Annotated in this window: 223 protein-coding genes, 1 tRNA gene, 1 other RNA gene and 2 pseudogenes; 114 read left to right on the top strand and 113 right to left on the bottom strand. The window is 64.2% G+C overall.

The features are described from left to right. Nucleotides 1-59 precede the first annotated feature (59 nt). Nucleotides 60-1,250, bottom strand: a complete 1,191-nt coding sequence (opgC, locus tag AAFN55_RS03455) for an OpgC domain-containing protein (protein ID WP_347797481.1) — start codon at nt 1,248-1,250, stop codon at nt 60-62. Between the two features lie 74 nt (nt 1,251-1,324). Between opgC and AAFN55_RS03450 the strand changes: the two genes are divergently transcribed. From AAFN55_RS03450 to bfr, 4 genes are all read left to right on the top strand, one after another. Further along, nucleotides 1,325-1,468: a hypothetical protein gene (locus tag AAFN55_RS03450; protein WP_347797480.1), complete on the top strand. Its 144-nt coding sequence runs from the start codon at nt 1,325-1,327 to the stop codon at nt 1,466-1,468. A 134-nt stretch (nt 1,469-1,602) separates the two neighbouring features. Further along, complete coding sequence (locus AAFN55_RS03445) at nt 1,603-1,899, top strand: hypothetical protein (RefSeq protein ID WP_347797479.1); 297 nt, start codon at nt 1,603-1,605, stop codon at nt 1,897-1,899. Nucleotides 1,900-1,948: 49 nt separating this feature from the next. Then, nucleotides 1,949-2,260 carry a (2Fe-2S)-binding protein gene (locus AAFN55_RS03440; RefSeq protein WP_347797478.1) on the top strand — a complete coding sequence of 104 codons (312 nt, stop codon included), beginning with the start codon at nt 1,949-1,951 and terminating at the stop codon, nt 2,258-2,260. Then, complete coding sequence (bfr, locus tag AAFN55_RS03435) at nt 2,226-2,711, top strand: bacterioferritin (RefSeq protein ID WP_347797477.1); 486 nt, start codon at nt 2,226-2,228, stop codon at nt 2,709-2,711. Before AAFN55_RS03440 ends, bfr begins: the two co-directional genes overlap by 35 nt. Nucleotides 2,712-2,804: 93 nt before the next feature. On the opposite strand, the gene AAFN55_RS03430 is transcribed toward bfr, so the two are convergent. The 3 genes from AAFN55_RS03430 to AAFN55_RS03420 all read right to left on the bottom strand — a co-directional run bounded on the left by AAFN55_RS03430 (nt 2,805) and on the right by AAFN55_RS03420 (nt 14,694). Continuing rightward, a complete protein-coding gene (locus AAFN55_RS03430; RefSeq protein WP_347797476.1) occupies nt 2,805-4,025 on the bottom strand; it encodes an ABC transporter substrate-binding protein in 1,221 nt (406 codons plus the stop codon). A 183-nt stretch (nt 4,026-4,208) separates the two neighbouring features. Continuing rightward, complete coding sequence (locus AAFN55_RS03425; protein ID WP_347797475.1) at nt 4,209-5,996, bottom strand: glucan ABC transporter ATP-binding protein/ permease; 1,788 nt, start codon at nt 5,994-5,996, stop codon at nt 4,209-4,211. 235 nt (nt 5,997-6,231) lie between these two features. Then, a complete protein-coding gene (locus tag AAFN55_RS03420) occupies nt 6,232-14,694 on the bottom strand; it encodes a glucoamylase family protein (RefSeq protein ID WP_347797474.1) in 8,463 nt (2,820 codons plus the stop codon). Nucleotides 14,695-15,152: 458 nt separating this feature from the next. On the opposite strand from AAFN55_RS03420, the gene AAFN55_RS03415 reads away from it, so the two are divergent. The 5 genes from AAFN55_RS03415 (at nt 15,153) to AAFN55_RS03395 (ending at nt 19,838) form a co-directional block, all read left to right on the top strand. After that, nucleotides 15,153-15,908, top strand: a complete 756-nt coding sequence (locus tag AAFN55_RS03415) for an ABC transporter ATP-binding protein (protein WP_347797473.1) — start codon at nt 15,153-15,155, stop codon at nt 15,906-15,908. Next, entirely contained in the window at nt 15,901-16,650 is a 750-nt protein-coding gene (locus AAFN55_RS03410; protein WP_347797472.1) for an ABC transporter ATP-binding protein, read from the top strand. The genes AAFN55_RS03415 and AAFN55_RS03410 overlap by 8 nt, the downstream gene beginning before the upstream one ends. A gap of 44 nt (nt 16,651-16,694) precedes the next feature. Next, nucleotides 16,695-17,897 carry an ABC transporter substrate-binding protein gene (locus AAFN55_RS03405; protein WP_347797471.1) on the top strand — a complete coding sequence of 401 codons (1,203 nt, stop codon included), beginning with the start codon at nt 16,695-16,697 and terminating at the stop codon, nt 17,895-17,897. 70 nt (nt 17,898-17,967) lie between these two features. Beyond that, nucleotides 17,968-18,855: a branched-chain amino acid ABC transporter permease gene (locus tag AAFN55_RS03400; RefSeq protein WP_347797470.1), complete on the top strand. Its 888-nt coding sequence runs from the start codon at nt 17,968-17,970 to the stop codon at nt 18,853-18,855. Next, nucleotides 18,855-19,838: a branched-chain amino acid ABC transporter permease gene (locus AAFN55_RS03395; RefSeq protein ID WP_347797469.1), complete on the top strand. Its 984-nt coding sequence runs from the start codon at nt 18,855-18,857 to the stop codon at nt 19,836-19,838. Before AAFN55_RS03400 ends, AAFN55_RS03395 begins: the two co-directional genes overlap by 1 nt. A 7-nt stretch (nt 19,839-19,845) precedes the next feature. Here AAFN55_RS03395 and AAFN55_RS03390 read toward each other — a convergent pair whose 3' ends face one another. The 5 genes from AAFN55_RS03390 to AAFN55_RS03370 form a co-directional block, all read right to left on the bottom strand. Beyond that, entirely contained in the window at nt 19,846-21,240 is a 1,395-nt protein-coding gene (locus AAFN55_RS03390) for an MATE family efflux transporter (protein ID WP_347800171.1), read from the bottom strand. Nucleotides 21,241-21,460: 220 nt separating this feature from the next. Next, nucleotides 21,461-21,970 (bottom strand): peptide-methionine (R)-S-oxide reductase MsrB, encoded by a 510-nt coding sequence (gene msrB / locus AAFN55_RS03385; RefSeq protein ID WP_347797468.1) that lies wholly within the window; start codon nt 21,968-21,970, stop codon nt 21,461-21,463. Nucleotides 21,971-22,181: 211 nt separating this feature from the next. Beyond that, nucleotides 22,182-22,742 (bottom strand): fasciclin domain-containing protein, encoded by a 561-nt coding sequence (locus tag AAFN55_RS03380; protein WP_347797467.1) that lies wholly within the window; start codon nt 22,740-22,742, stop codon nt 22,182-22,184. A gap of 204 nt (nt 22,743-22,946) precedes the next feature. Continuing rightward, a complete protein-coding gene (locus tag AAFN55_RS03375; RefSeq protein WP_347797466.1) occupies nt 22,947-23,669 on the bottom strand; it encodes an anti-sigma factor in 723 nt (240 codons plus the stop codon). Beyond that, the gene (locus tag AAFN55_RS03370) at nt 23,666-24,220 is read right to left on the bottom strand and encodes a sigma-70 family RNA polymerase sigma factor (RefSeq protein ID WP_347797465.1); all 555 of its coding nucleotides are present in this window, start codon (nt 24,218-24,220) and stop codon (nt 23,666-23,668) included. Before AAFN55_RS03370 ends, AAFN55_RS03375 begins: the two co-directional genes overlap by 4 nt. Before the next feature lie 133 nt (nt 24,221-24,353). On the opposite strand from AAFN55_RS03370, the gene AAFN55_RS03365 reads away from it, so the two are divergent. Both AAFN55_RS03365 and argB read left to right on the top strand, forming a co-directional pair. Further along, entirely contained in the window at nt 24,354-25,847 is a 1,494-nt protein-coding gene (locus tag AAFN55_RS03365) for an amidase (protein ID WP_347797464.1), read from the top strand. Nucleotides 25,848-25,944: 97 nt separating this feature from the next. Continuing rightward, nucleotides 25,945-26,841 (top strand): acetylglutamate kinase, encoded by an 897-nt coding sequence (argB, locus tag AAFN55_RS03360; protein WP_347797463.1) that lies wholly within the window; start codon nt 25,945-25,947, stop codon nt 26,839-26,841. Nucleotides 26,842-26,850: 9 nt separating this feature from the next. Here argB and AAFN55_RS03355 read toward each other — a convergent pair whose 3' ends face one another. Beyond that, nucleotides 26,851-27,642, bottom strand: coding sequence for a hypothetical protein (locus tag AAFN55_RS03355; RefSeq protein ID WP_347797462.1), 792 nt, complete (start codon nt 27,640-27,642; stop codon nt 26,851-26,853). A 1-nt stretch (nt 27,643) separates the two neighbouring features. Continuing rightward, nucleotides 27,644-28,414: a hypothetical protein gene (locus AAFN55_RS03350; protein WP_347797461.1), complete on the bottom strand. Its 771-nt coding sequence runs from the start codon at nt 28,412-28,414 to the stop codon at nt 27,644-27,646. 202 nt (nt 28,415-28,616) lie between these two features. On the opposite strand from AAFN55_RS03350, the gene AAFN55_RS03345 reads away from it, so the two are divergent. Beyond that, the gene (locus AAFN55_RS03345; RefSeq protein ID WP_347797460.1) at nt 28,617-28,955 is read left to right on the top strand and encodes a hypothetical protein; all 339 of its coding nucleotides are present in this window, start codon (nt 28,617-28,619) and stop codon (nt 28,953-28,955) included. Nucleotides 28,956-29,039: 84 nt separating this feature from the next. Here the strand turns inward: AAFN55_RS03345 and AAFN55_RS03340 are convergent, their stop codons facing one another. Further along, on the bottom strand, nt 29,040-29,945 hold the full coding sequence (locus AAFN55_RS03340; RefSeq protein ID WP_347800170.1) for a DMT family transporter: 906 nt from the start codon (nt 29,943-29,945) through the stop codon (nt 29,040-29,042). Between the two features lie 130 nt (nt 29,946-30,075). Between AAFN55_RS03340 and AAFN55_RS03335 the strand changes: the two genes are divergently transcribed. Together AAFN55_RS03335 and AAFN55_RS03330 are read left to right on the top strand one after the other, a co-directional pair. Continuing rightward, nucleotides 30,076-30,786, top strand: a complete 711-nt coding sequence (locus AAFN55_RS03335; protein WP_347797459.1) for a pyrimidine 5'-nucleotidase — start codon at nt 30,076-30,078, stop codon at nt 30,784-30,786. Continuing rightward, a complete protein-coding gene (locus tag AAFN55_RS03330; protein WP_347797458.1) occupies nt 30,783-31,655 on the top strand; it encodes a DUF817 domain-containing protein in 873 nt (290 codons plus the stop codon). The genes AAFN55_RS03335 and AAFN55_RS03330 overlap by 4 nt, the downstream gene beginning before the upstream one ends. A gap of 7 nt (nt 31,656-31,662) precedes the next feature. On the opposite strand, the gene AAFN55_RS03325 is transcribed toward AAFN55_RS03330, so the two are convergent. Beyond that, the gene (locus AAFN55_RS03325; RefSeq protein ID WP_347797457.1) at nt 31,663-31,878 is read right to left on the bottom strand and encodes a hypothetical protein; all 216 of its coding nucleotides are present in this window, start codon (nt 31,876-31,878) and stop codon (nt 31,663-31,665) included. Nucleotides 31,879-31,934: 56 nt separating this feature from the next. Then, nucleotides 31,935-32,777: an LOG family protein gene (locus AAFN55_RS03320; RefSeq protein ID WP_347797456.1), complete on the bottom strand. Its 843-nt coding sequence runs from the start codon at nt 32,775-32,777 to the stop codon at nt 31,935-31,937. Nucleotides 32,778-32,931: 154 nt separating this feature from the next. Here AAFN55_RS03320 and dapD point away from each other — a divergent pair, with 154 nt between their 5' ends. From dapD to AAFN55_RS03300, 4 genes are all read left to right on the top strand, one after another. Continuing rightward, entirely contained in the window at nt 32,932-33,786 is an 855-nt protein-coding gene (gene dapD, locus AAFN55_RS03315; RefSeq protein ID WP_347797455.1) for a 2,3,4,5-tetrahydropyridine-2,6-dicarboxylate N-succinyltransferase, read from the top strand. Between the two features lie 50 nt (nt 33,787-33,836). After that, entirely contained in the window at nt 33,837-34,205 is a 369-nt protein-coding gene (locus AAFN55_RS03310) for a DUF805 domain-containing protein (protein ID WP_347797454.1), read from the top strand. Between the two features lie 87 nt (nt 34,206-34,292). Next, nucleotides 34,293-35,486, top strand: coding sequence for a succinyl-diaminopimelate desuccinylase (gene dapE, locus AAFN55_RS03305; RefSeq protein ID WP_347797453.1), 1,194 nt, complete (start codon nt 34,293-34,295; stop codon nt 35,484-35,486). Between the two features lies 1 nt (nt 35,487). After that, a complete protein-coding gene (locus AAFN55_RS03300) occupies nt 35,488-36,081 on the top strand; it encodes a transporter (RefSeq protein WP_347797452.1) in 594 nt (197 codons plus the stop codon). On the opposite strand, the gene AAFN55_RS03295 is transcribed toward AAFN55_RS03300, so the two are convergent. Then, nucleotides 36,068-37,273, bottom strand: a complete 1,206-nt coding sequence (locus AAFN55_RS03295) for an MFS transporter (RefSeq protein ID WP_347797451.1) — start codon at nt 37,271-37,273, stop codon at nt 36,068-36,070. The genes AAFN55_RS03300 and AAFN55_RS03295 overlap by 14 nt on opposite strands. A 48-nt stretch (nt 37,274-37,321) precedes the next feature. Between AAFN55_RS03295 and AAFN55_RS03290 the strand changes: the two genes are divergently transcribed. Further along, nucleotides 37,322-37,882: an Lrp/AsnC family transcriptional regulator gene (locus tag AAFN55_RS03290; RefSeq protein ID WP_347797450.1), complete on the top strand. Its 561-nt coding sequence runs from the start codon at nt 37,322-37,324 to the stop codon at nt 37,880-37,882. Here AAFN55_RS03290 and truA read toward each other — a convergent pair. The 6 genes from truA to def form a co-directional block, all read right to left on the bottom strand. Then, nucleotides 37,866-38,609, bottom strand: a complete 744-nt coding sequence (truA, locus tag AAFN55_RS03285; protein WP_347797449.1) for a tRNA pseudouridine(38-40) synthase TruA — start codon at nt 38,607-38,609, stop codon at nt 37,866-37,868. The genes AAFN55_RS03290 and truA overlap by 17 nt on opposite strands. Before the next feature lie 2 nt (nt 38,610-38,611). Continuing rightward, nucleotides 38,612-39,115 (bottom strand): N-acetyltransferase, encoded by a 504-nt coding sequence (locus AAFN55_RS03280; RefSeq protein WP_347797448.1) that lies wholly within the window; start codon nt 39,113-39,115, stop codon nt 38,612-38,614. Further along, complete coding sequence (gene fmt / locus AAFN55_RS03275) at nt 39,112-40,047, bottom strand: methionyl-tRNA formyltransferase (RefSeq protein WP_347797447.1); 936 nt, start codon at nt 40,045-40,047, stop codon at nt 39,112-39,114. The genes AAFN55_RS03280 and fmt overlap by 4 nt, the downstream gene beginning before the upstream one ends. A 60-nt stretch (nt 40,048-40,107) precedes the next feature. Next, nucleotides 40,108-40,530 carry a type II toxin-antitoxin system VapC family toxin gene (locus AAFN55_RS03270; RefSeq protein WP_347797446.1) on the bottom strand — a complete coding sequence of 141 codons (423 nt, stop codon included), beginning with the start codon at nt 40,528-40,530 and terminating at the stop codon, nt 40,108-40,110. Then, nucleotides 40,527-40,820, bottom strand: a complete 294-nt coding sequence (locus AAFN55_RS03265; protein WP_347797445.1) for a plasmid stabilization protein — start codon at nt 40,818-40,820, stop codon at nt 40,527-40,529. The genes AAFN55_RS03270 and AAFN55_RS03265 overlap by 4 nt, the downstream gene beginning before the upstream one ends. Before the next feature lie 62 nt (nt 40,821-40,882). Next, on the bottom strand, nt 40,883-41,410 hold the full coding sequence (gene def / locus AAFN55_RS03260; RefSeq protein WP_347797444.1) for a peptide deformylase: 528 nt from the start codon (nt 41,408-41,410) through the stop codon (nt 40,883-40,885). 101 nt (nt 41,411-41,511) lie between these two features. On the opposite strand from def, the gene AAFN55_RS03255 reads away from it, so the two are divergent. The 6 genes and pseudogenes from AAFN55_RS03255 to AAFN55_RS03230 all read left to right on the top strand — a co-directional run. Then, nucleotides 41,512-42,768, top strand: coding sequence for a DNA recombination protein RmuC (locus AAFN55_RS03255; protein ID WP_347797443.1), 1,257 nt, complete (start codon nt 41,512-41,514; stop codon nt 42,766-42,768). Nucleotides 42,769-42,848: 80 nt separating this feature from the next. Continuing rightward, nucleotides 42,849-43,328 (top strand): CAP domain-containing protein, encoded by a 480-nt coding sequence (locus AAFN55_RS03250; protein WP_347797442.1) that lies wholly within the window; start codon nt 42,849-42,851, stop codon nt 43,326-43,328. A 163-nt stretch (nt 43,329-43,491) separates the two neighbouring features. Beyond that, nucleotides 43,492-44,700 (top strand): mannonate dehydratase, encoded by a 1,209-nt coding sequence (gene uxuA, locus AAFN55_RS03245; protein WP_347797441.1) that lies wholly within the window; start codon nt 43,492-43,494, stop codon nt 44,698-44,700. A gap of 280 nt (nt 44,701-44,980) precedes the next feature. Further along, a complete protein-coding gene (locus AAFN55_RS03240; RefSeq protein ID WP_347797440.1) occupies nt 44,981-46,051 on the top strand; it encodes an Atu2307/SP_0267 family LLM class monooxygenase in 1,071 nt (356 codons plus the stop codon). Between the two features lie 233 nt (nt 46,052-46,284). Then, entirely contained in the window at nt 46,285-47,295 is a 1,011-nt protein-coding gene (locus tag AAFN55_RS03235) for an LLM class flavin-dependent oxidoreductase (RefSeq protein WP_347800169.1), read from the top strand. A gap of 657 nt (nt 47,296-47,952) precedes the next feature. After that, nucleotides 47,953-48,273, top strand: a pseudogene (locus AAFN55_RS03230) (transposase); the annotation flags it as partial. Between the two features lie 48 nt (nt 48,274-48,321). Here AAFN55_RS03230 and AAFN55_RS03225 read toward each other — a convergent pair. Together AAFN55_RS03225 and AAFN55_RS03220 are read right to left on the bottom strand one after the other, a co-directional pair. Then, entirely contained in the window at nt 48,322-48,705 is a 384-nt protein-coding gene (locus AAFN55_RS03225; protein ID WP_347797439.1) for a DUF6481 family protein, read from the bottom strand. Nucleotides 48,706-48,837: 132 nt separating this feature from the next. Beyond that, complete coding sequence (locus AAFN55_RS03220) at nt 48,838-49,434, bottom strand: Kazal-type serine protease inhibitor domain-containing protein (protein ID WP_347797438.1); 597 nt, start codon at nt 49,432-49,434, stop codon at nt 48,838-48,840. Nucleotides 49,435-49,600: 166 nt separating this feature from the next. Between AAFN55_RS03220 and AAFN55_RS03215 the strand changes: the two genes are divergently transcribed. Further along, complete coding sequence (locus AAFN55_RS03215; RefSeq protein WP_347797437.1) at nt 49,601-50,740, top strand: AI-2E family transporter; 1,140 nt, start codon at nt 49,601-49,603, stop codon at nt 50,738-50,740. 8 nt (nt 50,741-50,748) lie between these two features. Here AAFN55_RS03215 and AAFN55_RS03210 read toward each other — a convergent pair whose 3' ends face one another. Further along, on the bottom strand, nt 50,749-51,972 hold the full coding sequence (locus tag AAFN55_RS03210; RefSeq protein WP_347797436.1) for a lytic murein transglycosylase: 1,224 nt from the start codon (nt 51,970-51,972) through the stop codon (nt 50,749-50,751). Nucleotides 51,973-52,141: 169 nt separating this feature from the next. Next, nucleotides 52,142-52,747 carry a recombination mediator RecR gene (recR, locus tag AAFN55_RS03205; RefSeq protein ID WP_347797435.1) on the bottom strand — a complete coding sequence of 202 codons (606 nt, stop codon included), beginning with the start codon at nt 52,745-52,747 and terminating at the stop codon, nt 52,142-52,144. A gap of 95 nt (nt 52,748-52,842) precedes the next feature. Here recR and AAFN55_RS03200 point away from each other — a divergent pair, with 95 nt between their 5' ends. Continuing rightward, nucleotides 52,843-53,352, top strand: coding sequence for a GNAT family N-acetyltransferase (locus AAFN55_RS03200; protein WP_347797434.1), 510 nt, complete (start codon nt 52,843-52,845; stop codon nt 53,350-53,352). 12 nt (nt 53,353-53,364) lie between these two features. Here the strand turns inward: AAFN55_RS03200 and AAFN55_RS03195 are convergent, their stop codons facing one another. After that, a complete protein-coding gene (locus tag AAFN55_RS03195; RefSeq protein ID WP_347797433.1) occupies nt 53,365-54,183 on the bottom strand; it encodes a cell wall hydrolase in 819 nt (272 codons plus the stop codon). 159 nt (nt 54,184-54,342) lie between these two features. On the opposite strand from AAFN55_RS03195, the gene AAFN55_RS03190 reads away from it, so the two are divergent. Together AAFN55_RS03190 and AAFN55_RS03185 are read left to right on the top strand one after the other, a co-directional pair. Continuing rightward, nucleotides 54,343-54,603 carry a ribbon-helix-helix protein, CopG family gene (locus AAFN55_RS03190; protein ID WP_347797432.1) on the top strand — a complete coding sequence of 87 codons (261 nt, stop codon included), beginning with the start codon at nt 54,343-54,345 and terminating at the stop codon, nt 54,601-54,603. Between the two features lie 28 nt (nt 54,604-54,631). Beyond that, nucleotides 54,632-54,949 (top strand): annotated as a pseudogene (locus tag AAFN55_RS03185) (type II toxin-antitoxin system RelE/ParE family toxin); the annotation flags it as partial. Here AAFN55_RS03185 and AAFN55_RS03180 read toward each other — a convergent pair. From AAFN55_RS03180 to ffs, 3 genes are all read right to left on the bottom strand, one after another. Then, nucleotides 54,946-55,269, bottom strand: a complete 324-nt coding sequence (locus AAFN55_RS03180; protein WP_347797431.1) for a YbaB/EbfC family nucleoid-associated protein — start codon at nt 55,267-55,269, stop codon at nt 54,946-54,948. The pseudogene AAFN55_RS03185 and the gene AAFN55_RS03180 sit on opposite strands and share 4 nt — an antisense overlap. An 18-nt stretch (nt 55,270-55,287) precedes the next feature. Beyond that, a complete protein-coding gene (locus AAFN55_RS03175; RefSeq protein WP_347797430.1) occupies nt 55,288-57,135 on the bottom strand; it encodes a DNA polymerase III subunit gamma/tau in 1,848 nt (615 codons plus the stop codon). A gap of 93 nt (nt 57,136-57,228) precedes the next feature. Continuing rightward, an RNA gene (gene ffs, locus AAFN55_RS03170) (signal recognition particle sRNA small type) lies at nt 57,229-57,325 on the bottom strand. Nucleotides 57,326-57,478: 153 nt separating this feature from the next. On the opposite strand from ffs, the gene AAFN55_RS03165 reads away from it, so the two are divergent. The 4 genes from AAFN55_RS03165 (at nt 57,479) to AAFN55_RS03150 (ending at nt 60,571) form a co-directional block, all read left to right on the top strand. Next, nucleotides 57,479-57,901 carry an HIT family protein gene (locus AAFN55_RS03165; protein ID WP_347797429.1) on the top strand — a complete coding sequence of 141 codons (423 nt, stop codon included), beginning with the start codon at nt 57,479-57,481 and terminating at the stop codon, nt 57,899-57,901. Between the two features lie 20 nt (nt 57,902-57,921). Continuing rightward, nucleotides 57,922-58,860, top strand: coding sequence for an NAD(+) diphosphatase (gene nudC, locus AAFN55_RS03160; RefSeq protein ID WP_347797428.1), 939 nt, complete (start codon nt 57,922-57,924; stop codon nt 58,858-58,860). A gap of 123 nt (nt 58,861-58,983) precedes the next feature. Beyond that, a complete protein-coding gene (locus AAFN55_RS03155) occupies nt 58,984-59,691 on the top strand; it encodes an N-acetyltransferase (RefSeq protein ID WP_347797427.1) in 708 nt (235 codons plus the stop codon). Nucleotides 59,692-59,860: 169 nt separating this feature from the next. Continuing rightward, nucleotides 59,861-60,571, top strand: coding sequence for a GNAT family N-acetyltransferase (locus AAFN55_RS03150; protein WP_347797426.1), 711 nt, complete (start codon nt 59,861-59,863; stop codon nt 60,569-60,571). Between the two features lie 7 nt (nt 60,572-60,578). Here AAFN55_RS03150 and AAFN55_RS03145 read toward each other — a convergent pair whose 3' ends face one another. Then, on the bottom strand, nt 60,579-61,445 hold the full coding sequence (locus AAFN55_RS03145; protein WP_347797425.1) for a prephenate dehydratase: 867 nt from the start codon (nt 61,443-61,445) through the stop codon (nt 60,579-60,581). Beyond that, the gene (locus tag AAFN55_RS03140) at nt 61,442-62,182 is read right to left on the bottom strand and encodes a 3-deoxy-manno-octulosonate cytidylyltransferase (protein WP_347797424.1); all 741 of its coding nucleotides are present in this window, start codon (nt 62,180-62,182) and stop codon (nt 61,442-61,444) included. Before AAFN55_RS03140 ends, AAFN55_RS03145 begins: the two co-directional genes overlap by 4 nt. Before the next feature lie 203 nt (nt 62,183-62,385). Between AAFN55_RS03140 and AAFN55_RS03135 the strand changes: the two genes are divergently transcribed. The 10 genes from AAFN55_RS03135 to AAFN55_RS03090 all read left to right on the top strand — a co-directional run bounded on the left by AAFN55_RS03135 (nt 62,386) and on the right by AAFN55_RS03090 (nt 73,362). Beyond that, nucleotides 62,386-63,264, top strand: a complete 879-nt coding sequence (locus tag AAFN55_RS03135) for a cytochrome c family protein (RefSeq protein ID WP_347797423.1) — start codon at nt 62,386-62,388, stop codon at nt 63,262-63,264. A gap of 151 nt (nt 63,265-63,415) precedes the next feature. Beyond that, a complete protein-coding gene (locus tag AAFN55_RS03130) occupies nt 63,416-65,311 on the top strand; it encodes an extracellular solute-binding protein (RefSeq protein ID WP_347800168.1) in 1,896 nt (631 codons plus the stop codon). Further along, a complete protein-coding gene (locus AAFN55_RS03125; protein WP_347797422.1) occupies nt 65,308-67,185 on the top strand; it encodes an extracellular solute-binding protein in 1,878 nt (625 codons plus the stop codon). Before AAFN55_RS03130 ends, AAFN55_RS03125 begins: the two co-directional genes overlap by 4 nt. 36 nt (nt 67,186-67,221) lie before the next feature. After that, nucleotides 67,222-68,313, top strand: coding sequence for a microcin C ABC transporter permease YejB (locus AAFN55_RS03120; RefSeq protein ID WP_347797421.1), 1,092 nt, complete (start codon nt 67,222-67,224; stop codon nt 68,311-68,313). Next, the gene (locus AAFN55_RS03115) at nt 68,313-69,464 is read left to right on the top strand and encodes an ABC transporter permease (RefSeq protein ID WP_347797420.1); all 1,152 of its coding nucleotides are present in this window, start codon (nt 68,313-68,315) and stop codon (nt 69,462-69,464) included. The genes AAFN55_RS03120 and AAFN55_RS03115 overlap by 1 nt, the downstream gene beginning before the upstream one ends. 49 nt (nt 69,465-69,513) lie before the next feature. Beyond that, nucleotides 69,514-69,762, top strand: coding sequence for a type II toxin-antitoxin system VapB family antitoxin (locus tag AAFN55_RS03110; RefSeq protein ID WP_347797419.1), 249 nt, complete (start codon nt 69,514-69,516; stop codon nt 69,760-69,762). A 2-nt stretch (nt 69,763-69,764) separates the two neighbouring features. Beyond that, on the top strand, nt 69,765-70,148 hold the full coding sequence (locus AAFN55_RS03105) for a type II toxin-antitoxin system VapC family toxin (RefSeq protein ID WP_347797418.1): 384 nt from the start codon (nt 69,765-69,767) through the stop codon (nt 70,146-70,148). Beyond that, entirely contained in the window at nt 70,145-71,773 is a 1,629-nt protein-coding gene (locus AAFN55_RS03100; protein ID WP_347797417.1) for an ABC transporter ATP-binding protein, read from the top strand. Before AAFN55_RS03105 ends, AAFN55_RS03100 begins: the two co-directional genes overlap by 4 nt. Nucleotides 71,774-71,788: 15 nt before the next feature. After that, nucleotides 71,789-72,739, top strand: coding sequence for a glyoxylate/hydroxypyruvate reductase A (locus AAFN55_RS03095; RefSeq protein WP_347797416.1), 951 nt, complete (start codon nt 71,789-71,791; stop codon nt 72,737-72,739). A gap of 155 nt (nt 72,740-72,894) precedes the next feature. Next, a complete protein-coding gene (locus tag AAFN55_RS03090; protein WP_347797415.1) occupies nt 72,895-73,362 on the top strand; it encodes a DUF4375 domain-containing protein in 468 nt (155 codons plus the stop codon). Between the two features lie 146 nt (nt 73,363-73,508). On the opposite strand, the gene AAFN55_RS03085 is transcribed toward AAFN55_RS03090, so the two are convergent. The 5 genes from AAFN55_RS03085 to AAFN55_RS03065 all read right to left on the bottom strand — a co-directional run bounded on the left by AAFN55_RS03085 (nt 73,509) and on the right by AAFN55_RS03065 (nt 78,410). Next, nucleotides 73,509-74,369: an NlpC/P60 family protein gene (locus tag AAFN55_RS03085; protein ID WP_347797414.1), complete on the bottom strand. Its 861-nt coding sequence runs from the start codon at nt 74,367-74,369 to the stop codon at nt 73,509-73,511. Next, nucleotides 74,366-74,716, bottom strand: a complete 351-nt coding sequence (locus tag AAFN55_RS03080) for a MarR family transcriptional regulator (RefSeq protein WP_347800167.1) — start codon at nt 74,714-74,716, stop codon at nt 74,366-74,368. Before AAFN55_RS03080 ends, AAFN55_RS03085 begins: the two co-directional genes overlap by 4 nt. A gap of 266 nt (nt 74,717-74,982) precedes the next feature. Next, nucleotides 74,983-75,702 (bottom strand): DUF1428 domain-containing protein, encoded by a 720-nt coding sequence (locus tag AAFN55_RS03075; protein WP_347797413.1) that lies wholly within the window; start codon nt 75,700-75,702, stop codon nt 74,983-74,985. A 145-nt stretch (nt 75,703-75,847) separates the two neighbouring features. After that, complete coding sequence (locus tag AAFN55_RS03070) at nt 75,848-77,221, bottom strand: leucyl aminopeptidase family protein (RefSeq protein WP_347797412.1); 1,374 nt, start codon at nt 77,219-77,221, stop codon at nt 75,848-75,850. Between the two features lie 106 nt (nt 77,222-77,327). Beyond that, a complete protein-coding gene (locus AAFN55_RS03065; protein ID WP_347797411.1) occupies nt 77,328-78,410 on the bottom strand; it encodes an acyltransferase in 1,083 nt (360 codons plus the stop codon). Between the two features lie 254 nt (nt 78,411-78,664). Between AAFN55_RS03065 and AAFN55_RS03060 the strand changes: the two genes are divergently transcribed. From AAFN55_RS03060 to AAFN55_RS03050, 3 genes are all read left to right on the top strand, one after another. Beyond that, entirely contained in the window at nt 78,665-79,459 is a 795-nt protein-coding gene (locus tag AAFN55_RS03060) for a family 16 glycosylhydrolase (protein WP_347797410.1), read from the top strand. A 102-nt stretch (nt 79,460-79,561) separates the two neighbouring features. Then, nucleotides 79,562-80,377 (top strand): tetratricopeptide repeat protein, encoded by an 816-nt coding sequence (locus AAFN55_RS03055; RefSeq protein WP_347797409.1) that lies wholly within the window; start codon nt 79,562-79,564, stop codon nt 80,375-80,377. A gap of 144 nt (nt 80,378-80,521) precedes the next feature. Further along, the gene (locus tag AAFN55_RS03050) at nt 80,522-80,686 is read left to right on the top strand and encodes a hypothetical protein (RefSeq protein WP_347797408.1); all 165 of its coding nucleotides are present in this window, start codon (nt 80,522-80,524) and stop codon (nt 80,684-80,686) included. Nucleotides 80,687-81,052: 366 nt separating this feature from the next. Here the strand turns inward: AAFN55_RS03050 and AAFN55_RS03045 are convergent, their stop codons facing one another. The 4 genes from AAFN55_RS03045 to lnt form a co-directional block, all read right to left on the bottom strand. Then, entirely contained in the window at nt 81,053-81,751 is a 699-nt protein-coding gene (locus AAFN55_RS03045) for a tRNA (guanosine(46)-N(7))-methyltransferase TrmB (RefSeq protein WP_347800166.1), read from the bottom strand. Nucleotides 81,752-81,767: 16 nt separating this feature from the next. Beyond that, entirely contained in the window at nt 81,768-83,051 is a 1,284-nt protein-coding gene (gene metK / locus AAFN55_RS03040) for a methionine adenosyltransferase (RefSeq protein WP_347797407.1), read from the bottom strand. A 177-nt stretch (nt 83,052-83,228) separates the two neighbouring features. Beyond that, complete coding sequence (locus AAFN55_RS03035) at nt 83,229-83,633, bottom strand: helix-turn-helix transcriptional regulator (protein WP_347797406.1); 405 nt, start codon at nt 83,631-83,633, stop codon at nt 83,229-83,231. Between the two features lie 140 nt (nt 83,634-83,773). Further along, on the bottom strand, nt 83,774-85,357 hold the full coding sequence (gene lnt / locus AAFN55_RS03030) for an apolipoprotein N-acyltransferase (RefSeq protein ID WP_347797405.1): 1,584 nt from the start codon (nt 85,355-85,357) through the stop codon (nt 83,774-83,776). Nucleotides 85,358-85,521: 164 nt separating this feature from the next. Here lnt and AAFN55_RS03025 point away from each other — a divergent pair, with 164 nt between their 5' ends. Together AAFN55_RS03025 and AAFN55_RS03020 are read left to right on the top strand one after the other, a co-directional pair. Further along, nucleotides 85,522-86,121, top strand: coding sequence for a TetR/AcrR family transcriptional regulator (locus tag AAFN55_RS03025; protein ID WP_347797404.1), 600 nt, complete (start codon nt 85,522-85,524; stop codon nt 86,119-86,121). A 15-nt stretch (nt 86,122-86,136) separates the two neighbouring features. Then, nucleotides 86,137-86,517: a RidA family protein gene (locus AAFN55_RS03020; RefSeq protein ID WP_347797403.1), complete on the top strand. Its 381-nt coding sequence runs from the start codon at nt 86,137-86,139 to the stop codon at nt 86,515-86,517. Nucleotides 86,518-86,551: 34 nt separating this feature from the next. Here the strand turns inward: AAFN55_RS03020 and AAFN55_RS03015 are convergent, their stop codons facing one another. The 6 genes from AAFN55_RS03015 to AAFN55_RS02990 all read right to left on the bottom strand — a co-directional run bounded on the left by AAFN55_RS03015 (nt 86,552) and on the right by AAFN55_RS02990 (nt 89,351). Beyond that, the gene (locus AAFN55_RS03015; protein WP_347797402.1) at nt 86,552-87,436 is read right to left on the bottom strand and encodes a CHAD domain-containing protein; all 885 of its coding nucleotides are present in this window, start codon (nt 87,434-87,436) and stop codon (nt 86,552-86,554) included. Then, a complete protein-coding gene (locus tag AAFN55_RS03010; RefSeq protein WP_347797401.1) occupies nt 87,436-87,906 on the bottom strand; it encodes a CYTH domain-containing protein in 471 nt (156 codons plus the stop codon). Before AAFN55_RS03010 ends, AAFN55_RS03015 begins: the two co-directional genes overlap by 1 nt. 47 nt (nt 87,907-87,953) lie before the next feature. Next, nucleotides 87,954-88,289: a hypothetical protein gene (locus AAFN55_RS03005; RefSeq protein WP_347797400.1), complete on the bottom strand. Its 336-nt coding sequence runs from the start codon at nt 88,287-88,289 to the stop codon at nt 87,954-87,956. 101 nt (nt 88,290-88,390) lie between these two features. Further along, nucleotides 88,391-88,741 carry an antibiotic biosynthesis monooxygenase gene (locus AAFN55_RS03000; protein ID WP_347797399.1) on the bottom strand — a complete coding sequence of 117 codons (351 nt, stop codon included), beginning with the start codon at nt 88,739-88,741 and terminating at the stop codon, nt 88,391-88,393. Further along, nucleotides 88,738-89,070, bottom strand: a complete 333-nt coding sequence (locus AAFN55_RS02995) for an NIPSNAP family protein (RefSeq protein WP_347797398.1) — start codon at nt 89,068-89,070, stop codon at nt 88,738-88,740. The genes AAFN55_RS03000 and AAFN55_RS02995 overlap by 4 nt, the downstream gene beginning before the upstream one ends. A 65-nt stretch (nt 89,071-89,135) precedes the next feature. Further along, a complete protein-coding gene (locus AAFN55_RS02990; RefSeq protein ID WP_347797397.1) occupies nt 89,136-89,351 on the bottom strand; it encodes a DUF1127 domain-containing protein in 216 nt (71 codons plus the stop codon). A gap of 90 nt (nt 89,352-89,441) precedes the next feature. Here AAFN55_RS02990 and AAFN55_RS02985 point away from each other — a divergent pair, with 90 nt between their 5' ends. Continuing rightward, nucleotides 89,442-90,122 carry a helix-turn-helix transcriptional regulator gene (locus tag AAFN55_RS02985; RefSeq protein ID WP_347797396.1) on the top strand — a complete coding sequence of 227 codons (681 nt, stop codon included), beginning with the start codon at nt 89,442-89,444 and terminating at the stop codon, nt 90,120-90,122. Between the two features lie 240 nt (nt 90,123-90,362). Here the strand turns inward: AAFN55_RS02985 and AAFN55_RS02980 are convergent, their stop codons facing one another. Beyond that, entirely contained in the window at nt 90,363-90,935 is a 573-nt protein-coding gene (locus AAFN55_RS02980; protein WP_347797395.1) for a TIGR02281 family clan AA aspartic protease, read from the bottom strand. Between the two features lie 194 nt (nt 90,936-91,129). On the opposite strand from AAFN55_RS02980, the gene AAFN55_RS02975 reads away from it, so the two are divergent. The 4 genes from AAFN55_RS02975 (at nt 91,130) to AAFN55_RS02960 (ending at nt 96,189) form a co-directional block, all read left to right on the top strand. Then, nucleotides 91,130-92,494: a cytochrome ubiquinol oxidase subunit I gene (locus AAFN55_RS02975; RefSeq protein WP_347797394.1), complete on the top strand. Its 1,365-nt coding sequence runs from the start codon at nt 91,130-91,132 to the stop codon at nt 92,492-92,494. A 184-nt stretch (nt 92,495-92,678) separates the two neighbouring features. Next, nucleotides 92,679-93,683 carry a cytochrome d ubiquinol oxidase subunit II gene (locus AAFN55_RS02970; RefSeq protein WP_347797393.1) on the top strand — a complete coding sequence of 335 codons (1,005 nt, stop codon included), beginning with the start codon at nt 92,679-92,681 and terminating at the stop codon, nt 93,681-93,683. Beyond that, entirely contained in the window at nt 93,684-94,457 is a 774-nt protein-coding gene (locus tag AAFN55_RS02965; protein WP_347797392.1) for a CPBP family intramembrane glutamic endopeptidase, read from the top strand. Nucleotides 94,458-94,557: 100 nt separating this feature from the next. After that, nucleotides 94,558-96,189, top strand: coding sequence for a BCCT family transporter (locus AAFN55_RS02960; RefSeq protein WP_347797391.1), 1,632 nt, complete (start codon nt 94,558-94,560; stop codon nt 96,187-96,189). Nucleotides 96,190-96,357: 168 nt separating this feature from the next. Here the strand turns inward: AAFN55_RS02960 and AAFN55_RS02955 are convergent, their stop codons facing one another. From AAFN55_RS02955 to AAFN55_RS02945, 3 genes are all read right to left on the bottom strand, one after another. Then, the gene (locus AAFN55_RS02955) at nt 96,358-97,893 is read right to left on the bottom strand and encodes a DHA2 family efflux MFS transporter permease subunit (RefSeq protein WP_347797390.1); all 1,536 of its coding nucleotides are present in this window, start codon (nt 97,891-97,893) and stop codon (nt 96,358-96,360) included. Nucleotides 97,894-98,169: 276 nt separating this feature from the next. Further along, nucleotides 98,170-99,306, bottom strand: a complete 1,137-nt coding sequence (locus AAFN55_RS02950; RefSeq protein ID WP_347800165.1) for an HlyD family secretion protein — start codon at nt 99,304-99,306, stop codon at nt 98,170-98,172. A 5-nt stretch (nt 99,307-99,311) separates the two neighbouring features. Next, a complete protein-coding gene (locus AAFN55_RS02945; protein WP_347797389.1) occupies nt 99,312-99,794 on the bottom strand; it encodes a MarR family transcriptional regulator in 483 nt (160 codons plus the stop codon). A gap of 240 nt (nt 99,795-100,034) precedes the next feature. On the opposite strand from AAFN55_RS02945, the gene AAFN55_RS02940 reads away from it, so the two are divergent. From AAFN55_RS02940 to AAFN55_RS02930, 3 genes are read left to right on the top strand one after another with little or no spacing between them, the layout of a single operon-like run. Continuing rightward, nucleotides 100,035-101,030, top strand: a complete 996-nt coding sequence (locus tag AAFN55_RS02940) for an ABC transporter substrate-binding protein (RefSeq protein ID WP_347797388.1) — start codon at nt 100,035-100,037, stop codon at nt 101,028-101,030. Between the two features lie 17 nt (nt 101,031-101,047). Next, complete coding sequence (locus tag AAFN55_RS02935; protein WP_347797387.1) at nt 101,048-102,721, top strand: iron ABC transporter permease; 1,674 nt, start codon at nt 101,048-101,050, stop codon at nt 102,719-102,721. 1 nt (nt 102,722) lies between these two features. Further along, entirely contained in the window at nt 102,723-103,787 is a 1,065-nt protein-coding gene (locus AAFN55_RS02930; protein WP_347797386.1) for an ABC transporter ATP-binding protein, read from the top strand. Between the two features lie 202 nt (nt 103,788-103,989). Here the strand turns inward: AAFN55_RS02930 and AAFN55_RS02925 are convergent, their stop codons facing one another. Then, nucleotides 103,990-107,451 (bottom strand): DNA methyltransferase, encoded by a 3,462-nt coding sequence (locus AAFN55_RS02925; RefSeq protein ID WP_347797385.1) that lies wholly within the window; start codon nt 107,449-107,451, stop codon nt 103,990-103,992. A 243-nt stretch (nt 107,452-107,694) separates the two neighbouring features. Between AAFN55_RS02925 and lepA the strand changes: the two genes are divergently transcribed. After that, nucleotides 107,695-109,503 carry a translation elongation factor 4 gene (gene lepA, locus AAFN55_RS02920; RefSeq protein WP_347797384.1) on the top strand — a complete coding sequence of 603 codons (1,809 nt, stop codon included), beginning with the start codon at nt 107,695-107,697 and terminating at the stop codon, nt 109,501-109,503. 374 nt (nt 109,504-109,877) lie between these two features. Then, nucleotides 109,878-110,096, top strand: coding sequence for a DUF2283 domain-containing protein (locus AAFN55_RS02915; protein ID WP_347797383.1), 219 nt, complete (start codon nt 109,878-109,880; stop codon nt 110,094-110,096). A 100-nt stretch (nt 110,097-110,196) separates the two neighbouring features. Here AAFN55_RS02915 and AAFN55_RS02910 read toward each other — a convergent pair whose 3' ends face one another. After that, the gene (locus tag AAFN55_RS02910) at nt 110,197-111,381 is read right to left on the bottom strand and encodes a M48 family metalloprotease (protein WP_347797382.1); all 1,185 of its coding nucleotides are present in this window, start codon (nt 111,379-111,381) and stop codon (nt 110,197-110,199) included. Nucleotides 111,382-112,410: 1,029 nt separating this feature from the next. Here AAFN55_RS02910 and AAFN55_RS02905 point away from each other — a divergent pair. Further along, nucleotides 112,411-113,172 carry a hypothetical protein gene (locus AAFN55_RS02905; RefSeq protein ID WP_347797381.1) on the top strand — a complete coding sequence of 254 codons (762 nt, stop codon included), beginning with the start codon at nt 112,411-112,413 and terminating at the stop codon, nt 113,170-113,172. A 52-nt stretch (nt 113,173-113,224) separates the two neighbouring features. Beyond that, entirely contained in the window at nt 113,225-113,386 is a 162-nt protein-coding gene (locus tag AAFN55_RS02900) for a hypothetical protein (protein WP_347797380.1), read from the top strand. A gap of 1 nt (nt 113,387) precedes the next feature. Here the strand turns inward: AAFN55_RS02900 and AAFN55_RS02895 are convergent, their stop codons facing one another. From AAFN55_RS02895 to AAFN55_RS02875, 5 genes are all read right to left on the bottom strand, one after another. Then, nucleotides 113,388-114,179: a lysophospholipid acyltransferase family protein gene (locus tag AAFN55_RS02895; protein WP_347797379.1), complete on the bottom strand. Its 792-nt coding sequence runs from the start codon at nt 114,177-114,179 to the stop codon at nt 113,388-113,390. Beyond that, the gene (gene rimI / locus AAFN55_RS02890) at nt 114,176-114,670 is read right to left on the bottom strand and encodes a ribosomal protein S18-alanine N-acetyltransferase (protein ID WP_347797378.1); all 495 of its coding nucleotides are present in this window, start codon (nt 114,668-114,670) and stop codon (nt 114,176-114,178) included. Before rimI ends, AAFN55_RS02895 begins: the two co-directional genes overlap by 4 nt. After that, a complete protein-coding gene (gene tsaB / locus AAFN55_RS02885; RefSeq protein WP_347797377.1) occupies nt 114,667-115,350 on the bottom strand; it encodes a tRNA (adenosine(37)-N6)-threonylcarbamoyltransferase complex dimerization subunit type 1 TsaB in 684 nt (227 codons plus the stop codon). The genes rimI and tsaB overlap by 4 nt, the downstream gene beginning before the upstream one ends. A 199-nt stretch (nt 115,351-115,549) precedes the next feature. Further along, nucleotides 115,550-117,712: a malate synthase G gene (locus AAFN55_RS02880; protein WP_347797376.1), complete on the bottom strand. Its 2,163-nt coding sequence runs from the start codon at nt 117,710-117,712 to the stop codon at nt 115,550-115,552. Nucleotides 117,713-118,005: 293 nt separating this feature from the next. Then, a complete protein-coding gene (locus tag AAFN55_RS02875; RefSeq protein WP_347797375.1) occupies nt 118,006-120,012 on the bottom strand; it encodes a hydantoinase/oxoprolinase family protein in 2,007 nt (668 codons plus the stop codon). A 221-nt stretch (nt 120,013-120,233) separates the two neighbouring features. Between AAFN55_RS02875 and miaB the strand changes: the two genes are divergently transcribed. The 4 genes from miaB to AAFN55_RS02855 all read left to right on the top strand — a co-directional run bounded on the left by miaB (nt 120,234) and on the right by AAFN55_RS02855 (nt 124,288). After that, nucleotides 120,234-121,637 carry a tRNA (N6-isopentenyl adenosine(37)-C2)-methylthiotransferase MiaB gene (gene miaB, locus AAFN55_RS02870; RefSeq protein ID WP_347800164.1) on the top strand — a complete coding sequence of 468 codons (1,404 nt, stop codon included), beginning with the start codon at nt 120,234-120,236 and terminating at the stop codon, nt 121,635-121,637. Nucleotides 121,638-121,706: 69 nt separating this feature from the next. Beyond that, a complete protein-coding gene (locus AAFN55_RS02865) occupies nt 121,707-122,702 on the top strand; it encodes a PhoH family protein (protein WP_347800163.1) in 996 nt (331 codons plus the stop codon). Nucleotides 122,703-122,710: 8 nt separating this feature from the next. After that, on the top strand, nt 122,711-123,175 hold the full coding sequence (ybeY, locus tag AAFN55_RS02860) for an rRNA maturation RNase YbeY (protein WP_347797374.1): 465 nt from the start codon (nt 122,711-122,713) through the stop codon (nt 123,173-123,175). A 27-nt stretch (nt 123,176-123,202) separates the two neighbouring features. After that, nucleotides 123,203-124,288, top strand: coding sequence for a hemolysin family protein (locus AAFN55_RS02855; RefSeq protein ID WP_347797373.1), 1,086 nt, complete (start codon nt 123,203-123,205; stop codon nt 124,286-124,288). 249 nt (nt 124,289-124,537) lie between these two features. Here the strand turns inward: AAFN55_RS02855 and AAFN55_RS02850 are convergent, their stop codons facing one another. The 9 genes from AAFN55_RS02850 to AAFN55_RS02810 all read right to left on the bottom strand — a co-directional run bounded on the left by AAFN55_RS02850 (nt 124,538) and on the right by AAFN55_RS02810 (nt 133,461). Further along, nucleotides 124,538-125,533: a type II secretion system F family protein gene (locus AAFN55_RS02850; RefSeq protein ID WP_347797372.1), complete on the bottom strand. Its 996-nt coding sequence runs from the start codon at nt 125,531-125,533 to the stop codon at nt 124,538-124,540. Between the two features lie 18 nt (nt 125,534-125,551). Next, entirely contained in the window at nt 125,552-126,565 is a 1,014-nt protein-coding gene (locus AAFN55_RS02845) for a type II secretion system F family protein (RefSeq protein WP_347797371.1), read from the bottom strand. A gap of 51 nt (nt 126,566-126,616) precedes the next feature. Further along, nucleotides 126,617-128,104, bottom strand: a complete 1,488-nt coding sequence (locus AAFN55_RS02840) for a CpaF family protein (RefSeq protein WP_347797370.1) — start codon at nt 128,102-128,104, stop codon at nt 126,617-126,619. A gap of 27 nt (nt 128,105-128,131) precedes the next feature. Next, nucleotides 128,132-129,412, bottom strand: a complete 1,281-nt coding sequence (locus tag AAFN55_RS02835; RefSeq protein WP_347797369.1) for a CpaE family protein — start codon at nt 129,410-129,412, stop codon at nt 128,132-128,134. 20 nt (nt 129,413-129,432) lie between these two features. Beyond that, a complete protein-coding gene (locus AAFN55_RS02830; RefSeq protein WP_347797368.1) occupies nt 129,433-130,134 on the bottom strand; it encodes a CpaD family pilus assembly lipoprotein in 702 nt (233 codons plus the stop codon). A 14-nt stretch (nt 130,135-130,148) separates the two neighbouring features. Next, nucleotides 130,149-131,672: a type II and III secretion system protein family protein gene (locus AAFN55_RS02825; protein ID WP_347797367.1), complete on the bottom strand. Its 1,524-nt coding sequence runs from the start codon at nt 131,670-131,672 to the stop codon at nt 130,149-130,151. Then, entirely contained in the window at nt 131,669-132,487 is an 819-nt protein-coding gene (gene cpaB / locus AAFN55_RS02820; RefSeq protein ID WP_347797366.1) for a Flp pilus assembly protein CpaB, read from the bottom strand. Before cpaB ends, AAFN55_RS02825 begins: the two co-directional genes overlap by 4 nt. Nucleotides 132,488-132,627: 140 nt before the next feature. Then, nucleotides 132,628-133,149 (bottom strand): prepilin peptidase, encoded by a 522-nt coding sequence (locus tag AAFN55_RS02815; protein WP_347797365.1) that lies wholly within the window; start codon nt 133,147-133,149, stop codon nt 132,628-132,630. 135 nt (nt 133,150-133,284) lie between these two features. Then, nucleotides 133,285-133,461: a Flp family type IVb pilin gene (locus AAFN55_RS02810; RefSeq protein ID WP_347797364.1), complete on the bottom strand. Its 177-nt coding sequence runs from the start codon at nt 133,459-133,461 to the stop codon at nt 133,285-133,287. Nucleotides 133,462-133,727: 266 nt separating this feature from the next. Here AAFN55_RS02810 and AAFN55_RS02805 point away from each other — a divergent pair, with 266 nt between their 5' ends. The 15 genes from AAFN55_RS02805 (at nt 133,728) to AAFN55_RS02735 (ending at nt 147,881) form a co-directional block, all read left to right on the top strand. Then, complete coding sequence (locus AAFN55_RS02805) at nt 133,728-134,678, top strand: phosphatase PAP2 family protein (protein WP_347797363.1); 951 nt, start codon at nt 133,728-133,730, stop codon at nt 134,676-134,678. Nucleotides 134,679-134,813: 135 nt separating this feature from the next. Then, on the top strand, nt 134,814-135,167 hold the full coding sequence (locus AAFN55_RS02800) for a pilus assembly protein N-terminal domain-containing protein (protein ID WP_347800162.1): 354 nt from the start codon (nt 134,814-134,816) through the stop codon (nt 135,165-135,167). A 144-nt stretch (nt 135,168-135,311) separates the two neighbouring features. Beyond that, a complete protein-coding gene (locus tag AAFN55_RS02795; RefSeq protein WP_347797362.1) occupies nt 135,312-135,893 on the top strand; it encodes a TadE/TadG family type IV pilus assembly protein in 582 nt (193 codons plus the stop codon). 36 nt (nt 135,894-135,929) lie between these two features. Then, complete coding sequence (locus tag AAFN55_RS02790) at nt 135,930-136,550, top strand: TadE/TadG family type IV pilus assembly protein (protein ID WP_347797361.1); 621 nt, start codon at nt 135,930-135,932, stop codon at nt 136,548-136,550. An 82-nt stretch (nt 136,551-136,632) separates the two neighbouring features. Further along, nucleotides 136,633-137,859 (top strand): phosphopentomutase, encoded by a 1,227-nt coding sequence (locus AAFN55_RS02785; RefSeq protein WP_347797360.1) that lies wholly within the window; start codon nt 136,633-136,635, stop codon nt 137,857-137,859. Further along, nucleotides 137,852-138,745 (top strand): bifunctional DNA-formamidopyrimidine glycosylase/DNA-(apurinic or apyrimidinic site) lyase, encoded by an 894-nt coding sequence (gene mutM / locus AAFN55_RS02780; RefSeq protein ID WP_347797359.1) that lies wholly within the window; start codon nt 137,852-137,854, stop codon nt 138,743-138,745. Before AAFN55_RS02785 ends, mutM begins: the two co-directional genes overlap by 8 nt. Before the next feature lie 42 nt (nt 138,746-138,787). Continuing rightward, nucleotides 138,788-139,561 (top strand): enoyl-CoA hydratase, encoded by a 774-nt coding sequence (locus AAFN55_RS02775; protein WP_347797358.1) that lies wholly within the window; start codon nt 138,788-138,790, stop codon nt 139,559-139,561. Nucleotides 139,562-139,733: 172 nt separating this feature from the next. Then, nucleotides 139,734-140,000 carry a 30S ribosomal protein S20 gene (rpsT, locus tag AAFN55_RS02770; RefSeq protein ID WP_347797357.1) on the top strand — a complete coding sequence of 89 codons (267 nt, stop codon included), beginning with the start codon at nt 139,734-139,736 and terminating at the stop codon, nt 139,998-140,000. A gap of 871 nt (nt 140,001-140,871) precedes the next feature. Beyond that, nucleotides 140,872-142,341, top strand: coding sequence for a chromosomal replication initiator protein DnaA (gene dnaA, locus AAFN55_RS02765; protein WP_347797356.1), 1,470 nt, complete (start codon nt 140,872-140,874; stop codon nt 142,339-142,341). Between the two features lie 195 nt (nt 142,342-142,536). Further along, nucleotides 142,537-143,655, top strand: coding sequence for a DNA polymerase III subunit beta (dnaN, locus tag AAFN55_RS02760; RefSeq protein WP_347797355.1), 1,119 nt, complete (start codon nt 142,537-142,539; stop codon nt 143,653-143,655). 25 nt (nt 143,656-143,680) lie between these two features. Beyond that, complete coding sequence (gene recF / locus AAFN55_RS02755; protein WP_347800161.1) at nt 143,681-144,853, top strand: DNA replication/repair protein RecF; 1,173 nt, start codon at nt 143,681-143,683, stop codon at nt 144,851-144,853. Between the two features lie 39 nt (nt 144,854-144,892). Next, nucleotides 144,893-145,660 carry a molybdopterin-synthase adenylyltransferase MoeB gene (locus tag AAFN55_RS02750; RefSeq protein ID WP_347797354.1) on the top strand — a complete coding sequence of 256 codons (768 nt, stop codon included), beginning with the start codon at nt 144,893-144,895 and terminating at the stop codon, nt 145,658-145,660. Between the two features lie 24 nt (nt 145,661-145,684). Beyond that, a complete protein-coding gene (locus AAFN55_RS02745) occupies nt 145,685-146,152 on the top strand; it encodes a GNAT family N-acetyltransferase (protein ID WP_347797353.1) in 468 nt (155 codons plus the stop codon). After that, nucleotides 146,149-147,399, top strand: coding sequence for an aconitase X catalytic domain-containing protein (locus AAFN55_RS02740; RefSeq protein WP_347797352.1), 1,251 nt, complete (start codon nt 146,149-146,151; stop codon nt 147,397-147,399). The genes AAFN55_RS02745 and AAFN55_RS02740 overlap by 4 nt, the downstream gene beginning before the upstream one ends. After that, nucleotides 147,396-147,881, top strand: a complete 486-nt coding sequence (locus AAFN55_RS02735) for a DUF126 domain-containing protein (RefSeq protein ID WP_347797351.1) — start codon at nt 147,396-147,398, stop codon at nt 147,879-147,881. Before AAFN55_RS02740 ends, AAFN55_RS02735 begins: the two co-directional genes overlap by 4 nt. Here AAFN55_RS02735 and AAFN55_RS02730 read toward each other — a convergent pair. Together AAFN55_RS02730 and AAFN55_RS02725 are read right to left on the bottom strand one after the other, a co-directional pair. Next, a complete protein-coding gene (locus AAFN55_RS02730; RefSeq protein ID WP_347797350.1) occupies nt 147,812-148,129 on the bottom strand; it encodes a hypothetical protein in 318 nt (105 codons plus the stop codon). The two genes, AAFN55_RS02735 and AAFN55_RS02730, sit on opposite strands and share 70 nt — an antisense overlap. 8 nt (nt 148,130-148,137) lie before the next feature. Then, entirely contained in the window at nt 148,138-149,139 is a 1,002-nt protein-coding gene (locus tag AAFN55_RS02725; protein ID WP_347797349.1) for a D-glycerate dehydrogenase, read from the bottom strand. Nucleotides 149,140-149,393: 254 nt separating this feature from the next. Here AAFN55_RS02725 and AAFN55_RS02720 point away from each other — a divergent pair, with 254 nt between their 5' ends. Continuing rightward, nucleotides 149,394-149,882: an SH3 domain-containing protein gene (locus AAFN55_RS02720; protein ID WP_347800160.1), complete on the top strand. Its 489-nt coding sequence runs from the start codon at nt 149,394-149,396 to the stop codon at nt 149,880-149,882. Nucleotides 149,883-149,908: 26 nt separating this feature from the next. Here AAFN55_RS02720 and irrA read toward each other — a convergent pair whose 3' ends face one another. Then, on the bottom strand, nt 149,909-150,298 hold the full coding sequence (gene irrA, locus AAFN55_RS02715; RefSeq protein ID WP_347800159.1) for an iron response transcriptional regulator IrrA: 390 nt from the start codon (nt 150,296-150,298) through the stop codon (nt 149,909-149,911). A 265-nt stretch (nt 150,299-150,563) separates the two neighbouring features. Between irrA and fabA the strand changes: the two genes are divergently transcribed. From fabA to AAFN55_RS02695, 4 genes are all read left to right on the top strand, one after another. After that, entirely contained in the window at nt 150,564-151,079 is a 516-nt protein-coding gene (fabA, locus tag AAFN55_RS02710; RefSeq protein ID WP_347797348.1) for a 3-hydroxyacyl-[acyl-carrier-protein] dehydratase FabA, read from the top strand. A gap of 63 nt (nt 151,080-151,142) precedes the next feature. Continuing rightward, entirely contained in the window at nt 151,143-152,363 is a 1,221-nt protein-coding gene (gene fabB / locus AAFN55_RS02705; protein ID WP_347797347.1) for a beta-ketoacyl-ACP synthase I, read from the top strand. Between the two features lie 16 nt (nt 152,364-152,379). Continuing rightward, nucleotides 152,380-153,186 carry an enoyl-ACP reductase FabI gene (fabI, locus tag AAFN55_RS02700; protein ID WP_347797346.1) on the top strand — a complete coding sequence of 269 codons (807 nt, stop codon included), beginning with the start codon at nt 152,380-152,382 and terminating at the stop codon, nt 153,184-153,186. Between the two features lie 95 nt (nt 153,187-153,281). Then, nucleotides 153,282-154,814, top strand: a complete 1,533-nt coding sequence (locus AAFN55_RS02695) for a bifunctional diguanylate cyclase/phosphodiesterase (RefSeq protein ID WP_347797345.1) — start codon at nt 153,282-153,284, stop codon at nt 154,812-154,814. A 10-nt stretch (nt 154,815-154,824) separates the two neighbouring features. Here AAFN55_RS02695 and AAFN55_RS02690 read toward each other — a convergent pair whose 3' ends face one another. Further along, nucleotides 154,825-155,847 (bottom strand): class I SAM-dependent methyltransferase, encoded by a 1,023-nt coding sequence (locus tag AAFN55_RS02690; protein ID WP_347797344.1) that lies wholly within the window; start codon nt 155,845-155,847, stop codon nt 154,825-154,827. Nucleotides 155,848-156,073: 226 nt separating this feature from the next. Between AAFN55_RS02690 and AAFN55_RS02685 the strand changes: the two genes are divergently transcribed. Together AAFN55_RS02685 and AAFN55_RS02680 are read left to right on the top strand one after the other, a co-directional pair. Further along, nucleotides 156,074-156,364: a metalloregulator ArsR/SmtB family transcription factor gene (locus AAFN55_RS02685; RefSeq protein ID WP_347797343.1), complete on the top strand. Its 291-nt coding sequence runs from the start codon at nt 156,074-156,076 to the stop codon at nt 156,362-156,364. A 36-nt stretch (nt 156,365-156,400) separates the two neighbouring features. Beyond that, entirely contained in the window at nt 156,401-157,516 is a 1,116-nt protein-coding gene (locus AAFN55_RS02680; protein WP_347797342.1) for an alkene reductase, read from the top strand. Between the two features lie 221 nt (nt 157,517-157,737). On the opposite strand, the gene pnp is transcribed toward AAFN55_RS02680, so the two are convergent. The 11 genes from pnp to rimP form a co-directional block, all read right to left on the bottom strand. Next, nucleotides 157,738-159,888 carry a polyribonucleotide nucleotidyltransferase gene (pnp, locus tag AAFN55_RS02675; protein WP_347797341.1) on the bottom strand — a complete coding sequence of 717 codons (2,151 nt, stop codon included), beginning with the start codon at nt 159,886-159,888 and terminating at the stop codon, nt 157,738-157,740. Between the two features lie 307 nt (nt 159,889-160,195). After that, complete coding sequence (rpsO, locus tag AAFN55_RS02670) at nt 160,196-160,465, bottom strand: 30S ribosomal protein S15 (protein WP_347797340.1); 270 nt, start codon at nt 160,463-160,465, stop codon at nt 160,196-160,198. A gap of 160 nt (nt 160,466-160,625) precedes the next feature. Then, nucleotides 160,626-162,356 carry a sensor histidine kinase gene (locus tag AAFN55_RS02665; protein WP_347797339.1) on the bottom strand — a complete coding sequence of 577 codons (1,731 nt, stop codon included), beginning with the start codon at nt 162,354-162,356 and terminating at the stop codon, nt 160,626-160,628. 78 nt (nt 162,357-162,434) lie between these two features. Further along, nucleotides 162,435-163,511 (bottom strand): magnesium/cobalt transporter CorA, encoded by a 1,077-nt coding sequence (corA, locus tag AAFN55_RS02660; protein WP_347797338.1) that lies wholly within the window; start codon nt 163,509-163,511, stop codon nt 162,435-162,437. Nucleotides 163,512-163,598: 87 nt separating this feature from the next. Beyond that, nucleotides 163,599-164,588, bottom strand: a complete 990-nt coding sequence (gene truB / locus AAFN55_RS02655; protein ID WP_347797337.1) for a tRNA pseudouridine(55) synthase TruB — start codon at nt 164,586-164,588, stop codon at nt 163,599-163,601. After that, nucleotides 164,588-165,001, bottom strand: a complete 414-nt coding sequence (gene rbfA / locus AAFN55_RS02650; RefSeq protein WP_347797336.1) for a 30S ribosome-binding factor RbfA — start codon at nt 164,999-165,001, stop codon at nt 164,588-164,590. The genes truB and rbfA overlap by 1 nt, the downstream gene beginning before the upstream one ends. Before the next feature lie 48 nt (nt 165,002-165,049). Continuing rightward, on the bottom strand, nt 165,050-165,661 hold the full coding sequence (locus AAFN55_RS02645) for a YcxB family protein (protein ID WP_347797335.1): 612 nt from the start codon (nt 165,659-165,661) through the stop codon (nt 165,050-165,052). 114 nt (nt 165,662-165,775) lie between these two features. Next, on the bottom strand, nt 165,776-168,337 hold the full coding sequence (gene infB, locus AAFN55_RS02640) for a translation initiation factor IF-2 (RefSeq protein WP_347797334.1): 2,562 nt from the start codon (nt 168,335-168,337) through the stop codon (nt 165,776-165,778). Beyond that, nucleotides 168,334-168,984 (bottom strand): RNA-binding protein, encoded by a 651-nt coding sequence (locus tag AAFN55_RS02635; RefSeq protein WP_347800158.1) that lies wholly within the window; start codon nt 168,982-168,984, stop codon nt 168,334-168,336. Before AAFN55_RS02635 ends, infB begins: the two co-directional genes overlap by 4 nt. Nucleotides 168,985-169,017: 33 nt before the next feature. Continuing rightward, nucleotides 169,018-170,619, bottom strand: a complete 1,602-nt coding sequence (nusA, locus tag AAFN55_RS02630) for a transcription termination factor NusA (RefSeq protein WP_347797333.1) — start codon at nt 170,617-170,619, stop codon at nt 169,018-169,020. A gap of 48 nt (nt 170,620-170,667) precedes the next feature. Beyond that, entirely contained in the window at nt 170,668-171,318 is a 651-nt protein-coding gene (gene rimP, locus AAFN55_RS02625; protein WP_347800157.1) for a ribosome maturation factor RimP, read from the bottom strand. A gap of 239 nt (nt 171,319-171,557) precedes the next feature. Here rimP and AAFN55_RS02620 point away from each other — a divergent pair, with 239 nt between their 5' ends. Beyond that, nucleotides 171,558-172,415 carry a YiiX/YebB-like N1pC/P60 family cysteine hydrolase gene (locus AAFN55_RS02620; RefSeq protein WP_347797332.1) on the top strand — a complete coding sequence of 286 codons (858 nt, stop codon included), beginning with the start codon at nt 171,558-171,560 and terminating at the stop codon, nt 172,413-172,415. Here AAFN55_RS02620 and AAFN55_RS02615 read toward each other — a convergent pair whose 3' ends face one another. Continuing rightward, complete coding sequence (locus AAFN55_RS02615; protein ID WP_347797331.1) at nt 172,416-173,561, bottom strand: PQQ-dependent sugar dehydrogenase; 1,146 nt, start codon at nt 173,559-173,561, stop codon at nt 172,416-172,418. It abuts the gene before it with no gap. 411 nt (nt 173,562-173,972) lie between these two features. On the opposite strand from AAFN55_RS02615, the gene AAFN55_RS02610 reads away from it, so the two are divergent. Beyond that, nucleotides 173,973-175,040 (top strand): diguanylate cyclase, encoded by a 1,068-nt coding sequence (locus tag AAFN55_RS02610; protein ID WP_347797330.1) that lies wholly within the window; start codon nt 173,973-173,975, stop codon nt 175,038-175,040. A 7-nt stretch (nt 175,041-175,047) separates the two neighbouring features. Here the strand turns inward: AAFN55_RS02610 and AAFN55_RS02605 are convergent, their stop codons facing one another. The 4 genes from AAFN55_RS02605 to AAFN55_RS02590 form a co-directional block, all read right to left on the bottom strand. Then, the gene (locus AAFN55_RS02605) at nt 175,048-175,386 is read right to left on the bottom strand and encodes a hypothetical protein (RefSeq protein ID WP_347797329.1); all 339 of its coding nucleotides are present in this window, start codon (nt 175,384-175,386) and stop codon (nt 175,048-175,050) included. A 206-nt stretch (nt 175,387-175,592) separates the two neighbouring features. After that, entirely contained in the window at nt 175,593-176,222 is a 630-nt protein-coding gene (gene upp / locus AAFN55_RS02600) for a uracil phosphoribosyltransferase (protein WP_347797328.1), read from the bottom strand. Nucleotides 176,223-176,328: 106 nt separating this feature from the next. Then, on the bottom strand, nt 176,329-176,928 hold the full coding sequence (locus tag AAFN55_RS02595; RefSeq protein ID WP_347797327.1) for a hypothetical protein: 600 nt from the start codon (nt 176,926-176,928) through the stop codon (nt 176,329-176,331). A gap of 5 nt (nt 176,929-176,933) precedes the next feature. Further along, complete coding sequence (locus AAFN55_RS02590; protein ID WP_347797326.1) at nt 176,934-177,914, bottom strand: adenosine deaminase; 981 nt, start codon at nt 177,912-177,914, stop codon at nt 176,934-176,936. A 114-nt stretch (nt 177,915-178,028) separates the two neighbouring features. On the opposite strand from AAFN55_RS02590, the gene ubiE reads away from it, so the two are divergent. From ubiE to AAFN55_RS02540, 10 genes are all read left to right on the top strand, one after another. After that, on the top strand, nt 178,029-178,805 hold the full coding sequence (ubiE, locus tag AAFN55_RS02585; RefSeq protein ID WP_347797325.1) for a bifunctional demethylmenaquinone methyltransferase/2-methoxy-6-polyprenyl-1,4-benzoquinol methylase UbiE: 777 nt from the start codon (nt 178,029-178,031) through the stop codon (nt 178,803-178,805). 13 nt (nt 178,806-178,818) lie between these two features. Then, on the top strand, nt 178,819-180,393 hold the full coding sequence (gene ubiB, locus AAFN55_RS02580; RefSeq protein ID WP_347797324.1) for a 2-polyprenylphenol 6-hydroxylase: 1,575 nt from the start codon (nt 178,819-178,821) through the stop codon (nt 180,391-180,393). A gap of 18 nt (nt 180,394-180,411) precedes the next feature. Continuing rightward, nucleotides 180,412-180,723, top strand: coding sequence for a type II toxin-antitoxin system VapC family toxin (locus AAFN55_RS02575; RefSeq protein ID WP_347797323.1), 312 nt, complete (start codon nt 180,412-180,414; stop codon nt 180,721-180,723). A gap of 9 nt (nt 180,724-180,732) precedes the next feature. Further along, entirely contained in the window at nt 180,733-180,885 is a 153-nt protein-coding gene (locus tag AAFN55_RS02570) for a hypothetical protein (RefSeq protein ID WP_347797322.1), read from the top strand. After that, nucleotides 180,882-181,916, top strand: a complete 1,035-nt coding sequence (locus tag AAFN55_RS02565; RefSeq protein WP_347797321.1) for an amino acid ABC transporter substrate-binding protein — start codon at nt 180,882-180,884, stop codon at nt 181,914-181,916. Before AAFN55_RS02570 ends, AAFN55_RS02565 begins: the two co-directional genes overlap by 4 nt. Before the next feature lie 119 nt (nt 181,917-182,035). Further along, nucleotides 182,036-183,211, top strand: a complete 1,176-nt coding sequence (locus AAFN55_RS02560; protein WP_347797320.1) for an ABC transporter permease subunit — start codon at nt 182,036-182,038, stop codon at nt 183,209-183,211. Continuing rightward, entirely contained in the window at nt 183,208-184,350 is a 1,143-nt protein-coding gene (locus tag AAFN55_RS02555) for an amino acid ABC transporter permease (RefSeq protein WP_347797319.1), read from the top strand. Before AAFN55_RS02560 ends, AAFN55_RS02555 begins: the two co-directional genes overlap by 4 nt. Before the next feature lie 31 nt (nt 184,351-184,381). After that, the gene (locus AAFN55_RS02550; protein ID WP_347797318.1) at nt 184,382-185,467 is read left to right on the top strand and encodes an aminotransferase class V-fold PLP-dependent enzyme; all 1,086 of its coding nucleotides are present in this window, start codon (nt 184,382-184,384) and stop codon (nt 185,465-185,467) included. Next, nucleotides 185,467-185,934: a RidA family protein gene (locus tag AAFN55_RS02545; protein ID WP_347797317.1), complete on the top strand. Its 468-nt coding sequence runs from the start codon at nt 185,467-185,469 to the stop codon at nt 185,932-185,934. Before AAFN55_RS02550 ends, AAFN55_RS02545 begins: the two co-directional genes overlap by 1 nt. A gap of 16 nt (nt 185,935-185,950) precedes the next feature. Beyond that, nucleotides 185,951-186,661 (top strand): PAS domain-containing protein, encoded by a 711-nt coding sequence (locus AAFN55_RS02540; protein WP_347797316.1) that lies wholly within the window; start codon nt 185,951-185,953, stop codon nt 186,659-186,661. Nucleotides 186,662-186,776: 115 nt separating this feature from the next. Here AAFN55_RS02540 and AAFN55_RS02535 read toward each other — a convergent pair whose 3' ends face one another. Continuing rightward, nucleotides 186,777-187,007, bottom strand: coding sequence for a hypothetical protein (locus tag AAFN55_RS02535; RefSeq protein WP_347797315.1), 231 nt, complete (start codon nt 187,005-187,007; stop codon nt 186,777-186,779). A 224-nt stretch (nt 187,008-187,231) separates the two neighbouring features. On the opposite strand from AAFN55_RS02535, the gene ggt reads away from it, so the two are divergent. After that, nucleotides 187,232-188,896 carry a gamma-glutamyltransferase gene (gene ggt, locus AAFN55_RS02530; protein ID WP_347797314.1) on the top strand — a complete coding sequence of 555 codons (1,665 nt, stop codon included), beginning with the start codon at nt 187,232-187,234 and terminating at the stop codon, nt 188,894-188,896. 113 nt (nt 188,897-189,009) lie between these two features. Further along, complete coding sequence (locus tag AAFN55_RS02525) at nt 189,010-189,966, top strand: 2-hydroxyacid dehydrogenase (RefSeq protein ID WP_347797313.1); 957 nt, start codon at nt 189,010-189,012, stop codon at nt 189,964-189,966. Between the two features lie 3 nt (nt 189,967-189,969). Here AAFN55_RS02525 and AAFN55_RS02520 read toward each other — a convergent pair whose 3' ends face one another. Next, nucleotides 189,970-190,911, bottom strand: coding sequence for a LysR substrate-binding domain-containing protein (locus AAFN55_RS02520; RefSeq protein WP_347797312.1), 942 nt, complete (start codon nt 190,909-190,911; stop codon nt 189,970-189,972). 99 nt (nt 190,912-191,010) lie between these two features. Between AAFN55_RS02520 and AAFN55_RS02515 the strand changes: the two genes are divergently transcribed. Genes AAFN55_RS02515 through AAFN55_RS02490 form a run of 6 tightly spaced genes read left to right on the top strand, consistent with a single transcriptional unit; the run spans nt 191,011 to nt 197,519 of the window. Beyond that, nucleotides 191,011-191,931: an ABC transporter permease gene (locus tag AAFN55_RS02515; protein ID WP_347797311.1), complete on the top strand. Its 921-nt coding sequence runs from the start codon at nt 191,011-191,013 to the stop codon at nt 191,929-191,931. Beyond that, a complete protein-coding gene (locus AAFN55_RS02510) occupies nt 191,931-192,770 on the top strand; it encodes an ABC transporter permease (RefSeq protein WP_347797310.1) in 840 nt (279 codons plus the stop codon). The genes AAFN55_RS02515 and AAFN55_RS02510 overlap by 1 nt, the downstream gene beginning before the upstream one ends. 27 nt (nt 192,771-192,797) lie before the next feature. After that, nucleotides 192,798-194,369 (top strand): ABC transporter substrate-binding protein, encoded by a 1,572-nt coding sequence (locus AAFN55_RS02505; protein WP_347797309.1) that lies wholly within the window; start codon nt 192,798-192,800, stop codon nt 194,367-194,369. Nucleotides 194,370-194,386: 17 nt separating this feature from the next. After that, nucleotides 194,387-195,205 (top strand): creatininase family protein, encoded by an 819-nt coding sequence (locus AAFN55_RS02500; RefSeq protein ID WP_347797308.1) that lies wholly within the window; start codon nt 194,387-194,389, stop codon nt 195,203-195,205. Beyond that, the gene (locus tag AAFN55_RS02495) at nt 195,202-196,848 is read left to right on the top strand and encodes an ABC transporter ATP-binding protein (protein ID WP_347797307.1); all 1,647 of its coding nucleotides are present in this window, start codon (nt 195,202-195,204) and stop codon (nt 196,846-196,848) included. Before AAFN55_RS02500 ends, AAFN55_RS02495 begins: the two co-directional genes overlap by 4 nt. Next, on the top strand, nt 196,845-197,519 hold the full coding sequence (locus tag AAFN55_RS02490; RefSeq protein WP_347797306.1) for an RraA family protein: 675 nt from the start codon (nt 196,845-196,847) through the stop codon (nt 197,517-197,519). Before AAFN55_RS02495 ends, AAFN55_RS02490 begins: the two co-directional genes overlap by 4 nt. 285 nt (nt 197,520-197,804) lie before the next feature. Here the strand turns inward: AAFN55_RS02490 and AAFN55_RS02485 are convergent, their stop codons facing one another. Both AAFN55_RS02485 and AAFN55_RS02480 read right to left on the bottom strand, forming a co-directional pair. Continuing rightward, nucleotides 197,805-198,482, bottom strand: a complete 678-nt coding sequence (locus tag AAFN55_RS02485; RefSeq protein ID WP_347797305.1) for a DUF2161 family putative PD-(D/E)XK-type phosphodiesterase — start codon at nt 198,480-198,482, stop codon at nt 197,805-197,807. Between the two features lie 103 nt (nt 198,483-198,585). Beyond that, entirely contained in the window at nt 198,586-198,816 is a 231-nt protein-coding gene (locus tag AAFN55_RS02480; protein WP_347797304.1) for a hypothetical protein, read from the bottom strand. 430 nt (nt 198,817-199,246) lie between these two features. Between AAFN55_RS02480 and coaBC the strand changes: the two genes are divergently transcribed. Then, entirely contained in the window at nt 199,247-200,467 is a 1,221-nt protein-coding gene (gene coaBC, locus AAFN55_RS02475; RefSeq protein ID WP_347797303.1) for a bifunctional phosphopantothenoylcysteine decarboxylase/phosphopantothenate--cysteine ligase CoaBC, read from the top strand. Beyond that, nucleotides 200,464-201,012, top strand: coding sequence for a GNAT family N-acetyltransferase (locus AAFN55_RS02470; protein WP_347797302.1), 549 nt, complete (start codon nt 200,464-200,466; stop codon nt 201,010-201,012). The genes coaBC and AAFN55_RS02470 overlap by 4 nt, the downstream gene beginning before the upstream one ends. A gap of 3 nt (nt 201,013-201,015) precedes the next feature. On the opposite strand, the gene AAFN55_RS02465 is transcribed toward AAFN55_RS02470, so the two are convergent. From AAFN55_RS02465 to AAFN55_RS02415, 11 genes are all read right to left on the bottom strand, one after another. After that, nucleotides 201,016-201,405 carry a VOC family protein gene (locus AAFN55_RS02465; RefSeq protein ID WP_347797301.1) on the bottom strand — a complete coding sequence of 130 codons (390 nt, stop codon included), beginning with the start codon at nt 201,403-201,405 and terminating at the stop codon, nt 201,016-201,018. 22 nt (nt 201,406-201,427) lie between these two features. Then, a complete protein-coding gene (locus AAFN55_RS02460; protein WP_347797300.1) occupies nt 201,428-201,793 on the bottom strand; it encodes a hypothetical protein in 366 nt (121 codons plus the stop codon). After that, nucleotides 201,790-202,803: an SRPBCC domain-containing protein gene (locus tag AAFN55_RS02455; protein WP_347797299.1), complete on the bottom strand. Its 1,014-nt coding sequence runs from the start codon at nt 202,801-202,803 to the stop codon at nt 201,790-201,792. The genes AAFN55_RS02460 and AAFN55_RS02455 overlap by 4 nt, the downstream gene beginning before the upstream one ends. Before the next feature lie 11 nt (nt 202,804-202,814). Next, nucleotides 202,815-203,255 carry an SRPBCC domain-containing protein gene (locus AAFN55_RS02450; RefSeq protein ID WP_347797298.1) on the bottom strand — a complete coding sequence of 147 codons (441 nt, stop codon included), beginning with the start codon at nt 203,253-203,255 and terminating at the stop codon, nt 202,815-202,817. Beyond that, nucleotides 203,252-203,611, bottom strand: coding sequence for a metalloregulator ArsR/SmtB family transcription factor (locus AAFN55_RS02445; RefSeq protein WP_347797297.1), 360 nt, complete (start codon nt 203,609-203,611; stop codon nt 203,252-203,254). The genes AAFN55_RS02450 and AAFN55_RS02445 overlap by 4 nt, the downstream gene beginning before the upstream one ends. Before the next feature lie 56 nt (nt 203,612-203,667). Beyond that, complete coding sequence (gene deoA, locus AAFN55_RS02440; protein ID WP_347797296.1) at nt 203,668-204,990, bottom strand: thymidine phosphorylase; 1,323 nt, start codon at nt 204,988-204,990, stop codon at nt 203,668-203,670. A gap of 79 nt (nt 204,991-205,069) precedes the next feature. Then, the gene (locus tag AAFN55_RS02435; protein WP_347797295.1) at nt 205,070-205,876 is read right to left on the bottom strand and encodes a purine-nucleoside phosphorylase; all 807 of its coding nucleotides are present in this window, start codon (nt 205,874-205,876) and stop codon (nt 205,070-205,072) included. Further along, nucleotides 205,873-206,265 carry a cytidine deaminase gene (cdd, locus tag AAFN55_RS02430; protein WP_347797294.1) on the bottom strand — a complete coding sequence of 131 codons (393 nt, stop codon included), beginning with the start codon at nt 206,263-206,265 and terminating at the stop codon, nt 205,873-205,875. Before cdd ends, AAFN55_RS02435 begins: the two co-directional genes overlap by 4 nt. 3 nt (nt 206,266-206,268) lie before the next feature. Next, nucleotides 206,269-207,240 carry an ABC transporter permease gene (locus tag AAFN55_RS02425; protein ID WP_347797293.1) on the bottom strand — a complete coding sequence of 324 codons (972 nt, stop codon included), beginning with the start codon at nt 207,238-207,240 and terminating at the stop codon, nt 206,269-206,271. A 1-nt stretch (nt 207,241) separates the two neighbouring features. After that, nucleotides 207,242-208,381, bottom strand: coding sequence for an ABC transporter permease (locus AAFN55_RS02420; RefSeq protein WP_347797292.1), 1,140 nt, complete (start codon nt 208,379-208,381; stop codon nt 207,242-207,244). Next, a complete protein-coding gene (locus AAFN55_RS02415; RefSeq protein ID WP_347797291.1) occupies nt 208,378-209,910 on the bottom strand; it encodes an ABC transporter ATP-binding protein in 1,533 nt (510 codons plus the stop codon). The genes AAFN55_RS02420 and AAFN55_RS02415 overlap by 4 nt, the downstream gene beginning before the upstream one ends. Nucleotides 209,911-210,056: 146 nt before the next feature. On the opposite strand from AAFN55_RS02415, the gene AAFN55_RS02410 reads away from it, so the two are divergent. The 3 genes from AAFN55_RS02410 (at nt 210,057) to AAFN55_RS02400 (ending at nt 212,045) form a co-directional block, all read left to right on the top strand. Further along, a complete protein-coding gene (locus AAFN55_RS02410; RefSeq protein WP_347797290.1) occupies nt 210,057-211,232 on the top strand; it encodes an iron-containing alcohol dehydrogenase in 1,176 nt (391 codons plus the stop codon). A gap of 241 nt (nt 211,233-211,473) precedes the next feature. Further along, the gene (locus AAFN55_RS02405) at nt 211,474-211,842 is read left to right on the top strand and encodes a thioesterase family protein (protein WP_347800156.1); all 369 of its coding nucleotides are present in this window, start codon (nt 211,474-211,476) and stop codon (nt 211,840-211,842) included. Then, nucleotides 211,839-212,045, top strand: a complete 207-nt coding sequence (locus tag AAFN55_RS02400; RefSeq protein ID WP_347797289.1) for a SlyX family protein — start codon at nt 211,839-211,841, stop codon at nt 212,043-212,045. The genes AAFN55_RS02405 and AAFN55_RS02400 overlap by 4 nt, the downstream gene beginning before the upstream one ends. Nucleotides 212,046-212,115: 70 nt before the next feature. Here AAFN55_RS02400 and AAFN55_RS02395 read toward each other — a convergent pair whose 3' ends face one another. Then, entirely contained in the window at nt 212,116-212,913 is a 798-nt protein-coding gene (locus tag AAFN55_RS02395) for a DUF4394 domain-containing protein (RefSeq protein ID WP_347797288.1), read from the bottom strand. Between the two features lie 185 nt (nt 212,914-213,098). On the opposite strand from AAFN55_RS02395, the gene AAFN55_RS02390 reads away from it, so the two are divergent. Then, nucleotides 213,099-213,650 carry a sigma-70 family RNA polymerase sigma factor gene (locus AAFN55_RS02390; protein ID WP_347797287.1) on the top strand — a complete coding sequence of 184 codons (552 nt, stop codon included), beginning with the start codon at nt 213,099-213,101 and terminating at the stop codon, nt 213,648-213,650. Then, nucleotides 213,647-214,417 carry an anti-sigma factor gene (locus AAFN55_RS02385; protein ID WP_347797286.1) on the top strand — a complete coding sequence of 257 codons (771 nt, stop codon included), beginning with the start codon at nt 213,647-213,649 and terminating at the stop codon, nt 214,415-214,417. Before AAFN55_RS02390 ends, AAFN55_RS02385 begins: the two co-directional genes overlap by 4 nt. Nucleotides 214,418-214,430: 13 nt before the next feature. Here AAFN55_RS02385 and AAFN55_RS02380 read toward each other — a convergent pair whose 3' ends face one another. The 5 genes from AAFN55_RS02380 to AAFN55_RS02360 form a co-directional block, all read right to left on the bottom strand. Next, complete coding sequence (locus AAFN55_RS02380) at nt 214,431-214,889, bottom strand: GNAT family N-acetyltransferase (protein ID WP_347797285.1); 459 nt, start codon at nt 214,887-214,889, stop codon at nt 214,431-214,433. Next, nucleotides 214,886-216,064 (bottom strand): MFS transporter, encoded by a 1,179-nt coding sequence (locus AAFN55_RS02375; protein ID WP_347797284.1) that lies wholly within the window; start codon nt 216,062-216,064, stop codon nt 214,886-214,888. Before AAFN55_RS02375 ends, AAFN55_RS02380 begins: the two co-directional genes overlap by 4 nt. Nucleotides 216,065-216,184: 120 nt before the next feature. Continuing rightward, nucleotides 216,185-217,180 (bottom strand): BMP family ABC transporter substrate-binding protein, encoded by a 996-nt coding sequence (locus AAFN55_RS02370; protein ID WP_347797283.1) that lies wholly within the window; start codon nt 217,178-217,180, stop codon nt 216,185-216,187. A gap of 216 nt (nt 217,181-217,396) precedes the next feature. Beyond that, a complete protein-coding gene (gene msrA, locus AAFN55_RS02365; RefSeq protein WP_347797282.1) occupies nt 217,397-218,062 on the bottom strand; it encodes a peptide-methionine (S)-S-oxide reductase MsrA in 666 nt (221 codons plus the stop codon). Between the two features lie 67 nt (nt 218,063-218,129). After that, nucleotides 218,130-218,486, bottom strand: a complete 357-nt coding sequence (locus AAFN55_RS02360) for a hypothetical protein (RefSeq protein ID WP_347797281.1) — start codon at nt 218,484-218,486, stop codon at nt 218,130-218,132. Nucleotides 218,487-218,700: 214 nt separating this feature from the next. On the opposite strand from AAFN55_RS02360, the gene AAFN55_RS02355 reads away from it, so the two are divergent. Next, nucleotides 218,701-218,790: transfer RNA gene (locus tag AAFN55_RS02355), tRNA-Ser, on the top strand. Nucleotides 218,791-218,861: 71 nt separating this feature from the next. On the opposite strand, the gene AAFN55_RS02350 is transcribed toward AAFN55_RS02355, so the two are convergent. From AAFN55_RS02350 to AAFN55_RS02325, 6 genes are all read right to left on the bottom strand, one after another. Further along, on the bottom strand, nt 218,862-220,202 hold the full coding sequence (locus AAFN55_RS02350) for an FAD/NAD(P)-binding protein (RefSeq protein WP_347797280.1): 1,341 nt from the start codon (nt 220,200-220,202) through the stop codon (nt 218,862-218,864). 31 nt (nt 220,203-220,233) lie between these two features. Next, the gene (locus AAFN55_RS02345) at nt 220,234-220,683 is read right to left on the bottom strand and encodes an Rrf2 family transcriptional regulator (RefSeq protein WP_347797279.1); all 450 of its coding nucleotides are present in this window, start codon (nt 220,681-220,683) and stop codon (nt 220,234-220,236) included. Nucleotides 220,684-220,835: 152 nt separating this feature from the next. After that, the gene (msuE, locus tag AAFN55_RS02340; protein ID WP_347797278.1) at nt 220,836-221,432 is read right to left on the bottom strand and encodes an FMN reductase; all 597 of its coding nucleotides are present in this window, start codon (nt 221,430-221,432) and stop codon (nt 220,836-220,838) included. Nucleotides 221,433-221,585: 153 nt separating this feature from the next. Beyond that, complete coding sequence (locus AAFN55_RS02335; protein WP_347797277.1) at nt 221,586-221,795, bottom strand: hypothetical protein; 210 nt, start codon at nt 221,793-221,795, stop codon at nt 221,586-221,588. Beyond that, nucleotides 221,792-222,181, bottom strand: a complete 390-nt coding sequence (locus tag AAFN55_RS02330) for a hypothetical protein (protein ID WP_347797276.1) — start codon at nt 222,179-222,181, stop codon at nt 221,792-221,794. Before AAFN55_RS02330 ends, AAFN55_RS02335 begins: the two co-directional genes overlap by 4 nt. 43 nt (nt 222,182-222,224) lie before the next feature. Then, nucleotides 222,225-222,416: a hypothetical protein gene (locus AAFN55_RS02325; RefSeq protein ID WP_347797275.1), complete on the bottom strand. Its 192-nt coding sequence runs from the start codon at nt 222,414-222,416 to the stop codon at nt 222,225-222,227. Nucleotides 222,417-222,477 lie beyond the last annotated feature (61 nt).

Below are 222,477 nucleotides of genomic sequence, written 5' to 3'. Positions count from 1 at the left end.
GCGCGCAAGCGCGGGAGGCGTCACCGTCCGCACACTTTTCAGTGCGGGCGTTGGGTTCTTCAGGCGAGTTCAGCCTTCGCGCGCGCGGGAACCGCAGCGGCAGGCCGTGGGGCCGGACCGATGGGGGCGGTCTTGACCGTGGCTGCGGTCTTCGCGCCGCGCAGCAGCTTGCGATACCAGTCGATGTAGTAGGCGACGGCAAACTGGAGCGCGATACCAATCGCGACGATGGCGATCTGCGTGAACACCGTCTCGACATGCACCGCAAGCCAGGCCTGCGCGACCATCGACAGGATCGTCCCCGTCACGAAGACCGGCAGCGCGTGGCGACCCATCACCGTCAGCGGATGATCCAGATGCAGGCGCGCCAGGTTCGATATCTGCGGCAGGACGGCAATCAGATAGGCGGCCGACAGGACATGCAGCAGGCGCGGCGCGGACAGGAAGGTCTTGTCGAACCCGGTCAGGACCGCCGGCAACCCCATCGAGGCGTCCACACCCCAGAGCGGAATCTGCACCCAGGCGAGCGAGACGACCAGATAGGCGAGCGCCGCACCGACCAGCATCGGCGGTGCCGGAAGACGGCCGCCGCGCTTGACGTGGAGCATGGCTGCAATGCCGATCACGAACAGGAACTGCCACGACAGCGGGTTGAGGAACCACACGCCGTCATTCGGGAAGTTGGGCGGACCGATGCGGAACAGGCCTGCGAACAGCCAAAGCGCGCCCGATGCGGCAACCATCATGGGCAGGCTGTGGCGGCCGATCAGCAGGAATGCCGGCACGAGAAGCAGAACGACGGCGTACATCGACAGGATGTTGTTGTAGCCGAGCTGGTGGCCGAAGGTCACGATGCCGAGCAGCGCCTCGGCCGTGTTGTCCATCAGCGGCTCGATGTTGATCTTCGCGAGAAGATCGGGATAGCCGAAATAGACGGCGAAGAAGGCGAACACGCCCAGCGTCGCCATCGTCGTGCCGAGTTGCGCGATGTAGAGCACGCCTGCGCGACGCCACATCTTGAGCGTGGTCAAAAGCCGCGCGCCGGCCTGGAATTTCAGCCCGTAGGCGAGTGCCGCCGAGATGCCGGAGATCAGCACGAATGCCTCCGCCGCATCCGAGAACCCGAAATTCTTCGACGTGAAGGGTTCGAGCGGGTTGCCCGGCACGTGGTTGATAAAGATCATGATGAGGGCGATCGCCCTGATCACATCGATGCGTGTATCCCGTGCGGGCGGCATTTGGCTGTTCATGCGTATCAAGTCTCAATCCACGCCCGGGTTCCGTGTACGGAATGCCGCAGGCGCGCAGTCCCTATGGGTTGCGCATGAGCAACGCGAAGCCGGCCCTGATAAGGCAAGGCATTGCGGCGAATGCGCTTTTGCCGTGGATGCCGGGTCACTTTTTATTGGCGCGCGTAACCATCGGCCGTGGCACCGACGCCTGCCGCGTCAGTTTGGAATCGTTCTAACCTATTGATCCATGAGGGGAATTGTCATGTTTGAATTGACAACCGTCCTTTCTCATATATCTAAGAGACGCGTCCCATGAGGGATGCACATCCTTTGATGTTTGGGCCTTGAACCCGTTCGATTGGAGGCAGACATGGAATCCGTATTGATGCGGGGCGCCGGATTTTCGGCGCCTGATCGCACGAACCAGTCTCTGGCCACAGATGCCGGTATCCGCGCGAAAAGCGCGGTCGCATGGGACTCGCCCATGAAGCACAGGCTCCTGGCTTACACACCGATTTTCGCGACCGCGCTCCTGACGGCGGCGATATTCGCCTTGCCGGCAACGAGCGCGCAGCGCGTCGATCCCGGCGCGATCGACACCATCGCCCTTTCGTCAACCCACATCGATCATGATGCCGTCGAGAGGATCGCGTCGGTACGAGATTGAAATCCCATAGACCGGCCATGGTTCGTGGGCCGGAATACCGAGTAGGCACATGCTGGTTTGCCATTGCAACCTGATTACCCAAAAGGACATCGAAGAAGTGGTCGTCTCACTTCTCGAGGCTGACCCATGGCAGCTAATCGTGCCTGCCAAGGTCTATCATACGCTCAAGAAGCGTGGTCGCTGTTGCGGCTGCTTCCCAAATGTGGTGGATACGATCATTCGGGTAACCGAGGAGTTCCACCGCCGCGCTGGCGGTGGTGAAACCGAGATCGTACCATTCCTGGACCGCGTCCGTGGATTGCGGGGCCAGTACGGGAGCATAGGCCATGAAGGGCGAAGAACGGATCATCGAGCGGCTTAACGAAGCCCTCTTTCTGGAACTGGGCGCGGTCAACCAGTATTGGCTGCACTATCGCCTTCTCGACGACTGGGGCTACACGAAGCTCGCGAAGAAGGAGCGGGCCGAGTCCATCGAGGAGATGCACCACGCCGACAAGATCATCGAGCGTATCATCTTTCTGGAGGGTCATCCGAACCTGCAGAAGGTCGGTGCTCTCAGGATCGGCCAGAACGTCAAGGAAGTGCTCGAGGCGGACCTCGCCGGCGAGTATGACGCCCGCACCTCCTACAAGAAGTCACGCGAGATCTGCCAGGAACTCGGCGACTACGTGACCATGAAGCTGTTCGAGGAACTGCTGAGCGACGAGGAGGGCCATATCGACTTCCTCGAGACGCAGCTCGAACTGTTCGAGAAGATCGGCGCCGAGAAGTACGGCCAGCTCAACGCGGCTTCCGCCGACGACGCCGAATAGATCGTTTCGGGTCGTTACGCCCCCTCCCCCGCTCCGCAGGGGAGGATTCGGCGTTCCGACCGGCTTGCGAGCGGCCCTACCCTCCTGGCCGTCTCAGTTCGCCACGCCGTAGCGGCGCTTCCATTCAATCTCCAGCCTGTCCATCCAGCTCGGATGCGGCTCGTCTATGGCGGGTCCCAGTTCGTCGGGCTTGAGGGTCGCGACGCCGAGGTCGATGGCGTCGAATGCCACGCGATCCGCATCGTCCAGTTTGTCGAGAGCCAGAACCGTCGGATCGCCCCAGAAGGCCGGGTCCTGCTTGCGCGCCTGGGCTTCCGGCGAGATCAGGAAGTTGGCGACAACCAGCGCGCCGGCCTTTGCCGCCGCGTTATAGGGAATGGCGACGAAATGCGTGTTGCCGAGCGTGCCGTCGTCGAAGGTGAACGAGCGGACCGTGTCCGGCAACTCGCCAGCGGCGATCGCGCTCGACGCTTCGGACGGGTTGAAGGCGAAGATGATGTCGACCTCGTTGTCGGCCAGAAGCTGCTTCATCGCCGGATAGTTTTGCGGAAAGGCCTTGCCGCCGCGCCACAGCAGCGGGTTCAGCGCGTCGAGATAGTCGAAGAGCGGCTGGGTCACGCTGTCGAACGCCGCTTCATCGACCGGCTTCAGAAGCACCGACCGATCCTCGACCAGCTCCGACAGCACCTGCTTCAGGAATGACGAGCCGATGAAGTCCGGCGGCTGCGGGTAGGAGAAGCGGCCGGGATTGGCTTTCGCCCATTTCAGAAGCGCGCGCGCCGAACCGGGCACATCGTCTGCCGGCGTGTTGGCGCTGTCGTAGAAGAAAACCAGCTTCGCCATGCCCCACGGGCTCTCGAGCCCCTCGACCGGAATGGTGAAATCGGTGCGGATCGTCGGCTTGTTCTCGATGTCGACATACTGCCAGTTGGGCAGGTCCTCGGCCCAGCCGGGAGACATCAAGAGCTCCTGCCGCTTCATCGAGGCGAAGTTCTCGCCATTGATCCAGACGAGATCGACGGTACCGCGCTCGTTGCGCCCCGCCGCCTTTTCCGCGACGACCTTGGCAACCGCATTGGCGGTGTCGTCGAGCTTCACATGGACCAGCGTCATGCCATACCGCTCCTTGAGCTGGCCGCCGGTCCATTCGAGATAGGCGTTGATGTTTTCCGCTCCGCCCCAGGCGTTGAAGTAGACCGTCTCGCCGCGCGCATCCTCCAGCACGGCGTCCCAGTCGGACGCATCGGGGTTCTGCGCGAACACCTGCGCGGCCATGGCCAGCACCGACGCGGCTGCGATCAAAACTCTCTTCATGACGTCGAAGCCCCTCAACCATATTCGGACACGCCGTTGTGCATGTGCTGTCGAACAGGGTCAACGCACCTCGCGCCCACGTCGGGTCAACACGGCGTGACAGGGGTGTGAAACGCAAACGGCGCCTTGGCCATGAAGCCAAAGCGCCGTTTCAGCTTATTCTGTCGAGCCAGATGCCGGGTATCACGCCGCCTCAGGCGAAAGCTCCGGAACGGTCATGGACACTGCACGCAGACGGTCCTTCTGGTCGAGCAGCCCGCCGGCGCGAAGCAGCGACGCGAAACGGCCATTGTCGCGCTGGGCCAGTTCGTGGAACGCACCCATCTCGATGATGCGGCCGGCATCCATGAAGATGACCAGATCGGCGTCGCAGACCGTCGAAAGCCTGTGGGCGATGACGAACGTCGTCCGGTTTTGGCGCAAGCGGTCGATCGCTTCCTTCACCTTGGCCTCGGTCTCGACATCGAGCGCGCTGGTCGCCTCGTCGAGGACGAGGATCGGCGCGTCCTTCAGCACGGCACGGGCAATCGCGATGCGCTGGCGTTCGCCGCCCGAAAGCCGCGAGCCACGTTCGCCGACGATCGTATCGTAGCCGTCGCTCTTCGACAGGATGAAGTCCTGCGCGGCGGCGGCGACGGCGGCCTCGTGGACCTCGTTGTACATCGCGTCGTCACGACCCAGACGAATGTTCTCCTCGATCGACCTGTTGAGCAGGCCGGCATCCTGGAAGACCGTCGCGATCTGATCGCGGAGCGACTTGCGCGTGATGGTGCGCGTATCCAGCCCGTCGACGCGGACGGTGCCGACCTTCGGGTCATACACACGCTGCAAGAGGTTGATCAGGGTCGTCTTGCCGGCGCCCGTCGGGCCGACGATCGCGACCGTCTGGCCAGCGGCGACCTTGAACGACACCTCCTCGAGCCCTTGGCCGGAATCGGGGAACTGGAACGAGACGTTGTCGAACTCGATCTCGCCGCGCAGGCGCCCGACCGGACGCGTGCCCAGTGGCTCGCTGCGTTCACCGACAGCGTCTTCGAGCACATAGAACGGCTCGAGCTTGGCACGGGCCTCGAACACCTGGTTCACGAAACCCGTTACCTGGTCGAGACGACCGATCAGGAGCGTCGCGAAACCCGTGAACGCAACGATGTCGCCGATACGCATCTGGCCGCTCTGCACCAGGAATGCGCCCACCACCAGCACGACCATCATCGAGATGGTCGCGGACAGGCGCTGAAGCGCGCTTGCGAGCGCCCACCAGTTGAGAACCGGAAACTGCGCGCCGATCAGCGAGTCCGTGTAGCGGCGCAGCGCCTCCGCCTCGCGCGTCACGCGGCCGTAGCTCTGCAGCACGGAGATATTGCTGATGGAATCACTGACATGCGCGAACACCTGATGGTAGTGCGCCTCGACCTGCGCCTGGCCGTCCTTGGTGCGGGACATGACTGCCCGGCTGATCGCGACATAGGCGACGCCAAGCGCCAGCAGAACGCATGCCATGCGCCAGTCGAGCGAGAACGCGGTCGGGATCAGGAGGATCAGCGCCACCGCGGTCGACAGATGCTGACGCATGAATTCGAGCCACAGCGAGAACAGCGTCTCCATCGCACGCAACAGCGTGTGCAGCGAGTTGGAGGTGCCGTTCTTGTGATGCCAGGAGAGCGGCATCGTGATGACCTTCTCGAAGGACTCTCCGAGCACATCCACGCGGCGCTTGTGCGCAAGCCGGTCGGCGCCGCGCGCAACCATCACGAAGGCGACGATGTTGAACGCACCGAGCGCCGCCCAGATGGCAACCTTCGACATGACATTGGACTCGTCTGCGATGGCCTCGATGATGTTGCCGAACAAAATCGGCTCCACGATCATCACGACGGCAAGCGCGACGTTGGCGAGACATATGATGATTACCCGGCGCCGTTCGGCCCCCAGGTATGACATCGCTCTCCAATAGATTTCCAGAAGTGACAAACGCGTATTCCTGTGAATGCTGCAACGCACAATGAGCGAAGTTATTCTTGGCGGCGGTACACTTCAATGTAAATTCGACGTTTCGGTTGCATCCAAGAGACAACTCTCAACGACAGGCCGTTACCATTCGTGATCACGTAACAAACTGAAATATTTGATAAAATGGCCACATGGCGGCGAAATCGAGGCGGACGGACACGCGCCTCGATACATAAATTTCACTTTGTCGTCGAAGTCACGCCAAGACTAGACGGACCTCGTGGTCGCCATCTTCATGTAAAAGAAGATGATTTTCGGCTTCAATGCCATCGATGGTCACACGCGACGACTCACCGCGCTCCACGACAATTCTGTAATTTGCTTCGCCGAGGCGGAGCGTCGCATTGAAGCCGTCCCATGCGGCGGGAAGTCGCGGATCGATCACGAGCCTGTCGCCCTCGCGGCGGATGCCGAGGATGCCCTCCACTGCCGCGCGATAGAGCCATCCGGCCGATCCGGTGTACCAGGTCCAGCCGCCGCGGCCGCCCTTGTCGCCTCCGGAGTAGACGTCGGCAGCCACGACATAGGGTTCCACGCGATACTGGTCCGCCGCGTCTTCGTCGAGCGCATGGGTGACGGGGTTGAGCATCGAAAAGACACGATACGCCTCGTCCGACTTGCCCAATTGTGCCAGCGCCACGACCAGCCATGTCGCCGCATGCGTGTACTGGCCGCCATTCTCGCGCACGCCGGGCGGATAGCGCTTGATGTAGCCCGGCTCCTTGTCGGTGTGCTCGAAGGGTGGCGTGAACAGGCGCGCAATGCGCAGTTCGTCGTCGACCAGCAGTTCGACGGCCTTGCCGACCGCCTGCTCCGCCCGGGCGGGATCGCCAGCGCCCGATATCACCGCCCAGGACTGCGCGATGGAATCGATACGGCACTCGTCCGAGAGCTTCGATCCGAGCGGCGAGCCGTCATCGAACGATCCGCGGCGATACCATTCGCCGTCCCATGCCCCGGCCTCGATCGCCTTCTTGAGACGATCGGCATGCTTGCGCCACGCCGTGACGCGGGACTTGTCCCCGCGCGACTGCGCGATCGGGCCGAAATCGTTCAGTGCCTTGAGCAGGAACCAGCCGAGCCAGACGCTCTCGCCCTTGCCGGCCTCGCCGACCTGGTTCATTCCGTCGTTCCAGTCGCCGCCGAGGATGAGCGGCAGGCCGCTCTCGCTGGTGCGTTTGATGGCGAGGTCGAGCGCGCGGGCGCAATGCTCGTAGAGCGTCGCGGTATCGCGCGAGACTTCCGGCACGAAGAAATTGTCGTGCTCGCCCTCGTTCAACGCGGGGCCTTCGATGAAGTGGATTTGCTCGTCGAGCAGCGCCGCGTCGCCGGTCGTCTTGACATAATGATGCGTTCCGTAGGCCAGCCACACCACGTCGTCGGAGATCGTCGTGCGCACGCCGGCACCGTTTTTCGGCAACCACCAATGCTGGACGTCGCCTTCCGGAAACTGACGTCCGGCGGCGTTGATGATCTGCTCGCGCGCAAGTGCCGGATCGTGCAGCAGAAGCGACAGCGTATCCTGCAACTGGTCGCGGAAACCGTAGGCGCCGCTCGCCTGATAGAAGGCGGACCGTGCGCGAATCCGGCAAGCCAGGCTCTGATAGGGAAGCCAGACATTCACCATCGCGTTGAATGCGGGATCGGGGGTCTCGACCTGGAGCGCGTCCGAGAAGGACAGCCAGTCCGCCTCGTTCGCGGCGAGCCGCTCGTCGAAATCGGACGCGATATGGCGGGCCGCAAGCGTCGATGCATCGTCCGCGGACGCGCCGTCACCCAGCACATAATGAAGGGCGATGGCCTCGCCCGGTGCGATCTCGACATCGCAGGCAACCGCCGCGCACGGGTCGCGTCCGGCCTCTGTCGTCCCCGACAGAGCAAGCCCCTTGCGGACGGCGACCGGCTGGATCGTCGATCCGCCCTGCCCCAGGAACTCACCTCGGTCGCAGGTGAAGGTCTGGCGATTGCCGTCGCAGACGAGGAAGGCGACACGGTCGCCGAAGTCGAGGCTGTATGGGTTGCGCGCGGTCAGCGCCCCGGTCGCCGCATCGCGGCCTGGAACGACCGTGCTTGCCGTGCGGGCGCGATTGCTGCCGAGCAGCCACTCCACATAGGCATAGATTTTCAGGCGCGCCGTGGTCTTGCCGTCATTGCGCAGCGTCATGCGCTGAATCTTGACCGGATCGCTTGGGTCCACGAGCTGGACGAGTTCGGCCGTAACACCGTCCTTGCTCGCAGTGAATGTCGAGACGCCGCGCGCATGCCGGGCCTCATAGGCGACGGCAGCGTCGCGAACCACGCAGGCCAGCGGCGAGAACACCTCGCCCGTGTCCTGATTGCGGATGTAGAACGCCTCGCCCGGCCGGTTGGAGACGGGATCGTTCGTCCACGGCGTGAGCTGGAAATCGCGGCTGTTGCGGCTCCAGGTGTAGGACGCGCCCTCCGCCGAGGTGTGGAAACCGAACTCTGGGTTCGCAATGACGTTGATCCAGGGCTGCGGCGTGACGCTGCGCGCGCCAAGCCGGACGACATATTCGCGTCCGTCCTGCGCGAAGCCGCCGAACCCGTTCCAGAACGTCAGGCCTTCGCCATCCACGGTCGCCGGAGCGGCTGCCTCTCGTTCACGACCTGCCGAAAACGTATGCGTCAGGGCCGGCAGCTTGGCGGGCGTCGCGTCGCGCGCTTCTTCCTCGACCAGCGTGACCGTCTCGGCGCGCTCGATCTGGTCGAGGATCGTGCCGTTGCGGGTATGGAGGATGACACGGGCGGAGGCGACCAACGTCCGGTAGGACTCATCGTCCATGAGATCGCGGCGCACCGCAAAGATGTGCTGCCGGGGACCGAGTTCGCGACCGCGCAGCCGTGCATTCTCGCACAGGAGTTCGATCGCCTGCTGCAAATCCTGCACATAGGACGAGGCCTGCTCGTTGACGATGACGAGATCGGCCAGAACGCCGCGCGCGCGCATATATTCCTGCATGCGCAGCGCCGACGCCACGATCTCCAGATCGGCGACGTCGCCGATCCGCAGCGCGAAGATCGGGAAATCGCCCGAAATCGCCATCGGCCAGAGTCCGGACTGACGCCCGAGACCGCTCTCGATCGTCTCCGACGGCGCACGCAGCGCCGCGTCGGGGAACAAAAGGTAGCGTGCGAGCTTCTGCACGCCCGCGGCCTCGGCAAGGCTCAGGCCGACATGGCGCGTCTGAACCTGCGAACGCGTCCATGCCAGCATCGACTGCCGCTGGATGCTGTCGGGATGGAGGAAGCGCTGGCTCTCCTTCTCGACGTCCTCGCGATTGGCCGCGACGATGGTCCAGAAGGTCAGCGATACCTTCTTGCGGGCCGGCACGCGCACCTTGCAGCGAAGCGCCATCACAGGATCGAGCACGAACCCTTCACTGCCCGAGAGATGTGCGCCACGATCGAAAGCGGCCGCGTCCGCGATCGAACGGCCGCGGCCGATGAAGGCGCGGCGGTCGGTTTCGGCCTCGACATCGCGCGCGACGCCCACGCCGGACGTGATGAAATGCGCCAGGGCGATCGTCGGATCGTCTGACGAGCGCTGCCGGCGCGATGCGTAGATCGTGGTGCCGTCATTGGCGATTTCGGTCTTCACGAACATCTTCGAGAAGGCCGGGTGAGCGACGTCGTTCGCCTCGAACGCCAGCGCGAGCTCGGCGAAGGACGTCACCTCGATGTGACGGTCGTGATCGGCGTCGTTCCAGATCGTGACATGGCGGGCTTCGCCGTTCCCCTCCGAGACGACCACGCATTCCACCTCGGAACGCAGGCTGCCGACGGTCTTCGTGAAGGTCGCCTTGTCGTCGCAGAAGAAGGTTCGCGTCGATTCGCCCGGCATGCGCTTCGGTTCGGCGGTCGTCGACCACCAGTCGCCGGTCGCGCGATCGCTCAGGAACAGGAACGTGCCGGTGCGGTCTTCCGTGGGGTCCGCGTTCCAGCGCGTCACCGACACCTCGTCGGCGCGGCTGTAGCCGGTGCCCGTCGAGGTGACCATGACGTTGTAATGGCCGTTGGACATCACATTGGTGGCGCGCGGGCTGCGCAGCGGATCGAGGATGAGGCGCGAATCAGGGCGCTCGTCGACCACCGCCGGCTTGATGCGCTCGCCTGTCTCGGCACGGATCGGCATCGCCGGGATATCGCGCGGGGCCTTCTCCTGAAGCAGCAGTTCGGCGGCTTCGATGACCGGGTCGGCATGGAAGCGGTCGCGCATGCGGCCTTCGAAGACGGCGTTCGCGACAGCCACGATCGACATGCCGTGATGGTGCGCATAGTAGTTCCGCACGACCGCGCACGGCTTTCCTTCGGGCACGCGGCCGGGCGTGAAATCGACCGCATCATGGAACGCGTAGCGACCACACGCGCCCAACGCCTTGAGCCGCTTGAGATTTGCGACCGCATCGGCCGGGCGGAACTGCGCGGCGAGCAGGCTGGCATAGGGCGCGATGACCGTATCCTGCCCCAATCCACGCTTGAGGCCGAGGCCGGGCACGCCGAAATTGGTGTACTGATAGGTCATCTCGCGGTCGCGCGCATTGTAGGCCGCCTCGGAAATCCCCCAGGGGATGTTCTTCGAGCGCGCATAGGAAATCTGCCTGCGGATGATCAGGTTGCTGGTCTGGTTGAGGATGCCGCCCAGCGGCTCCTTCATCACCAGCGGCGGCATCAGATATTCGAACATCGAGCCGGACCACGACACCAGCGCGCCGGCGAAGCCGATTTCGGTAACGGGGCGGCCGAGACGGAACCAGTGCTCGGTCGGCAGATCGCCCTTGGCGATGCCGAAGAGGCTCGTCAGGCGGGCTTCGGAGGCAAGAAGATCGTAGCAGGCCTCGTCAAGCTGATGCTGGTCGACCCGGTAGCCGATCGACAGGAGATTGCGCTCCTGGCGCAGCAGGAACGAGAACTCCATCTCGAAGGCGAATTTGCGTGCCCGGTCGCGCAGATCCGTCAGCTTCGCCCTGAGCTTGCCGACCAGATTCTCTTCCATGTGCGAATCGGCCAGATGCGCCTCGCAGGCCTTTTCCAGCTTGCCGGACCACAGCGCGAGCTCTTCGCTCGCCGTCGTCTTGATCTCATCGTGCAAAGCGCGTGCGAGCTTGCCGATGTCGCCTGCGAGAACGGTCAGATTGATCGTTCGTATGCTGGCGGTTTCCGGCTCGCTGAGGATCGTGGCGACCGCGCGGCGCATGCCGTCCAGCCGCTCGGCGAGCCGCTGGCGCAACGGGCGCAGCGGACGCCGGTCGTCCGGCAGCGCTTCGAGCGTTTCTTCCAGAATGCCGACGACATCCACGATGCCTTCGAAATCGCCCTGCAGATGGGCCGCAGGCGCTCCGCCCCATTCGGCACATGCGGAGGAGACCGCGATCAGATGGCCGGCGAGATTGCCGCTATCGACGGCGGATATGTAAGGCGGCTGCAGCGGCTTGAGCGTCTGTGTCTCGTACCAGTTGTAGAGATGGCCGCGATAGCGATCCATCTTCTCCATCGTCGCCAGCGTGCGTTCGAGGCGATCGATCGTCTCGGACAGGGAAATCCAGCCGAAGTCCCGCGCGGAGACGACCGAGAGCAGGTACACGCCGATATTCGTCGGCGAGGTGCGCCCGGCAACCACCGGCGTCGGCGTCTCCTGGAAATTGTCGGGCGGCAGCATGTTGTGCTCGCCGGTGACGAACGTCTCGAAATAGAGCCAGGTCCGGCGTGCGATGCGACGCAGCGCGGCGGCGTCCGACGGCGCGACCTCCAGGCGATCCTCCGTCTCGGCGGACTGGCTGACCAACCAGGCGAATGCCGGCGAGCCCGCCCAGAACAGGGCGAAGCAGGCTGCGATGACACTGCCCGTCGAGTCCCATGCAAGCGGTATCGCCAGGCCGATCGCAGCGATCACCAGCGCACCCGCCATCGATCGATAATGGCCTCCGAGCGTGCTCGCGCCCGACTGCGCAACCTGCGACGCCGTGCGCCATTCGAGCAGATGGCGGCGGCTGACGAAGAGGCGATAGAGCGTGCGCACGATCGCATCGCCCATCGACCAGGCGAGATGCGCCATCAGCACGACCTTCAACGCCACCTGCGCGCTGGCGAAGGCGACGTCGCGCGCAAGCGCGGCGAAGTGGTTCTTCAACGTCGCGTCCGCTTCCTTCGGGACAACGGAATCGACGATACCGAAGGTCAGCGACAGGAACAGGCTCAGCACCAGAAGCGCCTGCCACTGCGCGGCCTGCGTAAAGGGCAGTAGCGTCCAGCCCGCAATCGACGCGGCAATCCAGAAGATGGGCATCAGAGACCGGCGCAGATTGTCGATCATCTTCCAGCGCGACAGCCCCGGCACGCCCGACGGCCCGAATATCCAGCCAAGCAACTGCCAGTCGCCGCGCGCCCAGCGATGCTGGCGCGAGGCATCGACGGCATAGCGCGTCGGATAGTCCTCGATCAGTTCGACATCCGTGACAAGCGCCGCATTCGCATAGGCGCCTTCCAGCAGGTCGTGGCTCAGGATGGTGTTTTCAGGAATGCGCCCCTTGAGGGCGGCTTCCATCGCATCGATGTGATAAAGGCCCTTGCCCGTAAAACTGCCCGACCCGTAGAGGTCCTGATAGACGTCGGAGACGGCGAACACATACGGATCGATGCCGCGGTTGGCCGAGAAGATGCGCTGGAAAAACGAGGCTTCGTCGCCCGTCGTCAGCGACGGCGTGACGCGCGGCTGCAAGATCCCGTAGCCGGCGGTGAGCCTCCTCCCCTCGACGTCGATCTGCGGCCGGTTGAGCGGATGCGCCAGCTTGCCCGCCAGCCTTGCCACCGCATCGCGCGTCATGCGCGTGTCGGCGTCCACCGTCATCACATAGGTCACGTCGAGAGGCAGCGGATCCGTCGGCGCGAAGAAGGTGGTGTCCTTGTCGCCGCGCAGAAGCGTGTTCAGCTCATGTAGCTTGCCGCGCTTGCGCTCCCAGCCCATCCAGCAGCTCTCCGCCGAATTGAAGAGGCGGCGGCGGTGCAGGAGGAAGAAGCGTGCGTTGCCTTCCTTCGGGTAGCGGGTGTTGAGATCGGCCACCTGCTTGCGGGCATAGTCGAGCAGCGCGAGATCGGCCTCCGTCTGCTCGACCTCGCTGTCCGGCCAGTCCGACAGGACCGCGAAGTGCACTTCGCCCGACATGTTGGCGAGATAGTGGACTTCCAGATTGTGGATCGCTTCCTCGACATCGTCGCGGCTTCCGATCAGGACCGGGACGACGACGAGCGTGCGCGCCTCGGCTGGCACACCGGCCTTGAAGCCGTAGCCGATCAGCCGCGTCGGCTTCACGATCAGCGACGCGACCGTGTTGAACAGACCAAGCGCCGCCTCGCTCGCGGGAAGCGCGAACAGGATGACGAGCAGCGTCGTGGCCGCGGCGCCAAGGCCGTAATCGGCAAGCGCGACAGCCGAGGCGCCCAGGAGAAGTGCAGTCATCGCAACAGCGGGAAGCAGTATGCCCGGCCAGCCCGCGGCGTGGTAAACGCGATAGCTACGGTCCGCCAGCGTCGGCTCATATCCGATCGCGCGCTCGAACTCCTCGCGTCGCGGGCCGACGAGGAAGCACCCGACATCGATGCCGCTCTCGACGTCGGTCCTGTCGGCTTCCGCCAGGGCCACCGCCTCCAGCGCGACATCGAACTCTTCCTTGCCCGAGCGCTTCGAGAGTTGCTCGATCGCCCGGCGATAGGCATCGCGCGATGGGAAGTCGAGCGTTTCGAAGGTGGTGCGTTCGCGCAGCAGATGGTCGATCCTGCTGACTTCCTCGACCCAGACCGTCCATTCGATATCGTCGAGAAGCCGCAGTCCCTTGATGATGTTGCCGGTTGTCACGTTTCCGGCCGAGAGATTGGCATGCTCGCCGATGGTGATCTCTTCGGCGTCGGAACCACCGCTTTCCAGCGCGCTTTCGAGCCAGGCAAGAGCCTTGCTCGACGTGTGCGACCCGTCGCGGAGGCGGTGCAGAAGCTGCGTCGCAAAAGTCCGGTCGCGCGCATGCTCGCCGTAATTGCTGAGGATCGCGAGATCCTCGGATTCCGGTGTTGCGGCGATACGGTCCGCGACCAGATTGGCCAGCAGGCGCATGTCGCGCGCGCGATTGACGCGCAGCGCGAGGCGCCGGAGATTCTCGACAAGCACGAAACGCAGGATCGAAGGCAGCGCCCAGAGTTCACCGATCCGCAGCGGCTGAACTTCCTGGAACCCGCTGACGACCTCGCGAAACCCTTCCGCGGAAACGGCGCTGTCGGAATGCGCGACATAGAGCCAGGCAAGCGCCAGCACGCGAGGAACGTCACGACCCGGCATCAACGGTAGCTGGCGATAGAAACGCGGCGGCAAGTCGCGCCGGACCTCGGCGATCGCTTCCTCCACGACGTAGGAATTGTCGAGCAGCCAGTTGGCCGCCGGCGTGACGCTCTCGCCCAGTTGCTGGGCTTCGTTCAATGCCTGGACGACCTGACGGATGCGCTCGGCGTTCTGCTTGGTGCGCGCACGCGGCTCGAAGCTCTCGAGGCCTTCAATGTGATCGGTGGAACCGTTGGCGAGTGCCGTGCCGAGTTTTCGCAGGTCACCATGGTGGGCGAAGGCGGAGCGAATCGGAGTCTCGGTTTCGGGAAGCATGGAAACGGAGTCAGGCCGATGCGCCTGGCCAGCGTGAACATTCATATTGATTGGGCTCGCGTGGTATCGGCCGAGGCCGTAATTATGCGGAATGCTCTATAATCGATTGAACGCAAACGAGTTGCATCCGGCATTGAAATCAGTCGAACACATCTTATTGCAGCGCGACATGATGATGTGCGAAGGCGCGCCGATCGTCAGAGCGACCGTGTTTCACACTATCACACTTCTACTTTAGTCGTGCCTAACCTGCCTGAACCGTGAAAGACCGGCGAAGCCGCAAGGTCAGCGCGATCGAGCGTATTTCTACGAGCTTGCGTTGCCGAAGGCCGTTGTGCATGCTCCCCTCAATGCGCGGCAAGAGACCGCGTTTCAAAGGTGGGAGCACCTCTCGGGAGGAGGGCTCACAAAATGAAGCTGGGATCATGACAGGTCCCGTGCGCGTGAGTGAGGTATGGATGAGTGACGGCGTCATTCTGGCCGCAGAGAATCTGACGAAAGAGTTCAAGGGGTTCTTTGCTGTCGAAGGGGTGAACCTCAATGTGCGCAGGGGCCAGATCCATGCGCTCATCGGCCCCAATGGCGCCGGCAAGACGACGTGCTTCAACCTGCTGACCAAGTTTCTCCCCCTGACAAAAGGGACGATCACCTACAACGGAACGGACATCACCGCGATGTCGTCCGCCGACATCGCGCGGCTGGGGCTCGTCCGGTCGTTCCAGATTTCGGCGGTCTTCCCGCATCTCACCGCCATGGAGAACGTGCGCATCGCCTTGCAGCGCAAGCGCGGCGACAGCTTCGACTTCTGGCGCTCCCAGAAGGTCTTGGCCGAATATGACGATCAGGCGCGGGCGCTTCTGGCGGATGTCGGCCTGAGCGAATTTTCTGACACGTTCGCAAGCGACCTGTCCTACGGCCGCAAACGCGCCCTGGAGATCGCCACGACATTGGCGCTCGATCCCGACATGCTGCTTCTCGACGAGCCGATGGCCGGCATGGCGCAGGAAGACGTGGAGCGCATCTCGGCGTTGATCCGGCGCATCTCCGCCAACCGCACCATCCTGATGGTCGAGCACAATCTTTCGGTCGTCGCGACGCTGTCGGACACGATCACGGTCCTCGCGCGCGGCAAGGTTCTGGCCGAGGGCGACTATGCCACCGTGTCGAAGGACCCCCGCGTGATCGAAGCCTATATCGGAGCCGGACATGGCTGACGCAGCACTCGCCCCGGCACGCCTCTCATCCGCGAACGACGCAGCGCCGCTGCTGGTCGTGAAGGACCTCGAAGCCTGGTACGGCGAGAGCCACGTGCTCCACGGCATCAATTTCGACGTTCGCCCCGGCGAGGTCGTAACGCTTCTCGGACGCAACGGCGCGGGCAAGACCACGACCATGAAGTCGATCATGGGCATCCTTCCAAAGCGGAAGGGGTCGGTGATGTTCGAGGGCGACGAGCTGATGCACCGTCCGGCACGCTGGGTGGCACGGGCCGGCATCGCATACTGCCCCGAGGAGCGCGGCGTCTTCTCGTCGCTCTCGGTCGAGGAGAACCTGATGCTCCCGCCCAGGGTCAAGCCGGGCGGCCTCAGCGTCGAGCAGGTGTTCGAGCTCTTCCCCAATCTCAAGGAGCGGCTGGCCAGCCAGGGCACCAAACTTTCGGGCGGCGAACAGCAGATGCTGGCCATCGGCCGCATCCTGCGCACCGGCGCGAAGATGCTGTTGCTGGACGAGCCGACCGAAGGTCTGGCGCCCGTCATCGTCCAGCAGATCGGGCGGACCATCACGCGACTGAAGCAGGAGGGCTTCACGATCGTGCTGGTCGAGCAGAATTTTCGCTTCGCGGCATCCGTCGCGGACCGGCACTTCATCGTCGAGCAGGGGCGTGTCATCGACATGATCCCCAACGAGGACCTCGAGGCGAACATGAAGAAGCTGCACACCTATCTCGGCGTGTAGTCCACGGGAGAAGGCGCCCAGGCGCCGCAATGGAGGAGAATGCAATGAGGAAGACAGGTTTTGTACTGGCCTCGCTTGGGGCGATGATGATGGCCTCGGCGGCGTACGCCCAGGACATTTCGGTGAAGCTCGGCGTGCTCAACGACCGTTCGGGCATCTATGCGGACATCGCCGGTGAGGGTTCCGTCATCGCCGCGCAGATGGCTGCCGAGGATTTCGGCGCCGAAGGAAAGGGCATCAAGGTCGAGATCGTCTCCGCCGATCACCAGAACAAGCCCGATGTCGGATCGAACATCGCGCGCCAGTGGTATGATCAGGATGGCGTCGACGTCATTCTCGACGTTCCCACCTCGTCGGTCGCGCTCGCGGTCAACGACATCACCCGCGAGAAGGACAAGATCTTCATCAATTCCGGCGCGGCGACGTCCGACCTCACCGGCCCGGCCTGCTCGCCGAACACGGTCCACTGGACATACGACACGTGGGAACTCGCGCACGGCACCGGCGGCGCGATGGTCGCCAATGGCGGCAAGACCTGGTTCTTCGTCACGGCTGACTACGCGTTCGGCCACGCACTCGAGCGCGACACGTCCGCGGTCGTCACCGAGGCCGGCGGCGAGGTGCTCGGCAGCGTCCGGACTCCCTTCCCCGGCACCGACTTCTCGTCGTTCCTGTTGCAGGCGCAAGCGTCGGGCGCACAGGTCATCGGCCTCGCCAATGCCGGCGGCGACACGATCAACTCCATCAAGCAGGCGTCCGAATTCGGCATCACGCAGGGCGGTCAGGCACTCGCCGGCCTGCTCGTCTTCATCAACGACATCCATTCGCTCGGTCTCGAAACCGCGCAGGGCCTCGTGCTGACGGAAAGCTTCTACTGGAACCTGAACGACCAGACGCGCGAATGGTCCGCGCGCTATGAAGAGAAGATGGGCAAGAAGCCTTCGATGGTGCAGGCGGGCGTCTATGCCGGCGCGCTCCATTATCTCAAGGCCGTCGAGGCTCTCGGCAGCAAGGACGACGCAAAGGCAGTCGTCGCCAAGATGAAGGAACTGCCGACCGACGATCCGCTGTTCGGCAAGGGCGTCATTCGCGAGGACGGCCGCAAGATGCATGACGCCTATCTGTTCCGGGTGAAGAAGCCGGACCAGTCTGAAGGACCGTGGGACTACTACGAAACCGTCGCCACGATCCCGGCCGACAAGGCATTCCGTCCGCTTGAAGACGGCAACTGCCCGCTGGTGCAGTAAGCGCTTCCGACAAAGCGGCGCGCCGATCTGACGGCGCGCCGCATCCTTTCGAAACCGGCAGGACGGGCGCATGTTCGAACTTTTGGGAATTCCGGCGCAGGCATTGTTCAGCCAGCTTCTGCTTGGGCTGATCAACGGCGCGTTCTACGCCATGCTGTCGCTTGGCCTCGCGATCATCTTCGGCCTGCTCAACATCATCAACTTCACGCATGGCGCGCAGTACATGATGGGCGCCTTCGTGGCGTGGATGGCGCTCAACTATCTCGGAATAAGCTACTGGTGGGCGCTGCTGCTGGTGCCGATCGTCGTCGGCATCACCGGCATCATCCTCGAACGGCTCTTGATATCCCGGCTCTACCACCTCGACCATCTCTACGGCCTGCTTCTGACATTCGGCCTCGCGCTGATCATCCAGGGCCTGTTCCGCAACTATTACGGCATATCCGGAATGCCCTATTCGATCCCGCCGCAACTCGCCGGCGCGCAGAATCTCGGCTTCATGTTCCTGCCCAATTACCGCGGCTGGGTCGTCGTCGCCTCGCTCGTCGTCTGCATCGGCACGTGGTTCGTCATCGAGAAGACAAGGCTCGGCGCCTATCTGCGCGCAGCGACCGAAAACCCCACGCTTGTCGGCGCCTTCGGCATCAACGTCCCGCTGATGATCACCCTGACCTACGGCTTCGGCGTCGCGCTTGCCGGCTTCGCCGGCGTTCTCGCCGCGCCGATCTACGCGGTCAACCCGAACATGGGCGCGGATCTCATCATCATCGTCTTCGCCGTGGTCGTCATCGGCGGCATGGGCTCGATCCTCGGATCGATCGTCACCGGCTTCGGGCTGGGATTGATCGAGGGTCTGACGCGCGTCTTCTATCCTGAAGGATCCGCAGTGGTCATCTTCGTCATCATGGCCATCGTGCTCCTGGTCAAACCCGCCGGACTGTTCGGGAGGGCCGCATAATGAGCGCCGTCACCGACACGTCCGAAACCCCGATCGTCGCCCATCAGGTCCGGGGCTCGATGCCGGCGCATCACATCGCGATCTTTGCCGGCCTGCTTCTGATCGCGCTGGCCGCGCCGTTCTTCCTCTATCCCGTCTTTTTGATGAAGGTGCTGTGCTTCGCGCTGTTTGCCTGCGCGTTCAACCTTCTTCTGGGCTTCGGCGGTCTCCTGTCATTCGGCCACGCGGCCTATTTCGGCGGGGCGGCCTATGTGTCGGCGCACGCCGCGAAGGTGTGGGGATTGACCCCGGAACTCGCCATCCTGACAGGCACGCTCGGTGCTGCCGTTCTCGGCCTTGCCATCGGATCGCTGGCGATCCGCCGCCAGGGCATCTATTTCGCGATGGTGACGCTGGCCTTCGCGCAGATGGTGTTCTTCTTCTCCGTGCAGGCGCCCTTCACGGGCGGCGAGGACGGCATCCAGAACGTGCCGCGCGGCGACCTCTTCGGCGTGTTCAGCCTGCGGTCGGACTTCACGCTCTATTTCGCGGTGCTGGTCATCACCTTCGCAGGGCTCCTCGCGATCTACCGCATCATCCACTCGCCGTTCGGGCAGGTGCTGAAGGCGATCCGCGAGAACGAACCCCGCGCCGTCTCGCTCGGCTACCGCGTCAATCGCTACAAGCTGATGGTCTTCGTCCTGTCGGCCGGCCTTGCCGGCCTTGCCGGCGCGACGAAGGCGATCGTCTTCCAGCTCGCCTCCCTGACGGACGTCTACTGGACGATGTCGGGCGAAGTGGTGCTGATGACGCTGCTCGGCGGCATGGGAACGGTGTTCGGCCCGATCGTCGGCGCGGCCATCATCGTCACCATGCAGAACTACCTCGCCACCTTCGGCGCATGGGTCACCATCATCCAGGGCGTGATCTTCGTCATCTCCGTCATGCTCTTCCGGGAAGGCATCGTCGGCGTCATCGCGCGGTTGATCAAAAAGCCGCTGTAGAGGTGGTTCACGCCTCGGCGCGCGGTGCGCCGATCGTTTCCGCGAGGGGCGGCAGCGTCGATGGTTGTTCGTCGATGCTGCCGGCAATCAGACGGTCGCGCTTGAGCCAGCGGCTCATCAGCAGCACGGCGACGACGGCAAGGCCCGTCGACAGGCCGAGCCAGATGCCCACGCCGCCGAAATCCATCCCGAACGCCAGCCATGCGCCCATCGGCATGCCGACGCCCCAATAGCCGATCGCCGCGTAGATCATCGGCACCGTCGTATCCTGCAAACCACGCAGCATGCCGCCGCCGACCGCCTGCGCACCATCGACAATCTGGAAAAGTGCGGCTAGCGCGAGGAACGTGATCGCCAGATTGATGACCGGCAAATTGGCCGGGTCGCTCAGATCGATGAAGGCCGCGATCAGCAAGCGCGGTGCGAAGAGCATGACGAGGGCCATGCAGGCCATGAAGCCGATGCCCATCACGAAGGCGGTCCATCCCGCGCGGGTCACGCCGGCATGGTTTCCGGCTCCGAACGCCCGGCCGACGCGGACGGTCGCCGCCTGACCCAGCCCCATCGGAACCATGAAGGCGATCGACGCCAACTGGATCGCTATCGCGTGCGCCGCCAGCGACACGGCGTCGATCAGGCCCATCAGAAGCGCGGCGGCGTTGAAGATCGTGACCTCGAAGGTCAGGATGCCGGCGATCGGCAACCCCAGTTTGAGCATGTCGACGAAACGCGGCCAGTCGGCCCGCCAGAACCGCCCGAACAGGCGGTAGCGCCGGAAACGCCTGTCGCGCAGCACCACGACGACCATGCCGGCGAACATCAGTATGCTCGCCAGCGTGTGGGCAAGGCCCGATCCGACGATGCCGAGCGCCGGAAATCCGAGGTGTCCGAAGACGAGGCACCAGTTGGCGAGAACGTTGAAGGCGACCGCGACGAACACGACCGCCAGCGCCCAGACCGGGCGCTCGAGCGCCTGGATGAACGATCGCAACACCACGAACCAGTAAAACGGCAATGTCGACCACTGCATGACGCGGATGTAGCGGCCGGCATCGGCGGACAGAGCCGGGTCCTGCCCCATCGCGACGAGAATACCCTCGGTGTGCCAGAGGAGAGCCCAGATCGGCACGGTGACGACGACCGCGATCCACAGGCCTTGCCGCACCGTGCGGCGCACGTCACGCACGGAGTGCCACTTGCGGCCGAGTTCGAACGCGATCATCGGCGCGACGGCAAGGATCAATCCAAGTCCGAAGATCATCGGTGAGAAATAGAGATTGGCGCCCAGCGTACCGGCGGCAAGGGATGAGGGCCCGAGCCGGCCCATCATCATCACGTCGGTCGCCGTCATCGCGGTTTGGCCGAGATTCGTTAGGACCATCGGCCACGCAAGCGCGAGCATGGCGCGGATTTCGGTGCGCCAGGGATTCGAGCTGCTCGCGGCTATCGTGATCGTGTCTGCCATTGCCGTTCAATAAAGCCGATGTCGGGCAGAAAAAGAACCACTTGCACGCCGTTCTTGGCGCAGACGGCAGCCGTCGCGTGCATTTCGCGCATACTCATGAACGAGAACGGCTGCCGCAACGCCGAGCGCGTTACGGCAGCCGTGCCCTCGCGCCCAATCAGACAGCAGCAGGCTTGAAGGTCAATGCCAAGCCGTTCAGGCAATGGCGCAGGCCGGTGGGCTGCGGACCGTCGTTGAAGATGTGGCCGAAATGTCCGCCGCAGCGACGGCAGTGGCATTCGGTGCGGGTCATGAACAGCGTGTTGTCTTGCTTGGTCCCGATCGCATCCGCTTCCGAATCCCAGAAACTCGGCCAGCCGGTGCCGGAATCGTATTTCTTTTCGGACGAGTATGCAGCTAAGTCGCAGCCGGCGCAGTGGAACATGCCCGCACGCTTCTCGTCGTTGAGCGCGCTTGTGAAGGCAGGTTCGGTTCCCTCCTCGCGCAGCACCCTGTACTGCGCGTCATCCAGAACGGCGCGCCACTCCGCCTCGGTCCTGGTCACTTCGAAATTGCCGTCGGCAGCCGCGATCGCGGGTCCGCCGGTGCGCATCAGCCAGAGCGATGCTCCGCCCGTCATCACGGCAACGAGGCCTACGCCGCTTAGCAGCAGGTCACGACGTCTCATGGGGAATTCCTCCTGGATTTCGATCAGGATAGCGAATTTCCTGATCGCGAGGCAATCAACTGATGTTGAGCAGCCGCCCTATGCATCGGCGAGGAAGAAGTGACGCCCCGCCCATATGTCACTGGTGCTATGTGGCTGGGCGGGACGTCCGATCGCGCGGGCACTTGGAAGGGCGCTCGATCCGCGCGATCGTGGGGGTCACTGAGGTCGATCAGCCGGCAGGCAGAAGAACCTTGTCGATGACGTGGATGACGCCGTTCGACTGCTTCACGTCCGCGATGGTCACATTCGCGACGCCGCCGGTCTCATCGGTCAGGGTGATCTTGTCGCCGTCCATCTTTGCCTGCAACGTGCAGCCGCCGACGGTCTTGACGGCATGCGTGCCGCCATCGTCGGTGATCATCTTGCCGATCGCGGCGGACATCGCGTCCGCGGCAACGACGTGACAGGTCAGGACCTTGGTGAGCTGATCCTTGTTTTCAGGCTTCAGCAACGTGTCGACGGTGCCGGCCGGAAGAGCTTCAAACGCTTCGTTGGTCGGAGCGAAGACGGTGAAGGGGCCTGCGCCGGAGAGCGTTTCCGCGAGGCCAGCGGCCTGCACGGCGGCAACGAGCGTCGTGTGGTCTGCCGAGTTCGCTGCGTTCTCGACGATGTTCTTGTCAGCGAACATTTCCGCGCCACCGACCATCGGGTTGTCCTGGGCGTAGGCAATTCCGCCGAAGACACTGAGTGCAACCGCGCCTGCAAGAATAGTGGATGTGAACTTACGCATACCTGTAACTCCTCTCAATTGATCCCTTTCGGGTGGGGACAGGTGCAGTCACGCGTTGATGGCGAATTTAGTTTCGCAGTCACGTTTGGTTGATGACTGAGTGATGGCGAATGTTCGTGGATTGCGTCGCCGGACGCTGACGAAAAGCATCGCAGCGGGCTGCGGTGCAGCCCGCTTTGGCGGTCGATCCTGTTGGGGTCGTCGTCAGATCGTGCGCAAATCGCCGGCGGCAACGATCGGGCCGGTTGCCTGCCCGGTCGGCGAACCGCCCAGAGGCTCGAGCGTGATGGCGAACTGGGCGCCGGCCGCGATCTTCCGGCGCAGTTCAGGCGTCACCGGCAGATGCACGGTCCCGCCTTCCGGGACGACGCCCAGCGACAGAACCTCGTCACCGCCGATGACCCAAAGCTCGAAATCGCGTTCGGGCGCGCGGGCGCCGTCGACGTGGGACATCGAGATTTCGCCGGTATCGCCGTCATAGACCACGAGATAACGAACGTCGCTCTCGTCGCTCGCCAGCGAAGCGACCAGCCGGTTCGCGGGCGCGACGCCGGACGGCTCGAGGAACAGCGCTGCCGTCCACACGCCGAGCGCGATCAGGCCGGCGACCGCGACGATCGCAAGCCCGCGCCAGAACGCCAGACCGCGACCCAACGGGGTCGCCGCGGTCGCAGGGGCCGGATTGGCAAACAGCCGTTCATCGAGCCGCTGCTTGACCGCGGCAGGCGCCTCGACCGGCGGGTAGAATTCATTGAGGGGCGAAAGCCGGTCTTCCCAGCCGTCGACGAGGCGCGCGAAGTCCGCATCCTGCTCGACACGCGCAGCCGCCTCGCGCCTTTCGTCCGCAGGCAGGACGCCAAGGACGTACTCGGCGGCGAGCATGTCGTCGCCTCCGTGTCCCAGTTCGTCTTCGTTGCCCGCGTTCATCGCTCGAGACATTCCCTCAGTTTCATCAGGCTGCGGCGCAGCCAGGTTCTCATCGTATTGAGCGGGACCGAGAAGCGCTCGGCCAGATCGACATAGCTGTCACCCGACAGATAGGCGCCACGCACCGCCGCCGCACGATCATCGTCCAGTTCTTCGAGGCACGAATGAATCCGCTCTCGTTCTCCGCCCGCGACGGCGAGCGCTTCCGGTCCCGGATTCGGATCCGCCACATCGATGGCGGCGGCGATGTCCGTGGTCTTCTGGCGGCGCGTCCGCAATCGGTCGATACAATGGTTTCTGGCAATCGCCACCAGCCACGATATCGGGCTGAGATCCGACACGGCGAAACGGTCCGCCTTGGTCCAGATCTTCACGTAAACCTCTTGCAATGCCTCTTCGGCCTCGGCCCTGTCGCTCAAGACACGGAGGCAAACGCCGAAAAGTTTCCCGCTGGTGTTGCGATACAGTTTGTCGAATGCGGCGCGGTCGCGCAGCGATACGCGGACGATCAGCTTCGTGATATCGTGCGGTGTTGTCTGTATCGTGGTCATTCCTGGGAGAAAGTAGCGCCGCGCCCCTGCTTGGCAATGGCCGCCTGTCGATGCCCGCGCATTTAGGCGTCTCGTTGCACCTCCGGCGCGCGGGCGCTAGCGTGCTAGCTTATGCGGGGGAAGCCAAGGCGACATGTCGATCGAAAAGCTCATCTGGGAGGAAGACGCGACCGGCCTTGCCGAGCGCATCAAGGCCGGCGACCTGTCGCCGGTCGAAGCCGTCGACGCATCCATAGCGCGCGCGGAGCGCGTCAATCCGCAGATCAATGCGATCGCGGAAAAGCTCTACGACCGCGCCAGAACGCGTGCCGGGACCGTCGACCGCACGGCGCCGCTGGCCGGCGTGCCTTTCGCGATCAAGGATCTGGGCATCGCGCAGGCCGGCGTTCCGACGCATCAGGGCAGCCGGATTCCCGCTTTCACACCCGATTTCGATTCCGTTCTGACGGAGCGCTATCTCGCCGCCGGACTGATACCGATCGCCACCAGCACCTCGCCGGAATTCGGGCTTCGCCTCGTCACCGAATCCGCCGCCTTCGGCGCGACGCGCAGCCCGTGGAACACCGCTCACACGACGGGCGGTTCATCGGGCGGAGCCTCGGCGCTGGTTGCAGCCGGCATCGTGCCCGCCGCGCATGCCTCGGATGGCGGCGGATCGATACGCGTGCCATCCGCCAACACCGGCCTCGTCGGCATGAAGGTCTCGCGCGGCCGCATTCCGCTGACGCCGCTGGCAAGCGAGTCCTGGTACGGTTTCGTCGTCGATCATGCCGTGACACGCTCCGTTCGCGACAGCGCGCTGCTGCTCGATTTGACGCACGGCCCGGACGCCTTGGCGCCCTACGTCGCACGGCCTTCACGCGGCACATTCATCGAGGCAGCATCGCGCGGTCCCGGCAGGCTGAAGCTTGGCGTCTATCGCGGGTCACCACTCGGCCTCGACATTTCATGGGAGACGCTCGCCGCCCTCGACACCGCGATCGCGCTGGCGAAAGAGGGCGGGCACAGCGTCGAGGAGATCGATCTGCCAATGGTCGACCGGGCGTTCATGGCCAATTTCTGCCGTGTCGTCGCGGCGTCGATGGCAGGCACCCTTCGCATGGAGGCCCGCCGGATCGGCCGAAACGTCGCCGGTGACGTGGAGCGCGCCACGCGCGTTTTGGCCCGCCTCGGCGAGGTGCTGTCGGCGGGGGAGATTTATGCGGCCGTCGAACGGCTGCATGCCGCATCGCGCAGCCTCCTGACCGAAACGGCACGGTTCGACGCCGTGCTGATGCCGATCATCGCGCACCCGCCTGTCCCGGTGGGCGGGCTCGATCCCGCAGGGGCCGACGAGCACATTGAGAACCTCCTCGACAAGCTTCACCTCACACGGCTCCTTAAGCGCGACGGCATTTTCGGCCAATTGATGGACAAGAGCCTCTGGTTCACGCCTTGGCCGGCGATCCAGAACGTCACCGGCCAGCCCGCGATCGCCCTGCCGGTGCACGTCACCGCTGCCGGCCTGCCGCTCGGCATTCAGGCCGCGGGCCGGCTCGGCGACGAGGAAACGCTGTTCTCGCTTGCCGCGCAGATGGAGACGATATCCGGCTGGAAAGATCGGCGGGCGCCTCTGCTCACGCCCTGAAACGGCTTAAACGGCCGTTTGAACTTGGCTTTCCATTGCGCATACCCGGCATTGAAGCTAAGACCGCGCCGACATTTTGACCCTGCCCGAGGACATCATGACGAACGACCAGCTTGCCACCGCAGCCGAGCAGGCGCGCCTTCTCTCCGCAGCGCTGCCCTATATGCAGCGATACGAGAACAAGACCGTCGTCGTGAAGTATGGCGGACATGCCATGGGCGACCTCGAACTCGGCAAGGCGTTCGCGCGCGATATCGCGCTCTTGAAGCAGTCGGGCGTCAATCCGATCGTCGTCCACGGTGGCGGGCCGCAGATCGGCGCGATGCTGACCAAGATGGGCATCGAGTCGAAATTCGAAGGCGGCCTGCGCGTCACCGACCGCAAGACCGTCGAGATCGTCGAGATGGTCCTTGCGGGCTCCATCAACAAGGAGATCGTCGCCCTCATCAACGCCGAAGGCGAATGGGCGATCGGCCTGTGCGGCAAGGACGGCAACATGGTCTTCGCCCAGAAGGCCCACAAGACCTTCCGCGATCCCGATTCCAACATCGAGCGCGTGCTCGACCTCGGTTTCGTCGGCGAGCCTGTCGAGGTCGACCGCACGCTGCTCGACCTTCTCGCACGCTCCGAGATGATCCCGGTCATCGCGCCGGTTGCACCGGGCCGCGACGGCCACACCTACAACATCAATGCCGACACCTTCGCCGGCGCGATCGCGGGCGCGCTCAACGCCTCGCGCCTGCTCTTTCTCACCGACGTGCCGGGCGTGCTCGACAAGGACAAGAAGCTCATCGACGAGCTGACCGTTACGGAAGCAAAAGCGCTGATCGCGGACGGCACCATATCCGGCGGCATGATCCCCAAGGTCGAAACCTGCATCGAAGCGATCGAGCGCGGCGTCGAAGGCGTCGTCATCCTCAACGGCAAGACGCCGCATGCCGTGTTGCTCGAACTCTTCACCGAACACGGCGCGGGCACGCTCATCGTGCCATAGAACCAAAGCCTACTGCGTCACGGCCTCGGCCTGCGCGCCTGCTTCGGCTACCGTGATCCGGAAGAAGTCGCCCTGGATCAGGAACTCCTCGACACCCGCTTGCGTCGCCGTGAAGACGATGGCGCGTGCAGGCGTCTCGCCCTTGCAGAACTTGCTGTTGCGTCGGGCGAGGCCGCCATCGGAGAAGGTGCCCGTCTGCGTCACCGGCAGGGAGTTGGCGACGTCCGGCCAATCGCGCGGCAGCTTGCCGCAATCGCCGCGCTCGGAATGGATGATGCGACTTTCGCCGACGGCGATCCGAAACTCGGGCGAGTATTCGACGAGCGGCGCGTCGGCCGGCACCAGACTCCAAGGTCGCCAGTCGGAGGTGAACAGCGCGCCGGCGCCTACGCCGAGGCAGAACAACAGCGCACCGCCTGCCGCGGTTCTCATGTCGAACCACGCGCGACCGCCTCGTCCCTCAGCCGCCTGCGCCGCTGCCGTCACTGCCGGCTCGTCGTCCTCCTCGGCCTCCCGTGCCTGCCGGTAGAGCACATGCCACCGCGTCGTCAGCTCGGGGTCGTCATCGACGCCAAGCAACTGCTCCAGCACCCGCAGGCTGCGCAGGCGCGGCACGTGCCTGCCCGATCGCCAGTTGTTCAGATTTCGCAGGGCCGTGTCGAAATCCCGCTGCCCGCCATTGTTGGACAGTTCGCAGAAGCGGGCGGCGAGCGATGCCGTATCGACGAAGCCGGCACGGTTGCACAGTTCGTCCAGAAGGACGTTCCAGCGATTGATGTGGTCGTAGCGTTGTTCTGACACGTCATTTCCCTTCGATTGCGGCTTCCGGCCGTATCGTCACCACGTCGACCTTGATGTAGTCGCCGAACAGCCTCAGCTCCGCGGTTCCCGGCGCGACACCGGTGAACCTCACACCCCTGACCAGTTTCTCCGCGCCGCAGCGCCTGACCACCTTCCGGGCGATGCCGCCGTCGGAAAATGCGCCGTAGGGTGTTTGGGGCAGCGTGGCGACGACCTCCTCCCAGCCGGGCGCGTCGCTCTCGCAGCTTTCCAGCGCGCCGTGGATGAGATGGCTGGCGCCTACGGGTATCCGGACATATCCCTCGAAATTCACCTGAGGGAGGGCGGCGAGCGCGGCTTGCCTGCTGTTCGCCACGGCGGCGTAGACAACGCCCGTGCCCAGCAGGAGAGCCATGCCCGCCAGTGCCCAGCCGCCGCCGATCCGAAGCCCGCTTCGATCGGCGCCTTGTGACACGACGGGCGCGACCCCGGCAGCATTCGGCGCCGCCGCGCGGCGATAGAGCTCCAACCACTGACGCTCCAGTCCGGGATCGCGCGCCACCTCGAGCAGTTGCGCCAGCGCGGCAAGATTCCGTCTCAGCGGCAGCCGTCGCCCTGCCCGCCAGCCGCGCACCTTCTTCTTCGCGGCTTCGAAATCCTGGCGCTTCGTCTTGCCGAAGCGAGTGCACAACGCGCTCGCCAGATGCTTGTCGTCATACCAGCCGCGCTGGTTGCAGAGCGCATCGAACAGTTCGTGCCAGGCTTTGACATCGCTCCCGCCCCCTCTGCCCATGCCCCAAGTTCCCCTTTACAGACCTGGGAGTATTTTCCGCCAGTTTCCGGGAATGGCAAGCGATCAGATCGCGGCTTTTTCCGTAGTTTCCGGCAATAGCCTCTTTTTGCGGAAGACGAGGCTCGAAAATCGAACAAGCTGCGCCACACGATCAGGGCGTATCGCGCCCTCGTCGCAGGCAACGATCAAGGGAATACCAGACATGTACAATCGCCTCGCACTCCTGGTGTTGGTTCCACTCGCCGGTTGCGTCAGCGCCGGCAGCGCGGACAGGACACTCGAACTGTCCGTCGGCCAGACAAAACATATCACCGCCTACAGGGCTGACGGATGCGGCGCGGCAGCGCCGAGTTTCGCAAGCATTTCGGGGCGTCTGCCCTCATCCGGTATCGTGAGTTACTCCGACGGCGGCCTCTCCAGCCGTATGAGCGACCAGTGCAAAAGGCAGGTCCCGACGCGGGCCGTCAACGCGACCGGCATCAAGGCCGGCTCCGAAGTGAAACGATACCAGTCGGGTACGGTGGCTATCGTGGTCAAGTAAGGACCCGACCCTTCTGCCCGCTTCATGGGGCAACCGGCTCGCAGCCTCGAAAACGGCCCGTCGAAATTGCGAGTCGGGTTTTGATCAGCCCACCAGAACGAGCACCAGAATACCCGCGACGATCAGCACGCACCCGGCGGTCTCGATGCGATTGATCTTCTCCTTGAAGAAGAACACCGCCGCCGCGAAGGTGAACAGCATCTCGACCTGCGCCAGCGCCTTGACCACTGCGGCCTGCTGAAGCGTCATCGCCATGAACCAGCCGAAGGATGCGGTGGCCCCGACGAAGCCGGTGAACAGCGAAACCTTCCACGCCCGGGCGATGCGGCCGATTTCGGCACGGTCCTTCCAGACCATCCAGCCTCCCATGATCGCGGTCTGCAGCGTGATGGTCCAGCCGAGCGTGACCGCCGCCTGCATGACGAAATTAGGACCGCCCAGCGACAGCGAGGCCGCGCGGTAGGCCACCGCCGAAATCCCGAACAGCGTTCCCGACGCCAGGCCGATCAGCGCGTTGCGCGCGAAGATCGACGCGACGAGGTTGCGCCATGTCATCTGCATGTGGGCGACCGAGATCAGCATCACCCCGAACACGCTGATCGCGATCGCGGCCAGCGTTCCAGCCGTCACGCGTTCGCCAAAGAAGATCAGCCCGAACAGAGCCGCCTGCGCCGGCTCGGTCCGCGAATAGGCGGTGCCGACCGCGAAATTGCGGTGCGAGAAGAGATGGATAAGCAGGAAAGTCGCGCCAATCTGGCCGAACGCGCCGACGACCACCCAGAACGCGAAACGCGCGTTGGGGTCGGGGATCGCATCGCCGCCCACGACGCGAAGCACAGCGACGTAGAGCAGCGCGAAAGGCAGACCGAACCCGAAGCGCACGAAGGTCGCCCCGGTCGTGCCCATGACGGCCTTCAAATGCTTTTGCGCCGCCGACCGCAAATTCTGCAGGAAGGCGGCGGCAATCGTGATCGGTATCCAGAGTTCCATCATGTCCCCGCAATCGCCTGCGGGTTAACGCCACCGCGCGACACAAGGCAAGAGGAGTCGTTTAAGCCACCACCAGAGGTTTCCGTAATACCCAGCTTCATTCGGCCACGGAAATCGTCTAGGCAGAACCATGACAAACACTCCCGATCCGGCCCGCTTCGCCCACGTTACCGACTGGGTTTTCGACCTCGACAACACGCTCTATCCGCATCATTCGAACCTGTTCTCGCAGATCGACGTGAAGATGACGGCCTATGTTTCGGAGCTGCTGCAACTTCCCAGGGACGAGGCGCGCAAGCTCCAGAAGGAGCTCTACCGCGAATACGGCACCACGCTGAACGGCCTGATGGCGCGCCACGGCATCGATTCCGATGACTTTCTCAACAAGGTCCACGACATCGACTATTCCTGGGTCGATCCGAATCCGGCGCTCGGCGAGGCGATCAAGGCGCTTCCCGGCCGCAAGTTCATCTTCACCAATGGCGATCGCGGCCATGCCGAGCGCACCGCGCGGCAACTCGGCATCCTCGACCATTTCGACGATATCTTCGACATCGTGGCCGCCGGCCTCAACCCGAAGCCGGCCCGCGAGACCTACGACAAGTTCGTCGGCCTGCACCATGTGGATGCCAAGAATGCGGCGATGTTCGAAGATCTGGCCCGAAATCTGGCCGTGCCGAAGGCGCTCGGGATGACGACGGTGCTGATCGTGCCGAACAATTTCGAGCCGACGTTCTCGGAAATCTGGGAGCGCGACGCGAACAATGAGGACGACGTCGATTACGTCACCGACGATCTCTCCGCATTCCTCTCGTCCATCCTGAAAGCGCTGGCCGCTTGAAGCGATTCACGTCGCTCGAAGCGCGGATCGATGCGGCCGCGCACGGCGTCCTCGACCGCCTGCCGGCGTCGGGCATCTCGGGCGCGCTGGTCGAGTTTCTCGTTTTCGGGCTGAAGCAGGCCTGGGCCTGCCTGTTCGGCGGCGCCATGCTGGCGCTCATCATCGGCACGCGGCTCTTCTGGCCCGACGACGCGATCCTCGGGCGCTACGATTTCCTGTTCCTGGCCGCGCTGGGCATCCAGCTCGCCATGCTCGCTTTCAAGCTCGAGACGTGGTCGGAAGCCAAGGTCATCCTGCTCTTCCATATCGTTGGCACGGCGATGGAGATTTTCAAGACGCATGCCGGATCGTGGATTTATCCAGAAGACAGCCTGTTCCGCATCGATGCGGTGCCGCTGTTTTCCGGCTTCATGTATGCGGCGGTCGGCTCGTATCTCGCCCGCATCTCGCGGATTTTCGACATGCGCTACACGCGCTATCCGCCGTTCTGGACGACGGTGGCGCTGGCCGCTGCCATCTACGTCAACTTCTTCGCACATCATTTCGTGCTGGATTTTCGCTACGCTCTGTTCGCGCTGACCGCGCTTATGTTCCTGCGCACGCAGGTCCACTACCGTGTGTTCCGCTTCCGGCTCCGCATGCCGCTGCTGGTGGGTTTCCTGCTGGTAGCGCTGTTCATCTGGTTTGCGGAGAACATCGGAACGTGGAGCCGCGCCTGGCTTTATCCCGGACAGGAAGACGGCTGGACACCGGTGTCCAGCCAGAAACTCGGCGCGTGGTATCTGCTGATGATCATTTCATTCGTGCTGGTGACGATCGTGCACCGGCCGCGATCCCTCGAAGACGCCGAGTCGCTATCCCGGCGCTGACCGGAGCCTATTCTTCCTGCTGCCGGAACGCGTCCTTTCCGATATTGGCCTTGCCGGTTTCCCGGTCGATCGGGCGGCGGTTCGGATTGACAGGCGCGACCCGGTTCAGCAGTTCGGCGGGCGGTGCGCCACGCTTGCTTTTGGCGTGGTCAAGCGGGTGGCCGATATCCTTTTCCTGCTGCCTGCGAATGACGTCGTTATAGGGGTTGGTGCGTTCGACCATGCAAAGTCTCCTTTTTGAAGAAACGCGCCGCTCGCCCGCACCGTTCCGTGTGCGCTTCAGGCGATTTCGTAAAACGTCCTGATGATCTGCCAGGCTTCTTCGGCGGTATCGACGAAGTCGATGATGTTCTGATCGCCAGGCGAGATGGTCCCCTGTTCGGCGAGGTAGTCGAGATCGACGGCCCTCGACCAGAACTCCTTGCCGAAGAGAATGATCGGCACGCGCTCCATGCGGCCGGTCTGGATCAGCGTCAGCGTCTCGAAGAACTCGTCCATCGTACCGAAACCGCCGGGGAACACCGCAACCGCCTTGGCCCGCATGATGAAATGCATCTTGCGGATCGCGAAATAGTGGAAGTTGAAGCACAGCTCCGGTGTGACGTAGAGGTTCGGCGCCTGCTCGTGCGGCAGCACGATGTTCAAACCGATCGACGGCGCGCCGCAATCGGCCGCTCCGCGATTGCCGGCTTCCATGACGCCCGGACCGCCGCCGGTGACGACGACGAATTCGCGATAATAGGTCTTGGCGGAATGCTCGGAGCAGAGCCGCGCGAACTTCCGCGCCTCCTCGTAATATTTGCTGTTGGCTTCGAGGTTCTTCTTCTGGATTTCGTTCTTCGCCGCCCAGGCATCGCCGCCGGGCTCCGGGATGCGTGCGCCGCCGAACAGGATCACCGTCGAGCGGATACCGCGCTCGGCCAGCATCATCTCGGGCTTGAGCAATTCGAGCTGCAGGCGCACGGCGCGCAGCTCGCGCCGCGTCATGAACTCCTCGTCGTCCCAGGCCAGCCGGTAGGCCGGCGCGCGGGTCTGCGGGGTGTCGGGTACGGACTTCGCGCGTTCCAGATCCTCATCCGAATGCGGCAGCGGCGTCCAGCCGGAATTTTCCTCCGGTTTCATTGTCGTCCTATCCGTAAAATCCATGGCGCAGGTGGCCAGGTCCTGTCATTGACCCCCATACGCGCTTCGCTTAGTTTCCGCGCCGGTCGGGGACCGTTTCTCACCTGTCACCCTATGGACCACCCATTAACAGCGCGTGTAACGGAGCATTTGGATGACCCAGCCGGACCTGGCAACCCTCGAGAAGACGATCGAGACGGCCTTCGACGAGCGCGACGCGGTCAACACCGCCACGCGCGGCGAAATCCGTGATGCCGTCCAGACGGCGCTCGAGCTTCTGGACAAGGGTCAGGTCCGCGTCGCCGAGCGGCAGGCCGATGGAAACTGGACGGTCAACCAGTGGCTCAAGAAGGCGGTGCTTCTGTCCTTCCGCCTCAATCCGATGGAGATCATCAAGGGCGGCCCGGGCGAATCGGTCTGGTGGGACAAGGTCCCGTCGAAGTTCGAGGGCTGGTCCGCCAACGAGTTCGAAAGGGGCGGGTTCCGCGCCGTCCCCAACTGCATCGTGCGCCATTCGGCCTTCATCGCGCCCGGCGCGGTCCTGATGCCGTCCTTCGTCAATCTCGGCGCCTATGTCGGCGAGGGCACGATGGTCGACACCTGGGCGACCGTGGGCTCCTGCGCGCAGATCGGCAAGAACGTGCATCTCTCCGGCGGCGTCGGCATCGGCGGCGTGCTCGAGCCCTTGCAGGCCGGGCCGACCATCATCGAGGACAATTGCTTCATCGGCGCGCGCTCGGAAGTCGTGGAAGGGTGCATCGTCCGCGAGGGCGCGGTGCTGGGCATGGGCGTCTTCATCGGCAAGTCCACCAAGATCGTCGATCGCGCGACCGGCGAGATCCACATGGGCGAGGTGCCGCCCTACTCCGTGGTCGTCGCCGGCACGATGCCCGGCAAGAACGTGCCCGGCGAGAACTGGGGCCCGAGCCTCTACTGCGCCGTCATCGTCAAGAAGGTGGACGAGAAGACCCGCTCCAAGACCTCGATCAACGAGTTGCTTCGTGATTGATTACGGGGCAGTGAATACAACCAACCCGTTTCGTCGTCCGGAGTGATATCGTGCCTGCCAACCAGATGAGATGGCTCTTCTTCGGCTTTTCCGGCCGTATCAGCCGCGCGGCCTATTTCCTGGCCGGGCTGCTGATGATGATCGTCGTCGTCTTCATCACCTACCGCCTGATGCTTGCCGAAGAGGCGGGCACCAGCGGCGCGGCGTGGGAGGTCGCGCTCAGCGCCGTGCTGATTGCCTCGCTCTGGGCGCAGGCGGCGCTGGGGGCCAAGCGCATCCACGATCTGGGCAAGTCGGGCGTTTTTGCCGCTCTGCTTTTCATACCGGCGCTCAACTTCATCGCCTTCGTCGCGCTCTGCCTCATGCCGGGCGAACCCGGTCCGAATCAGTACGGACAGGTCACGAACGCACCGGCCTGAGCCGGGCCTCATCCGGCCGGGGCTGGCACGATGGACGCGCGCTCCTGCACGGTGACAGCGGAGGGCGGATCGACTATCCATCCCTCCATGACTTCAAGATTTCCAACAGACCCCGCCGCGAACCTCGCCACGCTCATTCGCTGTCCGTCGGTCACCCCGGCGGAGGGCGGCGCGTTGACCGCGCTCGACGCGATGCTCAGGCCGATGGGTTTTTCCATCGACCGTCCGGTCTTCACTGAGGACGGCACGCCCGACATCGAAAATCTCTATGCCCGGCTTTCGGGCAACGGCCCGCATCTGATGTTCGCCGGCCACACCGACGTCGTTCCGGTCGGCGACGAGCAGGCATGGACGCACCCGCCCTTTTCCGCCGCGATCGCCAATGGCGAGATGTTCGGGCGCGGCGCGGTCGACATGAAGGGCGGCATCGCTTGCTTCGTCGCCGCCGTCGCCCGGCATGTGGAGGCCCACGGCGCGCTTAAGGGATCGGTCTCGCTGCTCATTACGGGCGACGAGGAAGGCCCGTCGATCAACGGGACGTCGAAGCTGCTCGAATGGGCCACGGCGCGCGGCGAGACCTGGGACGCCGCCATCGTCGGCGAACCCACCAATCCGAACGCGCTCGGCGACATGATCAAGATCGGCCGGCGTGGCTCGATTTCGGGCGACATCATCGTCCAGGGCAAGCAGGGCCACGCGGCCTACCCCCACCTCGCCGACAATCCGGTGCGCGGCCTCGTCACGCTCGTCGATGCGCTTCTGGCTCCCGCCTTCGACGAAGGCACGACGGACTTCCAGGCCACCAACCTCGAAGTGACCACGATGGATGTCGGCAATCGCGCGACCAACGTGATCCCGGCCAAGGCGACCGCGTCGTTCAACATCCGCTTCAACGACACATGGACAGCGGAAACGCTTCAGGCTGAAATCCACAACCGCCTCGACCGGGCAGCGACCCGCAAGAAGCTGCGCCCCGGCCGTTCGGAGAAGATCGCTTTCGACCTCATCTGGCGCGACCGCCCCAGCCATGTGTTCCTGACCCGCGACGACAAGCTCATCGAGGGGCTCACCGGCTCCGTCGAGGCCGTTACCGGCAGGCGGCCCGCTTTGTCCACGTCGGGCGGCACGTCGGATGCACGCTACATCAAGGATTACTGCCCGGTGGTCGAGTTCGGGCTCGTCGGCCAGACCATGCACATGGTCGATGAGCGCGTCGCGCTCGCCGACCTCGAGACGCTGACGCAGATCTACCGGAAATTCCTCGAGGACTGGTTCAAGTAGAATGCCACCGGTCGAAGACATCCAGCGACAGATGCACGGCGCATGGCGGATGATGACGGGACGCCGCGACGGCATCCGGCTGCTCGACATATCCGTCGACGGATTCTGGAACTCGTTCTTCGCCATCGTCGTCGCCCTCCCGGTCATGCTGATGGCGTGGGTGCCGGTAGCGGGCGATCTGGCCGGGCCGGGAGCAAGCTTCGCCGTGCGCCTCGGCATCGTCATCCGGCTGGCGCTGGTCGATATCGGTGCATGGATATTGCCCCTCGTCGCGCTCGCGGCGGTAGTCGACTATGTCGGGCTGCGCGACCGCTTCGTGCACTACATCGTGGCGAGCAACTGGGCCTCGGCGCTGTTTGCGTGGTTCATGCTGCCGACGTCGCTGGTGCGGCTGTTCGTGCCCGAGGCCGCGGATGCCGCCACCGCGTTTGCGCTCGGCATCTTCCTCGCCTCGCTCGTGCTGTCCTGGCGGCTGACCGACGCAGCGCTCGGCAAGGGAGCCGCGACCACCACGGCCGTGTTCTTCGGCATCCTCTTCGCATCGATCCTGACCCTCTTCGCACTCCAGGACATTCTGCGCCTCAATCCGGAATAGCGCATGGACGAAACGGACGATGCGCCAGTACGGCCAGCGCCGCCGCGCCAAGCATCAGGGCCGCCGCTGCGCATGGCAGCGCGGCGAATCCCCCAACACCATAGAACGCACCGAACCCCGTCGTGCCCACGAAGAGCGCGACATATGTGACGGCGCTGTTGAGGCCCATGATCGCGCCGCGGCGCGCAGGCGCGAGCGCCGTCAACCGCATGATCAGGACGTTGAGCCCGAAATGATTGGCAAGTCCCCAGGCAAAGACGGCCAGAAGCATGCCGGCATATGAATCGCTGAGGGCCGCCATGGCGACGAAGATTGCGCCTACGCACAGGAAGATCGGCGCGAGAAGGCGCGCGGCCCCGAACCGATCTATGAGCGGATCGAAGAACACCGCGCCGCCGAAGCCGAGCCCGTAGGCAACGGCTATGAGGCTATTCGCGCTGACGGTCAGGCCGAGCGTGGCGTGAACATGATCGCCAATATAGGCGTAGACGCCGTAGAACGATGCCATGAAGACGGCGCACGCGCCAAGCAGCGGAACGACGCCGGGAACGCGCAGCGCCGCCACGGGAGATTGCGATATCGTTTCGGCTGCGCCCTCGCTGTGTGGCGCAGTGCGCCATACCACGCCCGAAACGGCAAACGCTCCTGCCGCCATGACCGCGAAGACGAACCGCCATCCGACAAGATCAGCGATGACCGCCGAAAGCGAAACACCCGCCACCATGCTGAGCGTCCATCCGGTCAGGACCACGCCGATTGTCTGGCTTTCGCGCCCAGGCGGCGCCACGGCGGCCGCCAGCGTATAGATCGTGGGCAGAGCGATGCCGGCGGCGACGCCGACCACGAACTGGGCGGCGACAAGCAGGACAAGGACTGGGGCGAGCCCGCTTGCTGCGAGACCGAGCGCCAGCAGCAGCAACGCTATCCTGAGCATACGGGCAGCACCGTGGCGGTCGATGAGCCGGCCGAGAAGCATCGCACTGCCCGCCGTGCCGAGACCGAAGACGGCCGACGCGGTCATGACCGAGGGGACGCCGACGCCGAGAGAGCGCGCTACTTCCGGCGCGATGGGGCCGAACGCAAGCGAGTTGGAGCCGATGACGCCGATGCAGGCGGTAAGGAGATAGGCGAAGCGCGGGATGCCCGCGCGCTCCCGGATCACGGCCTGACTGTGTTGATCGATATTCGACATTGATACAGAATGGTCGAATGTCATTCATCATCAAGAGGCATTTGCGGAATGGTACAAAATACAGATGGCATTCGGCGGAAGCGCGCGGCGGACCGCGAGATCGATGCGACGGACAGAAAGCTGTTAAGCATTCTCGTGGAAGACGCGACCGTGAGCTACGCCGAACTTGGCGACCGGGTCGGGCTTTCGCCGCCGGCTGCCCATGAACGGGTGAAGCGGCTACGGCGCTCCGGCGCGATCCGCAAGGTGGCGGCGCTCATTGAGCCTGAAGCATCCGGCAAGCCGCTGCTCGCCTTCATCCATGTCGATACCACTGGCTGGGGCAAGACGCCGGTGCTGCTCGCAATCGAGGAACATCCTGAAGTCGAGGAAATCCATTCCGTGGCCGGCGACACCTGCATGTTGCTCAAGGTGCGGACGGAGAGCACGCATGCGCTGGAAGGGCTGCTCGCGCGTCTCTACGATACGCCGGGCGTCAAGGCGACGCGCAGCTATGTCGTGCTGTCGACCTATCTCGAGCGGCCCATACAGCCCGAAATCACGAAGGAATGGCCGGCACTGGTGAAGAATGCTGAGGCAGGAGTGGCCGCCTTCAATAATCGACCTTGACGAGATAAAGCCCGTCGGGCGGCGACACCTGTCCGCAGCGCGCGCGATCGGCTGCCTTCAGCGCGGCTTCCAGATCGTCGGCGTCCCAGCCGCCCTCGCCCACCTTCTTCAGCGATCCCACCATGGAGCGCACCTGGTTGTGCAGGAACGACCGCGCCGACGCGCGCACCTCGATCAGCTCGCCGTCGCGGGAGACATCGAGCCTGTCCAGCGTCTTGACCGGGCTTGCCGACTGGCACTGGACGGAGCGGAAGGTGGTGAAGTCGTGTTTTCCGAGCAGCCTTTGCGCCGCTTGGTGCATCGCATCGGCGTCGAGCACCTTGGGTACATGCCAGACATTGCCGCGCATCAGGGCCGGCTGCGCGCGCCGGTTGAGGATCACGTAGAGATAGTGCCGCGCGCTGGCTGAAAAGCGCGCATCGAAATCGTCCGACACCTGCTCGACCGCGAGGATGGCAACAGCCTCCGATGCGAGCTTCAGATGCGCGTTGAGAGCGCCCTGAAGCTTGAACGCGTCCCAGTCGCGTGTCAGATCGGCATGCGCAACCTGCCCGGTCGCATGCACGCCCGCATCGGTCCTGCCCGCCGCCCGTATCGTGACGCGCTCGCCCGTTGCCGACATGATCGCGACCTCGATTGCGTGCTGGACCGTCGTTAAATCCGCCTGCCGCTGCCAGCCGGCATAGGCGCGCCCGTCATATTCGATGTCGAGACGGTAGCGCGGCACTGTCAGAGGTCCGAAAACGCAGGCGCATAGATGAGCTTGCCGGCCATTGGCGCATCGCCCCACGACAGAGCCTGCAACGCCGCGCATTGATACGCGCTCTCGAATTTCGCGGCGCGATCATGGACATATCCGAAGCGCCCGTAATAGGCGGGATCGCCAAGCACCACCGACAGCGTCTCGCCGGCCTCCTGCACCATATGGTGCGCGTTTTCAACGAGCGCTGTGCCGACGCCGGTACGCTGGCTGCCGGGATCGACCGCCAGCGGCGCGAGCGCGACGGCCGGAACGAGCCGGTTGCCCGTCTTGACCAGCAGGCGCGAAAACAGCACGTGTCCGACAAGCGTGCCTTCGTGCAGTGCCACGAGTTCGAGCACGACATCGTTGTCCGCAACCAGCCGATCGACCAGCTTTGCCTCGCTCGGACCTTCGAACGCCGCATCGACAAGTGCATGGATCGCCGCGCGGTCGGCCTCCTCAGCGGGACGAATGACAAGATTCCTGATCATGACAGCCTATCTCCAACGGCTAGTTTCGTGCCACGTATGAATGCATCGGCCTGCATCGGCTTGCCCCCCGAACGCTGGACCTCGACGAGGCGCACGGATCCTTCGCCGCAGCCGACCGTCAGATTCTCGTCGAGGATCGCCCCCGCTACTCCCGACCCGCTGCCCAGTGTCGAGCGCAGAACCTTGAGTCGCTCGGCCTTGCCGTCGGCGGCCATCTCGCACCACGCGCCGGGAAAGGGCGACAGGCCGCGAATGTGATTGTGAACCCGGCCGGCCGGGCGCGACCAGTCGATGCGGGTTTCCTCCTTGGCGATCTTGCGCGCGTAGGTCGCGCCCTCGGACGCCTGCGCCACAAGGTCCAGCGTGCCTGCCTCCAGCGCGCGCATCGCCTGCACCATCAGGTCCGCGCCGGCGGCCATCAGCGCGTCGTGCAGTTCGCCGGCCGTTATGTCGGGCTCGATCGCGACACGCCTCGTCAGCGCGACCGGGCCGGTGTCCAGCCCTTCGTCCATCTTCATGATCATCATGCCCGTCTCAGTATCGCCGGCCATGATCGCGCGCTGGATGGGTGCGGCGCCGCGCCAGCGCGGAAGCAGCGAGGCATGGCCGTTGAAAGCGCCGAGCCGCGTGCCGTCGAGGACCGCCTTCGGAAGCAGCAGCCCGTAGGCGACAACGACCGCCACATCGGCCCCGAGCGCGCGAAACGCATCCTGCTCGGTCTCGCCCTTGAGCGACAGCGGCGTCCGCACCTCCAGCCCGAGCTCCTCGCCCAGCCGATGCACCGCCGATTTCGTCAACTCCAGCCCGCGCCGTCCCGCCGGCCGCGGCGGCTGGCTGTAGACGGCAACGATCTCATGGCCCGCATCCGCCAGCGCATGCAGCGTCGAAGCGGAGAAGTCCGGCGTTCCCATGAAGATGATGCGAAGCGGCATTGTTTCCCTGATTTTTCGGAACTCGTCCTCCCGAGCGCCGATCCGGCCAGCCCGAGGAACTCAGATCATCGGTTCAAACGGGTTTACGAGCTTCAGGTCAAGCCCATCGAAGTCCCGAACGTTTCGGGTGGCAAGCGTCGCGCCGTGAGCGATGCAGATCGCGGCGATCATGGCGTCGCCGATGCTCATTTGCCGTCCTGCCCGCTCCAGGCGAGCGCGAATCGTGCCTGCCAGTCGGGACGACCCCCCGTCGAGCACCAGCATTCTATCGGCAAACTCCCTCGTTGCGCCCTCCAGAATATCAAGATACCGCGAAGATTTGGTTCTCAGGAAGAACCGTTCGGCGCCGAATGACTGCTCCATCAGGACGGGCACACACAGGAACACATTTTCAATGCCGACGCTCGCGAACCAACTCGCGACGGCCCCATCCGGAGCCGCCTTCTGAAGCTCCGAAATTACGTTGGTATCCAGAACGATCATTCGAAATCGGGTACAGGTCGGCCGAAGTCACGCTTCCGCTCCGCCTCGACCTCGTCCATGATCTTCGCAAATTCCTCGCCCGCTTCAGGATCGTTTTCGTCGTAGAATAGCGGACGGAGGACATCCCAGGCTGACTTACCCTTGCGCACTGCCGACTTTTGTCGCGCTTGGAGTCCATCACGCAGAATGCCTATCGCCTCGGAGGAAAGGCTTGCACCGCCCTTCGCAGCCGCCTGTGCGATCTCATCCTTCAACGCATCCGGAATATTCCTGATCAGCATATCACCCATGCGCGTCTCCATTGATTGATATCAATGATATCACACCAAGCAGAACCCGGCAACGAAACGCCTCAGACCACCAAACCGCTCGGCTGCTTGTCCTTGGCGAGTTTCTTGAACTTGCGCACGACCATGTCGCGTTTCAGCTTGGAGATGTGATCGATGAACAGCACCCCGTTCAGATGGTCGATCTCGTGTTGCAGGCAGGTCGCCATCAACCCATCGGCGTCGAGCACGCGCTCCTTGCCGTCGCGGTCGAGATATTTCACCGTCACCGTGTCAGGGCGCTCGACCTCGGCATAGTAATCCGGGATCGACAGGCACCCCTCCTCGTAGACCGAAGGCGCGTCGCCTTGTGCCACGATCTGCGGGTTGATGAAGATCTGGGGCGCCTTCGGCTCATCTTCCTTGGACAGGTCGATCACCACCATGCGCAGGGGCGTGCCCACCTGAATGGCGGCGAGGCCGATGCCGGGCGCATCGTACATCGTCTCCAGCATGTCGTCGGCAAAGCGGCGCAGATCGTCATCGACGCGCTCGACGGGTTTGGAGAGCTGGCGCAGGACGGGATCGGGAAGAATGACGAGAGGGCGTATCATGCCCGTCAGGTAATCGCTAAGCCCAAACGCGTCAACGGGTCTGGCGGCAGCGTTCACCTTTTGGTCTTATGCCGTGTGGGCGAATCATCTATCGTCCCGCGATGAACGATCTCCAGCCGCTTCTCTCCCAGCTCGTCGCACAGTGGGGCGCGACCACGATCACGCTCGGCCATGCACTCGCCGGCATCGCCTTGCTTGTCCTCGCGCTGATCGTCGTCTTCGGCATCGCCCTCCGGCGCGCGGCACAGGCCCGCGCCCAGGCTGCGCTCGAGGCATCCGAGCGGGCGCGCGAGGCCGATGCGCGCATGGCGGAGATCATGAAGGCGCAATCCGAGATGCAGGGCCGGATGGGCACGATCGCCGAGGTCTTCGGCAGCCGCCAGGCCGAGCTCACCAAGGCGATCGGCGAGCGCCTCGACGGCATGACCTCGCGGCTCGGCACGTCGATCACCGAGCAGACCAAGTCGACGCATGAAAATCTTGCCAAGCTTCAGGAGCGACTGGCGGTGATCGACACCGCGCAGTCGAACATCCAGTCCCTTGCCGGACAGGTGGTGCAGCTCCAGCACATCCTTTCCAACAAGCAGACGCGTGGCGCGTTCGGGCAGAGCCGGATGGAAGCGATCATCGCCGACGGGCTTCCGCATGGCGCGTACGAATTCCAGGCGACGCTGTCGAACGGCAACCGCCCGGACTGCATCGTGCGCATGCCGAACGGCGCGCCCGATCTCGTTATCGACGCGAAGTTTCCGCTGGAAGCCTGGAACGCGATCCGCACCGCGGCCGAGAGCGAGAACCCCGACACGCAGCGTTACGCGTCACAGACATTCCGGCGCGACGTCGAGGTGCATCTCAAGGCGATTTCGGAAAAGTACCTGATCCAGGGCGAGACCCAGGACACCGCCTTCATGTTCGTGCCATCGGAATCGATCTTCGCCGAGATCCACGAGAATTTCGAGGCGCTGGTCCACAAGGCGCATCGCGCGCGGATCGTCATCGTCTCGCCTTCGCTTCTGATGCTGTCGATCCAGGTCATCCAGGCCGTGCTCAAGGATGCCCGGATGCGCGAGCAGGCGCATCTCATTCAGGGCGAGGTGATCCGCCTGATGGAGGACGTCAACCGGCTGGACGACCGCGTGCGCAAGCTCCAGACACATTTCATGCAGGCCAACAAGGACATCGACCTCATCCTCACCTCGGCCGACAAGGTCACGAAGCGCAGCGCCAAGATCGAGGCCCTCGAGTTCGGCGCACCGGGCAGCGACGACGCCGAGACCGCGAAGGACGAGCCTGCCCCGCGCGTGGCCGCGTCGCGAACGGGGCAGCTTCGCCTCCACGTCGTGGACGACGGGGAATAGATCACCGCTGTTCCGAATCGCCCGCATGCCGCCATGATCGTCGGCGATTGAGGCCGCTTCGATTCGCATTCGGGGATTTCATGGCAACGTTTCGAACGATCGCTTTCGCAGGATTGGCGCCGGCCGCCCTGGTGGCCGCACTTGCGCTCACGGGCTGCCAGACCGGCGGCATGGGCAAGAGCGGCGGTGCGTCGGGCTCAGGCTACGCCTACCTCACCCAGATTCGCTCGTCCGCCGAGCTGCCGGTCATGGCTCCTGACGCAAAGCTCGAAAAGGCAGCGCTCCGGCAGGCGGGGTACATGGCGAGCGCCGGCAAGATGGACCACAACACCGGCTGGGGCCGCGACTTCGCCTCGCGCATGAAGACGGATGGTGTGGCCGCGCCGGCCGCCGAGAATCTCGCGCATGGACACATGGAGCTCTCACGGGTCTTCGAGATGTGGACGAATTCGTCCGGCCACCGCCGCAACATGCTCGAACCGCGCTTCAACCGGTACGGCCTTGCCTATGCGGCAACCGAGGACGGCCGACGGTACTGGGCGCTGGTGCTGGGAAAATAGGGCAAAAGACAAGCAGACGCGTCTCACCGCATCATGTCGCGTTGACACTGGTATACTACCATTCTAGCGTCTGCCGCATACCGGGAACCATTCCCCGCAAATTGAGGGATAATGTCATGATGTTGGCTTCGGAAGTGGCGGCAATCCTCCGCCGGCCCGCGCGATGAAACACACCTGGCGCTGGTTCGGCCCAGTCGACAAGGTCACGATCGCCGATGCGCGCCAGGCCGGCGCGCAAGGCATCGTCACCGCGCTGCATCACATTCCCTACGGCGCGGTCTGGACGCCCGACGAGATCGCCAGGCGGCAGGACGAGGTTCGCCGCATGCCCGACGGCTCGCCCTCCACGCTTGAATGGGAGGTGGTCGAAAGTCTGCCGATCTCTGAGGCGATCAAGACCCAAACAGGCGCGTGGCGCGCGCATATCGACGCCTACCGCACCTCGCTCGAAAATCTCGCAGCAGCCGGCATTTTCACGGTCTGCTACAATTTCATGCCGGTGCTCGACTGGACCCGCACCGCGCTCGCGTGGCGTCTTCCCAATGGCGGGACGACGATGCGCTTCGAGCTGAACGACTTCGCCGCCTTCGACATCCATATCTTCAAGCGCCCCGGCGCCGCCGAGAGTTTCGAGCCCGCGGTGGCCGAGGAGGCCGGCCGTCGCTTCGCCGCCATGGACGATGCGGCGCGCACCATGCTGTCCCGCTCGATCAATGCCGGCCTGCCCGGAGCCGCCGAGAGCTATTCGCTCGACGATCTGCGCGCCCAGATCGCCACCTATGACGGGATCGATGCGGACCGGCTGCGCAACAACCTCATCGACTTCCTGTCGGAGGTGGTTCCGACTGCTGAGAGGCTCGGCATGCGGCTTTGCTGCCATCCCGACGACCCGCCCTTCCCGCTTCTCGGCCTGCCGCGCATCATGTCGAGCGAGGCCGACTATCGCGCCGTCCTCGATGCGGTCGACAGCCCGGCCAGCGGCGCGACGCTCTGCACCGGCTCGCTTGGCGCACACCCCGGCAACGATTTGCCCGGCATGGTCGAGCGACTCGGGCCGCGCATCCATTTCGTGCATCTGCGCAACGTGACGCGCGAGACGCCCGGCACGCCCTGCACATTCCACGAGGCGGAGCATCTGGGGGGCGGCACCGACATGGTTGCGGTCATCGCCGCACTGCTGCGCGAAGAGGCGCGGCGACGCGCTGAGGGGCGGGCCGATGCCGAAATCCCGATGCGCCCGGATCACGGACAGGACATCCTCGACGATCTGAAGCGCGGCGCTCAACCAGGCTACCCCGCGATCGGCCGCCTGAAGGGGCTCGCCGAGCTGCGCGGCGTCGAGATGGCGCTTTCACGGTCACGCACCCCGTAGAGCGGTTCCGAATGAGGTGGGGTCGCTTTGAACACCCCCTCCACCACTTTGTGGTCCCCCTCCCCCGCTTCGCAGGGGAGGATCAAGCGTTGCGGCCAGTCTCGACCTTGATCCTCCTCCGTTTACGGCGGGGTCCGCAGGACGCTCGAAGGGCCGGAGGGGGTGTTCCCGCGAAAACTGGAAACGACTTAGACCCACAGAACACCCTGTTCACCCCCCGGAGACTGGCGCGTCCTGCCCGCGATGCCTACTTTCGCGGCAACGCAACAGGATCATCGTCATGGAACTCGGTCTCTACACATTCGCCGACGTCGGCACCGACCCGGTAACCGGCCACAGTGTCGGTCCCGCCGAACGCCTCAGGAACCTCGTCGAGGAGATCGAGCTCGCTGACCAGCTCGGCCTCGACTTCTTCGGCCTCGGCGAGCATCACCGCCCGGATTACGCCGCGTCGGCGCCGGCGGTGGCGTTGGCGGCCGCAGCGTTGCGCACCAAGAACATCCGCCTCTCCAGCGCGGTATCCGTCTTGTCGTCCGACGATCCGATCCGGGTCTTCCAGCAATTCGCCACGCTCGACAATCTGAGCCAGGGACGCGCCGAGATCATGGCCGGGCGCGGCTCGTTCGTCGAATCCTTCCCGCTCTTCGGCTACGAATTGTCCGACTACGACACGCTGTTCGCCGAAAAGCTCGAAATGCTGATCGCGCTCAACGAGGGCGAGTTCTTCTCGTGGCCCGGCGGCAAGCACACGCCGAAGGTCGATGCGCGGGGCGTCTATCCCCGGCCGTTCCAGGACAAGCTGCCGCTGTGGATCGCGGTCGGCGGCACACCGCAATCCGTGGCGCGCGCGGCCATGCTCGGACTGCCGCTGGCGCTCGCCATCATCGGCGGCGAGCCGCACCGCTTTGCGCCGCTGTTCAAGCTTTACCGCGAGGCGGCCGTGAAGTTCGGCCGCGATCCCGCAGCACTCAAGACGTCGATCAACGTCCACGGCTTCGTCGCCGAGACGAGCCAGGAGGCGATCGACACGGCCTATCCGCCGCACTCCGACGTCATGAACCGCATCGGTCGCGAGCGCGGCTGGGGGCCGTCGTCCAAGGCGCAGTTCGAGGCGTCCGCCGGCAAGCTTGGCGCGAACTTCGCCGGCAGCCCGGCGGAGGTCACCGACAAGATCCTCGCCAATTACGAGATCTTCGGCTTCGACCGGTTCGTCATCCAGATGGCGATCGGCGTGATGGACCATTCCAAGCTGATGAAGGCGATCGAATTGTTCGGCACGAAGGTCGCTCCCGAGGTCCGCAAGGCGACTTCGCGAGAAACGGAGACGCAGCCCGTCCCGGCAGACGCCTAGATCGTTTCAGGCTTTCGTAAAATACCCCCTCCGGCGCTTCGCGCCACCTTCCCCGTAAACGGAGGAGGACCCACCTCGAGATCGGCCGCTACGCTGGATCCTCCCCTGCTTGCGGGGGAGGGGGACCACGCGAAGCGTGGTGGAGGGGGTGTTGCTCGATACAAGACGAGTGCGCTCATTTCGAAGTATCTTAAACCCTTGGTGAGAGGCGGGTGGCATCCTATATCGGAGCGATGACACCGCTCTCCATACTCGACCTCTCGCCCGTCCCCGAAGGCAGCGACGTTTCGCAGTCCCTCGCCAACACGCTCGACCTCGCGCGCCATGCCGAACGCCTCGGCTACAAGCGCTACTGGCTCGCCGAGCACCACAACATGCCCGGCATCGCCAGTGCCGCGACGGCGGTGGTGATCGGCCATGTGGCCGCCGGAACATCGACGATCCGCGTCGGTGCCGGCGGTATCATGCTGCCCAACCACGCCCCCTTGATGGTCGCGGAAGCCTTCGGCACGCTTGCGGCACTTCATCCCGGGCGCATCGATCTCGGGCTCGGCCGCGCACCCGGCACCGATCAGGTGACTGCGCACGCGCTTCGCCGCAACATGGGCGGCGCGGTCGATTCGTTCCCCAACGACGTCGTCGAGCTGATGAACTATTTCAAGCCGGAGCAGCCGGGCCAGCGCGTGCGCGCCGTGCCGGGCATGGGGCTGGACGTACCGCTCTGGATCCTCGGTTCGAGCCTCTACGGCGCGCAGCTCGCGGCGATGCTCGGCCTGCCCTATGCCTTCGCCTCGCATTTCGCGCCGGCCGAGATGGAGAACGCCATCGCGATCTATCGCGAGCGCTTCGAGCCGTCCGAACAGCTCGACAAGCCCCATGTCATGCTCGGCCTGAACGTCGTCGCCGCGGAAACCGACGAGGAAGCGCGGTTCCTGTTCACGTCGCTCCAGCAGGCATTCGTCAATCTGCGAACGGGTCGGCCGGGCAAGCTGCCGGCGCCCGAGCGCGGCTTTGCCGAAGCGATCGACCTCTCCGCAAAGACGATGCTCGACCACGCGCTGTCCTGCGCGATTGTCGGCTCGCCGGAGACCGTGCGCGCCGGCCTCGACGCGTTCATCAAACGCACGGGCGCGGACGAGCTGATGGTGACGGCGCAGGTCCATGATCACGCAGCGCGGCTGCGCTCGTACGAAATCCTGGCCGAGGCGCATCGCTCGCTGCAGATGGCGGACGCTGCGGAATAGCTCGACGAAAAAACCGGCCGCAACCGAAATCAGGTTGGGGCCGGTGTCATCTGATCGATGATCCGTGAATTCTAGGCCGTGAACTCATTGATGCGAGATGGTCGAGATCAAATCGAGGTCAACGCCGGGCCATGTGCATACAGCACGACGAAGCCCCCCTGTTCGATAAATGGAAGGTGGAGCCGTGTGAGCAGCGCAATCAGTTCGCTTGAGCAATCCTGTATCACTGGGCTCACCAACCGGCCCTTATGCCGACTGTAACGGGGTGCAATCCTAATCCACTCGATGTGCAAGCCAAGGCTCGCTTCGGGGCTGCTTGCCCAGTCGCCGAAGTATGTCGGCGCGTATTGAAGTTCCAGGGGCTCAGGTGCCTCAGTATGAACGTATTTGACTTGGTATGCGGGCCGAAAAGGTAGCTTATTCATACCCTGACATAGTTCCCGCCACTTCGTGTCGTTCATGTATGAAGCCAAGCCACGCTCTGTCAGGATTTCCCTGACGCGTTTCTTCTGCTTTACATCGGTGAGCAGATATACACGGCCCGGATTGGGCATCGCTATTACCATTTGTCTATCATTGCAGCGATGCTGGAAGCCTGCAACAGATCGTTCTCAGACTAAAGCTTCATGTTACGGCGGAATCTGATTCAGGCTCCGTATGAGCCGACATCACCTGACCGCCTTTGAATGGCGCGTGATCGAGCCGCTATTGTCCAACAGGCCGAGAGGCGTGCTCCGCGTCGATGACCGGCGGATTCTCAACGGCATCTTCTGGGCGCTGCGATCCGGTGCGCCATGGCGCGATCTACCGAAGCGATACGGACCAACGCACCACTTGCTACAACGGCTTTGTCCGATGGCGGAAAGTAGGCGTGTGAAACCGCCTCATGGACTCCATTACGAAGCCCACGACGGCAAGGTGCAGATGATCGACACCTCTATTGTTCGCGTCCATCAGCAGGGCGTGACGGCAAAGAGGCACCCTCGTCGCAATCCGCATCTGGTTACGCGTAAATGAGTCTACGTCCTACCGCTGCCGCGCCTTGCGAGCCGCGTAGCGCGCATCGCGCTTGGCCTTGCGTTCTGCCTCGTCGGCGAGAAGCCTCGAGACCATATCGCGTTCGGCCAATTCCTTGGCCTCGGCTTCCGCCTTGGCGGCGATCTCGGCCGCTGCCTCGCGCTCGGCGCGCTCGCGCTCCTCGCGTTCGGCCTTTTCCTGCTTCAGGCGCTTCTTCTCGGCTTCGCGCTGCGCACGCGCTTCGGCGATCGCCTTGCGCTCGGCCATGCGCGCCTGCACAGCCGGGTCATCGGCTGAGGGAAGTCTGCTCTTTGCGCGCTCGAGAAGCGCTTTCCTCGCTTCTTCCGCAGACTGCCTGCGTTCGGCGAAGCTCTTTTCCTTGTAGATTGCCACTGACTGCCTTCAACGTTCGCGGTGTGTTCGAGCGTCTTAATGGTGAAAGGGCACGGGCAATTCAAGATAAAAAAGACCCCTCCCGCACGAAAATGCGGGAGGAGCCGTCACTTTTCGCGACAAACGAGCCGATCAGCAGGGTCCGCGACCGACGATCCGGTAAGATTCGGCTTCCGCCTCGCACGAATTGCCGAACGTCCGCACATCACGGCCGCGCTGGCCGCACACCGGAGCGTATTCGCGTGTGCAGGCCTGAGGACCGGGACGTCCCGGACCGGGTCCGGGGGTGGTTTCGCGGCGGCATTCGCCGTCGCTGATCACGCGGAAGCCTTCCGAGCGCGCGACGCATTCGTTGCCGAAAGTCTGGCGGTTGCCGCGACGTTCAGCGCAAACCGGCGCGTATTGCTGCGTGCAGGCCTGCGGACGACCGGGGCCGCCGGGGCCGCCTGGCCCACCGGGACCACCCGGACCGCCGCGGCACTCGCCGTCGCGAATCACGCGATAGCCGGACCGGTCCGCCTCGCAATCATTGCTGAACGTCCTTCGATCGCCGCCACGCTGGGCGCAGACGGGCGCGTATTCGCGCGTGCAGAATTGCGGCTCCTGCGGGATCGGCGGGCGCGGGCCGGGCCCAGGACCCGGTCCATCCTCGACCACGACGCACGCGGCCAGAATTGTCGCGAAGACAGCCACTGCGGCCGACATCTTCGCAAAGGACAACAAACGCATGAACTTCCCTCCTCTATGGCCCGTCCGCCCGAATGAAATGACGCAATAGCGCATTCGATCCCGGAAACGTGAAAATAAGCAAGGTTATTGTGAAGCGCGGCGGAACATCGCAACCCGCCGGACATTGTCTGCGCAGCGCGATGTCGTGCGGGTTGAGGGCGAAATCATGAACCAAGTCGCAAAAGGCAACGACAAGTCTGCGTCTCCCGTGGCTCAGGATATTGCGCCGCCTCCGCCCGCTCCGGGCGTCAGCCGCAAGGCTGTCACGGGCATCTTCATCATATTGCTGGTCTACGCGCTCTATTTCGGACGCGAATTCTTCATGCCCGTCGTGCTGGCTTTCCTGTTCGCGCTGACGCTGACGCCGATCGTGCGGTTCATGCGCAAGCGCGGCTTTCCCGCGCCGCTGTCGGCCACGCTCGTCGTGCTTGTCACGGCAACCGTCATCGGCCTGGGCGGGTATCTCTTCAGCACGCCGGTCATGACCCTCATCGCGGATGCGCCGCAGATCGGCCGGACGCTCACCGAGCGCGTGGAGGAACTGCGCGGTCCCTATGATCGCTTGATGCAGATATCCCAGCAGATCGATCATGCCACCGATACGACAGAGGAAACGGGGGTAGTGAAGGTTTCCGTCCAGCAACCCGGCATCCTGTCGCAGGCCGCCGGCACCATGCTGAGTGCGGGAACCAATGCCGCGATCGTTTTCGTGCTGGCGTTGTTCCTGCTCGCTTCGGGGACGATGTTTTACGAAAAGATCGTCCAGTCCTTCGCGACGATGACCGAGAAGAAGCGCGCCTTGCGCGTCGTCTACGATGTCGAGCGCGAGATTTCGCGCTACCTTCTGACCGTGGCGATCATCAATGCCGCACTCGGTCTGGCGATCGGCACCGGGCTCTGGATCATCGGCATGCCGACGCCGTTCCTCTGGGGCGCGATGGCGGCGCTTCTGAACTTCTTGCCCTATATCGGTGCGGCGACGACGATCCTCATCGTGGCCGCGATCTCGATCGTCAGCTTCGACAGTCTGGGCTTCGCCCTGATCGCACCGGCCTTCGTGACCCTATGCAACATCCTCGAGGGCCAGATCATCACGCCGCTGATCCTCGGGCGCAGGCTCGAACTCAACGCGGTGGCGATCTTCATCGCCGTCGCCTTCTGGTCGTGGCTGTGGGGATTCGTCGGCGCGCTCATCGCCGTGCCGCTGCTCGTGGTGGTCAAGGTTTTCTGCGACCATTTCGAGCCGCTGCATTCGCTCGGCAATTTCCTGGCGGCGCAACAGACGATCGAAGTCGAAGACGAATAGATCGCCCTCTACTTCAGCGCCCCGACGATCGCCTGATCGGGAAAGCAGGTCGGCTGGCGGCCGTTCTTTGCCTGCCATTCGCCGATGGACCGGCGCGTTCGGAAACCCGGCAGCCCGTCCGCCCCGCCGGTGTCGTAGCCCTGTCCTTGCAACCCGCGCTGCATCGCGGCGATGTCGAAGCGGTAGAGACCGCCGACACGACCCCAGGAGCCCGCGAACGCGCGGTCGCCATAGCTGATGCGGTCGGCAGCATGCCCGACGAAGAGCGCGTAGAGATCGCTCTCATTGTACTTTTTCAGCACGTAGAAGTTCGGCGTGACGATGAAGGCGGGGCCTGAGCGTCCGGCCGGCATCAGCAGGTAGCCCTCCGCGCGCGCCTCGTGGTCGGGAAACGGCCTGCCGCCCACGCGCTGGATGCCCATCGACGCCCAGTCCGCGATGCGCCTGCCCCGATCGGGGCCTTCAAGTGCGCAGGAGACGCCGGCGGGCACCGTCACCTCGAAGCCCCAGTCACGCCCTTTCACCCAGCCGTAATGGGCGAGATAGTTCGCGATCGACGCCAGCGTGTCGACTTCGGAACCCCAGATATCGGCCCGCCCGTCGCCGTCGCCATCGACCGCGTGTTGGAGATAGGATGTCGGCAGGAATTGCGGCTGGCCGAGCGCGCCCGCCCAGGACGATTTCATCGCGGCGACCGACACATGGCCACGCTGCACCATCTCGAGCGCCGCCAGCACTTCCTTGCGGAACATGTCCTTGCGCGTCGCTATGAACGCCTTGGTGCCGAGCACCTCGAACGCGTTGTGCGGGATATTGGCGCGGCCGAACCCGGATTCCCGACCCCAGATGGCAAGCAGGATGCCGCGCGGCACGCCGAATCGCCCCTCGATCACACCGAGTTGCTGGCTCAGCCGGTTTGCCCGGCTGCGGCCGCCCGCGGTCACCCCACCAACCGTATTTTCGGCAAAATAGCTGCCCGGCGACCCGAACTCCGCCTGATGCTGCGTCCTCGGCGTCTCGGCCTGCTGTCCCGGCATCACCAGATCGGGAAGCTTGAGGTTCGGCGTCACGCCGCCGAAGGCAGCGTTGAACGTCTGGGCCGAAATGCCCTTCGCCTGCGCCTCCGGCCAGAGATCGTTCTGCAGCCAGGACTGGAATTGGGCGGTGACGTTTTGGGCTGCGGCGGGGAATGAAACAAGAGTGGCCAGGGACAGACACAACGCCGCAAGCATCGATGCCCTACGTTGCCCCCCTCTGTCCTGCCGGACATCTCCCCCACGAGGGGGGAGATCACGCGGTGTCGGCCACGAGAATAATCTCCCCCCGTGTGGGGGAGATGTCCGGCAGGACAGAGGGGGGCAACGTAGAGCTGAATCTCTCAAAGCGTGCTCCTTCCGGAAATCAAAACGCCGTCCGCGATTTCAGCGCAGCCGCAAGCGTGCCGTCGTCGAGATAGTCGAGTTCGCCACCCACCGGCACGCCGTGGGCAAGCCGCGTCACCCGCACGTCGAGCCCGGCAAGCTGATCGGTGATGTAGTGCGCCGTGGTCTGGCCCTCGACGGTCGCGTTGACGGCGAGGATCACCTCCGACACCTCGCCACCCGCCACGCGCGAGACAAGCGAACCGATGTTCAGATCCTCGGGCCGGATGCCGTCCAGCGGCGACAGTGTGCCGCCCAGAACGTGATAGCGCACGTTCATGGCCGAGGCGCGCTCCAGCGCCCAGAGGTCGGCGACGTCCTCGACGACGATGAGCGTCGCAGCGTCGCGGCGCGGGTCGGTGCAGATCGTGCACGGATCGGACGTATCGACATTGCCGCAGGTCGAGCAGACGCGCACCTTGTCGACCGCCTCGCCCATGGCTGCCGCGAGCGGCACCAGCAACTGCTCTTTCTTCTTGATCAGATGCAGGGCGGCGCGGCGCGCCGAGCGCGGGCCGAGACCCGGCACCTTGGCAAGGAGCTGGATCAGGCGCTCGATTTCGGGACCGGCGATTCGTTTCGACATGGTCACGGTTTAGCGGGGAACAGCGGAATTGGGTAGCGTCGCCGATGTCACGCGCTAGACTGCGAGCGCTGTGCCGGCAGGCGGAGGAAGAAAGCATGGTTGCCAACGAAATCACGATCCGCGTTGCCACGCCCGCTGACCTGGAGCCGCTTTCCGTCCTGATCGCCGCCTCCTACGCGACGTTGGGCGAGGCCGCATACGATCGCGAGAAACTCGCGGCCGCAATGCCGCTGATGTCGCGCGCCAATCCGACCCTGCTCGCAAGCGGCACCTATTTCATCGCTGAGACGGACGGCCAGATCGCCGGCTGCGGGGGCTGGACCTTCGAGAAGCCGGGCAACGGCGAACGGGTAGACGGCATCGCGCATATCCGCCACTTCGCAACGCATCCCGCCCATCATCGCAAGGGCGTTGCGCGCCTTCTGCTGCAACGCTGCCTCGATGAGGCCGCGCGTGCAGGTGCGACGATCATGAAAAGCCAATCTACGCTGTTGGCCGAGCCGTTCTACGCGTCCGCAGGTTTCAGGCGCGTGAGGCCGATCGATGTCGAAATGAGCCCCGGCATCGTTCTGCCCGTCGTAGAGATGGAGCGGTCGCTGCCCTGACCCGGTCCGCGATCACTCGACCGGCGACGGCCGCGCCTGGTTGAGCAGCATCGCGCCGATGGCATCGGCCGTATTCGGTTCGACCGAATAGGACATGGCCGTGTTTGCCGGTGCCACCGTCGTCTCGATCACCGGCGATGTCGCCACAACCTGTTCGGGCGCGGTCTCGCGCTCAGTCTTCACGGTGGCGATCTGCTCCGCTGCCTTCGCAGCCGGTGCCGGCTGCTTCGCGACCGCGACCATCTGGGGCCGGTCGCCCGCGCCTTCCTTCCTGCCGGCGGCCGCGAGCTGCGACTGCGGCCGTATGCCGTTGGCGCTGCGCTCGGCGCGACCGCGCTTCTCGTAGAAAGCGTTGCCACCAGCCTGCAGCACGTAATGCATATTGGGATAGGGGAAGTTCAGCCCGGCCTGATGGAAGAACATGGCTTTCTGGGCTTGTGGATGCCGCTCGCCCTTGAGCACGGAATCGGCTGCGGCCATCACGTCCGGCAGCGCCTTGGAGTTCATCTTTCGCGACAGGACGCCCGGCGCGAACTGGTTCTTCTGGCCCACGACGCCACACACCGTGTCGGCATATTGTCCGGAATCCAGCCGGTTCATCACCACCGTGCCGACGGCCACCAATCCTTCGCGGCTCGAGCGGTGCGATTCGAAGAACATGGCGCGCGCCAGGCACTCCTTGTCCTTCATCGAATAGCCGCGCGTGGACGAAACCGACGAGGTCGTGACGCCGTCGAGAGCGTCGGCACTTTGCGAACAGGCGGACAGAAGGGAGGCGAGAGCGACGGCGCAAAGCGGCGCCAGCCGCGCATTCAGGGGCTTAGACAACACGAAACTGACCCTCTCCAAAGCCGCCCCCGCCGCTTGGATGGGGCAAAAGAAGAGGATATTTCAGGCAAAAGCATGGCAAGCGAAACAAGGACCGCACGGCGCGGCCTTGAGCGGCAAGGCACCTTGTAATACTATGTATTACAAATGGAGGCTGCCGCCATGTGCCGACCCAAGCTTTCCGATCCGATCACACTTCGGCTTCCGGTCGAGGTCCTTCAAGAGATCGAGAAGATCGCCGAGACCTGCGACCGTTCCCGTAGCTGGGTGATGGTCAGGGCGCTCCGCCACTATCTGGCGCGGGAGGGAGCCGACATTCTCGCGATGCGTCGGGGTCGCGAGGAGGTCGCCAACGGCGATGTCCACGACATCGATGATGTCCTTCGGGAGATCGATGAGTTGATCGCCGCCAAGGTGGCATAGAGGTGAAGGTTGGGTATCGGCGCAGGCAGCGGCTTACCTACGCGCGGAGGCCCTCTATCTCAAACGCTACAGCACGCAAGCGGCGATAGATTTCCGGAACCGGATCGCCGAAGCCCGGCGGAATCTTGCGACTTTCCCTGAACTCGGCCGCGACATAGCTCGATTGCCCGTGGAGGGCGCCCGAAGACTTGTCGCCGGCAACCACATCCTCGACTACGAAATCGAGAGAAACGAGATCACCATCCTCTCGATCCGCCACGGGCAGCAGATCGAGATGAATCCGGATGTCGATGATGATCTCGACTATGAAGAGCCGCGGATTACGGGCCGCCCGATCGGATCCTAGAAAGGCAGCTTCATGCCGGGCGGGATCGGCAGGCCGGCGGTGAGTTCGCGGGTCTTTTCCTGCATCGCGGCTTCGACCTTCGACTTGGCGTCGTTGTGGGCGGCAAGGATCAGATCCTCCAGAACCTCGACGTCGTCTTCCTTGAAAAGCGACGGGTCGATCTTGAGCGAGCGCAGTTCGAACTTGCCCGAAAGCGTGACCTGAACAAGCCCGCCACCCGACTGGCCGCTGGCTTCGATCGTGGCGATCTCGTCCTGGAGCTGCGCGAATTTCGCCTGCATCTCCTTCGCCTTGCTCATCATGCCGAGAAGGTCTTTCATCGTGCGTCTCCGAATATTCTAGAGTTCGTCGTCGTCATCGTCCCCGATGCCGGGGTCGATGGTGGGTTCCTCGGGTGCATCCTCGCTCTCCACTTCGGGCGCGTCGGGAATGCGGATATCGATGATGCGCGCGCCGGGAAAGCGCGAGAGGATGGCGGCGACGGCCGGGTCGCTGCGCGCGTCCATCAGTTGCGTCTCGCGCTTCTCCTCCTCGATCTCCGAAAGGGTGGGTCCGCCCTCCTCCTTCGAGACCGTGACCATCCAGGGTCGGCCGGTCCAGTCCTTGAGGCGATTGGAGATGTCGTTGAGCAGCGTCCTGGGCGCGTCCGCGGTCAGCGCGACCTCCAGCCGCCCGCTTTCGATGCGCACCGGCCGCACGCAGCGCTTGATCTGGATCTTCAGCGCCATCTCGCGATGCTGGTCGGCAAGCGCTGCGATATCGGCGAGCGTGCGGATCGTCGGGCCCGCGACCTGTTCCTCGACGGGCGCCGGCGGCGCCTCGAACTGCGGGCTGCGATCCTCAGCGGGCTGCGATGCGACGAGCCGCATCGTCTGTCCGCCGCCCGAGGGCTGCGGCGCCATGCGCGGCTGGCCGACGGCAACCGCCGAGGCGCCGCCGTTTGGCCCACTGCTGCCATGCGGAGCGGGCGCGCCATTGCCACGCGCAGCGCCATTCGATGCGGCACCCCCGGTTTCCAGCATCTTCAATGCTTCGTCGAGCGTCGGCAGCGAGGCCGCGTGCGCAAGCCTGATGAGCACCATCTCGGCGGCGTTGATCGGGCGGTTTGCCTGCTGAACCTCCGAGATGCCCTTGAGCAGCATCTGCCAGGCGCGTGACAGCACCCGCACCGACAGCGTCTTCGAGAACTCTAGCCCGCGCGTGCGCTCGTCCTGCGACAGCGACGCGTCGTCGGCCGCGGCCGGCACGAAGCGCATGCGGGTCACGAGGTGGTTGATCTCCGCCAGTTCGGTCAGCACGGTCGCGGGATCCGCACCGGCATCATATTGCGCGCGGAACTCGCCCAGTGCGGCAGCGACGTCGCCCTTCATGAGCATGTCGAACAGGTCGAGAATGCGGGCACGGTCCGCAAGGCCCAGCATGTCGCGCACGGTTTCGGCGGTGACCTGACCGGAAGAATGCGCGATCGCCTGGTCGAAGATCGACTGCGCGTCGCGCATCGAGCCTTCCGCCGCGCGCGCGATCATCGCCAGCGCCTCGCTTTCGGCCTCGACGCCCTCCAGAGCCCCGATGCGCGCCAGATCTTGGCTGATCAGGGCGGCGTCGATCCGGCGCAGGTCGAAACGCTGGCAGCGCGACAGGATCGTGATCGGCACCTTGCGGATTTCGGTCGTGGCGAAGATGAATTTCACATGCGCCGGCGGTTCCTCGAGCGTCTTCAGCAGGCCGTTGAAGGCCTGATTCGACAGCATGTGAACCTCGTCGATGATGTAGACCTTGTAGCGCGCCGACACCGGCGAATAGCGCACCTGCTCGATGATCTCGCGAATGTCGTCGATGCCGGTATGCGAGGCGGCGTCCATCTCGATCACATCGACATGGCGGCCTTCCATGATCGCGTCGCAGTGGATGCCGGGGACGCTCAGATCGACCGAGGGCTGATCGATCTCGGCGGTCTTGTAGTTGAGCGCGCGGGCGAGAATGCGCGCCGTCGTCGTCTTGCCGACGCCTCGGACGCCGGTGAGCATCCAGGCCTGAGCGATTCGGCCAGTCGAAAACGCATTGGTGAGCGTGCGGACCATCGGCTCCTGGCCGATGAGCGCGGAAAAGTCGCGCGGACGGTACTTTCGCGCCAGCACGCGATACGCGCCCGACTTTCCCGTTGCGTTTGGTCCGGCCTCGCTCATGTCACTCGTCTGCTCCATCCTGCGCGCAATGTCGCCCGCCCCGAGGCGTCAGGTCAACGGCGCGGCGCACTATTCGGTCATGGCGGCGATGAGGTGGGAGGCTGGAACAATGACCCGTTCCGGGCTCGTTAGGGCTGCTTCCTTCCGGATCTGACCCGGTTGGCGAGTGGATCGTCCACCACCAACCTCCCGGCCTCCATATCGGCAATTCACGATCCGAATGCAAGAGGCAGCCGCGACCGTTGCGATTATCCGGTCCATGGCCTCCTCGAAAGAGAATGATTCGCTTGCAGGCGCCCGACGGCACCTCTAGCCTCACGCAAAAGACTGAGGAAACACCCCCATGCCCGCAAAGCCGGCCGGTTTCGAGCTCGATCCGCGCCTGGAGCGCGACAGCCAGCCCCTGATGTGGCTCGGCCTGTGCGAGCTTCGCCTGATGGACGACCGGCGCTGGCCGTGGCTGATGCTCGTTCCGCAGCGACCGGGCATCCTTGAAATCCACGACATGACCCCGCTCGACCAGACCATGCTCATTTTCGAGATGAACATGGTTTCGCAGGCGCTGAAGGCCGCGACGGGCTGTCACAAGATCAACATCGCCGCACTCGGAAACATGGTGCCGCAACTGCACATGCATGTGGTCGCGCGCAACGAGGGCGACCCCGGCTGGCCCGGTCCGGTCTGGGGGTTCGGCATGCGCGAACCCTATCGGCGCGAGGATTTGCACCAGTTCGTCAACACGATACGGTCGGCGCTCTCGCAGTAAACCGTCCAGCAGGAACTCCCATGACATTCCCCCTCTTTTCCGCGCCATTGCGCGAGCCGAGCCAGTTCGTCGGCTTCGCCGGCAACCGCATCGACCGTCAGGCGGAGAACCGCAGCGAGGACACGCTCCCCGCCGCTCTCGCCGATCCGCGGTTGCGCGTTCTCCAGACCCGCGGCGGCCGGCTGTATCTCAAGATCAATGGCGCCGACGCGGATGCCTATTTCAGCCTCGACGAAGCGCGCGGGCTGGGCGCCAAGCTCGAGCACGCCGTCCTGCTGGGCATGGGCGATGCGGGGCCTGTCATCATGGCGCCGGGCGCGATCGAGCCGGACGATCTGCCCGAGGGCCTGAAGGCGATCGACCACCGCTCCGTCTATATGCAGGGCCTCGTCTCGCCCGAGACGCTCGGCGAACTCGCGCAAGGTGCGGCCCTTCTCACCTGGCATCACACCCACCGCTTCTGCGGACGATGCGGCCATGCGACCGAGATGCGCATCGGCGGCTACAAGCGCATCTGCACCAACTGCGCCGCCGAGCATTTCCCCCGCACCGACCCGGTGGCGATCATGCTGGCGGTGCGAGAGGATTTCTGCCTGCTCGGCCGCAGCCCGCATTTCGCGCCCGGCATGTATTCGGCGCTCGCGGGCTTCATCGAACCCGGCGAGACGATCGAGAACGCGGTGCGCCGCGAGACGTTCGAGGAAGCAGCCATCCGGCTCGGTCGCGTCGCCTATCATGCCAGCCAGCCATGGCCGTTCCCCTATTCGCTGATGATCGGGTGCTTCGGCGAGGCGCTCAACGAGGACATCGCCTTCGACGGCAAGGAACTGGAAGACTGTCGGTGGTTCTCGCGCAGCGAGGTTCGCGACATGATCGCGGGCGTCCATTCGGGCGGGATCGTCGTGCCCCCGCCGGGCGCGATCGCCAGCCATTTGATCCGGGGCTGGGCGGAGGCGTAAGGCGTCGCGGCGGGCCCGCGGTCGTCTCTTTTCCGGAAGCCGCCTCGATGTGCCATACCGGGATGGCACGCTGGTTGCATTGTCCTGAGCGGGAGCAGGAAATGACCCCCAGGAGGTGTTGTCATGAGCATCGAAACTGCAACGCAAATGCCCGGTTCGCATGGTCTTCCGCACACGCTGAACCAACTCGGCCAGCGGATCAGGGGAAGACTTAAGCCACAGCTCGCGACGCGCATCGAGCGCTACGGGCTTCGCCGCGACCTGACGGTCCCCGTCGAGCCCCTCAACGCGAAGATACCGCTTTCCTGCCGTCGGATGACGGCGTCGGACGTCGAGGCGCTGCTGCCGGACGATGTGTCGGCGCTTTCCCGCTCCGACCAGTTGGAGGTCACGTGGCGCAGGATCTTCATCGACAAGGTCGGAATCGCGAACGGTTCGGTCGCCGTGGACGAGCGCGACGGTACGCCCTGCTACGTGCAGTGGCTATTCGGCCATGCCGACAACCATCTCGTGCGCCGCGTCGGCGGCTTCCCCGATCTGGGGCCGGAGGACGCGCTGTTGGAGAACGCCTATACACCGCGCAGCTATCGCGGTCTCGGCGTGCTCCCGGTTGCAGGCAACATCTTGACCGAGAAGGCCGTCGAGTTCGGTGCGCGCTACGTACACACCTTTATAGGGGTGGCGAACCGGGCCGCGCTGAAGGGCGCGCGCCGCATCGGCTACGAGCCGCATATGCTGCACACGCAGCGTTTCCGGCTCTTCGGGCTGCTCAAGGACGACCATTTCGACATCATGCAGCCGGACGATCCGCGTCGCCGCTGGGAACTCTGACCCAAGCGGCAGCCCGTCGGTGAAATCCTCCCGGCGGGCCTGCGAGACGGAACCTCAGAGCATCGGACCGCAGGCGGGAATCGCTTTTGGATAATTCCGACGCTCACTCAAAGAGATAGATCATGCTGTGCGTCCGCTTGGACGCATGGCGATCTCGGGAGACGCTCAGATGAGCATTGGAATGAGCAAGCCGTCGGCGCATCAGTCGCCCGACTTCGCCCACAAGATCGACATCCTGCGCCAGCGAATCCAGGGGCGCTTCAAGCCGGCCCTCGTCTCGCGAACCGTGCGCTACGGCCTGCGCCGCGACCTGACCGTGCCGATCGAGCACGTCGCGGCCAAGATTCCGATCTCGGTGCGCCGGATGACCGCCGCCGACCTCGAAATCCTGCTGCCCGAGGACGCCTCGGCGCTGCCGGCGGCGGACCAGATGGAAGTCCAGTGGCGCCGCATCTTCGTCGACAAGGTCGGCTTCGCGGAGGGCTTCGTCGCGATCGACGAGCGCGACGGCCAGCCTGCCTACATGCAGTGGCTTTTCGGCCATCGCCAGAACGACAAGGTCGAGCAGCTCGGCGGGTTTCCGACGCTTGGCCGCGACGAAGCGCTGCTCGAAAGCGCCTACACGCCGCCCAGCCATCGCGGGCTGGGCATCATGTCGGCGGCGATGGCGCTTTTTGCGGAACAGGCGGCCGATGTCGACGCGCGCTACGTGCACACCTTCGTCGGCGTCGAGAACGTCGCGTCGCTGAAAGGCTGCCGGCGCGCGGGCTTCGACCCGCATCTCGTGCATACCCGCCGCTTCCGGCTGTTCGGCCTTCTCAAGGATGATGCCTTCGACGTGATGGCCGAGGCCGACCCGCGCCGCCGCTGGGAGATTTGAACCGGACTCAGTCGTCGTCGCTGACCTGCGTTTCGCGGAACGGATGGGCATCATAGACGCCGAGAATGCGGACCTCGCGTGAGAAGAAGGCGAGCTCCTTCAGCGCCTGCGCGACATTCTTGTCGTCCGGGTGCCCTTCGATATCGGCATAGAACTGCGTCGAGAAGAATTGTCCGCCCAACTGGTAGCTTTCCAGCTTGGTCATGTTGACGCCGTTCGTCGCAAACCCGCCCATCGCCTTGTAGAGTGCTGCGGGAATGTTGTGCACGCGATAGACGAAGGTCGTCATCATCAGCGTCTGCGGGTCGGCGCGGGGCGCCCAGCGCTTTTCCTTCGACAGCACGACGAAGCGGGTGACGTTGTTTTCGGCGTCCTCGACATTCTCCGCGATGATGTCCAGCCCGTAGAGCGACGACGCCAGGCGCGGCGCAAGGGCTGCCATCGTGCGGTCCTGCACCTCCGCGACCAGCTTGGCCGCGCCCGCAGTGTCGCCCGCGACCATCGGCTTCCAGCCGTTCTTGCGGATGTATTTGCGGCACTGCCCCAGCGCGTGGATGTGGCTGTGGATCGTCTTGATCTCCTGCCGCTTCACGCCCGGCAGCACCATCAACTGGAAATGGATCGGCAGGAAATATTCGCCGACGATGTGCAGCTTCGATTCCGGCAGCAGATGATGGATGTCGGCGACGCGGCCCGCGATCGTGTTCTCGATCGGGATCATCGCGAGGTCCGCCTTGCCGGTCTCGACCGCGTTGAACGCATCCTCGAATGTCGGGCACGGCAGCGGCTCCATGTCGGGGAACATGTCCCGGCATGCGGTGTCCGAGTTCGCGCCGGGCTCGCCCTGGAAGGAGATTTTGTTCGTCGTGGTCATGTGCTGATACCCTTGGCAATGATCTCGCGGGCGCGTTCCAGATCGGCCGGCGTGTCGACGCCCAGCGGAACGGACCTGACGATCGCGGCGTCGATGCGCATGCCCGCCTCCAGCGCGCGAAGCTGTTCGAGCTTCTCGCGCATTTCGAGCGTCGATTGCGGCATCGCCACGAACCGCGCGAGTGCAGCGCGGCGATAGGCGTAGATGCCGATATGATGGTAGAGCGGTCCGTCGCCATAGGGCGCGGTCGCGCGGGTGAAATAGAGCGCGCGAAGCCGGTCCGGCGCAACCGGCGTTCCGACGATCTTGACGACGTTGGGGTTGGTCTTCTCGTCCTCGCGGACGATCTCCACGCCCAGCGTCCCGATATCCACGGCCGGATCGTCGAGTGTGCGCAGGGCCGCGTCCACCAGCGCCGGATCGATCGTCGGCAGGTCGCCCTGGAGGTTGATGATTTTTTCCACGGCCTCGCCCGGATCGAGCGTCTGCAGCGCTTCGAAGATGCGGTCGGAGCCGGACTGGTGGTCTGCGCCCGTCATGATCGCTTCATGTCCCGCACCGGCTGCGGCCTGCATGATCTCGACCGAATCGGTCGCGATGACGACGCGCCCGACACCGCTGTCGCGTGCGCGGTCCGCAACGTGCGCAATCATCGGCCTTCCCCCGATATCCGCCAGCGGCTTGCCGGGAAGACGTGTTGCCGCCATGCGTGCGGGGATCAGGACGAGCGTGGACATTGCGTTTGAAAGGCTCTGTTGCGACGGTCTAAAGTGTCAAAAGGTCTCACTTGGATGGGCCCTTATATGTGTTGCAAGGATCGAGCAAAAGACCTAGTTTCCGCGCGATTTCACCGGCATCTACCGCACGGGGGATATGGTTTGCGCGCGCAGGGGCACGCAGGCATCGACGTCGCGGTCGGACAAGGGAGCCTTGGTAGATTATGGATTCGTTCGAACTCAACAAGCTGATCGGCGCGTTCCTCGCGGTGGTGTTCGTGGTCATGTCGGTCAGCATTGCGTCCGACAGCATCTTCGCCGCGCATGCGCCGGAAAAGCCCGGCTACATCATCGAGGCGGCTGAGCCCGCTGCCGGCGGCGACGCCCCGGCGGAGGCTGGCCCTTCGATCCCGGAACTTATGCAGACCGCCGACGCGGCGGCCGGCGAGCAGGCGTTTCGCCGTTGCGCGGCCTGCCACACCGCGGAAGAAGGCGGAGCCAACAAGGTCGGCCCGAACCTCTGGGGTGTCGTGAACCGGCCGATCGCCAGCCACGAAGGCTTCAACTATTCGGCTGCCATGCGCGAATTCTCGCAGGGCGGATCGGTCGTCTGGGACTGGGAGCACCTGAGCGGGTTTACGCAGGCACCGCGCGCCTACATCTCGGGTACCGCGATGGCCTTCGCCGGCATCAAGAATCCGCAGGAAGAGGCAAACCTGCTGGTTTACCTTCGCACGCTCTCCAACGACCCGGCACCGCTTCCCGAAGTCGCAGCCGCTCCTGCTGAAGGCGACGAGGCAGCGCCGGCGGAAGGCGAAGCACCAGCCGACGGCGCAGCTCCCGCCGAGGATGCAGCCCCGGCCGATGGTGCCGCACCCGCTGAAGGCACCGCGCCTGCCGAGGATGCCGCGCCTGCAGAAGAGCCTGCCGCTCCCGCACAGGACGCAGCCCCGGCCGAACAGCCTGCCGCGCCCACCGCTCCGGCACAGCCCGACGCCACCGACGACGGTTCGTCGGCCGCGCCGGAGACCGATGCAGGCACGGGTCCCGGCTCGGAGACGCCCGGACAGGAGGCGACACCGCCCCCGCCCGCCAATCAATGACGGATTTGTAATCTTCGGATCACGAAAAAGCCGGGTTTCGCCCGGCTTTTTTGTTAGCCTCTTCACGAGGCTCGCGATGATTTCGTCGAACAGCGGTTTTCATTCGCGACAGTCAGGCTACCTTAGCGTGACCACTCAGACAGCAGCGAGGTTGACGATGGGAATTTCCGGTCTCCGCACGATGGCTCTCACGGCCGCCGCCGCATTGGCCTTTACGGCCGGTATCGGAAGCGCCAGCAGCCAGGATCAGGAATGGCGGAGCACATCGTCGCTGATCAACCCGGAGGCGGAGACAGCGCCCTTCGAGCGCTACGATCACGTCAATCCCGATGCGCCGAAAGGCGGCCAGCTCAATACGGTCGCGCCAGGCACCTTCGACAGCTTCAATCCATTCATCGTGCGTGGAACGGCCGCTGCCGGCCTCACCTATTTCGGCGGCATGCTGTGGGATACGCTGATGCAGCAGTCGCTGGCCGATGCCGGCACCAGCCACGCCCTCATCGCCGACGCCTTCAAATATCCCGACGATTATTCTTCGGCGACGTACCGTATCGACGAACGCGCGCGCTGGCATGACCGCGAGCCGATCACGGCAGAAGACGTGGTGTGGTCGTTCAATGTGCTCAAGGAGCACAGCCAGATGCATAACCGCTATTATGCGAACGTCACGGAAGCCGTCGCCATCTCCGAGCGGGAGGTCGAGTTCAAGTTCGACCAGACAGGCAATCGCGAACTGCCGCACATCATGGGCGACCTGCCGGTGCTGCCGAAACACTGGTGGGAGGGCAAGGACGCGCAGGGTCGCCAGCGCGACGTCACGCAGCCCACGCTGGAGCCGCCGCTGGGCTCTGGCCCATACAAGATCGAGAGCTTCCGCGCCGGATCGGACATCACATGGGCGCGCGTCGACGACTATTGGGCAGCCGAGCTGCCGGTAAACATCGGCCGCTACAATTTTGAAAAGCGCCGCTACACCTACATCCAGGACGACAACGCCGCCTGGCAGGCCTTCACCAAGGGCGGGCTGCACGACATCCGCGTCGAGAATCGCGCCGGCCGCTGGGCGACGGAATACAACTTTCCGGCTGTCGAGCGCGGCGACGTGGTCAAGCGGGTGTTCCAGAGCAATTCGGGCGAACCGATGCAGGGCTTTGCGCTCAACATGCGCAAGCCGCAGTTTCAGGATCGCCGCGTCCGCGAGGCGATGACGCTCGCCTACGACTTCGAGAGCCTCAACCGGCTTCAATTCCACAACCTCTACCAGCGCACCAACAGCTACTTCCAGGGCGGCGAACTTGCGTCCAGCGGCGTGCCGGAAGGGCTTGAGCTCGAAATTCTTGAAACCGTTCGCGACGAGGTGCCCGCGGAGCTTTTCACCGAGCCGTTCACCTTGCCGACCTATGACAATGCGCAGGCGCAGCGCCAGCATCTGCGTCGCGCCTCCGAACTTCTGGCCGAGGCAGGCTGGCGGCAGCAGGGCGGGCGTCTGGTCAACGAACGCGGCGAGCAATTCCGTATCGAATTCCTCTCGAACAATCCGGATGGCGAGCGCACCAGCGGCCCCTACATCAGCACGCTGCGTCGTCTGGGCATCGATGCCACGCTGCGCATCATCGACAGCAGCCAGTATGTCAACCGCGTGCGCGACTACGACTACGACGTCATCACGGGCATGTTGATGCAGTCGCAATCTCCCGGCAACGAGCAGCGCGAGTTCTGGAGTTCCCAGGCCGCCGACCTGCCCGACACCCGCAACTATGCGGGCATCAAGGACCCGGCGGTCGACAAGCTGGTGGACCGCGTGATCTTCGCCAAGAACCGCGAGGAGCTGGTCGCCGCCACACACGCGCTCGATCGCGCCCTTCTGTGGGGCTACTATTACGTGCCGCAGTACCACAATTCCGAGATATGGGTCGCCTACTGGAACAAGTTCGGCATCCCGGAAACCCAACCGGCCTATATCGGCGTGGACCTCGATTCGTGGTGGATCCTCCCGGACCGCGAGAAGGTGATCGACGAGGAATATGCCGACGAGGCCGCTGAATGATCCTCGATCACGGGCTCCCCCGACGCCAGTTCCTCGCCCTCGCCGGCGCATCGATCGCTGCGCCGTTCTTGCCGGTCAATGCCCTCGCCGCCGTGGCGACCGAGACGCCGCTGCATGGCATCTCGCCCTTCGGCGACCTGAAATACGGGCCCGACTTCACGCATTTCGACTATGCGAATGTGGACGCGCCCAAGGGCGGCACGTTCAACTTCTCGATCCCGAACTGGAACTTCAACCAGAACGTCCTGACCTTCAACACGCTGAACAGCTTCGTCTCGCGCGGCGACGCGCCGCCGCGCATGGAAATGTGCTTCGACACGCTGTTTTCCGGCGCGCTGGACGAGCCTGCCTCCGCCTATGGCCTCGTCGCCGAGACCATCACCATCTCGGGCGACCGCAACACTTTCACCTTCAAGCTCCGCCCAGAGGCGAAATTCCACGACGGTTCGCCGATCACGGCCGCCGACGTCGCCTTCACCTACAATCTGCTCAAGGAAAAGGGACATCCGATCTTCGCGTTCGTCCTGTCCGAAATGACGGAGGCGGTTGCAGACGACCCGCAGACGTTCAGGCTGGTGTTTTCGGGCAAGCAGAATTCGCGCACGATCTTCTCGGTCATCGGGTTTCCGATCCTGTCGGAGGCCTATCTGTCGGAGAACCCTTTCGACGCATCGCAGATCAAGCCCCTGCTCGGATCGGGACAGTACAAGGTCGGGCGTGTCTCGGCCGGCCAGTTCATCGAATACGACAGGTTCGAGGAGTATTGGGCGCGAGACCTGCCGGTCAATCGCGGGCTCAACCATTTCGATCGGCTGCGCATTGAGTTCTTCCGGGACCGCACCGCCGCGTTCGAGGCCTTCAAGAAAGGCGATATCCATTTCAGGCAGGAGTTCACCGCGCGCGTCTGGGCGACAGGCTACGACTTTCCAGCCATCACACAGAACAAGGTCCTCAAACGAGAATTCCCGAGCGAGAAGACCCCTGCGATGCAGGCCTGGGCCGTCAATCTGCGCCGTCCCCGCTTCCAGGACCAGCGGGTGCGCCGCGCCATCGGCATGTGCTTCGACTTCGAGTGGACGAACCGCAATCTCTTCTACGATGCCTACGCACGCTCGAATTCGACCTTCGAGCGCTCCGAGTACAAGACCGAAGGCGCGCCATCGGCCGAGGAACTCGAGTTGATGGAGCCGTTCCGCGACCGGCTTCCCGAGGAAGTCTTTGGCGAGGTTTATGTACACCCCGTCACGGACGGGACCGGCCGCGACCGGACCGCGCTGCGTGACGCACGCCGGCTCTTGACTGAAGCCGGGTGGAAGCCGAGCGGCCAGTTCCTCGTCAACGAGGCAGGCGAGCGCCTGACACTCGAATTCCTCACGCAGGAAGAGGGCATCGTGCGGTTTACGACGCCGCATATGGAGCGCCTGCGCGCCATCGGCATCGATGCCTCCATCCGTATGGTCGACGCGTCGCAATATCAGGCCCGCCAGCGCGACTTCGATTTCGACATCGTGCTGATGGCGCTCTCGATGAGCGCCCTGCCGTCGCAGGACACGCTCAGCCAGGTGTTCCACTCACGATCCGCCGACCTTCCCTCGTCGCGCAATCTGCCCGGCACGAAGGACCCCGTGATCGATGAACTCATCGCCATGGTCGGACGGGTGGAGAGCAGCGACGAATTGACCGTCATCATGCGCGTTCTCGACCGGGTCTTGCGCGCGCGCTCCGACTGGATTCCAACTTACCATGCGGCGAATCACAAGGCCGCCTACTGGGACATGTTCGGCTTCAAGGATCCCAAGCCGGACTACGGCTTCCCGGTCGAATCCCTGTGGTGGTATGACGAGGAAAAGGCCAAAGCGATTGGGAAAGCCTGACGGGACCGTGACACTGACCGACCGCGAGGCCTTCTGATGGGCGCCTATATCCTCCGCCGTCTTCTCCTGATGATCCCGACATTGCTGGGCATCATGGCGATCTCGTTCATCGTCATCCAGTTCGCGCCCGGCGGCCCGGTCGAGCAGGTCATCGCACGCCTCAGCGGCGATGCAGGCGGCTCGATGGACCGCATTTCGGGCGGCGGCGGCGATGCCGGCCAGAGCTTCGATTCCGGCGCGGAGTCCCGCTATCGCGGTGCCCAGGGCCTCGACCCCGCCTTCATCGCCCAGCTCGAGAAGCAGTTCGGCTTCGACAAGCCGCCGCTCGAACGCTTCGTCGGCATGATCTGGAATTACATCCGCTTCGATTTCGGCGAGAGCTATTTCCGTGACATCTCGGTGATCGACCTGATCGTCGAGAAGATGCCGGTGTCGATCTCCCTCGGCCTCTGGATCACGCTCATCTCCTACGCCATCTCGATCCCGCTCGGCATCCGAAAGGCCGTGAAGGACGGGTCCGCCTTCGACGTGTGGACCAGCGGCATCGTCATCATCGGCTACGCCATCCCCGGCTTCCTCTTCGCGATCATGCTGATGGTGCTGTTTGCCGGCGGCTCGTTCTTCGACTGGTTCCCGCTGCGCGGCCTCACCTCCGAGAACTGGTCGGCCATGTCGTGGCCCGAGCGCATCCTCGACTATTTCTGGCATCTCGCGCTGCCGCTGACCGCGATGGTTCTGTCGGCCTTCGCCACCACGACGCTCCTGACCAAGAACTCGTTCCTCGACGAGATCCGCAAGCAATATGTCGTCACCGCCCGCGCCAAGGGTCTTTCCGAGCGGCAGGTGCTCTACGGGCACGTCTTCCGCAACGCGATGCTCATCATTATCGCGGGCTTCCCCGGCGCCTTCATCTCGGCCTTCTTCACCGGCTCGCTGCTGATCGAGAACATCTTCTCGCTCGACGGGCTCGGCCTACTCGGCTTCCGCTCCGTCCTCGACCGGGACTACGCTGTCGTCTTCGCGACGCTCTACATCTTCTCGCTGATCGGCCTGTTCGTGAGCCTCATCTCCGACCTGACCTACACTGCGATCGATCCCCGCATCGACTTCGACAGGAGGGATGTCTGATGTCGGACATGCTCGCCAAGGCGCAGGTCGAGACGGTTCGCGAGCGGACCGCGCGGCCGTGGCTGTCGCCGCTCAACCAGCGGCGCTGGCAGAACTTCAAGGCCAACCGGCGCGGCTACTGGTCGCTCTGGATCTTCCTGTTCCTGTTCATCCTGTCGCTCGGCGCGGAACTCATCGCCAACGACAAGCCGATCATCGCCTCCTACAAGGGCGAGATCCTGTTTCCCGTCGCGATCGACTATCCGGAGGAGAAGTTCGGCGGGTTCCTGGCCGTCACCGACTATCGCGATCCGGTGATCAGCGAGGAGATCGAGGCCAATGGCTGGCTGATCTGGCCGCCGATCCGCTATTCCTATCAGACCGTCAACAACGACATCCCCGAGGCCGCGCCCGCGAAGCCTTCGTGGCTCTACGACGAAGAGACGCGCTGCGGCCGCTATTTCGAGGGCGTCAACGATCCCGCCTGCAGCGTCGGCAACTGGAACTGGCTCGGCACCGACGATCAGGCGCGCGACGTGCTCGCCCGCGTCATCTACGGTTTCCGCATCTCGGTGCTGTTCGGCCTCATCCTCACTCTGGCCTCGGCCGTCATCGGCGTGTCCGCCGGCGCGGTACAGGGCTATTTCGGCGGCTGGACCGACCTGATCTTCCAGCGCGTCATCGAAATCTGGTCGTCGATCCCCGTCCTCTATCTGATCCTGATCATCGCGGCGGTGCTGCCGCCGGGCTTCTTCATCCTGCTCGGCATCATGCTCCTGTTCTCATGGGTCGCCTTCGTCGGCGTCGTGCGGGCCGAGTTTCTGCGCGCCCGCAATTTCGAGTACGTCAACGCGGCCCGGGCACTCGGCGTGGGCAACGGAACGATCATGTTCCGTCACCTCCTGCCCAATGCGATGGTCGCGACGCTGACCTTCCTGCCCTTCATCCTCAACGGCTCGATCACGACGCTCACCTCGCTCGACTTCCTCGGCTTCGGCCTGCCGCCCGGCTCGGCGTCGCTGGGCGAACTCCTGCGCCAGGGCCAGCGTAACCTCAACGCCCCCTGGCTCGCCATTACGGGCTTCCTCACGCTCTCGATCATGCTGTCGCTGCTGATCTTCGTCGGAGAGGCCACCCGCGACGCCTTCGATCCCCGGAAGACGTTCCGGTGAGAGGTGGAATGTGGTATAACTTAATCTGTTTTCTACCATGGAGGTCGCGATGGGCATGAACATCAAAAGCGACGAAGCACAACGGATCGCCAAGGAAATCGCCAATCATACTGGTGAGACGCTGACTTCGGCCGTACTGACCGCTCTTAAGGAGCGATTGGACCGATTGAAGCGAGAATCGAGTTTCGAAGAACGTAAGGCTCGGATCGAGGAGATAATTCGCCGGTCGGGTCCAACCGCACCCGGCGTGACGAGCGATCATTCTGATCTCTATGACGAGATCGGGTTGCCGAAGTGATCGTGGATGCTTCGGCAATCCTCGCCGTTCTCTTTGACGAACCGGAGAAAGCTGAGTTTCGCGACCTGCTCCTGATGACGCCGGAACTGGCGATATCGCCTGTTAACTATCTTGAGGCATCCGTTCGCGCCGACGACAGGCGGCATCCGGCCAAGGGACCGGAGCTCGATGTCTTGCTGTCGGAGTTCGAAGTGCGGATCGTTGCAGTCACAGAACAACAAGCTCAACTCGCCCGCGAAGCCTACCGTCGGTTCGGCAAGGGCAATCACCCGGCGAAGCTGAACCTCGGCGACTGCTTCGCCTATGCGCTGTCCAAGGCGCGCAACGAACCGCTGCTCTTCAAGGGCGATGATTTCCGCCAGACCGATGTCGAGGCCGCCATTTGACCGCCCCTCTCCTCTCCGTCCGCGATCTGTCCGTCGCCTTCACGCAAGGCGGCAAGGAAACGCTCGCCGTCGATCACATCTCCTTCGACATCGCGAAGGGCGAGACGGTCGCGCTCGTCGGCGAATCTGGCTCGGGCAAGTCGGTGTCGGCGCTGTCGGTGCTCAAGCTCCTGCCCTATCCGTCGGCCAGCCACCCGTCGGGCCAGATCCTGTTCAACGGCAACGACCTGCTCGCCAAGGGCGAGAAGGAATTGCGCAAGGTCCGCGGCAACAAGATCACCATGATCTTCCAGGAGCCGATGACCTCGCTCAATCCGCTGCACACGATCGAGCAGCAGATCGGCGAAATCCTCAAGATTCATCGCGGCATGGGTGAGAAACAGGCACGCACGCGCACGCTGGAACTTCTGAACGAGGTCGGCATCCAGCAGCCTGAAAAGCGCCTCGGCGCCTATCCGCACCAGATGTCGGGCGGCCAGCGCCAGCGCGTGATGATCGCCATGTCGCTCGCCAACGAGCCCGAACTCCTGATCGCCGACGAGCCGACGACCGCGCTCGACGTCACGGTCCAGGCGCAGATCCTCGAGCTCCTCGCCGGACTCAAGGCGAAGAACGGCATGTCGATGCTGTTCATCACCCATGATCTCGGCATCGTGCGCCGCATCGCGGACCGCGTCTGCGTCATGACCAAGGGCAAGATCGTCGAGACGGGTCCGACGAAGGAGATTTTCGCCAACCCGCAGCACGCCTACACCAAGCACCTGCTCGCAGCCGAGCCCAAGGGACAGGCGCCTGCGCCGCAGCCCGACGCCGAGACGGTGATGACCGGCGATGCTATCAAGGTCTGGTTTCCGATCAAGCAGGGCTTCTTCCGCAAGACTGTCGATCACGTGAAGGCGGTTGACGGCGTCGATGTCACGGTGCGCGCCGGCCAGACGCTCGGCGTCGTCGGCGAATCCGGCTCGGGCAAGACGACGCTCGGCCTCGCGCTGTCGCGCATGATCTCGTCGCAAGGCAAGATCAGGCTCGGCGAAAAGGAAATCGACGCCTACTCCTTCAAGCAGATGCGGCCGCTGCGGCGCGAGATGCAGATCGTGTTCCAGGACCCGTTCGGCTCGCTCAGCCCTCGCATGTCGGTCTCCGAGATCATCGAGGAAGGGCTGAAGATCCACGAGCCGAAGCTCAGCGCCGACGAGCGTGACGACAAGGTGGTGGCGGTGCTGAACGAGGTCGGCCTCGATCCCGCGACACGCTTCCGCTATCCGCACGAGTTCTCCGGCGGGCAGCGTCAGCGCGTCGCGATAGCGCGCGCCATGGTGCTCAAGCCGCGCTTCGTCATGCTGGACGAGCCAACATCCGCCCTCGACATGAGCGTGCAGGCGCAGGTCGTCGACCTGCTGCGCGATTTGCAGGCCAAGCACGACCTCGCCTATCTCTTCATCAGCCATGATCTCAAGGTCGTGCGCGCGCTGTCGAACGACGTCATCGTCATGCGCAACGGCAAGGTCGTGGAATACGGCACGGTCGAGCAGATTTTCGAGCGGCCGCAGACCGACTATACGAAGGCTCTGATCGCGGCGGCGTTCGACATCGCCACCGCACCGGCCGGCGTGGTCAACCAGTAAGTTACGGAGCATCCCATGGCATCGTCCTCGCAAGGGCGCATCCTCCTGTCGGTCACCGGCTACAATCCGCGCCGCTGGCTGGAACTCTTGTCAGGGGAGCGCGAGGTCGTGCTGGAGCCCGAGGGCGCGGAAGACCCCTCGATCCATTTCGCGGTGGTCTGGAAGCACCCGCACGGCGTGCTCTCGCGTCTGCCCAACCTGAAGGTGATCTTCTCCGTCGGCGCCGGCGTCGATCATATCTTCGCCGATCCGACGCTTCCCGACGTGCCGATCGTGCGCGTCGTCGCGGACAATCTCACCCAGTACATGACCGAATATGTCGTCTGGCGGGTGCTCGACCATCATCGCCAGGGCATCGCCTACCGCGCGCAGCAGCCGCGCAAGGTCTGGTTCGAGCCGCCGCAGCCGCCTGCGACCGACATCTCGGTCGGCATCATGGGCCTGGGGCAACTCGGACGCGCCTCGGCAAAGGCGCTGCTTGCGCTGGGCTACCGTGTCAATGGATGGACCCGCACGCCGCAAGCGACCGACGGCGTCACCGGCTTCAGCGGGCAGGACGGCCTAGCCGATTTCCTGGCGGCGACGGACATCCTCGTCGTGCTCCTGCCGCACACGCCCGCGACCGAAGGCATTATCGACCACGCACTCCTGAGCGGCCTGCGCCGGGACAATGCGCTCGGCGGCGCGATCCTCATCAATGCGGGCCGCGGCAAGCTGCAAAAGGAAGCCGATATCCTGCGCGCGCTGGACGATGGCACGCTGAAGGAAGCGAGCCTCGATGTCTTCGAGGTGGAGCCGCTGCCGGAGCCGAGCCCCCTCTGGACGCATCCGCGAATCTTCGTCACGCCGCACGCGGCCGCGACATCCGACCCCGCCTATCTCGCTCCGCCGATGCTGGAGCAGATGGCGCGCTTCGAACGCGGCGAACCGTTGCAGAACCTCGTCAACCGCGACGCAGGGTACTGAGGCGGTTCAATTCTGGCAGAAAACCGTCAGCGTTATTTCGCTCCCACCTTCAAATCTCGGGCTGCGTCGATTCCACAACTATAGGGCATTTGATGGCTTCGTAGTTTCATCGTATCTACAACCTTACGTAGATAGCTCGATTACTTGGAGTGATGATGACAGCGCCGTACGATGATCTTGGTTCGCTTGATGACTGGCTTTTCGAACAAGCGATCGAGCAGGCGGCGCGCGGAATTTCTGTCGAAGACGAGCTCATTCCGGGAACAGTGGAGCGATTGGGGCTGCCTTATATCTACCTCTACGCGACGGCTATTTTCGACGGGGAAGTCGCCAACGGCGGTCTTCCTCAGTTCTTCGAGAACTCATCCGGCGCTCTAGCTCCTTGTGTTCGCGATGCGTTGCAGGAGATGGGACTACACCACTACGCGGCCATAATGACCCAACTCATTACCGCCTTTGGGGCGGAATATCCTCGCAATCAGCGGGTGCGGGTAGATAAGGTTGAATCGGACACTTTTCTGCAGGAAATGCTAGATCGCGGTGATCATTCGATTGATGTCTGGAGCCGCGACTTCATCCTCGCGCGCGACAAATACGCCAAAAGAAATGATGCACTGAAATGAGTTCCTCCCCCGCTTCGCAGGGGGAACCGGCGTCGCGGCCGTCCGCGACCTGGATCCTCCCCCATTCATGGGGGAGGGGGACCGCCGCAGGCGGTGGAGGGGGTCTTATTCGCACCCCACGTTCAGAACACCCGGAAACGCGCCGATCAGGGCCGCCTGAACGCGGTCGGTTTTCCATAGAGATAGGCAATCCGCGCGACGGCGTCGGCGAGGGGTTCGCGCGATACCGTCATCGTGTGGCCGTTGGCGTGGATCGTGTTGCGCTCGTCCGTCATGATCGCCACGTGCCCCTTCCAGAACACGAGATCGCCGCGTCGCAGGCCGGCGAGGTCGTCGCCGATATCGAGCGGCTCGCCGATGCTTCCTTCCTGCATGTCGGTGTCGCGCAGGACGTCCCTGCCTGCCATGCGCATCGACAGTTGCACAAGGCCGGAGCAGTCGATGCCGAACGCGCTGGTGCCGCCCCACAGATAGGGCGTCCACTCAAGCCGTTCCGCTACCGAAACGAAGTCCGGGAACACGTTGCCGGCAGGGGCGACATGGTTTGCGACAACCGCCTCCCCGCTTTCGAGGATAGCGTAGTCCGTGCCGCGCACGGTGCTTGCATCGACGATCGTAAGCCGGCTGCCGAGCGAAAGTGCTGAGGTCGCGCCCTTCTTCATGTCCGGCTCGCGATAGACGAAGCTTCTCGGCACCGCCACGACATGGGTGGCCGCGTCGGCGGGAGCGGCAAGGGCCGCGTCCGACACATAGCCGACATAGAAATCGCGTTTTGCCTGCACCCAGGCGAAGCCCTCCGCCTCGTCGAAGACCATCACCTCGTCGCCCATCAGAAGTTGGGTATCGAGGCCGGCATCGGGCCTTGGCGCGTTTTGCATGTTGACGACCGGTGCAATGACGCGCCCGGCGCGGCCGGGGGTAAAGTCGGCGGCGTCGATCTGCCCGCGCAACCGAGAGTCCGCGAGGTCGGGCCTGAATGCGTTCAGGCGTCTGTCCAATTCGCTCAAAGGGGTAGCTCCGCCGCCTTGTCTATCACCACGTCGCCAAAACGCTCGACGAAGAGCGCGCCGTCCACCGTGCGCTTGACCAGGACATTGCGCTTGTCGGTTTCGTCACGGTGGCGCGAGAGTAGTTTGAGCGCCCCCATCGTGTCGAGCGCCCGCGTGATGACCGGCTTGGTCACGCCCAACCGCGCCGCAAGCCCACGCACGGTATGCGGCGGCGGATCGAGATAGACGCTCAGCAAAATCGCCATCTGGCGCATGGTGAGGTCATGCGCGTCGGCGCGCACTTCGGCGAGTGTGACCTGTTGCCAGAGGCGCAACGACTGGCTTGGGCGCAAGATGATGGCCATCGCCAAGGAATAGCGGATAATCGTTTCGTATCCGTTTCATTCTTGAAAACGGAACGAGGCGCTGTGGGCACCGGTCTCTTAGATCATGTCAGGCTTTCGCGGAAACACCACCTCCGGCCCTCCGGGCCACCTCCCCCGCTCCGCAGGGGAGGATCCAGCGCTGCGGCCGTCCGCAACCTGGATCCGGGGACCGCCGAAGGCGGTGGAGGGGGCGTCCAAATCGATCCCACCTCATTCGGAACCGCTGTAGTCTTTGTGAGGCAAACTCAGGCCGCTACATCGACGAGCGTCGTGAACCCGCCAAGGACCATGCGCTCCATGTCGCAGGGCATGACGTCACCGTGGATGCGCGTATCCGCCATCACCTTCTCCCACCCTGCATCGCGCGCATCCTTCGAGGGCCACTCGACCCAGGCATAGACCACCGTCTCGTCGCCCTTTGCCTTCACCGCGCGCTTGTAGTCGGTGATCTTGCCGTCCGGAACGTCGTCGCCCCAGGCCTCCACGACCCGGCTTGCGCCATGTTCCACGAAAATGGCCGCGTGCTTGTCGGCGATCGCCTTGTAGGCGGCCTTGTTTGCGGTCGGCACCGGCTGCAGCGCTCCGTCGGCGTACCCCATCTTGCCGCTGCCGCCCGTATCCACCATCACGTCGAAGCCGCCATAGATCATGCGCCTGCCGTCGAAGGGCATCGTCTCGCCCATGTTCTTCATGCGCGGGTCGCTCATCATCTTCTCGTTGGCGGCGTCGCGCGCTTCCTTCGACGCATATTCGATCCAGGAATAGACGACGACCTCGCCCTCTTCGGCCTTCACCGCGCCCTTGAAATCGGTGATCTTGCCATCGGGAACATTGTCCCCCCAGGCCTCGACCATGCGTCTTGCGCCGAACTCCCGGAAGATCGCGAAGGCCTCGCTCGCGTGCTTGCGATAGGCCTCCTTGTTGGCCGCGGGAACGGCGGCGACGAACCCGTCTACGTAGCTCATGCTCAATCTCTTCCCTGTTCAGCGTCCCGCGCCGCTATATAGGTTGATATCAACTCATTTGCGTGAAGTCAAAGCCGCGCCTTGCCGCTCCTGACAGATCGCTGACAAGGCAACCGGCAGCGTCCGCCGGTCCCTCGATCGAGGGCTACTTGAACCGCTTCGCCAGAACGTTCTCGATGGCGCGGATCGCCTGCGCCTCGCCGCCGATCGGGCAATGCGGGCGCTCCACCGGGCTCCAGCCGAACACGTCGAAATGCGCCCAGCTCTTCGCACGCGACACGAACCGGCGAAGGAACAGCGCGGCCGTCACCGCGCCGGCGAAGCCGTCCGTGTTCACATTGTTGAAGTCGGCCACCTTGGACGCAAGCCGCTGGTCGTACGGCTTCCACAGCGGCATGCGCCACACAGGGTCTGCGACCTCGATCGAGGCCGTGGCGAGGTCGGATGCAAGCGTCTCGTCGTCGGTGAAGAACGGCGGCAGATCCGGCCCCAGCGCGACGCGCGCGGCCCCCGTCAGCGTCGCCATGTCGATCATCAGATCGGGTTCGTCCTCGTCGCCCAGCGCCAGCGCATCGGCAAGCACAAGGCGGCCCTCGGCGTCGGTGTTGCCGATCTCGACCGTGTGGCCCTTGCGGCTCGTCAGGATGTCGCCGGGCCGGAACGCGTTGCCGGCGATCGAATTCTCCACGGCCGGGATCAGCACCCGCAGGCGCACGTTCATGCCCGCGCCCATGATCATGGATGCGAGGCCGAGCACATTGGCCGCGCCGCCCATATCCTTCTTCATCAGGAGCATGCCGGATGCCGGCTTGATGTCGAGCCCGCCGGTGTCGAAGCAGACGCCCTTGCCGACCAGCGTCACCTTGCGCGCGCCCTCCGGCCCCCAGGCGATATCGATCAGGCGCGGCGCCTGTGCGGCCGCGCGGCCGACCGCGTGTATCATCGGAAAATTCTGCGCCAGAAGCGCGTCGCCCGTCACGACCGACGCGATCGCGCCGTGTTTCTCGGCCAGAGCCCGCGCCGCCGCCTCCAGCGCATCCGGACCCATGTCGTTTGCCGGCGTGTTGATGAGGTCGCGAACCAAAAACACGGCCTCGCCGCGCCGGTTCGCGGCCGCCACATCCGCCCCGGCCGGTGCGGCGAAGCTGATCTCCGGCGTCTCCGTCTTTCGGTAGCGCGAGAATGCGTAGCTGCCGAGGATCAGGCCGAGGCCTGCGAGGTCCGGGTCATCCACCTTGCCGGCCAGCGCCCAGGCGCCTGCGGGCAGTTTCTGCGCCAGCGCGCCGGTCGCGAGCGGCGACAATCCGTAGCGTTCCGCGGCGACGCCCAGGATCGCGCCGGACACGCCGCCATCCTTGCCCGGCATCACGAGCAGCCGGCCGGCCTGCCCCGTGAACCCGTTGGCCGTGGCCCAGCGCCGGGCATCCTCGTCGATCGGCAGGGACGCGAAGCTCGCTTCCGTGACGAGGTGGACCGGACGCGCATCGGCGGACGGCTGGTCAGTCAGTGTCAGTGGCATGAAAATCCTCGATGCGCAGATGCCGGCAAGATACGCCCGCGCTTCTCAAGCTTCCATAGGGGAGCGTGCAAAATTCATGATCGCGTGTAACGCGGAGTGGTGAACCCTAAGCGCCCCGCCCGCCCGTCACGAACGATGCGAGTCGCGGCAGGATCAGGCTGAACAGCCGGAACAGCAAGGCGCTGACGACAGCGATTAGCAGCGGCAGCACCAGCCACAGCACGAGACCGCCGAACGAGTTGGTGATCTCGATGCCCAGCGCAAGGACGGCGAACAGGATGATGCCGTGGAGCAGGTAGATCGGGAACGCGAATTTGGCGAACGGCACCAGTTTCTGCATGGCGGGCGAGCTGTCGACCAGTGCCGTGAACGTCCAGACGGTGAGCCCGCCCAGAATGCTGATCAGCAGGCCGCTGCTGTCGCTCGGATAATAATAATGCGCCAGGCACGCCACGACGAGAAGCGGCGCGAAATAGGGCAGGCTTCGGTCCAGGCTGTCGAGAGGCACCTTGTAGATCGCAAGCGCTGCGCCGATGAAGAACGCGATCAGCATCGGCGTGCGCAGGACGAGATTGCCGTCGAGATTGTACGCGGCAACCAGCACGCAGACCGCGATCACCGGAATCACGTGGGCCCGCACGATCCGCGTGGCCGCGATGGCGATCAGCGAGATGACGAACAGGTCGCGCAGGAAGTACAGCGGATAGTTCACCGGCCTCGTGCTCCAGGCCAGCGTCGCGTCGGCCCAGGTCGAGGCGTCGGCGTTCAGCAGGTCAAGGCGTTGCCCGCTCAGGATGCCGAGGCGTTGCGCGATGTACAGCACCGCCACCAGCGACAGGTTCCAGAAGAGGAAGGGCACCAGCAGCGTCCGCACCTTCTTCGTCACCGTCCGCATTCCCTGCTGGTCCGCCCCGCTGGCAAACAGGATGAAGCCGGACATGATGGTCAGAATCGTCACCGAGAACCGCAGGAACGTCGCGTTGGCGATGTAGGCCGGCTCGAGCGGGTTCAACGCACTGAGGCTGCGCACGGCCGGCACGTCCAGCGGAAAATGCACATAGACCACCAGCACGATCAGGATCAGGCGGGTCAGGAACAGTCTTTGCGAGAAGATGTGGACCGGGCTGGCCGGTTCGCGGACGCCCGCCTTGGGGGGAGCATCGGCGGGCTTCAGAACGTCTATGCTCATGTCGTCGCTTTCATCGCGGATTGGGCCGCGCTCCGATTGCGCGCATTAGCCTCGGGAACAGGTGGTCCTGTCAAGTCGAACGCCGCAGCACGCATGGCGGCGACAGCGCTTGCGATCCGACTATCCGCCCTTTCTGGCATCACCGTGATTGCAGCCTCTCTTTGTCCAGGGCCACTTTCGGCCAGATTTGACTTTTACGATCGGAGCCGCGTTCCTCTGGTTCCGCGAACACGAACACCAGCAAGAGATGATTGATGCACAAGACCGGATTGCACCGCGCCTCCCTCCTCCATGCCCTGACGGTCTTTCCATGTTTGCTCGTGGCGCCTGCCGCCTTCGCGCAGCAGGCCAGCTTCTTCGACGATTTCGACACTTTCAACACCCAGCGCTGGTACGTCGCCGATGGCTGGGCGACCGGCGCCTACCAGAACTGCACATGGGCCTCGAACCAGGTGAGCATCGAGGACGGCATTTTGCGGGTCGGCTTCGCGCCCCGTCCTTACAAGGACCGGCAATATAGCTGCGGAGCATTGCAGACCAAGCAGGCCATCGGCCACGGCACGTTCGAGGCACGGCTGAAAACCCCGTCCGGGTCCGGGCTCAACGCCGCCTTCTTCAGCTATATCGGCCCCACCCAGGGCAAGCCGCATGACGAGATCGACTTCGAAATCCTGCTGCGCGACACCGGCAAGGTGCAGACCACGACCTTCGTGAACGGCATCAGCGGCGACGGCGAGATCGGCAGCGGACAGAACCACGACCTGCCCTATCCGTCGGATTCCGACTTCATCGACTACGCGATCACATGGACCCCGGACAAGATCGAGTATTTCATCAATGGCGAACTCGTCCGCACCATCGACGAGGCGTTCCGCATCCCGACCAATCCGCAGCGCATCTTCTTCAGCCTGTGGGGCACGGATACGCTGACCGACTGGATGGGGCCGTTCACGCCCGTCACCGAGCCCATCAAGATGGAGGTCGATTGGGTCGGATACACCGCGCTGGGAGAACCCTGCCAGTTTCCCCAGTCCGTGCTCTGCAAGTAGCCCGGCCGGGACCCGCCTTTAACCCTCCGTTAGGGTTAACGGAATATTGCTCGTTTCCACGCGCCGCCGAAGCAGGCGGCGAATTTGCAGGGGACCGGGCATATGGTGACCGACCGCATCGCGAACGCAACGGGCAAACGCGTCGCCACTTCTGTGGCCGCTGCCCTCATGACTCTTGCCCTTGCCGGCTGCGCCAGCGACAAGCTTACGACCGGGTCGATCAGCCGGGGCTCCGGCACGCCCGCCACCGCCATGTCGTCGCAACAGGTCGGTTCGCAGGTCGAGAGGCTCGGCCGGTCCTATGCGAAGAACCCCAAGGATATGAACACCGCCATGGGCTACGCGTCGGTCCTCCAGATGGACGGGCGCTCCGACCAGGCCCTGGCCGTGATGCGCAAGCTCGCCATCGACTATCCGCAGGAGCGGCAGGTGCTTGCGGCCTATGGCAAGGCGCTGGCATCGGCGGGCGAGCTCGAACCCGCGCTCGACGCGGTTCGCCGCGCCCAGACGCCGGAATATCCCGACTGGAAGCTTCTGTCCGCCGAAGCCGCCATCCTCGACCAGCTCGGCAAGCCGGACGACGCGCGCCAGATCTATCGCCGCGCGCTCGACATGAAGCCGGGCGAGCCCTCGATCCTGTCCAATCTGGGCATGTCTCACCTGCTCAGCGGCGATCTCAAGACGTCCGAGAGCTACCTCACGCAGGCCGCTAATGCGCCCGGCGCCGACAGCCGCGTGCGCCAGAACCTCGCGCTCGTCGTCGGGCTGCAGGGCCGTTTCCAGGAAGCCGAGCAGATCGCCAGCCGCGAGCTTTCGCCCGAACAGGCGCAGGCGAACGTGACCTATCTGCGCCAGATGCTCTCCCAGCAGAACGCCTGGAACCAGCTCAAGGACGAAGAGAAGAAGAAGACCAACTGACGGGTGTCGGGAAGGCAGCGCCGCTTCACGTCCCGTTAATGCTGCATTGCACAAAACGCATGCCAGCAATGCCGAAACATGCCTACCGCAGCGGCAGTCGGCCTCCTATCTGTGTTGCATCGCACAACGCGAAAGGCAACGACCATGTCCACCAGATTTCTGACGAAGGGAATTTCCGAATTCCTCGATATAGTAGGAAGCGCGATCGCCGTCTCGGCTGCCACGCGCGACCGCAGGCCGGCCCGTACCGCTGATCTTCAGCGTCTCGGCATCGACCCCGACCAGTTCCGCGGCATCAAGCGCTTCTAACGGCGCACTCTAGCGGCCAGGCGGCTGCAGCCTGCGAAGGCGCCCTCCACGGCGCGCCTCGCTTTCGCTGCGCCGCCGGCCACGCGGGCATCCATTGCCCGCATGCCAGCCGGCCCGTCTCCCTGCAGGGGTGAGACGGGCCGGCTGTTTTTTTGCAATGTTTTCCCAGTTTCCGGCTGAAACGCCCCCTCCACACTTCGTGGTCCCCCTCCCCCATGAAAATGGGGGAGGATCGAGGTTGAGGCCGTCCGCAACGCTGGGTCCACCCCTGCGAAGCGGGGGAGGGGGACCGCCGTAGGCGGTGGAGGGGGTGTTCACCCCCCCCCCCGAAATCGTGCAGGAGCACGCGCAGCCAGACCCGAAAATCTAGCCCCTGACGAACGTCAGATAGGCCGGCGTGCGGCCTTCCCGGATCGCCTTGGCCTCGTAGCGCGTGCCGGGCCATGCCTCGTAGGGCGTGCGCCAGTCGAGCGCGGAAGCCGCCTGCCAGTCGAACGCGCCGTGGTCGCGGCATGCGAGCAGCGTCCAGTTCACATAGGTGTCTATGTCGGACGCGAAGCGGAACGGCGCGCCCGGCTTCAGCACGCGCGCGAAGCGGTCGAGATTGGCCACGTTCACGAACCGGCGCTTCCAGTGCTTCTTCTTCGGCCAGGGATCGGGATAGAACAGGTCGATCCCGTCGAGCGACGCATCCGGCAGCCAGTCGAGCAGTTGCGTCGCGTCGTCGTCGTGGAAGCGCAGGTTTTCGCGCGGCTCCTCAGCGATCTTCGCAACCAGCTTCGCCATGCCGTTGACGAAGGGTTCGACGCCGATGAAGCCTGATTGCGGGAAGCGCCCGGTTTCGTGGTGCAGATGCTCGCCGCCGCCGAAGCCGATCTCGAGGCGCACGTCAGTCACCGGCGCGGCAAAGAGGCCGGTCAGATCGGACGGGGCTTGTGTCGAAAGATCGAGCTTGAGGTCGGGCAGCAGGCGCGCGGACGCGCCCGCCTGCGCAGGGCTCAGCGACTTGCCTCGACGGCGGCCGTAAAAGGCCTCCGTCGAGCGTGTGCGCCGTGCTTCAGACATGCCGGGCAGCGCGGCGTCAGGCCGCGACCGCATCCTTGAGCGCCTTGACGAGGTCGGTCTTCTCCCAGGAGAAGGACCCATCGCGGCCGGCCTTGCGGCCGAAATGGCCATAGGCGGCCGTGCGCGCGTAGATCGGCTTGTTCAGGTCGAGATGCTTGCGGATGCCCGACGGAGACAGGTCCATCACGCTGCGCAAAGCGGTTTCCACCGCATCTTCGCTGACCTTGCCGGTGCCGTGCAGGTCGACATAGACCGACAGCGGCTGGGCGACGCCGATGGCGTAGGAGAGCTGGATCGTGCAGCGATCGGCGAGCTTCGCCGCCACGACGTTCTTGGCGAGGTAGCGCGCGGCGTAGGCTGCCGAGCGGTCGACCTTGGTCGTGTCCTTGCCGGAAAACGCGCCGCCGCCATGCGGGGCCGCGCCGCCATAGGTGTCGACGATGATCTTGCGGCCGGTCAGGCCGGCGTCACCGTCGGGTCCGCCGATCACGAACTTGCCGGTCGGGTTGATGTACCAGTTGCAGTCGTCGGCGATCTTGAGGTCGCCCAGCGCTTCGCGGATGTAGGGCTCCACGACCTGGCGAACCTTCTTGGAATCCCAGCTTCCGTCGAGGTGCTGGGTCGAGAGCACGATCTGCGTCACTTCGGCGGCCTTGCCGTTTTCGTAGCGCACGGTGACCTGGCTCTTGGCGTCCGGGCCGAGCTTGCCGGCATCGCCTTCGCCCTTGTGGCGGGCTGCGGCCAGCAGTTCGAGGATCTTGTGGCTGTAGTAGAGCGGCGCCGGCATGAGGTCGGGCGTCTCGTTGCAGGCGTAGCCGAACATGATGCCCTGGTCGCCCGCGCCTTCCTCGCCCTGCTTGTCGGCGGCGTTGTCGACGCCCTGGGCGATATCGGCCGACTGGCCGTGCAGGAGGATGTCGATCTTCGCCTTCTTCCAGTGGAAGCCGTCCTGCTCGTAGCCGATCGCCCTGATCGCCTTGCGCGCGGCGGACTTGAACTTGGACGGGTTGATGATCGGGAATTCGTTGGCGTCTTCCAGGACGTTGCCGTTCTTGTCCTGCTTCAGCAGCGACTTGGGCACACGGACCTCACCGGCGATGACGACGCGGTTTGTGGTGGCCAGCGTCTCGCATGCGACGCGCACCTCCCAGGCGTCCATCTGCGCCTCGCCATTTCCGTTCTTCTTCGCTGCTTCACGATAGACCAGATCGACGATCTCGTCGGAGATGCGATCGCACACCTTGTCCGGGTGGCCTTCGGAAACGGATTCGCTCGTAAACAGGTAATTCTGGCGTGACACGGGTATCCCCTCTTGAAAGCAGATGCCGGAGACCCCCGGCAACGACGGCATCTGTTATCCGTGCGCAAGACGCCACGTCAAGCGAACAAACATGCGCAGGCGCCGGCGCTTCGGGAAAAAGCATCCGGATGCGTGCTGGCGTTGCGGGCGGGCAACGTTTGTGGTTCTGCTTTCCAGCTAGTCTTCGGCGGCCAGTGCGCGCACCAGATCGATGATGCGGCTTCTCACCTTCGGGTCGGAAATCCGCACGAAGGCGCGGTTGAGGCGCAGGCCTTCGGTGCTGGAGAGGAAGTCGACCACATAGGTCGTCGAACTCTCCTCCGACAGGCCCTCGCCTGGCGTTCCGCCCGGCGCGTCCTCGAAAAAGAAGGCCACCGGAACCTCGAGGATCGAGGCGATCGCCTGAAGGCGGCTTGCGCCGACGCGATTGGTGCCTTTTTCGTATTTCTGGATTTGCTGGAAGGTGATCCCGAGGCTTTCACCCAGTCTCTCCTGGCTCATGCCCAGCATATTGCGCCGCAATCGGATTCGACCTCCAACATGGATGTCGATCGGATTGGGTTTCTTCTTGTTCTCAGGCATTGTTTCCCTCACCGCCGCCATTGAGGCGTGCGTCGTCCACGGCCCTTTGCCGGGATGGGTCTGCTGTATCCCCCATTTGATCCAGCACTGCGAATCCCTCGGCTAGCGGCGTTGCAATATGAATCTCTAATATACCACTGTCAATCGGACCGACGTCCCACATTCAGGCTGACGAGACCGGACCAAAGTCCAAGCAACACAACCAGAACTACGCCTGTAAGATGAGGGTTCACCGGCGAGGAGATGCTCTGGCGCGGCACTGCGACGTCCAGCACGCCGACCGCATCCACCGAAAAGGCGTCGATCACCTGTCCGTATGCGTCGACCACACCCGAAATGCCGTTATTGGCTGCGCGGGCAAGCGGACGGCCCGCCTCGACGGCCCTGATCTGCGCCTGCCGGAAATGCTGGTACGGCCCCGGCGTATCGCCGAACCACGCGTCGTTGGTCACGTTCAGGATCAGATCGGCATCGGCGTCGCCATAGCCGGCGATCCCGGGAAAAATGATCTCGTAGCAGATGAAGGGCAGGACCCTCGCGCCGCTTGCGGTGGTAATCGGGTGGCGCTCGCTGCCGGCGGAGAAGGCCGAGACCGACTGCACGATCTGGGTCAGGCCGAGGCGCCCCAGCACATCGGCAAGCGGCAGATACTCGCCGAACGGAACGAGGTGGATCTTGTCGACGGCATCGACGATCTCGCCGGAATCGTTGATCGCCACGACGGAATTGTAATAGCGCGTGTTCGCCTGCGAACCGTAGCCCTCGATGCGGACCGCGCCGACGAACAGGCTCTGGCCGTCCTGCACGAGCTCGCCGAATGCGGTCAGCGCATCGGGCCGCTCGGCCAGGAAGAACGGCACGGAGGTCTCGGGCCAGACGATCAGGTCGGGTTGCTCCTGTCCGTCGGCGGGAGGGCGCGCGGACAGGTCCAGATAGGTCCGGAAGATGCGGTCGCGCACCGTGCTGTCCCATTTCTCGGCCTGGTCGATCGAGGGCTGCACGAGCCGTACGTTGATCAGCGTCTCCGGGTCGGTCGGCGCGGTGTTCAGCCGCCAGAAGCCGTAGCCCGCGTGAAGCGCCGCCATAAGAGCGGCCAGCGCGAAACCCGTCCGGCGTCCGCGCGGCGATGCGAGCAGTGCCGGCATCGCGAACACGAAGACCGCCAGCGCGTTCATGCCGATCATGCCGACGATGCCGACCGACTGCATCAGGACCGGTGCCGGCATCGCCGCCTGCCCGACCGCGTTCCATGGGAAGCCCGTAAAGGCGATGCCGCGCACCCATTCGGCCACGCCGAAGCCGAAGGCGAGCGCGGCGATCCGTGCAAGCCCGTCGCTCCAGAACAGGCGCGCGATGACCACCGCGAGGCCGTAGAAGATGCCCAGCACCGCCGGAAGCCCGAGGACAGCGAACGGAACCGCCCAGGCGAACAGCTCGGCCTCGACCAGCAGCGCGTTGCCGGTCCACCAGATGCCGGCGACGAAATAGCCGAAGCCGAACCACCAGCCGATCGGGAAGGGCCGCAGGATGCGGCGCAGAACGCCCTCGCCGGGCTGTTCGGCAGCGCCGTCGATCACCCAGACGAGGATCGGAAACGAGACGAAACAGACCGCGAAAAAATCGAAGGGCGGCTGGCTCAGCGCGGCAAACGCGCCCGCGAGGAGCGCCACCAGCGTCCTGCGCCATCCCCACAGCAATATCACCTTGCCGGCAAGGCGCTCCATTCAGTCACCGAAATCAGAGAATCACCCCGCCGCTGTTCTACCAGCGCGGGCGGCGCGCAACAAATGGCGGCCATCGATGTCTGCTGGAATCCGCAATTGCGCATCCGACGGTTCCATTAATTTTAATGATTGCATTCTAAAATAGACGTTCTACAATCATCCCCATGGGTCGCACACGCACATTCAATTCGGACGCAGTCCTCGGAGCCGCCGGCAATCTCTTCCGGCAGCGCGGCTACAGGGATGTGTCGATCGCGGATCTCGAAAAGGCGACGGGTCTCGTCTCCGGCAGCATCTACAACGCGTTCGGCGACAAGGCCGGGCTCTTCAAGGCGGCGCTCCAGCACTACGTCCACTGGTTCGTCCGGCAGCGGCTCACCGCCTTCGCCGGTCCCGACGCGACGCTGGACGATCTGGAAAAGCTCTTTCTCTCGGTCCTCGAAGAACCGCTGTCGGATGGCTACGGGTGCCTCGTCACCAACTCGATCGTCGAGTTCGGCAATGCCGAAGGCATCGCTTCCGAAGGCATCGCGCAGACGCTCGGCATGGTGCGCGACGCCATCGACGGCGTGCTGCGGCGTGAACTCGGGCCGAAGGCGTCCGATGCGGCGACGATGCATCTGATCGTCCTCTATCACGGCATCCTCACTCTCTCCCGAAGCCGGACCTCCTTCGACGCAATGGCGCAGATGGTCAGAACCGAGTTCGATCGCCTGAAGAACCTGCGCATCCGCGCAACATCGCCACGCATCAAACCCCTCTGACCATGGAGCTCACACATGCTTACGATGATCAATCCGGCCGGCTACCCGGTTTCGCCATCCTACAGCCAGGGCGTCGAGGTGACGTCGCAGGAACGGCTGCTCTTCATATCCGGACAGGTCGGCGTCGATGCGCAGGGCAATGTCGGCAAGGATATCGGCGAGCAGGCACAACTCGCGGTCGCCAACATGAACGCGGTCCTTGCCGAGGCCGGCATGGACAACCGCAATCTGGCGAAGGTCACGATCTACCTGACCGACGAAAGCCTGTTGCCGGGCTTCATGGAAGCAGCCGCTAGCGCGCTCCCGTCTCCTCCGCCGGCGACGACGCTCCTGATCGTCAAGGCGCTCGCCGGCCCGTCGCTCCTGGTCGAGATCGAGGCGATCGCCGCCGCGTGACGGGATAATTCGGGGGTTGGAGCGGCAAGGCGGACTATGCCGCCTTCGCCTTGGCTAGCCGTCGCTTCAACCCTGCCTTGCGCCCCTTCACCATTCTGGCCGCCGTCTTCAGCGTCTGTTTCTCGAGCGTCTTCGCTGAAGTCTTGAGCAGCCTGTCGAACGGGCTCAAATCGATGTCCTCCGGCAGGTCGAACGCACCATAGGCAAGCGCCTCACGCATCTCATGGATGTCGTTGAGCTCGCCGAGCGTTTCGCCCAGCGCCTCGACCTTGGCGCGATCCTTGGCGGAGAAGCCGAGTTTGAAATCCCGAAGCAGGCCAAGCTGCGCCCAGTGCGCCTTCACGGCCTTTCGCAGCGCGTGAAAATCGTCCGGCGATCCGCGCGACCTCGCGCGCTTGAGGGCGTCCTTCCAGTGCGCCAGGGTGCGCCGCGATCCCTCTGCAAGAATCCCGGCATCGTCTCCGTCGAAGGACACCGATCGCAATCCGTCGCGCGCTTCCCGCACGGTACCGATCGCCGATGTCACAGACGCCTGCATGTCGGCCGCGGCGATACGATCCTGCCGCTCGCCGAGTGCGGCGCGAATCTCCAACAGCGCGCATGTATCGATCTTGCGCGGATAGGCGGCGATCAGCCGATCGATCGTCTCCACCGCGGCGACCGCCGCGCGCGGCCCCGCCACAGCACGCGCCGCATCGCGCAGCAGCCTCTCGTTCAGCCGCAGCAGACTTGGCGACACGGATCGAACGAGCCTGATCAGCGCGCGCAGCTTCTTGATCGTCTTGCGGGCGTCGTGGAATCCGCTCGCGTCACCATCCAGTGCGCGGCCGAGATGGGCCTCGATGTCCGAAATCGAACCCTCGACCAGACGCGAAAACTCAGCCGCAAGCTCTTTGGCCGGATCGAGGCGCATCGCCATCAGCTCGCGTCCGGCACGCCGTTCATCGCCAGCGAGGCGTTGTAGAACGCCGCCTCGCCGGTCACTTCGCGCCCCGCCCATGACGGCAGATCGGCATCCGCGACGTCGTCGGCCGTCTCCAGCTCCGCGATCACCAGCCCCGCCAGCGCCCGCTTGAACAGGTCGACCTCGTAGACATAGCCGCGGTGGGAGATGTGGTGGCGGGTCTTCTCGATCACATTGCCGATCGCGAAGCGCTCCATGGCCTGCGCGTCCTCCAGCGGTATGGAATATTCGAATTCGTCGCGCTCACGCACGGCGCCGCCGAATTTGAGCGTCAGCTTCGCACCGGTCCCGTCGATGATGCGGATGCGGACCGTGCGCCCCTCCCCCGTCGCGACATAGAACTGGCTGATGGTAATGCCGTCATCGGCCTGCTTGCGCCAGCCCGACCCATCCACCAGAAACTTGCGTTCGATTTCCTTGGCCATGCGTCACTCAACCCGAGCGCGGGTGCCGTTGCAAGCGGTCCCAGCCATCATCCGAGCTTCGGGCCGCCGCGCGCGCTGCCGCCTTCCTTCATCCACGCCTTGAAACGGTGGGATGCGGCGGCGAACGAGATCTTCATCGCGCGCGCCACGGAATAGCGCGACTTGCCCTCGTCGAACAGGCGGTAGCAGGTCTCGACGCCCTCGGGCGTCAGCTTGCCGTCGCAGGTCTTGTTGCGCGGATCGGTCGGGTCGAATGCGCCGGCCGGCGGGTTCAGAAGACCCTTAAGCCGTTCCAGATCGGCTTCGATCCGGCCGATCAGTTCGAGCACCACAGCGCGATCGACGGTATCGGGGCGCTTCAGCGTCGCAGTCTTGGTCGTCATTCCCTGCCTCGTCATGCCTTGGTGAACCTTCGCCAATATAGGTGAAGCTTCGCCAAATCACAGGGATGGTTTTGCGCCGCCGCAACCGATCGCGAAATGCGCTACCGGCCATGCACCGCGAGGCTGTCGGCGGGCGCCTGTTCGCGGCGTTCGTCCAGCGTATAGTCGCGCACGACATGGGCGATCCGCAGCCTGTAGTCCTCGAAGATGCCGCCGCGCCCGGCCCTTTGCGCCTCGCGATGCTCCTCCGTATTGCGCCAAGCCTTCACCGCGTCTTCGTCGCGCCAGAAGGAGAGCGAGAGAATGCGGTCGGGGTCGGACAGGCTCTGGAACCGCTCGATCGAGATGAAGCCGTCGATCCCGTCCAGCATGGGCCGCAACCCGGCCGCGATGCCGAGATAGGCGTCGCGCCGCCCGGCAGCGGGCTCGACCTCGAAGATGACGGCGATCATGGCGACATCCTCGGTGCATGCGGGCCGGAAGCGAGCTTGAGGAAGATGCGATCCTCGCGATGGATGAAGCGTTTTTCGCGCGCGAATTCGTAATTCGCCTTGCCGAGCGGGTCTGCGGCAAGCCGCGCGCGATACGCCTCGTAGGCGGCCAGGTTCTCGATCGAATAGACGCCGTAGGCGGTCGTGGCCGAGCCCTCATGCGGCTCGAAATAACCGATCAGATCCGCGCCGCAGCGCGGGATCGCCTGCCCCCAGTTGCGGGCATATTCGCCGAACGCGTTCCTCTGGAACGGATCGATCTCGTAGCGGATGAAACAGGTGATGGGCATGGTCGTCTCCTTCTCGACGCTTCGATCTGTATCGAAGCATTGCGGTTCGGGTGGCGCTAGAATGTCTATCGCCAGGGCGGCTTGCGGCATTCGGCCTCCGCCTCGCGGCGTGTGACGCCGATGTCGCGAAGCAGATGCTCGTCCAGTTCGGCCAGCGTCCGTCGCTGACGATAGCGCATGACACCGCGCCGCCACAGGCGAAGCAAACAGGCCATCGTCATCCGCCGACGGCGCGAGCGCGGCACGGCTTTGCCCGCGATGGCTGGAAGGTTGGTTGGCATGGCGATGTCCTTTTCGATGCCCGGAGATTACGCCGTTGCGATGCGCGGATAGTTCGACTACCATCAAACCATGCTGAACGGAGGCGACAGATGAAGGACGGTCCCGATCTTTCCCGCGTGGCGGCGCTGGTGGGCGACCCGGCGCGCGCCAACATGCTGTCCGCGCTGATGTCGGGCGCCGCCCTGACCGCGAGCGAATTGGCGCTCGAAGCCGGCGTGACGCCGTCCACGGCCAGTTCGCATCTCGCCCGGCTGTCGGATGGCGGGTTGATCACCATCGCCAGCCAGGGCCGCCATCGCTATTACGCGCTGGCCGGGCCGGAGGTCGCGTCGATGCTGGAGGCGATCGCCGGCGTCGCCGCCTCGGTCGGCCCCAAACGCGTGCGCCCCGGCCCGCGCGACGACGCCATGCGCGAGGCGCGGATCTGCTACGACCATCTGGCCGGCGCGCGCGGCGTCGCGCTCTACGACTTCCTCGCCCGACGCGGCTTCGTCTGCGAGGAGGCGCGCGGCCTCTCGCTCGACGCATCCGGCCATGCCTGGTTCCGGGATTTCGGCATCGACATGCCGGCGCTCGAAGCCTCGCGCAGACCGCTCTGCCGCGCCTGCCTCGACTGGAGCGTCCGCCGCTCGCACCTCGCGGGCAGCCTCGGCGCAGCCATGCTCGACGCCATCATGGACAAGGGCTGGGCACGCAGGGTCAAGGACAGCCGCGTCATCGCCTTCACCCCGCCGGGGCGCAACGCCTTCGACCGGTTGATCGCGGCCTGAAGCGGTTCGGAAATGGGGCAGCTTTCCACGCAAACCCCCTCCACCGTTTGGCGTGAAAACCCCCTCCACCACTTCGTGGTCCCCCTCCCCCGCTTCGCAGGGGAGGATCCACGCTGCGGCCGTCCTCGACCTCGGATCCTCCCCCGTTTACGGGGGAGGGGAACCGCCGAAGGCGGTGGAGGGGGTTTTTACGCCAAAACGGGGGGACCCCGAAGGGCCGGAGGGAGTGTTCGTTGAGCCCTACTGCTCCATCACGAGCATGCCGTCTTCCACCTGAAAACGCTTGAGCTTCGACAGGAAACTCATGCCGATCAGCGTGCCGGACAGCGCCTTGTCCTCCAGCACAACGGCCTGGACGTTGCGCACCGCGATGCGGCCGATCTCGACGCGTTCGATCATCACGTATGCGGCTTTCGCACGACCATTGGCGGTCGTGACCGCCCCTGTAAAATCGGAAGCCGACAGCCGCAGCCCGATGCGCCGCGCCGTCGACTGGTTGATCGCGATCACCGACGCGCCGGTGTCCACCATCGCATCCTCGCTTCGTCCGTTGAGCCGGAAATCGGCGTTGAAATGCCCGCGCGCGTCGGAATCGAGCCTCACCTTGCGGCCCGTCAGCACCTCGGTTCGCTGCTCGGACGGCTCTGGCCGCACCATCGCGACGGTGGGCGCGGCGTCCGGCGATGCCACCGGCTCGCCCGCCGCCCCACCGCTCAGCAGCGATCGCACGGCTTGCGGATTCTTCTCGTAGAGGATCGGCACCGAGGCCGAAACGCCGGCGAAGACACTGAAGATGACGAGTTTGCGCAGCATGGAAGCACCTGAAACAGTGCCTCGCAAATTGCCTCATACCGGTCGACACGTCGTTAACGCCCGCGACCCGCCATCGAGAAGGGTTAAGAACCCGTGTGCGCCCCGCGACACTCCGCCTCTGCGACAGGTGGTTCTTTGACCAGGCGGTCCCCCCGCCCTATTCTCGCACAAGTGGAAGACAATGGAGCTCGGGCATGGACGCGCTGATCCTTTCGAGACTGCAGTTCGCAGCCAACATCTCCTTCCACATCCTGTTTCCGACCATCACCATCGCGCTCGGCTGGGTGCTCCTGTTCTTCAAGCTGCGCTACAACGCCACCGGCGACGGCGCGTGGATGCGCGCCTATTTCTTCTGGGTGAAGGTCTTCGCCCTGTCGTTCGCGCTCGGCGTCGTGTCGGGCGTCACGATGAGCTTCCAGTTCGGCACCAACTGGCCGGGCTTCATGGAAACGGTCGGCAACATCGCAGGTCCCCTGCTCGCCTATGAGGTGCTGACCGCCTTCTTCCTCGAAGCCGTCTTCCTCGGCATCATGCTGTTCGGTTTCCGGCGCGTGTCCAACCGGGTGCACACGCTGGCAACTTTCCTCGTCGCGTTCGGCACCACCATGTCCGCCTTCTGGATCCTCGCGCTGAACTCGTGGATGCAGACGCCCGCCGGCTACGAGATGCGCGACGGCGTCGCCTACGCCACCGACTGGTGGGCGATCATCTTCAACCCGTCCTTCCCCTATCGCCTGACCCATATGCTGATCGCATCGGGCCTGACGGTCGCGTTCCTGATCGCGGGTCTTTCCGCCCTGCGCTACCTCAAGGGCGACCGCTCGGATTCGATGTGGAAGGCACTGCGCACCGGCGTCTTCCTCGGCGCGGGCCTGATCCCGATCCAGATCTTCGTCGGCGACATGCACGGCCTCAACACGCTCGAGCATCAGCCGCAGAAGATCGCGGCGATGGAGGCCAACTGGGAAACGCGGTCCAACGTCCCGCTCGTCCTGTTCGCCTGGCCGGACGAGGACCTGCGCGAAAATCGCTTCGAGATCGCGGTGCCCAACGGCGCCAGCCTGATCCTCAAGCATTCGATCGACGGCGTCGTGCCGGGCCTGAACGATTATATCGACAACCACCCGCCGGTCGCGCCCGTCTTCTGGGGCTTCCGCATCATGGTCGGCGTCGGGCTCGCCATGCTCGCTTTGTCGTGGGCGACCGGCTTCTTCCTGCTGAGGCGCGGCACACTGCCCAGGCCGCTCGCCTATGCCTATGCGCCGATGGCCTTCTCGGGCTGGGTCGCCACGCTCGCCGGCTGGTACACGACCGAGATCGGCCGCCAGCCATGGCTCGTCACCGGCATCCTGCGCACCGAGCACGCCGTCGGCCCCGTCCCCGCCGGCCAGGTCGGCTTCACGCTGGCGATCTACGTGGCGCTCTACGTCATCCTGATGATCGTCTATCTCAGCGTGCTCACCCATCTCGCGCTCAAGGCCGCCAAGGACGGCGACCAGACCCCACTGCCGGGCGTCCGCAACGAACCCTTGGCACAACCGGCGCAGGCGGAGGGGTGATGATGATTTCCAAGGTCTTCGTTTCTTCGCGCTCCCCTCTGTCCTGCCGGACATCTCCCCCACATGGGGGGAGATTATTCTCGTCATCGACACAGCGTGATCTCCCCCCTCGTGGGGGAGATGTCCGGCAGGACAGAGGGGGGCAACGTCGAGCACAACCTCGCAAGATAGAGGGACCAAACACATGACCCTCGACTGGCCCGTCCTCCTCCCCCTGATCTTCGCCGGCCTCATGGGGCTGTCGATCCTGATCTACGTCGTGCTCGACGGTTTCGACCTCGGCATCGGCATTCTCTTCGCCATGGCCGACGACGACGAGCGCGACACGATGGTGGCTGCGATCGGGCCGTTCTGGGATGCCAACGAAACATGGCTGGTGCTGGCCGTGGGCCTGCTGCTGGTCGCCTTTCCCGTCGCGCACGGCATCATCCTGACCGCGCTTTATCTGCCCGTCTTCGTGCTTCTCGTCGGCCTCATCCTGCGCGGCGTCGCGTTCGATTTCCGCGCCAAGGTTCCCGTCCACCGCAAGCATCGCTGGAACTTCCTGTTCTTCGCGGGCTCGCTCACCGCATCCCTCGCGCAAGGCTACATGCTGGGCGTCTACGTGCTGGGTCTCGACAAGGGCCTGGCCGCGTTCGGCTTCGGGGCGCTGGTGGCGCTGTGTCTGGCCGCGTCCTACGCCGCGATGGGCGCCGCGTGGCTGATCTACAAGACCGAAGGCGAGTTGCAGCGCAAGGCCGTGCGCTTCCTGCGGGGCGCGCTCGTGTTCACCGCGGTCGGCATGGTCACCGTCTCGCTCGCGACGCCGTTCGCCAGCCCGCGCATCTTCGAGAAGTGGTTCACCTGGCCGGAGATCGCGTGGCTCGCGCCGCTGCCGATCATCACCGGCGGCGCGTTCCTGTGGCTGTGGTATCTGTCGTTCCACCTGCCGCTGAAAGGCGACCGCCATTCGATCACCCCGTTCCTGACGCTCGCGGCGATCTTCACGCTGGGCTTCGCCGGCCTCGCCTATTCCTTCTACCCCTATGTCGTGCCGGACCGGCTGACGATCTGGGAAGCGGCATCGGCGACCGAGAGCCTCGGCATCATCCTCGTCGGAACCGCCTTCGTGCTGCCCGTCATCATCGGCTACTCGTTCTATGCCTACCGGATCTTCGGCGGCAAGGCGACCGAACTGACCTACGACTAGATGACATCGCCCTCACCCACGGGCGAAGTCTGCCCGCCGCGCGTCGGCCGCGTCACCCTGGCCCTCGTCGCGATGGGGGTGCCGGGCCTCCTGTCGCTGTTTCTCGTCTATCCGCCTTCGGGCGGCGTGGCCCCCTGGGCCATTCTGGCGAACCCGGCGATCCTGCTGGCCGCATTCGCCTTTGCGGGCGCATCCGCCGCACCGGTCGCGGGGTTCTCCAGCCGCGTTGCCGGTCGTGTGGCGGGCGCAAACACATCGCTTGTCCCAGACCAATGGCACCGGTTCCTCGCGCTCGGCATCGTGCTTGGCTGTGCCGTAGGCATCGCCGACCATGTCACGCGCCCGCTCTGGCAGGCCGTCCATGCGGGGCCGCCGTCGCTTGTCGAGGCATGGAGCCCGGCGGGGCTGGTGGTCGGTGTGTTCTATGGCGGGGTGATCGAGGAGATCATCATGCGCTGGGGGCTGATGAGCCTTCTCGTCGTCGTGTTCCGGCGCCTGTTCGGACGCGGCGCGCCCCGGCCCTCCTCGAATGTGGTGTGGTGCGCGATCACGCTTTCCGCGCTGATCTTCGCCGCCGGCCACCTGCCGGGGCTCGCGGCGGAAGGCGCCGTTATCGGCGGCCCGCTGCTGTTCCGAACCCTGCTCTGGAACGGCCTTCTGGGCGTGGTGTTCGGCGCGGTTTTCGCGCATCGCGATCTCGAAAGCGCGATGCTCTGCCATGCCGGATTTCACATCGGACTGATCCCGGCAGCACTGCTCTTCTTCTCCCTCTGACAGGGAACCATCCCAACCTTGCCACATTTAGTTTTGTCGGTGCGGCGCCCTGCCGCACCGATTTTCTAGCTAAGTTATTGAAAGTGTTGGGGACAAATTTATGAGCAATGGAGTAGCGGTTCGCCGCCTGGGGCCCTTTCCCCATGTCAGCCCTCCTGTTTTCTCGATTTCCGCGGCGCTGATCGTCGCCTTCATCGCCTTCGGGGCGATTTTTCCCGAGACGGCCGGCGTGATCTTCGAAGGCGCCCAACGCGCCATCGCGGACTATTTCGGCTGGTTCCTGATCCTCACCGTCAATCTCGCGGTCCTGTGCAGTGTCTATCTGGCGATCGGCCCCTACGGATCGGTGCGTCTGGGCGCGCAGACCGAGACGCCGCAATACAGCCTCTTCTCCTGGGTCTCGATGATGTTCGCCGCAGGCATCGGCATCGGTCTGCTCTATTGGGGCGTCGCCGAGCCGCTGACCCATTTCTACCAGCCGCCGATCCAGGAACCGGAGAGCGTGGCTGCGGCCGAACAGGCCATGGTGCTGTCGTTCCTGCACTGGGGCCTCCATGGCTGGGCGGTCTACTGCATCGTCGGCGTGTCGCTGGCCTATTTCCACTACCGCAAGGGGCTGCCGCTCTCGATCCGCTCGGCGCTCTATCCGATCATCGGCGAGCGCATCTACGGACCATGGGGCCATGCGGTCGACATCCTCGCGGTGTTCGGCACGATGTTCGGCGTCGTCACGTCGCTCGGTCTCGGCGTCATGCAGATCAATGCGGGCCTCGACCAGCTCTTCGGCATCGCCAACAACGTCTACGTCCAGATCGTCCTGATCGCGTTCATCACCCTGATGGCGACGGTCTCGGTGATGATGGGCCTCGATGCCGGCATCAAGCGCCTGTCCAACGTCACCATCGTGCTCAGCTTCCTGTTCCTCGCCTTCGTGCTGGTGGCGGGCCCGACGCTCTTCATCATCGACTCGTTCGTCGAGAATGTCGGCAACTACATCAACGAGTTCGTCTACTTCTCGTTCTGGACGGAGGCCTATTCCGGCACCGACTGGCAGGTCGACTGGACGATCTTCTACTGGGCGTGGTGGATTTCGTGGTCGCCCTTCGTCGGCATCTTCATCGCCCGCATCTCGCGCGGACGCACGGTGCGCGAATTCGTGCTCGGCGTGCTCTTCATCCCCGCGACCATCCTGTTCTTCTGGTTCACCGCCTTCGGCGGCGCGGCCGTCCATATGGAGCTGATGGGCGATCCGGGCCTCATCGAGGCGACGCGAGAATCCTACGGCAACGCGATCTTCAAGCTGATGGAGTTCTATCCCTTCACGCAGGGCGTCACCGTGCTGCTCATCGTGATGATCGTTTTGTGGTTCGTCACCTCGTCGGACTCCGCCTCCTTCGTCATCGACATGCTGACGGCCGGCGGTCATTCCGATCCGCCCAAGATCCAGCGCCTGTTCTGGTCGGTCACGGAAGGCGCGATCGCGGCGGTGCTGCTGCTCGCGGGCGGCCTCTCCGCCCTTCAGGCAGCCGCCGTCGTCGCCGGCTTTCCCTTCGCGGTCGTCATTCTCGTGATGATGTACGGATTGCTGCGCGGCCTCTCGCGAGACCACCTCGTACTCTACCGCTACGAACAGTGGTACGCGACCGAAAAGGAAGCCGAGGCGAACCTGCCCAAGGCCTTCGTCGGCGAAGAAGACCTCGGCGGCCCGCCGGCCCTGGCCAAGGGCGACTGAGGGGCGGTCGGCGCGAGAAAATACCCCCTCCACCACGCTACGCGTGGTCCCCCTCCCCCGTAAACGGAGGAGGATCCAGGTCGCGGACGGCCGCAACGCAGATCCTCCCCCATTTTCATGGGGGAGGGGGACCGCCGAAGGCGGTGGAGGGGGTGTTACTGCGAAACCCTAGTCCATATGCACAGCCGCCGGCTCACCAACCGCCACGGTCGGCTTGCGCAACAGCAGCGCCAGCGGGATCGCGCAGAGCGTGACGATCATCATCAGCTTGAAATCGTCGATATAGGCGATCATCAGCGATTGCTGGTTCACGAGCTGGTCGAGCTGCGCCAGCGATGTCGGGTTGCCGGCCGCCGCCCCCGGCAGCACCGCCGTCAAATTCTGGTTGAACGGCGTCAGGCCGGCGGACAGCTCCGCGTGGTTGACCTGCACGTTACGCGTCAGCAGAACCGTCACGATCGAGATGCCGATCGACGAGCCGATGTTGCGCACGAGGCTGAACAGGCTCGCCGCATCCGTCCGGAACCGTGGGTCGAGCGTCGCGAAGGCGACCGTCGAGAGCGGCACGAAGACGAGGCCGAGGCCCAGCCCCTGCACGACGCCCGACAGGATGATCAGGTGATCGTCCATCTGCGGCGAGAACCCCGTCATCATATGAAGCGACCATGCCGTCAGCGACAGGCCGGTGACCACCAGAATGCGCGCGTCCACGACCTGGATCAGCCGCCCGACGAGGATCATCGAGATCATCGTGCCGACGCCGCGCGGCGCCATGATGAGGCCCGTCAGCACCGTCGAGTGGTTGAACAGCCGCGCCAGCATTGGCGGCAGAAGCGCGAGGCTCGCCAGCAGGATCACGCCGATCACGAAGATGAAGGCGAGGCCGGTCACGAAGTTGCGGTCGGCGAAGATTTTCGCGTCGATGAACGTGTCCTTGCTCGTCATCAGATGCACGGCGAAGACCCAGAACCCGGTGATCGCGAGGCCCATCTCGATCCAGATTTCGACGGCAGAGAACCAGTCCACCTCCGCGCCGCGATCCAGCATGAGCTGCAATGCGCCGACGCCCAGCGACAGCATGGCGAAGCCGAAGAAGTCGAAGCCGCGTAGCCGCACGGCGACCTTCGGCAGATAGGCGGCGCAGCCGAGGAAGGCGACGATGCCGACCGGCAGATTGATGAAGAACACCCAGCGCCAGTTCGCGGCCTCCGTCAGCCAGCCGCCCAGCGTCGGGCCGATGATCGGGCCGACCATGATGCCCGCGCCCCAGATGGCCATCGCCTGGCCGTGCTTTTCCTTGGGATTGATGTCGAGCAGGAAGGTCTGCGACAGCGGCACGATCGCGGCGCCGAACACGCCCTGCAGCACGCGGAAGCCGACCATGCTTTCGAGGCTCCACGACAGGCCGCAGAGCATGGAGGAGACGGTGAAGCCGACGATGGCGACGAGGAACAGTTCGCGCCGCCCGAAACGATCCGACAGCCAGCCCGTCACCGGCGTCATGATCGCGGCCGCGACGATGTAGGACGTCAGCACCCAGTTGATCGTATCCTGGCTCGCGCCCAGATCGCCGGTCATCGCGGGAAGCGCAACGTTGGCGATCGTGGTGTCCAGCACCTGCATGATCGTCGCCAGCATGATCGATACGGTGATCAGGCCGCGATGGGGGACGTTGGTATTGGAAGATGTGGCTGCCGTGCTCATGGCACATGCCTTTGTCGTTGGGTTTTAGAAGCCCCTCCACCGTTTCGCAGGGCACCCCCACCCCTCACCCCTCCCCACAAGGGGGAGGGAGACCTTGGTGTCTCATGATTTCCGAAAACGCTCACGCCAGGCATCCACGTTTCAGAATCTCCCTCCCCCTTGTGGGGAGGGGCGAGGGGTGGGGGTAACTCCAGCTCCAATTGCCCTGCCCGCTCACGGAACATGGGGACCATGCGAAGCATGGTGGAGGGGGTGTTCATTGCAGGTGTCTAATCGTCACTCCGCCGCATGCGCGGTCTGGCCGAACCAGCCCGCGAATGCCGGCAGCCCGCGCGCCACGCCGGTATCGACCGACACCACCGCGCTCATGCCCGTCCGAAGAAGCATCTGCGCGTCCGCGTCATCGACCTTGAGGCGCACGGGAATGCGCTGTGTGACCTTCACCCAGTTGCCCGTCGCGTTCTGCGCCGGCAGCACGGAGAATTCCGCGCCGGTGCCCGCGCCGATGCTGTCGATCGTCGCGGTGAGCGGCCTGTCGGGGAACGTGTCGACGGTCACTTCCGCCGTCTGCCCGACATGCATGTGGGTGAGCTGCGTTTCCTTGAAATTCGCCTCCACCCAGCTATCGCCGGTCTCGACGAGACTGAAGAGCGGCGATCCGGCGCCGACATATTGCCCGACCTTGAAGGACGACGCCTGCGAGATGATGCCGTCGGCCGGCGCGCGCACGGTCGTCTGCGCAAGCTGGTAGGCTGCCCTGTCGCGGGTCGCGAGCGCGGCGAGAACCGTCGGATGCTGGTCCGTCTCGATGTCGGCATTGCCGCCGAGCGACGCGAGTGCGCCAGTCACCGTCTCGCGCGCCGCCTCGAGCTGGTCGCGCGCCTTGTCGAGCGCGCGCTGCGCGGAATCGAGCGACGACCGCGTCGAGACGCCCTTGTCCTGAAGCGCCGTCTGGCGGGCGAGTTCCGACTGGAGATAGGTCACCTCGCCCTCGGCGATGTGCTGCTGCGCGACCGCCTGGCTGTAGGCCGCACGGAGCTGGCCGACCTGGAGGCGCGCGCCCTCGAGCGCCGCGTCCGCCTGCGCCAGCGCGATGCGATAGGGCTCGGCATCGACCGCGAAGAGCACGTCGCCGGCCTTCACCAGCGCGTTGTCGTGGATCGAGACCGCGACGATGCGGCCCGGCGTGTCGGCGGCGATGGTTACGCGCGCCTGCCGCAGATTGGCGTTGTCCGTCTCCTGGATGCGGCCGCCCGTCACCCAGACATAGGCGCCGCCGATCGCCAGCGCGAGCGGAAGCGACAGCATCAGGAGCAACCGCCCCCGCCTGCGCTTCGGCTTGACAGGCACCGGTGCGGCCGGTGCGTCTGCGTCGGTCGCGGTGATGGATTGCTCCTCGTCGATCTTGGTCATCGCATTCATGATACGCGGTCCCTGGAAGCGTTGTTGCTGCATGTCTCCGCGGCGCCGTCGCCGTCGGAGAGATTGGTGATGAGTGTGCGAAGCCCGGTCATGAGTGCTGCGCGCTGGTCGCCGGAGAGCCCGGCCAGGGCTTCGTCGTAGATGCCGACCGCCAGACCCTTGACGCTGTCATAGGCCTCGCGGCTCGCTGCGGTGGCGAACACCATGCGCACGCGGCGGTCGGCGGCGTCGGTGCGGCGTTCGATCCAGCCGCCCTCCTCCATCCGGTCCAGCAAACGCGAGACGCTGATCGGCTCGATTTCGAGCAGTGCCGCAAGCCGCGCCTGCGGCAGGCCCTCGGCCTTCACCAGATGCGCGAGCAACCGCCATTGCGCGGCGGAAAGCCCGTATCCGCTGGCGCGCAGCTCGAAGCGCCGCCGCATCGCGCGCGCCGCATCGTGGATCAGGAAACCGAGGCCCTGGGTGGTGTTCGTTTTCATAAGGCTCAATTATTATAAGCATGCTCACAAAACAAGAGCACGGGTCCGTGATCGATGCCGCACCCTGTCGCACCCCCGCCCGGAACGAGGCGAACAGAGACAAAACCGCGCACCGCCGCCAGCCTTGGCGCGGCGCGCCGGTCAAAGCGTTGACCCTCCGGGGATGCGTCGATAGTTTGCCGACTCATTTTTCGGGGGGCTCTGCCCGCCGCCGTTTCGCTTACAAAGGGGGGTTACCTTATGATCGCTTCAGCACGCATCTTTGCCGCAACCGCGCTGTCCGCGCTCCTGATGACGAGTTCCGCTCAGGCGCTGGTCGTCTATACGAGCGTCGACGAAGAGAACGCGCAGAAGATCCTCAACGCCTTCACCGCCGACACCGGCGTCGACGTCCAGATGGTGTTCCTGTCGTCCGGCCCGGCGCTGTCGCGCATCGAGGCCGAGTCCAACCGTCCGCAGGCAGACGTCTGGTTCGGCGCGCCGAGCGAGAACCACATCCTCGCCAAGGAGCGCGACCTGACGCAGCCTTACGTCTCGGCCAATGCCGAGGGCCTGCGCGACGAGTTCAAGGATGCCGAAGGCTCCTGGCACGCTATCTACACCAACCCGCTGGCGGTCGGCGTGCGCACCGACATCCTCGAAGAGCGCGGCGCGCCGGTTCCCGCCTCATGGGAAGATTTGAAGAACGAGGCTTATCGCGGCCTGATCCAGATGCCGTCGCCGCAATCCTCCGGCACTGCCTATGCGGTGATCCTGACGCTCAACGAATTGTGGGGCGAGGACGCGACCTTCGAATACATGAAGGCGCTCAACCCCAACATTCAGACCTACACCCAGAGCGGCACCGCGCCCTCCGGCGCGCTGGGCGTCGGCGAAACGCCGATCGCGCTGCAGTTCTCGCCGGGCTTCCTCAAGCTCGTCGATGAAGGCTTCCCGGTGCAGGTCGTGTTCCCGAGCGAGGGCGTCGGCTACGAGGTCGCCGCGATGTCGATCCTCAAGGGCGCCGCCAATGAGGACGAGGCAAAGCAGCTCGTCGACTGGATGACGTCGGCAGCCGGCCAGCAGCAGCTCACCGAGAACAAGACCTACTTCCTGCCGATCCGCAGCGACGTCACCGCGGGCGAAGGCCTGCCGGCGCTCGATGAGATCAATCTCGTCTCCTACGACCCGGCCTTCGCGTCGGAGAACCGCCAGCGGCTCGTCGATCGCTGGGTCGAGGACGTGCTCGGACAGTAAGACGGACGGACCGGACAGTGCTTTCAGCATCGCGATCGCAGCTCCGCATTCTGGCGCGGGATCCCATTCTTCTCGCGCTCATCGTCGTGATCTTCGCTGCGATCGCGGTCTTCGTGGTCTATCCGGTGGCGACGGTCTTCGTCGCCAGCCTCCAGGACCGCGGCGACTGGACGCTCGACAATTACGCGCTCGTCGCCGAGCGCCGGCTCTACCGCAACGCGCTCGTCAACAGCATCGGCGTCGCGACGCTGGTCGGCATCATCAGCGTGATCATCGGCTACATCCTCGCCTTCACGCTGACCCGGCTCGACGTCAAGGCGAAGAAGCCGCTGCATCTCATCTCGATCCTGCCGATCATCTCGCCACCCTTCGTGTCGGCGGTGTCGATCCTGTTCCTGTTCGGCTTCAACGGGCTGATCACCAAGCAATTGCTCGGCCTGCGGGACTTCAACATCTACGGCTTCCACGGCGTGGTGTGGGCGCAGGTCTTCACCTTCGTGCCCATCGCCTATCTGTCGCTGCGTGGCGTGCTCGCCGCGATCAGCCCGACGCTGGAGGACGCCGCCTTCAACATCGGCGCGACGCGCTGGCAGACCTTCTGGAAGGTCACCTTTCCACTCTCGCTGCCCGGCGTCGCCAGCGCGTTCCTCATCGTCTTCATCGAATCGATGGCCGATTTCGGCAATCCGCTGGTGCTCGCGGGCGCTGCCTTTCCCATGCTCGCACCGCAGGCCTATCTGGAGATCACCGGCTCGTTCAACCTGGCGCGCGGCGCGATGCTCGCGGTCATCCTGCTCCTGCCCTCGATCACCGCCTTCGCCATCCAGCGCTATTACCTCTCCAAGCGGCAATATGTGACGGTCACCGGCAAGCCCACCGCCTCGACCTCCAAGATCGTCAGCCGCCCGGTCAAATGGGCGCTCTACGGCTTCGTGCTGGTCTTCGCGGCCATCGTCATCCTGTTCTACGGCGTCATCTTCCTCGGCGCCTTCACGCAGGTCTGGGGCTTCAACTACACGCTCACCACCGCCCACTTCGCCTATGTGTTCAGCGTCGGCTGGAAGACGGTCACCGACACGCTCATCATCGCCATCATCACGACGCCGGTCAGCGGCTTCCTCAGCATGCTGGTCGCCTATCTGGTGGTGCGCCGCACCTTCCCGGGCAAGGGCCTGATGGAGTTCGGCTCCATCCTCAGCTTCGCGGTGCCGGGCACCGTCGTCGGCATCGGCTACATCCTCGCCTTCAACGGCCCGCCGATCATGCTCACCGGCACGCTGGCGATCCTCGTTCTGTGCTTCGTGTTCCGCTACGCGCCGGTCGGCATCCAGTCCGGCATCGCGGTCCTGCGCCAGATCGACCCGGCGATCGAGGAAGCCGCCCAGAACCTCGGCGCAAGCGCGTTGACGACGTTCCGCAAAGTCACGCTGCCGCTCATCGCGCCGGCCTTCTTCTCGGCCCTCGTCTACGCCTTCGTGCGCGCCATGACCGCCATCAGCGCGGCCATCTTCCTGGTCTCGGCAAGCTGGAACCTGATGACGGTGCAGATCCTCAATCAGGTCGGCTCCGGCCGGCTCGGCGTCGCGGCCGCCTATTCGATCGTCGTCATCGCGATCGTCCTCGTCGCGATCGTCATCATCAACGCGATCGTCAACCGCATGACGCGCCACACAAGCACGGTACGTTTCTGACATGGCCGACGCAGTTCTCATTCGCCAGCTCAACAAGCAGTTCGCCAGCCTCGACGCGCCCGACCAGCCGGTGCACGCGGTGCGCGACGTCAATCTGGAGGTGAAGCCCGGCGAGCTCGTCACGCTGCTCGGCCCGTCCGGCTGCGGCAAGACCACGCTGCTCCGCATGATCGCCGGCTTCGAGGAGCCGACCTCCGGCGACATCGTCTTCGGCGATCGCCGCATGAACGATGTCGCGCCCAACCATCGCGACGCGGCGATGGTGTTCCAGTCCTACGCCATCTTCCCGCATCTCTCGGTCTACGAAAACGTCGTCTTCGGCCTGCGCCTGAAGCGTCTGTCGCGCCCGGAACTCGAAGCCCGCGCGCAGCACATTCTCGAGATGACGGGCCTCGGCACGCTGGCGCAGCGCTCGCCCAACCAGCTTTCCGGCGGCCAGCAGCAGCGCGTCGCGCTTGCCCGCGCCATCGTGATGGAGCCGCGCGTGCTGCTCTTCGACGAGCCGCTGTCCAATCTCGACGCCAAATTGCGCGACCAGATGCGCGTCGAGATCCGCGAGCTCCAGCAGCGCCTCGGCATCACCGCGCTCTACGTCACCCACGACCAGATCGAGGCGATGAGCATCTCCGACCGCATCGTCGTCATGAATGGCGGCATCGTCGAGCAGGTCGGCACGCCGCGCGAGGTCTATGCGCGCCCGGCCAGCCGCTTCGTCGCCGACTTCATCGGCAAGGCGAATTTCGTCTCGGGCAAAAAGACGGCCGGCAACGCCATCGAGATCGCCGGCAAAAGCTTCGACCTCGCCTCTGGCAACGCCCAGTCCGCCGGCGACGCGGTGACCGTGGTCATAAGGCCCGAAGCGATAAAGATCGCCGCCGACGCAGGCGACTTCCCCGCCACCGTCCGCCGCGCCATGTTCCTCGGCAACATCGCCGAATATCTGGTCGAGGTCGACGGCGTCGGCTCCTGGCTGGTCGACAGCCCCAATCCCGGCGAAGCAGGCCTCTTCGAACCCGGCACAAACGTCTTCGTCTCCCCCTCCCGCGCGGCGATCCACGCGGTTTAGAGCGGCTCCGAACGAGGTGGGACCGCTGTGCATGGACACCCCCTCCACCACTTCGTGGTTCCCCTCCCCCATGAAAATGGGGGAGGATCCAGGTTGCGGCCGTCCGCGACGCTGGATCCTCCCCTGCGAAGCGGGGGAGGGGGACCGCCGAAGGCGGTGGAGGGGGTGTTCGGCGAAACCCTGAAATGCTCCAGGCCAACCCTCACGCTGCCCGGCGCGCGGCGAAACGGCCGTCCGGCAGCGCCGAAATATGCCCGTATCGCGCGAGCGTCAGGAGAACCTGCGCAACGCGCGGCTCGATCTTCCTGCCGCCGCCCTTGAACGCGCGCGCGATGGAAGCCGCGTCGAGTGCCCGGCCGCTCGCCGCCAGCATCGCCTCCACCGCAAGCGGCTGCTCGTGGCGGTCCTTCGGGAAGACCGGCTTGCCGCGATCGATCGAGATCACGGTCTCCGGCAGGTCGAGCTCTCCCGTCCTGACCTTCGCGCTCCTGGCGAAACGCGGCACCTGATAGTCCGGCCGCAGCCACCGGACATGACCCGACGCCTCCTCCCGCGCACGCTCGGCATTGAGCGCGACCAGCCGTTCCAGAATCTGATCGTCCGGCAGCTCCACCGGCCAGCCATAAGCCTGCGCCGTGAGACGGTCGATCGTCTCGTGCAATTCCCTGAGGATCAGCACCAGTCCGCGCGCCTTCACGTCCTCGTCCTTGTCGGTGAGCGTTGATCCTCCCCCATCTATGGGGGAGGGAGACCGCGAAGCGGTGGAGGGGGCGACCGCCCTGAGCTTTTCAAGCACGTTGTAGAGCCCGGTCAGCGTCAGATCGGGATGCTCGGCGAGCACCTTCTTGCGCAACGCGTCGAGTTCCTCGCCGGCGGCGCGGAGTTGTTGGCGAAGGTTTTCGGATGGGTCGGGAAATGGGAAGGGGTCGAAGCAGCGGGATTTTGTATATACGGCGTCGTTCCCTTGCCCAAGCCAGCCACCAGCATGGATCGCCCATGTCGTATGGATACGAGAACTTGTAATCGCTAGTGTCAATGCATCCGCATCAGCGACGATGACTGATTTATCGTCAAGGACGAATGACGATGGAACAAACTGGAAAATTCGGTGCCGAGCGGTGTCGACCGTTGCAATAAAACGACTGAGTTCTCCGAGTGCGGGCCGAAGTTCTCGCCGAGGTTCGCCAAATATCCACCAGTTCGAACGATATGATTCGCGCGGATTTCCATCGCGAACTGGCTTTACCGTTTCAAGTACATGTTGATAGACCCGAGGAAATTGGGCCCTTGCTTCAGCCGAGGTCAAGCCAAACAAGTCTATGACCATCAAATTACGTGACTTGGACGTCAAATCCCGGCCGTTGCGATAGTGACGCACATATCTATCGAGCTCCGGAATGTCACCTAAGCCGAGTAAGGCGGCTTCCGACTGTGTCAGAATAAATCCAGAACCATGTAGTTTGACCCCGTCGTGTGCGACAGAAGTATTCGAAAGCAGCTTTGACGCCCGTGTCAGATCAACACCAATCGAAAGATCGGAATTGATGATGCCGGTTCGGTCTACATACTCGATCCTCGGCTCGTCGCTGCCCAGTTCTTCCTCCCGCGTCGTCTCCAGCAACACGCCCTCGCGCTTGCCCGCCACGGCCACCGTCATCGCGATCCGCACGGCCGCGCTGTCCTTCGTCACCTTCGTCCAAGGATGATCTGCAATGGCATAGATCAGGCTGATCGGGTTCTTCGCATTCAGGTGCCGCTCCATCACCCGGCGCTGAAAAACCTGGCTGATCGAATTCGTCGTCACCAGACCGAAGCGCCTCAGGCGCGTGCCCTTGCGGGTCAACAGCTCTGCCGCGCGGTCCCACCAGTACATGACGAGATCCGCGCTCTCGTTCATGTGCTTGTGCGCAGCCCAAAGCGCTTCCGTGTAGCCGCCGCCGAGACGCGAGCGCAGGTCCTTGCCGCCCATGAAAGGCGGATTTCCCACGATGAACTCCGCTTCCGGCCAATCAGGTCGGCGCGCATTGGGATAGGTCTCCTTGCGCGCGCCATCCTGCTCGACGATCGTCGTCAGCGGCCATCCATCCCATGTCAGCACCGCGTCATAGCCCTCGCGCCTCCCGAAATTGATGTTCCTGAACGCTTTCAGGATCGGCTCGGTCGGGTGGCCATCGCGCGTGCGATAGTGCTGTTGCAGATAACCGATCCAGACGACGAGTTCGGCAATCGCGGCCGCGCGCGGATTCAGTTCCATCCCGAGAAACTGATGCGGATCGACCGTCTCGCCTTCAAGTCCGAGCGTCTCGGTCACACCAAGCCGCGCCAGCGTTTCCAGCACCTCGCCTTCCAGCTTCTTCATCAGTTCGAGACTGACATAGAGAAAGTTGCCGGTGCCGCAGGCCGGATCGAGCACGCGCGTCGCGCAGAGCGCCCGATGGAAGCCGCGAATGATCTCGACCGCCCCGCGCTCGTCGCCGCGATCTTTAGCGTCCTCGGCCTGCTTCAGCGCCCTCTGCCAGTCGGCGCGCAGAGGCTCCATCACCGTCACCTCGACGAGCCGCTGCACATAGGCGCGCGGCGTGTAATGCGCGCCCAGCTTGCGTCGCTCGACCGGATTCAGCGCCTGCTCCAAAAGCGTGCCGAAGATCGCCGGATCGACATCGATCCATTTGTGCCGGGCGGCAGCCACCAACTCGCCGATCTCCTCCCGGCGCAAGGGCAGCGCCCGCGCATCGCGATAGAGATTGCCGTTGAAGTGGCGCAGTTGGGAACGGAAGTAGGAAAAGAAGCGGTCGCTGCGCTCCGCGCTGTCCATCTTCCTCCAAAGCTCTTCCAGAAGCGGCACCAGCGTCGCCGGCGAAGAAACGCAATCTTCCAGAAGCCGCGTGAACTCGCCCTTTGGCAGGAGGTCCACATCTTCTGCAAACATGCAGAAGATGCAGCGCATCAGGAACAGCGCCACGTCTTCCGCGTCGTAGTTCTCCTCCAGCGACCGGCTCACTTCCGCAAGCCGCCTCGCGATCTCGCGCGTCACGCGTGCCGATTCCTTCGCCGGGTCGAGGCTTGCCGGATCGGTCCAGATACGGGCCAGAAGCGCGCGCGTCTCCGGCTTGCGCAAATCCTCCAGATAGATACGGAAACCCTTGCGGTCTGGAAACTGCCCATAGGCGCGGCCGGTACCGGTGAAATCAGCGAAGATTTCGAAGGCATGACCGACATCGCAGGTGATGATGAACGGTGGCGCGGGATGATCCGCGTCGAGCAGGAAGACATACTCTTCCGCCTGACGCCGTGCGTTCTGCATCATCACGTCCCAGCCGCGCGCGATCGAGCGCCTGCCCAGCGTTTCCGGCTCGTCGGGCAGCATCGAGAGCTGCCCTGGCAGGGCGTTGCGCCCGCCCGGCAGCCGCGACTGCTTCGCCTCGAGGATGAAACAGCCGCGTCTGTAGAGATCGATGCGCCTGGACGAGGCGATCTCGTCGCTTTCCCGTCGTCTCACCGCGCGCTCGAAAACGTAATCGTTGGCCACGCGTTCGGCGCCTGCCGGCTCCGGCCGCCGCACGCCGATCACGTCGCACAATTCGCTCAAGAACATCTGGTAATTCGCCCGCTCCGCGCCGCCCTCGCGCGCGGTCCAGCGGGCAATGAAGCCCTCGCAATCCATCCGCCCCTCCCCGGCGGGCGGAACACGCCACGGCTTCCGCAGGCGACTTGTCCCCGCAAGCCTGCCTGCGGGCGCGTCACGCCCGGTTGTATCGTTTGGTTGAATTTACCTTAGGTTGCATATGGTGCGCTTGCAACCCGCAATTGCGGCCCGCCAATGCGGCGCCTTCGGCAGGCCCGCCATCTCTTGGCGCTTCCCCATGCCGCGCTTGTTTACGCCTGCGCCGCCTGCTAAGGCGCGACGATGAAAACGCCGCTCAAGAACATCCGCAACTTCTCCATCGTCGCGCATATCGACCACGGGAAGTCTACGCTCGCCGACCGCCTGATCCAGCAGACGGGATCGCTCGAAATGCGCGAGATGAAGGAGCAGGTGCTTGACTCGATGGACATCGAGCGCGAGCGCGGCATCACCATCAAGGCCAACACCGTCCGGCTCGAATACAAGGCGCAGGACGGCGAGGATTACGTCCTCAACCTCATCGACACGCCCGGCCATGTCGACTTCGCCTACGAGGTCTCGCGTTCGCTGCGCGCCTGCGAGGGCTCGCTGCTGGTCGTCGATGCCTCACAGGGCGTCGAGGCGCAGACGCTCGCCAATGTCTACCAGGCGATCGACGCCAATCACGAGATCGTCGTCGTCTTGAACAAGATCGACCTGCCGGCCGCCGAGCCCGACCGCATCAAGGAGCAGGTGGAGGAGGTCATCGGCCTCGACGCCTCCGACGCCGTGATGATCTCGGCCAAGACCGGTCTCGGCATCGGCGACGTGCTGGAGGCCATCGTCACGCGCCTGCCGCCCCCGCGCGAGGGCGACCGCGACGCGCCGCTGAAAGCCATGCTGGTCGATAGCTGGTACGACGCCTATCTCGGCGTCATCGTTCTGGTCCGCGTCATCGACGGCGTGCTGAAGAAGGGCCAGCAGATCCGCATGATGGGCACCGGCTCGAAATACCAGGTCGACCGCGTCGGCGTCATCACGCCCAAGATGGTCGTGGTGGACGAACTCGGCCCCGGCGAGATCGGCTTTTTGAACGGCTCGATCAAGGAAGTGGCCGACACCCGCGTCGGCGACACGATCACCGAAGACAAGCGCCAGACCGCCACAGCGCTGCCCGGCTTCAAGCCGGCGCAGCCCGTCGTGTTCTGCGGCCTGTTCCCGGTCGACGCAGCGGACTTTGAAGACCTGCGCGCCGCGATGGGCAAGCTGCGCCTCAACGACGCATCGTTCTCATTTGAAATGGAAACGTCGGCCGCGCTCGGCTTCGGCTTCCGCTGCGGCTTCCTCGGCCTTTTGCACCTGGAGATCATCCAGGAGCGGCTGGAGCGCGAGTTCGACCTCGACCTGATCGCGACCGCGCCGTCGGTGGTCTATCACCTGTCGATGAATGACGGCTCGACCATCGAGCTGCACAACCCCGCCGACATGCCCGACGTGGTCAAGATCAGCTCCATCGAGGAGCCGTGGATCAAGGCGACCATCCTGACGCCCGACGATTATCTCGGCGCGATCCTCAAGCTCTGCCAGGAGCGGCGCGGCATCCAGATCGACCTGTCCTATGTCGGCAAGCGCGCGATGGTCACCTACGATCTGCCGCTCAACGAAGTCGTGTTCGACTTCTACGACCGGCTGAAGTCGATCTCGCAGGGCTATGCCTCGTTCGACTACCAGCTCACCGACTACCGCGAGGGCGACCTCGTGAAGATGTCGATCCTCGTCAATGACGAGGCGGTCGACGCACTCTCGATGCTGGTCCACCGCTCGGCGGCCGAAAAGCGCGGCCGCGTCATGTGCGAGAAGCTCAAGGATCTGATCCCCAAGCACATGTTCAAGATCCCGATCCAGGCGGCGATCGGCGGCAAGGTCATCGCCCGCGAGACCATCTCCGCGCTGCGCAAGGACGTGACCGCCAAGTGCTATGGCGGCGACGTCACCCGCAAGCGCAAGCTCCTCGAAAAGCAGAAAGAGGGCAAGAAGCGCATGCGGCAGTTCGGCAAGGTCGAAATCCCGCAGGCCGCCTTCATCGAAGCGCTCAAGATGGGCGACGGCTAGCGTCTTCCTTCTCCCCGCCAGCGGGGGTCCGAAGGACGGGCGAGACAAGCGTCTCGCCCCGGTGGCCCGAAGGGCCGGATGAGGGGCGGCGCGACGGAGAAAGAGTGTCGGGGGACAGGCATCATCAAAACCATCGTCCTCACGCGGCACGCATCGGTCAAGATGAACGAGCGGGACATACGTCTTTCATGGGTGGAATCGGCGATCCGAAATCCGTTGTGGACCGAGACCGAACCCCGCTATCCCGCGGCTGAACGCCGCTTCGCGCAAATCGGTGCCTTCGGCGATCGGTTCCTGAGGGTCGTCTGTGTCGAGACTGAAGACGCGATCCGTGTTATAACCGCGACATTCGACCGAAGGGCGAGGAGTCCGAAATGATCGATATGACCTACGATCCGGAAGCAGACGCCGCCTATATCTATCTTGCAAAGGGCAAGGTTGCGGAAACGGCGGAAGCCGGCCCCTTCATCTACGACAAGGACGACCAGGGGCGCGTGCTCGGTATCGAGATCCTTGGCGCAAGCAATGTGCTCGCGCCGGGCACTTGGCGCGAGTCCCGCCGACCCGGCACGGTGCCAGAGGCGGCGGAGTAGCAGGAGCGCCGTTTCGCGGGGGCGACCGCCAAGCCGCTTCCGCCTCCCGAGCGGATCGCCTTCCCTTCCGGACGAAGAGCAGCGCGAACGCCGCCCCCCCTCACTGATTCAGATAATCGATACATTCCAGATTGTTGCCGGGGAATCGCCCGGCGCAGGTGTTGCCGTATTCCTCTTCGGCGCTTCCGGCGGGCGTTGCGTAATAGAGGTCGTCGCAGGCCTGCATGGTGCCCGCATGGCACTGGCTGGCGAGCGCCGCATTGTCGCTGTCGCTGATCTCGGGCACGTCCACCGGCGGCGGCATGTCGGCTGCCGATGCGTAGGTGGTCACCTCGCCGCTCCCGGTATCGGGCGCGACCAGCCCCTCCAGATCGGAGGCGATGACGCCGAACGAGCGTTCGACGAGCGGCTTGACCAGCGGAATGCTCGCCACCGCCGCGACCGGCACGAGAACGATCGCGAGGATGATGCCCCAGGCGCGCAGCGGCCCCCGGCTGGAGGTGTATTTCGCCGCCGCCGGATCCGGCGCGATCGCCGCGACGCGCGCCGAGAGCGGCGGATAGGTCGACAGCCAGCGCGCGATCGTCATCCAGCCGGTGTCGAGGTTCTGCTGCTGGCGCATATAGGCGTTCACATTCACCTGCCGCGCATGCACGCCGCCGGCCGCCAGCACGGTCAGCCCGTGGCGCGCGCCCTCCGCGCTGCCGCAAAGTGCTGCGCCCCAGCGGTCGCAGGTGTATTCGCAGGCGCGCGAATAGGCCGAGCCGAGGAACGGGATCAGCCGGCCGGGCGCGGTCAGCAGGAACCAGTTGAGATGGCCCGAGCGCAGATGGCCGATCTCGTGGCCGATGATCATGTCGCGCGCCGCCTCGTCGTCGCCGCATGCCGCGAGCAGGTCCGCATAGAGCACGACCATCTGGCCGCGAAACAGTTTCGTGGCAAACGCGTTGAGCGCGCCGTCGGCCTGCAGGATGTAGGTCTCGGGCACATGCTTCAGCCCCGCCCGGCCCGAAAGCTGCGCCACGCGCCGATACAGATCGGGGAACTGGTCCGGCCCGAGCTGGATCGCGCTGCCGCGCAGATACGCGACGAAGCCGACCTGCACGAAGAACAGAAACAGCGCGATCAGCACGACATAGACGAGCCCCAGCCCGAACGTGCCGACGACGATCAGGATCCACAACAGGACCGACACGATCATCACGACGACGCGCAGCGGTATCTCACTCGGCCACCGCGCCACCCGAACCTCCCGGCCCACAGGCACCTCAATCCTCTGCTGCATCTCGCCCCTCGTCCTCGCGCAAAAGGTCCACATGCCAGACGTTGCATGACGGTTCAACGACAGCGGGTTGAGCCAGTGGGGGATGAGAGTGGCGAACACCAACCGCGCCGCCGTCTCCTCTCGCCCGCAAAGCGGGGGAGAGGTGGCACGCGAAGCGTGACGGAGAGGGGGTCTTTGCACGCAGAAGTGCCGCCGCCGCCTTCCCTTCTCCCCGTTCACGGGGAGAAGGTGGCCCGAAGGGCCGGATGAGGGGCAGCGGCAACCTCTCCGATTGATGGGGTTTTGGATTGAGTTATCCCCGTAATTCACTGCCAAAAGCCTTCTTACGAAAATTGCGTCTGCCTCCTCATGCGCAAGGCAATTGTGAAAGGAGACAGTCGATAAACCAACGTATCGCCCCTGAAACACTAAATTCTGCCAAACCCTCTGACAGTGAGGAGATTGCGGAATTGGAATTCGAGACATGGGTCCACGAAGAAAACGAATGGGCCCCACCGACCGACGAGGCATGGATTCCCGGGTCTCCCTCCGCTGCGCTCCGCTCGCCCGAGAATGACGAAGTGAGATGGAGATCGCTAAGGTAGGGTGGTTTCGGCTGAGCCAGCTTTGAGACACTGACGGGTGGCGATGAGCTTCACCTCCCCACTTCGTCATGCTCGGGCGAAGCCTTGAGCGCAGCGAAAGGCGCATACCCGAGTATCCATGCCTCGCCGGCTCCGTTGCAGGATTGTGCAGAACTCCGGCACTTACCCGGGTCACCGGAGACCACGGACCGTCGTGAACACCCAGCCCGTCACCAACTGCCGAGGCATGGATTCCCGGGTCTCCCTCCGCTGCGCTCCGGTCGCCCGAGAATGACGAAATCGAGGTGGAGATCGCCGGTGGAGAGAATTTCACATCGCCGAAACCGTTTCCCAAGCCCGATCAACCACTTGCGAAAAACATCGCCGCAAACCCACCCGGGTTTCTCCACCCCCTCCCGGCCCGCGCGATACTGCCGCCTCCTTGACCAAATGGGCGGAGGATGCGATGGATTGGAAGGCCGCGATCGAGACGAACCGCCAAGCGCTGAAGCGCGTGCTGGTAACCCTTGTGGCACTCGCCGGCATCACCGGCGGCAACAACGCAGACCGCACCACCACCTTGCCGCGCCATCTCCACCGCGCCGTGCTGCGGCTTCTGCGCCCCGCCGAGGCCGCCGCGCGGCGGTTGATCATCGTGGCCGCGCGCGACATGGCCCCGCCGCCGACGCGCAGGCCGGCGGGCGTGCCGACGCCGCCCGCCGGGCACCGCAAGCCGGTGGCGCATCCCGGCACGTCCCCGAAAACCCCGGCCAAAATCCCGGCCCTGCCGCTGTTCGATCCGCTGCCGCGATGGCGCGGACAAAGACGGCCGGCAGCACTCGGCGTGCCGCGCATCCGCGTTCCCGGTTTCAGCGCGCCGTCCATGGTCGTGTTGCGCCGTCCGCTTCGGGCCGACGATCCGGTTAATGCCGCGCGGCTTGCGCTTCGCCTTCAGGCGCTCGGTCGCGCACTCGACGATCTGCCGGCCCACGCCCGCCGCTTCGCGCGCTGGCGGGCGACCCGCGATGCCATAAGCGCCCAAAGGAGAGAACCCGATGCCGCGGGCAGGCGAAACCGGGGACGACGCGTCGTCATGCGCCGCATCGCGCCGTTGCGTCCCGGCCGGCCGCCGGGCTGGCGGAAGCGGCCCGTCCACGAGGTTCACCATGTCCTGGCCATCGTCCACGACCTCGCCTTCTGGGCGATGGAGCGCCCCGACACGTCATGACGCGAGGCGGGCGGCCCATGCTTGCGCCACAATCCGCCCCTACCGGCAGGCGATGCCGTTTCGCCTCCTGCCGCTCCTCATCCCGCTTTGTCTCATCGCTGCCTGCACGACGCGGACGGGCGCGCCGCCGCGCGCGGTCGTGGCGGTCGAGGAGCCGTTGCCCGCCGGCATCACGCCGCTGACCGTCGAGCAGGACGAGATGCTGCGGCGGTAGCCTATAAGGGTCGGCGCAGCGCCTGCGCCATCATCGCGGAGACGCGGGCCTCGATCTCGCGGGCGGTCTTCTTCCGGTCGGAGCCGGGGCCGAACAAAATCGCCTCGCCGAAATGCACCTCGACGTCCATCGCGCCCTCGCCGAGCAGCGCCGCGAGGTGCGGCACCAGCGTCTGGTCGCCCACCCAGGCGGCGTGGGCGCGGTGCAGGCGGCCCATCGGCATGCCCTGCAGGCGGGTATAGGCGATGGCGACGGGCTGGATCGCGATCGTCTCGTGGCCGCCCGCCGCGCGCGCCATCGCGGCGGCCGCGAAGAGGGTCGACTTGAAGGGCTGGATGCGGTTGCCCGTCCCTGTCGTGCCTTCGGGGAAGAGCACCATCGGGTCGCCGCCGACGAGGCGGTCGGCGATGGCGCGGGCTTGGCCCGCGGACTCGCGGCGCTGGTCGCGCTCGACGAAGACCGAGCGCTGCAGCCGCGCCAGCGTGCCGATCCCCGGCCACGACGCCATGTCGGACCTGGCGATGAAGTGCAGTTCGGCCAGCGAGCCCAGCACCATGATGTCGGTCCACGAAATATGGTTCGACGCGATCATCAGCGGCCGCGCGGCGGCGATCTCGCCCGTCACGCGCACGCGGATGCCGAGCAGTTTCAGGAGGATGCGGTGGTAGAGGCGCGGCACCTTGCGGTCGTCGATCAGATGGGTGCGCACCGCGACCCACTGGTAGAGGCCGAGCGGCGGCGTCACGATCGCCGCGATCATCAGCGCCAGGACGAGCCTGATCCGGCCGATCATCGGCGCAGGTCGCGCCGCATCACCAGCGCGTCGGATTTGCGGCCGCCCGGCTTGTCGTAGTAGCCCGGCCGGCGCGCGACCTCGCGGAAGCTCAGGCGTCGGTAGAGCGCGGTGGCTGCAAGGTTGGTCTCGTCGACCTCGAGGAACAGCGTCTCGGCCCGCGCGGAATGAAGCTCACGCAGCACCGCCTCCATCAGGTCCCGGCCGAGGCCCTGCCCGCGCTGCGAACGGGCGACGGCGATCGTCAGGATTTCCGCCTCGCCCGCCGCCAGCCGCGCCAGCACGAAGCCCGCCGGTCCCGCCGCGCGGTTGCCGACCTGCCATGCGGCGAAGCCGAAATTGGTATCCTGCGCGATGAGCGCCGCGAATTCATGCGTCGACCAGGGGCGAGAGAAATCCTCGCGGTGAAGCGCCGGCAACAGCCGCGCGTCGTCCGGGCCGATGAACTCGATGGAGAATTCGCGACGGCCGGTGAGGAACGGCAGCTTCACGGCACGGTCTTCCGCGCCACCGCGAAGGCGGTCTGCGGCTTGGCGTCCGCGCCGCGTAAGTAGAGCGGGACGGGCCGCGCAGGCTGCGGGTCATGCGCAAGGCGCTCTGCCGCCAGCCTTGCATAGGTTGCGATGTCGGCCGTCGCGGCGCTGGACACGATGGTCGCGTCGATGCCTGCGGCCTTGGCGATTGCCGAGGCGGCCGATCCGGTGAGGATCGCGCCTGCCGCCATCGCGACCGCGTCATTGAAATCCTCGACCGCGGGTGCCGACACCGGCGCGCCCTCGGTATCAAAGTGCGCCGAGTAGACCTGTCCGCGCCCTGCATCGATCAGGCTTTGCACCTCCCTGCCCGGATGCGCCTCGCGTGCCTCCAGCGCAAGCGCGTCGAGGGTCGAGATGCCGATGGCTGGAACATCGAGCGCGAGTGCGAGACCCCGCGCGGTCGCCACGCCGATGCGCACGCCGGTGAACGAGCCGGGACCGACGGAGACGGCGATCGCGCCGAGGTCCGCATAGGCGAGGCCGGCCCGATCGAGCGCTGCATCGATCGCGGCGATGAGGTGTTCGGCATGCCCCTTCCCGAGATCGATCACCTCGCGGCCGCGCTCGCCTGTTCCGGTGTCCCAGATGCAGGCTGCGCAGAGCGTGGAGGCGGTGTCGATGGCGAGGATGATCATGATGCGAGTCCTTGGCGGTCAGGCCAGTGCCCCTTCGCGCCCCCCTCTGTCCTGCCGGACATCTCCCCCACACGGGGGGAGATCACGCGGTGTCGGCCACGAGAATAATCTCCCCCCTCGTGGGGGAGATGTCCGGCAGGACAGAGGGGGGCAACGTCGAGCGTCATGATCTCCGTCTCAAACGCGAGAAGGCGCGCGCCTAATGCGCTCCGTCCTTCGCCTTCAGCTCAAGCCGGCGCGCATGAAGCACCGGCTCGGTGTAGCCGCTGGGCTGTTCGCGGCCCTTGAAGACGAGATCGCAGGCGGCGAGGAAGGCGATCGAATTGTCGAAATCGGGTGCCATCGGGCTGTAGAGCGGGTCGGCGGCGTTCTGGCGATCGACGACACCGGCCATGCGCTTCAGGGTTTCCATCACCTGATCGCGCGTGCAGACGCCGTGGTGCAGCCAGTTGGCCATGTGCTGGGCGGAGATGCGCAGCGTCGCGCGGTCTTCCATCAGGCCGACATCGTTGATGTCCGGCACCTTCGAGCAGCCGACGCCCTGATCGATCCAGCGCACGACGTAGCCCAGAATGCCCTGGGCGTTGTTGTCGAGTTCGTGCTGGATGTCCTGCGCGCTCCAGTTCGGACGGGTCGCGACCGGAACGGAGAGGATGTCGGAGAGCTTCGCGCGCCCGCGCGACTTGAGCGCGTCCTGGACGGCATGGACATCGACCGTATGATAATGCGTCGCGTGCAGCGTGGCGGCGGTGGGCGACGGGACCCAGGCGGTGTTGGCGCCGGCTTTCGGGTGGCCGATCTTCTGCTCCAGCATGGCGGCCATCAAATCGGGCATGGCCCACATGCCCTTGCCGATCTGGGCGTGGCCCGCGAGGCCGCATTCGAGCCCGATATCGACGTTCCATGCTTCGTAGGCCGCGATCCAGGGCGCCTGCTTCATGTCGCCCTTGCGGATCATCGGCCCCGCTTCCATCGAGGTGTGGATCTCGTCGCCGGTGCGGTCGAGGAAGCCGGTGTTGATGAAGACGACGCGCTCCTTCGCGGCGCGGATCGCCTCCTTGAGGTTCACCGTCGTGCGGCGCTCCTCGTCCATGATGCCCATCTTGATGGTGTTGGGCTGCATTCCGAGAAGCGTCTCGACACGCCCGAAGAGCTCCACCGCGAAGGCGACCTCTTCCGGTCCGTGCATCTTCGGCTTCACGACATACATCGAGCCGGCGCGGCTGTTGGCGCGGCGGCCATTGGCTCCGATATCGTGCAGCGCGATGAGCCCGGTCATCGCGGCATCCATGATGCCTTCCGGGATCTCGGTGCCGTCATTGAGAAGAATCGCCGGGTTGGTCATCAGATGGCCGACATTGCGGACCAGCATGAGCGAGCGGCCTGGCAGCGAGAGGCTGGAGCCATCGGGGCCCACGTACTCGCGATCGGAATTGAGCGTTCGGGTGAAGGTTTTGCCGCCCTTCTCGATCGCCTCCGCCAGGTCGCCCTTCATCAGGCCGAGCCAGTTGCGGTAGACGGCGACCTTGTCGTCGGCATCGACCGCCGCGACGGAATCCTCGCAATCCTGAATCGTCGTCAGCGCGGATTCGAGGATCACGTCGGCGATGCCGGCCTTGTCGGTCTTGCCGATCGGATGGTCGCGATCGATCACGATTTCGAGGTGCAGACCGTTCTTCTTCAGGAGCACGCCGGTCGGCGCGGCAGCATCGCCGCGATAGCCGACGAATTGCGCCGGATCGGCCAGCCCGCCCGAGCCGACGGCAAGCTTGCCGCCTTCCACGGAAAGCTTGGTGACGTCCGCCCAGCTTCCCGATGCCAGCGGAGCGCTGTCGTTGAGGAATGTGCGCGCCCAGGCGATCACCTTGTCGCCGCGCTTGGGATTGTAGCCCTTGCCCTTTTCCGCGCCGTCGGTCTCGGGGATCGCGTCGGTGCCGTAGAGCGCGTCGTAGAGCGAGCCCCAGCGCGCATTGGCCGCGTTGAGCGCGTAGCGCGCGTTCATGACCGGCACGACGAGCTGCGGACCCGCGACAGAGGCTATTTCGGCGTCAACATTGTCCGTCGAGACGCTGAACGCCTCGCCCTCGGGAAGCAAATATCCGATCTCGCGCAGGAACGCCTCGTAGACCGCCATGTCCGACGGCGCGCCGTTCTTGCGGTGCCAATCATCGATCTTGCGCTGCAAATCCTCGCGTTTGGCGAGCAGGGCGCGGTTCTTGGGAGCGAGATCGTGGGCGAGAGCAGCCAGACCCGACCAGAAGGCGGCGGCATCGACGCCCGTTCCGGGCAGCGCCTCTTTCTCCACGAAACGGTGCAGCTCGGCTGCGACCTCGAGGCCGCTGGTCTCGACGCGATTGTTCATATGGAAACCTCCCGGGGGCTGCGTGACGATGGGCGAATGCCGCCCCGCTTTCACCACGGCGGACGCGCCGGGTCAATTCGCAGTATGGCGAGGCTGTTTCAATGAAGCGGGGCTTTTGGACGCCGCGCCGCACCCCCACCCCTTACCCTTCCCCACAAGGGGGAGGGAGACGCCGATGCAGGCGCAGCACCATCGAACATTGAGCCTCGCTCGAACCAGGCAGGATCCCCTCCCCCTTGTGGGGAAGGGTAAGGGGTGGGGGTGCCGTGGAGCAAACGCGGGGAGGCCCCGGCTCAACCCGCGATGCGGGGCCGGCCTGCCGCGATGGCGATCACGAGAGCCTCGACGAAGGTTCGCTGACCTTCGACGGTCGCCGCGCGGATATCGCGCTCCACGGTGATCTCCACCTCGCCCGCGCCGGCTTCCGCCGCGCGACCGATGATCGCCTGCCGCACGATGCGCTCGGCTTCAGCCATCGCCTCGTCTTCGCCGCGGAAATCCTTCAGGCCTTCGCCGGAGGAGACGCGAAACAGCCCTTCCTTCGGCTGGCTGACGCGGGCTTCCACGGTCACGCGCACCTGACCGACCACAGCGCCAAGCGCGTTCGCGACGTCGGTATCGGCCGGCACCACGCATGCATTGCCGACGAGTTCGCTCAACGCCGCATAGTGGAGCGGGGCGGACGCACCGAGGCCGATGACCGGCCGGTCGAGCGCGACCGTGAAACGGGCAATGCCGGGTCTGGCGTCCACCGCCCGCTGGACGAGCGCGTGCGCGACCGTTTCAGGCCCTTCGAGCCCGTCTTCGGCAAAGGCGGTTTCGAGGATCACTTCCGCCGAGCGGCGTGTGAGGGCGCGCAGCACGCGGGCCGAAATCGCTCCGGCGTCCGGCTCGATCGGATTGCCGCGCCCGTCGCGGCGGCGGGCGAAGAGGGTTGCGCCCAGCCGCGCGGCCTCGACGTTCCAGTTGTTCTGCCGCCCGAGAACATGCGCTGCATCGGACGGCGTGAAGCCCGCGACATGGACGAGACCACGGCCGACGAGGCGGTTGAGCGTTGCGACCTGCGCGGTGGACGCGAGCAGCCGGTCGAGCGGCTGCGGCACCGATTTGATGAGCGCGAAAAGCTTGCCTTCCGGCCCCGACAACCCGGCTGCGAGCCTGTCGGGCACGCCGGTGCGCATCGCGAACCGACCGTCGAGGCGGCCCGGATTGGGCGTGCGAAGCTGGCGCTCCAGTTCGGCGATCACCGCCTCGCCATGGGCGTGCGCGGCCAGCGACAGCGGAACGAGGCGGCGCGGACCGAGCACGAGATGCGGACGCAGGCCGCCATCATCGAGGCCGATCTCGGAATCGCCGCCGAGGCCGAAGGTGCGCATGGCGACGGCCTCGACCATCGTGCGGTAGCCGCCCACCGTCGCGCCCTCCGGGTCGAGGCGCGGGCGGCCGTGATCGAGCACGGCGACGTCGGTCGTCGTGCCCCCGATATCGGACACCATGGCATCGTCGAGGCCTGTCATGTGGCGCGCGCCGACGAGGCTTGCCGCTGGGCCGGACAGGATCGTCTCGATCGGGCGACGCCTGGCGAATGCGGCCGACACCAGCGCGCCGTCGCCACGCACGACCATCAGCGGTGCGGCGATGCCGCGGTCGGACAGAAAACCTTCGGTCGCCGCGACCAGCCGGTCTATCATCGAGATCAGCCTTGCGTTGAGAAGGGTCGTCAGCGCGCGGCGCGGTCCGCCGAGCTTGGCCGACAATTCATGGCTGGACGTCACCGGAAGCCCGGTGCGCTCGCGGATCAAATCGGCGGCGGCGAGTTCATGAGCGGGGTTGCGCACCGCGAAATAGGCGCAGACCGCGAAGCCGGAGACGGTTGGGGCCAGCGCCGGCAAGGCGGCGGCGAGCACGTCCAAATCGAGGGCGCTCGCATTGCCGTGGACGTCGTGTCCGCCGGGCACGAACAGCACCGGGTCGGTCCCGAGTGCGGATCGCAGCCCGGCCCTGTCGAGATCCGGCTCGCCGAAGCCGATCATGACGAGGGCGACGCGGCCGCCCTGCCCTTCGACCAGCGCGTTGGTGGCCAGCGTCGTGGACATCGAGACGAGCTTGATCGAGGACGCGGGAACGGACGCCGTGGCGAGCACCGCATCGACCGCGCCGGCTATGCCCTCGGCCAGATCGTGACGCGTCGTCAGCGACTTCGCCTTGGCGAGCACGCCGGTCGCCTCCGACCAGAGGACGGCGTCGGTATAAGTGCCGCCCGTGTCGATACCGAGGAAGAGAGGTGTGGAGGAATTCATGAGGACACTGCTTGCCTGACCCTTCCGCATTAGCCGATGCGATGGATTCAGGGAAGCGGGGTCGCAAGAAAGCCGGATCAGCGCGGGAAGCGCCGCGCCGCCCCTCATCCGGCCCTTCGGGCCACCTTCTCCCCGTAAACAGGGAGAAGGAAGCGCGCTGGCCAGACGCGCCAAACCATCTGTCCTTCGCGGCCAAAAACCGGTAGAGACGCGCCATGGAAATGAACGACACGATCACACGCGACGCGCCCGCGCAGGCCGTCGAGGCGCCGGCAGGGCAGAAGAAGGTCTTCCTGAAGACCTATGGCTGCCAGATGAACGTCTATGACAGCCAGCGGATGAGCGACGCTTTGGCAGCCGACGGCTATCAGCCGACGGACGTCATCGAGGACGCCGACCTGGTGCTGCTCAACACCTGCCATATTCGCGAAAAGGCCGCCGAGAAGGTCTATTCGGCGCTGGGCCGGCTCAAGCAGCTCAAGGAGGACCGCGCGGCGGCCGGGCGCGAGACGATCGTCGGCGTCGCAGGCTGCGTCGCGCAGGCGGAGGGCGAGGAGATCATCCGGCGCGCGCCGGTGGTCGATCTCGTCATCGGGCCGCAGACCTATCACCGGCTGCCGCAGGCGGTCCGGCGCGCACGCGGCGGCGAGCGGATCATCGAGACGGACTACGCGCTCGAGGACAAGTTCGAGCACCTGCCGGCGCCGAAAAAGGCGTCGGTTCGCGCGCGCGGCGTCACCGCGTTCCTCACCGTGCAGGAAGGCTGCGACAAGTTCTGCACCTTCTGCGTGGTGCCCTATACGCGCGGCTCGGAAGTGTCGCGGCCGGTGTCGCAGATCGTCGCGGAGGCAGAGCGCCTTGCGGATGCCGGTATTCGCGAGGTGACGCTGCTCGGCCAGAACGTCAATGCGTGGCACGGCGAAGGGCCGGATGGCCGCGAATGGGGCCTCGGGCAGCTCCTGTTCCGGCTTGCGGAAATCCCCGGGCTCGCGCGCCTGCGCTACACGACCAGCCATCCGCGCGACATGGACGACGCGCTGATCGCGGCGCATCGCGATTTGCCCTCGCTGATGCCCTATCTGCATCTGCCGATCCAGTCCGGCTCGGACCGCATCCTGAAGGCGATGAACCGCAAGCACACGGCTGCCGACTACCTGCGCCTGATCGAACGGATTCGCGCCGCGCGCGCCGATATCGCCATGTCCGGCGATTTCATCGTCGGGTTTCCGGGCGAGACGGATGCGGATTTCGAGGCGACGATGCAGTTGATCCGCGACGTCGGATACGCGCAGGCGTTCTCGTTCAAATATTCGCCGCGCCCCGGAACACCGGGGGCTGACATGAAGTTTCATGTCGATGAAGATGTGAAAACCGAGAGGCTTCTCGCCTTGCAGGCGCTGATCGCAAAGCAGCAGTTGGATTTCGCGCTCGGCCTCGTCGGCAGCGAGATGGATGTGCTGATCGAAAAGCCCGGCAGGAACGCCGGACAGCGGGTCGGCAAGTCGCCGTGGCTGCAGCCAGTAATAGTTGATGAAATGGCCGGCGAAATCGGTGACATTGTCAGGGTACGAATCACGAAGGCGGGTTCCAACAGCCTTTTCTCCGAACCGGTTCGGGCGGAGTAGGGCTTCAAGCAGGAGAGACGTTTGAGCGCCGCGACAGACCTGAAAGCTCCGCCCTCCGGGGCGTCCGACATGGCGCATATCGTACTGACCTTCGACAACAATAAGCATGCGAGCGCGCTTTACGGCCAGTTCGACGAGAATCTGGCCCGTTTCGAGCAAAAGCTCGGTGTGGACATCCGTTCGAAGGGCAACCAGCTCTCGATCAAGGGCGACCCAACTGCCGCAGAGCAGGCGCGCCGCGCGATCGACCATCTCTACGATCTGCTCCAGAAGGGCCAGGACATCTCGCCATCCGACGTGGACGGCGCGATCCGCATGGCCGTCGCGGCAGACGACCAGCTCACGCTGCCGACGCTGGAGCGCAAGGGCAAGGTCGCCGCCGCGCAAATCTCGACGCGCAAGCGCTCGATCTATGCCCGGTCGAGCAATCAGGACGCCTATATGCGGGCCTTGGAGCGATCCGAGCTCGTTTTCGGCATCGGCCCGGCAGGCACCGGCAAGACCTATCTCGCGGTCGCCCATGCCGCCATGATGCTGGAACGCGGCATGGTGGAACGCATCGTGCTGTCGCGGCCCGCCGTCGAAGCGGGCGAGCGGCTTGGCTTCCTGCCGGGCGACATGAAGGAAAAGGTCGATCCCTATCTGCGGCCGCTCTATGACGCGCTCTACGACATGATGCCGGCCGACAAGGTCGAGCGCGCCATCGCCGCCGAAGTCATCGAGATCGCGCCGCTGGCCTTCATGCGCGGGCGCACGCTGCGCAACGCGGCGATCATCCTCGACGAGGCGCAGAACACGACGCCGATGCAGATGAAGATGTTCCTCACTCGTCTCGGCGAAGGCGGCCGGATGATCGTCACCGGCGATCCGTCGCAGATCGACCTTCCGCCGAACACGAAGTCGGGTCTGGTCGAGGCGCTGCAGGTGCTCGACGGGGTGCCGGGCATCATCACGGTGCGCTTCAACGACGTCGACGTGGTGCGCCACCCGCTGGTTGCCGAGATCGTGCGCGCCTATGACCGCCACGGCAGCGGCGCCGACCCCAGGGGACGCATCGCGGTCTGACGGGTACGATGATCGACATAGACATCTCAGTCGAAGCCGGCGACTGGCCGGACGAAGAGGCGTTGCGCCGGTTTGCGGCCAAGGCGCTCGACGCCGCGCTTGCCGAGCTCGCGATCGACGAGGACAGCGAACTCAGCCTGCTTTTCACCGACGATGCCCATATCCGGGTGCTGAACCGGGAGTGGCGCGGCAAGGACAAGGCCACCAACGTCCTGTCCTTTCCCGCCTTCGATGTCGCGCCCGGCGACCCGTTTCCGGCGATGCTGGGAGACATCGTTCTGGCGCGTGAAACGATCGTCGGCGAGGCGGGACTGGAACAAAAGCCCTTCGATCACCATTTGGTGCACTTGATCGTGCACGGCCTCCTGCACCTTCTCGGCTACGATCACGAGACGGACGAGGATGCGGAGGAGATGGAGGCCATCGAGCGCCGGGCGCTCGCAAGGCTTGCCATTCCCGATCCATATGGATAACTGAGTACGTCCAACACTGACGAGACGATGAACGAAAACGCACAGACGACCGCCCTCGGCGACCAGGGTGGTGATCAGGGCTCCGACCAATCAGGCGACGCCCAAAGTACGCCCGCCGGGTCTACCGGCGCCAAAACCTCGCTTATCAACCGGCTTTTCGGCCGTTTCCGGCAACGGAACGGATCGACATTGCGCGAAGACCTCGCGGATGCGCTGTCGGATCGCACCCCCGAAACGGCGGTCTTTTCGCCCGGCGAACGGGCGATGCTCAACAACATCCTGCGCCTGCGGGAGCTTCGCGTCGAAGACGTGATGGTTCCGCGCGCCGATATCGAGGCCATCGACCTGTCGATGAAGCTCGGCGACCTGCTGGCCCTGTTCGAGGAATCCGGCCGCTCGCGCATGCCGGTCTATCATGAGGCGCTGGACGATCCGCGCGGCATGATCCACATCCGCGATGCCGTGGCCTACATCACGCGCGCCGCCAAGCAGAAGCGCCCACGCGCGTCCAAGAAGGCGAATGCGGCGATGCCGCTCGATCTGGCGAATGTCGACCTGACCAAGCCGATCGGCGACCTCAGCATCGTGCGGCCCGTCCTTTTCGTGCCGCCATCCATGCTGGCATCCGACCTGATGACGCGCATGCAGGCGGCGCGCATCCAGATGGCGCTCGTCATCGACGAGTATGGCGGGACGGACGGTCTCGTTTCGCTCGAGGACATCGTCGAGATGGTCGTCGGTGACATCGAGGACGAGCACGACGAAGACGAAGAGCCGATGATCACCAAGACCGACGACGGCGTGTTCGTGGTCGATGCGAAGGCCGAGATCGACGACGTGGCGGCGGTGATCGGCGAGGCGTTCGCGCCCGGAGATCACGGCGAGTATGTCGATACGATCGGCGGCATGATCTTCAACACGCTCGGCCGCGTGCCGATACGCGGCGAAGTCGTGCAGGCGATCCCGGGCTTCGAGTTCCACGTGCTGGACGCCGATCCGCGACGCGTCAAACGGGTGCGGATCGTTCAGGGCCGCAGCGCCGACCGGCGACGCCGCGCGGCGCGGCCTGAATCCACCGGAGCGGCGGAACAGACCGAAGAAACGGGCGCCTGAGCCGGGGGTTGTTTTCAGGTTTTTGCTGAAACACCCCCTCCGACATTTCGCGTAACACCCCCTCCACCGCCTCCGGCGGTCCCCCTCCCCCGTAAACGGGGGAGGATCCGAGGTCGAGGACGGCCGCAACGTTGGATCCTCCCCTGCGAAGCGGGGGAGGGGGACCACGAAGTGGTGGAGGGGGTTTCCGCGCCGAACAGTTTCACCTCGGAACCGCTCCAAAGCCGGCAGCGCCGGCCTTTTCGCCGGTCAATTGGCGAAGATGGCGCGCTCGGAGACCTGGATGCCGGCTGGTCCGAGGATGACCGCGAACAGCACCGGCAGGAAGAACAGGATCATCGGAACGGTGAGCTTGGGCGGCAGTGCCGCGGCCTTCTTCTCCGCCTCGTTCATGCGCATTTCGCGGCTTTCGTTCGACAAGACGCGCAGCGCGTGAGCGACGGGCGTGCCGTAGCGCTCGGCTTGGGTCAGCGCCTGCGCGACGCTCTTGACCGAGTCGAGGCCGGTTCTGGCGGCAAGGTTCTCATAAGCCTGCTTGCGCTCCTGAAGGAAGGAGAGCTCGGCATTCGTCAGGACGAATTCTTCCGCCAGATCGACGGATTGCGCGCCGATCTCGTCGGCGACGCGGCGGAACGCGGCTTCGACCGACATGCCGGATTCGACGCAGATCAGCATCAGGTCGAGCGCGTCGGGCCACGCCCTCTGGATCGATTCCTTGCGCTTGGTCGCGCGGTTCGAAACGTAGACGATCGGCGCGTAGAAGCCGCCATAGGCGAGCAGGATGCAGACGAAAATCTTCACGACCAAAGGCTGCTCGGGCAATCCGCCCAGCAGGAAGATGTAGACGAGGCCCAGCGCGAAGCCGACGAAGGGCAGGATCAGCCGGAAGAACAGGAACTTGGTCAGCGGGTTCTGGCCACGGAAACCGGCGACCTTGAGCTTCGCGACGGTGTTTTCGTCGGCCAGCGCGCGGCGCAGATCGAGGCGATCCACGATGTTGCGCATGCCGATCGACTGTTCCTCGCGCAATCCCTTGCGGCGACGGTCGGCTTCTGCCGCGAGCCGGGCGCGCTGCTTGGCGCGCAGCTCGTCGCGTTCCAGCGCGACCGATTTCATGCGTGACTTGAGCGGGTTGCCGCCCAGTGCCGGCAATGCGGTGAACACGGTCACGAAGACCGCCGACGCGACGACCATCGCGATCAGGAAGCTCGGGTCGGTGATGGACTTGACGATCTGATCGATCATTTCCGCTTCCTGGATGTCCTAAATATCAAAGTTCATCATCTTGCGCATCACGAAGATGCCCATCGACATCCAGATGCCCGACAGCACGAGGATGAGATGGCCGGTGCTCGTGGTGAACAACGGCATGATGTAGCTCGGGCTCGACAAATAGACGAGGAAGGCGACGATGAACGGCAGCGCGCCGATGATCACCGCCGACGCCTTCGCTTCCATGGACAGCGCCTGAATCTTCGCCTTCATCTTCTTGCGGTCGCGCAGCACCTTGGACAGGTTGCCCAGCGCTTCCGACAGATTGCCACCGGCCTGGTTCTGGATCTGGATGACGATGCCGAAAAAGCTCGCTTCCGAGCACGGCATCGTCTCGGGCATGCGCATGACGGCTTCCGGCAGTGACAGGCCGAGTTGCTGCGATTCCGTGATGCGCTTGAACTCGGTCTTGACCGGCTCGGGCGCTTCCGCCGCGATCAGGCGCACGCCGTCATTGAGGGGCAGGCCGGACTTTACCGCGCGGACGATGACGTCGAGCGAGTTGGGGAACTCCAGCAGGAAGGCCTTTACGCGGCGCGCACGCTTGAACGACACGAACCAGCGCGGCAGGCCGAACGTGCCGGCAAGGAACGCGCCCGGCACCACGAGAAGCGGCACGCCGGCGAGGAAGACCAAAATGGCGACGACCACGCCGCAGGCCACCGAGTAAAGGTAGAAACGCTCCATCGTCACGTCGATGCCGGCCTGCCTGAGCTGGACTTTCAAAGGCGGCTTCCTGAGCGTCACATCGCGCGACTTGTTCTTGCTTTCGAGGTCCTTCAGCGAATCCTGAACCGACTTTCGGCGCTTGGCGGCTTCCGCGACCCGGTCGCGCGACGCCTTGATCACGGCGCGGTCCGTATCCGCGCGCTTGACGGTATCGAGACGCTTGCCGGCGTTCTTCTCGTTTTCGATCGAGGTGAAGAGGAGCCCGTAGGCGAGCGCGCCCGCGCTCAACGTCGCGAGGGCAATGAAGGCCAGAACGGTGTTGTCCAATCCGAACATCGGCGGTTTCCTAGCGACCTGTCGGCTTCAGACCTGAAACGACGGGGCGCATCAGGCCTCCTTTTCCATGCCTTCGAGGGCGGCGGCGAGGCGCTGTTCCTCGCCATAGTAGCGGGCGCGGTCCCAGAAGGCGGGGCGGCCGATGCCGGTCGAGACATGCTCGCCGACCAGCCTGCCCTGCGCGTCCTCGCCCTTGATGTTGTAGAGGACGAGGTCCTGCGTGATGATGACGTCGCCTTCCATGCCGATCACCTCGGTGATGTGCGTGATGCGGCGCGAGCCGTCGCGCAGACGCGCGGCCTGGATGATGACGTCGATCGAGCCGACGATGATTTCGCGCACGGTCTTCTGCGGTAGCTGGAAGCCGCCCATCGCGATCATGGATTCGATACGGTTGAGGCATTCGCGCGGGCTGTTCGCGTGGATCGTGCCCATCGAGCCGTCGTGACCGGTGTTCATCGCCTGCAGGAGATCGAAGACCTCCGGTCCGCGCACTTCGCCGACCACGATGCGCTCGGGACGCATGCGCAGGCAGTTCTTGACGAGATCGCGCATCGTGATCTCGCCTTCGCCTTCGAGGTTGGGCGGACGCGTTTCGAGACGCACCACGTGCGGCTGCTGGAGCTGGAGCTCGGCGGAGTCCTCGCAGGTGATGATGCGCTCGTCGCGGTCGATATAGTTGGTCAGGCAGTTGAGCAGCGTCGTCTTGCCCGAGCCCGTGCCGCCGGAAATCACAACGTTGCAGCGAACCCGGCCGATCACCTTGAGAACGTCGGCGCCCTCCGGCGTGATCGCACCGAACTTGACCAGTTGATCGAGGGTGAGCTTGTCCTTCCTGAACTTGCGGATGGTGAGCGCCGCGCCATCGATCGCCAGCGGCGGGACGATGACGTTGACACGGGAGCCGTCAGGCAGGCGCGCGTCGCAGATCGGGCTCGATTCATCGACACGGCGGCCGACCTGGCTGACGATACGCTGGCAGATGTTCAGGAGCTGCTGGTTGTCGCGGAAGCGGATGCTGGTCTGCTCAACCTTGCCCGCGACTTCGATGTAGACGTGCTTGGAGCCGTTGACCATGATGTCGGCGATCTCGTCGCGCGCCAGCAGAGGTTCCAGCGGGCCATAGCCCAGGACGTCGTTGCAGATGTCCTCAAGCAGTTCTTCCTGCTCGGAGATCGACATCGCGAAGTTCTTGATCGCGATGATGTCGTTGACGATGTCGCGGATTTCCTCGCGCGCCGAATCCGCATCGAGCTTGGCAAGCTGCGACAGGTCGATCGTGTCGATGAGCGCGGAGAAGACCTGGCTCTTCGTGTCGTAGTAGATGTCGCCGCGTTCGCGCTGGATGCGCTTCGGCTCTGGCGCGAGCGGCGGCGCATCGATGCTGCGCTTGGGCGCTGCAGGTTGCTCGCCGGCGCGTGCGCCCGCGCCCGCCATTGCCGGTTCCGGCGTCTGCGCCGCAGCCGATGGAGACGGGGTGGGCGCGCGAAAGACCGGGGTCTCGCGCTGTCCGCCTTCATTGCCTCTTCTGCCAAACATGTGCGCTTCGATCCCGCCTGTCTCGAATTACTTCTTCAGCTTCAGCCGGGCCAGGATGTCGCCGAGCCCCGACTTCTTCCTGGCCTTGATCTCGCTGCGCCCAGTGAGGATGTGCGCCATCTCGTTGACCATCTTCACGATCGCGTGCTGCGCATCCATCTCGCCCAGCATCCGGCCATTGTTGGCGCTGTTGCCGAACAGAGCGGGTTCGAACGGAATCACCGCCATCGGGATCACGTCGAGCGGCTCGGCGAAATCCGCCGCGCTGATCTCCGGCCGCTTCGGCACGCCCGCCTGGTTGATGATCAGCTTGGGTGGACCATCGTTGGGACGCAGCTTCTTCAGCGTGTCGACGAGGTTCTTCGTGTTGCGCAGATTCGCGAGCTCCGGCGTCGCGGTGATCACCACTTCGTCGGCCTGCATCAGGACCGTCTTGGACCAGCCGCTCCAGATATGGGGAACGTCGAGCACGATGAGCGGTGCGCTGCGCTGCGCGATATCGATGATCTGCGAGAAGGCCTCGGGATCGAAATCGTAGGTGCGATCGAGCATCGAGGGTGCGGCGAGCAGCGACAGCCGCTCCGCGCATTGCGCGAGCAGGCGATCGAGATAGACCTCGTCGATACGCTCGGGCGAGAACACCGCCTCCGCGATGCCCTGTGCCGGGTCCTGGTCGAAATTGATGTTCGCGGTGCCGAAAGCGAGGTCGAGATCGGCGACCACGACTTCGGACGAGAACAGCGTCGACATGGTCCAGGCGACGTTGTGCGCCATGGTCGAGGAGCCGACGCCGCCCTTGGCGCCGATGAAGGCGATCGACTTGCCGATGGGGGCGGCATCCGGATCGATGAAGATGCCGGAAATGACCGAGAGGATGTCGGCCATCGAGATCGGCGCCACGACATATTCCGAGATGCCGAAGCGGATCAGCTCGCGATAGAGCCAGACGTCGTTGTAGTGGCCGATGACGACCACTTTCGAAGTCGGGTCGCAGACTTCGGACAGTTGGCTGAGCGACGCGATGAGCTGCTTGGGCTCCTCGCGGGATTCGACGATGATCAGGTTCGGTGTCTGGGCGGTCTGGTAGAATTCGATCGCGGTCGCGATGCCGCCCATATGCACCTTGAGATGCGTCTTGGCCATGCGGCGATCGATTGCGGCGCGCTCGATCGGATTGGCGATGCTCTCGGTTTCGCAGAACGCCTGGATCGAGATGCGCGGCAGCGGCCGCAACTCGTTCAGAGCGGCGACTTCGGTTTCGCTGGCGGCTTCGCTATCCGTCGTCGCGTCATAGGCAAGATTGCTCATGTGATCGCCCCGATACAAGCTCAGTAGTTGACTTCGCGATTGGACCGCACGTCGGCGGCAATGCCACGACGCTGATACTGGTCAATCGCATGGGAACGGTTCTGCGCGTCGATCGGCGACTGTTTGCGCGGCCCCAGAAGATCGGCGGGATTGGCAATCTGCGCCGCAAGGTTGTTCTGGTAGGCGCAGCCGAAATTGGCCCAGTGCTTGTTGTCGGCGTTGTCGAGCATGTCGGCCGGCCAGCGGCCGCACTGCCCGGTGGACGCCGTCATCTCCGCGCGGATGAGCCGGATCGGCGCGGTGTCGCCGTAGCGCGAGGCGTCGTAGGGCTGGGTCACGACGCGGCCTTCGCGCACGCCGCCCTTGCGGAGGCGCTTGGCCATGTCGGCCGCGACGAGCGCTGCCGCGTGCTGGTTGCCCGAGCCGTGCGGCACGAGGATCGTCACGGTCGCGCCGGCGCTGCGGTCGTAGTCGGCGATGAAGCCGTCGACCGCGACGCGCTGTACCGCCGAAAGCCCCATGTCGCTGTAGCCGACCGGGATGTCGACCGTCTTGTCCTTTTCGGAGATCACGATCGGATGGTTGGTGCGGTAATCGTCCGGAACGGAGCCGACGGTGATGCTGTCGCGGTTGGCGCAGCCGGTCACCAGAGCGACCGCGGCGACCATGGCGATGGCCGATGCGCGCTTGCGCGACGCGTCTTTCAGGAGGACTTCAGACATGATGGTGGCCCCGATCACTTGTAGATGTAGCCGACGACGCCGTGGTAGCGCCCTGCCGGCCTGTCCGTATTCATGGTTCCGTAGACGCGGTTCACGCGGCCCAGGAACATGCCAGCGCCGTCGCTGGCGGCATTGAAGTTGTCGTCAGGCCTGGCAAGCGCGCTGCGCGCGGTCGGCTTCGACAAATATGGCGTCACGATGATCACCAGTTCGGTCTCGTTGCGCACGAAGTCGCGGCTGCGGAAGAGCGATCCGAGCACCGGCACCTTCGCCAGGCCGGGAAGACCCGTCGCCACCTGGCGGACGTCGTCGCGCACGAGGCCGGCGATCATCATCGACCCGCCCGAGGGCAGTTCGACGGTCGTGTCGGCCAGACGCTTGCGGATCGAGATCGCGGTCATGCCCGGAAGCTGACGAAGATCGCCACCGAACGTGACGGAGGCCTCGTTGGTCGGCTCGGAGACGGAGGTGCGCACCTTCAGGCTGATGCGGCCGGGCGAGAGCACCACCGGCATGAATTCGAGGCCGATGCCGTATTCGAGTTTTTCGACGGTGTAGGTGACCTGTCCATTCTCGGAATCGACGTTTTGGCCGGTCACGAGATTGAACTCGCCGCCGACCTTGAAGGTCGCCTTCTCGCCGGACACGGCCGTCAGGTTCGGCTCGGCCAGCGTCTTCATCACGCCGGCCTGTTCCATCGCATTGATGTAGGAGTCGATGAGAGAGCCGCCGACACTGAAACCGGACGAGCCGAGAGGCTTGCCCAGACCGCTGACGTTCTCGCTGATCGCGCCCCAGGAAATGCCGTCGACGCTGCCCTGCCCGATGAGATTGACGCCGAGCTGCTTCATCACGTTGCGGCTGACCTCGGCAACGGTGACCTTCAGCGTGACCTGATCCTCACCGATGATCTGCAGCATGTTGACGATCAGGCTGGTGCGGCGCGACTGGTCGGGGTTGTCGATATCGACCCCGCCTGCCGCGTTTCCGCCCGCGGCGGTCTGCGAATACTGGCCTGTCGTCGCTTCACCGCCACGCACGAAGAGTTCTGCGAGCTGTTCGGCGCGCTTCGCGTCGAGCGGCGTTTCCACCGTGCCGGTCAGGACGACGTTGTCGTTGATCAGTTCGGCGGTGATCTCGGCCGTCGGCAGGAACCGCTTGAGATAGTCCTCGAGGCCGGCGACATCGCGCTCGACCTGAAGGTCGAGGCTGGCGATCTGCTCGCCGTTCGGCCCGAACACGAAGATGTTGGTTTCGCCCACGGACTTGCCGAAGAGATAGATGCGGCGCGCCGTGCGCGTCACGGCATCGGCGACCGCCGGATTGGCGACCAGGATGTCGTAGGCGTCCTGCGGCAGGTCGATGACGATCGACTTGTTGAGGCCGAGCTTCACGCGCTGGTTGGCGGTCTGGGAACTGACGCCGACCATGCCTTGCGCCTGTGCCTCGCCTGGCACGATTGCAACCGTGGATGCTGTCGCGATCGTCAAGGCCAGCAGCGATGCGGCCATGGTCGGCAGTTTGTTCGTCTTCATCATTTGCGAGCCCCCACTTCGCTCACTTCGCCCGACTTGATCATACGGACGGTTCCCCGCCTGCCGTTGCCCGACACGAGATAGTCGGCTTCACCCTCGACGACTTCCTGCGTATCGACGACCGCCCTCAGCGCCAGCGTCAGCCGGTCGGCCATCTGCTGCGCGACGGTGATGATTTCGGCCTGCTGGGGCGTCAGTTCGAGCGTAGCGGTATCGCCGACGCGAACACGCCGCCCTTCCTCGTCTTCCTGGATCGCCTGATCGATCGCGAGAACCCGGATGTTGCGCAGGATCGTCTCGGTCACGTAGCCTTCCGCAGTGCCGCCCTCGGCCTGATTGCGCCGCGTCATGATCACGTCGACGAAATCATTCGGCAGGATGAAGCCGCCAGCCGAGGTATCGGCCGCGATCTGCGTCGCGACGGCGCGCTTGCCGGACGGCAGGATGGACGACATGAAGCTCTGGCCCTCGCCAATCAGCTTGGACCGGCGCAAGGGCTCGCCCTCATACATCGGGACGCGGGCGATGGCGCCCTGCAGTTCCTCAAGCGCCCCGGGGGCACTGTCTCGCGTGATAAAGGCCTCGCTGATGCCCGCGGAGGGCCAGGACTGCCAGGCGAGTTTCTCGCCGACCGTCGTGCCCATCGGAACGTCGCCCTCAAGCACGAGCACGTCCGCGAGCTTGATCGCGGGCTCGCGCGGTGCGCTGTCGACGATGATCTGGGCCGGGGGCGGGGTCGACATGTTCTTGGCGACATAGCCGGCGCCGATCGCCGTTGCGACCGCAACACCCAAAATGATCACGCGCGATGGCGCCATATCCCCGACCTCATACCCGACAATCATCAGACCCAGGTCGGACAATGGGCGGGCAATCGTCAAATTAGGGTTAATAGAGCGCTTACGATCGTGATTAATTTAAAGTTGATGCAAGTGCTTCGAGGTTAACGGCCTAGTGTTCAGCCCACGACCACTTGGGCGAACGCCCATTGCATCAGCGGCGTGGAGGGGTAGACGAGCAAACCGGAGATACCGAGGGCGACGCCGTAGGGAACGCCCGCGTCTGAATTGGCGAAGTGACGCAGGAACATGTTGTGGCCAGTAAATGTCGAAAGCGGCGAGCGCCTGTAGATGATGATGACATATGTGAGGAGACCACCGATCAGCGCCGCGTAAACGAGATACTGAAGAAGAAGAATCGAAAAACCCATCCAAAGTGATGTCGCTGCGATCAACTTGGCATCACCACCGCCCATACCGCCCACGGCGAACATGCCGAAGGTAACGCACAGGACGAGCGCGGCGGCGGCGAAGTGCCAGCCGAATGTCGCCCAGTCCATGCCGCTCAGCGGCGCGACAACAGCAAACACGGCAATCAGGATGAGTGAAACGCGGTTGGCGATAGTCATCGACAGCATATCGGACACCGCCGCGAAGACCATGCAGAACGGGAATACGACAAAGATCAGGGCTTCAAGCATGCTTCGATATCCGTGCGCGTCGCGTCGAGTAAGACCCTGCCACAGGTCGACTTAAGTCTTCGTGAAATCCACACAGATAACTCAAACGAGAATGGCCGCCCGGAGGCGGCCATTCCATTAAGAATGTGATTGCGGTTAGTTGGCACGCGTATCGAGATCGGTCGATACGCGGGTAAACAGTGCGTCGAGGCTGGTGCCCAGCATACCGGCGCCGGTGACGATGGCGAGAGCGATGAGGGCGGCGATCAGACCGTATTCGATGGCGGTCGCGCCGGATTCGTCTTTCACAAAACGTGCAACGATCTTGGACATAGTAGAGCTCCTTACTCCATGTGTTTACAGCACTTCCGTCAACGTTTCTGCTGTGTCGATCGGATAGCCGAACACTAGGGGGAAGCTCTTTCGATCGGCTTAAAAAACACCCTTACCGAATTCTTGCCGAAGCAGCCCGAGAGATACGGTTAATTTATCCGCAAGAACATCGCTAAAATTCCGGTCTGGTTTTGGCGGACGTTGCCACAGTCCGAAGTACTTTCGCCATTCACTGCTTTTCAGTATTTTTCGGTTCTTATGCGCCCATGACGCACGGACCCGATGCCCAAATTACCGAGGCGCTCATTCAACGCGTGACCCTGTCGGCGGCGTTGCTGAGCATCGCACTCATTTTCATAAAGGGAGCGGCCGTTGATTACGGCGCCTATGGCGGCGCTATCGGCACGGGTGCATTGCTGATTGCGATCGGCCTCTTCTACCGCCATTCAGGCCGCGACGACCGGCTTGGCTCGACGCTGATCTGCGCGGGATGGTTCGTTCTGTTCACGCTGTCCCTGTCGCTCTTCAATTATCTTCTGATGCCTCACTGGGCCCCCACCTTCGACGTCACTCTCGCGACCATCGACGCTGCATTGTTCGGTTATCACTGGCCGGACTTCGTGGAGCGCAGCGCCGGATTTCCGCTTCTCAATGAAGCCATGCGCGTCGCATATCTTTCGACGCTGCCGCAGATTGCCGTCCTGCTGGTCATTCTGGGCCTTAGCGGCCGCATGCAGGAGATGTATTCTCTCATACGCACGCTGACTATTGCGGGAACGGCCGTGGTGGTCTTCTGGGGATTCTTGCCCTCGATGGGCCCCAGCGTGCTTTATGATATCGCGCCCGACATCCTGGCCCACGCGCGCCCCGTCGTCGGTCCCGACTACGGCCGCGCGATCGCGGCGCTCTTCAAGGATGGGGCGAACGTGCTCTCGCCCGATGAAATCCGGGGGCTGGTCGCCTTTCCTTCGTTCCACATCGTTCTGGCGCTCGCAGCTACATACTTCGCACGCACTGTTGTGTGGATTTTTCCAGTATATCTCACCATAAACCTGTTCGTGCTGCCCGGCGTTCTCGCTCACGGGGGCCATCACGTCGTGGATATTCCGGCCGGCTTCGCGCTGTTTGCCGTGGCGGCGTATCTTTCGCACAGGGCAGTTCTCTCACCTGCCCGGAACGCGGGGATGGTCCAAGAGGGTGAAGGCCAGCGCGCTTAACCGTTGGTTCACCAATATCGTTCATTTTCCGTTCAAAGGCTGGGCAAGCGGGAGAATGGCATGGCGGGGCGCGGGATGAAGTTCATGGTGGCGGCCACGTTCACCGCTCTTGCGTCGCTTGCGGCAACGCATGCCATGGCGAACGAGCCGATCCAGGTGCTGATGAACCAGGCCAAGATCGTCAAGCTGTCGCGGCCAGCCGACACGATCGTCGTCGGCAATCCGGCGATTGCCGATGCCTCGGTCCAAGATGCGTCGACCATCGTGCTGACCGGCAAGGGTTTCGGCGTCACCAACCTCGTCATTCTGGACAGGGATGGACATCCGATCGTCGACGAGCAGATCGTCGTGTCGCGGCATTTCGCGAATTCGGTGCGGGTCTATCGCCGTTCCGAGGTCCAGACGCTGTCCTGCACGCCGTTCTGCGAGAGCTCGTTCAAGAACGATGCGGAACGTCTTTCCGAAGCCGAGATGCAGGCCACCCAATAGCCCCGCATGTTCGCGAGCGGCTTTTCGCGACAATCGTTGACGAGACGTTAACGGCGTCGCACCAATTCTAGCGATCGTCAAAACCGGACTGCAACCCGCTTCATGTATTCGTCCTGCCAGATTGCTTTCAGGCGGGACGAATACATGGATATGTCGAGCATGCCCGGACCGGATCAGGACAGCGCGCCCGTCAAGCGGCGGCGCATCCTCGACCGTTTTGTCCGCGACGCCAAGGGCAGCGTCGCCATCGAATTCACCGCGCTCGCGCTGCCGTTCTCGATGCTGGTCTTCGCGATTTTCGAAAGCTGTATCTCGTTTGCCGCCCAGCAACTGATGTCGAACGTCACCGACGACGTCGCACGCCAGTTCCGCACCGGACAGATCAAGCAGGCCACGCTCAATCCCCAGGATCTTCGCGACATGATCTGCAATCGTCTCGAAATCGTCGTCTCGACCGGCTGCCCCGGCCTCTTCATCGATTTGAAGCGTTACGACACCTTCGCCGATGCCGCCAAGGTGCGAACGAAATTCACGGCGGACAACGATCTCGACACGTCGGATTTCAAGATCGAACCCGGCCTGTCGATGTCCAAGAACCAGTTGCGCGTCTTCTACAAGTGGCCGGTGATGACCGACCTCCTGCGCAAATCGATGTCGAACATCAAAGATGGCAAGACGCTGCATTTCGCCAGCGTGACCTGGCAGAACGAACCGTTCGACGACTGAATTCCGGCGGGGGCCGGCGCATAGGGACGCGCTGACATGAAAATGATGACGACGAGAATGCTGATCTCGGCCGCACGAGAGAAGATGAAGGCGCTGCTGAGCGATCGCCGTGGCGTCGCCGCGATCGAGTTCGCGTTCATCGCGCCGGTTCTTCTGTCGCTATACTTCGTCACGATGGAGGTGGCGCAGGGCATCGAGGCCAACAAGAAGGTCGGCCGGATCGGCTCCATGGTGGCCGATCTCGTGACCCAGCATCAGGCCATCGACAGCCTGGAACTCGAAGCGATCATGAAGATCGGGGAGGCGATCCTGCAGCCCTACAATCGCACCCAGCCCCGCATCATCGTCACCGCGATCAAGATCACCAACGACGCCACCCCGAAGGCTGTCGTCCAGTGGTCGCGCAAGATGGTGGACGGGGCATTCAGCGTCGACCAGGCGAAGGACACGGTGACGGCCGTTCCCGACAAGCTGATGATCAAGGACACCTTTCTTATCCGCGTGACCAGCGAACTCGACTATCGTCCCGTCATCACGTGGACCGCCGAACAGAAGGCGTCGCTTGGCCTCGCGGCGGCGTTCGACAACATCGGGATGAAGGAATCCTATTTCCTGCGCCCCCGCATGAGCCCCACAATCGCCTGCACCGGCTGCTGAGGCAGTCCGGTTTGCGAATTGCCAAGACCCCGTCCGGTGCCTATGTCTCGGACAGGTTGGTTTATCGGACGACACCATCGACATGGCCCGCGCCTTTCTTTTCGTGCTGGATTCCTTCGGCATCGGCGGTGCGCCCGACGCGGCGCGCTTCGGCGACGAGGGCTCCGACACGTTTGGTCATATCGAGGCGCGCTGCGCGGCGGGTGAAGGCGACGTGCAAGGCCTTCGCAGCGGGCCGCTCCACCTGCCCAACCTGAACGCGCTGGGTCTCTCGCACGCGGCGGCGCTCGCCACGGGCCGGGCGATGCCTCAAAATACGCCGGACGGCTTCTGGGGCGCGGCGTCGGAAGTCTCGAGCGGCAAGGATACGCCGTCCGGCCATTGGGAGATGGCAGGCGTGCCGGTGCGCTTCGACTGGAGCTACTTCCCCGACACGCAGCCCACCTTTCCCGCACATCTGACCAACGACCTGATCCGGGACGCGAACCTGCCGGGCATCCTGGCGAATTGCCACGCGTCGGGCGTCGGCGTGATCGAGGCGTTCGGCGAGGAGCATATCCGGACCGGAAAGCCGATCTGCTACACGTCGGCTGACTCCGTCATCCAGATCGCCGCACATGAAACCCATTTCGGGCTGGAGCGGCTCTATGAGGTCTGTCGCGTGGCGCGGAGATTGGCCGACCCGCTCAATATCGGACGCGTCATCGCGCGGCCCTTCATCGGCGAGAGCCCGGCCGACTTCACCCGCACGTCCAACCGCAAGGACTATGCCGTGCCGCCGCACGAGCCGACCTTGCTCGACCGGCTGGTCGCCGACGGCAGGACCGTCCTCGCGGTCGGCAAGATCGGCGACATCTTCGCGCATCGCGGCATCTCGAACCTGCGCAAGGCTCCCGACAACATGGCAATGTTCGACCAGGCGCTCGCGGCGATGGAGGACGCCGGGGATGGCGACTTCGTCTTTGCGAATTTCGTCGATTTCGACACCAATTTCGGCCACCGGCGCGACGTGCCGGGCTATGCCGCCGCGCTCGAGGCCTTCGACAGGCGCCTGCCGGAAGCGCTGGCGCGCTTGCGCGACGGCGACATGCTGATGCTGACGGCCGACCATGGCTGCGACCCGACCTGGCGGGGAACCGACCATACGCGCGAGCGCGTGCCCGTGATCGGGACCGGACCGGGACTCAGCCGTGGCCCGATCGGCGTGCGCGAAACCTTCGCCGACATCGGCGAGACCGTCGCCGCGCATCTGGGCATCGAACCGGGCCTGCACGGCACATCCTTCAGGGCGGCGCTCACCCATGCCTGAATTGCCCGAGGTCGAAACCGTTCGGCGCGGGTTGCAGCCGGTCTTCGAAGGATCGCGCATTCTCCGCGTGGAGCAACGCCGCCCCGATCTGCGCTTCCCCTTCCCCGCGTCCTTCGTCGAGCGTCTTACGGGCCGCGAGGTGATTTCGCTCGGACGCCGGGCGAAATACCTGACGATGCATCTCGACCGGGATCCGGTGCTGATCTGCCATCTCGGCATGTCCGGCTCGTTCCGCATCCACTCCGGTGCCGAGGCCGGAATCGTGGGCGATTTCCACCACGAGCGCGCGAAGGACGCCGCGCACGACCACGTGGTCTTCCACCTGCAGGACCGAAAGGGCGAGACGCACGCCGTCGTGTTCAACGATCCGCGCCGCTTCGGTTTCATGCTGTTTTCGGACGCCGCGACGCTCGATACGCATCCATCGCTCGCAGGGCTGGGGATAGAGCCGACCGGAAACGCGCTCGACGGGGGCCTGCTCAGCGATCTGTTTCGCGGAAAGCGCGCGCCGCTGAAGGCCGCGCTGCTGGACCAGAGGCTGATTGCGGGACTGGGCAATATCTATGTGTGCGAGGCGCTGTGGCGTGCCGGCCTCTCGCCCAAGCGGCTGGCGGGTTCGATCGCGGTGGCACCTGGACGACGAAGCGCGCGTTGCGACAGGCTCGCCGACGCCATCCGCACCGTGATTGCGGAAGCGATCGCGGCGGGCGGCTCGTCGCTGCGCGACTATGTCCAAACGGACGGGTCGCTCGGCTATTTCCAGCATTCGTTCAGCGTCTACGACCGCGAGGGCCAGCCCTGCGTGAAGCCCGGCTGCGGCGGCACCGTTTCCCGCATCGTCCAGAGCGGACGTTCGACCTTCTATTGCCCGACGTGCCAGCGTTAGCTATTCGACAGGGACGCAATCACTTCATCACGGGAGAGCACGATGGCCTACGAAACGATCCTTGTCGAAACACGCGGCAAAGTGGGGCTGATCACGCTCAACCGGCCAAAGGCGCTCAACGCGCTGAACACGACCGTGATGAGGGAGGTCGTTAAAGCCGTCGAGACATTCGATGCGGACCCGAAGATCGGCGCGATGGTGCTGACCGGATCGGAGAAGGCCTTCGCGGCAGGCGCCGACATCAAGGAAATGCAGCCGAAGGCCTATATCGACACCTTCATGGAAGATTTCTTCGCGGACTGGGAAGCCGTGACACGCGCCCGCAAGCCAATCATCGCGGCGGTGAGCGGCTATGCGCTGGGCGGCGGCTGCGAACTCGCGATGCTGTGCGACTTCATCATCGCCTCGGACACCGCGAAATTCGGCCAGCCGGAGATCACGCTTGGCGTCATACCCGGCATGGGAGGGTCGCAGCGCCTCACCCGTTTCGTGGGCAAGTCGAAGGCGATGGATATGTGCCTGACGGGCCGCATGATGGATGCGGCGGAAGCCGAGCGCTCCGGCCTCGTCTCGCGCGTCGTGCCGGCAGGCGAACTGATCGAGGAAGCGCTGAAGGCTGCCGCCAGGATCGCCGATCTCTCGCTTCCCGCCGTGATGCTCGCCAAGGAAGCGGTGAACAGGTCCTATGAGACGACGCTTGCGGAGGGCCTGCGTTTCGAGCGCCGGATGTTCCATTCGATGTTCGCGTTCGACGACCAGAAAGAGGGCATGGCGGCCTTTGCGGAAAAGCGCGCGGCGGCATTCCGCAATCGGTAACGACAGAAGCGAAGATGAGCACGCGCGAGCGTTGACGCGCGCGAAAAGCTGATCTATAAGCCGCCGCAACTGCGGTAGCCCCTGGCTGCCCCTTAATTTGTTGCGCCAGACGGCCTCCCATAGGGATTTCCGCTCGCGGCGCTTACGCTGACAGTTTGAGAGAGAGGCATCCATGGCCAACACATCTTCGGCCAAAAAGGCTACGCGCAAAATCGATCGCCGCACCGCGATCAACAAGAACCGCCGCTCGCGCGTTCGCACCTTCCTCCGCAAGGTCGAGGAAGCCCTGCTGACGGGCGACAAGGCCGCCGCGCAGGCAGCCTTCTCCGCCGCTCAGCCGGAGCTGATGCGCGCCGCGAGCAAGGGCGTCTTCCATCGCAACACGGCATCGCGCAAGGTTTCGCGCCTCGCACAGCGGGTCAAGGCTCTCAGCGCCTGATCGCCATCTGAGCGAACCATTCCAAGCAGTCACGAACCCGGCGCCTCGACGCCGGGTTTTTCTTTGCCTGGAAAGCACCGGGCGGATCGCGACAGCCCAAATGGTAGGCTTTTGTCCTTTGCCGGCACAGTCTGACCGTTCCCAGGTTGCACTCTCGGTGCCTCAACCGCGCAGGGTAGAGCGCTGCAAATTTTGTCGTTTTAAATCAATGACTTGTAGATGGTTGCGAAAGGGGACCCCAGGACGGGCCGAGTCTCTGCTGCCCTGTCGAGTGTCAAGTGAATTTTGTCGCGCGCAGAGTCTTTCTCGAGTCGCCGGCAAAAGGTTTTGAATCAAAACAGCTTACTGTTCTGCCGCGCCGCAGCGAAAGTGAGTCAAGCTCAAAGTCATCGCAGATTCGTGAAAAATTCCTTACCTCTCTATTGCCCTGTCCACGGCATTTTTTGTAATGTCCGGTCATCGAATGGGGCGAGGCAATTGCCCCGCTGATCCAGCCAGACAGCGGCGACAGCGTAACGCGGATGAGGGTCCGCGCGCGTGGAAGTCGTGCCATTCAGGGGACAGGGGACTATTACATCGCAAGGCATTTTTTGGCTTCGAACGCATGTTCGGAGATGGAATTTTTACGCCCTGTTTTAGACGATCAAGCGGTGGCCAATCCATCCGCCCAGACACCAAGGAGGCGCGACGCCGAAAGACTTACGAGGACACGGCACGAAGGAAAAAGCGCCTAACGTCGGATGCGGAAAATATCGACGACAGCGCTGCGGCGACATTACGACAGGGATCATCAAACACAATGCAAAGCGGCATCGAAGCCCGAGCCGATACGGCTCTTATTGTTTCAAATCATCAGATGGAGGGGACAGGCATGGCGCCGTCAAACGGGCCCGAGGCAATTTTTGAGCGCGTCAAGACGCAACTCAAGGCCCGACTCGGCAATGATGTCTATTCCAGCTGGTTCGGCCGCATGATGGTTGCGGAGACCTCGCGGGGGCTCGTGCGGCTCTCCGTGCCCACCGCGTTCCTGCGGCAGTGGATCAACAACCATTACGTCAATATGATCGCCGAACTGTGGAAGCAGGACGACCCGGCGATGCTGAAGCTTGAGATCGTCGTGCGCAGCACGACGCGGGCAGCCGTCGCTCCCGTCGAGGAAGACCGCGCGCCGGTGAAGAAGCCGGTTCGCCAGAGCGGCCCGGCAATGCCGACGCCGTCGCAGCCAAACCGCGCGCCCGCGCTTCAGAGCGAAGGCCAGCGCATGAACGCCGCCGAACAGGGCAAGCAGAGCGTTCTCGGCTCGCCGCTCGACAGCCGTTACACCTTTGATTCCTTCGTCGAAGGCCCGTCCAACCGCGTCGCTTTCGCCGCTGCGCGCTCGGTTGCCGAGGGTGCCGCCAGCGCATTGCGCTTCAACCCGCTTTTCATCCATGCCTCCGTCGGCCTCGGCAAGACACATCTGCTGCAGGCCGTGGCTTCGGAAGCGCTGCGGCTCAAGCCTTCGTCGCGGGTGGTGTATCTGACCGCCGAATACTTCATGTGGCGCTTCGCGACCGCGATCCGCGACAACTACGCGCTGCACCTCAAGGAACAGTTGCGCGACATCGACCTGCTGATCATCGACGACATGCAGTTCCTGCAAGGCAAGTCGATCCAGCACGAGTTCTGCCATCTCATCAACATGCTGCTCGACAGCGCAAAGCAGGTCGTGGTCGCAGCCGACCGTCCGCCGTCGGAACTCGAATCGCTGGAGCCGCGCGTGCGCTCCCGTCTCAATGGCGGCGTCGCGCTGGAAATGGCCGCGCCGGACTATTCGATGCGCCTGTCCATGCTCCAGCAGCGCTATGCGGCGGCGGCTTCGGAAGACACCGCGCTGCGCATTCCCGACGATATCCTCTCGCATGTCGCGCAGACGGTGACGGGAAGCGGCCGCGAGCTCGAAGGCGCCTTCAACCAGGTGCTGTTCCGCCAGTCCTTCGAGCCGGAAATGTCGATCGCCTGGGTGGACGAACTGCTCGGTAACATCTACCGCGCCGGCGAGCCGAAGCGCGTTCGGATCGAGGACATCCAGCGGGTGGTCGCGCGTCACTACAACGTGTCGAAGACGGAGCTTCTGTCCAATCGCCGCACACGGACGATCGTGAAGCCGCGCCAGGTCGCCATGTATCTCGCAAAGATCATGACACCCCGCTCCCTGCCGGAAATCGGTCGCCGCTTCGGTGGCCGGGACCATACGACGGTGCTTCACGCGGTGCGCAAGATCGAGGGTCTTTCGGGCGGCGACAACCAGATGGCGCAGGAGATCGAACTCCTGAAGCGCCTGATCAACGACCAGGCCTGACGGCTTTTCGTCGGGGGCCGGCTCCAGATGGCGCCGGCACCGATGTTTTCCCCAGCCGGTTGCCCGCGACGCCGCTGAAACGCGTCGCGGGCTTGCCTTTCGGGGCGATTTCCTGTCAGGTTCGTCGTCCATTTTGCGCTGCCGATCCGGACTGGCGCGAACTCCGAAATCACATCCTGACGAGACCTGCGTGTCATGCGTGTTACCCTCGAACGCTCCAATCTCCTGAAGTCGCTCAACCACGTTCATCGCGTGGTGGAGCGCCGGAACACCATTCCGATCCTGTCCAACGTGCTCCTGTCGGCAAGCGGCGCGAGCCTGGAACTGAAGGCGACGGACCTCGACCTGGAGATCACCGAAGCGACCGCCGCCTCGATCGAGCAGGCCGGCGCGACGACGGTGCCGGCGCACCTCCTCTACGACATCGTGCGCAAGCTGCCCGACGGCGCGGAAGTGATGCTGAAGGTCGACGAGAGCGGCAATTCGATGTCCGTGATCTCGGGGCGCTCCTCGTTCCGGTTGCAGTGCCTGCCCCAGGCGGATTTCCCCGAACTTTCCGCCGGATCGTTCAGCCACATCTTCCGCCTCGATTCCGCAGGCCTGAAAGGCCTCATCGAGAAGACGCAGTTCGCGATCTCCACCGAGGAGACGCGCTACTACCTCAACGGCATCTATCTTCACACGCATGAGGATGGCGGCAAGCTGAAGCTGCGTTCGGTCGCCACGGACGGGCATCGTCTCGCGCGCGCCGAACTCGACGCGCCCGCGGGCTCCGAAGGCATGCCGGGCATCATCATTCCGCGCAAGACGGTGAGCGAGCTTCAGAAGCTCGTCGATTCGCCCGATGTGGCGGTGACGACCGAACTGTCCGACACCAAGATCCGATTCACGATCGGCAGCGTGATCCTGACGTCGAAGCTCATCGACGGCACGTTCCCGGACTACCAGCGCGTCATTCCGACCGGCAACGACAAGAAGCTGGTCATCGACCGACAGACCTTCGCGCAGGCCGTCGATCGCGTCTCGACCATCTCGTCGGAGCGCGGACGTGCGGTAAAACTGTCGATCGCCAGCGGCCAGGTGACGCTGACGGTGAACAACCCGGATTCCGGCAGCGCCACCGAAGAACTCGCGGCGGACTATGATTCCGATCCGATCGAGATCGGCTTCAACGCGAAGTATCTGCTCGACGTCGCAGCGCAATTGTCCGGCAGCGAAGCGCGCTTCATGCTGGCCGATGCCGGCTCGCCGACGCTGATCCACGACACGACCGACGATCATGCGCTCTATGTGCTGATGCCGATGCGCGTCTAGACGCGCATTTTTCACCGTGTCCGACATTGAGCAGACCGCGTCCGACACCCCGCACGGCAGGGCGCAGACACATGTCGCGCGCCTGCTGCTGACCGATTTCCGTAACTATGCCAGCACCGCGCTTGATTTCTCGCCCGGCCCCGTCGTCCTGACGGGCGAGAACGGGGCGGGCAAGACCAACCTTCTCGAGGCGATTTCCTTTCTGACGCCGGGCCGCGGGATGCGGCGCGCGGCGCATGACGACGTCGCGCGCGCCGGAGCGGCAGACGGGTTTGCCATTCACGCGCGCGTCGAAGGCGCGTTCGGCGATGTCGAGATCGGCACCGGCACGATCGGCGAACGCGGGCCGAATGGCGAGCTTTCCGGCCGCAAGGTGCGCATCAACGGCGCGCCTGCCAGGAACGCCGACGAGATGCTGGACTGGCTGCGCGTCATCTGGCTGACGCCGGCGATGGACGCGCTCTTCACGGGGCCGGCAGCCGACAGGCGGCGCTTCATGGACCGGCTCGTGCTTGCGATCGACCCCACGCATGGGCGTCGCGCGCTCGATTTCGAAAAAGCCATGCGCGGCCGCAACCGGCTCCTGTCCGAGCAGAGCCGCGACGACCGGTGGTTCGAGGCGATCGAAATCCAGATGGCGGAAACCGGCACGGCGATTGCCGCCGCGCGCCTGGAGATCGTGCGGCTGCTGACGGGCATGATCGAGCGGCTTCCGGAGGACAGCCTGTTCCCGAAGTCCGACATCGCGCTTCAGGGGACGCTCGAAGAGGCGATCGGCGCGATGCCGGCGGTGGAAGCCGAAGAGGTCTATCGCCGCAGCCTGACTGACAATCGCGCGCGCGACCGGGCGGCTGGCCGGACGCTCGACGGACCGCACCGGTCGGATCTGGTGGTGCGCCATCGGCCAAAGGACATGCCGGCCGAGCTGTGCTCGACCGGCGAGCAGAAGGCGCTTCTGACGGGGCTCATCCTGTCGCACGCGCGGCTGGTGACCGAGCTTTCGGGCGCGCCGCCGATCCTGCTTCTGGACGAGATTGCCGCACATCTCGATGCGGGGCGGCGGGCGGCGCTGTTCGAAATCCTGGAAGAGCTTGGCTGCCAGGCCTTCATGACCGGGACGGATGCGGCATTGTTTTCGAGCCTGGAGGGCCGCGCGCAGTTCCTGAAGGTTTCTGGCGGAGCCGTTGTCGTGGGCTGACACGCTGACAGCGCGCGCGCCAGGCGATATGGTGGCCGCATGAACCAATCCCCGCCCCCTGCCCTGTCCGACGAGGAACTCGAGCGCTATGCGCGCCATATCGTGCTGCCGGAAGTCGGCGGGCCGGGACAGCAGAAGCTCAAGCGGGCGCGTGTCCTCGTGATCGGCGCAGGCGGGCTCGGCGCGCCGGTGCTGCACTATCTCGCGGCTGCCGGGGTCGGCACGCTGGGCATCGTCGATGACGACACGGTCTCGCTGTCGAACCTGCAACGGCAGGTGATCCATGACACGGGAAGCGTCGGCCGCGCCAAGGCCGACAGCGCCTCTTCCACGATCGCGCGCATCAATCCGCATGTGCATGTCGAGCGGCACATCATGCGGCTCGATGCCGCGAATGTCGACGGGCTGGTGGCGGCTTACGACATGGTCATCGACGGCTCCGACAATTTCGACACGCGCTATCTCGTGGCGGACGCCTGCGCGTTGGCGGAAAAGCCGCTGGTTACAGGCGCCGTCGGGCGCTTCGACGGATCAGTCACCGTCCTGAAGCCCTATGAGGTCGCGGCGGACGGGCGCAAGAACCCCTCCTATCGCGATCTCTTTCCCGAACCGCCGCCGCGCGATCTGGTGCCGTCCTGCGCCGAAGCCGGCGTGCTGGGCGCTCTGGTCGGCGTGATCGGGACGTTGCAGGCTATGGAAGCCATCAAGCTCGTGACGGGCATAGGCGAACCACTGGTCGGTCGCCTGCTGATGTATGACGGGCTCGGCGCGACGTTCGACACGGTTCGCTACAAGGCCATAGGTTAGCCATTGCTTACCGAAAACAGGATCATGCTGTACCGTCTCGCGCCGCAGTTCGGGCGATGGGGCGAGTTGCTGAGGATGATCCGGCGCGCCTTCGCCTCCATGGACGGCGTGATCGACCCGCCTTCGTCTGTTCACCGTCTCACGGAGGACGGCCTGCGCCAGCGCGCCGAGGACGAGATCGGCATAGTCGCGCTCATGGATCAAGACATCGTCGGGTGCGTTTTCCTGGCCGAAAAGGACGATCACCTCTATCTGGGCAAGCTTGCGGTTGACCCCGGCAAGCACGGTCACGGCATCGGCAGGAGGCTGGTGGTGCATGCCGAGGAGATCGCGCGTACTGCGGGCAAGACCGCGCTGGAGCTGCAAACCCGGATCGAGTTGACGGCCAACCATGCCGCCTTCGACAGGCTGGGTTTCGTCGAGACGGAGCGGACGGCACATGCGGGCTTCGATCGGCCGACAACGATCACCATGAGAAAACGCTTCGTATGAGCGTGGCTCTCACGCCAGAGGAACAGGAGATCGCCGCCGGCTCGGACGGGGCGGCGATGGCGATGCGGATCGTCGCGGAGGCGGCGCGGCTAATGGGCGCCCCTCGCCTCATCCCGATCGCGTCCGCCCATATCGACGGCGCGCTTTATCATGGCGATTCCGGCACGTTTTTCGCGGAGCGTCTGGTCGAGGGTGGCGCGCAGGTCACGGTGCGCGCGACGCTCAATGTCGGCGCGCTCGACCTGACGGGCTGCTCGGCGGTGCGACTGGCCGAGCCGGAGCGCGGCATGGCGCGGCGCATGATGCAGGCCTACCGCGCGCTCGGTTGCGAGCCAAGCTGGACGTGTGCGCCCTATCAGGCAGGGCATCGTCCCGCGCAGGGAACCGACGTCGCCTGGGGCGAATCCAACGCGGTGGTGTTCTGCAACTCGGTGCTGGGTGCGCGGACGAACCGGTATGGCGACTTTCTCGACATCGCCTGCGCGATCTCTGGCCGCGCGCCCGACTACGGGCTGCATCGCGCGGAGAACCGTGTCGCGACGGTGCTGTTCGATGTTTCCGGCCTGGCGGCATCATTTCTCGCGTTGGAAATCGCGTGGCCTGTGCTGGGCAGTCTGTTCGGGCGCGAGGTCGGCACGGCAATCGGTGTCGTGGCCGGTGCGCCCGCAAATCCGGGCGACGATGCGTTGAAAGCGTTTGGCGCGGCGGCCGCATCGTCGGGCGCGGTCGGATTGTTCCACGTCGCAGGCGTGACGCCGGAAGCGCCCGACCTCGAAACCGCGCTGAGCGGCCGTGAACCGCAGACGGTCATCCGCGTGTCGCCGGCCATGGCGGCAGCGGCGCAGCGGCGTCTCTCGACCACCGAGAATGCCGACCACATCGACGCCGTCGCGATCGGCAGCCCGCATCTGTCGCTTGCCGAGATCGGCCGGCTCGAAGAGCTGGTCGCGGGACGCAGGCTTGCGGTTCCGCTCTACGCCTGCACGGGCCGCCATGTGCTCTCGGCGATCGACGGCGCGCGACGGGCAGCACTCGAGCGGCTCGGCGTCGTCATCGTCGTCGATACCTGCGTGGTCGTGACGCCGATCCTGCCCGATCTCACGGGCGGCGTGCTGATGACCAATTCGGGAAAATTCGCGCATTACGCGCCGGGCAACACCGGCTATGGCGTCGTCTACGGGTCGCTCGTCGAATGCGTCGAGAGCGCGATTATTGGTAAGCCACTGCTAACGGGTTTTGCGTCGTGAGCCGGTCCATCGCGTCAGAGGTTTTGGTGAGCGGTCGCGGCGGCGCGGGGGACGCGCTCGTCTTGTCCGCGCCGATCAGCTTCTGGGGCGGTGTCGATCCAAGGACAGGGCGGATCGCCGACGTTCGCCATCCCGAACATAGGCTGAGCATTGCAGGCACGGTGCTGTGCCTGCCGGGCACGATCGGTTCTTCGTCAGCTTCGGCGGTTTTGCTCGAACTCGTCAGCAACGGTCATGCGCCGGCAGCGCTCGTGCTTCACGAGGCGGATGCGATCCTGCTGCTTGGCCTCGTCGTGGCGAGGGAAATGGGGCTGGCGACGCCGGTCGCCGTGCGGCTCGACGCAGACAGCCAGCGCGCTTTCAGGGGTTGCCGACTATGCGTCGGGACTGACGGCATGATCGACGTGGAAAATCAGACAAGCCACGCGAGGAACGCGCCGACGGCTCCTACCGCAATCAGCAGGGCCAGCCCGCGTTCGTAGCCCATCGTGGCGACGATCAGCGCCTCGAGCAGGCTTTGAATCGCCAGATACAGCGATACGCATCCAACGACCAATCCCATCCAGCGGACGATCGCGTATACGGAATCGCCTGAGGGCGGCAGTTCTCCGCCAAAAATAAAGAGACCCAGCCCGGCCAACGACAAGACCGCAAAGAAACCGAAGACCCAAAATGCGTCCACTCGCTCCGATCGCCGCTCTTCCGGCGTGCGTGGGGGGAACAGCCTCATCTCTCGCGTCACGCCCGCGAGGGCAGAACGCGATCCGGCGGGCGGTGGCCGTCGAAGAAGGCGCGAATGTTGATGATCACCTTCTCGCCCATGTCGATACGGCCCTCGATCGTAGCCGAGCCCATATGCGGCAGGATCACGACCTTGCCCTTGGCGGCCAGCTTCACGAGTTTCGGGTTGACCGCCGGTTCGTGCTCGAACACGTCGAGCCCCGCACCGGCAAGTTTGCCGCCTTCCAGCATCTTGACCAGCGCGTCCTCGTCGATGATGTCGCCGCGCGCGGTGTTCACCAGATAGGCGGAGGGCTGCATCAGCGCGAGACGCCGCGCGGACAGGAGATGGAAGGTCGCAGGCGTCGAGGGGCAGTTGACCGAAATGATGTCCATGCGGGCGAGCATTTGGTCGAGGCTTTCCCAATAGGTCGCCTCCAGCGCATCCTCCGTCGCCGGCGCGACCTTGTGCCGGTTGTGATAATGGATCGACAGGCCAAAGGATTTCGCGCGGCGTGCGAGCGCGGTGCCGATGCGGCCCATGCCGACGATGCCGAGGCGCTTGCCGCCGAGCCTGCGTCCCAGCATCCATGTCGGCGACCAGCCCGTCCACTTGCCGTCGCCCTTCAGGACGGTCGCACCTTCGGTGAGGCGGCGCGGAACGGCCAGCATCAGCGCCATGGTCATGTCCGCAGTGTCTTCCGTCAGCACATTGGGCGTGTTGGTGACGACGATGCCCTTCTTCGCGGCGGCGGCGACGTCGATGTTGTCGACGCCGTTTCCGAAATTGGCGATGAGCTTGAGGCTCGGCCCGGCCTGCGCGATCAGCGCCGCGTCGATGCGGTCGGTGACGGTCGGAACCAGCACGTCGGCCTCCGTAACGGCGGCCACGAGTTCGGGCTGCGTCAGCGCCCGGTCGTCCACATTCAGGCGCGCATCGAAAAGCTCCCGCATACGGGTCTCGATCGCGTCCGGCAGTTTCCGGGTGATCACGACGAGGGGCTTTTTCCTGGCGACCATGACGTCCTCGAATACAGGGTCTCGTTGAGACCTCTTTAACCAAGATTGGCGACACTTGGAATCTGTGTCGACCAGGTCGCGGTCTTGGAGCCTGTGTAACAAGCCGTCCTGCAGATGACAAAGAAAAAGGGCCGCCCGATGAGGTCACCGGGGCCGGGTTCGTCAGGTAATCGTGGGTTGGAAAAATGGGCTCTCGCGTCACGTCGCGGAAATCATCGACTGGAATTCTGGCAGCGGCTGGTCTCGCCGCCCTGATGCTGTGCGCGCCGACAGGCGCAGCCTACGCGCAATCCGCGAGCATGGGACCAAGCGGATTGCCCTTGCCGCGCTTCGTCAGCCTCAAATCCGGCAAGGTCAATCTGCGGATCGGCCCCGGCCTCAACTATCCCGTCGAATGGATGTACATGAAGGCCGGCGTGCCGATGGAAATCATCCAGGAGTACGACAATTGGCGCCGTGTTCGCGACGCGGAAGGCGCGGAAGGCTGGATCAACCAGTCGCTGCTTTCAGGCCGCCGCACCGCTGTGGCAGCACCCTGGCAGCAAGGCAAGGAAAGCGAGCTCCTGCTGCGCGCGCAGCCCGACACGACGTCGCGCATCGTAGCCAGGCTCGAACCGGGCGTCATCGGATCGATCAGCGTCTGCAACGGTCAATGGTGCGAGATGGAATTTGCCGGCCATCGCGGGTGGATGAGCCAGACGCAGATCTGGGGCGCGTATCCGGGCGAAACCTACAAGGATTGATGCGGGGGCCGCGCCTGGCGCGCTGACTACCGCGCTTTCGGGCGAAGACGAACGACGATATCGACGTTCGCGATTTCCATGCCTTCCGGAGGCTCGGGCAGGTTGTGGACCGTCACCATGCCGGTATCGATGTCCATCACGCGATTTTCGCCTTCGATGAAGAAGTGATGGTGATCGGACGTGTTGGTGTCGAAATAGGTTTTCGACCCTTCCACCGCGAGGATGCGGAGCAGGCCGGCTTCGGTGAACTGGTGGAGCGTGTTGTAGACGGTCGCGAGCGACACGGCGACGCCGGCCACAAGCGCCTCTTCGTGCAGCTCTTCGGCCGACAGATGCCTGTCACCCTTGGCAAACAGCAGATCCGCCAAAGCCACGCGCTGACGCGTCGGACGAAGGCCGGCCGCCCGGACCCGCATTTCGACTTCTTCGCCCAGTGTGTCGCAAGCCTGCGTCAAACGCTGCTTTCCCTTCGCTTCATCGTACCGAATTGCGAATTCATTCGCATCGCCACCATCTCAACATATATTCTGTACCTGATACGCGATCAATAGCGGCACATTGACCCTCGTCGGGCGGCGCGCTAGAGCCGTTCGCGGTTTCCAGTCTGAAACGGACTGTGATAGTTGGGAGCCACGACAGGCGATCCGACAGGCCGTCGACGAGCAAGGGACGGGAGTGACGATGTTCGAACAGAAATCGAGCTACGACTACGAGGAACTGCTGGCATGCGGCAGGGGAGAGCTTTTCGGCCCCGGCAACGCACAGCTACCCGCGCCGCCCATGCTCATGTTCGATCGCATCACCGACATCAGCGAGACGGGCGGCGAATTCGACAAGGGCTATATCCGCGCCGAACTCGACATCAAGCCCGACCTCTGGTTCTTCCCGTGCCATTTCATCGGCAACCCGATCATGCCGGGATGCCTGGGCCTCGACGCCATGTGGCAGATGACCGGCTTCTATCTCGGCTGGCTCGGCCTTCCGGGCAAGGGCATGGCGCTCTCCACCGGCGAAGTGAAGTTCAAGGGCATGGTCACGCCTTCGGTCAAGAAGGTCGAGTACGGCATCGATTTCAAGCGCGTGATGCGCGGCCGCCTCGTCCTCGGCACGGCTGACGGCTGGCTGAAGGCGGACGGCGAACAGATCTATACGGCGACCGACCTGCGCGTCGGCCTGTCCAAGCAGGAAGCCGCCTGAAGCAAACCTTCCGGAACCAGCCGCGACCGCAGCATGTGCGGCGCGCAGCGAAAGGACCCTCATATGAGACGTGTCGTCGTCACGGGACTGGGCATCGTATCCTCGATCGGCAATAACGCCGACGAGGTGCAGGCATCGCTCCGCGATGCCAAGTCCGGCATCACATTCTCCAACGATTTCGCCGAGCACGGCTTCCGGTGCCAGGTCTGGGGCGCGCCGACGCTCGACCCGACCGAACTCGTGGATCGCCGCGCGATGCGCTTCCTGCACAAGGGCGGCGCGTGGAACCATGTGGCCATGCAGCAGGCGATCGCGTCCGCCGGCCTCGAGGACGGTGACATCACCAACGAGCGCACCGGCATCATCATGGGGTCGGGCGGCCCGTCGACCAAGACGATCGTCGAAGCCGCCGAAATCACCGAAAAGAACAACAGCCCCAAGCGCATCGGGCCGTTCGCGGTGCCGAAGGCGATGTCGTCGACCGCATCGGCAACGCTGGCGACTTCGTTCAAGATTCACGGCGTGAACTATTCGATCTCGTCGGCCTGCTCGACGTCGGCGCACTGCATCGGCAACGCCTACGAGCTTATCCAGTGGGGCAAGCAGGACATCATCTTCGCCGGCGGCCACGAAGACCTCGACTGGACGATGTCGAACCTGTTCGACGCGATGGGCGCGATGTCGTCCAAGTATAACGATACGCCATCCGTCGCCTCGCGCGCCTACGACGTCAACCGCGACGGCTTCGTGATCGCCGGCGGCGCCGGCGTTCTGGTTCTGGAAGAACTGGAGCATGCCAAGGCACGCGGCGCGACGATCTATGCCGAAGTGACCGGCTACGGCGCGACGTCGGACGGCTACGACATGGTGGCGCCGTCGGGCGAAGGCGCGATCCGCTGCATGCGCCAGGCACTCTCCACCGTCACCGGCGACGTCGACTACATCAACACGCACGGCACATCGACGCCTGTCGGCGATTCCAAGGAAATGGGCGCGATCCGCGAAGTGTTCGGGACCAAGATGCCGCATATCGCATCGACCAAGTCGCTGACCGGGCACTCGCTGGGTGCTGCCGGCGTCCAGGAATCGATCTATTCGATCCTGATGATGCAGGCCGGCTTTATCGGCGAAAGCGCGCATATCGAGGAGTTCGACCCCGAATTCGAAGGCATGCCGGTCGTGCGCAAGCGCATCGACAATGCCAAGATCGACACGGTCCTGTCGAACTCGTTCGGCTTTGGCGGCACCAACGCGACGCTGGTCTTCCAGCGCTATCAGAACTAGGGCGGGACGGCTTCGCATGGACGGGCTGATGAAGGGCAAGCGCGGCCTCGTGATGGGCGTCGCGAACGATCATTCGATCGCCTGGGGCATCGCCAAGCAGCTTGCAGATCACGGCGCCGAACTGGCCTTCACCTATCAGGGCGACGCGTTCGGCCGCCGCGTAAAGCCGCTGGCCGAGCAGGTCGGCGCGAAGCTCGTGCTGCCCTGCGATGTGGAAGACACTGCCACGGTGATCGAAACCTTCGATGCGCTGAAATCCGAATGGGGCGGGCTCGACTTCATCGTTCACGCCATCGGTTTTTCGGATCGCAACGAGCTCAAGGGCCTCTATGCCGACACCACGCGCGAGAATTTCGTGCGCACGATGGTGATCTCGTGCTTCTCCTTCACCGAAGTGGCGAAGCACGCGGCCCCGCTGATGACGAATGGCGGCTCGATGATCACGCTGACCTATGCCGGGTCGGTCCGCGTCATGCCGAACTACAATGTGATGGGCGTGGCGAAGGCAGGGCTCGAGGCCAGCGTGCGCTACCTCGCGAACGATTACGGCCCGCGCGGCATTCGCGTGAATGGCCTTTCCGCCGGTCCCGTACGGACGCTGGCGGGCGCCGGCATCTCCGATGCGCGGCTGATGTATTCCTACCAGCAGCGCAATTCGCCGCTGCGCCGGACCGTATCGTCGGAAGAGGTCGGCCGCTCCGCGCTCTACCTCCTGTCGGACCTGTCATCCGGCGTGACCGGCGAAATCCACTATGTCGATTCGGGCTATCACATCGTGTCGATGCCCACGCTGGACGAGTTGAAGCGCACCGACGAGGGTTAAACTGACGCTTGCGTCATTTCACCAATTGTAACGACCGGTAGAAACGGTTCTTAAGGAACCTGCGATATATCATGCCAGGGTTGAAGGACGCTGGCATGGACAACAAGACCAATCCGACACGGAGCACCACCTTCCGGCTGATCACGATCGCCGCGTCGGGACTGGGCAGCTTCATGCTCGGACTGTGGGGACTGAAGCTCGGTTACGGCAGCCATGTCGCAGGCCTTCCGTCGGAAGTCGTCGGTGGTGCGCTGGCAGCACTCTGCGCACTTGCGGCGTCGCTCGCGGCGATGTCGTTCTTCGCCGGCGTCGACGAATCCGTCAGCTACGTCTATCAGGAAACGCAGGTCGACAAGCTCACCGGCCTGCATGCGCGGACCGCGATGATCGGCAAGATCGCCGAGGCCGCATCGGCAACGATCCGCAATGGCGAGCCGGTCTTCCTGATCGACATCGATATCGACCGCTTCAAGCAGGTCAACGATTCCATCGGCTACAGCCAGGGCGACCAGCTCATCCGCGCCTTCGCCAGGCGCCTTCGCGAAATTCTCCCGGACACGGTGGAAATGGGCCGTATCGGGGCCGGCGAGTTCGCCGTGCTCATCCACGACACGCCGGATATGGGCCCTGTCGACACGCTGGTGGAGTATCTGATGGAAAAGCTGATGCAGCCCTATCAGCTCCCGTCGCACCTGCAATCCATCAACCTCTCGGTCGGCATCGTCGCGATGCCGAAGGACGGGATCGACCCGGTGGTGCTGTTGCGCAAGTCCAACCTCGCGCTTCAGCATGCGCGCGCCGGCGGCATCGGCAACTGGTCGGTGTTCCATGCCGAGATGGGCAAGGTGGCCGAGTATCGCCAGTGGATCGAATCCGAGCTCCACCTCGCTTTCAAGCGCGGCGATTTCGACCTGCACTACCAGCCGCAATTCGACCTGCCGAGCGGCAGGATCGTCGGCTATGAGGCGCTGGTGCGCTGGAAGCACCCCGAGCGCGGCATGATCCCGCCGACGGAGTTCGTGCCGATCGCCGAGGAGACCGGCATGATCGGGCCGATCGGCGAGTGGGTGCTGCACAAGGCCTGCTCGGATGCGCGGCTCCTGCCGCAGGACTGCTTCGTCGCCGTGAACATTTCGCCCGTGCAGTTCATGACCAAGGATTTCCTGGCCATGGTGCGCAACGTGATCGACGTGACCGGCATCGACCCCAAGCGCCTCGAACTCGAAGTGACCGAGACCGCGATGATGCAGGATCGCGGCCGCGCCGCGCACATCCTGGACGAACTCGCGCGCATGGGCATCTCGGTGGCCGTCGACGATTTCGGGACGGGCTATTCCAACCTCAGCTACCTTATCGACTTCTCGTTCAAGAAGCTGAAGATCGACCAGTCCTTCGTGCAGCGGCTGGAGACGGACGCGAATTCAGGGGCTGTCGTCTCGACCATCGTCGGCCTGTCGCGGGCGCTGGGTGTACATACGATCGCCGAGGGTGTCGAGACCGAGAACCAGGTGACGCTGCTGCGCGCTGCCGGCTGCGAGGTCGTGCAGGGCTATCTGTATGGCCGGCCCGGTCCGATCGGATCGAAAGTACCGCGATCGAAGCCGCTGCAAAAGATCGCCATGCACTGACGCCCGCGCGTCATCGCACCGCCCACAACACCTTGAAACGCTCGTTGCGTGACACCTCACCATGGCGCGCGAAACCTGCCTGCAACATGGGCTCGTACATCAGCGTCCGGTTCGCGACCATGAACAGCCGCCCACCCGGCTTGAGCGCGGCGGACGCGGCGCGGATCATGCCCTCGCCGATCGTCGGCTCGGCCGCCCTGCCCTGGTGGAAGGGCGGGTTCATCACCAGAAGATCGTAGCGGCGCTCGACCTTCTCAGCCAGAAGATCGCACCAGTGGACGGTCGCCTGCGTATCCGGCGCGAGAGCGGCGAGGTTCGCCTTCGACGCTTCGCAGGCGATATGGCTTGCCTCGTAGAGGTCGATGGAGGCGACGGTCGGTGCATGCCTTGCCAGCATGACCGACAGATAGCCCCAGCCGGCGCCGAAATCGGCCGCGGCACCTTTCAGGCCTTGCGGCAGGTTCTCGATCAGGAATTCCGAGCCGGGATCGATCCGGTCATGCGAGAAGGCGCCGGGCTGCGCAGAAAAGCCGCCCTCGATCGACGAGGCTGGGTTGGCGGCGCGCAGGGTGTCGATGACCTGCGCGGGCAAAGCAGGCGCGACGAGCCAGAAGACCACGCCATGGTTCTTCGACGCGTGGTCCTCGATCTCGACCAGCGCCGCGATGCGTTTGCGCAGGCTCGCCGCGCCTTCCGTCCTGCCGCCGGCCACGACGATGCGTCCACCGGCGCGCACGCGCTCCAGCGCGTCGGCTATCCAGAGTTCGTTCTGGCCCCTGTGCCGGCCGCAAAAGACCAGTACGAGGTCATAGGCATCGCCCTGCGCCACCGGCGTGACAGCGAAGCGGGCCGCTTCCAGCGCACGAAATGCGGGACGGAAATCCTGAACCAGCGAGAGCACGGCATCGAAGCCGGACGGCGCACGAAAATCCGCGGGCGCATTGATGACGAGCGCGCGCTCCCCGGTCTGCGGCTCGTCGAGAATCCCCGTGTCGAACGGGTGGAACAGCGTCTTCAACGAACCATCAGTCACGCAGGGCGTCCTCTCGCGTCAAACCGGCACGCAACGCGCCGGATTGTGCGTCTTTCATGCTCGAAGCGCCAAGGTCAAGCTTTGTGCCGCCAATGGGGTCACGTTCCCCGTAACCCAGGGATAAACGCAATCGTATTGCCCGAGAACACGGTCGCGTGAAACCCGGTTGTTTTCATATCGCCATGTGACGATATATAAATCGCCGTTGTTCGATAAGAGACACGAGATGGACAAGGACATCACCCTGAAGGCCATGGCCCACCCGGTTCGCCGCGACATGCTGTCGTGGCTGAAAGAGCCGGAGGTCCATTTCGGCGGTCAGGAACATCCGCTGGAAATGGGCGTTTGCGCCGGGCAGTTCGCGCGCTGCGGGCTGTCGCAATCGACCATCTCAGCCCATCTCGCCGCCCTGTCAGGGGCCGATCTGGTCACGGCGCGCCGCGTCGGCCAGTGGGTCTTCTACAAGCGCAACGAGGAGACGATCGCCGCCATGCGATCGTTCCTGAACGACCTCTGATTTCGCCTTCCCTTCCCAGAAACAAGAAAGATCCCCATGGCCACGATTTTCGATCCCGTCACAGTTGGTGATTTGTCGCTTCAGAACCGCTTCGCGATGGCGCCGCTGACGCGCAACCGCTCGCCCGGCGCGAAGCCCACCGAGCTTTCGGTAACGTACTACACGCAGCGCGCGACCGCCGGCATGCTGATCACCGAAGCGACTGCGATCTCGCATCAGGGACAGGGTTATGCGGACGTGCCCGGCCTTTATGGCGCGGAGCAGCTCGCGGCGTGGCGCACGGTCACCGATGCGGTCCATGAGGCTGGCGGAAAAATCGTCACCCAGCTCTGGCATGTCGGCCGCATCTCGCACGATTCGCTGCAGCCCGGCGGCGGCAAGCCGGTCGCGCCGTCTGCCCTGCGCGCCAAGTCGAAGACCTACCTGATCTCCGCAGACGGGACGGGCTCGTTTGCCGAAACGTCCGAGCCGCGCGCGCTCAAGCGCGAGGAACTGCCGGGCATCGTCGCCGACTACCACCGCGCGTCGAAAGCCGCCGTGGAAGAAGCCGGCTTCGACGGCGTCGAGATTCACGCGGCCAACGGCTATCTGGTGGACCAGTTCCTGCGCTCGGGCAGCAACCACCGCACCGACGAGTATGGCGGGTCGATCGAGAACCGCGCGCGCTTCCTGTTCGAGGTTGTCGAAGCGGTCGTGTCGGCTGCCGGCGCCGGTCGCGTCGGCATCCGCCTGTCGCCGGTCACGCCTGCGAACGATGCTTCCGACCCCGATCCGCAACCGCTCTTCGACTATGTCGCGAGCAAGCTCGCGGCCTACGGATTGGCCTATATCCACGTCATCGAAGGGGCGACCGGAGGCGACCGCGAGTTCCAGCAGGGCGGCAAGCCGTTCGACTACGCGCAGTTCAAGGCCGCCTACCGCGACGCCGGCGGCAAGGGCGCATGGATCGTGAACAATGGCTACGACCAGAAGCTCGCCGAGGAAGCGATCGAGAGCGGACGCGCCGATCTCGTCGCCTTCGGCAAGCTCTTCATCGCCAATCCCGATCTCGTCCGCCGTTTCGAGGAAGGCCTGCCGCTGAACGCGCCGCAGAAGGAAACCTTCTATGGCGGCGGCGCGAAGGGGCTCATCGACTATCCCTTCGCGGCTTAAATCTTTACCAAACACCCCCTCCACCGCCTTCGGCGGTCCCCCTCCCCCGTAAACGGAGGAGGATCCACGCTGCGGCCGTCCGCGACCGTAGATCCTCCCCTGCAAAGCGGGGGAGGGGGACCATGCAAAGCATCGTGGAGGGGGTGTTTCACTCCGACCCAAACGAAAAAAGGGCGCCACCTTTCGGTCGCGCCCTTCTTTAATTGCTATCGCTCAGGCGATCAGGCGTCGGCTTCTTCCGCGTCCGCGCTCTTCTTGTCGCGGGCGAGTTCCTTGCCGGTTTCCTGATCAACGACCTTCATCGACAGGCGGACCTTGCCGCGCTCGTCGAAGCCCATCAGCTTGACCCAGACCTTCTGGCCTTCCTTGACGACGTCGGTGGTCTTCTGGACGCGGTCGGCGGCGAGCTGCGAGATGTGGACCAGACCGTCCTTCGGGCCGAAAAAGTTCACGAAAGCGCCGAAATCGGCGGTCTTGACGACCGTGCCTTCGTAAATCTCGCCGACTTCCGGCTCGGCCACGATCGTGTGAATCCACTTCTTCGCCGCCTCGATTTCCTTGGCGTTCGAAGACGCGATCTTGACCGTGCCGTCGTCCTCGATGTTGATCTTGGCGCCGGTCTTTTCCACGATTTCGCGGATGACCTTGCCGCCCGATCCGATGACGTCGCGGATCTTGTCGGTCGGGATTTGCATGACCTCGATGCGCGGTGCGAACTCGCCGAGCTCCGAACGGCCCTCGGTGATCGCCTTCGACATCTCGACCAGGATGTGCTCGCGGCCGCCCTTGGCCTGCTCGAGCGCGACCTTCATGATTTCCTCGGTGATGCCGGAAATCTTGATGTCCATCTGGAGCGAGGTGATGCCGGCCGTGGTGCCCGCGACCTTGAAGTCCATGTCGCCGAGGTGATCTTCATCACCCAAGATGTCGGAGAGAACCGCGAAGCGCTCGCCTTCCTTGATGAGGCCCATGGCGATGCCCGCAACCGGCTTGGTCAGCGGAACGCCCGCATCCATCAGAGCCAGCGAGGTGCCGCAGACGGTTGCCATCGAGGACGAGCCGTTCGACTCGGTGATCTCGGAGACGACGCGCAGCGTGTAGGGGAACTGCTCCTTTTCCGGCAGAACCGGGTGCACGGCGCGCCATGCGAGCTTGCCGTGGCCGATCTCGCGACGGCCGGGCGACCCCATGCGGCCGGTCTCGCCCACCGAATAGGGCGGGAAGTTGTAGTGAAGGAGGAAGGTCTCCTTGTAGGTGCCGGTCAGCGCGTCGATGAACTGCTCGTCCTCGCCGGTGCCGAGCGTGGCGACGACGATCGCCTGCGTCTCACCGCGGGTGAACAGCGCCGAGCCGTGGGTGCGCGGCAGGATGCCGACTTCCGACACGATCGGGCGAACGGTCGACAGGTCGCGGCCGTCGATGCGGCTGCCGGTGTCGAGGATGTTCCAGCGGACGATCTTCGCCTGCAGGTCTTTGAACACCGTGCCGACCTGCTCCGAGGTCCACTTCGGGGTCTCGCCTTCGGCGGGTGCGAAATGCGCCTTGACCTTGGCCTTCACCGCGTCGACCGCAGCATAACGCTCGGCCTTCTGGGTGTTCTTGTAGGCTTCGCGCAGCTCGCCCTCGACCAGCTTCAGCATCTCTGCCTCGAGCTCGTCATAGGTCGGAGAGGTGAAGTCGCGCGGCTCCTTGGCGGCAACTTCGGCGAGCTGGATGATCGCGTCGATGACCGGCTGGAAGCCCTTGTGGCCGAACATGACGGCGCCGAGCATGATCTCTTCGTCGAGTTCCTGAGCTTCGGACTCGACCATGAGAACGGCATCGCCCGTACCGGCGACGATGAGGTCGAGCTTCGACTCCGGCATCTCGTCGAGGTGCGGGTTCAGGACGTATTCGCCATTGATATAGCCGACGCGCGCGCCGCCGATCGGACCCATGAAGGGCACGCCGGAAAGCGTCAGCGCAGCCGAAGTGGCGACGATGGCGAGGATGTCGGGATCGTTCTCCAGGTCATGCTGGACGACGGTGACGACGATCTGCGTGTCGTTCTTGTAGCCATCGGCGAAGAGCGGGCGGATCGGGCGATCGATGAGGCGCGACGTCAGCGTCTCCTTCTCGCTCGGACGGCCTTCGCGCTTGAAGAAGCCGCCGGGGATCTTGCCGGCCGCGAAGGTCTTTTCCTGGTAGTTGACGGTCAGCGGGAAGAAATCGAGGCCCGGCTTCGGTTCCTTCATGGAAACGACGGTCGCGAGCACGACGGTCTCGCCGTAGGTCGCGAGCACCGCGCCGTCAGCCTGGCGTGCGATCTTGCCGGTTTCCAGAATGAGCGGACGGCCGCCCCACTCGATTTCCACTTTGTGATGATTGAACATGTCTTGTCCTTCAATGCGAGAACCGTTCATGCCGCTGCGCGGCACGAAACCGTGTTCTCTGGCTTCGTTGCAGGACGAGCCACGGGCAAGACAACGGGACGCTTTGGGGTCGGGCATCTATGGGACGATGCTCTGGTCGGGGCGGCGGCAATCCGCCTAAAGCGCCCTGCAATCCTGCCCCATGACTGTGTCCTGAGGCGGCTCCGGCACTGTGCCTTTCCATGTCGCGGAGCCAGGCGGGCTACATTGCGGCAGCCCAATATGCGCGACCGGCGGGACCCTTTCGGATGCCCGCCGGTCAAACTTCTTAACGGCGCAGACCGAGCTTCTCGATCAACGTCTGGTAGCGGCCTTCATCCTTGCGCTTGAGATAGTCAAGCAGGCTGCGGCGCTGGGAGACGAGGGCGAGCAGACCACGGCGGGAATGGTTATCCTTCTTGTGGTCCTTGAAGTGATCGGTCAGGTTCTTGATGCGTTCGGAGAGGATCGCGACCTGGACCTCCGGAGAACCGGTGTCGCCCTTCTGTGTCGCGAATTCCTTCATCAAATCCTGTTTACGCTCTGCGGTGATCGACATCGCGCTTTTCCTTTCTGTTTTTTAGGAAACGGGTCGCCCACAGCCGGGATGTCGTCCAGCAGGGGCCGGTGAACAGTCGCTCGAGAGCGAATGTTGCGCGGCATATAGGGCAAAACGCCCGCCAATACCAGCGAATTCCGCGAGGCCGGGCAACCACCCGTCAAGCGGCGGCGTCCTCGACGCCGGCGTCGGCGAGATCGGGTTCGAGCCGGTGCAGCGGCATGGTGAACCGATACTCCAGTCCGTCGCGATGAACCGTGCGCTCGATGCCCGCTTCCAGCGTGCCACCCAGCATGCGCTCGATGACTTCGGTGCCGAAGCCGCGTGTTTCGGTGCGCTTGCGCAATCGCGGCACGGTCTCGCGCCAGACCAGTTCGAGGTTTTCACCCTTGTGCTTCCAAGCGACGCCGAGCTTGCCGTTCGAGTGCGCAAACGCGCCGTACTTGGCCGCGTTGGTCGCCATTTCGTGCAGCGCGAGGCCAAGCGTCTGCGCGGCCTGGTTCGACAGCCGAAACTGCGGGCCGGCAACGTTCAGGCGCGAGGCGTCGCCCGGGCTGAACGGTTCGATCTGTGTGATCACGAGTTCGCGGAGCTCGACGCCCGCTACACCACCCGCGATCAGCAGGTCGGTGGACCGCGCGAGGCCATGGACGCGCTTCTGGAAGGCATCCTGGAAGGCCGCGAAGGTGCGCGCGTAGCGAGCCGTCTGCTTGGCGATCGAGGAGACGACCGTGAGTTGGTTCTTCGACCGATGGGCAACTTCGCGCATCAGGAAGCGGATTTCGTTCTCCGCCGCCTGCCGGTCCTTCGATGCCTGAGCCAGTGCAAAGGACACCGTCGCGATCTCGCCGACGGGATACTCCACCGCCTCGATATCCTCGCCCGCGCCGAGACGCCTGGCGTCGCGCGCAAGCCGCCGGATCGGGTTGGTGATCTGGCGGCCGAGAATCCACGCCAGCACGGCACCCAGCGCGATGATCGCCAGCCCGCCGAGCGCCAGGACACGCAGCGAACGCGACATCGGGGCCTGCACGACATCGGTCGGCGCCCAGACGATCGTCTTCCAGCCACTCATCGAGGACGACGATCGGATCGTCTCATAGCCGCGGTTCTCGAAGCGGACGGTCGTGCGGACCGTGGTGGTGGTCGCGCTCTGGTCGTCGGCCAGGAAGAATGGCTTCCCGATGTCCGAGCCCATGAAGGACGAGGCGAGTACCGTGCCCTGGCGATCCACCAGCACGGCATTCCAGCCGCCGCGCAGGTTCTGGCTCGACAGCGATTCCGACAGCCGTTCCGCATCCTGCGTCAGGATCAGGGCCGCCACCGGCCCGGGTGCATCGGCAAGCGGCCGGACGACATTGAAGACCCATTTCTGCGCGGTCTCGCCATAAAAGGCGTTGGAAATCGCGGGGTCTCCGGTGAGAAGGGCACGGCGCACCGTTTCCTGATCGGCGACCGGCTCAAGAACCGTGCCGTAAGCCACGCGCGTGTTGAAAAGCTGATTCGCATTCTCGTCGACGGCGATCAGATACGCGCCCGTGCCCTCAAGCGCTTCGTCCGCCCTTCGATAGAAATCGCCGAGGTTGCTGCGTTCGAAGGCGCGCGACGTCTCCAGCACGCGCAACGTCGTCATCATGCCGTTCAACTGGCGATCGACGGTTTCCGATATCGAGCCGGCGGTCGCCTCGGCCAGCGTCGTCACCACTTCCTGCTGGGCCTGATTGTTGCGCTGAAGCAGGACCACCGCGAAAACCAGCGACGGAATGATGATCGCCGCCATCAGGAGCGCCAGGATCGCCCCGATCGATATCTGGCCGTGCCGGGCGCGTGCCGTGCGACGGTCCTCTTTCACGACGGTAGCGTCGCGATCCTGCGTAGTCTCAGTCGTCACCAATTCATCGACCATCCCGCACGGCGGCGCCGGTCAGAAGACCGGTCGGTGCAGCCATTGATTTGCAGCGATAACCGCTCACAGCCACTTTTTCCAGCGGAAGTAGAGCGCCAGCATCATGCCCACGACGGCCATGCTGAGCAGCGCGAGCGGATAGCCGTAATAGGCCGACAATTCCGGCATATTCCACGGCGACGCGGACGTATCGAAGTTCATGCCCCAGACACCCGCCAGGAACGTCAGCGGAATGAAGATGGTCGATACGATGGTCAAAACCTTCATTACTTCGTTCATGCGGGTGGAAATGCTGGAGAGGTAGAGGTCCAGCAGGCCGGATGTGAGTTCGCGATATGTCTCCACGATGTCGATGAGTTGCACCGCGTGGTCGTATGTGTCGCGCAGGTACAGATTGACTGCGGCAGGAACAAGGTCGAAATCCTCGCGCGTCATGGTTGCCAGCATCTCGCGCGTCGGCCACAGCGCCCGTTTCACCACGAGCATTTCACGCTTCAGTTCGTGAAGCTGGGCAACATCGTTCGGCTTGGGATCGCGTGTGACCTCATCCTCCAGGGTCTCCAGCCGATCGCCGATGCTCTCCAGAAGCGGGAAATAGGCGTCGATCACGGTGTCGATGATCGCATAGGCGAGGTAGGGCGCGCCGCCACGGCGCATGCGGCCCTGCGGAGCCGGCAGCCGGCGGCGAATGGGATCGAGGCAGTCCTCGGGTCGCTCCTGGAAGGTCACCACATGCAGGCGGTCGAACAGGATCGCCAGTTGCTCCTTCGAGGCGACGTCGTTGCCGCTCATCATGTGCATGAACACCAGCGCATGCTCGCCATAAATATCGACCTTGGGGCGCTGGCCGGTGTTGTGGATGTCCTCCAACGCCAGAGGCGTTATCGAGAAGATGCGCGCGAGTTCGCTGAGCATGTCGAGGTCGCTCAGGCCGACGACATCGAGCCAGAGCCGCTTTCCGGACGCTATGCCGTCCTCGACATCCGCGATGGTCGCCCGCGGAATCTCCTCGACCGCATCGTCATCGATGAGGGTAAGCCGAAGCGTGGTGGGCGAGGCTTTCTCATCAGGAATAAGCGTGCCCGGCGGCGTACCCACCGGGGCGCGACGGCGCGACACCAAGCCCGACGAAGCAGTCATGGACGGGGTTCCCTGCATGCGATCACGCGACAATGCCCGCAAGCGGCGCGGCTCGCCAGAGAAAATATGCGAAAAATATGAGTGCGATCAGCCCGCGAAGACCCGCTTCGGCTTGAACATGCCGGCCTCGATCGCGCCGATCGCGACCAGCTTGCCGCGCGCGAAGGCACAGGCCTCCTCGGCTTCGACGGGGGCGTCGCGGCCGCGCACGATGACGGGATTTCCGAGCCTGATCTTGGCGGCGGTATCGTCCGTCACCACGACCTGGGGCAGGCAGTCGAGGGCTGCACCGGTATCCACCAGAAGCGCGTCGATCGCCTTCCACTGGTCGGGACCGGGACGCCTGCCCGGCTGCTGCCCCGCCTCGCCTTCCACCACCTCGGGAGGCGGCATCGCTGCCTCGATCGCGGCTTCGATTTCCTCCAGCGTGACAAGATCATCAGCCGTGAACGGGTCGACTTCGGTGCGGCGCAGATAGGAAATATGGCCGAAACAGCCGAGTTCGCGGCCGATATCGCGGGCGAGCGAGCGGACATAGGTGCCCTTGCCGCATTCGATCTCGAAGATCGTCGAGCCGTCATCCTGCATCTCGATCAGATCGAAACGCCCGATCTCGACCTCGCGAGCCGGGATTTCGAACGTCCCGCCATCGCGAGCCAGATCGTAGGCGCGTTCACCGGCGATCTTGATGGCCGAGAACTGCGGCGGAACCTGCATGATGACGCCGGTGTATTTCGGCAGAAGCGCGCGGATCGCGGCCTCGTCGGGCCTGTCGTCCGACGAGTGCGTGACGTCGCCCTCGAGATCGTCGGTGGAGCGTTCCTGACCCCAGGTCACGGTAAAGCGATAGACTTTCGCGCCGTCCTGCACGTAAGGCACGGTCTTGGTGGCCTCACCCAGCGCGATCGGCAGCATGCCGGATGCCAGCGGATCGAGCGTGCCGGCATGGCCGGCCTTTTCAGCGCCGTAGAGCCATTTGATCTTGGACACCGCGTCGGTGGAACCCATGCCGTGCGGCTTGTCGAGCACCAGCCAGCCCGAAACCGGGCGGCCCTTCTTCTTGCGAGGACGGGACATCAGTCTTCTTTCTCGCCATCATCATCGAGGTCGCGCGCGACTTCGGGCGAGCGCAGCAAATCGTCGATCTTGGCCATGTTGTCGTAGCTGGTATCGAGCCGGAAGCGGAACTCCGGCATGTATTTCATCTGGCGAAGCGCGCCGGACACGCGACCGCGAATGAACTTCGCATTCTGCGCAAGCGCCTTGATGATCGCCTGATCATCCTTTGCCCCGAGCGGTGCGACGAACGCCGTCGCGATCTTGAGATCGGGCGACATACGCACCTCCGAGATCGAGATCACGGTCGCCTCGATCACGTCGTCGCGCACCTCGCCGCGCTGGAGCACGTCCGCAAGCGCATGACGCACCTGTTCGCCGACGCGAAGCTGGCGCTGGGAGGGGCCTGCCGCCGAGGCAGCTCGTTTGTTCATGCCGAAATCCTGTCGTTCAAATCCTGACCATCCGGGTCGCGAAAACCGCTAATATTGGGGCGTCACGTTGCCGGCGATCCTGGGAGGAAACACCGGCGCGCTTCCGGTCCATTCTTCTATACGGGTGCGGAATTCCACGACTTCTTCATCGGAAAAAGTCCGCTTCGGCCAGACCTGGGCGTAGTAGTTCGAAATCCAGAAATAAAACAGCCGGTCGTCTTCCTCAAGCGCATGAAAGCTCTCCCAATCGGCTGTCCAGGTGTGACCTTTCATGACCATGGTGACGCCGCGACGGTCCGCCTCGGCGGAAATCGGTATCCCGATTGTCCCGCGTTTCTCGAGGAACCCGCGCCAAAACCCCAAAATCACACGGGCTGCGAAGCCGTAGCACAACCAGCCGAGCAACAATCCGCCGACCAGAAACGCAGACGCGACAAGCAGGAACGTCACGATGTCGCCGCTTCTGTACCATTGGTAGGCGTAGATCAGCCCGGCGAAAACGGCGATCACGCCAACGCTGCAGACAAAAGGCAAACGCCGCAGGGGCGTGATGCGCGCATATTTGGTCTGCAGGTGATCCTCGACGTCAAGCTCGAAGTCCTTCGCGAACCTGACGTCGTCTTTCGTCTGCCAGATACGCGGGACACCCGAACCGGACATGCCATCACCTGTCTTCGTTGGCCTGCCTTGGCCTGGAAGAACCCGCGCGCCGCCCCCGCGAGAGCAACGCCACGGTTTCTCGATTCCTCAGACCATTCGCGCCCGCGCTCGGTCTTAGAGCGAACGCTTGACCATCTCGACGCGGAACGCCTCGATGACATCGCCCTGGCGCATGTCCTCGTAGTTGGCGAATGCCATGCCGCACTCCTGGCCGACTGGCACTTCGGACACTTCGTCCTTGAAGCGCTTGAGGGTCTTGAGCGTGCCTTCGTGGATGACGACGTCGTCGCGGATGAGGCGAACGCCCGCGCCACGCTCCATCTTGCCTTCCGTGACACGGCAACCGGCGACCTTGCCGACCTTCGTGATGTTGAACACTTCGAGGATCTCGGCATTGCCGATGAAGGTCTCGCGGCGTTCCGGCGACAGCAGGCCGGACATGGCGGATTTGATGTCGTCCACCAGGTCGTAGATGATGTTGTAGTAGCGGATCTCGATGCCGGCAGCTTCCGAAGCCGCGCGCGCCTGCTTGTTGGCGCGAACGTTGAAGCCGATGATCGCCGCGTTGGAGGTCTCGGCGAGCGAGACGTCGCTTTCGGTGATCGCACCCGCGCCCGAATGGACGATGCGTGCGCGCACCTCGTCGGTGCCGAGCTTGTCGAGCGCCGTGACGATGGCTTCGATCGAACCCTGCACGTCGCCCTTGATGACGAGCGGGAACTCCTTGAGCCCCGACGACTGGAGCTGCGACATCATCTGCTCGAGCGAGCCGCGCTGGCCGGCCTGGCGTGCGACAGCCTTCTCGCGGGCGAGACGCTGACGGTACTCGGAAATCTCGCGAGCCCGCGCATCGTTTTCGACGACCGCGAAACGATCACCCGCCTGAGGCGTGCCCTGAAGACCCAGAACCTCGACCGGCATCGCCGGACCGGCTTCCTTGATCTGCTCGCCACGATCGTTGATCAGCGCGCGGACACGGCCCGACTCGTTGCCGGCGACGAGAATGTCACCCGGCTTGAGCGTACCGGTCTGCACCAGCACGGTCGCGACAGGACCACGGCCCTTGTCGAGCTTGGCTTCGATGACGACGCCTTCGGCGGTACGATCCGGGTTTGCCTTCAGGTCGAGGATTTCGGCCTGAAGCAGGATCGCTTCGAGCAGCTTGTCGAGATTGGTGCCCTTGGTCGCGGAGACCTCGACGTCGAGGACCTCACCACCCAGGGACTCGACGAACACCTCGTGCTGGAGGAGCTGCGTGCGAACCTTCTGGGCGTCGGCCTGCGGCTTGTCGATCTTGTTGATCGCCACGATGATCGGAACTCCCGCAGCCTTCGCATGGCTGATGGATTCGATCGTCTGCGGCATGACGCTGTCGTCGGCCGCGACCACGAGGATCGCGATGTCCGTCGCTTGCGCGCCACGGGCACGCATCTGCGTGAAGGCGGCGTGGCCCGGCGTATCGATGAAGGTGATCTTCTGGCCGTTCTTCTCGACCTGATAGGCACCGATATGCTGGGTGATGCCGCCTGACTCGCCGGCGACCACATTGGCGTTGCGGATCGCGTCGAGCAGCGAGGTCTTGCCGTGATCGACGTGGCCCATGATCGTGACGACCGGCGGACGCGACTTCAGATCGCCTTCCTGGTCGACGATGTTGAACAGGCCTTCCTCGATGTCGGACTCCGCGATGCGGCGAACCGTGTGGCCGAATTCCGACGCGACCAGCTCAGCCGTATCGGCATCGATCAGGTCGCCCGGCTTCATGATCTGGCCCTGCTTCATGAAATACTTCACCACGTCCACGGCACGCTCGGCCATGCGGCTGGCGAGATCCTGGATGGTGATCGTCTCGGGCAGAACCACTTCGCGCACGATCTTCTCGCGCGCTTCCTGCTGCATGCCGCGCTTGAACTTCTCCTGGCGGCGACGCATCGACGACAGCGAACGGCCGCGCTTGGCATCGTCGTCCGACAGTGCGGTGGTCAGCGTCAGCTTGCCGCGACGGCGATCGTCCTCGGCCTTCTTGACCGGCTTGGGAGCGGCGACCTCGGGCTTGATCGGGCCACGCTTGATCGGGCTGCCGCTGCGCGGCTTTGCTTCTTCCTCCTCCTCGGCGACAGCCACGGTCTCGGTGGCAGGCGCACGACGGCGTGCTTCTTCCTCAGCGCGGCGGCGCGCTTCGGCCTCGGCCTGGAGCCGGGCTTCCTCTTCGGCCTGACGGCGTGCGGATTCCTCACGCTCGCGCTGACGGCGTTCGTCTTCCTCGGCGCGACGCTTCGCGTCTTCGGCGGCGCGCTTGCGCTCCTCGACTTCACGAACCTTGGAATCCTGCAACGCGCGGCGGCGTGCGTCCATCTCGTCGGACGACAGCTCGTTCAGGACCATGCCCGAACGTTCCGGCGCGACGGGGCGCGGCGGCGGGGGCGGCGCAGTGGGAGCCGCCAGCGGAGCCTGCGGCGTGCGCGGCTTGAGCGTGACAGCAGGCTGCGGCGTCTCCGGCTTGTCGCCGGGCAGCGAAAACTTGCGCTTCTTCGTTTCGACGACGACCGCCTTGGTGCGTCCGTGCGAGAAATTCTGGCGCACGGTACCCTGTTCCGCTCCGGGCCGCTTCAGCGTCAGCGTCTTCTTCGTGCTCACGCTCAGCGTCTTGTCGTCACCCGATTTCGTATCGCTCATTCCATATCCTCTGCGGCGTCATCATGATCGCCGGTTGCCGCAACCACTATCCGGTCTTCGGGGGAACCGCCCCTGTATCGGTCAAGCGCCACCATGCGCTTAAGCACCGCCTTGCCCGTATCACCGGCGAGCACGGCTGCATGTATCACATTTGCCCCACCCAATGCCAAACCCATTTCGGCCTCCGAAAAGAGATTGTAGGCGGGGATGGAAGGCCCTTCCTGATAGACGACCGCACGACGGGCCTGCTCGATCTTTCGAACCCCGTCAGGCGATGCTTCGGCTGCGTGAAGCACCAGAACGGCTTTGCCGGAGCGCACCGCGCCCTCGACCTTCGCGGCCCCCAAAGCCACCTGCCCGGCCTTTCTGGCCAGGCCCAGCGAACCGAGCGCCGAACGTACGAGAAGCCCGTCGACCATCGCACCAAGGTCGGCAGGCAGGGTTACCTTCGTCTTGAATGCCCGCGAGAACAGGTTCTTGCGAGCGGCCTCATCGACGTGGAGCCGATCAGCCGTTACCCAGCATCCGCGCCCGGGGAGCTGCCGCTTGAGGTCGGGAACGACGGACATGTCGGGCCCCGCCACAAAGCGCAGCAAGCCTTCCGGCTCGCCCGCCTGGCGCGTCACTATACATGTGCGTTCGTTCATCTCGTTCAAGTGCTACTCCGTCCGGACGCACGATCATGCTCCGGCCGCTTCCTCTTCAGCCTGCTCTTCGGTCTCGTCGACCAGGTCTTCCTCGGTGATCCAGCCCATCTTCATGCGGGCCGCCACGACCATCTGCTCGGCTTCGGCCCGGGAGATGTTGAAATCGGCCAGGACGCCGGGGAAGAACTTCGTCTCGCCGTCCTTGCGCTCTTTCCAGCCGACGAGGTCGTCGACCGCGTAGCCGGCGAAATCCTCGGTGGATTTCACGCCGTCCTCGCCGAGCGCGACCATCATGGCCGTGGTCACGCCGGGGAGCTCGCGAAGTTCGTCCAGCACGCCCAGCTCGGTGCGCTTGGCATCGTGCTCGGCTTCGATCTTGTCGAGATATTCGCGCGCGCGCATCTGGATCTCGGAGGCGGTGTCGTCGTCGAACCCGTCGATCGACGCGATCTCCTCGGACTCGACATAGGCCACTTCCTCGACCGAGGTGAAGCCTTCCGATGCCAGAACCTGGCCGACCATCTCGTCGACGTTGAGCGCGTCCATGAACAGGCCCGAGCGCTCGACAAATTCCTTCTGGCGGCGCTGCGACTCTTCTTCCTCGGTGAGGATGTCGATGTCCCAGCCGGTGAGCTGGGATGCGAGGCGGACGTTCTGGCCGCGACGGCCGATGGCCAGCGAGAGCTGGTCGTCGGGAACCACGACCTCGATGCGCTCTGCATCCTCGTCAAGCACCACCTTGGCGACTTCTGCCGGCTGCAATGCGTTGACGATAAAGGCGGCCGCGTCCTGGCTCCACGGGATGATGTCGATCTTCTCGCCCTGCAACTCGCCAACCACGGCCTGAACACGCGAACCGCGCATGCCGACGCAGGCGCCGACCGGATCGATCGAGGAATCGCGGCTGATCACCGCGATCTTGGCGCGCGAACCGGGGTCGCGGGCGACCGACTTGATCTCGATGATGCCGTCATAGATTTCCGGCACTTCCATGGTGAACAGCTTCGCCATGAACTGCGGATGCGTCCGCGACAGGAAAATCTGCGGGCCGCGCTGCTCGCGGCGCACGTCGTAGACATAGGCGCGGACGCGGTCGCCATAGTTGTAGTTCTCGCGCGGGATCAGTTCATCGCGGCGGATGATCGCCTCGCCACGGCCGAGGTCGACGACCACGTTGCCGTATTCGACGCGCTTGACGGTGCCGTTGACGATCTCGCCGACGCGATCCTTGTACTCGTCATACTGACGGTCACGCTCGGCCTCGCGTACCTTCTGTACGATGACCTGCTTGGCAGACTGGGCTGCGATGCGGCCGAAATCCATCGGAGGAAGCTGCTCGGCGATGAAGTCGCCGACCTGGGCATCCGGGTTGCGGGTGCGCGCATCGACGATCGAAATCTCGCGGGCATACTCCTCGACGGTCTCGACGACTTCGAGCAGGCGCTGCAGCTTCATCTCGCCGGTGGTCGGGTTGATGTCAGCGCGGATGTTGGTCTCCTGACCGTAGCGCGAGCGCGCGGCCTTCTGGATCGCGTCGGCCATCGCTGCGAGGACGATCTGCTTGTCGATCGACTTTTCGCGCGCGACCGCATCGGCGATCTGCAAGAGTTCCAGCCTGTTTGCACTGACTGCCATTTTCGTCTCCTCGGGGCATGTCCGCCTGTTGTCCGGCGGGTGCTCGTATCAATTGTCGTTGTCTGGCTCACGCACGCCGGTATCGGCGTCGCCTTCATCGGTCTCGTCTTCATCGGTCTCGTCGTCGTCCTCGAGACCGCGCTTCTTCTTGGCGTCCTTGTCCCGCTTGAGCGTTTCGCGAATCAGCTCATCCGTGAGAATGAGCCGCGCATCCGCGATCGCATCGTAGGGCACGCGAACGGTGGGCTCGTCGCCGTAGCTCGCCTGGTCGCGCTCGATCAGGACGTCGTCCTCGGTCGTCTCCGCGATACGGCCGCGAAACCGCTTACGCTCGGCGACCATCACGGCGGTTTCCATCTTGATCAGATGGCCCTTGGCGGCCTCGAAATCGGACTTGCGCACCAGCGGGCGATCGATGCCGGGCGACGAGACTTCGAGATGATACGCCTTGTCGAGCGGATCTTCCACGTCGAGCACCGGCGAAACCGCACGGCTCACTTCCTCGCAATCCTCGACGGTCATCGTGCCGTCGAGCCGCTCGGCCATGATCTGCAACGTCATGCCGTTCTGAGCCGACACGCGGACGCGCACCAGCCTGAAGCCGATCGCCGCCAGCACCGGCTGGATGATCATCGCCACGCGCGCATCGACACCCGTCTCGCGGATAATGCGGTCGTCAGCGGTTTGAAGGTCTGCCATCTCGGAAGCCACCAGGTCTCCTTGCGGTCGGAGGCTAACAAAAAAGAGCGGGACCGGGTGGACCCACTCTTCGCCATACCGACCAAGAATTTGAAGCTGATATAGACGAGACACGATCGCTTATCAAGGTCCGTGGCGGACCTGCGCTGTGGAGCGCTTTCCGCTTTGCTCTCACGGCGCCGTCTTGATAGCGTTCGCGGCGCTGCGCACGGACCCTGGAATCGATATCTGGACTTTGGATGACACAATCGAAGGACACGCTTCTCGATCATTTCGGACAATTCCTCGCTCGACGCCTGCAAAGTGAGTCGTCCGGCTATGAGCCTTACACCCCGTCCGATCCCGAGACGCTGCGGCGGACGCTCCAGACCGGCGACGTGCTGCTGATCGAGGGAAATCAGAAGGTTTCGGCGGCGATCAAATACCTGACGCAATCCACCTGGTCGCATGCAGCGCTCTACATCGGCGATCTCCTGCCGGAGCCGGCCGATGGATCGGAGCGCCCGCGCCTCGTCGAAGTCAATCTGGGCGAAGGCTGCGTCGCGGTCCCGCTGTCGAAATACCGGACCTACAACACGCGCATCTGCCGGGCGCACGGGCTGACGCCGGAAGACCGGCAGCACGTCGCTTCCTTCATGATCGAGCGGCTCGGGCTGAAATACGATACGAAGAACATCATCGACATGCTGCGGTATTTCCTGCCAACCCCGCCGGTTCCCGTGCGCTGGCGGCGACGCATGATCGCGTTCGGATCGGGCGACCCGACACGGGCGATCTGCTCCTCGATGATCGCCGAAGCCTATGGCGAGATCGGTTACCCGATCCTGCCGGAGGTCACGCTTGCGCCCGGCAGGGCGTCGGCCCAGTCGAATTACTCACGCAGCGAGATCATGCATATCCGGCACCACTCGCTTTATACGCCGCGCGATTTCGACCTGTCGCCCTACTTCCAGATCGTCAAGCCGACGCTCGTCTACGGATTCGACTACAAATCCCTCGTCTGGGCGGACGAAGGCGACCGGATATCGGCGGCCAGAGACCCTGTGACGATCGAAGGCGAGGTGACGAGCGCCCCGCCTCCATCGCCCGAGTCGTAATCAGTCGGCCGGGGCTATGCGCAAGATTTCGCCGTTGGCCTCATCGGTCGCGACGTAGATCGCGCCATCGGGACCCTCGGCAACGTCGCGAATGCGCAGGCCGAGGCTTTCGAGCAACCGCTCCTCATGGACGACGGCATCGCCATCGAGTTCGAGGCGCACCAGTGCGGTGGACGCAAGGCCCCCGACGAACAGGTTGCCCTGCCAGTCGGCGAACACATCACCACCGTAGAAGATCATCCCCGACGGTGCGATGACGGGTGTCCAGGTGTAGATGGCATCAACCATACCCTCGGCCGTCTCGAGGCCGTCGCCGATCGTATCGCCGCTGTACTCGACGCCGAGCGTGACGAGCGGCCAGCCGTAATTCGCGCCGGGCTGGATGATGTTGAGTTCGTCACCGCCGCGCGGACCGTGCTCGATCTCCCACAACACGCCGCTTTCAGGATTGATCGCGGCCGCCTGCACGTTGCGCGTGCCGTAGGCGTAAATCTCCGGGAGTGCGCCGTCCTGGCCGACGAAGGGATTGTCCTCCGGCACCGATCCATCGGGATTGATGCGGACGACCTTGCCAAGGTGCGAATCGAGGTCCTGCGCCTGCCCCCGGAACTGCGCCTGCGATCGCTCGCCGAGCAGCACGTAGAGATGGCCCTCGTTGGAAAAGACCAGCCGCGAGCCGAAATGCGCCGTGCTGGCGACCTTGGGCTGCTGCTGGAAAATGACTTCGACCTCATCCAGCGACGTCAAATCCTCGCTCAGCTTGCCGCGCGCGACGGCCGTGCCGTTGCCGCCCTCGCCCGCCTCGGCATAGCTGACATATACCAGACGGTTGTTGGCGAATTCAGGGTCGAGCGTGACGTCGAGCAACCCGCCCTGACCGCGCGCATCGACATCCGGCGTGCCGGCGATCGGTTCGGAAAGTTCGCCAGCCTCCGATACATGGCGCAGCGCACCGGATTTCTCGGTGACCAGCATGCCACCCTCCGGCAGAAATGCGATCGCCCAGGGATGGGCGATGCCGTCGACCACCGTGGTGACCTGGATCCGCCCCTTCTCCGTCTCAAAGACTTCCTCGACGGCGAAAGCGGAACTCGCTGCAAGGGCGACCATCGAGGCAGTTGCGACAAAGAGGGAGGATCTATGCATCACGGGGTTCCTTCAGCAGTTCAAATGCGTAGCGGCGAGAGCCGCACGTGCTCGACCAAGCCGGACATTGGCAATCGGTTCCCACCTCACGATTTCTTGAGGGCAGATTGTGATCGCAACCCGTGGGTGTGCCCGAAGGGTTCCCGACAGCCGTTTTACTTGGCCAGACAGGTCGCTATGAAAGCAGGGGGCGGCGACAATCACAGGTTTCGATCTGATTTAACTTGTGCTTAATTGCGTAGCGGTAGTTTTAGTAAAGTCTGCGCAATATTCGCGCGGAGGACGGTTAGTCCGTGCGTCGCTGCCCGACTCGTTTGAGCCGGGAACCGGTTGGGGGCGGCCGGTCGTTGCGACAGGGGGACATGCTTGGCAACAATTGGGCAAACGATTCAGGCGACGGAACAACCCGACATGCGCGCCGCAGAGGCACCGGCAAGCCGCCCCGATGCGGCTACGACAGTGATCCTGACCATGCGACGGCTGGCCGTCGCCGGGCTGCCGCGCAATTACGAACTCTTCTACGAGGCCGTCACGAACGGCAATCGCGAACTCACCGACGCCTTGTCCTCCCTGGGTTCGCGCCCGTCTCAGCGACAGCTCGACACCGTCGCGCGCAAGTTTCTGACGCGAAAGGACGAAGGCGTGGTCGACGAGGCGCACGACACGATTTCGGGCAAGCTGGATGAAATCCTCGGTCTCCTGAAGCGCGAACGCAATTCGATGGAGACTTACGGCCAGATCCTTGGCGAGACCTCCAGCGGCCTGGCAAGCCGGCAAACGATCTCGCGCGAGTTTCTCGACAAGATCATCCAGGTCACCGCGGCCGCGACCCGGAGCTCGATCGAGACCCGCAGCAATGTCGTGTCCACGATCTCGGACAAGTCCAGCGAACTACAGGCCGTCAAATCGACGCTCGAGGAATACAAGCGGCTGGCCGATACGGACGCGCTGACGCAATTGCAGAACCGCCGCGCCTTCGACCGCGTGATCTCGGGCATCTACGACAACAATCGCAGTATCGCGTTCAGTGCGCTGCTTCTGGCCGACATAGACCGTTTCAAGACCGTCAACGACCGCTTCGGCCACCCCGTCGGCGACCGGATCATCCAGATCGTCGCCACCATCATCCGCTCGACCGTCAAGGACGGCGTGTTCGTCGCGCGCACCGGCGGCGAGGAATTCGCGATCGTGCTCGAAGGGTCGGGCGAGGACGCGACCTATCGCATCGCTGAAGACATCCGCCAGGCGATCATGGACGCGCCCTTCGTGAACGTCGCCAACGGCACCAATTACGGCCCGATCACCCTGTCGCTCGGAACCTGCATGGCCACGCAGGCGCAGGGACCGGACGATCTCTATGTGAAGGCCGACCGGGCGCTCTACGCCTCGAAGGCCGCGGGCCGCAATCGTGCCACCCGCTTCTCGGCGCTGGCCGATGGCGGCCTGTCGAAATCCTGGCAGCTCTATCGCAGGGACTGAACGCCCGTCATCGCGCGGACAGATATGGGCCGACCGTGATCAGCGCGATGGCGACGACCGCCGCCAGAATGCCCGCGCCCTGAATGGCGTTCACCTTCTCCTCGAACCAGAAGAACGCGACGAGGTTGACGGCGACGAGCTGGATGACCGCCGACAGACTCAACGCGACGCCCATGCCGAAGGACCGGATGAGCCGCAGCATGATGAGATTGCCGGCCGTATAGAGGATCAGCACGAGCGCCAGACGCAGATGGCTCGGCGACACTGTCCATGCCTTCGCCGCACTCGCGGCAAGCACGAAGACGACGGTCGACAGACCCAACTGGAACATCCCTGCAAGGGTCATGCGACCTCCGATGACTGCATGTCTGAAGACGCGGGTTCCCGCCCCGCCAGCATCGCGATGTGCGCCGATCGCGAACGTCCGTCAAGCGCCACGCTGAGCCATTCGCGGCGCTAAGGCTTGCGCCAGGATCGAGCACACAGGCGGTTTTACGACGAGCGGTGCACGGCACCGCTGCTGATGCGACACAGGTCGCCTGATGAAACGTGCTACTTCGTGCCGTACATGCGGTCGCCCGCATCGCCGAGGCCCGGCACGATATAGCCCTTCTCGTTCAGCTTCTCGTCGATCGAGGCGGTGAAGACCGGCACATCGGGATGCGCGGTCGTGAAGCGCTCGATGCCTTCGGGCGACGCCAGCAGGCACAGGAAGCGGATATTCGTCGCCCCGCGCTCCTTCAGCTTGTCGATCGCCGCGATGGCCGAATTGGCGGTGGCCAGCATCGGGTCTACGACGATGGTCAGGCGGTCAGCGAGATCGCTCGGCGCCTTGAAGAAATATTCGACCGCCTCCAGCGTATCGTGGTCACGGTAGAGACCGATATGGGCGACGCGCGCGGCGGGAACGAGGTCGAGCATGCCGTCCAGCAAGCCATTGCCGGCGCGCAGGACCGAGGCGAAGACCAGCTTCTTGCCTTCCAGCGTCGGGGCTTCCATCGGCATCAGCGGCGTCTCGATGGTGCGGGTCGTCAGTTCGAGATCGCGCGTCACCTCGTAGCAAAGCAGCAGCGAGATTTCGCGCAGCAGCCTGCGGAACCCGGCCGTCGACGTATCCTTGTCGCGCATGATTGTGAGCTTGTGCTGGACAAGCGGGTGGTCGACGACGGTTACGCCCTTCATGAAGTCACTCTCCGAGAACTCGATCGGATGCGATCTTAGCGATGCGCGCGCCCGCGAGATACCCGCCGCAAGCGCTCGAACCACAGTTTTGTCGGCGAAAGGGCGATCAGGCCAGCTTGGACAGGGACCGCGCAATGTTGGCGCGCGCGGCTTCTTCGAGCAGGCCGCGAAATCGCGGCGTCGAATAGATGACGGGCCGACCGAGGAAGCGCTGCAAGACCTGCGCCCGCCCCTGCCGCCAGGCATCGTCCTCGACCCAGTCGTATTCCTTGCGGACCGCGGCCTCGTAATCGTCGAAGCGCTCCGGCGAAGCACCCAGAATCGACAGGTCCATGTCCAGAAACGCCGAAATGTCGTTTCGCACCGATGGTGAGGCACGATCGGGAATGACGTGGGTCGCCGTCGCCTCGATCATCGCCATGACGGCGTCGACGCGCTGCGCCGTCGCGCGTCCGGCAAGCCACTCTCCGGCAAGCCTTGCGCTGAGAGTTTCGTTGTCGTTGCGGCGCGTGTCGAGGATCGCGTCGTGGAACCAGATGGCCGCCTCGAGTGCATCGGCATCGTCGACGAGGTCGGCGTGCTCATGGGCCAACGCCAGCAAATCCTCGATATGGCTCATCCCATGATAATGGCGGTCAGCCGCGCCATATAGCGCCGCGAGCCGCGTGCGCATGTCGTCGTCCAGAAATGACCCTGCACTCGTCATATCCGTCACCGCCTCGGCGCCGCGGCATCGACCTTGGCGAGCAGCGCCGCGCGCGTCTTCCTGTCCACAAACGCAGCCTCGATAGCCGTACGCGTGATGACGGACAGGTCCTTCTTTCCCAGGCCGAAATGTTCGGCCGCGACGTCGTACTCCTTCTTGAGCGACGTCCAGAAATAGGGCGGATCATCGGAATTGAGCGTGACCTTGCAGCCGGCCTTGCGCAAAGCGAGGAACGGGTGCTCGGCGTAGCTCGGAAACACCTTCAGCTCGATGTTGGAGACCGGGCAGACTTCGAGCACGATGCCGCGTTCGGCGATGCGTTTGACGAGATCGGGGTTTTCGATCGCGCGTACGCCGTGCCCGATGCGGGCCGGACGCAGATGATCGAGCGCTGCCTGCACGCTCTCCCACCCGGCCAGTTCGCCGGCGTGAACGGTGATGCCCAGCCCCGCCTCCCGCGCGATCTCGAAGGCGCGGACATAGTCCTCGACGTCGCCGAAGCGTTCATCGCCCGCCATGCCGTAACCCGTCACCAGCGGATGGCCGCATTTTGCAGCAAAGCGGGCGGCAGCCTCGACCGATTCGACACCGAAATGGCGCACGCCGGTGACGATCATCCTGCCCTCGATGCCGGTCTTGGCCCTGGCGCGCAGAATGCCTTCGCCAAGCGCGTTGGTGTAGGCCTGCGGGGACAGGCCGGCCTTGGTCGCATGGTCGGGCGAGGTGAAGACTTCCGAATAGATGGCGCCGTCGCGGGCGAGGCTTGTGAGGTAGTGCTCGGTCAGCCGCGCATAGTCGTCCTCGGTGCGAAACAGGTCGGCTGCGAAGTCGTAGGCTGCGAGAAACGACGTGAAGTCGTGCCAGACGAAGGATCCGTCCTTGAGGAAGGGTTCGACGGGCTTGTTGTATTTGCGCGCCTGCTCGATCACCAGTTCGGGCGCCGCCGCGCCTTCGACATGGCAATGCAATTCGGCCTTCAACACCATACAGTACTCCTCATGCGCGGTGCCCGCAGCCGCGTCTCTTCATCGCGCCTTCGACAATAGCGCCCTGTGTTCCGATCGGCTATGGTCCGGCCGGATTTTGAATGGGTGATGACGATGTCGGAACAACGCACCACCGCCACCGGCGGCATGGAGACTGCATACGGCTTCCGCGACGTGGACGCGGGCCAGAAGCAGGGTCTCGTCAATGACGTGTTCCACAAAGTCGCCAACCGATACGACCTGATGAACGATCTGATGTCCGCCGGGTTGCACCGTGTCTGGAAGGAAGCCATGGTCACATGGCTCAACCCGCCCAAGCGGGACGGCTGGCGCGTTCTCGATGTCGCCGGCGGTACGGGCGACATTTCGTTCCGCATCGTCGACGCCTCCGGGGGCAACGCGCAGGCGACCGTGCTCGACATCAACGGCTCCATGCTGGCGGTCGGCAAGGAGCGCGCGGCGAAGCGTGGCCTGTCGGACAATGTCGAGTTCGTCGAGGCCAATGCCGAGGAACTGCCCTTCGAAGATGCGACGTTCGACGCCTACACCATCGCCTTCGGCATACGGAATGTTCCGCGCATCGATGTGGCGCTGCAAGAGGCCTATCGCGTGCTGAAGCCCGGCGGACGCCTGCTCTGCCTTGAATTTTCCGATGTCGAGATGCCGATTCTCGACAAGGTCTACGAGGCCTGGTCGTTCAATGCCATTCCGCGCATCGGCGAAATCGTCGCGGGCGAAGGCGAGCCCTATCGCTATCTGGTCGAATCGATCCGCAAGTTTCCCAACCAGCAGAATTTCGCGGCCATGATCGGCCGCGCGGGCTTCGACCGCGTGACATACCGGAACTATTCGGGCGGCATCGCAGCGCTTCATTCGGGCTGGAAGCTTTGAGGTCTTTCGCCCGATGAGCACGCTCGGCGCCTATTTTCGGCTGGTTCACGCCGGCTGGGTGATGACACGCGAAGGCGTTTTGGCCGCCCTTCCCGGCGACCAGCTCGAAGGCCTGCCCAAGACGGCCTGGCGGGCGGCGCGCCTGCTCGCACGCCGCAAGTCGAAGAAGCAGGAACGCAGCCTGCGCCTGTCCCACGCCGTCGATCGGCTGGGACCGTCCTACGTCAAGCTCGGGCAGTTCCTTGCGACGCGGCCCGACGTCGTCGGTTCGGAGATGGCAGCCGATCTCGCGAACCTACAAGACCGGATGAAGACATTCCCCACCGCGCTCTCGACCGCGGAAATCGAGGCGTCGCTGGGGCGGCCCGTCACCGAGCTTTACGAGCGGTTTGACGAGCCGATCGCCGCCGCCTCCATCGCACAGGTGCATCCGGCGTCGGTAATCAAGGACGGCGTCAGCGTTCCGGTCGCGGTCAAGGTGATCCGGCCCGGCGTGCGGCGGCGGTTCTACAACGACCTCGAAAGCTACTTCCTCGCCGCGCGCCTGCAGGAGCGTTTCATCCCGTCGTCGCGGCGCCTGCGGCCGGTCGAAGTGACGCGAACGCTCGAGCAGACGACCAAGATCGAGATGGATCTGCGGCTCGAGGCGGCCGCGCTCTCCGAACTCGCCGAAAACACGCAGGACGATCCCGGTTTTCGCGTTCCATGGGTCGACTGGGAACGCACGGGCCGCGACGTCGTCACGATGGAGTGGATCGACGGCGTCAAGATGAACGACGTTCAGGGTCTGCGCGACGCCGGCCACGACCTGAAGGCCCTGGCCGCGAACCTGATCCAGTCCTTCCTGCGCCACACGCTGCGCGACGGCTTTTTCCATGCCGACATGCATCCGGGAAACCTCTTCGTCGACCCCAACGGCACGATTGTCGCCGTCGATCTCGGCATTGCGGGGCGGCTGGGCAAGAAGGAGCGCCGCTTCCTCGCCGAAATCCTCTACGGCTTCATCACGCGCGATTATCTGCGCGTTGCCGAAGTGCATTTCGAGGCAGGCTACGTGCCGCGCACCCAGAACGTGCACGCCTTCGCGCAGGCGATCCGTGCCATCGGCGAGCCCATCCACGGCCAGCCGGCCGAGACGATCTCGATGGCCCGCCTCCTGACGCTTCTCTTCGAGGTGACGGAACTCTTCGACATGGCCGCCCGGCCGGAGCTCGTGCTCCTCCAGAAGACGATGGTCGTCGTCGAAGGCGTAGCCCGCACCCTCGATCCCGCATTCAACATGTGGAAGACCGCCGAGCCCGTCGTCGGTGACTGGATCCGTGGCAATCTCGGCCCCAGAGGCGTCCTCGAAGACACGCGCGACGCGGTCAGCGCCGCACTCTCGCTCGCCCGCCAGGCGCCGGAACTCGCCGCGCGGACGGAGCGCCTGTCCCGCGAGATCGATTCGATGGCCGAGCACGGTCTGCGCTTCGACGAAGACACGGCCCGCGCCATCGGCAAGGCCGAGGCACGGCACACGCGGTCGGGGCGCATCGCGCTGTGGGTGATCGCCGCAACCCTGATCTGGATCGCCGTGCAGGTTAGCTGACGATGAGATTTGACTGCAATGCTTGCATTGAAAGCATTGCCAGCATGCCAGGGGATCGTCATGGCAAGCGACAAATCTCCGCGCGGAATAGAACGTCTGAACCTGCTTATCGAGAAGGCCTCGATAGATATCGTTCCGACCTCGGAAAGTGACGCTGTCGCGGGAATTGCCGCTCATATGCGCTATGGCAAAGGCTCAGGTCACAAAGCCAAGCTCAACTTCGGCGACTGCTTCGCCTACGCGCTGGCGAAGTCGCGCAATCTCCCTCTCCTGTTCAAGGGCGACGATTTCATCCACACCGACATCGAGCCGGCTCAGAAGCCAGCCTAGGCGACACTCGTGTCCGGCAATCGCCTGCGTTGTCTCGTCAGCCATCCTGGCCCGGCGCTCGACGACACGACATCAGAAAATCAACAAAATGTTGACCTGATCTACAAAATGTTGTTGCCTTATCTCGACGGCACTGCCGTCCTAATGGGAGCGACATCATGACATACAGGCAGCTTTTCGGAGCTTGCGCGCTTGCAGCCGGTCTGCTTGCAGCATCCTCCGCCTTCGCGCAGGACGCCACAGCGCCAACATCATCCAGGACCCTGGAGACGGTGAAATCCCGCGGCACGCTCATCTGCGGCGTGATCGGCACGAGCCCCGGTTTCTCGTTGCCTGACAGCCAGGGCGTCATGCGCGGCATCGACGCCGACCAGTGCCGCGCGGTGGCGGCGGCAACCCTCGGAGACGCCGAGAAGGTGCAGTGGGTGCTGCTCGCACCGCAACAGCGCTTCACCGCGCTCCAGTCGGGAGAGGTGGACGTCCTGTTCGCCAACGTCACCTGGACGATGACGCGCGAAAGCCAGCTCGGACTTCAGTTCCCCAGCATCTATTACTATGACGGCCAGGCCTTCATGGTGAAGAAGGCGCTCGGCGTGAAAAGCGCACTCGAACTCGACGGCGCCAGCATCTGCATGCTGACCGGCGGCACTTCGGAGCTGACGGTTCAGGAGTATTTCTCCGCCAACGACATGACCTATACGCCGGTCGTGCTCTCGGAAGGCGAAGAGGCACGCGCCGCATTCCTCGCCGACCGCTGCGACGTCTACACGATCGACGGCTCGTCGCTGGCAGGCTTCAAAGCATCACAGGGCGAGGCCGGCGAAGACTTCATCATCCTCCCCGAGCGCATGACCGCCGAGCCGCTCGGCGGCGTGGTCCGCAAGGGTGACGAACGCTGGTTCGATATCGTTCGCTGGACCCACTACACACTGGTCAACGCTGAAATTCTCGGCATCGACAGCAGCAACGTCGAAAGCTTCATGGACAGCGCAGACCCACGCATCCGCCGTTTCCTCGGCATCGAGGGCGAGCTTGGGGCCACGCTGGGCCTGTCGAACGATTTCAGCAAGACGGTCGTGAGCCAGGTCGGCAATTTCGGCGAGGTCTGGGACCGCAACGTTGTCGGCGTCGACCGCGGCTACAACAATGTCTGGACCAAGGGCGGCCTGCAATACGCGCCACCCTTCCGCTGAGCACCAGGGCATCGGGCCAAACGTCCCCGGTTACGGGTTGGTCCGATGCTCGATGAATGTGTTAGAGGCGGCGACGGCATCCGGTCCTCGTCGCCTTTCAACCAGCAGAGCGGCCGCCAATGCGTCTAGCGTTCAAATCCAATGACGGTCCGGCAGCGGGAGCGGTTAACCTGCGCTCGCTTGCGCTGCAGGCCGCCTTGGTGCTCGGCATCGTCGCGCTCGCCTGGTTCCTCATCGACACGACGCTCGCCAATCTGCGCGCGCGCGGCATCACCACCGGCTTTGCGTTTCTCTTCCGGCCCGTCAACATGCCGATCGCGCATAGCTGGCTGGATTTCGCGCCCGGCATTCACACCTATGCCCGAGCACTCGTCGTTGGCTTCCTGAACACGCTGACCGTGTCGTTCATCGTCATCGTGGTCTCCACCGTCGCGGGAACGTTGATCGGCATCGCGCGCCTGTCACCCAACTGGCTTCTGGCGCGCACCTGCGGGGGCTATGTCGAGCTGATCCGCAACGTGCCGGTGCTGCTGCAACTGGTGTTCTGGTACCAGATGCTGCTTCAACTGCCCGGCCCGCGCAACGCGATCATGGTCATCGAAGGGCTCTACATCTCCAATCGCGGCATCCGCTATCCGACCTTCCTCGAACCGCAGGGCGGCGATCTGGCACTCGGCGCATTCGCGTTCGGCTGCGCCATGCTCGTCGCACTCGCCTATCTGCGCAATCGGTTCGGCAGCGAGCATTTGAAGACCCGCTCGCTCTTTCCCGCAGGTGTGCTTCTGCTAACAGCCGTGCCAGCGGCGGTGCTGTATTTTTCCGGCACCCACATTTCCCCGGATGTGCCCGCGCTTCGCGGGTTCAATTTCGTTGGCGGATCGTCGCTTGCGCCGGAGCTTTCGGCGCTTGTCATCGGCCTGTCCATCTATGCGTCGGCCTTCGTGGCCGAGATCGTGCGCGCAGGCATCATGGGCGTTCCCAAGGGTCAGTGGGAAGCGGCGGAATCGCTCGGCCTCAGCCGGGCGCAAGCGATGCGCAAGATCGTGTTGCCGCAGGCCATGCGCATCATCGTGCCGCCGCTCACCAGCGAGTATCTCGGCATCACCAAGAACAGCTCGCTTGCGGTGGCAGTGGGCTATCCCGACCTCGTGGCGATCGTGAACACGATGATCAGCGATACCGGGCAGGCGGTGGAGGGCATCGCCATCATCATGGCTGCGTTTCTCACGATCAGCCTGGCGGTCAGTGCCCTGATGAACTGGTATAACCGCTCCGTTGCGCTGGTGACGCGATGACCGCGCTGTCGAACAACACCAGCAGCCCCACCGCCATCGACGCCGGCGACGAGATCGTGATGCGGCCGCCCGGCGAGAAAGGCCCGATCGCGTGGACGCGGCGCAACCTTTTCAGCTCATGGGCTTCCAGCGTCACGACAGTGCTGATGCTCACGGCGCTATCGTGGATCGGATATCATTTCCTCGACTGGGCGGTGGTGCGTGCGATCTGGACCCTGCCCGGGTCGAGCATTGCCGATACGCAGCTTTGCCGCGCCGACACCGCCGGCGCGTGCTGGGCGCTGATCCGTGAAAAATACCGCTTCATCCTGTTCGGCCTCTATCCCTATGCCGAGCAATGGCGTCCGACCATCTGCGTCGCCGCCTTCATCGGGCTCTACATCGTCTCCGTGGATCGCCGCTTGTGGGGCTGGAAGATCGCCGCCGTCTGGATCGCGGGCCTGACGGCGATCTTCATCCTCATGCGCGGTGGCATCTTCGGGCTGCGGCCGGTCTCGGAAGATCTCTGGGGTGGCCTGCCTGTGACGCTGATGCTGGCAACGTTCGGCATCGCACTCGCCTTCCCGCTGGCCATTCTCGTCGCGCTGGGGCGGGCGTCCGAAACCAACGCGACCGCGCGCACGCTCTGCACGCTCTATGTCGAGATCATCCGCGGCATCCCGCTGATCAGCGTGCTGTTCATGGCAAGCGTGATGTTCCCGCTGTTCCTGCCCGAGGGGCTGACGGTCTCCAAGCTGCTGCGGGCGCAGCTCGGCATCGTGCTGTTCGTCGCCGCCTATCTTTCGGAGACCATTCGCGGCGGCCTGCAGGCTGTGCCGGCGGGCCAATACGAAGCGGCGAAGTCGCTCGGGCTCGGCTATTGGCGCATGACCGCTTTCGTCATCATGCCGCAGGCATTGACCATCGTTCTGCCGCCGATCGTCAGCCTCTGCATCGCGTTCTTTAAGCACACGTCGCTGGTGATGATCATCGGCATATTCGACCTTCTGAACGCGGCCAAGCGCTCCATCGGCGAACCGGCCTGGCAGGGTTTCGGCGCGGAAGCCTATCTTTTCGTCGCGGCGATCTATTTCGCTTTCTGCTTCGCCATGTCCCGCTACGGCCAGAGGCTCGAAAAGCGTCTGAAGCGGTCGCGATGACGCATCGACGAAACCATCGGGGAAGATTGCCATGAGTCTCGATATCGCACGCGTCCGGGAACAGTTTCCGTATCTCGACCAGCGAATCTACCTGAACACCGCATCAACCGGCATATCGCGCCGTGATGCCGGCGCCGCCGCGGCCCGGTTTTTCGACGATATGTACAGCAAGGGCTTCGACGGCCGCGACCTGTGGCGCTCCGTCATTGGCGACGTCCGCGTTCAGGTTGCACACCTGGCGCATGTGCCGGCCGAGACGGTGGATTTTGCCGGAAGCACGACCGACGCCCTCAACCGGCTCGCACTGGCGCTGCCCGTCTCGCCCGGCGACCGGGTGGTGCTGTGCAATGACGAGTTTCCGTCCGTGCAGGCGGTCGCGCGGCTGCTTGCCGGGCGCGGCGCCACGCTCGTCCCTGTGGCCGTGCCGGAAGAGGTGATGAGAACCGAAGCGCTGGCGGAAGCCGCCCGCGACAGCCGCATCGTGCTCGCTTCTCATGTGCATTGGGAAACCGGCACGAAGCTCGACTTGCAGGTTTTGTCGCGCGCATCCCGTGATGCAGGCGCATTCCTGATCGTGGATGGCATTCAGGCGCTCGGCGCGACGCCGGTGGAGGCAGGCCTTGCCGACGCCTATGTCGGCGCGGTCTTCAAATGGCTGATCTCAGGGTTTGGGTTGGCGGTCAGCATCGTGGCACCGCGCCTGAATGAAGCGCTGAACCCGGTCATGCGCGGCTACGCCAATCCCGAGCCATCGCGCGCGCTGAGCTACAGCCATGTGAACTATCCCGGCCTCGTCACGCTACAGGACGCGCTCGCCTATATGGAGCAGATCGGCTGGGACGCCATCTATGAACATAACGCGATGCTGCGGACGCATCTGCGAGGCGCCCTCGACGATATCGGTGCCGGGATCGCGACGCCCGAAGCGGCAGCGGCGGCAATCACCTCCATTGCCTGCGCCGACCCGCAAGGCACGGCGGAACGTCTCGCTGCCCGAGGCGTCAGCGTGGAACCGCGCGGCCGATACCTTCGCGTTTCTCCCCATTTCTACAACACCGAGGCGGACATTGATCGCTTCTGCGAACTCCTCCGCGACATTCGAAAGGAACAGGCTTGATGACCCCTTCGGCCAGACTGAAAGCGCTCGGAATAGAATTGCCAGAGGTGTCCGCACCGCTGGCGGCCTATGTACCGACACGCCTCATGGGAAACGTGCTCTACATCTCCGGTCAGGGGCCGATCGTCGACGGCAAGGTCGTCGCGCGCGGCAAGCTGGGCCGGTACATGACGGTCGAGCAAGGCATCGCCGCCGCACGCCTGTCGGCGATCAACGCACTCGCCGCCATCGTTTCGGCTGCGGGAGACCTTGACCGGGTCGTGCAGATCGTCAAGCTCAACGGCTACGTCAATTCCGATGACGGATTCGAGCAGCAGCATCTCGTGATAAACGGCGCATCGGAACTGCTGGTGGATGTGCTGGGAGACCGTGGGCGGCATGCGCGCGCCGCTGTAGGCACGAATTCGCTGCCCATGGGCATGCCCGTGGAAATCGAACTGGTCGTCGAGATTTCGGACGCGAATTGAAGGAACGAACCGCTTGATGAGCCCGAAGAATGCCCGGGAACGCGAACTGGTGATCGAGACCCTGAAATGGGTCGTCGAAGGCTTGCAGCAGATCATCGGACGCGATGTCGAGATCGTCCTGCACGATCTTTCCAAACCCGGCCATTCCGTCGTTGCGATCGCCAATGGCCATATCACCGGCCGTTCCATCGGCAGCCCGATCATCAGCGGTCCGTTCGACGATCTCGGCCTTCAGAAGCTGATGTCGGGAGAGGCCGGCGAAGCCGGAAAGCCGTATTCGATCGTCAGCGACTACCGCACACGCTCGCGCATCGGCCATCAACTGGATTCGACCAGCATCATCCTGCGCGACGACAAGGGCGAGGCCTACGCCGCCTTCTGTGTCAACGCCGACCACAGCCGCCTGCGCGAGCTGGACGGTGTCGTCAAAGGATTGCTGGCTTCCATCGGCGGCGCGGCGCCGGAACCGGTCGAGCCCGAAAGCGCCAGCGTGGACGATCTGGTGCAGGAGATCATCCAGTCGGGCATAGCCGCCACGGAGAAGCCCGTCGCCGCGATGGGTCGCGAAGACAAGATGGAAGCGGTGCGGCATATGAACGATCGCGGGCTGTTCCTGATCCGCTCCAGCGTCGATCTCGCGGCCTCGCATCTCGGGGTCACGCGCTTCACCGTCTACAACTATCTCGACCAGCTTCGAGGGAAAGAGCCGACACGAACGGATAAATAGACGGGCGCGCGCTTGATCGCACAAATCCCTCAAGGAGGTCGTCGTTCCAACCGCCGGTTTTCGCCAAATGCAAGTCGGAATCTGGCCGCCGACAGCGGCCAGGCGATCTCTTTCCTTACCGAAGGCAGCAGATTTTGGCGGCGCGGGTTGCTGTTTCGCAGATGTGGGCAGGCGGCGGCGTCATGCCTGCGTTGTCATCATCATCCAGAAGGAGGACTTCGCGCTTCGACACCTGCCGGAACAGGGCACGAATGTCTTCACTGGTATGGCCGTCACTGGCCATGAGTTGACGGATGATCGGCTCATTCAAGAGCTCATCGAGCGTGGGCTCGGTGCTTGGCAGCATGGTGTCTCCTCCATCGATCACTTGGCGTTTTTTGAAATGCGAGTGCGGTGAATAGCGTCGCAACCACAAAGATAGGAACGCCATCCCTCGGTTTCCAGAATACAATCGCCGGCGGCAATCGGCCGGCTTCGTCATATGGCAGGGCGAGACGCCTGCAGAGGTTGCAGCGGGACTGTTGGCCCGCTATCGACGGTCCAGGCTCGCGACGCGTCAGATGACAGGAGATGCTTTTGACCATCGGAAACTTGCCGTTCACCTGCGAAAAGCGCCCCGCTTCAGGCGCTCTGGGCGTCGTCGTGACGAATGCCCCGCTTGGGACGGCCGCGGGAAACGAGATGCTGGCGATCGGCGGCAACGCCATCGATGCGGCAGTGGCGGCGCTCCTGACGCTCACCGTGGTCGAGCCGATGATGGTGGGCATTGCAGGCGGCGGCATATCGCATATCCGGCTCGCCGACGGACGGCATGTGGTCGTGGACGCATTGTCGACAGCGGGCGCCGCGATGGACGCGACGATGTTCACACCCGTTTCGGATTTGCCGGGCCAATACATGGACACGCTGGACCGCCGCAATCTCGTCGGACCGTCGGCCGTGGCGGTGCCGGGCAATTTGCGTGGCTGGTGCCTGATGCAGGAGAAGTACGGCAAACTGCCCTTTGCCGATGTCGTCGAGCCGGCGATCCGCGCCGCCTCACGCGGCTTTACCGTAAGCCACTATCTGAACGGTGCGATCAACGAGCATCTGGCCGACCTTTCCGCCGATCCCGAAATGGCGCGCATGATGGTGCCTGAGGGAGCTCCCGCTGTTCCCGGAAGTCATATGAAGATGGGTGCCTATGCGGAAAGCCTGAGACTGGTTCAGGCACAGGGCGCGGCCGCCCTGCACGGCGGGGCGTTGGGTGAGGCGTTGATCGATCGCTTGCGCGCCGATGGGCCGGGCGCCAGCGTTCTCACTCTCGATGACCTCCGAAGCTATAGCGCGGTCGAGCGCGAGGCCGTGTTCGGCAGCTATCGCGGCCATACGATCGCAGGTCCGCCCCCGCCGGCGTCCTCCGGTGTGCATGTGACGCAGATGCTGAACATTCTGGAGAATTTCGACATCCGCGCAATGGGCTTCGGCAGCGTCGAAAGCCTCCGGCTTCTGGCGGAAGTGATCAGCATCGGGTTCGAGGATCGACGGGCGGCTTCCGGCGATCCGGATTTCGTCGACGTGCCGGTCGAGCGCTATACGTCCAAGGAGTATGCGCGTCAGTGTCTCGACCGGATCGGAAAAAGACCATCCGCTCCGCGTCCACAAGCGCAGGAAAGCCGCGACACCACTCACGTCACGGTCGCAGACCGCGACGGAAACATCGTCGCGGCCACCCATACGATCAACGGGCTGTTCGGCGCACGGATCATGGTGCCGGAAACAGGCATCATCCCCAACAACTACATGTTCAACTACGATCCGCGGCCCGGCAAGGCGATGTCGATCGTGCCGGGAAAAAGGGTGCCCACCTCGATGGCGCCGATGATCGTGCTGAAGGACGGAAAGCCCGCCTTCGCGCTGGGATTGCCCGGCGGCGTGCGCATCTTTCCCTCGGCCATGCAGGCGATCCTCAACATCATCGATCACGGCATGAGCCTGCAACAAGCCGTCGAGGCCCCCCGCCTCTGGACGGAGGGCCATCACATCGAGCTCGAACCAGCCTATGCGCATATGGAAACGGCGCTGACAGGTCTCGGTTACGAGGTGCGACTGGTCAAGACGGTGGGCGGCGGCATGAACGCCATCGCCTTCGGGGACGACGCAATCATGACCGGGGCAGCCTGCTGGCGCGCCGACGGAACGGTCATGGCGCAGGGCGGAGGGCTTGCGCGCCCCGGCGTGCGTTTTCACATCTAAAGCGTGTCGCGATCCTTCGGATCCGCCTACGCTTCAGGTCTTTGTTTTTTACGTATGTCTTTATACCAATTCCCACTTTTAGAGACATGCCCCGGGAAGACGGAGTTCATATCATGCGGGTTGTAATGCTCGATCCTTCGGGTACCGACAGGCTGGACCGCATCCGCCCCTATTTGCCGCAGGGATGGGAGATAACGACGACGACCTCGCGCGATCCCGGGGATCAGATCGCGGCGCTGTCGGGAGCGGCCTTCGGCATCACCGGCGATGTTCCGGTGACCAGCGAGATGATGGCGGTCGAGGGCCTGCGCGCAATCCACAAATGGGGGGTCGGCTACGACAACATCGATCTGGATGCCGCCCGACAGCACAATGTTCGCGTCTTGCGCACGACCGGTTCGAATGCCATCGCGGTCGCGGAGACGACCCTGGGCCTGATCCTTGCCGTGAATCGGAATCTCGTGCGCGGCCATGTCGGCATCCTCGACGGCAAGTGGCGCAAGGGCGAGCTTTCGCCGACGTCGATGCGGCTGTCGGGCAAGACGGTGGGGATCATCGGCATGGGCTATATCGGCAAGGCCCTGGCCAAGCTTCTCAGGGGCTTCGATTGCAAGGTACTCTACACCAAGCGCGTTCCGCTGGATGCCGCCGAAGAAGCGGACGCAGGCGCCAGCTTCGCGCCGCTGGAAGACTTGTTGCGGACGTCGGACGTGGTCACGCTGAACTGCGAACTGAACGCATCGACGCGCAATCTGATCAACCGGGAGACGCTCGCGCTGATGCGGCCGGACGCGATCCTGGTCAACGCCGCGCGGGGTGGCGTCATGAACGAAGAGGACGTCGCCGAGGCGATCCGTGAGGGACGGCTGCGCGGCGCCGGCGTTGACGTCTTCGCAGTCGAACCTCTGCAACCCGGCAATCCCCTGATCGGGCTGGACGGGGTCATAACGACACCTCATGTCGGTGCAATGTCGGCAGACAGCTTTGCGCCGTCCATCAGTCGGATGCTCGGCAATCTGAAAGCGATCGCCGACGGCAAGGAGCCCAATCCGATCGACATACTCGTCTGACGGTCACGGCGTTTCAAAAGAAGCGTAATGACGTCCGAAATCTGGCGCGAGATCAGCGGCGACACGCCGCGTGGTGTCGATGAAGTCGCGGACGATGGGCGACGTCTCGCCTGTCGGCCAGGCGACGACGAGGTCGATGGCGCGCGGCAGTTCGGGGACCGGGCGGAACTCGAGGTAGGGCGAGCGGATATTGGCGATCCATGACGGCATGATCGCCACACCCAGCCCCGAGGCCACCTGTGTCGCAACCGCCATGGTATGCGTGCATTCCTGCACGACACGCGCCTGAAGACCGGCTTTCCTGAGCGCGGTCATCATGATGGTGGCGTAGTTGGCGCCAAGGATCGGTGCATAGCCGATCAGCGCCTCTCCGACGAAATCCTGCAACGCGATTTCCGATTTTTCAGCCAGCCTGTGACCGCGCGGAAGAGCGGCGACGAAGCCTTCGCTCAAGATGGTCTCCAGTTGCATATGGGCCGCGCGCTCGGTCGGACGGATGAAGGCGATGTTGATCTCACCGGTCTCCAGAGTCCGCAACTGTTCGCCAGTGCCGAGCGGCGTGACGTCGACGATGACCGCCGGCCACAGCCTGCGAAACTCGGCAAGCACCGGCGGGATTACGTGGGTCAGCGCGACGTTCACTCCGGCCACTCTGATACGCCCGGTGGTCTCCCCTGCCATGGCGCGCGCATGCGCCACCGCCCTGTCGGCGGAATCGAGAAGTTCGCGCGCATGGCGCAGCAAAGTCTGCCCCGCCGCGGTCAACCGCGTGCGCCTCGTGGTGCGGTGGAACAGCGGCACGCCAATCCGCTCCTCCATCTGCCTGATCTGCTGGCTCAGCGGGGCTTGCGCCATGCCAAGTCGCTCCGCCGCGCGCCCGAAATGGAGCTCCTCTGCGAGGCAGACGAAATAGCGGAGCTGACGCAGATCGATCCCGGTATTCATATGGAAAACATATCAAATGATCGGCCATTTGCTAGTTGATCTCGATTAATTCGCATGTTTCGCTCCCCATAGCCGACAAACATCGGAACCGTCTGCACGATGGCTCGCTTCTGGTTGATCAAATTACTGCGCACCGTGCTGACGCTCTGGCTCGTGGTAACGTTCACCTTCATCGTTCTGAGAACATCCGGCGATCCGGTCGTGGCCCTTCTGGGCGGTGACGCCATGCCTGACGAGATCGAGCAGTTCCGCCGGCAATGGGGCCTCGATCAGCCCTTGATCGTTCAATATCTGCACTATGTGGCGCAGATGGCCACCGGTCAGTTCGGCGACTCGTTGCGCGATCACCGCCCGGTGATGGACATCATTCTGGAACGGCTGCCCGCGACGCTCAGCCTCGGTGTCGTCGCCTATGCCCTGGCCGCACTGGTCGGCATCCCCGCAGGCATCATAGCGGCACTGCGCCGGGGCAAATTCGCGGATCGCGCGATCATGGCCTTCGCGGTGTTCGGATTTGCCCTGCCGAATTTCTTTCTCGGCATTTTGATGATCCTCTTTTTCTCCCTGATGCTGCAGGTGTTGCCGTCATCAGGAGCCAGCACGATCTGGCACTTCATCATGCCTGCCGTGACGCTGGGAACGTTCACCGCGGGAACGCTGGCGCGCTTTACGCGCTCGGCGATGCTCGAGGTTCTGGAAAAGCCGTATATGCGCGCCGCCGCCGCGAAGGGGGTGCCGGCGCTGAAACGTATCCTGTTCCACGCCTTGCCGAATGCCGCCATTCCCATCGTCACGATCATCGGCCTCAATCTCGGGCAGTTGATCGCAGGCGCGATCGTGGTGGAAACGGTCTTCGCTTGGCCCGGCATCGGGCGTCTGCTCGTGACCGCGGTTTCACAGCGCGACCTCGCGCTCGTCCAGGGACTGGTGCTCGTCATCGCGGCCACCATGGTCCTGGCCAACCTTCTCGTCGACCTGACCTACGGCCTGCTCGATCCCCGCATCCGGAAAGGCGCGTGATGAAGAACCGTCCCTCCATCATCGTGATCCTTTCGGCGCTGGTTCTGATTGCGGTCGTGGCTGTGGCCCTGCTCGGCAATGTCTTCACCTCGCATGCGGTGACCAGTCAGGATCTTCTGAACCGCCTGAAACCGCCCGCCTTTCTCGGTGGCCCGGAGCAATACCCGCTTGGAACGGACCGTATCGGCCGCGACATGGTGGCCCGCCTGGTCGCAGGCTTGCAGATGTCGCTGTCGGTCGCTCTGGCCGGAACGTTGATCGGCGCCGTGTTCGGCACGATCATCGGTTTCCTCGCAGCGCATTTCCGCGGCTGGATCGAGGAATCGCTGATGATGGTCGTCGATTTCCAGGCGTCTCTGCCGTTCATTCTCATTGCGCTGACGCTTCTTGCATTCTTCGGCAATTCGATGGTGCTGTTCGTCATCCTGATGGGCCTGTTCGGCTGGGAGACGTATGCGCGACTGGCGCGCGGGGTCGTGTTGTCGGCAGTATCCCAACCCTATGCACGGGCGATCGTGGCATTGGGCGCCCATCCGTTGCAGCTTTACGTGAAGCATGTCCTGCCCAATGTCGCGGCGGCGTTGATCGTGCAGGTCACGCTGACCTTTCCGCAGATCATCCTTCTGGAAACGTCGCTCTCGTTTCTCGGCCTCGGCATTCAGCCGCCGAACACCAGCCTCGGCCAGATCCTGGGTGACGGGCGGGACTACCTGTCGACGGCCTGGTGGATTTCGGTCTGGCCGGGCGTGCTGATTTTTCTGATCACCCTGTCGATGTCGATCCTCGGCGATGCACTGCGCGATCGGATGGATCCAATGCTCAAGACACGGAAAGCCTGACGATACACTGGAGAAGGAAGCGGACTGATGATCACCAGACGAACTTTCGGAAAGTACTCGGTCGGCGCGGGCCTCGCGCTGGCCATGCCGGCAAGCAAGGTTTTCGCCCAATCGCGGCCGACAATAACCGTCGCGGTGGATAATCTCTGGGCCAATATCAATACGATCAACGGCATAGCGACGACCACGCGCCGGTTCTTTCCCAACATCTATTCGCATCTGGTCGAGCGCGACTACATCAACGATCCGGAGGGCCTGATCCTGCTTCCGGGGCTGGCGACCGAATGGAACCAGGTCGGCAATGTCTGGACACTGAAATTGCGCGAGGGCGTCAAGTTCCACAATGGCGAGACCATGACCGCCGAGGACGTTGCCTTCACGCTCGGGCCGGAGCGTCTGTGGGGCGACCAGCCATTCGAACCACGCGGCAAGACCTTCACCGCAGGCTTCGTTCGCGTCGAGGCAATCGACGATCTGACCGTCGAGATCGAGACCGAACGGGAAGACCCCTACATCCCCGGCAAGCTCACCGGCTATATCGGCTTCGTCGTGCCGAAGAAGCACTATCTCGACGTCGGTGTCGACGCGTTCGGGCAGGCGCCGATCGGAACCGGCCCCTATCGCGTCACCACCTTCCGTTCCGGCGAGGTGCTGGAGATGGAGGCGTTCGACGACTATTTCGACGGCCCGCCACCGGCACAAAAGGTCATCTGGCGGATCGTGCCGGAGTTCGCGGGCCGTATGGCCGGTCTCGTGTCGGGAGAGTTCGATTTCATCGCCAACATCCCGACCGATCAGGAAGCCCAGCTCGAAGGCTACGACAACGTGACCCTCGCGCGTGCGCTGGCAGGCAACTATCCTGCTTTCGCCTTCAACACGCGGGCCGATCCCGAGGACAATCCTCTCGTCGACGTCAATCTGCGCAAGGGCATGGTCCAGGCAATCGACATGGATGCAATCGTGCAGGCCCTGTTCGGCGACACGACCTTTCACCCGGCGGTGCCATTCAATTTTCCGGAATATGGCGACTTCTACGATGCCGACATGCCCAACCCGCTTCCCTTCGACCCGGAAGCCGCGCGCGCGCTCATCGAACAATCGGGCTATGATGGTCAGGTGCTGCGCTGGCATATCACCCGATCGTTCTATCCGAACTACGAGGCGGCCGCGGAGATCATGGTCGAGATGTGGCGCCAGGTCGGCGTCAACGTGCAAGCCGTCATCCTCGACAATTTCGAACTGGTCTACACCCGGCCCTATCACCTGATGAACATGTCGATGTCGACCGACTTCATACCCGGCGATCCGTACCAGCCGCTCTGGCTCGACTGGGGCCCGACCGCGAGCCGTTCGACGGCACATTGGAAGACCTGGGACCCGACGCCGGAATACCTCGCGGCCGGCAAGGAATTCGAGGAAGCGACCGATTTCGAGACCCGCCATGCCGCTTATCTCAAGCTGTCGCAGGCATGGCAGGACGTCACGCCCGGCTACTATATGTGGAAGAGCGTCTACAACTGGGCTCACCGCGCCGACATCGAGTTCGTGCCGCGCCCGGATGGCGAGATGCGCATCTTCGGCGACTACGTCAGCCTGTGAACGCGGAAAGGCGACACTTGAAGTACGCCCTCAAGGACATGACGGTTGCGGAGTTCCGCGATCGTCTCTCTCCGGACACCGTCATCCTTCTGCCGTTCGGCAGTCAGGAGGAGCAAGGCCCGCATGCCCCGATGGGTGACTACATGCTGGCCGAAGCGGTCGCCTGTCGGGCCGCCGAGCTTTCCGGCGCTATCGTGGCGCCTTGCATGCCATTCGGCTATGCGGAGTTCTTTCGGGGGTTTCCGGGCGGCATCCAGTTGCGCGCGCCGACCTTCACCGCACTGGTCGAGGATATGCTGGTCTCATTCCTGGACCATGGCGTTGAACGGCTGGTCATTCTCAATGGCCACACGACCAACTCCAGCCTGATCGACCAGGTCCAGCGAAAAATGCGCCGCGAGCGCGGGGTGGCTGTCGCCTCGATCGATCTGTGGCGCTCGATCCCCGATAGTCTCTGGACCGAAATCCACGGCGCCGGTGCCGCGCTGGCCAGAGGACACGGCGCCGACCCGCTCACATCGCTGGCGCTTCATCTCTACCCCGAGAAGATGCGCCCGGATTTGATCCGGCCCTCGACGGCGGCTGCCGCATTCGGCCTGAAAGATACGACGGCAGCCGGGGTGAAGTTCGAGGGCGTGCAGGTAAACCTTCCGCTCGATGCGCATGAGGTCAATGCCGACGGAATGCTGGGCGGCGACGCGCGACTTGCATCCGCCGAGGCCGGCCGCCGCATCTTCGAACACGTCACCGATTTCGTCGCGCGCTTCGTCGCGCATATGCGCCGCTGCGATCCGCGCGACCCGTTCACAACCGCGCAAGCCGAGGCAACCGGATGAGCTCTCCGCTGCTGGATATCCAAAATCTGTTCGTCGGCCTGCCTGCGGGCGCCGACCGGGACTATGCGGTCGAAGACCTTTCCCTTTCGATCGCAAAGGGAGAAATCCTGTGCATCGTCGGCGAAACCGGATCCGGCAAGTCGCTCACCGCCATGGCGACGATGGGGCTGCTGCCGCCCAATCTGCCGCGCGCCAGGGGACAGGTTCTCTTCGAAGGCGCAGACCTTTTGAAACTCCCTGCATCGGTGCGCCGCAAGATGGCGGGCAGCCGGCTGGCGATGATTTTTCAGGAGCCGATCGCGGCGCTCAATCCGATCTATCGCGTGGGAGAACAGGTCTCCGAAACCTTCCGTCTCCATACGACCTTGAGCGCGGCCGACATCAGGAAGCGGGTGATCGAACTCTTTCGCGAAGTGCGCCTGCCAGACCCGGACGAAATTTATCGCGCCTACCCGCATCAGCTTTCCGGCGGACAGTGTCAGCGCGTGATGATCGCGTCGGCGCTGGCGCTCGATCCCTCGCTGCTGATCGCCGACGAGCCGACCACGGCACTGGACGTGACCACGCAGGCGCAAATCCTGAAACTGATGCTGGACCTGCGCGAACGGCACGGCACCGGCATTCTTTTCATCACCCACGATTTCGGCGTGGTGGCCGAGATCGCCGACAGAGTCGCCGTGATGCGGCACGGTAAGTTGGTCGAGATCGGCCCGGCGAAGGACGTTCTTGCCAATCCTCAGGCGGACTATACGAAGACGCTGCTCGCGGCGGTTCCCAAGCTGGAGCCGAGACACGCGCGCCCAGGCCTGGGTGAGACCGTGCTGAGCGCTACCGGCATCACGAAGCTGTTCAGCACCCGCAGCATCCTCGGGGCGAACCGGGAGGTGCGTGCAGTCGATCATGTCGACCTCTCCATCCGGCGCGGCGAAACGGTCGGACTGGTGGGGGAAAGCGGTTCCGGCAAGACAACGCTCGCGCAATGCGTGATCCGGCTGGTCGAACCGGACAGCGGCGACCTGACGATCTCCGGCGGTACGTTTTCCAACCTGAGCGGTGCGGCCCTGCGCGCCGCGCGCCGCCGCGTCCAGATCGTCTTCCAGGATCCCTACACCGCGCTCGACCCCAGACAGACGGCCGGTTCGGCCATTGCCGAGGGGCCGATCATCCATGGCCTGTCGCGCAAGGAGGCGCATCAGAGGGCGCTCGATCTTCTGGAAGCTGTCGGCCTCGATCGATCCAGCGCAGACCGTTTCCCGCATGAATTCTCCGGCGGGCAACGGCAGCGCGTCTGTATCGCCCGCGCACTCGCGGTTGAGCCGGAACTCCTGATCGCGGACGAAAGCGTTTCGGCACTCGACGTATCGGTGCAGGCGCAGATACTCGATCTTCTGGCCGCGATGCAGGAGCGGTTGAAGTTCGGAATGCTCTTCATCACGCATGATTTGCGGGTGGCCTCGCGGATCTGCGACCGGATCGCGGTGATGCGGCAAGGCAAGATCGTGGAACAGGCGGAACCGGCCGACCTGTTTGCCAACCAGCGCGAAGCGTATACCCACGAACTGCTCGCCGCCGTGCCCGGGCGCGACTGGCAGGGCACCGCCAAAACGCCGCAAGCACCCGGGCGCCAAGGAAACACGTCATGAAGAAATACCACATCGGCGCGACACCGAAGCGTATCGACCCCGCCCTCATCGAGGGTTTTGGCGCGGTCGAGATCGCGACCATCGGCCATTTCCGCCATCGCGGCTTCGTCAGCAACCGGCTGCGTCCGATCACTCCCCTTCCCGGCACCCTGGTCGGCACGGCGGTTACCGTGGCCATCCCGGGCACGGACTCCACGCTGCTGCATCATGCCATGTCGATAATCGAGCCGGGGGACGTGCTCGTTATCGACCGGCTCGGCGATACACGCCATGCCTGCCTCGGTGGCGGGGTGGCGTTCGCGGCGAAGGTGGCAGGCGCGATTGCCGTCGTCCTGGACGGTCCCTGCACAGACGCCGAAGAAATCATCGAGGTCGGCCTGCCGGTTTTCTGCACCGGCGTGTCGGGGATCACGACACGGCTGAACGATCTGGGCGGCAGCCTCAACAAACCCGTCTCGTGCGGCGACGTGCCAGTCCTGCCCGGCGATGTCGTGGTTCTCGACAATTGCGGCGTTCTCGTCCTCCCGCCCGACGAGGCGGCGGAGGTGCTCGAAGAGGGCGCCGCGCGGCAGGCGCGCGCCAACCGCAACCGCCCCCGCATCGAGGCCGGCGAGAAGCTGGGGGACCTGTCCGGTGCAACCAAGCTTGTCGAGGCCGCACTGCAGCCCTGACCTTGAGGCTGGACAGGCGCGCACGCAGCAAGGTCCCGCTGAACGCCCATCAGTGCGCTACCGCTGAAACGAAAAAGCCCGCTGCCGGGAGGAGGTGGCAGCGGGCTCGATTTCGAAAACGGCGCGGGAGGAGGTGCACCGCATTCAAGGTCGGCATCGCATCTGGGAGGAGTAGATGGCCGACAAACTCATGATAGCGGCTGCGTCGGATATTGCAATGCACAAAATCATCCCGCATCGCAAAATACGCATGTCGGGTTTACGAGGAAAAGCGCGGGTGGCGCTCTACTCGGCACCGTCGGAGACGAGTCGCTGCTGGGGCCAGCGTATCAGTGCTTCGCGGCCCGTATCGGTCAGGTCGTAGATTCCACGGTCGGCCCTTATGAACCAGCCATAGACGTTGCGTTGCAATATCTTCGACGCGTTGGGGCTGGCGGGCTTCAGATCTCGCGGCCGCTTTCGGCCATCCGCGAGAGCAGCCGCGCATGTCAGCGCTTCCTGGCGATATGCGGTCATGATGGGATTGCGCGAGCCACCGCCGGCCACGGGATCGCCCTGCCGCCGCCGGTGTTCATCGATCAGTCTCGATCGGCGCTTGGGGTCCCGGCGCGGCGTCAACGCCGTTGGTCTCAGCAGCACGTCGACCTTGCCGTTGGGATAGACGCCCAGGAGACCGAAGCCGAGGCGGCGGCAGAGGTTGCGGAACCGCGCATCGCTTTCGCGGCCTTTGCCGCGAGCCGACATGCATGCGGCCAGCCAGACCTCGTCGCTGGCTGCCATCCGGTCCACCCCTTGCAGGACGAGTTCGAGATTGAACTTCAGTTTCAGCTCGCAGATGACGACAATCGGCGGGGAGTCCTCGCTCAGCGCCAGGAGATCGCATCCACCGATCTCGCCTTTGACCACAAAGCCCAGATCTTGCAGAAAAGCCTTCACCGGACCGTAGAGGGAGGTTTCGAGCATCTCTGTCCCCGCCGTTACGACTCAAGTCACCGGTGGAAAGCGGCCAGTCCGCAAGAGGCGGACGAAAATCGACGTCCGGTTTTCGACACCGTAAGTGATCCTGCTAGGCTGAAAACTTCACGATCACACCGCGCTGTCTGAAATAGGCCTGCATCGTCTTGCGTCCCGAACGATTGTTTTGCGCCAGCTTGGTCGGGTCGAAAACCGCATCTTTGGCACCCTCGCGCGCCAGTGCCCGCTTGAGGGTCATTATATGCTCGTCGATGTCAGCATTGTTTGATTGGAGCGACGCATAAATGTTGTCGGTCGCTTCAGTCACGGTCGGCTCGCTCACGGTTTGTACTCCCTGTGATTCGTAAATCGACTGGCTACCATAACCGGGCGGATTGGCCTATCGCAGCGCCCCGGATGCCCCTCGGCTTCTACCGGTCGCCAGGCATCGAGAGTGGTCGCTCGATGCGGTTCAGAATATCCGCAGAGCAGGCTGGAACCGTCGCGCGTGCCGTCATATCGTCGAGCCAACGGCGGCAGTGGCCGCGGATTTCGATGTCTTTGTAGCAATAAATCTCCGGCCATGGAGAATGCAACGACACGAGAACGACGCGATCGGTCTCGAAAAGTCCGGCATTTTTATCCCTCACGATTCCGTCGCCGCCCGGTCATTGGAGGTTCGCATGACCTGTCACCGCTGTTCAAAGGCGACGATTTCATTCATACCGACATCGAGCCGGCGCTGAAGCCGGCGCTGAAGACGGGCCTACCGCATGACCCTTTCCGGCAAGCGCATACTCCTGATCATCGGTGGCGGCATCGCGGCCTACAAGTGTCTCGATCTCATCCGACGGCTGCGCGAGCGTGGGGCCTCGGTGCGGTGCGTGATGACGAACGCGGCGAAGGAGTTCGTCACGCCGCTCGCGGTCGGAGCGGTGTCCGCGGACCACGTCTTCGGCGATCTGTTCGACCGGCAGGACGAGCACGACATCGGCCATATCCGGCTGTCGCGTGAGGCCGATCTCGTCGTCGTCGCGCCGGCAACCGCCGATCTGATGGCCAAGATGGCCAACGGGCTTGCCAACGACCTCGCCTCGACCGTGCTGATGGCGACCGACAAGCAGGTGCTGATCGCGCCGGCCATGAACCCGCGCATGTGGGACCATGCGGCAACGCGGCGCAATCGAGAGACGCTGAAGGCCGACGGCATCCGGTTCGTCGGCCCGAAGCGCGGCGAGATGGCCGAGAGCGGCGAGGCAGGCGAAGGCCGCATGGCCGAACCGCTGGAGATCGTCGCGGCGATCGAGACGCTGCTCGACGATCGCCCGAAGCCGCTGGCCGGCAAACGGATCGTCATGACGTCGGGACCGACGCACGAGCCGATCGACCCGGTGCGCTACATCGCCAACCGTTCCTCGGGCAAGCAGGGACACGCGATCGCTGCGGCGCTGGCGCGGCTTGGCGCGGATGTACGCCTTGTCTCCGGCCCGGTTTCGATCGCCGATCCGGCCGGCGTCACGACGATCCACGTGGATACGGCGCGCCAGATGAAAGATGCCGTCGAGGCCCAGCTTCCAGCCGATGCAGGCGTCTTCGTGGCGGCGGTCGCGGACTGGCGCACGGATGGCGAGAGCGGCGAAAAGATCAAGAAGGAGGCGGGCAAGGGACCGCCCGCGCTCCAGATGATCGAAAACCCGGACATCCTCGCCACGATCGGACATCATGTGCAGCGGCCAAAGCTGGTGATCGGCTTCGCCGCCGAAACGCAGGCCGTGACCGATCATGCGAAGGCCAAGCTCGCCCGCAAGGGCGCCGACATCATCGTCGCCAACGACGTCTCCCACGACAGCGGCATCAATGCGTCGGGCGTGATGGGCGGCGATCGCAACCGGGTGACGATCGTGTCGGAAGCGGGTGCGGAACTCTGGCCGGAGATGTCCAAGACGGATGTCGCAGAAAAGCTGGCGGCATTGATTGCCGAGCGCCTTGGATGAATTTTCAGGGCAGGCCAAGCCGAATCCCGGTTCTCGAAACCGAGCGCCTCATACTCCGCGAACATCGCACCGAGGACCTTGCCGACTACACATGTCTCTGGTCGCAGGACGATGTGGTCAGGTTCATTTCCGGCAAGCCGCTGGACCGGCAGGATTGCTGGGGTCGCATCATGCGGTTTCGCGGCATGTGGGAGATAATCGGCTACGGCTTCTGGATCATCGAAGACAGGCAGACCGGCCGACTGATCGGCGAAGCTGGACTGATGGACGTCAAACGCGTCATCGAACCCTCGCTCGACGGGACCAGCGAAGCCGGCTGGGCACTGCTCCCATCAGCACAGGGCAAAGGGCTGGCCGGCGAAGCGATGCGTGCAGCGCTCGACTGGGCCGATAGAAACCATTATGAAACGCCGCAAAGCTGTGTCATCGACGCGCGCAACACCGCGTCCATGCGGCTGGCATCCCGCCTCGGCTTTCGCGAAACCGCCCGCGGCAATTTCAGGGATGCCGCGCTGGTTCACTACCGGCGGCTGGCAGGCGAATAGCGATCAACCCTCGACCAGCAGGATCAGGTTTCCGCAGCCATCTTCGAGCGTCGCCATCAGCGGGACACCCGGTCCCGGCGTAGCGGGCTCGCCGCGAAACGCGACGCCGAGCTTGGTCAATCGCGCATATTCGGCCTTCACATCATCGCAGCCGAGTTGCGTGAGCGGAATGCCCTTTTCGTACAGCGTCTTCTGATATTCGCGGGCAAAATCCATTCCCGCCGGTTCCAGCAGAAGCTCGACACCGGAGCCGTCGGGGGCCTGCACCGTCAGCCAGCGCGCGCCGCCGGCCGGGATGTCATGCTTCTTCACGAAGCCCAGCTTTCCGACATAAAAGTCCTCGGCCACCTGCTGGTCGAGCACCATGACGGACGACAGATTGCAGCGTATCATCGGTGTTCCTCCTTGAACTGCCTCACCACGCGCCGGCTTTCTCGTCGACGAGGTGGATGATCGACGCCGGGCTGGACACCCAGAAGCCGCGAAAATCCGGTCCGAGCGGCTCGATCTCGTCGCAGCGCACGACGCCTTCGGCCTTCAGATGATCGGCGGCTGCATCCTTGTCGTCGGTGACGATCTCCAGCCAGAGCTCGGCCTGGCTCATGCCGGGCGCGCGGTCGATCCAGAGCTGGTTCGCACCGAAGACGAAGCCGATCGCAGGCTCGTGCCCCCTCACCGGTTCGAGGCCGATGACGTGGCGATAGAAGCGCACCGTTTCATCATACTGATGCGGCGGCACCTTCATCGCGATGTTGCGTCCGCCCGAAAACGTCGTGCTCATGTTGTTCTCCTCAGTTCAGGGCTTCGTTCGAACATGCCGTCGAGCAGATCGAGCCACAGCGTCCAGCCTTGCCGAACCAGTTCGGCGCCATCCTCGCCCGGTCCGTCGCCATTCCATCCGTTGACAAGCGTCAACTGCGTGTCTCCGTCAGGCAAGGCGCGAAACGAGATTGCGATGAACTCGTCGGCGTATGGGTAGGGATCGTGCCCCTCGGCGACAAAGGTCTGCTTGACGAGCTTTCCCGGCTCAAGCGCGAGATATTCGCCGCTGTGGATATAGACTTCGCCCTCGTCGCCGTCGCTTTCGATGCGGAAGCGCCCGCCCACCCGGACATCCGCGTCAACCGATCGCCCGAGCCAACGCCGCATGAGGTCGAGATCCGTCCATGCCGCGTAGAGCGCCTCGGGCGATGCGTCGAACACACGCTCCAGCCTCACCACATGCTCAGGCTTAGTCCCATCAGCAGTCGTGGCCGCGAACGTCTCGAGATAGCGCTGTTCGAGCCGCTCATGCGTCGACCAGAACCCGCGCGGTTCCGTGCCCTTGAGCCGGTCGATCAAGATGCCGACATGGGAATCCCAGCCGCTCGCGACGCTGACCATCGTCCCGGTGTCGGGGAGCCTGCGGTGGGTGAGGATCAGCAGGACCTCGCCCTGTTCGGGAAAGAGCTCGAACGTCACCTCGCTCGATCCGTCGTCGCCCGGCCATGTATAGGCGAGCACCCGCGGCGGGTCCCATTGGGTGACTTCACCGAACATGGCCGGACTGTCGTCGAACTTGCGATAGCGTTCCGGCGTGGGTTCCGCCGACAGTTCCGCATGACGGAAGAGGTGTTCGACCCTGCCGCCGACGCGCGGTTCCATCTCACCAACGGCCAGCCATTGCCGGCGCATCTGCGATTGCGTCAGATAGGTCCAGACGCGGTCGGCAGGGCCGGGCAGAAGGCGCTCGATGCGCACCGTTCCACGCTCGACGATCCTGCCTTGTCCATCGGAATTTCTATCGGGCATCATCGCACTCCTCAGGCCAGCAAAGCGTCGAGCGCACCGAGCATCTTCGTCCAGCCACCGCGGGTCTGCTCGCCCCATTCCTCGAAGATTTCCGGCGACATCTCGTTGGTGAGCGTCAATTCGCAGCCCTTGTCGAGGCGGCGGATATCGATCGTCACAAGATCGTACTGTTCGCTGTAAAGCGGCACGGCGAAGGTGAAGACGAGGCGCGACGGGCGGTCGATCTCGAGATATTCGCCGACATGTTCGACATCCTGCCCATCGCGGCGGTCCGTAAAGGTGAACCGGCCGCCGACGCGCGCATCAACTTCGGCCCGCACCATCTCGCCGCCCTCTCCCGAGAACAGCCAGCGCCGCGCCGTGGCCGGGTCCAGCCAGGCGTCGAACACGCGTTCGGCCGACGCATCGAAGCGCCGTGTGATAACGAGAGAGCGGGTCTGTGGTGCGGTCATGTCCTCGATCCTTCGTTCTGGCTGGCGGCATCCTCGGCCCTAAGCAGGGCGTCGAGCGCGTCGAGTTTGCCGGTCCAGAAACGCTCATAGTGCCGCAGCCACGCCTCGGCCTCGGCGAGACGCGCGGCATCGAGCCGGCAGTGGTGCGTGCGGCCCCGCACCTCGCGGCGCACCAGCCCGGCCGTTTCCAGAACCCTGACATGTTTGGACGCGCCCGCGAAACTCATCGCGAAAGGGGCTGCAAGTTCGCCGATGCTGCGTTCTCCGGCAGACAGATCGCGCAGCATGGCGCGGCGGGTTCTGTCGGACAACGCGTGAAAGACGGCATCGAGATGTGCGGGCTCTTGCTCAACCATATGGTTTAGTTATTAGGCGACGACTCATTTGTCAACCAATTGGTTTAGCGTTTTGCCTATTTCGGAGAAGACGTGATGCGGCGGATGACCGGGCGCGGCGTGCGCGGCTTGGCATTGCCGAGCGTATAGGCGGCGATGATGTGCCGTGCGGCCTCCTCGGCTGCATCCTTGCTCGATGCATGGACCTGCGCCAGCACATCGCCCTTCGAGACTTGGGCGCCGATAGGGAACAGGCCGGTGATGCCGACCGAATGATCGATCCGGTCGTCCGGCTTCGTGCGCCCTCCGCCCAGCGACACAACGGCAATGCCGATGTCGCGCGACTGGATCGCGGTGACGTAACCGTCGAATCGGGACTTCACGTCGATCACGAACTTCGCCTCGGGAAGATAGGTCTCGGATCGCTCGACGAAATCGCGCGGGCCACTGAGTTCAGCGACCATGCGGCCAAAACGGTCGGCGGCTCGCCCGCTCGACAACGCGTCGGCCGCGCGCGCGGTCGCCTCCTGATGCGTCGATGCCAAACCGGACGACAAGAGCATCTCGGCCGCAAGGGCCAGCGTCACATCCTCGAGGCGGCGATCACGACGACGCCCGGTCAGGAAATCGACCGCGTTCGCAACCTCCACCGCATTGCCGGCGGCGCTGGCGAGCGGCTGGTTCATGTCGGTGATGAGTGCCGTCGTCGGCAGTCCTGCGCCATTGGAGACCTCGACGAGGCTCTGCGCGAGGGAGGCTGCCGATTTGGCCGTCGCCATGAAGGCGCCGTTACCGGCCTTGACGTCCAACACCAGCGATTGAAGGCCGGCTGCGAGTTTCTTCGACAGGATGGACGCGGTGATGAGCGGGATCGATTCCACCGTGCCCGTCACGTCGCGGATCGCGTAGAAGCGCTTGTCCGCCGGCGCGAGATCGGCCGTCTGGCCGATGATGGCGCAGCCCACCTCGCGCACGACCTTGCGGAACAGCGCCTTGTCGGGCTGGCTGACATAGCCGGGGATCGCGTCCATCTTGTCGAGCGTGCCGCCCGTATGGCCAAGGCCGCGCCCGGAGATCATCGGCACATAGGCGCCGCAAGCAGCCACGATCGGCGCGAGCATCAGCGAGACATTGTCGCCGACGCCGCCGGTCGAATGCTTGTCTGTGACCGGGCCGGGCAGGTCCGACCAGTCTAGCACGGTGCCGGAATCGCGCATCGAGAGCGTCAGCGCGACGGCTTCCTCGCGGGTCATTCCATTGAGGAAGACCGCCATGGCAAGCGCCGCCACATGACCTTCCGAAAACGCGCCCGACGTGAGGCCGGATACGAATTCCGCGATCTCGCCCGCCGAGAGCTGCTGGCCGTCGCGTTTCTTGCGGATGATCTCCTGGGGGAGCATGAACTAGACCCCTGGCTGCAGGAGACAGCGCGCTACGTTGCCCCCCTCTGCCCTGCCCAATCTGCGCACGGGGCGATAACTACCCATCCGCCAATCCATCGGCAAACATCCGCTTCAGGATCGTCGCGAGACGCTGGCCGCCGACGGGCGCCATGTCCTTGGTTTCCTGATGCGAGAGTTCCGCGCCCGTCATGCCTGCCGCGAGGTTGGTGATGACCGAGCAGGCCGCAACGCGTAAGCCCAGGAAGCGCGCCAGGATCACCTCCGGCACGGTCGACATGCCGACGGCGTTCGCGCCCATCACCCGCGCCATGCGGATTTCGGCCGGTGTTTCGAAGGACGGGCCGGAGAACCACATGTAAACGCCCTTGTGGAGCTGGGTTCCGGTCGCCTGTGCAGCCGCCTCGAAGGCTGCCCTGATGCGCGCGTCGTAGGCCTCCGTCAGGCCGACGAACCGCCCGTCGGTCGGCTCGCCGAAGAGCGGGTTGGTGCCGGAGAAATTGATGTGGTCTGTGATCAGCATCACCGAGCCCGGCCCCATCTCGGGCTCCAGCGATCCGGCCGCGTTGGTCAGGATCAGCTTTTCGATGCCGGTGCCGGCAAGCGCCTCGAGCGCGGGGCGCATCGCCGCCGGATTGCCGTTCTCGTAATAATGCGCGCGACCAGCCAGCATGATCACCGGCGTGCCCGCCAGGTCACCGGAAACCAGCTTGCCGGCGTGGCCGGTCACGCCTGAATGCGGAAAGCCCGGCAGGTCGCCATAGGGAATGTGGATCGCATTCTCGACCTCATCGACCAGCCCGCCGAGCCCCGAGCCGAGCACCAGTGCGACCTTCGGCGTGCGGCCTTCGAGCTTTTCGATCAGCGTGGAGACGGCGTCGTTCATTTCAGCGTGTCTCCCTGAAACCCCAGCGGCAGGATTTCGGCCATCGTCCATGTGTCGACGATGCCCGTCTCGTCACAGAGGTAGAGCTTCGCGTCCGGCCCGGCGAACTCGGCGAGCCGCTGGCGGCAACCGCCGCATGGCGTGATGCGCGCCATCTTCTCGGCGACCACCGCGATCTCGGTGATCGTGCCGCCGCCGCCCATCACATAGTGGCCGAGCGCGGTCGTCTCCGCGCACCAGCCCTCGGGAAACGAGGCAACCTCGATGTTCGCGCCGGCATAGATGCGGCCATCCTGCGTGCGGATCGCGGCGCCGACCGGGAACTTCGAATAGGGCGCATGGCATTTCGCCATGGCGTCGCGCGCGGCGAGGAAGAGATCATGCGACATGGATCAACGCTCTTTCACGTAGGGCACGCCGCCGGCGCGCGGCGGGATCGCCTTGCCGATGAAGCCCGCGAGCAGGATCACGGTCAGGACGTAGGGCAGCGCCTGGAAGAACTGCACCGGCACGCGGCCGACCAGCGGCAACGGCGTTCCCTGGAGGCGGATCGACAGAGCGTCGAGGAAGCCGAACAGAAGCACGGCGAACATGGCCGGCACCGGCTTCCATTTAGCGAAGATGAGGGCGGCGAGCGCGATGTAGCCCTTGCCCGCCGTCATGTCCTTCACGAAGCCGGCATTCTGCGCGAGCGCCAGATAGGCGCCGGCAAAGCCGCAGAGAATGCCGGTGCAGATCACGGCGCGGTAGCGAAGCCACGTCACCGAAATGCCGGCGGTATCCACGGCGGCAGGGTTCTCGCCGACGGCGCGCAGACGCAGGCCAAAGCGCGTGCGAAACAGCACCCACCATGTCACGAAAACCATGAAGAACGCGAAATAGACCAGAATCGAGTGGCCCGACAGAAGTTCCGAATAGATGAGGCCGACGATCGGCACGTCGCGCACGGCCTCGGCACCGGGCAGCGTGATCGCGTTGAAGCGTCCCTCGGCGCTGAGCGCCGGCGTACGGCCACCCTGGCTGAACCACGCCTGGCCGAGGATGATCGTAGAGCCGGCCGCAATGAAGTTGATCGCCACGCCCGACACGATCTGGTTGCCGCGATGGGTGATCGACGCGAAACCGTGCACGAGCGCAAGGAAAACGCCGATGAGGACGGCGCAGGCAAGACCGCCCCATGCGGAGCCGGTGGCATACGCAGCAGCCCCCGAGGCAAAGGCCGCCGCCAGCATCTTGCCTTCGAGGCCGATGTCGAAGATGCCCGCCCGCTCCGAATACAGCCCCGCAAGGCACGCGAAGAGCAGCGGGATCGACAGGCGGATCGTCGAGTCCAGCACGTTTACGAGGATGACGAAGAACTCCATCTCAGACCCCTTCGCGCTTGGCTGCGGTCACGCCCATGGAGCGCGGACTGAGACTGGCGAAGAAGGCCTGTATCGACGGACGGAACATGTGTTCCAGCGCGCCCGCGAAGAGGATGACCAGGCCCTGGATGATGACGATCATGTCGCGGCTGATGTTCGGCATCTCGAAGGCGAGTTCCGCGCCGCCCTGATAGAGCATGCCGAACAGGATCGCCGCGGGCACGATGCCGGCCGGGTGCGAGCGCCCCATCAGCGCCACCGCGATGCCCACGAAGCCCGCGCCGGTGACGAAATCGAGCTGGAGCCGGTTCTGGTCGCCCATCACCGGATTCAGCGCCATCATGCCGGCCAGCGCGCCGGAAATCATCATCGTGATGATGATGATCTTCGTCTCGCCGATGCCTGCATAGCGCGCGGCTTTCGGGCTGTGGCCCTGCGTGCGGATCTCGTAGCCGAGGCGCGTGCGCCAGATCAGCAGCCAGACGAGGAACGCGCAGACAAGCGCCAGCAGGAACGAGATGTTGAAGGGAGACGAACGCACGGTGAAGCCGAGCGCCTCCATCAGGAAGTTGAGCTTCGGCAACTGTCCGCCATCGAGGAACGTCCGTGTCTGCGGGGCCATCGAGCCCATGGGCTTCAGCACGCCGACCAGCAGATAAACCATCAGGCTGGCAGCGATGAAGTTGAACATGATCGTCGTGATGACGATGTGCGAGCCGCGCTTGGCTTGGAGGTAAGCGGGGATGAAAGCCCATGCCGCGCCGACCGCGGCCGCGCCGAGGATCGCCAGCGGGAAGGTCAGCCACCACGGCAGGATGGAATCGAATGTCAGGCAGACCAGTCCCACGCCGAGCCCGCCGACATAGGCCTGCCCCTCGCCGCCGATGTTAAAGAGCCCGCCATGGAAGGCGACCGCGACCGCGAGGCCGGTGAACATGAAGCTCGTCGAATAATAGAGCGTGTAGGCGATGTTGCGGCCGCCGCCGAACGCGCCCTCGACCATGATGGCCGCCGCCCGCAGCGGGTTTTCGCCCACCAGAAGCACGACGAGGCCGGCGACCGCGAAGGCGACGATCAGATTGATCAGCGGGATGAGGCCGTAATCGGCCCAGCCGGGCAGCTTCGCATATGGCGAACTCATTCCGCGGCCTCCTGCCGTTCGACACCGGCCATGAGCAGTCCCAGCTCCCCTTCGCTCGCGTCGCTGTCGCGTTCGCCGACGATACGGCCGTCGAACATCACGATGATGCGGTCGGAGAGCGAGCGGATTTCGTCGAGCTCGACGGAGATCAGCAGCACCGCCTTTTGGGCGTCGCGCATCGCAATCAGGCGCTTGTGGATGAACTCGATCGCGCCGACATCGACGCCGCGCGTCGGCTGGCCGACGATCAGGACGCCGGGGTCCTTCTCCATCTCGCGCGCCAGCACGATCTTCTGCTGGTTGCCGCCGGAGAAATTGGCGGTCTTGAGCCGCTCGTTGCCGGGGCGGATGTCGTATTTCGAAATCTTGTCGCGCGCATCGGCGCGGATCGCCTCGATATCGAGGAACGGGCCTTTGAGATATTGCGCGTGATCGTGATAGCCGAGGATCGAGTTCTCGTATTCCTCGAACGGCAGGACGAGGCCGACATAGTGCCGGTCCTCGGGCACATGCGCCAGGCCGCGATCGCGCAGTTCGCCGGGATCGGCCGTGCCGGTAACGTCGATCGGCTTGCCGTCGAGCATAACGGTGCCGGATTCCGCGCGGCGGATGCCGGCGATGGTCTCCAGCAGTTCGGACTGGCCGTTGCCGGCGACGCCGGCGATGCCGACGATCTCGCCTGCGCGGATGTCGAAGGAAACGTTGTCGACCATGGTGACGCCGCGCGAATCCTTCACCGTCAGGTTCCTGACCGACAGTTTTACGTCACCCGGTCTGCCCTCTTCCTTCTGCACCCGCAGGAGGACACGGCGACCGACCATGAGTTCGGCCAGTTCCTCCACAGTGGTCTCGGAGGTCTTGCGCGTCGCGACCATCTCGCCCTGCCGCATGACGGAGACATTGTCTGTGATCGCCATGATCTCGCGCAGCTTGTGGGTGATCAGGACCACCGTTTTGCCCTCGTCCTTGAGCTGGGCGAGGATGCGGAACAGATGGTCGGCCTCGGGCGGCGTCAGCACGCCGGTCGGCTCGTCGAGGATCAGGATTTCCGCGCCGCGATAGAGCGCCTTCAGGATTTCGACGCGCTGCTGCAGCCCGACCGGCAGTTCCTCGATGATCGAGGCGGGATTGACCTCGAGGCCGTATTCCTTCTCCAGCCGGATCAGTTCCGAACGCGCCTTGGCGATCGCCTTCTTCAGAAGCGCCTCGCCTTCGGCGCCGAGAATGATGTTTTCCAGCACTGTGAAGTTCTGAACCAGCATGAAATGCTGATGCACCATGCCGATACCGGCTGCGATGGCGTCGTTGGGCGTGTTGATCACGGCCGGCTTGCCGCCAACGCGGATTTCGCCGGAATCGGCCTGGTAGAAGCCGTACAGGATCGACATCAATGTCGACTTGCCGGCACCATTCTCCCCGATTATGCCGTGGATGGTTCCACGCGGGATTTCGAGATGAATGTCGCGGTTGGCATGAACCACGCCGAAGCTCTTGTTGATGCCGACAAGTTCAATCGCAGCTTCTGCCATACGCCGGGCAAGTCCCTCTGGATTCGTGTTTTTATCGGTTGGTCAAGAGACGTAGCATGGTGGAAAACGGCTTGCCAGCCCGTCCTCTCCCGGGGCTCACAGCTTCACTCTCGACAAATGGCGCGGACATTGACACTTTCCCGCGCATGAAACCGCAAGCGTTCACGCCCTTCACCTTCAACACCACATCGTCGATCGTCTTCGAGCCGGGATCGGCCCGAAGGCTTGGCGTCATCGTCGGCCGCAAGCTGGGCAAATCGGTGCTGTTCGTCACCGATCCGGGCCTGCGTAGGCTCGGGCTCTGCTATCCCGCCATCGCGTCGCTGACAGGCGAAGGCGTCGAGGTGACGATCTTCGATTCGGTCGAGGCCGACCCGTCGCTCGGCACCCTCATGAAGGCAGTGGCGGCTGGCCGCGAAGCCGGTGCCACAGGTGTCGTGGGCTTCGGTGGCGGTTCGTCGCTCGATGTGGCGAAGCTCGCGGCCCTTCTGCTCGGCTCCGGCGAAGACCTCGACGGCGCATGGGGCGTGGCGCAGGCCAAGGGGCCGCGGCTGCCGCTGGTGCTGGCGCCGACGACCGCCGGCACTGGATCGGAAGTGACGCCCGTCTCCATCATCACCGTGGGCGAGGAGGAAAAGCGCGGCGTGTCGTCGGCGATCATCCTGCCGGACGTGGCGGTCCTCGATGCGGAACTCACGCTCGGGCTACCCGCGCCGATCACGGCTGCGACCGGCATCGACGCGATGGTACACGCGATCGAGGCCTACGCGTCGAAGAATGCGAACAACAACCCGCTCTCGAAGATGCTGGCGCGGGAAGCTTTGCGGCTGATCGGCGCGAACATCGAGACGGCGGTGAACGATGGCGGAAACATCGAAGCCCGCTCGGCGATGCTGCTCGGCTCGATGCTGGCAGGCCAAGCCTTCGCCAACGCGCCGGTTGCAGCCGTGCATGCGCTGGCCTATCCGATCGGCGGGACCTTTCACGTCCCGCATGGCCTGTCCAACGCGCTCGTCCTGCCGCACGTGCTGCGCTACAACATGACCGACGCCGCGCATCTCTATGCGGAGATCGCCGCTGACGCGTTTCCTCACCTCGACGCGCAAGAGGGCGCACAGGGACGCTGTGCGGCGTTCATCGACGAACTGGCTGATTTGTCCAAAAGGGTGGGACTGCAACAGCGCCTGCGCGACGTCGGCATCGGCGAGGAACATCTGGCGAAAATGGCATCCGACGCGATGAAGCAGCAACGGCTTCTGGTGAACAACCCGCGTTCGGTCGAAGAAGCCGACGCGCTGGCGATTTACCGGGCGGCGTGGTGATAAGTTCGAGCCGAACGGTGAGGTTGGCGGGACAGCGCCCCCCTCTGCCCTGCCGGGCATCTCCCCCACGAGGGGGGAGATCGGCCTGCATCGATGACGAGACTAATCTCCCCCCGTGTGGGGAAGATGCCCGGCAGGGCAGAGGGGGGCAACGTAGGGCAAAAGCAGAAAAGGGTGCGGTCCTGTGACCAACCAGACCCGCTCCGACTACCGCGCCTTCCGCACCATCCACACGCGGTGGATGGACAATGACGTGTACGGCCATATGAACAATGTGGTGCACTATTCGCTGTTCGATACGGCGGTGAATGGCTGGCTGATCGAGAACGGCGTGCTGGACATCCATGCGGGCGGACAGATCGGCCTCGTCGTGGAAACAGGGTGCCGCTATTTTGGCGAGATGGCGTTTCCCGACGTCGTGACGGCGGGTATCCGGGTCGCCAAGCTCGGCTCGTCCTCGGTGCGCTACGAGGTCGGCCTGTTCCGCAACCACGACAAGACGGCTGCGGCGGAAGGGTTTTTCGTCCATGTCTATGTCGACCGCGCCACGCGGCGGCCCATGCCACTTGCCGCGGAGTTGCGCACCGCACTGGAGACGATCACGACATGAATGACGACCCGCGCATCACGCAGCTCGAAATCCTCGCCGCCCAGCAGGAACGCACGATCGTCGAGCTTTCGGACCAGGTCGCCGATCAGTGGAAGACGATCGAGCGAATGCAGAAGAAACTGGACGTACTCGCCCAGCGCTTCCTGGCGCTGGAGGAGCAGACCGGGCCGGACGTGCCGATCACCAAGCCACCGCATTATTGACGACGGAAAAAGGAACGCCGGGCGGGAGCATGTGCTCCCACCCGGCGGCCCTCACGCCCGTGACGGCGTCTTACATCGCAGGAAGAATAGCGATGTCCCGCAGATCGCCGTCAACGCCGGTGATGTCTGCGACCTTGGTCGCGGCACCGGTTTCCAGATCAACCGTATAGAGCGCACCGGCTGCGGCGAGCCATGCGGTGTTCTCGCCCTCGGCGGTTGCCTGGATGTCGAATGCGTAGGCTTCCGCACCCTCGATGCCGAGTTCGCCGATCGTCGCGAGCGTGCCGTCATTCGGCGCGGTCTGGCGCAAAAGCGCGCCGAGGCCGGCATCGATGTCGTACATGGCCGTCGCTTCCGGCTTGCCGATCGAGTTGATGTAGGCGGTGGCGACGACGTTCGGCGTCGCGTCGGCGTTTGCGTCTCCGGCCTCGAAGTTCAGCGAACCATCGACGGTCGTCTCGCCCGTGTCCGGCTTGATGCGCAGGTTGGTGCCATCGGTGCCCATGACGCGGATCGCGTCGGCGACAGGGTTGAAGTCGACCATGCCTGCAACGCCGTCCGGCAGCATCTCGGTCAGCTTTCCGCCGGCTGTCGCGGCGCCGGTCTCGAGGTCGATCGTGACGATGGTGCCGTCACCGGCAACGCCGTAGAGCTTGCGATCACCGGGGCGCACGTCGATGCCGACGAGGCTGTCGACGCCTTCGACGTCCACCGTGTTGGATACTTCGGGTGCGTCGGTATCGAACCAGACCAGCGTCTTGTCGCCGACGAGGCCGACTGCCGGCGCGGCCATTGCCACGGACGACAGGGCAAACAGCGATACGCCGGTTGCAACGAGACGGGTCAGGGTCTTGGAACGGGTGTTCATGAAAACTCTCCTCTGGATCAGGTCCCGAGGCGCGCTGGAATGCGCCCTCATCTGGACTACCCGCGGGGGAGACGTCTGGATGCACTGGGTACAATTTTTTTTGGGCGGTGCATCGAAATCGCCGTTTTGCGTGTATCTAGAACAGGCGTGGATGCGCAAAACGGGATCGGGGACAATCGCAGCGGATGACAGTCGAACTTCAAGACGATGATTGCGCCAGGCTTCTGGAACGCGTCGCCGCGGGCGAACGCTCCGCGCTTGGCGGTCTCTTCAAACTGGAGGCCGGCAGGCTCCTGGCAATCGCACGTCGGATCGTTCGGCGTCCCGAACTCGCCGAGGAAGTCGTCCAGGACGCATTCGTCAATGTCTGGCAGAAGGCCGGCCTGTTCGATCGCAGCAGGGGCTCGGCGCGAGGCTGGCTCGCGACGATGGTGCGCAACCGGGCACTGAACTTGATGCGCGACGGATCGCGGATCGAATACCACGAAGCCGATACGCTGACGGAACTCGGTGACCGCGAACTCGATGCGCAGCGTGCCTATGACGCGTTGCCCGAGGCGAGTGATCTTCGGCGGTGCCTGTCGCAACTGGAGCCTGCGCGACGCCGTTCGATCGTGCTCGCCTATGTCGTCGGCTTTTCGCATGGCGAGATCGCCGCTCAGTTGAAAGCCCCGGTCGGGACGGTGAAAGCCTGGATCAGGCGCGGCATGATTTCGCTTCAGGAGTGCATGTCATGAGCCACGAAGAGCGCATGGCCAGGGCCGGCGACTACGTGCTCGGCCTGATGGACGACCACGAGCGCGAGCGCGCCGAGCGCGACATGACAGTCGATGCGGAGTTTCGCGATTGCGTGCATCTGCTCGCCGAACGCCTCCACGCGTTCGACCAGAACGTCGACCCGATGCCCGCTCCCGAAGCGATGTGGGGCACGATCGCCGCACGCATCGCCGACATGCCCCAGATGGCCGGCGACGAGGTCGCACGCGAGAGGCTGGCTTCCATGGGCATCCCGCAGATCGATACCAGCCGCAAAGGCTTCCTGCGTGTGCGGCGGCCCTATGCCCACCAGTTCGGCGGCTGGCGCGGCGGTGTAATGGCGGCGAGCGTCCTGGCCGCAGTGGTGGTCGGCTATCTGGCCGGTCAATCCACGGCGCCTGCGCCGCAGCCCATCGTCGTCGTGTTGCTGAACGACGACAATGACGTTCCGGGCGCCTTCGTGGAGGCTTATGGCAACGATGCCGTGCGTGTCGTTCCATTGGTGGATTTCGACGTGCCGCAGGGCAAAACCCTCGAAGTCTGGACACTCTACGATCAGGCAGTCGGACCGGTGTCGCTCGGCACCTTCCAGCGTGCATCGGAAGTGACCCTCCTCGGCCCGGACCTGCCGACACCGAGGGCGCAGCAGCTCTACGAGATCACTTTGGAAGACGCGCCGGGCTCGCCGATCGGCCGACCAACCGGGCCGATCCTGGCGAAGGGACTTGCGATCACGCCGCCGCGTTGAGGCCGATCGACGATCAGGCGAGGTCGCGCACCATCAGCACGGTCTCTTCCTCGTCCTCGATCGATCGCTCCGCCACGCGCCAGCGCAGTCGCTCGTAGAACGGCTCGGCCGTGCCCGTATAGAGATGAATGCGGTCGATACCCCGGTCGATCGCATGTGCCTCGATGGCCGCCACCAGATCAGCACCGATTCCCAGTTTGCGGTGCTCTGCCGCAACGACGAGACCCGCCAGCCATGGCGAAAGATCATGGGCCGGCGGCAATTCGTGGCGGACCATCAGGCAGGTTCCGACGACTTCGCCTTCCAGTTCGGCGACCAGAGCGACCTCGAAACCGTCACCGGCCAGTAGAGCCAGAAGATCGGCGGCATCGTCGTCTTCCGTGCGGTCGGTACCGTCGAAGAACGCCTGCCAGCGCAGCCGCGCGATCAGGGGGATATCGGCTATGATTGCGGGGCGGATGATCGTGCTCATCCGTCTGTCCTCAGGAGCGGCACCATGCATGCGATGCCCGCGACGGCGGTGGCCGAGAGAAACCAGGCGAAGCCGGTCCAGCCGGCGTGTTCGATGACGGCTGCGGCAATCGGCGGCCCGATCACGGTACCGATTCCGCCCGCCTGGCAGACAAGGCCGATCGCGACCGAGACGGAGCCCCCGCGCGGTGTGATGAAGGGTATGGCCGCGAATTGCGCCGACGCGACCAGCGCACCCGAAATCGCCAGCGCGAGGGCGCTCGTCGTCGCAAGAACCGGACTTGCAAACGTGAAGGCGGGCACCGCCGTCACGGCGCTCACCGCGAAGCCGAAGATGCCCAGCTTCGCCATGAACCGCGCGCCCTTGCCGCGAACGAGTATGCCGGCTGCGATATTGCCCAACGGCACCGACAGGGCGACCATTCCGGCCGAGACGAGATAGTGTGAACCGCTGCCGGCGACATAGGCCGGCATGAAGGTGAACATCGACAGCGAGAGGACCACGAAGGCGCCGAAACCGCAGGCGAGCAGGATCACATCGCGCGATAGCGTGAGCGCGATGCCACCGGATGCGCCGGCGGACGATGTCAGCGAGAAGCCGCGCAGGAGCACCAGTGCCGCCGCGGCGAAGCCTGCGAAGATCAGCACGACCGTTATGAGATAGGCCGATTCCAGAAAATCCGGCAGCATCGCTAGCGCCAGGAAGTCCGACGTCGCGAAGCCAAGCGGCACGAAGCCGCTCCAGATCGCGAGAACCGGCGCCTTCCAGTTCGGCGGCGAAATCTCGTTGAGCACGGCCGGGAGTGCGACGCAGAGCGCCAGATAGCCGACCGCCTCGACGAGGCGCGCGCCGAAGATGAAGACAGGCGACGTCGCCAGTGCCAGGGCCACACCACCCGCAAACAGCGCGATCGAACCCAGCAGGATGGAGCGCGCGAGCCCGAGACGATCGATCGCCCAGCCGGCCGGCAAAGCGCCGACCGCGATGAAGATGCCCAGAATGGCCGCCAGCCAACCCGAACCGACGAGCGAGAAGCCGATCTCCTCGCGGTACCACGGGATCAGCGGCGCGATCTTGCCCAGTTGCGCGCCGGTCATCACGCCCGCGAGCAACACCACCGCGATCGCGCCGATGCGCGCGCCCGATCCCGATACGGCCTGTGTCGCGGTGTTCATAGCCCCAGCCTTAGACATCCGAGCCGGGCAGCGCCATCCCCATCCATGCGTCCCATGCTCATCCAAACGAAAACCGCCGGGCTAGGCCCGGCGGTTCGCATGCGTATCCGACGATCCGGCTCAGTACGGGCAGGAATTGTCGGTCATGTAGTCGTGCACGGTGATCGTGCCGGCGATGATGTCGGCCTTGGCCTTCTCGACGGCAGCCTTCATCTCGTCGGTGACGAGCGACGCGTTGTTTTCGTCCATCGCATAGCCGACGCCGTCCTCGGCGAGGCCGAGATTGTTGATGCCTGCGGCAAACTCGCCGTTCTTCGCATCGGTGAAGGCCTGATACACCGCAACGTCGACGCGCTTGAGCATCGAGGTGAGAACCTTGCCCGGATGCATCGCGTTCTGGTTGGAATCGACACCGATACCGAGCTTGCCCGCGTCGGCCGCAGCCTGCAGAACGCCCACGCCGGTGCCGCCGGCAGCATGATAGATCACGTCCGCGCCCTGATCGATCTGCGAACGGGTGATTTCACTGCCCTTTGTGGGATCGTTCCACGCAGCCGGCGTATCGCCCGTATAGTTGCGGATGACCTTGGCGTCCGATTTGGTTTCCATCACGCCCGAGACGTAGCCGCATTCGAACTTGCCGATCAGCGGGACATTCATGCCGCCGACGAAGCCGACGGTTCCCGTCTGGGAGGCCATCGCCGCCATCACGCCGACGAGGTAGGAGCCTTCCTGCTCCTTGAACACGACCGAGCGGACGTTCGGCTTCTCGACCACCATGTCGATGATCGCGAACTCCGTCTCCGGGAATTCATCGGCGACGATCTCGAGCGCCGAGGCCCATGAGAAGCCGGCCATCACGATCGGATTGCGGCCGTCTTCCGCAAAGCGGCGAAGCGCCTGCTCCCGCTGCGCCTCGTTCGAAACCTCGAACTCGACATATTCGATGCCGGTTTCGGTCTTGAACTGCTCGGCGCCGTTGTACGAGGCCTCGTTGAACGATTTGTCGAACTTGCCGCCGAGATCGAACAGGAGACCCGGCTTGATGTCTTCCTGCGCGAACGCCGTGGCGGTCATCGCAGTTGCGGCCAGAAGGCCGAGAACGAAACGCTTCATATGATCCACACCCTGTAGGTTGCTTTTTTGACCTTCAGGCGACTGGCATGCAGTGCTGCTGCCGCGCCCGCACGGCAGGGCTAAACCCCCGCTCGAACCTCACTCTTGCACGGCAAAAAGGAAAATTCACCTGGAATTTTGACCTTATGGAAAAACATCAAACGCTTGGCAGGCGCATTGGCGCGCCTGCCATTGCGCGATGATCCAAAGGGCGCCTCAGGCGTCGGCGCGGGCGGGTATGGCGCAGGCGACGCCGGTTCCCTGCAGGCCGCAATAGCCGTAGGGGTTCTTCGCCAGATATTGCTGGTGCTCCGCCTCCGCGAAATAGAACACCGGCGCGGGCTCGATCTCCGTGGTGATCTTCGAGCGCCGGGCTGCGATCAGCGCATCTTCGTAAGCCGCCTTGGAGGCCAGCGCCTCGGCAAGCTGAGCGTCCGTCGTCGTGTAGATCGTCGAGCGGTAGGTGGTGCCGACATCGTTGCCCTGGCGCATGCCCTGCGTCGGATCGTGGCTCTCCCAGAAGATCTTCAGAAGATCGGCAAAGGATACCTGCGTGGCGTCGTAGACCACCATGACCGTCTCGGCATGGCCGGTGAGGCCGGTGCAGGTCTCCTGATAGGTCGGGTTCGCCGTATGCCCGCCCTGGAAGCCCACGGCCGTCACCCAGACGCCTGGCGTCTGCCAGAAGAGGCGCTCCGCTCCCCAGAAACAGCCCATGCCGAAATAGGCCACCTCGAGTCCATCGGGATAAGGACCCTTCAACGGATGCTTGGAGACATAGTGCTTGGTTGCGGTCGGAATTGGCTCCGCCCTGCCGGGCAACGCCTCGTTTGCGGCCGGCAGCTTCAGCTTCTTGTTCAGCATGTCGCTCAGGAAGAACATTGCAGTATTCCTTTCTGCCCATACGGGCATGCGAAGTCCTTGCGATGCGCGCGCTTCCGCCGAAGCGTCAACGCTGGACGGCAAACCTGCGATCGATACGCGCCCGTGGGCGACCGATCACGTAGAGAAGAAGGGCCAGGCCCCCGAACACCACGAAGCCCGGCGCGGCCAGAATACCATCCACGATGATCGTATGGGCAAACGCCGGAAGGCTCGTCTTGAGCATCCCGTCGAACGCCTGGAACGTGGGGGCCGAAACACCCGCCCACGCATCCGACAAAGGCGTCAGAACGAACGCGCTTGCCGCGATCGACCGCGTCGCATCGAGAACCGCCATGATCACCCCGGCAGCCAGTGCGACGGTCGCCAGAAAACGAAACAGTGCTCCGATCATAACGTCCTGCCATGCTGGGCGACCGCGCATGATTTCGCATCGCGTCTCATGGCGAACAGATAGGTCCAACCGGCACGATTGGCAATTGCGACACGGGAAGTTGAGGTTTCGACAGTGCACCATTTCCGCCCACTCAGCGCCAAGACGTCACATCGACGTCACGAAACGCACATTCACGGCTTGGCATTCTGCACAGGATCGACTAGATGAGCCCGTCGACCATCCCGCACGTGCGGGACGCCGCGGAGAGGTGGCCGAGTGGTTGAAGGCGCACGCCTGGAAAGTGTGTTTACGGGAGACCGTAACGCGGGTTCGAATCCCGCTCTCTCCGCCATTTACCGCGATAGCTGCGTAAATTTTTCTGACCCGAGCAGGCGAGCACTTTGCGCCTGAATTCTTCGACGGCTAAGGCACCAGCCTTGCGGCGAAGGCGGAGCATTGCGCTCGTATGTCCGGGACGGCGTCGATTTCGAAGAAGGCGCCCCGCGTGAGCGGGCCGACGGCATAGAGAACGGAAGACGATGCTCCGTCTGCATCGACGATCGCACAGTCGCGCGTCACATCCAGCCCGATCTTCATCGCGTCGGGTCGCGCCAGCTTCTGGTCGATCAGCGCGCGCACGATGCGGATCGATCCCAGCGAAGGGTCCTTGGTGATGCCGGTGCAATCGTAGATGCGCGCGACGTCCAGTGCTTCCGCACGGCGATTTTGCCTGTGCTCGACCGACACGGTGAACGCGTCGGCGACCTGTTCGACGCCGGCCAGGCGGCCCGCCACCAGCCGCAGCCGACCAGCCTCAACGGCCTGCGACAGTTTCTCGTGAATTTTCGGCGCCATGCGGTGACGGTGAACGTCCCACCACGCCTTCGTGTGTTCCATGAAACGCCGCTTCGCGCTCGCGGGCCAGCTCTGCCAGATCTTCTGGTTGAAGGGCCGCATGCCGTCGATGACGTCTCGCCAATCGCCGCCGCGCGCCTCGGTGGCGCGAACCAGATCGCGGAACCAGCGGACGAAGTAGGACAGTTCCGTGCCGAGCGGGATGTCGGCCGCGTCGAGGCGGATCGGCTTGCCGACCTTGTGCGGCGATGGCAACAGTCCGCGCCGGGACAAGGCGACGACCTGCCCACGATGACCGCGCGCTTCCAGCGAAAGCCAGGCATCCACCATGCTAAGGCCGGTGCCGAGGATGAGGACCGTGGCGTCGGGATCGATCGGCCCATCGTAGGCGCCGTCGATGCGCACCGAGAAACTCCGTTGCGTCTCGGGCTGCTCGTCGTGGCCGGCCGCGAGGACGCAAGCATGGCCGATCAGGCTGCTGCCATTGGCGAGCGCGACCTCGACGCCCGTCGCTGTCGTCGAAATCGAGACCGCCTCCTCGCTCACCAGCCTGAGCCGCACAGGTTCGGCCGCGACGAGATCGTCGAGCACTTCGCGAAGATACGTCGCGTAGATGCGCCGCGGCGCATAATAAGGGGCATCGGCGTCGCCGGCGTATCCGTGTCTCCGGACCCAGCGCCAGAAATGCTCGGGGTCGTGCGCCAGCGCGCTCATGCCCATCGCACTGACGTTGAGAAGGTGGTCGTCGAGGCTTGTCGAGTAGGCGATGCCCTGCCCGAACGTGTCGCGCTTTTCGACCAGCGTGACGCGCAGCGCCGTGGCGGACGATCGCAACAGATGCGCGGCGAGGATGACCCCGCTCGCGCCGCCGCCGACGATGATGATCGATTGCCGGCGCTGCTCGCTCACGGGGACGGTCCCCGCGTCGGGAGTGCCTGCGTCAGGCCTGGTACTTCAGGGCTTCGGAAAGCTCCTCGACCGTGGAATCGCGCATTTCCGACAGGGTGCGGTTGTCGAGCACCTCCGCGATCGCATGGCGCACTTCCAACATCATGTGACGGACTTGGCATGTCGCCTCATTACAGTCTTCACATGCCTCGTAGCGCGTGCGGCTGGCGCACGGAATCGGCGCGAGCGGTCCATCCAGCACGCGGACAACGTGACCGACGCGGATTTCGTCAGCCGGGCGCGCGAGACGGTATCCGCCATCCTTGCCCTTTCGGCTCTGGACGAACCCCGCATTGCGCAGTTCGCCGAGAATGGCGTCGAGGAATTTCTTCGGGATGTTGTTGTTCTTCGCAATGTCGTTGACGAATGCGAGTTGTCCGGTGGGGAGATAGGCGAGGTGCACGAGCGCCTTGAGCCCGTACTTGCCTTTTCGTGTGAGCATGGTTCGAACACGTTCCTGGCTGGCTGCCGCGAGCGGCATCCGTTTGACTTTCGCCAGGTGGACCGGTTCGTCCCCACCGTCGCCGGGCGTTCACGAGACTTAATGTCTAGCGAATTTATACACAACCCGGGATTCCTTGCGATTTCGTTCATTTATGCGGCGCTGGCGGCCGGAATCGCGTGTTCCCGGTGCGAAATCGCTCCAGTGCGGCGCGAAAGCAACAATGAGCCGAGTTGGGCGCCGGCAAGGTCGATCCGGTCCAGCACCATCGGATCGACCGGTTCCCCTTCCGAAAACTCGTGGTCGCTGGCATAGACCGAGGTTGGAATGGTCAGGGCGGAGAAGAACCCGAAGAGCGGACGAAGCTGGTGTTCGACGACGAGGCCGTGGCGATGCCCGCCGCCCGTCGCGCCGATGACCACCGGCTTGTTGATGAGCGCCGTGGGAGAAACGAAGTCGAACAGGTGCTTGAAGAGCCCGGTGTAGGAGCCCTTGTAGACGGGAGACACGGCGATCAGAGCGTCGGCGTTCTCGATCGCTTCGACGATGGCAAGCGCTTCGCTCGAAAGCTCGGATCGGCTGAACGCTGCACCGAGACCCGGACCGGCATCGAGCACGTCGAACGAGGACAGCCGCAGATCGACGCGGGCGAGCGCCGCCGCTGCGATCTTGTCTGCCAGGGTCCGCGACTTCGACGGTCTGCTCAGACTGCCGGAAATCGCCACGACATGCGGTCTTGCAAAAGCCATGCTGCGCTCCTCGATGCTAATCTCTACTACAATACTAGACATTCAAGGCAGCGCATGAAATCGCTTGCTCAATATGCGGCGACTTCGGACATGTCCGACGACAATATGGCGCCGAGGCAGAAGAACTTTCCGTCAACGTCCATGCAAGTGCGGTCACTGGCCAGCGAAGATCGGCTGCACCGTGGTATCGGCCACCACCTCGAGCGCGGGATCGCCCGGGCCGGGTGTCGCGGCAGGCACAAGGCCGACCACGATCGCGATGACCACGGCCACGGCGGCCGCCACGCCGACGAAGGCTGACATGCCTGTCGTGCCGCTGTTGGACCCCGACGTGGCGATGATCGAATTCGGGATCGGCCTCATTGCTCGAACCCCGATCGCTGCAAACGGGCCGCGTTGATGGTCGCAGCCGACAAAGTCGGAGCGCCGGGCGTCTGCGCCTTGAGCTTGTCGACGCACAGGATGCGCAGGAAGCGTGCGGCTTCCGCAAAGGTCGCCGCGTCGCCGTGAGCCAGCTTTTCGCCGGTGATCGCTTCGAAATCATCCATCAACCGTGCGGGGAGGAGATCGTCACAGGTGCGCATACGGCCGAAAACGGCGCTGATCGGCAGATCGTGGCCGGCAAGCTTCACCGTCGGCTCACCCTCGCCAGGGTTCCATGTCTCGAACTGCGAGAGCGCGGCATCGAAGGCTTCATGCAGCGCGAAGGGGGCATGGCCCTCGAACAGGACAGGAAGTTTCTCGTGCATAGCGTTTTCCCTTCTCGATAGCGGTGCGAACGGTAACCGGTGGCTACCAGTAACCGTACATGTTCCATCCCCAGTAGAAGTCCTCGTCGCGATCGTGCTGTCGTGTCGCGCGATCATCGACCCGTTCGCCGTCAGCGTCGTCGCCAACGGCATCGCGGGAAATCTGCGGTTCTGCGAGGTGGCCGAAAATCTTGCCGAAGAACGCTTCGAACCGGCCGGCGGGATTGGGTGTCATCTGAACCTCCTGATCATGCATGGACACGAAGTGGTGGCTGCGATAGGCACTGCATTAACGA

The organism is Mesorhizobium sp. CAU 1732, from assembly GCF_039888675.1.
Lineage (GTDB): Bacteria > Pseudomonadota > Alphaproteobacteria > Rhizobiales > Rhizobiaceae > Aerobium.
The sequence above is the reverse complement of the archived record's forward strand: the minus strand, read 5'-3'. Positions and strand labels throughout refer to the sequence as shown.

Excerpts from the sequence above, each read along its gene's own strand:
- truB (WP_347797337.1), bottom strand. The coding sequence starts at position 164,588 with ATGTCCCGTCCTCGCAAGAAGAAGGGCCGCCCGGTTTCGGGCTGGCTG.
- AAFN55_RS03380 (WP_347797467.1), bottom strand. The coding sequence starts at position 22,742 with ATGCGTAAGTTCACATCCACTATTCTTGCAGGCGCGGTTGCACTCAGT.
- AAFN55_RS03010 (WP_347797401.1), bottom strand. The coding sequence starts at position 87,906 with ATGGCCAAGGAAATCGAACGCAAGTTTCTGGTGGATGGGTCGGGCTGG.
- AAFN55_RS02990 (WP_347797397.1), bottom strand. The coding sequence starts at position 89,351 with ATGCCAACCAACCTTCCAGCCATCGCGGGCAAAGCCGTGCCGCGCTCG.
- ubiB (WP_347797324.1), top strand. The coding sequence starts at position 178,819 with ATGAGCACGCTCGGCGCCTATTTTCGGCTGGTTCACGCCGGCTGGGTG.
- AAFN55_RS02945 (WP_347797389.1), bottom strand. The coding sequence starts at position 99,794 with ATGAAAACGAACACCACCCAGGGCCTCGGTTTCCTGATCCACGATGCG.
- AAFN55_RS03240 (WP_347797440.1), top strand. The coding sequence starts at position 44,981 with ATGGAACTCGGTCTCTACACATTCGCCGACGTCGGCACCGACCCGGTA.
- AAFN55_RS02965 (WP_347797392.1), top strand. The coding sequence starts at position 93,684 with ATGACATCGCCCTCACCCACGGGCGAAGTCTGCCCGCCGCGCGTCGGC.
- AAFN55_RS02875 (WP_347797375.1), bottom strand. The coding sequence starts at position 120,012 with ATGAATTCCTCCACACCTCTCTTCCTCGGTATCGACACGGGCGGCACT.
- AAFN55_RS02865 (WP_347800163.1), top strand. The coding sequence starts at position 121,707 with ATGGCGCATATCGTACTGACCTTCGACAACAATAAGCATGCGAGCGCG.
- AAFN55_RS02785 (WP_347797360.1), top strand. The coding sequence starts at position 136,633 with ATGGCCCGCGCCTTTCTTTTCGTGCTGGATTCCTTCGGCATCGGCGGT.
- AAFN55_RS03405 (WP_347797471.1), top strand. The coding sequence starts at position 16,695 with ATGAGGAAGACAGGTTTTGTACTGGCCTCGCTTGGGGCGATGATGATG.
- AAFN55_RS03145 (WP_347797425.1), bottom strand. The coding sequence starts at position 61,445 with ATGACCACGACGAACAAAATCTCCTTCCAGGGCGAGCCCGGCGCGAAC.
- AAFN55_RS02575 (WP_347797323.1), top strand. The coding sequence starts at position 180,412 with ATGCTTGCATTGAAAGCATTGCCAGCATGCCAGGGGATCGTCATGGCA.
- msuE (WP_347797278.1), bottom strand. The coding sequence starts at position 221,432 with ATGGCTTTTGCAAGACCGCATGTCGTGGCGATTTCCGGCAGTCTGAGC.
- msrB (WP_347797468.1), bottom strand. The coding sequence starts at position 21,970 with ATGAGACGTCGTGACCTGCTGCTAAGCGGCGTAGGCCTCGTTGCCGTG.
- AAFN55_RS02895 (WP_347797379.1), bottom strand. The coding sequence starts at position 114,179 with ATGATCGGCCGGATCAGGCTCGTCCTGGCGCTGATGATCGCGGCGATC.
- tsaB (WP_347797377.1), bottom strand. The coding sequence starts at position 115,350 with ATGATCATCCTCGCCATCGACACCGCCTCCACGCTCTGCGCAGCCTGC.
- AAFN55_RS02410 (WP_347797290.1), top strand. The coding sequence starts at position 210,057 with ATGAAACCGCAAGCGTTCACGCCCTTCACCTTCAACACCACATCGTCG.
- lnt (WP_347797405.1), bottom strand. The coding sequence starts at position 85,357 with ATGGAGCGCCTTGCCGGCAAGGTGATATTGCTGTGGGGATGGCGCAGG.
- uxuA (WP_347797441.1), top strand. The coding sequence starts at position 43,492 with ATGAAACACACCTGGCGCTGGTTCGGCCCAGTCGACAAGGTCACGATC.
- AAFN55_RS02750 (WP_347797354.1), top strand. The coding sequence starts at position 144,893 with ATGAACCAATCCCCGCCCCCTGCCCTGTCCGACGAGGAACTCGAGCGC.
- AAFN55_RS02515 (WP_347797311.1), top strand. The coding sequence starts at position 191,011 with ATGGCTCGCTTCTGGTTGATCAAATTACTGCGCACCGTGCTGACGCTC.
- AAFN55_RS02745 (WP_347797353.1), top strand. The coding sequence starts at position 145,685 with ATGCTGTACCGTCTCGCGCCGCAGTTCGGGCGATGGGGCGAGTTGCTG.
- AAFN55_RS02645 (WP_347797335.1), bottom strand. The coding sequence starts at position 165,661 with ATGTCCGGTTCGGGTGTCCCGCGTATCTGGCAGACGAAAGACGACGTC.
- AAFN55_RS03020 (WP_347797403.1), top strand. The coding sequence starts at position 86,137 with ATGCTTACGATGATCAATCCGGCCGGCTACCCGGTTTCGCCATCCTAC.
- AAFN55_RS03075 (WP_347797413.1), bottom strand. The coding sequence starts at position 75,702 with ATGAGCTACGTAGACGGGTTCGTCGCCGCCGTTCCCGCGGCCAACAAG.
- AAFN55_RS02840 (WP_347797370.1), bottom strand. The coding sequence starts at position 128,104 with ATGTTTGGCAGAAGAGGCAATGAAGGCGGACAGCGCGAGACCCCGGTC.
- pnp (WP_347797341.1), bottom strand. The coding sequence starts at position 159,888 with ATGTTCAATCATCACAAAGTGGAAATCGAGTGGGGCGGCCGTCCGCTC.
- AAFN55_RS02915 (WP_347797383.1), top strand. The coding sequence starts at position 109,878 with ATGATCGATATGACCTACGATCCGGAAGCAGACGCCGCCTATATCTAT.
- AAFN55_RS02910 (WP_347797382.1), bottom strand. The coding sequence starts at position 111,381 with ATGCAGCAGAGGATTGAGGTGCCTGTGGGCCGGGAGGTTCGGGTGGCG.
- AAFN55_RS03365 (WP_347797464.1), top strand. The coding sequence starts at position 24,354 with ATGTCGATCGAAAAGCTCATCTGGGAGGAAGACGCGACCGGCCTTGCC.
- AAFN55_RS02930 (WP_347797386.1), top strand. The coding sequence starts at position 102,723 with ATGGCCGACGCAGTTCTCATTCGCCAGCTCAACAAGCAGTTCGCCAGC.
- msrA (WP_347797282.1), bottom strand. The coding sequence starts at position 218,062 with ATGTTCTTCCTGAGCGACATGCTGAACAAGAAGCTGAAGCTGCCGGCC.
- AAFN55_RS02685 (WP_347797343.1), top strand. The coding sequence starts at position 156,074 with ATGGACAAGGACATCACCCTGAAGGCCATGGCCCACCCGGTTCGCCGC.
- AAFN55_RS02395 (WP_347797288.1), bottom strand. The coding sequence starts at position 212,913 with ATGAACACCCGTTCCAAGACCCTGACCCGTCTCGTTGCAACCGGCGTA.
- AAFN55_RS02330 (WP_347797276.1), bottom strand. The coding sequence starts at position 222,181 with ATGCACGAGAAACTTCCTGTCCTGTTCGAGGGCCATGCCCCCTTCGCG.
- AAFN55_RS03155 (WP_347797427.1), top strand. The coding sequence starts at position 58,984 with ATGAGCATCGAAACTGCAACGCAAATGCCCGGTTCGCATGGTCTTCCG.
- fabB (WP_347797347.1), top strand. The coding sequence starts at position 151,143 with ATGAGACGTGTCGTCGTCACGGGACTGGGCATCGTATCCTCGATCGGC.
- AAFN55_RS03280 (WP_347797448.1), bottom strand. The coding sequence starts at position 39,115 with ATGATCAGGAATCTTGTCATTCGTCCCGCTGAGGAGGCCGACCGCGCG.
- fabA (WP_347797348.1), top strand. The coding sequence starts at position 150,564 with ATGTTCGAACAGAAATCGAGCTACGACTACGAGGAACTGCTGGCATGC.
- AAFN55_RS02485 (WP_347797305.1), bottom strand. The coding sequence starts at position 198,482 with ATGCTCGAAACCTCCCTCTACGGTCCGGTGAAGGCTTTTCTGCAAGAT.
- AAFN55_RS03255 (WP_347797443.1), top strand. The coding sequence starts at position 41,512 with ATGAACGATCTCCAGCCGCTTCTCTCCCAGCTCGTCGCACAGTGGGGC.
- AAFN55_RS02540 (WP_347797316.1), top strand. The coding sequence starts at position 185,951 with ATGAGCCCGAAGAATGCCCGGGAACGCGAACTGGTGATCGAGACCCTG.
- fabI (WP_347797346.1), top strand. The coding sequence starts at position 152,380 with ATGGACGGGCTGATGAAGGGCAAGCGCGGCCTCGTGATGGGCGTCGCG.
- ggt (WP_347797314.1), top strand. The coding sequence starts at position 187,232 with ATGCTTTTGACCATCGGAAACTTGCCGTTCACCTGCGAAAAGCGCCCC.
- ubiE (WP_347797325.1), top strand. The coding sequence starts at position 178,029 with ATGTCGGAACAACGCACCACCGCCACCGGCGGCATGGAGACTGCATAC.
- AAFN55_RS03220 (WP_347797438.1), bottom strand. The coding sequence starts at position 49,434 with ATGCGTTTGTTGTCCTTTGCGAAGATGTCGGCCGCAGTGGCTGTCTTC.
- AAFN55_RS03120 (WP_347797421.1), top strand. The coding sequence starts at position 67,222 with ATGGGCGCCTATATCCTCCGCCGTCTTCTCCTGATGATCCCGACATTG.
- AAFN55_RS02400 (WP_347797289.1), top strand. The coding sequence starts at position 211,839 with ATGAATGACGACCCGCGCATCACGCAGCTCGAAATCCTCGCCGCCCAG.
- AAFN55_RS02405 (WP_347800156.1), top strand. The coding sequence starts at position 211,474 with ATGGACAATGACGTGTACGGCCATATGAACAATGTGGTGCACTATTCG.
- AAFN55_RS02795 (WP_347797362.1), top strand. The coding sequence starts at position 135,312 with ATGGATATGTCGAGCATGCCCGGACCGGATCAGGACAGCGCGCCCGTC.
- AAFN55_RS02680 (WP_347797342.1), top strand. The coding sequence starts at position 156,401 with ATGGCCACGATTTTCGATCCCGTCACAGTTGGTGATTTGTCGCTTCAG.
- AAFN55_RS02560 (WP_347797320.1), top strand. The coding sequence starts at position 182,036 with ATGCGTCTAGCGTTCAAATCCAATGACGGTCCGGCAGCGGGAGCGGTT.
- AAFN55_RS03210 (WP_347797436.1), bottom strand. The coding sequence starts at position 51,972 with ATGCTTGCGGCGTTGTGTCTGTCCCTGGCCACTCTTGTTTCATTCCCC.
- AAFN55_RS02595 (WP_347797327.1), bottom strand. The coding sequence starts at position 176,928 with ATGACGAGTGCAGGGTCATTTCTGGACGACGACATGCGCACGCGGCTC.
- AAFN55_RS03175 (WP_347797430.1), bottom strand. The coding sequence starts at position 57,135 with ATGAGCGAGGCCGGACCAAACGCAACGGGAAAGTCGGGCGCGTATCGC.
- AAFN55_RS02345 (WP_347797279.1), bottom strand. The coding sequence starts at position 220,683 with ATGCTCACACGAAAAGGCAAGTACGGGCTCAAGGCGCTCGTGCACCTC.
- AAFN55_RS02725 (WP_347797349.1), bottom strand. The coding sequence starts at position 149,139 with ATGGTCGCCAGGAAAAAGCCCCTCGTCGTGATCACCCGGAAACTGCCG.
- AAFN55_RS03095 (WP_347797416.1), top strand. The coding sequence starts at position 71,789 with ATGGCATCGTCCTCGCAAGGGCGCATCCTCCTGTCGGTCACCGGCTAC.
- AAFN55_RS03125 (WP_347797422.1), top strand. The coding sequence starts at position 65,308 with ATGATCCTCGATCACGGGCTCCCCCGACGCCAGTTCCTCGCCCTCGCC.
- infB (WP_347797334.1), bottom strand. The coding sequence starts at position 168,337 with ATGAGCGATACGAAATCGGGTGACGACAAGACGCTGAGCGTGAGCACG.
- AAFN55_RS03370 (WP_347797465.1), bottom strand. The coding sequence starts at position 24,220 with ATGACCACGATACAGACAACACCGCACGATATCACGAAGCTGATCGTC.
- AAFN55_RS03250 (WP_347797442.1), top strand. The coding sequence starts at position 42,849 with ATGGCAACGTTTCGAACGATCGCTTTCGCAGGATTGGCGCCGGCCGCC.
- rpsO (WP_347797340.1), bottom strand. The coding sequence starts at position 160,465 with ATGTCGATCACCGCAGAGCGTAAACAGGATTTGATGAAGGAATTCGCG.
- dnaA (WP_347797356.1), top strand. The coding sequence starts at position 140,872 with ATGGCGCCGTCAAACGGGCCCGAGGCAATTTTTGAGCGCGTCAAGACG.
- AAFN55_RS02880 (WP_347797376.1), bottom strand. The coding sequence starts at position 117,712 with ATGAACAATCGCGTCGAGACCAGCGGCCTCGAGGTCGCAGCCGAGCTG.
- AAFN55_RS03115 (WP_347797420.1), top strand. The coding sequence starts at position 68,313 with ATGTCGGACATGCTCGCCAAGGCGCAGGTCGAGACGGTTCGCGAGCGG.
- AAFN55_RS02375 (WP_347797284.1), bottom strand. The coding sequence starts at position 216,064 with ATGAACACCGCGACACAGGCCGTATCGGGATCGGGCGCGCGCATCGGC.
- AAFN55_RS03430 (WP_347797476.1), bottom strand. The coding sequence starts at position 4,025 with ATGAAGAGAGTTTTGATCGCAGCCGCGTCGGTGCTGGCCATGGCCGCG.
- AAFN55_RS02815 (WP_347797365.1), bottom strand. The coding sequence starts at position 133,149 with ATGCTTGAAGCCCTGATCTTTGTCGTATTCCCGTTCTGCATGGTCTTC.
- AAFN55_RS02425 (WP_347797293.1), bottom strand. The coding sequence starts at position 207,240 with ATGGAGTTCTTCGTCATCCTCGTAAACGTGCTGGACTCGACGATCCGC.
- fmt (WP_347797447.1), bottom strand. The coding sequence starts at position 40,047 with ATGCCGCTTCGCATCATCTTCATGGGAACGCCGGACTTCTCCGCTTCG.
- AAFN55_RS02385 (WP_347797286.1), top strand. The coding sequence starts at position 213,647 with ATGAGCCACGAAGAGCGCATGGCCAGGGCCGGCGACTACGTGCTCGGC.
- AAFN55_RS02905 (WP_347797381.1), top strand. The coding sequence starts at position 112,411 with ATGGATTGGAAGGCCGCGATCGAGACGAACCGCCAAGCGCTGAAGCGC.
- AAFN55_RS03110 (WP_347797419.1), top strand. The coding sequence starts at position 69,514 with ATGGGCATGAACATCAAAAGCGACGAAGCACAACGGATCGCCAAGGAA.
- AAFN55_RS03050 (WP_347797408.1), top strand. The coding sequence starts at position 80,522 with ATGTCCACCAGATTTCTGACGAAGGGAATTTCCGAATTCCTCGATATA.
- AAFN55_RS02590 (WP_347797326.1), bottom strand. The coding sequence starts at position 177,914 with ATGGTGTTGAAGGCCGAATTGCATTGCCATGTCGAAGGCGCGGCGGCG.
- AAFN55_RS03320 (WP_347797456.1), bottom strand. The coding sequence starts at position 32,777 with ATGAAACCGGAGGAAAATTCCGGCTGGACGCCGCTGCCGCATTCGGAT.
- AAFN55_RS02730 (WP_347797350.1), bottom strand. The coding sequence starts at position 148,129 with ATGAGGCTGTTCCCCCCACGCACGCCGGAAGAGCGGCGATCGGAGCGA.
- AAFN55_RS03090 (WP_347797415.1), top strand. The coding sequence starts at position 72,895 with ATGACAGCGCCGTACGATGATCTTGGTTCGCTTGATGACTGGCTTTTC.
- AAFN55_RS02720 (WP_347800160.1), top strand. The coding sequence starts at position 149,394 with ATGCTGTGCGCGCCGACAGGCGCAGCCTACGCGCAATCCGCGAGCATG.
- AAFN55_RS03340 (WP_347800170.1), bottom strand. The coding sequence starts at position 29,945 with ATGGAACTCTGGATACCGATCACGATTGCCGCCGCCTTCCTGCAGAAT.
- AAFN55_RS02520 (WP_347797312.1), bottom strand. The coding sequence starts at position 190,911 with ATGAATACCGGGATCGATCTGCGTCAGCTCCGCTATTTCGTCTGCCTC.
- AAFN55_RS02835 (WP_347797369.1), bottom strand. The coding sequence starts at position 129,412 with ATGAGCAATCTTGCCTATGACGCGACGACGGATAGCGAAGCCGCCAGC.
- AAFN55_RS02465 (WP_347797301.1), bottom strand. The coding sequence starts at position 201,405 with ATGATACGCTGCAATCTGTCGTCCGTCATGGTGCTCGACCAGCAGGTG.
- lepA (WP_347797384.1), top strand. The coding sequence starts at position 107,695 with ATGAAAACGCCGCTCAAGAACATCCGCAACTTCTCCATCGTCGCGCAT.
- AAFN55_RS03135 (WP_347797423.1), top strand. The coding sequence starts at position 62,386 with ATGGATTCGTTCGAACTCAACAAGCTGATCGGCGCGTTCCTCGCGGTG.
- AAFN55_RS02845 (WP_347797371.1), bottom strand. The coding sequence starts at position 126,565 with ATGTTCGGATTGGACAACACCGTTCTGGCCTTCATTGCCCTCGCGACG.
- AAFN55_RS03035 (WP_347797406.1), bottom strand. The coding sequence starts at position 83,633 with ATGCCTGAGAACAAGAAGAAACCCAATCCGATCGACATCCATGTTGGA.
- AAFN55_RS03270 (WP_347797446.1), bottom strand. The coding sequence starts at position 40,530 with ATGATCGTTCTGGATACCAACGTAATTTCGGAGCTTCAGAAGGCGGCT.
- AAFN55_RS02615 (WP_347797331.1), bottom strand. The coding sequence starts at position 173,561 with ATGCATAGATCCTCCCTCTTTGTCGCAACTGCCTCGATGGTCGCCCTT.
- AAFN55_RS02925 (WP_347797385.1), bottom strand. The coding sequence starts at position 107,451 with ATGGATTGCGAGGGCTTCATTGCCCGCTGGACCGCGCGCGAGGGCGGC.
- AAFN55_RS02855 (WP_347797373.1), top strand. The coding sequence starts at position 123,203 with ATGAACGAAAACGCACAGACGACCGCCCTCGGCGACCAGGGTGGTGAT.
- AAFN55_RS02445 (WP_347797297.1), bottom strand. The coding sequence starts at position 203,611 with ATGGTTGAGCAAGAGCCCGCACATCTCGATGCCGTCTTTCACGCGTTG.
- mutM (WP_347797359.1), top strand. The coding sequence starts at position 137,852 with ATGCCTGAATTGCCCGAGGTCGAAACCGTTCGGCGCGGGTTGCAGCCG.
- AAFN55_RS03060 (WP_347797410.1), top strand. The coding sequence starts at position 78,665 with ATGCACAAGACCGGATTGCACCGCGCCTCCCTCCTCCATGCCCTGACG.
- AAFN55_RS02510 (WP_347797310.1), top strand. The coding sequence starts at position 191,931 with ATGAAGAACCGTCCCTCCATCATCGTGATCCTTTCGGCGCTGGTTCTG.
- AAFN55_RS03150 (WP_347797426.1), top strand. The coding sequence starts at position 59,861 with ATGAGCATTGGAATGAGCAAGCCGTCGGCGCATCAGTCGCCCGACTTC.
- AAFN55_RS03005 (WP_347797400.1), bottom strand. The coding sequence starts at position 88,289 with ATGACGACCAAGACTGCGACGCTGAAGCGCCCCGATACCGTCGATCGC.
- AAFN55_RS02470 (WP_347797302.1), top strand. The coding sequence starts at position 200,464 with ATGAATTTTCAGGGCAGGCCAAGCCGAATCCCGGTTCTCGAAACCGAG.
- AAFN55_RS03350 (WP_347797461.1), bottom strand. The coding sequence starts at position 28,414 with ATGGGCAGAGGGGGCGGGAGCGATGTCAAAGCCTGGCACGAACTGTTC.
- AAFN55_RS03450 (WP_347797480.1), top strand. The coding sequence starts at position 1,325 with ATGAGCAACGCGAAGCCGGCCCTGATAAGGCAAGGCATTGCGGCGAAT.
- AAFN55_RS03345 (WP_347797460.1), top strand. The coding sequence starts at position 28,617 with ATGTACAATCGCCTCGCACTCCTGGTGTTGGTTCCACTCGCCGGTTGC.
- AAFN55_RS02790 (WP_347797361.1), top strand. The coding sequence starts at position 135,930 with ATGAAAATGATGACGACGAGAATGCTGATCTCGGCCGCACGAGAGAAG.
- AAFN55_RS03395 (WP_347797469.1), top strand. The coding sequence starts at position 18,855 with ATGAGCGCCGTCACCGACACGTCCGAAACCCCGATCGTCGCCCATCAG.
- AAFN55_RS03065 (WP_347797411.1), bottom strand. The coding sequence starts at position 78,410 with ATGAGCATAGACGTTCTGAAGCCCGCCGATGCTCCCCCCAAGGCGGGC.
- AAFN55_RS02325 (WP_347797275.1), bottom strand. The coding sequence starts at position 222,416 with ATGACACCCAATCCCGCCGGCCGGTTCGAAGCGTTCTTCGGCAAGATT.
- AAFN55_RS03180 (WP_347797431.1), bottom strand. The coding sequence starts at position 55,269 with ATGAAAGACCTTCTCGGCATGATGAGCAAGGCGAAGGAGATGCAGGCG.
- rpsT (WP_347797357.1), top strand. The coding sequence starts at position 139,734 with ATGGCCAACACATCTTCGGCCAAAAAGGCTACGCGCAAAATCGATCGC.
- AAFN55_RS02950 (WP_347800165.1), bottom strand. The coding sequence starts at position 99,306 with ATGACCAAGATCGACGAGGAGCAATCCATCACCGCGACCGACGCAGAC.
- AAFN55_RS02805 (WP_347797363.1), top strand. The coding sequence starts at position 133,728 with ATGACGCACGGACCCGATGCCCAAATTACCGAGGCGCTCATTCAACGC.
- AAFN55_RS02940 (WP_347797388.1), top strand. The coding sequence starts at position 100,035 with ATGATCGCTTCAGCACGCATCTTTGCCGCAACCGCGCTGTCCGCGCTC.
- AAFN55_RS03070 (WP_347797412.1), bottom strand. The coding sequence starts at position 77,221 with ATGCCACTGACACTGACTGACCAGCCGTCCGCCGATGCGCGTCCGGTC.
- AAFN55_RS03140 (WP_347797424.1), bottom strand. The coding sequence starts at position 62,182 with ATGTCCACGCTCGTCCTGATCCCCGCACGCATGGCGGCAACACGTCTT.
- AAFN55_RS02635 (WP_347800158.1), bottom strand. The coding sequence starts at position 168,984 with ATGAACGAACGCACATGTATAGTGACGCGCCAGGCGGGCGAGCCGGAA.
- bfr (WP_347797477.1), top strand. The coding sequence starts at position 2,226 with ATGAAGGGCGAAGAACGGATCATCGAGCGGCTTAACGAAGCCCTCTTT.
- deoA (WP_347797296.1), bottom strand. The coding sequence starts at position 204,990 with ATGCTCCCCCAGGAGATCATCCGCAAGAAACGCGACGGCCAGCAGCTC.
- AAFN55_RS02960 (WP_347797391.1), top strand. The coding sequence starts at position 94,558 with ATGAGCAATGGAGTAGCGGTTCGCCGCCTGGGGCCCTTTCCCCATGTC.
- AAFN55_RS02900 (WP_347797380.1), top strand. The coding sequence starts at position 113,225 with ATGCCGTTTCGCCTCCTGCCGCTCCTCATCCCGCTTTGTCTCATCGCT.
- AAFN55_RS03300 (WP_347797452.1), top strand. The coding sequence starts at position 35,488 with ATGCCACCGGTCGAAGACATCCAGCGACAGATGCACGGCGCATGGCGG.
- AAFN55_RS03045 (WP_347800166.1), bottom strand. The coding sequence starts at position 81,751 with ATGTCTGAAGCACGGCGCACACGCTCGACGGAGGCCTTTTACGGCCGC.
- AAFN55_RS02420 (WP_347797292.1), bottom strand. The coding sequence starts at position 208,381 with ATGAGTTCGCCATATGCGAAGCTGCCCGGCTGGGCCGATTACGGCCTC.
- AAFN55_RS03290 (WP_347797450.1), top strand. The coding sequence starts at position 37,322 with ATGGTACAAAATACAGATGGCATTCGGCGGAAGCGCGCGGCGGACCGC.
- cpaB (WP_347797366.1), bottom strand. The coding sequence starts at position 132,487 with ATGGCGCCATCGCGCGTGATCATTTTGGGTGTTGCGGTCGCAACGGCG.
- AAFN55_RS02610 (WP_347797330.1), top strand. The coding sequence starts at position 173,973 with ATGCGCGCCGCAGAGGCACCGGCAAGCCGCCCCGATGCGGCTACGACA.
- AAFN55_RS02775 (WP_347797358.1), top strand. The coding sequence starts at position 138,788 with ATGGCCTACGAAACGATCCTTGTCGAAACACGCGGCAAAGTGGGGCTG.
- AAFN55_RS02370 (WP_347797283.1), bottom strand. The coding sequence starts at position 217,180 with ATGAAGCGTTTCGTTCTCGGCCTTCTGGCCGCAACTGCGATGACCGCC.
- AAFN55_RS02980 (WP_347797395.1), bottom strand. The coding sequence starts at position 90,935 with ATGCTGCGCAAACTCGTCATCTTCAGTGTCTTCGCCGGCGTTTCGGCC.
- AAFN55_RS02435 (WP_347797295.1), bottom strand. The coding sequence starts at position 205,876 with ATGAACGACGCCGTCTCCACGCTGATCGAAAAGCTCGAAGGCCGCACG.
- dapD (WP_347797455.1), top strand. The coding sequence starts at position 32,932 with ATGACCCAGCCGGACCTGGCAACCCTCGAGAAGACGATCGAGACGGCC.
- AAFN55_RS02565 (WP_347797321.1), top strand. The coding sequence starts at position 180,882 with ATGACATACAGGCAGCTTTTCGGAGCTTGCGCGCTTGCAGCCGGTCTG.
- AAFN55_RS03415 (WP_347797473.1), top strand. The coding sequence starts at position 15,153 with ATGAGTGACGGCGTCATTCTGGCCGCAGAGAATCTGACGAAAGAGTTC.
- AAFN55_RS02605 (WP_347797329.1), bottom strand. The coding sequence starts at position 175,386 with ATGACCCTTGCAGGGATGTTCCAGTTGGGTCTGTCGACCGTCGTCTTC.
- AAFN55_RS03410 (WP_347797472.1), top strand. The coding sequence starts at position 15,901 with ATGGCTGACGCAGCACTCGCCCCGGCACGCCTCTCATCCGCGAACGAC.
- AAFN55_RS02380 (WP_347797285.1), bottom strand. The coding sequence starts at position 214,889 with ATGAGCACGATCATCCGCCCCGCAATCATAGCCGATATCCCCCTGATC.
- corA (WP_347797338.1), bottom strand. The coding sequence starts at position 163,511 with ATGACTGCTTCGTCGGGCTTGGTGTCGCGCCGTCGCGCCCCGGTGGGT.
- dapE (WP_347797453.1), top strand. The coding sequence starts at position 34,293 with ATGACTTCAAGATTTCCAACAGACCCCGCCGCGAACCTCGCCACGCTC.
- AAFN55_RS03015 (WP_347797402.1), bottom strand. The coding sequence starts at position 87,436 with ATGGCGATGCGCCTCGATCCGGCCAAAGAGCTTGCGGCTGAGTTTTCG.
- AAFN55_RS02825 (WP_347797367.1), bottom strand. The coding sequence starts at position 131,672 with ATGATGAAGACGAACAAACTGCCGACCATGGCCGCATCGCTGCTGGCC.
- AAFN55_RS02970 (WP_347797393.1), top strand. The coding sequence starts at position 92,679 with ATGACCCTCGACTGGCCCGTCCTCCTCCCCCTGATCTTCGCCGGCCTC.
- AAFN55_RS02525 (WP_347797313.1), top strand. The coding sequence starts at position 189,010 with ATGCGGGTTGTAATGCTCGATCCTTCGGGTACCGACAGGCTGGACCGC.
- AAFN55_RS03055 (WP_347797409.1), top strand. The coding sequence starts at position 79,562 with ATGGTGACCGACCGCATCGCGAACGCAACGGGCAAACGCGTCGCCACT.
- AAFN55_RS03445 (WP_347797479.1), top strand. The coding sequence starts at position 1,603 with ATGGAATCCGTATTGATGCGGGGCGCCGGATTTTCGGCGCCTGATCGC.
- def (WP_347797444.1), bottom strand. The coding sequence starts at position 41,410 with ATGATACGCCCTCTCGTCATTCTTCCCGATCCCGTCCTGCGCCAGCTC.
- AAFN55_RS03000 (WP_347797399.1), bottom strand. The coding sequence starts at position 88,741 with ATGATCGCCGTCATCTTCGAGGTCGAGCCCGCTGCCGGGCGGCGCGAC.
- AAFN55_RS02460 (WP_347797300.1), bottom strand. The coding sequence starts at position 201,793 with ATGAGCACGACGTTTTCGGGCGGACGCAACATCGCGATGAAGGTGCCG.
- AAFN55_RS03400 (WP_347797470.1), top strand. The coding sequence starts at position 17,968 with ATGTTCGAACTTTTGGGAATTCCGGCGCAGGCATTGTTCAGCCAGCTT.
- AAFN55_RS03325 (WP_347797457.1), bottom strand. The coding sequence starts at position 31,878 with ATGGTCGAACGCACCAACCCCTATAACGACGTCATTCGCAGGCAGCAG.
- AAFN55_RS03080 (WP_347800167.1), bottom strand. The coding sequence starts at position 74,716 with ATGGCCATCATCTTGCGCCCAAGCCAGTCGTTGCGCCTCTGGCAACAG.
- AAFN55_RS02995 (WP_347797398.1), bottom strand. The coding sequence starts at position 89,070 with ATGCCCATCACCTGTTTCATCCGCTACGAGATCGATCCGTTCCAGAGG.
- AAFN55_RS03190 (WP_347797432.1), top strand. The coding sequence starts at position 54,343 with ATGTGCCGACCCAAGCTTTCCGATCCGATCACACTTCGGCTTCCGGTC.
- AAFN55_RS02810 (WP_347797364.1), bottom strand. The coding sequence starts at position 133,461 with ATGTCCAAGATCGTTGCACGTTTTGTGAAAGACGAATCCGGCGCGACC.
- AAFN55_RS02335 (WP_347797277.1), bottom strand. The coding sequence starts at position 221,795 with ATGAGGCCGATCCCGAATTCGATCATCGCCACGTCGGGGTCCAACAGC.
- AAFN55_RS03420 (WP_347797474.1), bottom strand. The coding sequence starts at position 14,694 with ATGCTTCCCGAAACCGAGACTCCGATTCGCTCCGCCTTCGCCCACCAT.
- AAFN55_RS02390 (WP_347797287.1), top strand. The coding sequence starts at position 213,099 with ATGACAGTCGAACTTCAAGACGATGATTGCGCCAGGCTTCTGGAACGC.
- AAFN55_RS03295 (WP_347797451.1), bottom strand. The coding sequence starts at position 37,273 with ATGTCGAATATCGATCAACACAGTCAGGCCGTGATCCGGGAGCGCGCG.
- AAFN55_RS02490 (WP_347797306.1), top strand. The coding sequence starts at position 196,845 with ATGAAGAAATACCACATCGGCGCGACACCGAAGCGTATCGACCCCGCC.
- AAFN55_RS02545 (WP_347797317.1), top strand. The coding sequence starts at position 185,467 with ATGACCCCTTCGGCCAGACTGAAAGCGCTCGGAATAGAATTGCCAGAG.
- AAFN55_RS02740 (WP_347797352.1), top strand. The coding sequence starts at position 146,149 with ATGAGCGTGGCTCTCACGCCAGAGGAACAGGAGATCGCCGCCGGCTCG.
- miaB (WP_347800164.1), top strand. The coding sequence starts at position 120,234 with ATGAACGACACGATCACACGCGACGCGCCCGCGCAGGCCGTCGAGGCG.
- AAFN55_RS03390 (WP_347800171.1), bottom strand. The coding sequence starts at position 21,240 with ATGCTCGCGCTTGCGTGGCCGATGGTCCTAACGAATCTCGGCCAAACC.
- AAFN55_RS03375 (WP_347797466.1), bottom strand. The coding sequence starts at position 23,669 with ATGAACGCGGGCAACGAAGACGAACTGGGACACGGAGGCGACGACATG.
- AAFN55_RS02555 (WP_347797319.1), top strand. The coding sequence starts at position 183,208 with ATGACCGCGCTGTCGAACAACACCAGCAGCCCCACCGCCATCGACGCC.
- upp (WP_347797328.1), bottom strand. The coding sequence starts at position 176,222 with ATGAAGGGCGTAACCGTCGTCGACCACCCGCTTGTCCAGCACAAGCTC.
- rbfA (WP_347797336.1), bottom strand. The coding sequence starts at position 165,001 with ATGAACAAACGAGCTGCCTCGGCGGCAGGCCCCTCCCAGCGCCAGCTT.
- AAFN55_RS02985 (WP_347797396.1), top strand. The coding sequence starts at position 89,442 with ATGAAGGACGGTCCCGATCTTTCCCGCGTGGCGGCGCTGGTGGGCGAC.
- AAFN55_RS02850 (WP_347797372.1), bottom strand. The coding sequence starts at position 125,533 with ATGATCGATCAGATCGTCAAGTCCATCACCGACCCGAGCTTCCTGATC.
- cdd (WP_347797294.1), bottom strand. The coding sequence starts at position 206,265 with ATGTCGCATGATCTCTTCCTCGCCGCGCGCGACGCCATGGCGAAATGC.
- AAFN55_RS03235 (WP_347800169.1), top strand. The coding sequence starts at position 46,285 with ATGACACCGCTCTCCATACTCGACCTCTCGCCCGTCCCCGAAGGCAGC.
- AAFN55_RS02550 (WP_347797318.1), top strand. The coding sequence starts at position 184,382 with ATGAGTCTCGATATCGCACGCGTCCGGGAACAGTTTCCGTATCTCGAC.
- rimP (WP_347800157.1), bottom strand. The coding sequence starts at position 171,318 with ATGGCAGACCTTCAAACCGCTGACGACCGCATTATCCGCGAGACGGGT.
- AAFN55_RS02955 (WP_347797390.1), bottom strand. The coding sequence starts at position 97,893 with ATGAGCACGGCAGCCACATCTTCCAATACCAACGTCCCCCATCGCGGC.
- AAFN55_RS02450 (WP_347797298.1), bottom strand. The coding sequence starts at position 203,255 with ATGACCGCACCACAGACCCGCTCTCTCGTTATCACACGGCGCTTCGAT.
- nusA (WP_347797333.1), bottom strand. The coding sequence starts at position 170,619 with ATGGCAGTCAGTGCAAACAGGCTGGAACTCTTGCAGATCGCCGATGCG.
- AAFN55_RS03200 (WP_347797434.1), top strand. The coding sequence starts at position 52,843 with ATGGTTGCCAACGAAATCACGATCCGCGTTGCCACGCCCGCTGACCTG.
- AAFN55_RS02535 (WP_347797315.1), bottom strand. The coding sequence starts at position 187,007 with ATGCTGCCAAGCACCGAGCCCACGCTCGATGAGCTCTTGAATGAGCCG.
- AAFN55_RS02505 (WP_347797309.1), top strand. The coding sequence starts at position 192,798 with ATGATCACCAGACGAACTTTCGGAAAGTACTCGGTCGGCGCGGGCCTC.
- argB (WP_347797463.1), top strand. The coding sequence starts at position 25,945 with ATGACGAACGACCAGCTTGCCACCGCAGCCGAGCAGGCGCGCCTTCTC.
- AAFN55_RS02830 (WP_347797368.1), bottom strand. The coding sequence starts at position 130,134 with ATGTCTGAAGTCCTCCTGAAAGACGCGTCGCGCAAGCGCGCATCGGCC.
- AAFN55_RS03440 (WP_347797478.1), top strand. The coding sequence starts at position 1,949 with ATGCTGGTTTGCCATTGCAACCTGATTACCCAAAAGGACATCGAAGAA.
- opgC (WP_347797481.1), bottom strand. The coding sequence starts at position 1,250 with ATGAACAGCCAAATGCCGCCCGCACGGGATACACGCATCGATGTGATC.
- AAFN55_RS03165 (WP_347797429.1), top strand. The coding sequence starts at position 57,479 with ATGCCCGCAAAGCCGGCCGGTTTCGAGCTCGATCCGCGCCTGGAGCGC.
- AAFN55_RS02455 (WP_347797299.1), bottom strand. The coding sequence starts at position 202,803 with ATGCCCGATAGAAATTCCGATGGACAAGGCAGGATCGTCGAGCGTGGA.
- dnaN (WP_347797355.1), top strand. The coding sequence starts at position 142,537 with ATGCGTGTTACCCTCGAACGCTCCAATCTCCTGAAGTCGCTCAACCAC.
- AAFN55_RS03025 (WP_347797404.1), top strand. The coding sequence starts at position 85,522 with ATGGGTCGCACACGCACATTCAATTCGGACGCAGTCCTCGGAGCCGCC.
- AAFN55_RS03335 (WP_347797459.1), top strand. The coding sequence starts at position 30,076 with ATGACAAACACTCCCGATCCGGCCCGCTTCGCCCACGTTACCGACTGG.
- coaBC (WP_347797303.1), top strand. The coding sequence starts at position 199,247 with ATGACCCTTTCCGGCAAGCGCATACTCCTGATCATCGGTGGCGGCATC.
- AAFN55_RS02495 (WP_347797307.1), top strand. The coding sequence starts at position 195,202 with ATGAGCTCTCCGCTGCTGGATATCCAAAATCTGTTCGTCGGCCTGCCT.
- irrA (WP_347800159.1), bottom strand. The coding sequence starts at position 150,298 with ATGCGGGTCCGGGCGGCCGGCCTTCGTCCGACGCGTCAGCGCGTGGCT.
- recR (WP_347797435.1), bottom strand. The coding sequence starts at position 52,747 with ATGTCGAAACGAATCGCCGGTCCCGAAATCGAGCGCCTGATCCAGCTC.
- nudC (WP_347797428.1), top strand. The coding sequence starts at position 57,922 with ATGACATTCCCCCTCTTTTCCGCGCCATTGCGCGAGCCGAGCCAGTTC.
- AAFN55_RS02800 (WP_347800162.1), top strand. The coding sequence starts at position 134,814 with ATGGCGAACGAGCCGATCCAGGTGCTGATGAACCAGGCCAAGATCGTC.
- AAFN55_RS02975 (WP_347797394.1), top strand. The coding sequence starts at position 91,130 with ATGGACGCGCTGATCCTTTCGAGACTGCAGTTCGCAGCCAACATCTCC.
- AAFN55_RS02620 (WP_347797332.1), top strand. The coding sequence starts at position 171,558 with ATGACACAATCGAAGGACACGCTTCTCGATCATTTCGGACAATTCCTC.
- AAFN55_RS02415 (WP_347797291.1), bottom strand. The coding sequence starts at position 209,910 with ATGGCAGAAGCTGCGATTGAACTTGTCGGCATCAACAAGAGCTTCGGC.
- AAFN55_RS03265 (WP_347797445.1), bottom strand. The coding sequence starts at position 40,820 with ATGGGTGATATGCTGATCAGGAATATTCCGGATGCGTTGAAGGATGAG.
- AAFN55_RS02695 (WP_347797345.1), top strand. The coding sequence starts at position 153,282 with ATGGACAACAAGACCAATCCGACACGGAGCACCACCTTCCGGCTGATC.
- AAFN55_RS02360 (WP_347797281.1), bottom strand. The coding sequence starts at position 218,486 with ATGCGCGGTCGCCCAGCATGGCAGGACGTTATGATCGGAGCACTGTTT.
- ybeY (WP_347797374.1), top strand. The coding sequence starts at position 122,711 with ATGATCGACATAGACATCTCAGTCGAAGCCGGCGACTGGCCGGACGAA.
- AAFN55_RS03215 (WP_347797437.1), top strand. The coding sequence starts at position 49,601 with ATGAACCAAGTCGCAAAAGGCAACGACAAGTCTGCGTCTCCCGTGGCT.